The 230,686-nt window shown below is 30.9% G+C and carries 208 protein-coding genes, 1 tRNA gene, 1 other RNA gene, 1 pseudogene and 1 riboswitch; of the genes and pseudogenes, 99 read left to right on the top strand and 112 right to left on the bottom strand.

Annotated features, from left to right (window positions below; genetic code table 11):
- Positions 1-5: 5 nt before the first annotated feature.
- The 5 genes from KO494_RS05275 to KO494_RS05255 all read left to right on the top strand — a co-directional run bounded on the left by KO494_RS05275 (position 6) and on the right by KO494_RS05255 (position 3,553).
- Positions 6-626 carry a hypothetical protein gene (locus KO494_RS05275; RefSeq protein ID WP_215966555.1) on the top strand — a complete coding sequence of 207 codons (621 nt, stop codon included), beginning with the start codon at positions 6-8 and terminating at the stop codon, positions 624-626.
- Between the two features lie 24 nt (positions 627-650).
- Entirely contained in the window at positions 651-1,988 is a 1,338-nt protein-coding gene (locus tag KO494_RS05270) for a 2TM domain-containing protein (protein ID WP_215966554.1), read from the top strand.
- Positions 1,979-2,308 (top strand): 2TM domain-containing protein, encoded by a 330-nt coding sequence (locus KO494_RS05265; RefSeq protein ID WP_252730306.1) that lies wholly within the window; start codon positions 1,979-1,981, stop codon positions 2,306-2,308. The genes KO494_RS05270 and KO494_RS05265 overlap by 10 nt, the downstream gene beginning before the upstream one ends.
- Before the next feature lie 5 nt (positions 2,309-2,313).
- Complete coding sequence (locus KO494_RS05260) at positions 2,314-2,655, top strand: 2TM domain-containing protein (RefSeq protein ID WP_215966553.1); 342 nt, start codon at positions 2,314-2,316, stop codon at positions 2,653-2,655.
- Between the two features lie 142 nt (positions 2,656-2,797).
- A complete protein-coding gene (locus KO494_RS05255) occupies positions 2,798-3,553 on the top strand; it encodes a LytTR family DNA-binding domain-containing protein (protein WP_215966552.1) in 756 nt (251 codons plus the stop codon).
- A gap of 2 nt (positions 3,554-3,555) precedes the next feature.
- Here KO494_RS05255 and KO494_RS05250 read toward each other — a convergent pair whose 3' ends face one another.
- Positions 3,556-4,731: an LETM1-related biofilm-associated protein gene (locus KO494_RS05250; RefSeq protein ID WP_215966551.1), complete on the bottom strand. Its 1,176-nt coding sequence runs from the start codon at positions 4,729-4,731 to the stop codon at positions 3,556-3,558.
- Between the two features lie 211 nt (positions 4,732-4,942).
- Between KO494_RS05250 and KO494_RS05245 the strand changes: the two genes are divergently transcribed.
- Positions 4,943-7,174 carry a TonB-dependent receptor domain-containing protein gene (locus KO494_RS05245; protein WP_215966550.1) on the top strand — a complete coding sequence of 744 codons (2,232 nt, stop codon included), beginning with the start codon at positions 4,943-4,945 and terminating at the stop codon, positions 7,172-7,174.
- A 65-nt stretch (positions 7,175-7,239) separates the two neighbouring features.
- On the opposite strand, the gene KO494_RS05240 is transcribed toward KO494_RS05245, so the two are convergent.
- Positions 7,240-8,127, bottom strand: a complete 888-nt coding sequence (locus KO494_RS05240) for a LysR substrate-binding domain-containing protein (RefSeq protein WP_215966549.1) — start codon at positions 8,125-8,127, stop codon at positions 7,240-7,242.
- Positions 8,128-8,235: 108 nt separating this feature from the next.
- Between KO494_RS05240 and KO494_RS05235 the strand changes: the two genes are divergently transcribed.
- A complete protein-coding gene (locus tag KO494_RS05235; RefSeq protein WP_215966548.1) occupies positions 8,236-8,859 on the top strand; it encodes a LysE family translocator in 624 nt (207 codons plus the stop codon).
- A gap of 356 nt (positions 8,860-9,215) precedes the next feature.
- Here the strand turns inward: KO494_RS05235 and KO494_RS05230 are convergent, their stop codons facing one another.
- The gene (locus tag KO494_RS05230) at positions 9,216-9,845 is read right to left on the bottom strand and encodes a YceI family protein (protein ID WP_215966547.1); all 630 of its coding nucleotides are present in this window, start codon (positions 9,843-9,845) and stop codon (positions 9,216-9,218) included.
- Positions 9,846-9,998: 153 nt separating this feature from the next.
- Here KO494_RS05230 and hemN point away from each other — a divergent pair, with 153 nt between their 5' ends.
- The 4 genes from hemN to KO494_RS05210 all read left to right on the top strand — a co-directional run bounded on the left by hemN (position 9,999) and on the right by KO494_RS05210 (position 14,408).
- On the top strand, positions 9,999-11,363 hold the full coding sequence (gene hemN, locus KO494_RS05225; protein WP_215966546.1) for an oxygen-independent coproporphyrinogen III oxidase: 1,365 nt from the start codon (positions 9,999-10,001) through the stop codon (positions 11,361-11,363).
- 13 nt (positions 11,364-11,376) lie between these two features.
- Positions 11,377-12,210 carry a universal stress protein gene (locus KO494_RS05220; RefSeq protein WP_215966545.1) on the top strand — a complete coding sequence of 278 codons (834 nt, stop codon included), beginning with the start codon at positions 11,377-11,379 and terminating at the stop codon, positions 12,208-12,210.
- A gap of 135 nt (positions 12,211-12,345) precedes the next feature.
- Positions 12,346-12,846 (top strand): cytochrome c, encoded by a 501-nt coding sequence (locus tag KO494_RS05215; protein WP_215966544.1) that lies wholly within the window; start codon positions 12,346-12,348, stop codon positions 12,844-12,846.
- A 62-nt stretch (positions 12,847-12,908) separates the two neighbouring features.
- The gene (locus tag KO494_RS05210; RefSeq protein ID WP_215966543.1) at positions 12,909-14,408 is read left to right on the top strand and encodes a VCBS repeat-containing protein; all 1,500 of its coding nucleotides are present in this window, start codon (positions 12,909-12,911) and stop codon (positions 14,406-14,408) included.
- A gap of 139 nt (positions 14,409-14,547) precedes the next feature.
- On the opposite strand, the gene KO494_RS05205 is transcribed toward KO494_RS05210, so the two are convergent.
- The 13 genes and pseudogenes from KO494_RS05205 to KO494_RS05150 form a co-directional block, all read right to left on the bottom strand.
- The gene (locus KO494_RS05205) at positions 14,548-15,369 is read right to left on the bottom strand and encodes a universal stress protein (protein ID WP_215966542.1); all 822 of its coding nucleotides are present in this window, start codon (positions 15,367-15,369) and stop codon (positions 14,548-14,550) included.
- Positions 15,370-15,483: 114 nt separating this feature from the next.
- Positions 15,484-15,609, bottom strand: a pseudogene (locus KO494_RS16100) (iron-sulfur cluster repair di-iron protein); the annotation flags it as partial.
- A gap of 100 nt (positions 15,610-15,709) precedes the next feature.
- Positions 15,710-16,144, bottom strand: coding sequence for an Rrf2 family transcriptional regulator (locus KO494_RS05200; protein ID WP_215966541.1), 435 nt, complete (start codon positions 16,142-16,144; stop codon positions 15,710-15,712).
- A 185-nt stretch (positions 16,145-16,329) separates the two neighbouring features.
- Complete coding sequence (locus KO494_RS05195) at positions 16,330-16,749, bottom strand: CBS domain-containing protein (RefSeq protein ID WP_215966540.1); 420 nt, start codon at positions 16,747-16,749, stop codon at positions 16,330-16,332.
- Between the two features lie 89 nt (positions 16,750-16,838).
- Positions 16,839-18,266 carry an aspartate aminotransferase family protein gene (locus KO494_RS05190; RefSeq protein ID WP_215966539.1) on the bottom strand — a complete coding sequence of 476 codons (1,428 nt, stop codon included), beginning with the start codon at positions 18,264-18,266 and terminating at the stop codon, positions 16,839-16,841.
- A 59-nt stretch (positions 18,267-18,325) separates the two neighbouring features.
- Positions 18,326-19,027, bottom strand: a complete 702-nt coding sequence (locus KO494_RS05185) for a sulfite exporter TauE/SafE family protein (RefSeq protein ID WP_215966538.1) — start codon at positions 19,025-19,027, stop codon at positions 18,326-18,328.
- A gap of 90 nt (positions 19,028-19,117) precedes the next feature.
- Positions 19,118-19,564, bottom strand: a complete 447-nt coding sequence (locus KO494_RS05180) for a FixH family protein (protein WP_215966537.1) — start codon at positions 19,562-19,564, stop codon at positions 19,118-19,120.
- A gap of 104 nt (positions 19,565-19,668) precedes the next feature.
- The gene (ccoG, locus tag KO494_RS05175; protein ID WP_215966536.1) at positions 19,669-21,093 is read right to left on the bottom strand and encodes a cytochrome c oxidase accessory protein CcoG; all 1,425 of its coding nucleotides are present in this window, start codon (positions 21,091-21,093) and stop codon (positions 19,669-19,671) included.
- A gap of 20 nt (positions 21,094-21,113) precedes the next feature.
- A complete protein-coding gene (locus tag KO494_RS05170) occupies positions 21,114-22,001 on the bottom strand; it encodes a cbb3-type cytochrome c oxidase N-terminal domain-containing protein (protein WP_215966535.1) in 888 nt (295 codons plus the stop codon).
- Positions 21,998-22,189 (bottom strand): CcoQ/FixQ family Cbb3-type cytochrome c oxidase assembly chaperone, encoded by a 192-nt coding sequence (locus tag KO494_RS05165; RefSeq protein WP_215966534.1) that lies wholly within the window; start codon positions 22,187-22,189, stop codon positions 21,998-22,000. The genes KO494_RS05170 and KO494_RS05165 overlap by 4 nt, the downstream gene beginning before the upstream one ends.
- Before the next feature lie 4 nt (positions 22,190-22,193).
- Positions 22,194-24,377 carry a cytochrome-c oxidase, cbb3-type subunit I gene (gene ccoN, locus KO494_RS05160; protein WP_215966533.1) on the bottom strand — a complete coding sequence of 728 codons (2,184 nt, stop codon included), beginning with the start codon at positions 24,375-24,377 and terminating at the stop codon, positions 22,194-22,196.
- Between the two features lie 5 nt (positions 24,378-24,382).
- Positions 24,383-24,571 carry a cbb3-type cytochrome oxidase assembly protein CcoS gene (ccoS, locus tag KO494_RS05155; RefSeq protein WP_215966532.1) on the bottom strand — a complete coding sequence of 63 codons (189 nt, stop codon included), beginning with the start codon at positions 24,569-24,571 and terminating at the stop codon, positions 24,383-24,385.
- A gap of 134 nt (positions 24,572-24,705) precedes the next feature.
- A complete protein-coding gene (locus KO494_RS05150; protein ID WP_215966531.1) occupies positions 24,706-27,078 on the bottom strand; it encodes a heavy metal translocating P-type ATPase metal-binding domain-containing protein in 2,373 nt (790 codons plus the stop codon).
- Between the two features lie 107 nt (positions 27,079-27,185).
- Between KO494_RS05150 and KO494_RS05145 the strand changes: the two genes are divergently transcribed.
- Genes KO494_RS05145 through KO494_RS05135 form a run of 3 tightly spaced genes read left to right on the top strand, consistent with a single transcriptional unit; the run spans position 27,186 to position 30,559 of the window.
- Complete coding sequence (locus KO494_RS05145) at positions 27,186-27,863, top strand: Crp/Fnr family transcriptional regulator (protein ID WP_215966530.1); 678 nt, start codon at positions 27,186-27,188, stop codon at positions 27,861-27,863.
- A gap of 51 nt (positions 27,864-27,914) precedes the next feature.
- The gene (locus KO494_RS05140; RefSeq protein ID WP_215966529.1) at positions 27,915-29,042 is read left to right on the top strand and encodes a VWA domain-containing protein; all 1,128 of its coding nucleotides are present in this window, start codon (positions 27,915-27,917) and stop codon (positions 29,040-29,042) included.
- 50 nt (positions 29,043-29,092) lie between these two features.
- A complete protein-coding gene (locus tag KO494_RS05135; RefSeq protein ID WP_215966528.1) occupies positions 29,093-30,559 on the top strand; it encodes a sigma 54-interacting transcriptional regulator in 1,467 nt (488 codons plus the stop codon).
- Positions 30,560-30,795: 236 nt separating this feature from the next.
- Here the strand turns inward: KO494_RS05135 and KO494_RS05130 are convergent, their stop codons facing one another.
- The 4 genes from KO494_RS05130 to KO494_RS05115 all read right to left on the bottom strand — a co-directional run bounded on the left by KO494_RS05130 (position 30,796) and on the right by KO494_RS05115 (position 36,565).
- Positions 30,796-32,007 carry a bifunctional alpha/beta hydrolase/OsmC family protein gene (locus tag KO494_RS05130; RefSeq protein WP_215966593.1) on the bottom strand — a complete coding sequence of 404 codons (1,212 nt, stop codon included), beginning with the start codon at positions 32,005-32,007 and terminating at the stop codon, positions 30,796-30,798.
- Between the two features lie 58 nt (positions 32,008-32,065).
- Entirely contained in the window at positions 32,066-32,638 is a 573-nt protein-coding gene (locus KO494_RS05125) for a YdeI family protein (protein ID WP_215966527.1), read from the bottom strand.
- 2 nt (positions 32,639-32,640) lie between these two features.
- Positions 32,641-34,281: a M1 family metallopeptidase gene (locus KO494_RS05120; RefSeq protein WP_215966526.1), complete on the bottom strand. Its 1,641-nt coding sequence runs from the start codon at positions 34,279-34,281 to the stop codon at positions 32,641-32,643.
- 85 nt (positions 34,282-34,366) lie between these two features.
- Complete coding sequence (locus KO494_RS05115) at positions 34,367-36,565, bottom strand: bifunctional alpha,alpha-trehalose-phosphate synthase (UDP-forming)/trehalose-phosphatase (protein ID WP_215966525.1); 2,199 nt, start codon at positions 36,563-36,565, stop codon at positions 34,367-34,369.
- Positions 36,566-36,648: 83 nt separating this feature from the next.
- Here KO494_RS05115 and KO494_RS05110 point away from each other — a divergent pair, with 83 nt between their 5' ends.
- Positions 36,649-38,448 carry a glycoside hydrolase family 15 protein gene (locus KO494_RS05110; protein WP_215966524.1) on the top strand — a complete coding sequence of 600 codons (1,800 nt, stop codon included), beginning with the start codon at positions 36,649-36,651 and terminating at the stop codon, positions 38,446-38,448.
- Between the two features lie 154 nt (positions 38,449-38,602).
- On the opposite strand, the gene KO494_RS05105 is transcribed toward KO494_RS05110, so the two are convergent.
- The 11 genes from KO494_RS05105 to KO494_RS05055 form a co-directional block, all read right to left on the bottom strand.
- On the bottom strand, positions 38,603-39,643 hold the full coding sequence (locus KO494_RS05105; protein ID WP_215966523.1) for an adenylate/guanylate cyclase domain-containing response regulator: 1,041 nt from the start codon (positions 39,641-39,643) through the stop codon (positions 38,603-38,605).
- Positions 39,643-40,017, bottom strand: a complete 375-nt coding sequence (locus KO494_RS05100; protein ID WP_215966522.1) for a response regulator — start codon at positions 40,015-40,017, stop codon at positions 39,643-39,645. Before KO494_RS05100 ends, KO494_RS05105 begins: the two co-directional genes overlap by 1 nt.
- Positions 40,014-42,422, bottom strand: a complete 2,409-nt coding sequence (locus KO494_RS05095) for a tetratricopeptide repeat protein (RefSeq protein WP_215966521.1) — start codon at positions 42,420-42,422, stop codon at positions 40,014-40,016. Before KO494_RS05095 ends, KO494_RS05100 begins: the two co-directional genes overlap by 4 nt.
- Position 42,423: 1 nt before the next feature.
- On the bottom strand, positions 42,424-44,538 hold the full coding sequence (locus tag KO494_RS05090) for a tetratricopeptide repeat protein (protein WP_215966520.1): 2,115 nt from the start codon (positions 44,536-44,538) through the stop codon (positions 42,424-42,426).
- Between the two features lie 73 nt (positions 44,539-44,611).
- The gene (locus KO494_RS05085) at positions 44,612-45,667 is read right to left on the bottom strand and encodes a sensor histidine kinase (protein ID WP_215966519.1); all 1,056 of its coding nucleotides are present in this window, start codon (positions 45,665-45,667) and stop codon (positions 44,612-44,614) included.
- Positions 45,668-45,712: 45 nt separating this feature from the next.
- A complete protein-coding gene (locus KO494_RS05080) occupies positions 45,713-46,807 on the bottom strand; it encodes an FIST signal transduction protein (RefSeq protein WP_215966518.1) in 1,095 nt (364 codons plus the stop codon).
- Between the two features lie 347 nt (positions 46,808-47,154).
- Entirely contained in the window at positions 47,155-48,963 is a 1,809-nt protein-coding gene (locus KO494_RS05075; protein ID WP_215966517.1) for an acyl-CoA dehydrogenase family protein, read from the bottom strand.
- A gap of 27 nt (positions 48,964-48,990) precedes the next feature.
- On the bottom strand, positions 48,991-50,181 hold the full coding sequence (locus KO494_RS05070; protein ID WP_215966516.1) for an acetyl-CoA C-acyltransferase: 1,191 nt from the start codon (positions 50,179-50,181) through the stop codon (positions 48,991-48,993).
- Between the two features lie 7 nt (positions 50,182-50,188).
- On the bottom strand, positions 50,189-52,597 hold the full coding sequence (locus tag KO494_RS05065; RefSeq protein ID WP_215966515.1) for a 3-hydroxyacyl-CoA dehydrogenase/enoyl-CoA hydratase family protein: 2,409 nt from the start codon (positions 52,595-52,597) through the stop codon (positions 50,189-50,191).
- A 7-nt stretch (positions 52,598-52,604) separates the two neighbouring features.
- Positions 52,605-53,054 (bottom strand): MarR family winged helix-turn-helix transcriptional regulator, encoded by a 450-nt coding sequence (locus KO494_RS05060; RefSeq protein ID WP_215966514.1) that lies wholly within the window; start codon positions 53,052-53,054, stop codon positions 52,605-52,607.
- A 111-nt stretch (positions 53,055-53,165) separates the two neighbouring features.
- Positions 53,166-54,941 (bottom strand): long-chain fatty acid--CoA ligase, encoded by a 1,776-nt coding sequence (locus tag KO494_RS05055; RefSeq protein WP_215966513.1) that lies wholly within the window; start codon positions 54,939-54,941, stop codon positions 53,166-53,168.
- A gap of 338 nt (positions 54,942-55,279) precedes the next feature.
- On the opposite strand from KO494_RS05055, the gene KO494_RS05050 reads away from it, so the two are divergent.
- Complete coding sequence (locus tag KO494_RS05050; RefSeq protein WP_215966512.1) at positions 55,280-55,843, top strand: hypothetical protein; 564 nt, start codon at positions 55,280-55,282, stop codon at positions 55,841-55,843.
- On the top strand, positions 55,834-56,295 hold the full coding sequence (locus tag KO494_RS05045; RefSeq protein WP_215966511.1) for a hypothetical protein: 462 nt from the start codon (positions 55,834-55,836) through the stop codon (positions 56,293-56,295). The genes KO494_RS05050 and KO494_RS05045 overlap by 10 nt, the downstream gene beginning before the upstream one ends.
- Before the next feature lie 92 nt (positions 56,296-56,387).
- Here the strand turns inward: KO494_RS05045 and purL are convergent, their stop codons facing one another.
- The 3 genes from purL to KO494_RS05030 all read right to left on the bottom strand — a co-directional run bounded on the left by purL (position 56,388) and on the right by KO494_RS05030 (position 63,323).
- Positions 56,388-60,065, bottom strand: a complete 3,678-nt coding sequence (gene purL / locus KO494_RS05040) for a phosphoribosylformylglycinamidine synthase (RefSeq protein ID WP_215966510.1) — start codon at positions 60,063-60,065, stop codon at positions 56,388-56,390.
- A 160-nt stretch (positions 60,066-60,225) separates the two neighbouring features.
- Positions 60,226-62,100, bottom strand: a complete 1,875-nt coding sequence (locus tag KO494_RS05035; protein ID WP_215966509.1) for an endonuclease — start codon at positions 62,098-62,100, stop codon at positions 60,226-60,228.
- 8 nt (positions 62,101-62,108) lie between these two features.
- Positions 62,109-63,323, bottom strand: a complete 1,215-nt coding sequence (locus KO494_RS05030) for an RsmB/NOP family class I SAM-dependent RNA methyltransferase (RefSeq protein ID WP_215966508.1) — start codon at positions 63,321-63,323, stop codon at positions 62,109-62,111.
- A gap of 239 nt (positions 63,324-63,562) precedes the next feature.
- Here KO494_RS05030 and KO494_RS05025 point away from each other — a divergent pair, with 239 nt between their 5' ends.
- Together KO494_RS05025 and KO494_RS05020 are read left to right on the top strand one after the other, a co-directional pair.
- On the top strand, positions 63,563-66,361 hold the full coding sequence (locus tag KO494_RS05025; protein WP_215966507.1) for a CotH kinase family protein: 2,799 nt from the start codon (positions 63,563-63,565) through the stop codon (positions 66,359-66,361).
- Positions 66,362-66,470: 109 nt separating this feature from the next.
- Entirely contained in the window at positions 66,471-67,529 is a 1,059-nt protein-coding gene (locus KO494_RS05020; RefSeq protein ID WP_215966506.1) for an oxidoreductase, read from the top strand.
- A gap of 130 nt (positions 67,530-67,659) precedes the next feature.
- Here the strand turns inward: KO494_RS05020 and KO494_RS05015 are convergent, their stop codons facing one another.
- The 7 genes from KO494_RS05015 to KO494_RS04985 all read right to left on the bottom strand — a co-directional run bounded on the left by KO494_RS05015 (position 67,660) and on the right by KO494_RS04985 (position 74,580).
- Positions 67,660-68,100 (bottom strand): sensor of ECF-type sigma factor, encoded by a 441-nt coding sequence (locus tag KO494_RS05015; RefSeq protein ID WP_215966505.1) that lies wholly within the window; start codon positions 68,098-68,100, stop codon positions 67,660-67,662.
- A 14-nt stretch (positions 68,101-68,114) separates the two neighbouring features.
- Positions 68,115-68,603, bottom strand: coding sequence for a hypothetical protein (locus KO494_RS05010; RefSeq protein WP_215966504.1), 489 nt, complete (start codon positions 68,601-68,603; stop codon positions 68,115-68,117).
- A gap of 33 nt (positions 68,604-68,636) precedes the next feature.
- Positions 68,637-69,179: an RNA polymerase sigma factor gene (locus KO494_RS05005; RefSeq protein WP_215966503.1), complete on the bottom strand. Its 543-nt coding sequence runs from the start codon at positions 69,177-69,179 to the stop codon at positions 68,637-68,639.
- 317 nt (positions 69,180-69,496) lie between these two features.
- Positions 69,497-71,323, bottom strand: a complete 1,827-nt coding sequence (locus KO494_RS05000; protein WP_215966502.1) for an ABC transporter ATP-binding protein — start codon at positions 71,321-71,323, stop codon at positions 69,497-69,499.
- Positions 71,323-73,053: a phospho-sugar mutase gene (locus KO494_RS04995; RefSeq protein ID WP_215966501.1), complete on the bottom strand. Its 1,731-nt coding sequence runs from the start codon at positions 73,051-73,053 to the stop codon at positions 71,323-71,325. The genes KO494_RS05000 and KO494_RS04995 overlap by 1 nt, the downstream gene beginning before the upstream one ends.
- 51 nt (positions 73,054-73,104) lie before the next feature.
- Entirely contained in the window at positions 73,105-74,061 is a 957-nt protein-coding gene (locus tag KO494_RS04990; protein WP_215966500.1) for a glycosyltransferase family 2 protein, read from the bottom strand.
- A 3-nt stretch (positions 74,062-74,064) separates the two neighbouring features.
- A complete protein-coding gene (locus KO494_RS04985) occupies positions 74,065-74,580 on the bottom strand; it encodes a DUF4199 domain-containing protein (RefSeq protein WP_215966499.1) in 516 nt (171 codons plus the stop codon).
- A gap of 260 nt (positions 74,581-74,840) precedes the next feature.
- Here KO494_RS04985 and KO494_RS04980 point away from each other — a divergent pair, with 260 nt between their 5' ends.
- From KO494_RS04980 to KO494_RS04965, 4 genes are all read left to right on the top strand, one after another.
- The gene (locus KO494_RS04980; protein WP_215966498.1) at positions 74,841-75,092 is read left to right on the top strand and encodes a type B 50S ribosomal protein L31; all 252 of its coding nucleotides are present in this window, start codon (positions 74,841-74,843) and stop codon (positions 75,090-75,092) included.
- Positions 75,093-75,241: 149 nt separating this feature from the next.
- On the top strand, positions 75,242-76,420 hold the full coding sequence (locus KO494_RS04975) for a GlmU family protein (protein ID WP_215966497.1): 1,179 nt from the start codon (positions 75,242-75,244) through the stop codon (positions 76,418-76,420).
- 23 nt (positions 76,421-76,443) lie between these two features.
- Positions 76,444-77,361 carry a hypothetical protein gene (locus KO494_RS04970; RefSeq protein ID WP_215966496.1) on the top strand — a complete coding sequence of 306 codons (918 nt, stop codon included), beginning with the start codon at positions 76,444-76,446 and terminating at the stop codon, positions 77,359-77,361.
- A gap of 143 nt (positions 77,362-77,504) precedes the next feature.
- Positions 77,505-78,317 carry a lysoplasmalogenase family protein gene (locus KO494_RS04965; RefSeq protein WP_215966495.1) on the top strand — a complete coding sequence of 271 codons (813 nt, stop codon included), beginning with the start codon at positions 77,505-77,507 and terminating at the stop codon, positions 78,315-78,317.
- A 2-nt stretch (positions 78,318-78,319) separates the two neighbouring features.
- On the opposite strand, the gene KO494_RS04960 is transcribed toward KO494_RS04965, so the two are convergent.
- Positions 78,320-79,900: an ABC transporter substrate-binding protein gene (locus KO494_RS04960; RefSeq protein ID WP_215966494.1), complete on the bottom strand. Its 1,581-nt coding sequence runs from the start codon at positions 79,898-79,900 to the stop codon at positions 78,320-78,322.
- Between the two features lie 203 nt (positions 79,901-80,103).
- On the opposite strand from KO494_RS04960, the gene mtaB reads away from it, so the two are divergent.
- Positions 80,104-81,429, top strand: a complete 1,326-nt coding sequence (mtaB, locus tag KO494_RS04955; RefSeq protein WP_215966493.1) for a tRNA (N(6)-L-threonylcarbamoyladenosine(37)-C(2))-methylthiotransferase MtaB — start codon at positions 80,104-80,106, stop codon at positions 81,427-81,429.
- Positions 81,430-81,465: 36 nt separating this feature from the next.
- Here mtaB and KO494_RS04950 read toward each other — a convergent pair whose 3' ends face one another.
- Positions 81,466-81,762 (bottom strand): GNAT family N-acetyltransferase, encoded by a 297-nt coding sequence (locus KO494_RS04950; RefSeq protein ID WP_215966492.1) that lies wholly within the window; start codon positions 81,760-81,762, stop codon positions 81,466-81,468.
- 117 nt (positions 81,763-81,879) lie between these two features.
- Here KO494_RS04950 and KO494_RS04945 point away from each other — a divergent pair, with 117 nt between their 5' ends.
- Genes KO494_RS04945 through cls form a run of 3 tightly spaced genes read left to right on the top strand, consistent with a single transcriptional unit; the run spans position 81,880 to position 84,982 of the window.
- Positions 81,880-82,542, top strand: coding sequence for an alpha/beta hydrolase (locus KO494_RS04945; RefSeq protein ID WP_215966491.1), 663 nt, complete (start codon positions 81,880-81,882; stop codon positions 82,540-82,542).
- 56 nt (positions 82,543-82,598) lie between these two features.
- On the top strand, positions 82,599-83,528 hold the full coding sequence (locus tag KO494_RS04940) for a lytic transglycosylase domain-containing protein (RefSeq protein WP_215966490.1): 930 nt from the start codon (positions 82,599-82,601) through the stop codon (positions 83,526-83,528).
- Positions 83,528-84,982 carry a cardiolipin synthase gene (cls, locus tag KO494_RS04935; RefSeq protein WP_215966489.1) on the top strand — a complete coding sequence of 485 codons (1,455 nt, stop codon included), beginning with the start codon at positions 83,528-83,530 and terminating at the stop codon, positions 84,980-84,982. The genes KO494_RS04940 and cls overlap by 1 nt, the downstream gene beginning before the upstream one ends.
- A 1-nt stretch (position 84,983) precedes the next feature.
- Here the strand turns inward: cls and KO494_RS04930 are convergent, their stop codons facing one another.
- Entirely contained in the window at positions 84,984-85,562 is a 579-nt protein-coding gene (locus tag KO494_RS04930; RefSeq protein WP_215966488.1) for a DUF2892 domain-containing protein, read from the bottom strand.
- 187 nt (positions 85,563-85,749) lie between these two features.
- Here KO494_RS04930 and rpmH point away from each other — a divergent pair, with 187 nt between their 5' ends.
- Together rpmH and carB are read left to right on the top strand one after the other, a co-directional pair.
- Positions 85,750-85,911: a 50S ribosomal protein L34 gene (rpmH, locus tag KO494_RS04925; protein WP_034059443.1), complete on the top strand. Its 162-nt coding sequence runs from the start codon at positions 85,750-85,752 to the stop codon at positions 85,909-85,911.
- Positions 85,912-86,011: 100 nt separating this feature from the next.
- Positions 86,012-88,864 (top strand): carbamoyl-phosphate synthase large subunit, encoded by a 2,853-nt coding sequence (gene carB / locus KO494_RS04920; protein WP_215966487.1) that lies wholly within the window; start codon positions 86,012-86,014, stop codon positions 88,862-88,864.
- A gap of 57 nt (positions 88,865-88,921) precedes the next feature.
- Here carB and KO494_RS04915 read toward each other — a convergent pair whose 3' ends face one another.
- From KO494_RS04915 to KO494_RS04870, 10 genes are all read right to left on the bottom strand, one after another.
- The gene (locus KO494_RS04915) at positions 88,922-89,512 is read right to left on the bottom strand and encodes a T9SS type A sorting domain-containing protein (protein WP_215966486.1); all 591 of its coding nucleotides are present in this window, start codon (positions 89,510-89,512) and stop codon (positions 88,922-88,924) included.
- 68 nt (positions 89,513-89,580) lie between these two features.
- Positions 89,581-90,288, bottom strand: coding sequence for a DUF3307 domain-containing protein (locus KO494_RS04910; protein WP_215966485.1), 708 nt, complete (start codon positions 90,286-90,288; stop codon positions 89,581-89,583).
- On the bottom strand, positions 90,272-90,898 hold the full coding sequence (locus tag KO494_RS04905) for a transcriptional regulator (RefSeq protein WP_215966484.1): 627 nt from the start codon (positions 90,896-90,898) through the stop codon (positions 90,272-90,274). Before KO494_RS04905 ends, KO494_RS04910 begins: the two co-directional genes overlap by 17 nt.
- 131 nt (positions 90,899-91,029) lie before the next feature.
- Entirely contained in the window at positions 91,030-91,593 is a 564-nt protein-coding gene (locus KO494_RS04900) for an acyl-CoA thioesterase (protein ID WP_215966483.1), read from the bottom strand.
- Position 91,594: 1 nt separating this feature from the next.
- Positions 91,595-91,963, bottom strand: a complete 369-nt coding sequence (locus KO494_RS04895) for a 6-phosphogluconate dehydrogenase (RefSeq protein ID WP_215966482.1) — start codon at positions 91,961-91,963, stop codon at positions 91,595-91,597.
- A gap of 46 nt (positions 91,964-92,009) precedes the next feature.
- A complete protein-coding gene (locus KO494_RS04890; protein ID WP_215966481.1) occupies positions 92,010-92,264 on the bottom strand; it encodes a hypothetical protein in 255 nt (84 codons plus the stop codon).
- On the bottom strand, positions 92,257-93,645 hold the full coding sequence (rmuC, locus tag KO494_RS04885) for a DNA recombination protein RmuC (RefSeq protein WP_215966480.1): 1,389 nt from the start codon (positions 93,643-93,645) through the stop codon (positions 92,257-92,259). Before rmuC ends, KO494_RS04890 begins: the two co-directional genes overlap by 8 nt.
- A gap of 67 nt (positions 93,646-93,712) precedes the next feature.
- The gene (locus KO494_RS04880) at positions 93,713-94,507 is read right to left on the bottom strand and encodes an ABC transporter ATP-binding protein (protein WP_215966479.1); all 795 of its coding nucleotides are present in this window, start codon (positions 94,505-94,507) and stop codon (positions 93,713-93,715) included.
- Entirely contained in the window at positions 94,508-95,536 is a 1,029-nt protein-coding gene (locus KO494_RS04875; RefSeq protein WP_215966478.1) for an iron ABC transporter permease, read from the bottom strand. It abuts the gene before it with no gap.
- Positions 95,537-96,697 carry an ABC transporter substrate-binding protein gene (locus KO494_RS04870; protein ID WP_215966477.1) on the bottom strand — a complete coding sequence of 387 codons (1,161 nt, stop codon included), beginning with the start codon at positions 96,695-96,697 and terminating at the stop codon, positions 95,537-95,539.
- 193 nt (positions 96,698-96,890) lie between these two features.
- Positions 96,891-97,087: riboswitch (cobalamin riboswitch) on the top strand.
- A 26-nt stretch (positions 97,088-97,113) separates the two neighbouring features.
- Here KO494_RS04870 and KO494_RS04865 point away from each other — a divergent pair.
- Together KO494_RS04865 and KO494_RS04860 are read left to right on the top strand one after the other, a co-directional pair.
- Positions 97,114-98,949, top strand: a complete 1,836-nt coding sequence (locus KO494_RS04865; RefSeq protein ID WP_215966476.1) for a TonB-dependent siderophore receptor — start codon at positions 97,114-97,116, stop codon at positions 98,947-98,949.
- Positions 98,950-98,952: 3 nt separating this feature from the next.
- Positions 98,953-100,017 (top strand): YncE family protein, encoded by a 1,065-nt coding sequence (locus tag KO494_RS04860; RefSeq protein WP_215966475.1) that lies wholly within the window; start codon positions 98,953-98,955, stop codon positions 100,015-100,017.
- A 65-nt stretch (positions 100,018-100,082) separates the two neighbouring features.
- On the opposite strand, the gene KO494_RS04855 is transcribed toward KO494_RS04860, so the two are convergent.
- Positions 100,083-101,504 (bottom strand): S41 family peptidase, encoded by a 1,422-nt coding sequence (locus KO494_RS04855; RefSeq protein ID WP_215966474.1) that lies wholly within the window; start codon positions 101,502-101,504, stop codon positions 100,083-100,085.
- Positions 101,505-101,640: 136 nt separating this feature from the next.
- Between KO494_RS04855 and KO494_RS04850 the strand changes: the two genes are divergently transcribed.
- From KO494_RS04850 to KO494_RS04835, 4 genes are read left to right on the top strand one after another with little or no spacing between them, the layout of a single operon-like run.
- Positions 101,641-102,150, top strand: coding sequence for an RNA polymerase sigma factor (locus KO494_RS04850; RefSeq protein ID WP_215966473.1), 510 nt, complete (start codon positions 101,641-101,643; stop codon positions 102,148-102,150).
- Positions 102,137-102,574: a hypothetical protein gene (locus KO494_RS04845; protein WP_215966472.1), complete on the top strand. Its 438-nt coding sequence runs from the start codon at positions 102,137-102,139 to the stop codon at positions 102,572-102,574. Before KO494_RS04850 ends, KO494_RS04845 begins: the two co-directional genes overlap by 14 nt.
- A 38-nt stretch (positions 102,575-102,612) precedes the next feature.
- Positions 102,613-103,173, top strand: a complete 561-nt coding sequence (locus KO494_RS04840; protein ID WP_215966471.1) for a DUF4252 domain-containing protein — start codon at positions 102,613-102,615, stop codon at positions 103,171-103,173.
- Positions 103,174-103,177: 4 nt separating this feature from the next.
- Positions 103,178-103,720, top strand: coding sequence for a DUF4252 domain-containing protein (locus KO494_RS04835; RefSeq protein ID WP_215966470.1), 543 nt, complete (start codon positions 103,178-103,180; stop codon positions 103,718-103,720).
- Positions 103,721-103,840: 120 nt separating this feature from the next.
- Here the strand turns inward: KO494_RS04835 and KO494_RS04830 are convergent, their stop codons facing one another.
- The 3 genes from KO494_RS04830 to KO494_RS04820 all read right to left on the bottom strand — a co-directional run bounded on the left by KO494_RS04830 (position 103,841) and on the right by KO494_RS04820 (position 106,064).
- A complete protein-coding gene (locus KO494_RS04830; RefSeq protein ID WP_215966469.1) occupies positions 103,841-104,068 on the bottom strand; it encodes a hypothetical protein in 228 nt (75 codons plus the stop codon).
- 14 nt (positions 104,069-104,082) lie between these two features.
- A complete protein-coding gene (gene purB / locus KO494_RS04825) occupies positions 104,083-105,426 on the bottom strand; it encodes an adenylosuccinate lyase (protein ID WP_215966468.1) in 1,344 nt (447 codons plus the stop codon).
- A 65-nt stretch (positions 105,427-105,491) separates the two neighbouring features.
- A complete protein-coding gene (locus tag KO494_RS04820; protein ID WP_215966467.1) occupies positions 105,492-106,064 on the bottom strand; it encodes an adenylosuccinate lyase in 573 nt (190 codons plus the stop codon).
- A gap of 44 nt (positions 106,065-106,108) precedes the next feature.
- Between KO494_RS04820 and KO494_RS04815 the strand changes: the two genes are divergently transcribed.
- From KO494_RS04815 to KO494_RS04790, 6 genes are all read left to right on the top strand, one after another.
- Positions 106,109-106,582 (top strand): heme-binding domain-containing protein, encoded by a 474-nt coding sequence (locus KO494_RS04815; RefSeq protein WP_215966466.1) that lies wholly within the window; start codon positions 106,109-106,111, stop codon positions 106,580-106,582.
- 49 nt (positions 106,583-106,631) lie between these two features.
- Entirely contained in the window at positions 106,632-107,867 is a 1,236-nt protein-coding gene (locus tag KO494_RS04810; protein WP_303426990.1) for a glycosyltransferase family 4 protein, read from the top strand.
- 42 nt (positions 107,868-107,909) lie between these two features.
- On the top strand, positions 107,910-109,478 hold the full coding sequence (locus tag KO494_RS04805) for a serine hydrolase (RefSeq protein WP_215966465.1): 1,569 nt from the start codon (positions 107,910-107,912) through the stop codon (positions 109,476-109,478).
- 108 nt (positions 109,479-109,586) lie between these two features.
- Positions 109,587-109,973: a VOC family protein gene (locus KO494_RS04800; RefSeq protein ID WP_215966464.1), complete on the top strand. Its 387-nt coding sequence runs from the start codon at positions 109,587-109,589 to the stop codon at positions 109,971-109,973.
- Positions 109,974-110,401: 428 nt separating this feature from the next.
- Entirely contained in the window at positions 110,402-111,166 is a 765-nt protein-coding gene (locus KO494_RS04795; protein WP_215966463.1) for an SDR family NAD(P)-dependent oxidoreductase, read from the top strand.
- Positions 111,167-111,261: 95 nt separating this feature from the next.
- Positions 111,262-111,696, top strand: coding sequence for an RbsD/FucU family protein (locus KO494_RS04790; protein WP_215966462.1), 435 nt, complete (start codon positions 111,262-111,264; stop codon positions 111,694-111,696).
- Here the strand turns inward: KO494_RS04790 and KO494_RS04785 are convergent.
- Positions 111,693-112,370 carry an NAD-dependent deacylase gene (locus tag KO494_RS04785; protein ID WP_215966461.1) on the bottom strand — a complete coding sequence of 226 codons (678 nt, stop codon included), beginning with the start codon at positions 112,368-112,370 and terminating at the stop codon, positions 111,693-111,695. The genes KO494_RS04790 and KO494_RS04785 overlap by 4 nt on opposite strands.
- A 128-nt stretch (positions 112,371-112,498) precedes the next feature.
- On the opposite strand from KO494_RS04785, the gene KO494_RS04780 reads away from it, so the two are divergent.
- Positions 112,499-113,158 carry an RNA methyltransferase gene (locus tag KO494_RS04780; protein WP_215966460.1) on the top strand — a complete coding sequence of 220 codons (660 nt, stop codon included), beginning with the start codon at positions 112,499-112,501 and terminating at the stop codon, positions 113,156-113,158.
- 65 nt (positions 113,159-113,223) lie between these two features.
- On the opposite strand, the gene KO494_RS04775 is transcribed toward KO494_RS04780, so the two are convergent.
- Together KO494_RS04775 and KO494_RS04770 are read right to left on the bottom strand one after the other, a co-directional pair.
- Positions 113,224-114,006, bottom strand: a complete 783-nt coding sequence (locus tag KO494_RS04775; RefSeq protein ID WP_215966459.1) for a carboxypeptidase-like regulatory domain-containing protein — start codon at positions 114,004-114,006, stop codon at positions 113,224-113,226.
- A gap of 108 nt (positions 114,007-114,114) precedes the next feature.
- The gene (locus KO494_RS04770; protein WP_215966458.1) at positions 114,115-115,953 is read right to left on the bottom strand and encodes a DEAD/DEAH box helicase; all 1,839 of its coding nucleotides are present in this window, start codon (positions 115,951-115,953) and stop codon (positions 114,115-114,117) included.
- Positions 115,954-116,350: 397 nt separating this feature from the next.
- On the opposite strand from KO494_RS04770, the gene KO494_RS04765 reads away from it, so the two are divergent.
- Complete coding sequence (locus KO494_RS04765) at positions 116,351-117,394, top strand: NAD(P)/FAD-dependent oxidoreductase (protein ID WP_215966457.1); 1,044 nt, start codon at positions 116,351-116,353, stop codon at positions 117,392-117,394.
- Here KO494_RS04765 and KO494_RS04760 read toward each other — a convergent pair.
- Positions 117,391-117,969, bottom strand: coding sequence for a non-canonical purine NTP diphosphatase (locus tag KO494_RS04760; protein WP_215966456.1), 579 nt, complete (start codon positions 117,967-117,969; stop codon positions 117,391-117,393). The two genes, KO494_RS04765 and KO494_RS04760, sit on opposite strands and share 4 nt — an antisense overlap.
- A 188-nt stretch (positions 117,970-118,157) precedes the next feature.
- Here KO494_RS04760 and KO494_RS04755 point away from each other — a divergent pair, with 188 nt between their 5' ends.
- Entirely contained in the window at positions 118,158-119,069 is a 912-nt protein-coding gene (locus KO494_RS04755; protein WP_303426989.1) for a DUF4421 family protein, read from the top strand.
- 83 nt (positions 119,070-119,152) lie between these two features.
- Positions 119,153-119,452, top strand: coding sequence for a ribosome hibernation-promoting factor, HPF/YfiA family (hpf, locus tag KO494_RS04750; RefSeq protein WP_215966455.1), 300 nt, complete (start codon positions 119,153-119,155; stop codon positions 119,450-119,452).
- 17 nt (positions 119,453-119,469) lie between these two features.
- Here the strand turns inward: hpf and rlmH are convergent, their stop codons facing one another.
- Both rlmH and KO494_RS04740 read right to left on the bottom strand, forming a co-directional pair.
- On the bottom strand, positions 119,470-119,943 hold the full coding sequence (gene rlmH / locus KO494_RS04745; protein ID WP_215966454.1) for a 23S rRNA (pseudouridine(1915)-N(3))-methyltransferase RlmH: 474 nt from the start codon (positions 119,941-119,943) through the stop codon (positions 119,470-119,472).
- A complete protein-coding gene (locus KO494_RS04740; RefSeq protein WP_215966453.1) occupies positions 119,943-120,779 on the bottom strand; it encodes a hypothetical protein in 837 nt (278 codons plus the stop codon). The genes rlmH and KO494_RS04740 overlap by 1 nt, the downstream gene beginning before the upstream one ends.
- Before the next feature lie 112 nt (positions 120,780-120,891).
- Between KO494_RS04740 and nadC the strand changes: the two genes are divergently transcribed.
- Together nadC and KO494_RS04730 are read left to right on the top strand one after the other, a co-directional pair.
- Entirely contained in the window at positions 120,892-121,752 is an 861-nt protein-coding gene (nadC, locus tag KO494_RS04735; protein WP_215966452.1) for a carboxylating nicotinate-nucleotide diphosphorylase, read from the top strand.
- Positions 121,753-121,809: 57 nt separating this feature from the next.
- Positions 121,810-122,757, top strand: a complete 948-nt coding sequence (locus KO494_RS04730; RefSeq protein WP_215966451.1) for a YihY/virulence factor BrkB family protein — start codon at positions 121,810-121,812, stop codon at positions 122,755-122,757.
- Between the two features lie 233 nt (positions 122,758-122,990).
- Here the strand turns inward: KO494_RS04730 and KO494_RS04725 are convergent, their stop codons facing one another.
- Both KO494_RS04725 and KO494_RS04720 read right to left on the bottom strand, forming a co-directional pair.
- Positions 122,991-123,728: a LytTR family DNA-binding domain-containing protein gene (locus tag KO494_RS04725; RefSeq protein ID WP_215966450.1), complete on the bottom strand. Its 738-nt coding sequence runs from the start codon at positions 123,726-123,728 to the stop codon at positions 122,991-122,993.
- Positions 123,729-125,819, bottom strand: a complete 2,091-nt coding sequence (locus KO494_RS04720) for a tetratricopeptide repeat protein (protein ID WP_215966449.1) — start codon at positions 125,817-125,819, stop codon at positions 123,729-123,731.
- 163 nt (positions 125,820-125,982) lie between these two features.
- On the opposite strand from KO494_RS04720, the gene KO494_RS04715 reads away from it, so the two are divergent.
- The 4 genes from KO494_RS04715 (at position 125,983) to priA (ending at position 130,968) form a co-directional block, all read left to right on the top strand.
- Entirely contained in the window at positions 125,983-127,119 is a 1,137-nt protein-coding gene (locus KO494_RS04715; RefSeq protein WP_215966448.1) for a T9SS type A sorting domain-containing protein, read from the top strand.
- Between the two features lie 30 nt (positions 127,120-127,149).
- Entirely contained in the window at positions 127,150-127,572 is a 423-nt protein-coding gene (locus tag KO494_RS04710; RefSeq protein WP_215966447.1) for a hypothetical protein, read from the top strand.
- A 28-nt stretch (positions 127,573-127,600) separates the two neighbouring features.
- Positions 127,601-128,449, top strand: coding sequence for a tetratricopeptide repeat protein (locus tag KO494_RS04705; RefSeq protein ID WP_215966446.1), 849 nt, complete (start codon positions 127,601-127,603; stop codon positions 128,447-128,449).
- A gap of 65 nt (positions 128,450-128,514) precedes the next feature.
- Complete coding sequence (gene priA / locus KO494_RS04700) at positions 128,515-130,968, top strand: primosomal protein N' (RefSeq protein WP_215966445.1); 2,454 nt, start codon at positions 128,515-128,517, stop codon at positions 130,966-130,968.
- A 53-nt stretch (positions 130,969-131,021) separates the two neighbouring features.
- Here the strand turns inward: priA and KO494_RS04695 are convergent, their stop codons facing one another.
- The gene (locus KO494_RS04695; protein WP_215966444.1) at positions 131,022-131,717 is read right to left on the bottom strand and encodes a LytTR family DNA-binding domain-containing protein; all 696 of its coding nucleotides are present in this window, start codon (positions 131,715-131,717) and stop codon (positions 131,022-131,024) included.
- A gap of 220 nt (positions 131,718-131,937) precedes the next feature.
- Here KO494_RS04695 and rpsF point away from each other — a divergent pair, with 220 nt between their 5' ends.
- The 5 genes from rpsF to KO494_RS04670 all read left to right on the top strand — a co-directional run bounded on the left by rpsF (position 131,938) and on the right by KO494_RS04670 (position 134,639).
- Positions 131,938-132,276: a 30S ribosomal protein S6 gene (rpsF, locus tag KO494_RS04690; protein ID WP_215966443.1), complete on the top strand. Its 339-nt coding sequence runs from the start codon at positions 131,938-131,940 to the stop codon at positions 132,274-132,276.
- 2 nt (positions 132,277-132,278) lie between these two features.
- Complete coding sequence (rpsR, locus tag KO494_RS04685; protein WP_215966442.1) at positions 132,279-132,578, top strand: 30S ribosomal protein S18; 300 nt, start codon at positions 132,279-132,281, stop codon at positions 132,576-132,578.
- 12 nt (positions 132,579-132,590) lie between these two features.
- Positions 132,591-133,034 (top strand): 50S ribosomal protein L9, encoded by a 444-nt coding sequence (gene rplI, locus KO494_RS04680; protein WP_215966441.1) that lies wholly within the window; start codon positions 132,591-132,593, stop codon positions 133,032-133,034.
- Between the two features lie 107 nt (positions 133,035-133,141).
- Complete coding sequence (locus tag KO494_RS04675) at positions 133,142-134,044, top strand: glycerophosphodiester phosphodiesterase family protein (RefSeq protein ID WP_215966440.1); 903 nt, start codon at positions 133,142-133,144, stop codon at positions 134,042-134,044.
- A 127-nt stretch (positions 134,045-134,171) separates the two neighbouring features.
- Positions 134,172-134,639, top strand: coding sequence for a DUF6495 family protein (locus KO494_RS04670; protein ID WP_215966439.1), 468 nt, complete (start codon positions 134,172-134,174; stop codon positions 134,637-134,639).
- Positions 134,640-134,827: 188 nt separating this feature from the next.
- On the opposite strand, the gene KO494_RS04665 is transcribed toward KO494_RS04670, so the two are convergent.
- The 4 genes from KO494_RS04665 to KO494_RS04650 all read right to left on the bottom strand — a co-directional run bounded on the left by KO494_RS04665 (position 134,828) and on the right by KO494_RS04650 (position 137,951).
- Entirely contained in the window at positions 134,828-135,115 is a 288-nt protein-coding gene (locus KO494_RS04665; protein ID WP_215966438.1) for a type II toxin-antitoxin system RelE/ParE family toxin, read from the bottom strand.
- Positions 135,108-135,347, bottom strand: coding sequence for a CopG family transcriptional regulator (locus KO494_RS04660; RefSeq protein WP_215966437.1), 240 nt, complete (start codon positions 135,345-135,347; stop codon positions 135,108-135,110). Before KO494_RS04660 ends, KO494_RS04665 begins: the two co-directional genes overlap by 8 nt.
- A 633-nt stretch (positions 135,348-135,980) precedes the next feature.
- Positions 135,981-136,661, bottom strand: a complete 681-nt coding sequence (locus KO494_RS04655; RefSeq protein ID WP_215966436.1) for a hypothetical protein — start codon at positions 136,659-136,661, stop codon at positions 135,981-135,983.
- 48 nt (positions 136,662-136,709) lie between these two features.
- A complete protein-coding gene (locus tag KO494_RS04650; protein WP_215966435.1) occupies positions 136,710-137,951 on the bottom strand; it encodes an ABC transporter permease in 1,242 nt (413 codons plus the stop codon).
- Positions 137,952-138,183: 232 nt separating this feature from the next.
- Between KO494_RS04650 and hisS the strand changes: the two genes are divergently transcribed.
- Positions 138,184-139,554: a histidine--tRNA ligase gene (gene hisS, locus KO494_RS04645; protein ID WP_215966434.1), complete on the top strand. Its 1,371-nt coding sequence runs from the start codon at positions 138,184-138,186 to the stop codon at positions 139,552-139,554.
- Positions 139,555-139,624: 70 nt separating this feature from the next.
- Here hisS and KO494_RS04640 read toward each other — a convergent pair whose 3' ends face one another.
- From KO494_RS04640 to KO494_RS04630, 3 genes are all read right to left on the bottom strand, one after another.
- Positions 139,625-145,684: a LamG-like jellyroll fold domain-containing protein gene (locus KO494_RS04640; protein WP_215966433.1), complete on the bottom strand. Its 6,060-nt coding sequence runs from the start codon at positions 145,682-145,684 to the stop codon at positions 139,625-139,627.
- A 181-nt stretch (positions 145,685-145,865) separates the two neighbouring features.
- Positions 145,866-148,418 carry a M14 family zinc carboxypeptidase gene (locus KO494_RS04635; RefSeq protein ID WP_215966432.1) on the bottom strand — a complete coding sequence of 851 codons (2,553 nt, stop codon included), beginning with the start codon at positions 148,416-148,418 and terminating at the stop codon, positions 145,866-145,868.
- Positions 148,419-148,729: 311 nt separating this feature from the next.
- Positions 148,730-148,803: transfer RNA gene (locus KO494_RS04630), tRNA-Met, on the bottom strand.
- A 126-nt stretch (positions 148,804-148,929) separates the two neighbouring features.
- On the opposite strand from KO494_RS04630, the gene KO494_RS04625 reads away from it, so the two are divergent.
- Complete coding sequence (locus tag KO494_RS04625) at positions 148,930-149,316, top strand: START-like domain-containing protein (protein WP_215966431.1); 387 nt, start codon at positions 148,930-148,932, stop codon at positions 149,314-149,316.
- Positions 149,317-149,373: 57 nt separating this feature from the next.
- On the top strand, positions 149,374-150,219 hold the full coding sequence (locus tag KO494_RS04620) for an aminotransferase class IV (protein ID WP_215966430.1): 846 nt from the start codon (positions 149,374-149,376) through the stop codon (positions 150,217-150,219).
- Here the strand turns inward: KO494_RS04620 and KO494_RS04615 are convergent.
- The 5 genes from KO494_RS04615 to KO494_RS04595 form a co-directional block, all read right to left on the bottom strand.
- Positions 150,212-150,772 carry a YqgE/AlgH family protein gene (locus tag KO494_RS04615; RefSeq protein WP_215966429.1) on the bottom strand — a complete coding sequence of 187 codons (561 nt, stop codon included), beginning with the start codon at positions 150,770-150,772 and terminating at the stop codon, positions 150,212-150,214. The genes KO494_RS04620 and KO494_RS04615 overlap by 8 nt on opposite strands.
- A 123-nt stretch (positions 150,773-150,895) precedes the next feature.
- Positions 150,896-151,168, bottom strand: coding sequence for an HU family DNA-binding protein (locus KO494_RS04610; protein ID WP_215966428.1), 273 nt, complete (start codon positions 151,166-151,168; stop codon positions 150,896-150,898).
- 187 nt (positions 151,169-151,355) lie between these two features.
- On the bottom strand, positions 151,356-152,303 hold the full coding sequence (fmt, locus tag KO494_RS04605) for a methionyl-tRNA formyltransferase (RefSeq protein ID WP_215966427.1): 948 nt from the start codon (positions 152,301-152,303) through the stop codon (positions 151,356-151,358).
- Positions 152,303-154,204 (bottom strand): ATP-dependent DNA helicase RecQ, encoded by a 1,902-nt coding sequence (locus KO494_RS04600; RefSeq protein WP_215966426.1) that lies wholly within the window; start codon positions 154,202-154,204, stop codon positions 152,303-152,305. Before KO494_RS04600 ends, fmt begins: the two co-directional genes overlap by 1 nt.
- Positions 154,204-154,746, bottom strand: coding sequence for an AAA family ATPase (locus KO494_RS04595; protein ID WP_215966425.1), 543 nt, complete (start codon positions 154,744-154,746; stop codon positions 154,204-154,206). The genes KO494_RS04600 and KO494_RS04595 overlap by 1 nt, the downstream gene beginning before the upstream one ends.
- Positions 154,747-154,837: 91 nt before the next feature.
- Between KO494_RS04595 and KO494_RS04590 the strand changes: the two genes are divergently transcribed.
- From KO494_RS04590 to murA, 3 genes are all read left to right on the top strand, one after another.
- Positions 154,838-155,131 (top strand): DUF493 family protein, encoded by a 294-nt coding sequence (locus KO494_RS04590; RefSeq protein ID WP_215966424.1) that lies wholly within the window; start codon positions 154,838-154,840, stop codon positions 155,129-155,131.
- A 65-nt stretch (positions 155,132-155,196) separates the two neighbouring features.
- Complete coding sequence (locus KO494_RS04585; protein ID WP_215966423.1) at positions 155,197-155,853, top strand: DUF4290 domain-containing protein; 657 nt, start codon at positions 155,197-155,199, stop codon at positions 155,851-155,853.
- A 6-nt stretch (positions 155,854-155,859) separates the two neighbouring features.
- Entirely contained in the window at positions 155,860-157,170 is a 1,311-nt protein-coding gene (murA, locus tag KO494_RS04580; RefSeq protein WP_215966422.1) for a UDP-N-acetylglucosamine 1-carboxyvinyltransferase, read from the top strand.
- A 71-nt stretch (positions 157,171-157,241) separates the two neighbouring features.
- Here murA and KO494_RS04575 read toward each other — a convergent pair whose 3' ends face one another.
- The 11 genes from KO494_RS04575 to KO494_RS04525 all read right to left on the bottom strand — a co-directional run bounded on the left by KO494_RS04575 (position 157,242) and on the right by KO494_RS04525 (position 164,958).
- On the bottom strand, positions 157,242-157,604 hold the full coding sequence (locus KO494_RS04575; RefSeq protein WP_215966421.1) for a nuclear transport factor 2 family protein: 363 nt from the start codon (positions 157,602-157,604) through the stop codon (positions 157,242-157,244).
- Between the two features lie 68 nt (positions 157,605-157,672).
- On the bottom strand, positions 157,673-158,983 hold the full coding sequence (locus KO494_RS04570) for a deoxyribodipyrimidine photo-lyase (RefSeq protein WP_215966420.1): 1,311 nt from the start codon (positions 158,981-158,983) through the stop codon (positions 157,673-157,675).
- Positions 158,980-159,447: an SRPBCC family protein gene (locus KO494_RS04565; protein WP_215966419.1), complete on the bottom strand. Its 468-nt coding sequence runs from the start codon at positions 159,445-159,447 to the stop codon at positions 158,980-158,982. Before KO494_RS04565 ends, KO494_RS04570 begins: the two co-directional genes overlap by 4 nt.
- A complete protein-coding gene (locus KO494_RS04560) occupies positions 159,447-159,902 on the bottom strand; it encodes a TspO/MBR family protein (RefSeq protein ID WP_215966418.1) in 456 nt (151 codons plus the stop codon). The genes KO494_RS04565 and KO494_RS04560 overlap by 1 nt, the downstream gene beginning before the upstream one ends.
- A gap of 1 nt (position 159,903) precedes the next feature.
- Complete coding sequence (locus KO494_RS04555) at positions 159,904-160,074, bottom strand: Lacal_2735 family protein (RefSeq protein WP_215966417.1); 171 nt, start codon at positions 160,072-160,074, stop codon at positions 159,904-159,906.
- Positions 160,075-160,080: 6 nt separating this feature from the next.
- Entirely contained in the window at positions 160,081-160,590 is a 510-nt protein-coding gene (locus tag KO494_RS04550; protein ID WP_215966590.1) for a glutathione peroxidase, read from the bottom strand.
- Positions 160,591-160,620: 30 nt separating this feature from the next.
- A complete protein-coding gene (locus tag KO494_RS04545) occupies positions 160,621-161,304 on the bottom strand; it encodes an SDR family NAD(P)-dependent oxidoreductase (protein WP_215966416.1) in 684 nt (227 codons plus the stop codon).
- A gap of 1 nt (position 161,305) precedes the next feature.
- Positions 161,306-161,530 carry a hypothetical protein gene (locus KO494_RS04540; protein WP_215966415.1) on the bottom strand — a complete coding sequence of 75 codons (225 nt, stop codon included), beginning with the start codon at positions 161,528-161,530 and terminating at the stop codon, positions 161,306-161,308.
- 36 nt (positions 161,531-161,566) lie between these two features.
- Entirely contained in the window at positions 161,567-162,988 is a 1,422-nt protein-coding gene (locus KO494_RS04535; RefSeq protein WP_215966414.1) for an SDR family oxidoreductase, read from the bottom strand.
- Positions 162,989-162,991: 3 nt separating this feature from the next.
- A complete protein-coding gene (locus tag KO494_RS04530) occupies positions 162,992-164,302 on the bottom strand; it encodes an AarF/ABC1/UbiB kinase family protein (protein ID WP_215966413.1) in 1,311 nt (436 codons plus the stop codon).
- On the bottom strand, positions 164,299-164,958 hold the full coding sequence (locus KO494_RS04525; protein WP_215966412.1) for a TetR family transcriptional regulator C-terminal domain-containing protein: 660 nt from the start codon (positions 164,956-164,958) through the stop codon (positions 164,299-164,301). Before KO494_RS04525 ends, KO494_RS04530 begins: the two co-directional genes overlap by 4 nt.
- Positions 164,959-165,242: 284 nt before the next feature.
- Between KO494_RS04525 and KO494_RS04520 the strand changes: the two genes are divergently transcribed.
- A complete protein-coding gene (locus KO494_RS04520) occupies positions 165,243-166,088 on the top strand; it encodes a DUF2911 domain-containing protein (RefSeq protein WP_215966411.1) in 846 nt (281 codons plus the stop codon).
- 68 nt (positions 166,089-166,156) lie between these two features.
- On the opposite strand, the gene fahA is transcribed toward KO494_RS04520, so the two are convergent.
- Positions 166,157-167,449 (bottom strand): fumarylacetoacetase, encoded by a 1,293-nt coding sequence (gene fahA, locus KO494_RS04515; RefSeq protein ID WP_215966410.1) that lies wholly within the window; start codon positions 167,447-167,449, stop codon positions 166,157-166,159.
- Positions 167,450-167,681: 232 nt separating this feature from the next.
- Here fahA and glyA point away from each other — a divergent pair, with 232 nt between their 5' ends.
- Entirely contained in the window at positions 167,682-168,956 is a 1,275-nt protein-coding gene (glyA, locus tag KO494_RS04510) for a serine hydroxymethyltransferase (protein WP_215966409.1), read from the top strand.
- Positions 168,957-169,023: 67 nt separating this feature from the next.
- Here the strand turns inward: glyA and KO494_RS04505 are convergent, their stop codons facing one another.
- From KO494_RS04505 to KO494_RS04485, 5 genes are all read right to left on the bottom strand, one after another.
- Positions 169,024-169,650 (bottom strand): hypothetical protein, encoded by a 627-nt coding sequence (locus tag KO494_RS04505; RefSeq protein WP_215966408.1) that lies wholly within the window; start codon positions 169,648-169,650, stop codon positions 169,024-169,026.
- Positions 169,651-170,089: 439 nt separating this feature from the next.
- The gene (locus tag KO494_RS04500) at positions 170,090-171,643 is read right to left on the bottom strand and encodes a hypothetical protein (protein ID WP_215966407.1); all 1,554 of its coding nucleotides are present in this window, start codon (positions 171,641-171,643) and stop codon (positions 170,090-170,092) included.
- Between the two features lie 83 nt (positions 171,644-171,726).
- Positions 171,727-172,116 (bottom strand): thioesterase family protein, encoded by a 390-nt coding sequence (locus KO494_RS04495; RefSeq protein ID WP_215966406.1) that lies wholly within the window; start codon positions 172,114-172,116, stop codon positions 171,727-171,729.
- A gap of 201 nt (positions 172,117-172,317) precedes the next feature.
- A complete protein-coding gene (locus tag KO494_RS04490; RefSeq protein ID WP_215966405.1) occupies positions 172,318-172,707 on the bottom strand; it encodes a thioesterase family protein in 390 nt (129 codons plus the stop codon).
- 1 nt (position 172,708) lies between these two features.
- Entirely contained in the window at positions 172,709-173,743 is a 1,035-nt protein-coding gene (locus KO494_RS04485; RefSeq protein WP_215966404.1) for a glutaminyl-peptide cyclotransferase, read from the bottom strand.
- A gap of 87 nt (positions 173,744-173,830) precedes the next feature.
- Here KO494_RS04485 and ffs point away from each other — a divergent pair.
- The 3 genes from ffs (at position 173,831) to KO494_RS04470 (ending at position 177,344) form a co-directional block, all read left to right on the top strand.
- Positions 173,831-173,929: signal recognition particle sRNA small type (gene ffs, locus KO494_RS04480), an RNA gene on the top strand.
- 142 nt (positions 173,930-174,071) lie between these two features.
- Positions 174,072-174,875, top strand: a complete 804-nt coding sequence (locus KO494_RS04475) for an SDR family oxidoreductase (RefSeq protein ID WP_215966403.1) — start codon at positions 174,072-174,074, stop codon at positions 174,873-174,875.
- A 36-nt stretch (positions 174,876-174,911) separates the two neighbouring features.
- A complete protein-coding gene (locus tag KO494_RS04470) occupies positions 174,912-177,344 on the top strand; it encodes a T9SS type B sorting domain-containing protein (protein ID WP_215966402.1) in 2,433 nt (810 codons plus the stop codon).
- A gap of 122 nt (positions 177,345-177,466) precedes the next feature.
- Here the strand turns inward: KO494_RS04470 and KO494_RS04465 are convergent, their stop codons facing one another.
- Together KO494_RS04465 and KO494_RS04460 are read right to left on the bottom strand one after the other, a co-directional pair.
- Positions 177,467-178,072, bottom strand: coding sequence for an SGNH/GDSL hydrolase family protein (locus tag KO494_RS04465; protein WP_215966401.1), 606 nt, complete (start codon positions 178,070-178,072; stop codon positions 177,467-177,469).
- Positions 178,073-178,172: 100 nt separating this feature from the next.
- A complete protein-coding gene (locus tag KO494_RS04460) occupies positions 178,173-179,606 on the bottom strand; it encodes a peroxiredoxin family protein (protein WP_215966400.1) in 1,434 nt (477 codons plus the stop codon).
- Between the two features lie 360 nt (positions 179,607-179,966).
- Here KO494_RS04460 and KO494_RS04455 point away from each other — a divergent pair, with 360 nt between their 5' ends.
- Complete coding sequence (locus KO494_RS04455; protein ID WP_215966399.1) at positions 179,967-181,583, top strand: ABC-F family ATP-binding cassette domain-containing protein; 1,617 nt, start codon at positions 179,967-179,969, stop codon at positions 181,581-181,583.
- 92 nt (positions 181,584-181,675) lie between these two features.
- Here the strand turns inward: KO494_RS04455 and KO494_RS04450 are convergent, their stop codons facing one another.
- Positions 181,676-181,912, bottom strand: coding sequence for a DUF2007 domain-containing protein (locus tag KO494_RS04450; protein WP_215966398.1), 237 nt, complete (start codon positions 181,910-181,912; stop codon positions 181,676-181,678).
- A 207-nt stretch (positions 181,913-182,119) separates the two neighbouring features.
- On the opposite strand from KO494_RS04450, the gene KO494_RS04445 reads away from it, so the two are divergent.
- On the top strand, positions 182,120-182,314 hold the full coding sequence (locus KO494_RS04445; RefSeq protein WP_215966397.1) for a cold-shock protein: 195 nt from the start codon (positions 182,120-182,122) through the stop codon (positions 182,312-182,314).
- A 74-nt stretch (positions 182,315-182,388) separates the two neighbouring features.
- Here KO494_RS04445 and pheT read toward each other — a convergent pair whose 3' ends face one another.
- Positions 182,389-184,815 carry a phenylalanine--tRNA ligase subunit beta gene (gene pheT, locus KO494_RS04440; RefSeq protein WP_215966396.1) on the bottom strand — a complete coding sequence of 809 codons (2,427 nt, stop codon included), beginning with the start codon at positions 184,813-184,815 and terminating at the stop codon, positions 182,389-182,391.
- Between the two features lie 297 nt (positions 184,816-185,112).
- Between pheT and KO494_RS04435 the strand changes: the two genes are divergently transcribed.
- The 3 genes from KO494_RS04435 to KO494_RS04425 all read left to right on the top strand — a co-directional run bounded on the left by KO494_RS04435 (position 185,113) and on the right by KO494_RS04425 (position 188,372).
- Positions 185,113-186,324, top strand: a complete 1,212-nt coding sequence (locus KO494_RS04435; protein ID WP_215966395.1) for a TlpA disulfide reductase family protein — start codon at positions 185,113-185,115, stop codon at positions 186,322-186,324.
- Between the two features lie 94 nt (positions 186,325-186,418).
- On the top strand, positions 186,419-187,570 hold the full coding sequence (locus KO494_RS04430) for an MFS transporter (protein ID WP_215966394.1): 1,152 nt from the start codon (positions 186,419-186,421) through the stop codon (positions 187,568-187,570).
- Positions 187,571-187,610: 40 nt separating this feature from the next.
- Positions 187,611-188,372, top strand: coding sequence for an AraC family transcriptional regulator (locus KO494_RS04425; protein WP_215966393.1), 762 nt, complete (start codon positions 187,611-187,613; stop codon positions 188,370-188,372).
- A gap of 96 nt (positions 188,373-188,468) precedes the next feature.
- Here KO494_RS04425 and KO494_RS04420 read toward each other — a convergent pair whose 3' ends face one another.
- Complete coding sequence (locus tag KO494_RS04420) at positions 188,469-188,981, bottom strand: VOC family protein (protein WP_215966392.1); 513 nt, start codon at positions 188,979-188,981, stop codon at positions 188,469-188,471.
- Positions 188,982-189,138: 157 nt separating this feature from the next.
- Between KO494_RS04420 and KO494_RS04415 the strand changes: the two genes are divergently transcribed.
- On the top strand, positions 189,139-189,423 hold the full coding sequence (locus tag KO494_RS04415) for a helix-turn-helix domain-containing protein (RefSeq protein ID WP_215966589.1): 285 nt from the start codon (positions 189,139-189,141) through the stop codon (positions 189,421-189,423).
- Here KO494_RS04415 and recG read toward each other — a convergent pair.
- Positions 189,418-191,520 carry an ATP-dependent DNA helicase RecG gene (recG, locus tag KO494_RS04410; protein ID WP_215966391.1) on the bottom strand — a complete coding sequence of 701 codons (2,103 nt, stop codon included), beginning with the start codon at positions 191,518-191,520 and terminating at the stop codon, positions 189,418-189,420. The genes KO494_RS04415 and recG overlap by 6 nt on opposite strands.
- Positions 191,521-191,672: 152 nt before the next feature.
- Here recG and KO494_RS04405 point away from each other — a divergent pair, with 152 nt between their 5' ends.
- From KO494_RS04405 to KO494_RS04395, 3 genes are all read left to right on the top strand, one after another.
- The gene (locus tag KO494_RS04405) at positions 191,673-193,307 is read left to right on the top strand and encodes a peptide-N-glycosidase F-related protein (RefSeq protein WP_215966390.1); all 1,635 of its coding nucleotides are present in this window, start codon (positions 191,673-191,675) and stop codon (positions 193,305-193,307) included.
- A gap of 83 nt (positions 193,308-193,390) precedes the next feature.
- On the top strand, positions 193,391-195,373 hold the full coding sequence (locus KO494_RS04400; RefSeq protein WP_215966389.1) for a M1 family metallopeptidase: 1,983 nt from the start codon (positions 193,391-193,393) through the stop codon (positions 195,371-195,373).
- 10 nt (positions 195,374-195,383) lie between these two features.
- On the top strand, positions 195,384-196,295 hold the full coding sequence (locus KO494_RS04395) for a patatin family protein (RefSeq protein WP_215966388.1): 912 nt from the start codon (positions 195,384-195,386) through the stop codon (positions 196,293-196,295).
- Positions 196,296-196,300: 5 nt separating this feature from the next.
- Here KO494_RS04395 and KO494_RS04390 read toward each other — a convergent pair whose 3' ends face one another.
- Complete coding sequence (locus KO494_RS04390; RefSeq protein WP_215966387.1) at positions 196,301-196,819, bottom strand: hypothetical protein; 519 nt, start codon at positions 196,817-196,819, stop codon at positions 196,301-196,303.
- 293 nt (positions 196,820-197,112) lie between these two features.
- On the opposite strand from KO494_RS04390, the gene KO494_RS04385 reads away from it, so the two are divergent.
- The 7 genes from KO494_RS04385 to KO494_RS04355 all read left to right on the top strand — a co-directional run bounded on the left by KO494_RS04385 (position 197,113) and on the right by KO494_RS04355 (position 205,430).
- Positions 197,113-198,969 carry a T9SS type A sorting domain-containing protein gene (locus KO494_RS04385; RefSeq protein WP_215966386.1) on the top strand — a complete coding sequence of 619 codons (1,857 nt, stop codon included), beginning with the start codon at positions 197,113-197,115 and terminating at the stop codon, positions 198,967-198,969.
- An 8-nt stretch (positions 198,970-198,977) separates the two neighbouring features.
- Positions 198,978-199,778: a prolipoprotein diacylglyceryl transferase gene (locus tag KO494_RS04380; protein WP_215966385.1), complete on the top strand. Its 801-nt coding sequence runs from the start codon at positions 198,978-198,980 to the stop codon at positions 199,776-199,778.
- Positions 199,779-199,782: 4 nt separating this feature from the next.
- Entirely contained in the window at positions 199,783-200,466 is a 684-nt protein-coding gene (locus KO494_RS04375; protein ID WP_215966384.1) for a putative metal-binding motif-containing protein, read from the top strand.
- 23 nt (positions 200,467-200,489) lie between these two features.
- Complete coding sequence (locus KO494_RS04370; RefSeq protein ID WP_215966383.1) at positions 200,490-200,921, top strand: hypothetical protein; 432 nt, start codon at positions 200,490-200,492, stop codon at positions 200,919-200,921.
- 225 nt (positions 200,922-201,146) lie between these two features.
- Positions 201,147-201,584, top strand: a complete 438-nt coding sequence (locus KO494_RS04365) for a hypothetical protein (protein WP_215966382.1) — start codon at positions 201,147-201,149, stop codon at positions 201,582-201,584.
- 257 nt (positions 201,585-201,841) lie between these two features.
- Complete coding sequence (locus tag KO494_RS04360) at positions 201,842-204,682, top strand: histidine kinase (protein WP_215966381.1); 2,841 nt, start codon at positions 201,842-201,844, stop codon at positions 204,680-204,682.
- A 4-nt stretch (positions 204,683-204,686) separates the two neighbouring features.
- On the top strand, positions 204,687-205,430 hold the full coding sequence (locus tag KO494_RS04355) for a LytTR family DNA-binding domain-containing protein (protein WP_215966380.1): 744 nt from the start codon (positions 204,687-204,689) through the stop codon (positions 205,428-205,430).
- A gap of 75 nt (positions 205,431-205,505) precedes the next feature.
- Here KO494_RS04355 and KO494_RS04350 read toward each other — a convergent pair whose 3' ends face one another.
- A complete protein-coding gene (locus KO494_RS04350; RefSeq protein WP_215966379.1) occupies positions 205,506-206,537 on the bottom strand; it encodes a T9SS type A sorting domain-containing protein in 1,032 nt (343 codons plus the stop codon).
- Between the two features lie 92 nt (positions 206,538-206,629).
- A complete protein-coding gene (locus tag KO494_RS04345) occupies positions 206,630-208,192 on the bottom strand; it encodes an FMN-binding glutamate synthase family protein (RefSeq protein WP_215966378.1) in 1,563 nt (520 codons plus the stop codon).
- A gap of 378 nt (positions 208,193-208,570) precedes the next feature.
- Between KO494_RS04345 and KO494_RS04340 the strand changes: the two genes are divergently transcribed.
- Positions 208,571-210,913 carry an ATP-dependent helicase gene (locus KO494_RS04340; RefSeq protein ID WP_215966377.1) on the top strand — a complete coding sequence of 781 codons (2,343 nt, stop codon included), beginning with the start codon at positions 208,571-208,573 and terminating at the stop codon, positions 210,911-210,913.
- A 49-nt stretch (positions 210,914-210,962) separates the two neighbouring features.
- Here KO494_RS04340 and KO494_RS04335 read toward each other — a convergent pair whose 3' ends face one another.
- The gene (locus KO494_RS04335; RefSeq protein ID WP_303427045.1) at positions 210,963-211,838 is read right to left on the bottom strand and encodes an alpha/beta hydrolase; all 876 of its coding nucleotides are present in this window, start codon (positions 211,836-211,838) and stop codon (positions 210,963-210,965) included.
- 32 nt (positions 211,839-211,870) lie between these two features.
- Here KO494_RS04335 and KO494_RS04330 point away from each other — a divergent pair, with 32 nt between their 5' ends.
- The 4 genes from KO494_RS04330 to KO494_RS04315 all read left to right on the top strand — a co-directional run bounded on the left by KO494_RS04330 (position 211,871) and on the right by KO494_RS04315 (position 214,353).
- Positions 211,871-212,491, top strand: a complete 621-nt coding sequence (locus KO494_RS04330) for an L-threonylcarbamoyladenylate synthase (RefSeq protein ID WP_215966375.1) — start codon at positions 211,871-211,873, stop codon at positions 212,489-212,491.
- Between the two features lie 79 nt (positions 212,492-212,570).
- Complete coding sequence (locus KO494_RS04325) at positions 212,571-213,158, top strand: hypothetical protein (protein WP_215966374.1); 588 nt, start codon at positions 212,571-212,573, stop codon at positions 213,156-213,158.
- Between the two features lie 172 nt (positions 213,159-213,330).
- Positions 213,331-213,798 carry a DinB family protein gene (locus tag KO494_RS04320; protein ID WP_215966373.1) on the top strand — a complete coding sequence of 156 codons (468 nt, stop codon included), beginning with the start codon at positions 213,331-213,333 and terminating at the stop codon, positions 213,796-213,798.
- A 204-nt stretch (positions 213,799-214,002) separates the two neighbouring features.
- Entirely contained in the window at positions 214,003-214,353 is a 351-nt protein-coding gene (locus tag KO494_RS04315) for a VOC family protein (protein ID WP_215966372.1), read from the top strand.
- 226 nt (positions 214,354-214,579) lie between these two features.
- Here the strand turns inward: KO494_RS04315 and KO494_RS04310 are convergent, their stop codons facing one another.
- From KO494_RS04310 to KO494_RS04300, 3 genes are all read right to left on the bottom strand, one after another.
- Positions 214,580-215,467 carry an OmpA family protein gene (locus KO494_RS04310; RefSeq protein WP_215966371.1) on the bottom strand — a complete coding sequence of 296 codons (888 nt, stop codon included), beginning with the start codon at positions 215,465-215,467 and terminating at the stop codon, positions 214,580-214,582.
- A gap of 105 nt (positions 215,468-215,572) precedes the next feature.
- Positions 215,573-216,550 (bottom strand): glycosyltransferase family 2 protein, encoded by a 978-nt coding sequence (locus KO494_RS04305; protein ID WP_215966370.1) that lies wholly within the window; start codon positions 216,548-216,550, stop codon positions 215,573-215,575.
- Between the two features lie 138 nt (positions 216,551-216,688).
- Positions 216,689-217,138 (bottom strand): type I restriction enzyme HsdR N-terminal domain-containing protein, encoded by a 450-nt coding sequence (locus KO494_RS04300; RefSeq protein ID WP_215966369.1) that lies wholly within the window; start codon positions 217,136-217,138, stop codon positions 216,689-216,691.
- Between the two features lie 120 nt (positions 217,139-217,258).
- Between KO494_RS04300 and holA the strand changes: the two genes are divergently transcribed.
- From holA to KO494_RS04285, 3 genes are all read left to right on the top strand, one after another.
- Positions 217,259-218,263 (top strand): DNA polymerase III subunit delta, encoded by a 1,005-nt coding sequence (gene holA, locus KO494_RS04295; RefSeq protein ID WP_215966368.1) that lies wholly within the window; start codon positions 217,259-217,261, stop codon positions 218,261-218,263.
- 5 nt (positions 218,264-218,268) lie between these two features.
- Positions 218,269-218,640: a cupin domain-containing protein gene (locus KO494_RS04290; protein ID WP_252730303.1), complete on the top strand. Its 372-nt coding sequence runs from the start codon at positions 218,269-218,271 to the stop codon at positions 218,638-218,640.
- A 71-nt stretch (positions 218,641-218,711) separates the two neighbouring features.
- Positions 218,712-219,476: a GIN domain-containing protein gene (locus KO494_RS04285; protein WP_215966366.1), complete on the top strand. Its 765-nt coding sequence runs from the start codon at positions 218,712-218,714 to the stop codon at positions 219,474-219,476.
- Position 219,477: 1 nt separating this feature from the next.
- Here KO494_RS04285 and KO494_RS04280 read toward each other — a convergent pair whose 3' ends face one another.
- The gene (locus tag KO494_RS04280) at positions 219,478-220,269 is read right to left on the bottom strand and encodes an SDR family oxidoreductase (RefSeq protein ID WP_215966365.1); all 792 of its coding nucleotides are present in this window, start codon (positions 220,267-220,269) and stop codon (positions 219,478-219,480) included.
- Positions 220,270-220,306: 37 nt separating this feature from the next.
- Positions 220,307-221,203, bottom strand: coding sequence for a sterol desaturase family protein (locus tag KO494_RS04275; RefSeq protein WP_215966364.1), 897 nt, complete (start codon positions 221,201-221,203; stop codon positions 220,307-220,309).
- Positions 221,204-221,290: 87 nt separating this feature from the next.
- Between KO494_RS04275 and KO494_RS04270 the strand changes: the two genes are divergently transcribed.
- The 4 genes from KO494_RS04270 (at position 221,291) to KO494_RS04255 (ending at position 226,696) form a co-directional block, all read left to right on the top strand.
- Positions 221,291-222,325 carry an o-succinylbenzoate synthase gene (locus tag KO494_RS04270; protein WP_215966363.1) on the top strand — a complete coding sequence of 345 codons (1,035 nt, stop codon included), beginning with the start codon at positions 221,291-221,293 and terminating at the stop codon, positions 222,323-222,325.
- Between the two features lie 2 nt (positions 222,326-222,327).
- Positions 222,328-223,293, top strand: a complete 966-nt coding sequence (locus tag KO494_RS04265) for a CPBP family intramembrane glutamic endopeptidase (RefSeq protein ID WP_215966362.1) — start codon at positions 222,328-222,330, stop codon at positions 223,291-223,293.
- A 12-nt stretch (positions 223,294-223,305) separates the two neighbouring features.
- Positions 223,306-224,391, top strand: a complete 1,086-nt coding sequence (locus tag KO494_RS04260; protein ID WP_215966361.1) for an AMP-binding protein — start codon at positions 223,306-223,308, stop codon at positions 224,389-224,391.
- 94 nt (positions 224,392-224,485) lie between these two features.
- Positions 224,486-226,696, top strand: coding sequence for a VWA domain-containing protein (locus KO494_RS04255; protein ID WP_215966360.1), 2,211 nt, complete (start codon positions 224,486-224,488; stop codon positions 226,694-226,696).
- Between the two features lie 65 nt (positions 226,697-226,761).
- On the opposite strand, the gene KO494_RS04250 is transcribed toward KO494_RS04255, so the two are convergent.
- Positions 226,762-228,390, bottom strand: a complete 1,629-nt coding sequence (locus tag KO494_RS04250; RefSeq protein ID WP_215966359.1) for an acyl-CoA carboxylase subunit beta — start codon at positions 228,388-228,390, stop codon at positions 226,762-226,764.
- Positions 228,391-228,536: 146 nt separating this feature from the next.
- Here KO494_RS04250 and KO494_RS04245 point away from each other — a divergent pair, with 146 nt between their 5' ends.
- The 4 genes from KO494_RS04245 to KO494_RS04230 are packed head-to-tail and all read left to right on the top strand — an operon-like array spanning position 228,537 to position 230,648.
- Positions 228,537-228,893, top strand: coding sequence for a DoxX family protein (locus KO494_RS04245; protein WP_215966358.1), 357 nt, complete (start codon positions 228,537-228,539; stop codon positions 228,891-228,893).
- A gap of 1 nt (position 228,894) precedes the next feature.
- Positions 228,895-229,425, top strand: a complete 531-nt coding sequence (locus KO494_RS04240) for an NADPH-dependent FMN reductase (protein WP_215966357.1) — start codon at positions 228,895-228,897, stop codon at positions 229,423-229,425.
- Positions 229,426-229,464: 39 nt separating this feature from the next.
- Positions 229,465-229,902 (top strand): MarR family winged helix-turn-helix transcriptional regulator, encoded by a 438-nt coding sequence (locus KO494_RS04235; RefSeq protein WP_215966356.1) that lies wholly within the window; start codon positions 229,465-229,467, stop codon positions 229,900-229,902.
- A gap of 23 nt (positions 229,903-229,925) precedes the next feature.
- Positions 229,926-230,648 carry a pirin family protein gene (locus KO494_RS04230; protein WP_215966355.1) on the top strand — a complete coding sequence of 241 codons (723 nt, stop codon included), beginning with the start codon at positions 229,926-229,928 and terminating at the stop codon, positions 230,646-230,648.
- Positions 230,649-230,686: the final 38 nt, after the last annotated feature.

Below are 230,686 nucleotides of genomic sequence, written 5' to 3'. Positions count from 1 at the left end.
TAAAAATGAAAAATCTAGCCATTATAGTAGTCTTATTTGTAACCAGTATAATTACAGCACAAACCCAATACGAACAAGGTATGCAAAAAGCTTTTGATCTTTGGGAAACAAATGCCATAGAAGCCTCACAACTTTTTGAGCGTATAGCTCAAGCAGAACCAGATAATTGGCTACCTCCTTATTACGCAGCAGAAACTTTAATTTTAGATGGTTTTAGCAAATTAAACGATAAAAAAGCGCTGGAAGCACAATTAAATCAAGCACAAGATTTTTTAAATGAAGCATCAGCCATTTCTAAAAACAATCCAGAAATTATGGTAATGCAAGCTTTGTTGCATACGGTTTATGTGGCAAGTGATGGCGCAACGTATGGCATGACGCTTTCGGGTAAAATTATAACCTTGTATCAAGAAGCAGAAAAAATAGCACCAAACAACCCAAGGGTAGTTTTAAGTAAAGCAGATTGGAATATTGGTGGCGCGAGATATTTTGGGCAAGATATTAAACCCTTTTGTAAAGACGTAGAAAGAGCATTAGAACTTTTTGCTACCTTTAAACCAGAAACAGCATTTCACCCAAATTGGGGAAGAGAACGCGCACAACAAATTTTAGAAAGCTGTAAATAATAGTTTATAATAGTACCAAACTCTATGAATGAATACATAAAAAATATACTAATCACCTTTGCCATTGGTTGTCTGGTATTTGTAATAGGTAATGCTTTTTATAACGGATTTGCTTTTAAAAGTATCAATGCCTTTTTAGTCAACTTTAGCTTTTATCAGCTATATGCTTTTGTGTTAGGCTATTCTAATATGTATTATTTTAATTATTTAGAAAAAAGAACCTGGGAAACTAAAAATGGTATTAGTGTTAAACGAGTTGTAATAGGCATTTTAGGCTCTATTATAATTACCATTATTGGTTTGTTTATACTAAGAGTACTTACCGCTTTGATGTATGATGGAAGTACTTTTGAAGCTTTTATAGCTAAAGAAAACTGGAAGAATTATTCCTTTGGTATCTGGATCACGTTATCTATTGTTATTACTTTTCATGCCTTTTATTTTTTCGCAAAATTACAGCAACAAAAAGTAAAAGAACAAAAAGTAATAGCAGGCACAGCAAGCGCAAAGTTTGATGCTTTAAAAAACCAATTAGATCCGCATTTTTTATTTAATAGTTTAAATGTGTTAACCAGTTTAATTGAAGAAAATCCAGATAGTGCACAAAAATTTACCACATCGTTGTCTAAAGTATATCGCTATGTGTTAGAGCAAAAAAATAAAGATTTAGTAACTGTAAATGAAGAACTAGCATTTGCTAAAACCTATATGTCACTTTTAAAAATGCGATTTGAAGATAGTATTATTTTTGAAATTCCAGAACAAGCAACAAATCCAGAAAGCAAAGTAGTGCCATTATCCTTGCAGCTTTTATTAGAAAATGCAGTAAAACACAATATAGTAACCTCTAGTAAACCATTATATATTAAAATATATGAAGCAAATGGAAACCTAATTGTAGAAAATAATTTGCAAGTCAAGCAAATAGTTAAAAAGAGTAGTGGTGTTGGTTTAAGCAATATCATGCAACGCTACCAATTATTAACCACAAAAAAAGTAAATATCAATCAAAACGCAAACAGTTTTGCAGTTGCAATACCAATGCTAACAAAACAAATCACAAGTATGGAACGTATCAATACAAATACAAAAGAAGACGCCTATTACAGAGCTAAAAAACGCGTAGAAGAAATTAAAGGATTCTATGGTAACTTAACTTCTTATTGCCTAGTAATACCATTTTTAATATTTATAAACTATTCTACTTCTTGGGGTTTTCAATGGTTTTGGTTTCCTCTTTTTGGTTGGGGAATGGGAGTGGTAATTCACGCTTTTACTGTGTTTGGCTATGGTAAAACATGGGAAGAACGCAAAATAAACGAAATCTTAGAAAAAGAACAACAACAAAATAAATGGCGATAATTATGGACGCAAATCACTTTGATAACGAACGTATAGAGCGAGCAAGAAAACAGGTAAAGCGAATTAAGGGTTTTTATTCTCACTTCATGATTTATATTGTGGTAAACATAATGCTTGTATTTATTAATATTAAAAATTTAGATCCAGGCGAAACGTATTTTCAATGGCGTAACTTTATAACTCTAGGTACTTGGGGAATTGCCATAATAATACATGCCGTTTCTGTTTTTTTTCCAAATTTTATTTTTGGTAGCAAATGGGAAGAACGTAAGATTAAAGAGTTTATGCAAGAAGAAGAAAAACACCAACATTGGAATTAGAAATCATGAATAATAAATACACAAAAGAAACCTACAACCAAAAGGCCTATAGCGAGCAAGAAGCGTATGATAAGGCAAAAAAACGTGTAGGGCAAATAAAAGGCTTTTACTGGCACTTACTTTCTTACATAGTAATAAATATTGTTATTTTATATATGATTAGCCTACATGTAGACAGTGAAAATTTTTGGACATTTAATGTGTTTTCAACCGTGTTTTATTGGGGAATAGGCTTGTTCTTTCATTTCTTAGGCGTTTTTGGTAAAAATGTATTTTTAGGAAAAGATTGGGAGAATAAAAAAATAAACGAGATTTTAGAGAAAGAAGAAAAACAAAACTGGGAATAATTTTTTGGGCGTTACCCTTTTCGCTAAAAAGCTTCAAAGGGTCGCGCTTTACACTTAAATCTTTTTTTGTTATCCTTCCTGCCAAAAGCAGAAATTATAACAAAAAAAGGATAACGTTTCAATCGCTAACGCAAATTCAAGCATGACAACAATAATTATAGAAGACGAAAAACCATCAGCAAGACGTTTACAACGTATGTTAAATACTTTAGGTTTAAAAGCAGAAACCATGCTACATTCGGTAGAAGAATCTATAGCTTGGTTTCAAAATAATTCACATCCAGATCTTATTTTTTTAGATATTCAACTAAGTGATGGTTTGTCTTTTGAAATTTTTGAAGCAATAGATATACAATCTGCTGTTATTTTTACTACAGCTTATGATGAATATGCCTTGCAAGCTTTTAAACTAAACAGTATAGATTATTTATTAAAACCTATTGATGATGAAGATTTAGAAAAGGCGGTAAATAAATACAAATCTCGTGTTCCTCAAAAACAAAATGTCACTTTAGATTTTAACGATATTAAAAAACTACTGGTTAATCCTATTGAAAGAGAATACAAAAAAAGGTTTTCAGTAAAAGTAGGACAGCATTTAAAACTTATTAATATTGATGATATTGAGTGTTTTTATAGCGAAAATAAAGGCACTTACATACATACTTCAGAAGGGAGAAACTATTTGTTAGATACTACTCTTGAACAATTAACAGAAGAATTAGAACCACAGCAATTCTTCAGAATTAACAGAAAATTCTTTGTAAATATTAATGCCATAAAAGATATGGTAAGCTACACCAATTCACGGTTACAAATAAAATTAAATTCGTTTAAAGATCAAGATGTAATTGTAGCGCGTGAACGTGTAAAAGACTTTAAAGCGTGGTTAGAGTAGGTTTAATCTTCTTCAATTCTATTATCATCAAAAGCACTAGGTAGTAGTTTTGGAATAAACTTTATAACTATAGGAAGTAATAAGGCGCCACCAGGAAGCATAAAAATAGCCAGGCTAGGTATAGATTTAAAAATATCTAATAATTGTCCTTGTACTTTTTTTTGTTCTTCATCACTTAAATCTCTAATAGTAGATTGAGAAATAAGTAACATGAGTTCCTTACTTTGGGTAAGCTCTTTAAGTAAACGCTTGCTATTTCTAGAAATAAGCTTAATTACCATATTGCTAGAATTATCGTAAAATGTTTTTACAATATTTTTAGAACCAAGTAAAACTATTTGTTCTTTATAAGTGTTGTAAAACAACGAAATAGAAGCTTTGGCCTCGTTAATAGTTGTTTGCTCTAACTGTAAATCTGCACCTAATTGGTTTAAAAAATCATGTTCTTTATTGTCAATATCGGCATCTGTCCAGGTAGCCATACAAGCTATATCTAATATATATTGCGTTTCAAGCTCACTATTAATAAAAGATATGGCTTCGTTGTATGTAATATTGTGCTTTTTTTGATAACGTAAAGATTGCTCAAACAGCCTAATTAAACTGGTGTCATATTCACTTTTAGCTTCTTTAGCGCTTAATACACCTAAAACAATAGTTTCTATAGAAGCTTCTAAATTTTTTATATAACTGGTGGTAATTGTTTTTGTTTTTAAAAAGTGTTTATAGGCAAGTACATCTATATACAGTAAGGCGTTTGTAATAAAGTAATTAAAGCTTTTTGAGATGAGGTTGTTATCTATTAATACACGTTTATGAATTATTTTTTCTAATAAACCGTTAGATTTCTTTTCTCCTAATAATTCACTAAAATAGGAAGTTTTATACTCTTCAATTTTAGTGTAAAAATCAATAACACTATCGGTAAAATTCTCAGCACCATCTAGTTTTTTATATGAAAAATGAAAGGCTAATAATAGATTTACTTTACAAATTTCTTCGTTTGAAAAATCTTTTTTATCAAATAAATTTTGAACAATAGCAACGTTGTTTCCATAAATAAATCCACTTTCTCTTAACGCTAAATAAAATGCACTAGTAGCGGTTTGCTCCATAGCATCATTGGTTTTTATCGTATTTAGTAGTTTGCTTATCCAGCCACTTGCCGATGGATTCATGGTAATCCTGTTTAGTTGTTGTAAAGATAATTTTTTCTGCGAAACAAAAAATATTTAAATTTTTTTAAAACCGACTTTTCTTTTTTTACGTAGGTACGTGTGAGAGTAAAAACTTAAAAAAGAATTACTAGAAAGTATTTTTAAACTTGGTTCTTTGCAGAAGTAGGAACTAAGAAATATTTAATATTTTCGCAAAAAAAACTACAGATTAATGAGAAACATAATAACCATTCTAGTACTACTTTTTTCTTTTTCAAGTATACTCGCTCAAAATATTAAAGGAAAAATAACCGATACGTTTAAGCAACCATTAGAGAATGTGTATATCTTTAATACAAGCACTAATTCGCATGCGCACTCTTTACCAAATGGAACTTTTATATTATTAAACAACAAGGTTGGTGATACCTTAAATTTAGGTTTGTTAGGTTTTAAAAAGCAAACAATAGTTATTGATAAACAACATATAGAACAAGGTTTAGAAGTGGCATTAGAGAGTAAAACACTAATGCTAGAAGAGCTTGTAATTACAGAACAATTACATCCTGTTAATACCATTACAAAAATAGATCTGGCAACAACACCAGTAAATTCATCACAAGAAATATTAAGAAAAGTTCCAGGATTAATTATTGGTCAGCATGCAGGAGGAGGTAAAGCAGAACAACTTTTTTTAAGAGGTTTTGATATAGATCATGGTACAGATATTTCTATAGTTGTTGACGGAATGCCTGTAAATATGGTATCGCATGCGCATGGTCAAGGATATAGTGATTTGCACTTTGTAATTCCAGAAACGATAAACGAAATAGATTTTGGAAAAGGACCATATTATGCAAAACAAGGCGATTTTAATACCGCAGGTTATGTAAACTTTGCAACTAAAGATTACCTTAAAGAAAGTACTATTAAACTATCTGCAGGACAATTTAACACCTTAAAAACTTTGGCTATGTTTAACTTGTTAGAAGACAAGTTAGATCAAAATGCATACCTGGCAGCAGAGTATATAGCATCAGACGGACCTTTTGAATCGCCACAAAACTTTAACCGGTTAAATCTTTTTGGTAAATATATTATCCATACACCAGATAATAATAAAATTTCATTAACTGCTTCACATTTTACCAGCCGTTGGGATGCTTCTGGGCAAATACCACAAAGAGAAGTAGATAATGGTAATATTTCACGTTTTGGTGCTATTGATGATACAGAAGGTGGTAATACACAACGTACCAACTTTAATGTAGTGTATAATAAATACATATCAGATAATACCACGCTTAAAACAAATGCTTTTTATTCGCATTATGCTTTTGAGTTGTACTCTAATTTCACCTTCTTTTTAGAAGATCCAATAAATGGAGACCAAATAAAACAAAAAGAAGACAGACATATTTTTGGTGTAAATACAGAAATTACCAAAGATTTATTTTTAGGAAACGTACCTGTAGCAGTAACTTCAGGAATAGGTTTAAGACACGATATAGTAAATGATGTAGAATTATCAAAAACCTTAAATAAAACTACTGTAATTGAAAATGTGCAGCTAGGTGACATTAATCAAACCAATTTGGATGCTTTTGTGTCTGCTGAGGTAGAACTAGGAAAATTTACAATTAATCCAGCATTACGTTTAGACTATTTTAAGTTTTTATATAACGATCAATTACAACCTAGTTTAAATACACAATCGGAAACTAAAATGATTGTTAGTCCGAAACTAAATTTTTTCTATAATGCCAAAGATAATTTACAACTATTTGTAAAATCAGGAATCGGTTTTCACTCTAATGATACTAGAGTAGTGGTAGCGCAAAGTGGGGAAGATATTTTACCACGAGCGTATGGTGTAGATGTAGGTAATGTATGGAAACCATTTTCTAAATTAGTAGTGAATTCTGCTTTATGGTATTTGTTTTCAGAACAAGAATTTGTGTATGTAGGTGATGCAGGAATTGTAGAACCTAGTGGAGAAAGCGAACGCTACGGATTAGATTTAGGATTGCGTTATCAGCTTAATGATTGGTTGTATTTTGATACAGACGCTACATTTACACATGCAAGAAGTGTAGAAGAACCTGATGGACAAGATTATATTCCATTAGCACCAGATTTTACCATGGCAGGAGGATTGTCAGTTAAAGACATAAAAGGTTTTTCTGGAGGAGTTAGATATCGTTTTATTGATGACAGACCTGCAAATGAAGATAATTCTATAGTTGCCGAAGGGTATTTTGTTACCGATTTTAATGCAAACTATAAACTATCTAAAAACCTGAATTTAGGTGTGGTAATTGAAAATATTTTTGATGTAGATTGGAATGAAACACAATTTGCAACAGAATCTAGATTACAAAATGAAGCACAATCTGTAGAAGAAATTCACTTTACTCCTGGTACGCCATTTTTTATAAAAGGAAGTATAAGCTACAGTTTTTAATAAGTTTTTTTATTGGTAAGAAAACGCTAAGTTTTGTAATAAACTAGCGTTTTTTTTGTTTAAAATTATGACTTACTGTAGTTTGTTTTAATGCTATTGGCATATTCTAATACGTGTTTTATAGTCTTGTTAGGTTCTTGTTTTCGCCAATTGACATATAGATTTATTTGTTCTTCTAATTCTATAAATTTTACATTTTGCGTATTGGCAAATTTAAAGGAATATGGTAGAATAGAAATCCCTAGTTCTTTAGAAACTAGATTTAAAATCATACCACCAAAATCAGATTCAATAACTGTTTTAGGTTCCATATCATGCTTGTTAAACAAGTTTCTTAAAAGAGTTGCAAAAAAAGTGTTTTGATGCAAACCTGATATAATAAACTTTTCGTTTTTTAATGCTCTTAGGTTTTTTATTGTTTCATTATTTAGCCAATGGTTATTGGGTACTACTAAGCAAATAGGTTCAGAGCTTATCTTTAAAGAGTTTATGTGCGCATTTTTTATTTCATCTCTATTAAAAGCAATATCTGTTTTATAATCTAGCAGTAACTTTTCGTGATTTTCATCTGTAGGCTCCATTAATTCTAATTTTAAATCGGGCATATTTGTGTTTAAAATACTTAAAAATTTAGGCAAATAACTAAAAGCAATAGAACCAGGATAAGATATAGAAACAGTGCCAGAAGTCCCTTGGTCTATTTTTTTTGCTTGTTCTTGTATATGTTCTAAATCCTTGATACTGTTAGTCCATTTTTCTTGTAAAAATTTCCCTGCATCTGTAAGCTTTACATTTCTTTTATCTCTTTCAAAAAGTTGTATTCCTATTTCATCTTCTAGAGATTGAATATGTCTTGTTAAAGAAGATTGTGCAATAAATAGCTTTTCTGCAGTTTTCCAGAAATGAAGCTCATTAGCAAGCGTTAAAAAGTATTTTATCTGTTGTGTCGTCATTATTAATGCGTTTTTTGCATTACTTAAGCTAAAATATGTATTTTATTAAAGGTGTGAAAACTATTTCTTTGTCCTGTTGTTTTAAATATGAAATAAAAAAAGCAGATTATGGGAATTCAAAATTTTATCACGTTTTTAGTAACGGCTTTGTTTTTTGTTATGACTCCAGGAATAGATACCTTATTTGTTTTAAATAAATCGATAAATCAAGGTAAAAAATCTGGTGTTTATGCTACGTTAGGTATTAATACAGGCGTGTTAACCCATACTTTTTTTGCGGCAGTAGGCTTGTCTGTTTTTATTGCTAAGTCAGCATTAGCATTTAGTATAATTCAATTTGTAGGAGCAGCTTATTTAATTTATTTAGGCGTTTTTAAACTTATAAAAAAGAATGATTTTTTAATGGAAGATAGTTTGGTTAAGACACAAAAAAAATCTAAAAATGATTTTTGGTCTGGTTTTTTTACAAATTCATTAAATCCTAAAGTTGCATTATTCTTTTTGGCATTTTTCCCACAGTTTATTCTTCCAAGTCAAATTCAAAACCCAATTCCTTTTATTTTATTAGGTGTTACTTTTGCCATAATAGGAGTTATTTGGTACATGAGCCTAAGTTTATTTGCAAGTATTTTTTCTGAAAAAATTAAGAACAATCCAACAGCAGGCGTTTGGATTAATAAAATAAGCGGAATTGCTTTTATTTTAATAGCAATACAAATGGTGCTTTCTTAAATTGTAGTAATTAGAAATTGTAGAAAATCCTGATTTTGGAAAAAACTACGACGAAATATCAAAGCAACTTCTTGGAGTTAAGGCAAATCGACTTATAATATTTTACAGAACTTTGAATGAAAATTATGTTGAGATAACAATAATATTGCACGAAAGAATGGACTTAAAGAAAAGAAAAACGGCATACAACATCGTATAAAATTAATTACTAGTTTCTAGCTTGCTTACAAAAGTCCTCACAGATTTTCTATCTGTGACTTATTTGCTAACTTTAGTTACTAAAACACAAAAGCCATCTTATTATTGATGGCTTTTGTTATTCTATTAAATTATAAATATAATGTTAATGTAAGAAATTATTTGTCACGTAAATAAGTAGTCACTACAATATCTACATCTTCCCAGGTTTTACTAACGCCATCAGCTCCTTTATGCAAATCAAAACATACTTTGTTTAAACTAGCTAAAGCATCTAAAGCATTCCAGTCTTTAATATCCATTTTACCTTTCATAGTAACACGTCTTTCATCTGTAATGCTAACTTCTAAAGGTAAGTTGTTAGTTGTTCCATTCATAGTAATAGAAGCTACGTATTTGTTGTCTGTATAATTAATAGTTCCACTAATTAACTCGGTGTCTAACATAGCACCAAAGAAAGAGGCTTTTAATTTAGCATCTCTAGTATCATCTTTAGTAAATAAACTACTTACAGGAATAGAAAAATGTAAACCATTTAAAGCTTCTTCAGCAGATGCTCCTTTTTTGTTATCAAAATTTAGCGTTGTAAATTCTCCTCCAACAGCCACTTTGTCTGTTGTTTTGTATGCCGTCCAAGTTACAGATGTTCCTTCCGGTTTAATTATAAAGGTCTTAGCAGGTGTAGCACTTTCTGTAATTGTGGTTTCAATTTCTTTTTTTTCTTCTTTACATGAAGTAAACAGTAGTGAAGTAACTACTAATAGTGTAAAAAAATTAGTTATTTTCATGATTTTGTTTTAAAAGTTTCAGTAAAGTTAAGCAGATAAAAGCGTACTAGCAAGAACAAGTTAAATTCTTAATTGTACTATTTTTCTATTTATGATATATGTCATATTTTTTAAATAATTAGTACTGTAGTTTTGTTGAAGAATTTTTTAGGTATGGCAAATTCACTAGTTAATAAATATAATGTAGCAGGACCTCGTTATACGAGTTATCCTACGGTTCCGTATTGGAATAATGATACGTTTTCATTAAAAAAATGGAAAACATCTTTACTACAAGCATTTCAAGAAAGTAATGAAGCAGAAGGTATTAGCCTCTATATTCATTTGCCATTTTGTGAAAGCTTATGTACTTTTTGTGGCTGTAATAAACGCATAACTAAAAGACATGAAGTAGAGTCACCTTATATAACAGCTGTTTTAAAAGAATGGCACTTATACTGTAATGTATTAGAAAATAAACCAAATATTAAAGAATTGCATTTAGGTGGCGGAACTCCTACTTTTTTTACTCCTGAAAATTTAACACGATTAATTAAAGGAATTGTAAATAAAGCGACTCTTGCAGAAAATTATGAGTTTAGCTTTGAAGGGCATCCAAACAATACAACTACAGCACATTTACAAACACTTTATAATTTAGGATTTAAACGTGTAAGCTTTGGTGTACAAGATTATAATGAAACCGTACAGAAAGCAATACATAGAATACAACCTTTTGAAAACGTAAAGCGTGTAACAGAAACGGCTCGTGAAATTGGTTACACCTCAATAAGTCATGATATTATTTTTGGTTTACCTTTTCAAACCGAAGCACATGTTACAGAAACCATTAACAAAACCAAATTATTAAAACCAGACAGAATTGCTTTTTATAGTTATGCACATGTACCTTGGATTAAAGGAAATGGGCAACGTGGCTATAAAGACAGTGATTTACCAACAGCAGAAAGTAAAAGAAACCAATATGAACTTGGTAAAAAAATGCTACATCAAGCTGGTTATGTAGAAATTGGTATGGATCATTTTGCATTACAAACAGACACATTATATCAAGCAACCACCAATAAGCAACTGCATAGAAACTTTATGGGTTATACAGCTTCTAAAACCAAAGTAATGATTGGACTTGGTGTCTCTTCTATAAGTGATAGCTGGTATGGTTTTGCTCAAAATGTAAAGGGATTAGAAGCATATTATCATTTAATAGAAGAAGAAATAATTCCTGTGTATCGAGGGCACATCTTAAGCACTGAAGATTTAATTATTAGAAAACATATTTTAAATTTGATGTGTCAATTAGAAACATCCTGGGAACAACCAGAAGAGTATTTTAAAGAAATACCTGATGTTTTAATAAAACTAAAAGAAATGGAACAAGATGACTTAGTTGAAATCTTGTCTAATAAAATAATAATAACAGATAAAGGAAAACCCTTTGTAAGAAATATTTGTATGGCTTTTGATTTACTTTTACAACGTAATAAACCAGAAGCTCAACTATTTTCAATGACCATTTAAAAACCAAATAACCATGAAAAAAATTATTGTACCAATAGATTTCTCTGAACATTCAGAATATGCATTAGAAACAGCAGCTGTATTTGCTAAAAAATATGATGCAGAAATATTAGCACTACATATGCTAGAACTTTCTAACGCTATTATATCTAATACAGAAAACGTACAACAAGCAGAGTCTGTTTTTTATATAAAACTAGCAGAAAAAAAGTTTACAGAGTTTTTAAATAAAGACTATTTAAAAGATCTTAAAATAACGCCAATAGTTAAGCATTTTAAAGTTTTTAGTGAAGTTAATGAAGTAGCAAAAGAACATAATGCAGATTTAATTATCATGGGTTCTCAGGGAGCAAGTGGTTTTAAAGAAGCATTAATAGGCTCTAATACAGAAAAAGTAGTAAGACACTCTAATATTCCTGTTTTAGTTATAAAAGAAAACCCAATATTAACCGATTTTGAAAATGTTGTTTTTGCTTCAGATTTTTCTCAAGATGCTATAAAACCATACTTAAATGCTACTAAAATGTTTAATGGTTTAGATGCTAAAATGCATTTAGTGTATGTAAATCTTCCAGATAATCGTTTTAAAAGTTCTGCTGAAATGGAAAAAAGAGTAGCAGACTTTTTAAAAGCTGCAGATGGTAATATAGATAAAATGAAAAACGTTGCTTATATAAGTGATTATAGTATAGAAAAAGGTATTTTAAACTATTCTAATATTATTGGAGCAGATTTAGTTGCTGTTGCAACACATGGTAGAACAGGATTAGCTCACTTTTTTGAAGGTAGTGTTTCTGAAGATATAGCAAATCATTCTACTTTACCAGTGATGACATTTAAAATATAATATTCCTTTACCTTTTGTTAATTAGTTAATTTTAAAGTGAAAAAAGCTGGATACTATCCAGCTTTTTTTGTTTTACACACAGTATGGTTATTTTTTGTTCAAAAATTTGTATATTGTATGTGTAAATTGTTGAAAATGAAGATTATAAGAAAAATAAGTTTGCTGTGTTTGCTTGCTTTTTTTATTGGCTGTGCAGGTAAAGAAGAGAAGGAAAAAGAAGGCTTTACCTATCAAAAGAAAGTAACTACAGAACAAAAGACAACACCAGAGGCTGAAAAAATTCCTGCTTCAAAAAAAATAGATTTAGAAAACAAAGGTGTTGGTCCAATTTCAGCTGTGACATTAGGTGCTGAGGTAGATCAAAAAAAGGCTTTACAGGGAGCAGAAGTGTACAAAAAAATGTGTACTGCTTGCCATAGAATAGATAAAAAATTTATTGGTCCGGCACCAAAAGGAATTTTAGAGCGTCGTACACCAGAATGGGTAATGAATATGATTTTAAACCCAGAACAAATGGTAAAAGAAGATCCATTAGCAAAAGAATTATTAATGGAGTTTAATGGCTCACCAATGGCAAATCAAAACTTATCAAAAGAAGATGCTAGAGCAGTTTTAGAATATTTTAGAACGCTATAGTAGTATAGTAGAGCATGAAACTACTTGTAAGCAGAAATGAGATGTAGTAAAAATAGCCTAATATGAAAAATTTAAAATTAATCTTTGTTGTGAGTTTAGTTGTTATGTTTTTTTCATGTAGTGATAATGATACAACACAATCTCTCGAAGAAACATTATCAGGAAATAATGCATTGCTTCATCTTATTTTAGAATATGAGGACACCGATTATGACACAAGCATCTCCAATGCTACTGTTTCTAACAACACAGAATTTCCTTTTTTAGCCCAGCAGGTAACTGTAAAATATTTTGAAATATCACAAAACGCAACTACTAATATAAGTGTCGAGCAAACTTTTAACATTGCCAATAGCCCTTTTAATATTTTGGTTACCGCAGCAAACGGAACTAGCAGGAATTATTCTTTAATACTAACAAAAGATGAAGGATTAGCAATAAGCCCAAATGAGAACATTGAAAATGGCAGTTCTTATACAATTCAAAGTTCTAATGTGTATGTAGATGCAGCACAGCTAACACAAGATTTTGATAGGTTTCATTTTACTGCCTATGCAGATTTTAATAATGACGGTAATACCGATGTGCTTATCGCTAGCGGTCTATTCCAAACTTTTGAATATTCCCCTATAACATTGTTTCTAGGAGACGGTAATGGGGTTAATGCCAATTATTGTGAATGTGGAGGTTCTTGCTCTAATTATTCCTGTTCTAGTTTTACAGAAATGCCTAATATACTTCCTAGTGGTTATGAAGGATTGCAGCACCCTAGAAAAATATTAACAGGAGATTATAATGGCGATAACCTTATAGATGCCTTTATTATAGCCACCGGATATGATGCCTACCCGTTTCCTGGTGAATCCCCTGTACTACTTTTAAATAATGGAAATGGTTTTAATTATGAAAAGTTAACCAATATTTCTGGTTTCTACCACGGAGGCTCCTCGGCAGATTTTGATAACGATGGGGATATAGACATATTTATTGTAGGAGTACCTAGTACAGAAGAGTCCTTGTTTTTAATTAATGATGGTTTTGGAAACTTTACAACAACAACACAATATATTGATTCTGAGTTTCATCAAGATACACGATATTACACATCAGAGTTTATTGATATTAATTCAGACGGTTACATCGATCTGTTATTAGCGGGTCATGAACACGAAGGAGCAGATACCTTAATTTTGTTGGGAAATAGTTCTGGTAAATACTATAAGGATTTAAGCAGTACTATTCCAGAAGTAAGTGGTTTTAATATTGTTGTAGATATTGATGCCATAGACATAGATAATGATGGTGATCGGGATTTAATTTTAAACCGTGTAGATTCTAATAACTTTTACCAAAACTATTACTTACAAGTTGTAGAAAATGAAGGGAACACTAATTTTTCTGATATTACCAATACTTCTATTAGTAATAACACGGGAGCAAACTGGTATCCTTGGTTGCATGTTCAAGACTTAAATAATGACGGCAATGCAGATGTATACCTTGAATCTGACCATGTGAATAATTTAAAATGGATAGGGGATGGAAATGGTATTTTATACTAAAATTTATTAATCAATCTTATTTACTTATTATAGTTATCTATAGATAGCTTACTATAAAGTTTATATTCCCTTTATTTGAAAAACCAGAAGCGTATTGCTATATAATTATTTGCCTTTTAGTTTTGTTAAAAACATACCCTTATGGGTGCAGTATTAGTATGGGTTTGCTAACTTTAGAAATATTAATCTTAGTGTTTGCTTTAGAAAAAAAATGATCTAAAAAGCCTTCATTTTTAACAAATAAAGACAGAAAATCAATAGTATTTGTTTGCATATAGCTAGATAAAGCAAAATCCATTGGTACATTATTTACTACATGATATTTACAGTCAAGAAGGGCTAAGTTTTCTATATCTTGACTTTCAATATCTGTGTTTTCATTATTCGGATTAACTCTTAAAGCATGCAGATGTAATTTAAAAATTTCTATAAAATCTATTAAGTCTATAAATTGTTTTCCATCTATAGCATCTTTAGGGTCTAATGGTAATAACAATTCTTTAATTGGAGTAAATTCGTGGTTTTCTGGAATAATTAATGTTTTGCAGTTTATCTTTCTAATTACATGTACTGTATTACTGCCTAAAATTACTTCTTTTGTTCCTGAAGCACCATTGGTACCCATTACTAAATAATCTATTTTATTCTTTTTTATTGCTTGTTTAATGGCATCTATAAATACATCAAAATCAATATGAGTTTCAAACTTATGCTTTTTATTAGGAAAGTTTTCTTGCAGTTCTTCTTTTAGATTATTCAGGTTTTCCCTAGGTTCTTTTGTTATAGAATCAAATACACTTTCTTTGGGTGCTTGCATTAAATCATCTGAGGTGAAACTTCCTATTTTATGTACATGCATTAAATGAAATATGCATTTTTCGTTTTTAAATAAATGCAACGCATAATGTATTGCGTTTTTAGCATTATCAGAAAAATCTGTTAGAAGGAGTATGTTTTTCATGGTATTAACAATTTAACTTTAAAGTTATATAAAATACACATATCATTATATGATATAAATCAGTTAGTTATATAAAAAAATAAACCTTATAACATTTATATGTGATGCTCTAGGGTTTATTTTAAAAAACTCTAGATGATGATTGCCATGAACACGACAAAGATTATTTAAATACTGACGAAGTGCAGGTATTTTTTCTTCTACATATCTATGGTGCTTTTTTATAATATATTTTGATACATCTAGAGATCAAAATTTAATCTATATTTTGACCTGTTTTAGAAAGTATAACGGTTTCTAATCCTTCTATACTTCGGTTTCCATTACAGTAGCATTTTTTTTATGTCTTTAAAAATGTCATTCCTGTTTTAATATCTAAGGCAAGTTCTTCAAGGTTAGTGTTTTCTAGCATGGTTTTTAGTTCGTTTCTAATTAACTTAAATTTATCATGTAGAGGACAAGGATGGTTTTCATTACATTTTTCTAGACCTAAACCACAACCACTGTATATTTTTTTACCATCAATAGCTTCTACTATTTGTGAAAGTTTAATAGAGGCAATTTCATCTTTATTAATTTCAAATCCACCATAAGCTCCTTTTACAGAATTTATTATTTGATTTCTTACAAGTGCTTGTAAAATTTTTGCAGTAAATGCTTGTGGCGAATTTATTTCTGCAGATATCTCTTTAGGTGAAACACGTCTGCCTTCGCGCGAATTTTTCGCTATAAAAATAGAGGGTCTTATACCATACTCACAAGCTTTTGAAAACATATTACTTTTTTACTCTTTTACAAAAATAGGGCTTTGTTTTAATTAGGATAAACTTATCTTAATTAAGATGTAAAATTATATAACCATTAAAAACACAGTTGAAAACTATAAAATAATAAAAATTTTTCAACTGTATTTAAAGTGGCAATATAGTTTACTTTTAAGCAATTATAATATGTTTTGATTTAAAATTGCTCAATTAAATAATTTATTAAATCTGTAGTAGTAACAATACCAACTAAAGTATTATTATCTACAACTGGTAAGGCATGAAATTCTTTTTTAGCTAGTATTTCTGCAACTTCTTTTATCGTTGTATCAGAACTAACATGTGTTATATTTTTTGCCATTACCTGCTCAATAGTAAACATGTTATATACCACAGTGTCTACTTCTTTTTCGTCTTCATCTATAGCGTCTGCAAAACTAATTCGTAATAAATCGGTATAACTAAGGATACCAATAATTTTTTCTCCACTTACTACTGGTATATGACGAATATTATTTTTTTTAAATAATTTTTCGGCTACTTCTAAATCGTCTGAGTGATTAAGAGTAATCACATCTTTTGTCATAATAGCTGAAACAGGTGTTCTTTTTTTCATAATTGTTGGTTTTAAATTCTTACTGTAAGGTAGCTTAAAACCTTAAAATTAAATATGATAAATGTCAGCTTACAGTATTAATCTAAAAGTTACACAATTTCTTTAGCAAAAGATTCACAGGTTTTTAAGGTGTCTTTAATATCTAAAATAGTAGTTCTTGGGTTTATTAAACACATTCTTAAAACTACCTGGTTTTGCAAAATGGTGGTTACTAATAATGCTTCTCTGGAGTCTACCATTTTTTTAGATATTTTTTGGTTGATGGCATCTAGTTGTTTTTCAGTGTATTTGGTGCCAATAGGGTTATATCTAAAGTTTATTACCGCAAGTGTAGCAGGAGAAATTACTTCCCAATTAGCACTTTTACGTAAATAAGCTTCTGTTTCTTCTGCTAAATTTATAGAATAGGAAATAGCTTTTTTAAATGCAGAAAGCCCAAAGGTTTTCATGGACATATAAAATTTTAAAGCTCTAAAACGTCGTGTTAATTGAATACCGTGATCATAAAAATTAATTTCAGAGGTATTACCTTCAATATCTCTTAAATACTCTGGTTTTTCACTAAAAGTTTGGCTTAACCATTTATGATTTCTTACTAATAAGCAACCCATTTCATAAGGCTGAAATAACCATTTATGTGGATCTATAGTAAGTGAATCTGCTTTTTCAATTCCTTTTAATAATTGGTTTCCTTTTTTAGATAAGATTGCAGCTCCACCATAAGCACCATCAATATGAAACCAAAGTTTTTCGGTTTTACAAATTTTAGCAATTTCGGTTAAAGGGTCTACAGTTCCTGTATTTGTAGTTCCTGCAGAAGCGATGATACAAAAGGGTTGTAAGCCTTCTAACCTGTCTTTTGCAATGGCATTTTTAAGTTTGTTAATAGCCATTTTAAACTCTATGTCTGTAGGTATAATACGTACTTGTTCTTTTTTAAATCCTAAAACGCGAATAGCTTTAATATTAGAAGAGTGTGCTTGGTCTGATAGGTATATAATGGCTTTAGAAAAATCATCGCCACAACGCTGTCTACGTGCAGTTACCAATGCGGTAAGGTTTGCCATAGAGCCTCCACTAGTGAAAATTCCTCCTCCTTTTTTTGTAGGAAATTTAAATAGCTTTAATAACCAGTTCATGGTTACAATTTCTAGTTCTGCTGCTGCAGGTGATGCTGCCCAACCACCAGAAAAAACATTAAATCCTGTAGCTAACGTGTCTGCCATAACACTAACATAATTACTAGGTCCAGGAACAAAAGAATATGATTTTGGATGCGTTACTATATTACTATTAGGTAGCACTTTTTCTGTAACAAAGTCTAATACTTCTTTATAGTTAGTAGCTTCTTCTGGTGCTTCCATTTTAAAAAGCAAATCCATTTCTTCTCTTGAAGCTAGTGCTACTGGTTTTTTTGTGTTTTCGGTATCAAAATGTGCTACAATGGTATCAATAACTTGATAACCATATTCTCTCATTTCTTCTTTACTTAATTGCAGTTTATGCGAATTGTCCATTTTTAGCTTTTTTAGTTTTAATAGCTATAGGAAGTATTATTTAAAAAAGAAGCAGTAGTTTAGTGACACTCTATGGCACTAGATGCAGTTTCAATAATTGGAGCAGGAGAGAGGTAAGGAATACCTAATCCTAATCCACGAAGTATAAATAATAATCCTATAATGACCACAAAAATAGGAATCGCTTTTTGAATTCGTTGCTTCATTTTAGAATTTAAAAATTTACCTAAGTAAATAGCTGATGTCATTAATGGTATGGTACCTAAACCAAATAAGACCATATATAAACTAGATTGCCATGCATTTTGCATTGCTAATGATGCAAAAACAGCCATATATACTAAGCCACAAGGTAAAAAGCCATTTAAAAAACCAATGGTTAAAAAGGTGTCTGCAGTTTTCTTTTTTAAAGCTTTACCTAAGGAGGACTTTACTTTAGAAATAGTTTTATAGAGTGGTTTTGAAAAATTGTATTTGTTAAAGATTTTTACAGGAATTAAAACTACTACAATCATTAAAATACCAATTATTATAGAGAGTTGTTGCTGTAAGCCAAAAATGTATAGACTTTTTCCTACCAGACCAAAGAATAAGCCAATAAGTGCGTAGGCTAATAATCTGCCAATATGATAACTGGTAATTTGAAAAACTTTTTTTAAGGAGTTACTCCTGTCTACAGGTAACATAAAGGCAATAGGACCACACATACCAACGCAGTGAAAACTTCCTAGTAATCCAAATATGAGTGCAGACCAAAGCATGTAGTAACCGTTTAAATTTTGTTTGGTCTAGTATAGTTAAGACCATGTATTATAAAGACCTCTTAAGTTGGTTAGAGGTAATTGTACCATTTAATAGCTAATTTCCTTTTTGTAGAGATAGTTTTTTCCGTTATATTGCCAATCAACATTAATGTTCCAGCGACCATCTAACAAACGTTTGTCAGGTATGAGCAAATTATGGTTTGATAGAGAAATAGGCATTTCAAAATCAAATTGTTTATTAGATGGTCTATATAGGAACACTTTTCCTGTTATGTTATTAATTGAAAGGTTCTCAGGAAATATAATTACTAAACCTTCTTCTGTTTTTTTATACGTTATGTTTTCTACTAAGGTTTTAGCATTGGTTTCTTTATCTATGTCTTTTTGAAACTGTAGTTCTTGTTTATAATAATCTTCAACTACTAAATCATGGTCATATTTATTATTAGTCATCATAGTAATAATAAAGTACATGATAAAGCTAATAAAAACGATAAATGCAATAACGATTCCTGTTCCCCAATTTATTTTCATCTTTTTTCTTTCCACAAAAGTGGCGCTCTCTTTTTAATTAGTATTCTTCTTGAATGCAAGAAATTTAAATATTACAAGGGTTTTTACTTTACAAATTTGGTTGTTTAGTTATAACTTCTAGGTCCTAAAAAGTTTACACTTGTATTATCAATTAGTTTATCACCACTATACACATCTATCATGAGCTTGTTTTTGTCTCCTTTTAGTTGGCTTTTATCTATTTCAATAAATAAGGTTCCTTCTGCAATACCTTGAGCAGGAACTATAAAGTTATCTGTGGTTGAAACTAGTTTTATTTCTCCTTTATATTTTCTAAGTTTAAAGTTAATGTTTTCAATTTCTTGAGTTGTTTTATTCACTAACTTATAGGTAAAAACGTTACTTATTATGGTTTCGCCTTTGTGTTCATATAATTGTCCTGGTAGTCTTAGTACTCTTGCTTCTACATCATTTCTTAAAAGTAACATACCGCTTAAAACACCAATAAGTATTACAAGTACAGCTATGTACCCTTTCATTCTAGCTGTTAGCTTGAATTTTTCTCCTTTTTCTATTTCGTCTTCACTAGCATAACGAATTAAGCCTTTTGGAAGATTAATGCTTTCCATAATATGATCACACTCATCAATACAAGCAGTACAGTTTACACATTCTAATTGTGTTCCATTTCTTATATCAATTCCTGTAGGGCATACATGTACACATTGTAAGCAATCTATACAGTCACCATGACCAAGTTCTTGTCTGTCTTCATTTTTTCTGAATTTTTTTCTTCCATTTTCACCTTCTCCTCTTACATGATCATAGGCAACAATAATAGATTTATTATCTAAAAGCACACCTTGTAATCTACCGTAAGGACAAGCAATGATACATACTTGTTCTCTAAACCAAGCAAAAACAAAATAGAAAACTGCTGTAAAGATTAATAAAGGAAATAGGGTTCCTAAATGTTTAAAAGGACCATCTGTGATATAGTTTAAAAGTTTATCACTACCTATTAAATAGGCTAAAAACACATTAGCTATTACAAAAGAAATGACTAAAAAGATAAACCATTTTAACAGACGTTTTTTTATTTTTTCGGCATCCCATTTTTGATTGTCTAATTTACGTTGTTTATTTCTGTCTCCATCAATCCAGTATTCAATTCTACGAAAAACCATTTCTAAGAATATGGTTTGCGGACAAATCCAACCGCAAAAAATACGTCCAAACCCAACCGTAAATAGCGCGACAAAAATAACACCAATAATCATAGATATTACAAAGAGGTGAAAGTCTTGTGGCCAAAAAGGAAATCCAAAAATATTAAAACGACGTTCTAATATATTAAACATTAAAAACTGGTTACCATTAATTTTAATGAAGGGAGCAGCAATAAGAAAAGCTAATAAGATATAACTTACTATTTTACGCTTTTCATAAAATTTACCGCTTGGTTTTTTTGGGTATACCCAAGCTCGTTTTCCTTCTTCATTTATGGTTCCAATACTGTCTCTAAATGATTCGTTTTCTGGAGTTTCCAAAATATTTATTCTTTAGGTTCTTATTCTTGAGTTTCTTCCCAAATATCACCTTCTGCTGCTTTTGGCTCTGCAGGAGTTGTACCTTGAAATTGTAATACGTAACTAGCTACTTGGTTAATTTCTGATGGTTTTAAACTTTGTTTCCAGGCAATCATTCCTTTTCCGTCACGACCACCTTCTGTAATGGTTTTAAAAACATTTTTAATTCCACCACCTAAAATCCAATGGTTATCTGTTAGGTTAGGACCAATTCCACCACCACCATCTGCTTTATGACAAGCGACACAGTTGGTTTCAAAAATTTTCTTTCCGTTTGTTAAGTCTGCAGCATCTGTTAATACTTCTACAGTATTAAAATCAACTAAGTCTTTAGCAGTTTTTTTGTATTCTTCTAAATCAATTTTAGCTTGTGCATATTCTTGTTCTAATTCTTGGTATTGGTTTTCGCCATTGAATACATGAAATTTAAGTAAGTAGATAGCAGCAAAAACTATAGAAATATAAAAACTATATACCCACCATGGTGGTAAGTTGTTATCTAGTTCTTTAATACCATCATAATTATGGTCTAAAATGATTTCGTGTTCTTCTTGTATCGGTTTAGCTCCTAATAATTTAATATAGGTTTCTTCTAACCAGATAATAAATTTAGGTTTTTTTGCTTCATTAGAAGCGGTATATCTAGCTTTTGCTTCTTCGTCTAAACTTTGATACAGTATGTTGGCCATGGAGCCTACAATAGCCTCTGTAGATATAAGTATAACTAATACTAATAATAAGAATAGCATAATTATAGGTTGCTCAATAAATGCAGGTTTACTACCAGAGTCTACAAAATACTCTACTAGCCCGAATATGATAAAGAATATAACAGGTACTCTTATCCAAGATGGTATAAAATTTTTCATTTTTCTGTTTGGTTTTGGTTGTCGTTTTCTAATGGAATGTTACTTACTGCTTGTATATACTCTTTTTTTGCTGTAAAAACCCACAAAAAAAGAACTACAAAAAAGCCAAAGAAAATTAATAAGGATATGATTGGATATACTTCAATTCCAGAAATACTGTCCATATAATTTTTTACAAATTTTAACATAATTCTAGTTTTGAGCTGTTTCTATATCTTTTACTTTAATATCTGTACCTAAGCGTTGTAAATAAGCAATAAGTGCAACTATTTCACGATTACGCATTTCAACAAATTCTTGGCCTCCAGCAGCTTTGTCTGCTTCATAGGTTTGCGCAAAATCAGGATCTGCATATAGGTTTTTTTCAATTTTAGTACCTTGTTCTAGCATTGCTTTTTGTGCATTTGCTATTTCTTCTTCGGTATAAGGGACTCCTAATTGAACCATGGCTTTCATTTTTGCTTCTGTCATAGATTTGTCTAATTCATCTTTAACAATCCATTTATAAGATGGCATGATAGAACCAGAAGAAGTACTTTGCGGATCATACATATGGTTTAGGTGCCAGTTATCGGAGTATTTTCCTCCTACACGATGTAAATCTGGTCCTGTACGTTTACTTCCCCATAAGAATGGATGGTCATATACAAATTCTCCCGCTTTTGAATATTCTCCGTAACGTTCTACTTCACTTCTAAAAGGTCTTACCATTTGTGAGTGGCAACTAACACAACCTTCACGAATGTAAATATCACGTCCTTCTAATTCTAGAGGAGTATATGGTTTTACACTAGCAATAGTTGGTATATTAGATTTAACCATAATGGTTGGTACTATTTGTACAATACCACCAATTAAAATAGCAATGGTTGCACCAATAGTTAATTTAATTGGTTTACGCTCTAACCAAGTGTGCCATCCTTCACCAGCAACACGTCTTTTAGATACATGTTGTAATGCAGGAGCTTCGGCTAATTCATCTGTAACTTTACTACCATTTTTAATAGTAACCACTACATTATAAACAAGAATAAACATACCTGCTATATATAATGTACCACCAATTGCACGCATCCAGTACATAGGCATAATTTCGGTAACGGTTTCTAAGAAGTTACCATAAACTAATGTACCATCTGGATTAAATTGTTTCCACATACTAGCTTGTGTAAATCCAGCAACATACATTGGTAAAGTATACATTATGATACCTAATGTACCAACCCAGAAATGTAGATTTGCTAAACCAGTAGAGAATAATTTAGTTTTAAATAATTTAGGAACCAGGTAATAAATCATACCAAAGGTTAAGAACCCATTCCATGCTAAAGCACCAACGTGTACGTGTGCAATAATCCAATCGGTAAAGTGACCAATTGCATTTACATTTTTAAGAGAAAGCATTGGGCCTTCAAAAGTAGCCATACCATAACCAGTAATTGCTACAACCATAAATTTTAAAACAGGATCTGTACGCACTTTATCCCAAGCACCACGAAGTGTTAATAATCCGTTTATCATTCCTCCCCAAGAAGGCATTAATAACATAATAGAAAAAGCAGTACCTAAACTTTGTGCCCATTCTGGTAAAGCAGTGTATAATAAGTGGTGAGGTCCTGCCCAAATGTATATAAAAATTAAAGACCAAAAGTGAACTATAGATAGTCTATAAGAGTATACAGGTCTGTTAGCAGCTTTAGGTACAAAATAGTACATTAAACCTAAAAAAGGTGTTGTTAAAAAGAATGCTACAGCGTTATGACCATACCACCATTGTACTAAAGCATCTTGAACTCCTGCATATACAGAATAACTTTTCATTGCACTTATAGGTAGCTCTAAATTATTAAAGATATGAAGTACAGCAACGGTTACAAATGTTGCGATATAAAACCAAATTGCTACATATAAATGACGTTGTCTTCTTTTAAGCATGGTACCAATAAGGTTAATACCAAAAGCTACCCAAATAACAGCAATAGCAATATCAAAAGGCCATTCTAATTCGGCATATTCTTTTGTTGTTGTATACCCTAAAGGTAATGTAATAGCAGCACCAACAATAATGGCTTGCCAACCCCAAAAGTTGATTTTACTTAATAGGTCACTGTACATTCTTGCTTTAAGTAAACGTTGTGTAGAATAATACACACCTGCAAAAATAGCATTACCAACAAAGGCAAAAATTACAGCATTGGTATGTAATGGTCTTAAACGACCAAAACTTAGCCACGAAATACCTTCAGTATAATTTGGGAAAATGAAAAAATATGCCAGCATTAAGCCAACAGCCATTCCTACAACTCCCCAAAAAATGGTAGCGTAAAGGAAATTTTTAACGATTTTGTTATCGTAATAAAATTGTTGTACTTCCATAATAATTAATTCGTCTTTTTAGTTTTTATAGTTGATTTAGTTTGATCTTTAACAAGTTCGTCTTCAAAAAGCATTCTAACAGATGGTGTATAGTTATCATCAAACTGTCCTCTTTTTAAAGCATAAATAAAAGCTGCAAAAAAAACAATTGCAACTAAAATACTGATAGTTAGTAATATATATATAACGCTCATACCTATTTGAAGTTATGGTTCAAAATTACATGGAAAGCCCTTTTTAAAACATGATTTTTATCATGTTTAAGGAAATAATTTCCATTTTATATACCAATCATATTTTATAATAAAGATTGGTTTAACACTTGTTTTTAATTTATTTTTCGCCCTAAAATATTTGTAGCAATAGTTGTAAATACTACAATACTAATAGAACTTAAAGGCATTAATATTGCTGCTACTACAGGTGCTAACTGACCTGTAACTGCAAAATACAGCCCAATAATGTTGTATATAAAGGATAAAACAAAACTCCATTTAATAATTTTTATAGCACTTTTTGATGCTTTTATATATTTGTAAAGTTGGTTAAATTTTGTAGCATCTAAAATAGCATCACAAGCAGGAGAGAACACGTTTACGTTTTCAGATAATGCAATACCAACATTACTTTGCGCTAATGCTCCAGCATCATTTAAACCATCACCAATCATGAGTACTTTAGCTCCTTCGCTTTGATGGTATTTTATGTATTCTAATTTATCGTTTGGTTTTTGATTAAAAATCAACTTTGTTTTTGTTGGAAGCAATTTTTTTAAATTTTCAAATTCGCCTTCATTATCACCCGAAAGAATTACCAAATCATAGTGCTTTTTTAGCTTGTTAAAAAGTTTAGATAATCCTTTTCTATAGCTATTGTAAAAAGTATATTTTCCTTTATATGTATTATTGGTACTAATATGTACTGCTGTATTTAAGACAGAAGTTTCTGTAGAGCCAACAAAACTAGCAGAACCAATTTTTATGTTTTGTTGCTTATGTGATGCTTCAATACCTTTACCTAGGTGTTCTTCAAAATGGTTTAAGGAAATAATATTATGTTCATCTAAAATATTATACAAACTTCTACTTAATGGGTGGTTAGAACCTCGAAGCGTGTTTTTTAGTAATATTTCTTCAGAGGTAGAAAGTGTTTCTCCTTCATAAGTAACTGTACTTTGCTTGTTAGAAGTTATGGTTCCTGTTTTATCAAAAATAATAGTGTTTATAGCTGCTAGTTGTTCTATAACCGAAGCATTTTTTACATAAAATTTTTGTTTTCCAAAAATACGAAGCAAATTACCAAAAGTAAAAGGACCAGAGAGCGCAATAGCACAAGGACAAGCAATGATTAACACAGCTGTAAATACATTCATGGCTTTTGAGGTATCTACAAATAGCCAAAAAGTTGTAGCTATTACTGCAATACTTAAAACAGCAATGGTAAATTGTTTACTAATTTTATTGGTTAAAGTTTTAAAACCGTCTTCTTTGTTTTTACTAAACACATCATTACTCCATAATTGCGTAAGGTAACTTTGTTCTACAGATTTTATGGCTTCCATTTCTAAAACTCCAGCTGTTTGTTTTCCTCCAGCAAAGAGTTTGTCTCCAGAGTTTTTACTAACGGTTTCAGACTCTCCTGTAACAAAACTATAATCAATTCGTGCTTTTCCGTTAATGAGTATGCCGTCAACGGGAATTAATTCTTCATTTCTTATTAGTAATCGGTCTCCTTTTTTTATTTCGTAAACTTGAATTGGAGTTTCTTCTCCTTCCGAAGAAATTTTAGTTATAGCAATTGGAAAATAGGATTTATAATCGCGTTCAAAAGAAAGGAAGGAATATGTTTTTTGTTGAAAAAACTTTCCGAGTAATAAAAAGAAAACCAAACCTGTAAGGCTATCAAAAAAACCGGAACCTAAATCAAAAATAATTTCAGCAGTACTTCTAACAAATAAAACAGTAATACCTAGCGCAATGGGTACATCAATATTTAAAAGTTTTGCACGTAAACCTTTGTATGCAGAAATAAAATAATCTTGTGCAGAATAAAAAACTACAGGTAGTGAAAAACAAAACATTAACCATCTAAACAAATGCTTGTACTGTTCTAGCCAAAACTCACCAACTTCAAAATATTCTGGAAACGATAGAAACATTACATTACCAAAAGCAAAACCAGCAATACCTAACTTATAGATAAGGCTTCTGTTAATATGTTCTTTTCCTGTTTTAAAATCGTCTAAAGAAATATAAGGTTCATAACCAATACTGCTTAAAAGTAAAACCACCTCTTTAAGTGATGTTTTATCGGTATTGTAAGTAATTCGAACCGTTTTTTTGCCAAAATTAACTTGTGATGCGGTAATGCCAGGGTTTAATTTGTTTCCGTTTTCTAGAATCCAAATACAAGAACTACAGTGAATATGCGGTATGTAAAGTGTGGCTATTTGCGTGGTACCATCATTAAACTCTGTAAGTTTTTCAATGATGTTTTCTTGTGATAAAAAATCGTATTTGCCTTGCATCTCCTTAGGAACTGCTCCTGGAGATGCTTGCAAGTCGTAGTAACAGGTTAAATCGTTTTCCGAAAAAATTTCATAAACCGTTTTACAACCATTACAACAAAACGATTTATCGTCGAATTTTATAATTGTAGAATCACAATCATCACCACAATGAAAACAAGTAGACTTGTCCATAATATTTGCTCTTTTATACCTGTAACAAAAGTCACAAAACAACTGCTTTTAAAATATGATATTTGTCAGGTTTTAATTAAATTTACGAAACACTAGAAATATAACCTATGAGCAAATGTGAACAATGTATTGTAAGAAAATTTAATTCACTTAAATCGTTGACTAAAGATGAATTAGTTAGAATCTCTGGTTGTAAAACGTCTAAGTTTATAAAAAAAGGAGAAGTTATCTTTGATGAAGGAGAAACCTTAAACGGCGTTTATTGTATTAAAGATGGTATATGTAAGCTCTCTAAATTAAGTGCTAATGGTAGAGATCAAATAGTAAAACTAGTTATAAAAGGAGATTTACTAGGGCAAAGGTCTTTAGTGGTAGATGAGTCTGCTAATTTAAGTGCTGTAGCACTTAATGATATGGAAGTTTGTTTTATACCAAAGCAGGAAATCATGAATGATTTACAAAAAAACCCTGAGTTTTCGCTAGATGTTTTACAGCAAATGGCTTATGATTTAAGAGAAAGTGATGATGTAATTGTTAATATGGCTCAAAAATCTGTAAAGCAACGTTTGGCTGAAATTTTAATTTATATTCACGATCATTTTGGTGTAGATGCGGATAATTATTTTAATGTTTTATTATCTAGAGAAGATTATGCTAACGTGGTAGGTACAGCAACAGAGTCTGCCATTAGAATTTTATCTCAATTTAAAAAAGAAGGACTTATCTCTACTTCTGGTAAACATATTAGAATTGAAGATATGGAAGCATTACAACGCGTAGAATAATTTTGTTAAAATAATAAAACTAACTTGAAATAGTTGTATTTTTATACAGCTATGAAAAAAGAAAGTATACACAGAAAAGGCTTTGTATTTAAAACATATGAAGCTCCTTCACAAACCCCTTTTGAAAAACTTTTTGATATATTTAAAGAGCTAATTACGCATACTTCAGGTGATTTTGATGAAGCCATTAGTTGGCTTCGCGATTTAGATAAAGAGTATAAGTTAACAACTCCAGAATATACCATTGACGACTTTATTGAAGACCTTAAAGCAAAAGGTTATATTCGAGAAGAGATTAGACCAAACGGTAAAAAAGGCAATGCCATTACTGCAAAAACAGAACGCGCTATTAGGCAATCTGCACTAGATCAAATTTTTGGTAACATTAAACGCAGTGGTTCTGGTAACCACAAAAGTAAAGGTGTTGGTATAGGTGATGAGCACACTGGTGATTTTAGAAACTACCAATTTGGCGATAGTTTAGATAAAGTTTCTATTACAGAGAGCCTTAGAAATGCACAAATTAATCATGGTATTGGCAATTTTAATTTAACCGAAGACGATTTGGTGGTAGAAGAAACCACCCATAAATCGCAAATGAGTACGGTTTTGATGATAGATATTAGCCACAGTATGATTCTTTATGGTGAAGATAGAATTACACCTGCTAAAAAAGTGGCTATGGCTTTAGCCGAATTGATTACCACACGCTATCCAAAAGACACCTTAGACATTTTAGTTTTTGGTAATGATGCTTGGCCAATTAAAATTAAAGATTTACCATATTTAAACGTTGGTCCTTATCATACAAATACCGTTGCAGGATTACAATTGGCTATGGATTTATTACGACGTAAGCGTAATACTAACAAACAGATTTTTATGATAACCGATGGTAAACCAAGTTGCTTGCGTATGCCAGACGGAACTTATTATAAAGACAGTAATGGCTTAAACCCATACATCACCAACAAATGTTATGCGCAAGCACAGCAAGCGAGAAAATTACACATTCCTATTACCACATTTATGATTGCTCAAGATCCATATCTCATGCAATTTGTAGAAGAATTTACACGTGCCAATCAAGGAAAAGCATTTTACACAGGACTTAAAGGTTTAGGTGAAATGATTTTTGAAGATTATGAAACCAACAGAAAAAAAAGAATTAAAGGATAAAATAAGTGAAAAGTTTGAATCACTTAAATGAAAAAGATTTTAAAAAAACTATGGAAATAAAAAATATAAACACTTTAGGCGAATTAAAAAAAGCTGGATACAGAAGCAAATCGATTAAAGACGAATTAAGAGATAATTTAATTGAAAAAATAAAGAGCAAAACAACCGTTTTTGAAGGTGTACATGGTTATGAAAATACAGTAATTCCAGAATTAGAACGCGCTATTTTATCACGACATAATATAAATTTTTTAGGATTACGCGGACAAGCAAAAACACGTTTAGCACGTTTGATGCTAAATTTATTAGACGAATATATTCCTGTTGTAAAAGGTTCAGAAATTAATGACGATCCGTTACAACCAATTTCTCGTTTTGCAACAGAATTAATTGCAGAAAACGGAGACAACACACCTATTACATGGTTGCATAGAAGCGAACGTTTTGCCGAAAAATTAGCTACTCCAGACGTAACGGTTGCAGATATTATTGGTGATGTAGATCCTATAAAAGCTGCTAATTTAAAGCTAAGTTATGCCGATGATCGTGTAATTCATTACGGAATGATTCCAAGAGCAAACCGTTGTATTTTTGTAATTAACGAGTTACCAGATTTACAAGCTAGAATTCAAGTGGCTTTGTTTAATATTTTGCAAGAAGGAGATATTCAAATTCGTGGGTTTAAATTGCGTTTACCTTTAGATATGCAGTTTATATTTACAGCAAACCCTGAAGATTATACCAATAGAGGGAGTATTGTTACGCCTTTAAAAGATAGAATTGGGTCGCAAATATTAACGCATTATCCTACAGATATTGAAACAGCAAAAACCATTACACAGCAGGAAGCAAAGTCTGATCGTAGACAAACAGAGACTATTCACGTTCCTGAATTGGCTAAAGATTTATTAGAACAAATTGTATTTGAAGCTCGTGATAGCGATTTTATAGACGAAAAAAGTGGCGTAAGTGCACGTTTGAGTATTACTGCTTTTGAGAATTTGTTAAGTACTGCAGAATTAAGAGCTTTAAAATCTGAAGATGTTGATACTACTATTCGTCTGTCTGACTTTTTAGGTATTATACCTGCTATTACTGGTAAAGTAGAATTGGTGTATGAAGGAGAACAAGAAGGAGCTGCACAAGTAGCATATAACTTAATTGGTGAAGCAGTAAAAAGTTTGTTTCCTGAGTTTTTTCCGAAGATAGAAAAACTGAAGAAAGAAGAAGATACTAGTCCTTATGATGCTATTGTGTCATGGTTTTTTAATAATGCAGATGGGTTTGAGTTATTAGATGATTTGCGTGATAAAGAATATAAAGCGCTACTAGATGCGGTTTCTCCGTTAGATGATTTGCTAGCAGCACACCAGCCAAAACTTTCAAAACAAGAAAGTTATTTTGTAAAAGAGTTTGTACTTTGGGCTTTGGTAGAGTATAAGTTATTAAGTAAACTTCGTTTTACTGAAGGAATTCAGTTTAAAGATCCTTATGGAAGTTATATTAGTGGTTTGTAATAGGTAGTATCTGGTTATTCAGAGCAAAGTTAAGACTGATGAATCTTAATGTGAGATTCTTCGCTTCGCTCTGAATGACATGCTATTTTAAGATTCTTCGCTTGGCTTTAAATGACATGCTATTTTAAGATTGTTTGCTTCGCTTTGGATGACACAATGTTTTGAGATTCTTCGCTTCGCTCTGAATGACATGCTATTTGAGATTCTTTACTTGGTTATTAATGGTACTATTTTAGTTATACTAGTTTTGTAATCACTTCTATAGCACTATGTAACGTTTTATGCACAGGACATTTATTTGCAATTTGAAGAATGCGTTGTATTTGTTTCTCGTCTAAATTTCCAGTTAGTTTTATTTCTCTAATAAAAGTATCTACTTTAATTTCTTTGTTTTCGCCATTTTCAATAACTGGTTTTACTACTTTAGTATGCGAAGTATGTACTTCAATATTTTGTAAATCCCAATCTTTACGTTTTACATACATTTGTACTGTTATAGCTGTACAAGCAGATAGTCCTGCAGAAACATACTCGTAAGGCGAAGGTCCAAAATCATTACCACCATAAGCTATAGGTTCATCTGCCATCATAGTATGGTTTCCTACAGTCATTTGTGCGGTATAACCATCTTGTGCGTCTAGGCTTGCTACTGCTTGATGTGTAGTATTTACTGTTTCTATTGTAGGAATAGTAATATAACGTTTTGCCCAAGTAGCAATTACGCTTCCTGCGTAAATAGAATCTTCTTTTTTCATTAATAAATGATCTGCACCATCAAGCGTTACAAAACTTTTTGGGTGTCTTGCTGCTACATATATTTCTTCTGCATTTTCAATACCTACTGTTGTATCTTGTGGTGCATGCATTACCAATAAAGCTTTGCGTAAATTTTGGGCTACATCTGGTAAAGATTTAGTTTCAATATCGTCTAAAAATTGTTTTTTAATCGTGAAAGCTCTTCCTCCAATATTCACATTTGCTTTTCCGGTTGCTTTTATTTCTGAAACACTACTTTTTATTAAGTGCTGTACGTGTTTTGGGGTAGAAGGAGCGCCTATGGTAGCAACTGCCTTAACCGATTTAATTTTAGATGCTGCAAAAATAACAGCAGCTCCACCTAATGAGTGACCAATTAAAAGGGTAGGAGCAGTATAGTTTTCTTTTAAATAATTAGATGCACTAATTAAATCTTCTACATTTCCTGAAAAATTAGTGTTTTCAAAAGCACCTTCACTCTCACCTAAACCTGTAAAATCAAAACGTAATACACCAAAACCGTTTGCTGTTAATTCACGCGTTATGTTTTTTACAGCAGATAAGTTTTTGTTGCAGGTAAAACAATGTGCAAAAATGACAAAGTTATGTGGATGTTGGTTTATAGGAAGTTCTAATCTACCAACCAATTGTTGTCCTTCGGTGTTTTTAAAATTTACTTTTTGAATATGCATTTTGAATCTCATTTTTTATTCAGTCGAAAAAAAGATGAAGCCTTTCAATATTCTAGTATTACCAAGCATCTCTAGATTTAATATTTGCTTGGCAAAGTTTAATAATTTCAGTAACTCTTTTTTCTTTTGTAGCTTCTCGTTTTGCTTGGTTTAACCAATACAAATAACTCTTTCTGTACGAAGGAGCAAAATTGTTGTAATTTTCAAACGCTTTAGGATTTTTGTTAAAAGCTACTTGAAGTATTTCAGGAATAATACCTTTTTCAACAGCATCTAAAGCAGTCCAGCTTCCGTTTTGCTTTCCTATTTCAATAATTTCTATTCCTTTTGGATGCATTAATCCTTTGGCAAGTAAATCTTTAATGTGTCTTTTATTTAAAGCACTCCAAACACTTTTAGGATTTCGCTTACAAAAATATTGCCTGCGTTTTCCGTTGCCTAAACTTTTAACTGTACTATCTATCCAACCATAGCATAAGGCTACTTTTACAGCTTCTTCCCATCGCATACTTTCGTTTTTGTGGTCTACTTTGTAAAAGATGAGGTGAATGCCAGTATCACTATCGTGATTTATATGTAGCCACTCTCTCCATTCGGTATCAGATTTAAAATAGAATTCTTCTAATTGCATTATTAGCGCTTAATGGATTTTACATAAAAATCTTCATCAATTAAAATGGTATTGTTTTTTATAGCTAAGGTTTTCCATTCGCTATTCGGGAAAATCCACTGTTCTTTATTATCTATGGTAACTTGAATTGGCATATCAAAACCATCTACAATGTTAGTCCATCTATATTTTAGCTGGTTGTTTTTAATTTTATATTCTAGAGTAGGAATTCTAATATCTCTTAAATATTGATTAAAAAACGCAGTTAAATCTATTCCTGATTGTTCACTCAAGTAGTTTTCAATTTGTTGTGTAGTAACGGTTTGGTGATAAAACGTTTTGTTTAAACCACGTAGTATTTGTCGCCATTTTTCATCATCTTCAATAAGTTGACGCAAGGTATGTAGCATATTTCCACCTTTATTATACATATCTCCAGAACCTTCATTGTTTACGTTATATTGACCAATAATAGGTTTGTCATTTCTAATACCAGAACGGGTACCAATAACATATTTTGCTGAAGATTCTTTACCATAATAATAGTCTAAAAATAGATTTTCAGAGTAGTTTGTAAAGCTTTCATGTATCCACATATCTGCAATGTCTACATTAGTAATGTTGTTTGCAAACCATTCATGTCCAGCTTCGTGAATGATAATAAAATCGAACTTTAAACCTTCTCCTGTTCCAGAGGTATCTTTACCCAAATAGCCTTTCATATATTGGTTTCCGTAGGTTACAGAACTTTGGTGTTCCATACCTAAATAAGGTACTTCAACCAATTTAAAACTGTCTTCATAAAAAGGATAAGGCCCAAACCAATGCTCAAAAGCTTTCATCATTTTTGGCGCATCTTTAAAATGTACTTTTGCTTTTTCTAAATTATCACGTAGTACATAATAATTCATGTCTAAATCGCCATTTTCTCCTTTGTATACTTCCGAAAAATTTACGTAATCTCCTATGTTTACATTTACTCCGTAATTATTAATAGGGTTTGCAACATGCCAATTGGTAGTAATGGTTTCATCTTTATTGTCAACAATGCTTTGAAGTCTTCCGTTAGAAACATTCATTAAACCTTTAGGTATGGTTACGCTAATATCCATACTATCTACTTCGTCATACATATGGTCTTTGTTTGGCCACCATACACTTGCTCCTAAGCCTTGACAAGATGTAGCTATAAAATGATTTCCGTTGTTATCTTTTTTCCATGAAAAACCTCCATCCCAAGGAGCGCGAATTGCTTCTTTTGGAGTACCTTGATAAAACACTTCTATACTATTTACATCGCCAATATTTTGTGTTTTTTTTAAAGTCACAAAATGTGCATTTCCAACATGTTCTACTTCTAGTTCTGTATTGTCTTGGGTTACTTTAGTGATTTGTAAAGGTGTTTGTAAATCTACTTGTAATACGTTGTTTTCTTTTAAAACTTTATACTTAATGGTGTTTTTTCCGCCAATTGTTTTTTCGTTTGGATTTACTTTTATATCTAAATGGTAATAGGTTAAATCCCACCATTCGCGTTCTGGAGTGATGCTTCCTCTTAAAGTGTCTTGTTTTGTAAAATTGTTTTTTTCTTGTAATAACTGCGCATTGCTATAAGTTAAAGGGAATATTAAAAAAACAACTAGGTAAAATAAAGGTGATTTCATTGCTATAAATTTACTCAAACATACAAAAATATAAGAGAGTGGTTAAAAGTGTTATTGTTAAAAAAATGGTAATAAAAAACGGGTTTTAAACGAGTTCTTTTAATAATTCTCGAACTTTACTAGGGTCTTTAATTTGATATTTAGCTTTTGTTTTTACATAACCAATTTTAATGGTTGTAGCAAAATCTGGCGCTACCTCAAACATGTATTCATCGGTCCAGTCATCACCCATTATTAAAACAAAATCATAGTCTTCTTTCATTAAAAGTTGGCTTGTAGCTCTTCCTTTATTTACATTACTACTTTTTATTTCTATTACTTTATTGCCTTGTAAAACAGATAACTCATTATTAGTAACCATACTTGTTAATACGGTATTTAGTTCCATAGTACGTATTTGTGCCAATTCAGGATCTGCAGTTCTGTAATGCCAAGCCAGTGAATATTCTTTTTCTTCAATAAATGTGCCAGGTGTTCTATCTACAAAAGTTTCCAGAATTGGTTTAATATTAGACATCCATTCGGTTTTTAAAATTTCTAAAGGGGTCCATTTTTTATCTTCTCTAATCCAAACACCATGATCTGTAATTAAATCATAATCTTTATTGTTATACCATTTTTCAAAAGTAGCTTTATCTCTTCCGCTAATAAGACATAGTTTGGTGTTTTGTTGGTTTTCAAAGGCATCTAAAAGTTTAAAAAGTTCTGCATCTGGTTTTGCATCTTGCGGGTTGTCTTTAAAGCCAACTAAAGTGCCATCATAATCTAACAGAATTAATCTGTTTTTTGCCTTTTTAAATTTTTCAATAATAATATTTTCTTCTTTGGTATTTAATTTTTTAGATACTACAATTTCTTGTAATTGGTTGGTAGCTTCTAAAGTTTCCAAGAATTCTTTTGCCCATTTTTCTACATCATAGCGCTTTAAACGTTTTTGTAAAATTTTCATTCTATTATTTTGTTCTTCTAAAGGCATGGTTAATGCTGTATCTAAAGCGGTAGCAAAATCTTCAAAACTATTAGGGTTTATTAAGATAGCTTCGTTCATTTCTTTAGCGGCACCTGCCATTTCACTTAAAATAAGAACGCCATCTAAATTGGTACGTGTAGCTACGTATTCTTTAGCAACTAAATTCATACCATCTCTAACCGGTGTAATTAGTGCCACATCAGAAGAAGTATATAGGTCAATTAAGTTTTCAAAAGGCAAGGACCTATAAAAATACCAAATTGGTGTCCAGCTAACCGTAGAGAATTCGCCATTTATTCGTCCTACTAACTCGTCTGTTTCTCGTTTTAATCTTTGGTATTGTGGAACGTCTGATCGCGAAGGAACCGCTAACATGATTAGTCGTACTTTCTCTTTGTATTGCGGATAGGTATTTAAAAAATACTCGAAGGCTTTTAATCTGTTAGGAATTCCCTTTGTATAATCTAATCGATCTATAGAAAGGATGAATTTTTTATCATCTCCTTCATTTAAATGGGTGTCTAAACGGTTTTGAAGTTCTGATATTTTTGTGTCAGGATTGTTATGTGCAAGAGCAGCTTCATGAAATTTCTTATAATCAATTCCCATAGGAAAAGAATCTACTTTAACAATTCTGTCATGGTAGGTAATTTCATTAAAATTCACATCTAAGCGCAAAATTCTTTTTACAGAGCTTAAAAAATGACGTTCGTAATCATAGGTATGAAAACCAATTAGGTCAGCACCTAGCATTCCTGTAAGTAGTTCTTTACGCCAAGGGAAAGTTCTAAATATTTCATAAGAAGGAAACGGAATATGCAAAAAGAAACCTATAGTAACTTCTGGTTTTACTTCTTTTATAAGTTGTGGTAAAAGCAATAATTGGTAATCGTGTACCCAAACGGTATCTCCATCTTCAATCGTGTCTAAAACAACTTGAGCAAATTTTTCGTTTACACGTTTGTATGCTTCCCATTGTATGTTTTCAAATTCTGTATATTCTAAAAAATAATGAAATAGAGGCCACAGGGTACGGTTACTAAATCCTAAATAATAATCATTAATATCTTCTTCCGTAAGCCCTACAGCTTTACATTTTGCTTTTTCAACTTTAGCGTTTACTTCTTTTTTTAAAGAATCATCTAGCTCTTCATCGGTAATACCAGTCCAGCCAACCCATACACCATTTCCATCAGCATGAACCGATTTCATACCTGTTGCAAGTCCGCCAACACTAGCTGTTACATTAAGGGTATCTTGTTCTATTGAAATTTGAAGAGGTAATCTGTTAGAAACTATTATTGTTTTATTCATACTAATATTTTGGATGGTTTTATAGATTTTCGTTAATTTAAAGAAATTGCAAGTTATACCCATCATTTTAAACAGAAAAATTAATGAATAATTTAGATTACGGAATTATAGGAAATTGTAGAAGTGCTGCTTTAGTGTCCAAAGATGCATCTATTGATTGGTGTTGTTTGCCAAAATTTGATTCTGCATCGGTGTTTGCAAAGTTACTAGATGACAACATTGGCGGGAGTTTTGGCTTTCAGGTTAATGAAGGTTATAGCACAGAACAATTTTATCAAGAAAATACAGCTATTTTAGTTACACGTTTTACTAAAGGCAATGATGTTTTTGAAGTTATTGACTTTATGCCAAGATATCATAAACCAAACGGAAGTTACCATTCGCCTCCAGAATTTATTAGATATATAAAATATATTTCAGGAAAACCAGAGTTACAGGTTGCTTATGATCCTAAGTTAGAATATGCAAAAGGGGTTACCTCTACTTATGTAAAAGACGATTTTATTGTGAGTTTGAATAATGAAGACACCTATGATACCTTATTTATGTATACCGATTTAGATAAAAATGCGGTATTAAATGGGGAAACGATTAGCATAGATTCTGATCATTTTTTCTTGGTAGGTTATAATGAGAAACTATTTGTACCGCACTTAAAATATGCAAGTTTAGAGTATGAACGCACCAAAGTATATTGGTTAAATTGGTTAGAACGCACACCAACATATAAAAAGTTCAATGCACAAATATCGCGTAGCGCAATGACTTTAAAGTTATTGAGTTATGATAAAACTGGTGCAGTTTTAGCCGCAGCAACTACCTCTTTGCCAGAAACTATTGGTGAGGTTAGAAATTGGGATTATCGTTTTTGTTGGATTCGAGATGCCTCAATGGTAATTAAAGTAATGTCACAACTAGGGCATAAAAATATAGCACGACGTTATCTAAGGTTTATTATTGATCTTATGCCAGACAAAGATGAGAAGTTACAAATTATGTATGGCATTAGTGGTGAAAAAAAACTTACCGAAGAATCTTTAGATCACCTTTCTGGCTATAAAGACTCCAGCCCTGTTAGAGTAGGAAATGCTGCGTATATGCAAAAACAGAATGATATTTATGGAATTTTAATGGATGTTATTCATCAATTACTACTCAATTTTAGTAATGATATTGATAATGGAGAAGAGCTATGGACCATGACTAAAGGTATTGTTTGGGTGGTTAGTAAGCATTGGCAAGAACCAGATAAAGGTATTTGGGAGTTTAGAGAAGGAGATCAGCATTTTACATTTTCTAAAGTGCTTTGTTGGACAGCAGTAGATAAGGCCATTAAAGTGTCTAAACTTTTAGGAAAGAAATCAAAATTACCAAAATGGGAAGCCTTAGAAGAAGAGATACGAAAAGATATTATGGATAATGCATGGAATGATAAAGCACAAGCATTTACACAAGCATATAATTCTGAAGATCTAGATGCTTCTGTTTTACTCATGGAATCTTATGGTTTTATTGAAGCCAAACATCCAAAGTTTGTAAGTACGGTTAAAGCTATTGAAAAAAACCTATGTTATGAAGGTTTATTGTATCGCTATAAAAATCAGGATGATTTTGGTTTGCCTTCATCCTCTTTTACTATTTGTACTTTCTGGTTTATTAATAGTTTGTATAAAATAGGCGAAGAACAAAAAGCAACAGAGCAATTTGAAAAATTATTGTCTTATAGCAATCATTTAGGTTTGTTTAGTGAAGATATTGATTTTAAGACCAAACGTTTGTTAGGTAATTTTCCGCAAGCGTATTCGCATTTAGCATTAATTGAAACGGCTATTAATTTATCTAATGTCACAGCAGAAGAGAGAGTAAAAGGTACAATAAGCTAATTTATTTAGTATTTAAAATATAGCTATATAAACACCACTTCAACTTTGAAGTGGTTTTTTTAATAAACAGAAGTATTTAAAAAAAGTATTCATTTTTAGCTTTTATCATTTTGGTAATTTCGATACGTAAATCTACTATGTCAACACCGTTTAATTATTCTATTACTTTATAAATGGTAAGTAAATCGGCCTTATTTTTTAAATTTATACTACCTACTTTTTCGCATTTAAATGATTCCTTTACTTTTTCATAACAGTTTTCTGAAATGATAATTTGATTTTCTTTGGCAACATCTTGTAAACGTGCTGCAGTATTTACAGTGTCTCCAATAACAGTATAGTCTAAACGTTTTAAACTTACAGAGCCAATATTACCAGAAACCATTTCTCCACTTTTAATGCCAATGGAAACCTTTGGAGTATAGCCAACATCTGCACCAATTTCTGTAAGTGCGTTTATTTTATTACAAACGGCTAATGCAGCATCAATGGCTCTGTCTAAATGATAATCTCCTCTAAAAACAGCCATAATTGCATCACCAATAAACTTATCTATATAGCCTTCTTGTTCTATAATTTCTTTAACCATTTCATCAAAATAAGCATTAATCATTTTTACAACATTATCTGCAGATGTGGTTTCACTAATGGCTGTGAAACCGCAAATATCAATAAACATTACTGTGCCTTCAATGGTCTCGTTAGACATTATGGTTGTTTCATATTCTTTATTACCCATAAAGTTGAGAACGTTTTCATCTACATACATTTTTAGTATGTTGTTTTCTTTTATGGCTTTAAGGGTGTCTTTTACGTGTTTTGCATGTTTTAAAGTTTTTTTCATGGTAATGGTTAAATCTTCAAAATTAATGGGTTTGGTAATAAAATCGAAAGCACCACGATTCATTGCAGTTCTTATATTATCCATATCGCCATAGGCAGAAACGATTACCGATTTTATTAACGGACTAGACTGACTAAGTTCTGCTAGCAAGGTTAGACCATCCATTTCAGGCATGTTTATATCACTTAAAACAATATCAACTTCTGGGTTTTTAGTGATCTTATCTAAGGCATCTATACCATTTATTGCAAATAAAAACTCATATTCTTGCGCTCTTATTTCTTTTCTAAATTTCTGTTTTATAAGTACTTCTAAATCTGTTTCGTCATCTACTACTAATATCTTTGCCATTATGTTTGTTGTATTAATTTTTCTTTTAATAATTTAAAATCTACTGGTTTTGTTAAAAAATCATCAGCACCCAATTGCATCGCTGTGTTGTAGTTTTCATCATCGCCATAAGCTGTCACCATCATTACAATAGGAGGTGGAGCAACAAAATCTTTCTTTATTATTTCTAAAAGTTGAAGCCCACTCATTCCTGGCATGTTGATATCTGAAAGTATTAAAACTGCTTCATGATCTAAATTACGGAGTGCTTCTAGTGCTTCTTCGCCAGAAAAAGCAAACACAAATTGGAGTTCTTTTTTTCTAATTTCTTTTCTAAAACGCTGTTGAAAAAGAATTTGAACATCTCTTTCATCATCTACAACTAATATTTTCATGCTTTTTTGGTTTTAATTGGTAATAGTATTGTGAATTCTGTATAAGATCCATTTTCCGTTTTAATTTCTATAGTTCCACCATGAGATTTAACAATGTCATAGCTCATAGATAAGCCTAAACCAGTGCCTTTTCCTGTGGGTTTTGTAGTAAAAAAGGGCTGAAATATTTTATCTAGAATATTGTTTGGAATACCATTTCCGTTGTCTTTAATTATAATTTTCAAACTTTCGTTGGTTCTAAGTGTTTTTACCGAAACAGTTGGTTTGTAGTTTTTTGATGCTGAATGTGTTTTCTTTTCATTTACAGCATAAAATGCATTGGTAAAAAGATTAAGTATTACTCTTCCAATTTCTTGACTTACCACAGTTATTTTACCAAGATTAGGATCAAAATCGGTTTGTAATATAGCATTGAAACTTTTGTCTTTTGCTCGTAACCCATGATATGCTAGTCTTAAGTATTCATCTGTAAGTTTATTAAGGTCTACTTGTTCTTTTTCACCAGAATTGTTTCTACTATGTTGCAACATTCCTTTTACAATATCATCTGCGCGTTTGCCATGATGATTTATTTTTTCAAGATTTAGTTTTATATCGTTAGAAATGGCTTTTACTTCTTCTAAATCACCTTTATCTAATTCTTGATGCATTTCTTCAATTAACTCTGTACTTACTTCAGAAAAATTATTTACAAAGTTTAGTGGATTTTGTATCTCGTGTGCAATACCAGCTGTAAGTTCTCCTAAGGATGCCATTTTTTCAGACTGAATTAACTGCTTTTGTGTAGTCTTTAATTCGTCTATAGAAGTTTGAAGCGCGATATTTAGTTTTCTTTTTTCGGTAAACCTTAAGAAAAACATAAAAGCAAAAACAACAGTCAATACTAAAACACCAACTGTAATATTTCTAACAAGTTTCTGTCTTTTTATTTCTGCTTTTTGAAGGGAGAGTTGTTTGTCTTGACTTGCTTTTTGTAGTGCGCGTTTGTTTTCAAAAATTAGACTTTGGGTAAGGTTCGTTATTTTTTCGGTTTTTTCTGCAGTATGAACAGCGTCTTTTATTAATTCAAATTTTAATTGACTGTTATATGCGTTTTTGTAGTCGTTTATTTTAGCATAAGCTTGTGTTAATTCTTCATATGCTTTATTTAGTGTTTGATAATCGGTGGAGTCTGTAACAGCTATAGCTTTGTTTAATTGAAGAATGCCCTCCTTGGTTTTTCCTTTTTTAAGTAAAACCTTACCTAAACCTAAATAAGAAATTGCCTGATAATTTTTATTCTCTATTTTTTTACCAAGTTCTAATGCCAAATTAAAGTTTTTGAGTGCGTTTTCAAAATCATTTAATTTTATATTTATATAACCAATGTCTCTATAAACGCCGTGCATATAACGAACGTCGTTATTTAATTTTGCATATTTTAATGCTTCTTTACTATTTTGTAGTGCCTCAGGATAATTGCCTAGTTTTTCTAAAGTGTTTGATATATAGGTGTACGAAATGCAGATATCTGTTGCGTCCCCTATTTTTTTACGTATGTCTAATGCTAAAGTATGGTTTATTAAGGCATCGTCTAGTTTGTTTGCAAACAGATCTGTAACTCCCATATCATTATATGTTGTTGCTATGCCTATAGAGTCTTTTTGTTGTACAAATATCTTTAAGGCTTTTTCTTGGTTCTCTATGGCTTCTTCAAACTGACCTACCAACATATAATTAAAACCATTACCAAGCAGTGTTTGTGTAATTAGGGTAGTGTCCTTTAGTTTTTTGCCTAATTGAAGGGCCTTAATATTGCTTTCCATAGCGTCTCCATAGTTAAGCATGTATCTATGAATGAGTCCTTTGTTATACAAAATCATACCCAATTGTGATTCATCATTAATTTCTTCAAGAAGGGCAATACTTTTTTTATAATTATTTAAAGATTTAACTAGATCTCCTTTTGTAGAATATACCTCTGCAATTATTGAAAAAGTATTAGCAACTCCTGCTTTGTTATTAATTTCTTTATATATTTTTAAAGCCGTTTGAAGTGAGTCTAAAGCGGCATTAGACTTTTTAAAAAATGTGGCAGCACCAAAATTATTTAGAGCTTTAGCCTTAAGCGTTTTGCATTTAAAGATAAAGGCCGTGTTATTTTTTATTTCAGGATTACTTAGTAGTTTATTAGCAAGAAGTAACGCTTTTTTTGAAGTCTCTTCGGCGTCTTCATATTTAGATTTTAAAGCATAAGCAGAGGATAGGTTGTTTAGTATTCTTATTTTAACTGTGTCTTGTTTTGCATTTTTTAATTGCTGTTGTAATATTTCAATATTTTGCGTAGTTGTACTATTCAACTCTTGTGCATAACCACAGACAGTTAAAACAAAAACAAAAATAAATAGTATCCTTTTTTTTATCATATCAATCTGTTTTTTTACTATTTGGTATTGGTAATACAATACTAAATGTTGTACCAATGCCTTGTTTTGTTTCCATCTTCAATTCTCCACCATGCCCTTTGGTAACGATATCGTAACTCATGCTCAATCCTAATCCTGTACCTTTTCCTGTTGGTTTTGTAGTGAAAAAAGGTTGGAATATTTTGTCTATAATATTTTTTGGAATACCATCACCATTATCTTTTATAGTAATTATTATAGTATCCTTATTTCTTAGCGTGGCAACAGAAACCGTTGGTTTGTAGTTATCTTGCGATGTGGTTTTTAATTGTTTTTCGTTTACAGCATAAAAGGCATTGGTAAATAAATTGAGAATAACTCTACCAATATCTTGACTAACAACGGTTATTTTGCCAAGATTAGGATCAAAATCAGTATTTAATGTTGCATTAAAACTTTTGTCTTTTGCTCGCAAACCATGATAGGCTAATCTTAAGTATTCATCTGCAAGTTTATTAAGGTCTACTTGTTCTTTTTCACCAGAGTTATTTCTGCTATGTAGTAACATTCCTTTTACAATACCATCTGCACGTTTGCCATGATGATTTATTTTTTCAAGGTTTAGCTTAATATCGTTTGAAATAGCTTTAACTTCTTCTATGTCACCTTTATCTAACTCTTCTTGCATTTCATCAATTAATTCTGAATTTACTTCCGAAAAATTATTGACAAAGTTTAACGGGTTTTGAATTTCATGAGCAATACCAGCTGTTAATTCTCCTAAAGATGCCATTTTTTCTGACTGGATAAGTTGTGCTTGTGTGGCTTTTAAATCTTCTAAAGACTGTTTTAATTTGGTATTAGAATTTTCTAATGCTTCTTGATTTTTAGCTAATTCGCTGTTTAGGCTTGCGAGAGCTTTTCGTTTCTTTCTAATATTTCTCATGGTAAAAAACATACCAAAAAGAATTACACCTAATAATAGCGCAATACCTATGTACAATAGTTGAATTTTTTGCTGGCGATTTATAGTTGCATCTTGTTCTTCAATGGTTTCATCTTTTTTAGCAGATTCGTATTTTATTTGAAGTTCAGATTCTAACTGTTTTATAATTTGTTGTAACTCTTGAAATCTAGCGTCAGAATAAAGGTGATTGTACTCTAATGCTTTTTTATATTCTTCTAATGCTTCATAAGAATCAGAAGCATGCATATAATTTTCTCTGAGGTTTTGAGTGTTTCCACTTTTTTTCATCAAATCAATAGCTTCTAATGTATAAGCTAATGCTTCTTTATGTTTTTCCTGCAGTCTATAAACATGGCCAATATTTCCTAAAGCAGGTATTATCCCTCTTATAATATTATGGTCTTTAGCTATTTTATAGCATTTTTTATATTCAGCAATAGCATCGTCATAACGTTGCATAAATTTGTATATATTTCCTCGTGTATTATAATTTCTGCCTAAATCAGGTGTGTTATTATCTGTTTTGCTTAATATGGTTATTGCTTTATTTATGGTACTTAAGGCTTCATCATATCTCTCTAGAATTAAAAGATTATCTGCTTTATATCTATAGCTTTTAGCTAATTCAATAGGCGTATTAAGTTCCTTTTGTATATCTATGGCTTTTTGACAATATTCAGCTCCTTCCAGGTATTTCTCTTGGTAGTACAAAAGGTCGCATAACCTTGTGTAGCTTTTAGCTATACCATGTTGGTTATTCATTTTTTCGAATAATTCAATGGCTTTAAAATCTTCAGTCATGGCTTTGTCATAGTCTCCTCTTTGTTTGTAAGCGTTTTCTTTTTTTAAATAGGTTTCTGCTTCAAGAATAGATAGTTTGGAGTCTTTAGAAACTTTTTCTGCGTGTTCTAAATAATATATAGTAGAATCTAAAGTGGTATTGCCTTCATGCCATTTGGCAAGATTATGATAGGATTTTATTAGTTTTGTTTTGTCATTAGCTTGTTTTGAAAGTAGTACAGCCTTAAACATATTTTTAGTAAATGCTATAGAGTCGGTTATAGGTAATTGTAGTTGTTTTGAAATGGAAGCAACCAAATCCTTAGTGTGTATTTTGTTTTCTGTTATACTAGTTTGTGAAAAGCTATTAAAACCTAGAAACAATAACATTATCAGGCAACAGTAGTTTTGTAAGCTGCAAGTATAAATTAATTTAATATGGTATTGTTTCTTTATCATTTTATTATGCTAGCTTATTTTTTGTTATTGGTAGTAGAATAGTAAAAGTTGTACCTTCTCCTTCTTTAGTTTCTACTTTTAATTCTCCATCATGTTCTTTAATAATATCGTAACTCATAGATAAGCCCAAACCTGTACCTTTTCCTGTAGGTTTGGTAGTAAAAAATGGCTGAAAAATCTTATCTATAATAGGTTGTGGTATACCATTTCCGTTATCCTTTACCATTATCACAACTTTATCTTTTGTTTTTTTACTTTTTACGGTTACTGTAGGTTTGTATTCTTTTAAATCCGAAATTTTTTTCTTCTCGTCAACTGCATAAAAAGCATTTGTGAAAAGGTTAAGTATTACACGACCAATATCTTGAGGAATAACTTCAATTGTTTTAATAGTGTCATCATAATCGGTTTTTAATTGTGCATTAAACGATTTGTCTTTGGCACGTAAACCATGATAAGCTAACTTCAAATATTCATCAGCTAAGGCATTAATATCTGTTGGTTCTTTTTTGTTATCACTAGCTCTACTATGCTGCAACATTCCTTTTACAATACCATCGGCACGTTTACCATGATGGTTTATTTTTTCAAGATTCTGAATAACGTCGGTCATAATGGCTTTCACTTCATCCATATCTCCATTTTCTAGTTCTTCCAACATTTCATCTAAAAGTTCTTTACTGACTTCAGAAAAATTATTGACAAAGTTTAGCGGGTTTTGAATTTCGTGTGCAATACCAGCAGTGAGTTCCCCTAAACTTGCCATTTTTTCCGATTGAATTAATTGCGATTGCGTGGCTTTTAATTCTTGTAAAGATTTTTGTAATGCCGTATTAGAATCTTCAATAGCTTTTTGTTTGTGTTCTAGTTCTTCAATCGTTTCCTCTAATAAGATAGCTGTTGTACGTTTTACTTTTTCTGTACGTTCTAGTTTAAAATCTGAAATGAGTAAATCTTTATCAGCACTTTTTATAGATTTTAATACAGCTGTTTTTTCCGCTTCTGAAAGATGGTTTGCACTTTCAATAAATTCTTGAATATGTTGTAGGTGTTGATTCATTATTTTTCTTTTAAAGCCACAATACAGCAGGTGTTATTATGAAACTCATGTTTTTCCTGTTTTTGATTTTCCGAATTCCCCATAGGTAAAAAAACCTACCATTGGAGCTTTCCAAACGTCTTGTACCTGACTAATTTCTTCATCCATCAAGATGCCAAAGGATAAATGTCTGCTAATGCATGAAAACATGATTAGTGCATCGGCATTTTGTTGTTGTTCTACTTTTAATGGATTACATTCTTCAACTACAGTTTCAATGGCATCAAAGTCTGGTGGTAATGAAAATTTAATTTTAGATCCTTGTGGTACGTTTCCAGCACAAATAAGAGAACGGTCTTCACGATTAGCTAACATTGCAGTACGCATCACTGGATCTCCTTTGCTTCTTTGTAGTTGTAACGGAAAATTTGCTGCGAGTTCTAATAAGACATCTTTATTATCTGGTGAAATATTTTGAAGTCCTCCATACTTTACGGTTATATCTAATGCAGGAATATTATCTATAGTATAAATATGATTGCCTTTACTTTTGGTTATGGTTTTTTCTGTTCCAACAGCTTTCCATCCGCATGTTGCAATGCCTTTTAGTGTTACTTTTTCTTCATTTAAAGCTATACCTGCTATACCATTGTTACTTATGGTTTTATTGGTAAAAACAAAGGTTTCTGTAAAAGCATAATCATCACCAGCTCCGCCACCAAAAGCGTTTATATGGTTGCCAATGCCATCTTCTAAACCTTTTAAAATTGCTTCACCATCGGTTTCAGGATTACTATTACAAACAAGAAAAGCTGGGTTTTTAAATTTTTCTTTTGCTTTTTTAGCAATTTTCATAGCCACGTTTTTGTGGTCATTATTGGTGTAATCTTCAAAATAAATTTGAAAATAATCTGGGTTTAAATCTAAAAGGAGTATTGCAGCAGAACCTTTTTCGGTTTCCTCATCAATGAATTCACCATTGGTTGAACTCCCAAAAATGACTATGTTTTCATTGTCAAGTATTTTTGAAATAGCCTGTATGTCTTGATTAATAGAACAAAATACTATGGCCAAGGTTGGTTTAAAACCATCAGACATACTATTTGTTAAAGCTGTTTTTATCTCAGAAGAGGAATGCCCTTTTATTGATTTTGATTTCATCTATAGTTGAATAATACATATTAGTTAAGGTTTAAAATGCTATTAATCAATTCAGGGTGAGGTGATTGTTAAATTTAGTGAAAATTTGTAAGTATTTTCAAAAAAATACAATTCACTTTTTATTTTTATATAATATTCTTTATTTATAGAGGTTTTTAAAAAGAGGGGAGAGTAAGTGTATTTGGATTTAATTAATGCAAGGGTGTTACCATGAAAGGTTTTTGTAAAGGGGCTTTATTTAAGTTGAACTTGATAAACTAAACAGCAATCTAATATAATTTTAAAGCAAAAAAAAAAGCCAGTTCAGATTAATGAACTGGCCTTTAACTAATTATACTTAAAACGTACTAGAAGCAGTATTTATTTTCTGCTTTCACTTTTTCGGCAATCTCGATACGTAAATCTACAATGTCTGGATAGTTTGCATATTTTGTAAAACGCTTAAGCCCCATTAACATCATGCGTTGTTCATCACCTTCAGCAAAAGAAATAATACTTTCTTTACCTTTTTCTTCAACAATATCTACTGCATGATATAAATATAATTTAGCCATAGCAATTTGAGCAGATTGCTCTTTTTCACTAGTGCGTTTTACATTCTTTTCTGTTCTTAAAATTGCAGATTCTGCCATGTATATTTCAATTAAAATATCTGCAGCAGCAATTAGTAATTGTTGGTGATCTTCAAGGTTTTGTCCGTATTTTTGAACAGCACCACCAGCAACCATTAAAAATGCTTTTTTCAATTTCTTGATCATTTCTTTTTCTTCTGAAAATAATTCAGAATAATCAGGCGTATCAAAAGAAGGAATACCCATTAGTTCTTCTTGAACTTTTTGTGCAGGACCTAATAAATCTACATGACCTTTCATTGCTTTTTTAACAAGCATACCAACGGTTAGCATTCTATTGATTTCGTTAGTACCTTCGTAAATACGAGCAATTCTTGCATCTCTCCAAGCGGCTTCCATTGGTGTTTCTTCAGAGAATCCCATTCCTCCAAAAATTTGTATACCTTCATCAGCACAGTTTTGTACATCTTCAGACACAGCAACTTTTAAGATAGAACATTCTATAGCATATTCTTCAACCCCTTTAAGCTCCGCTTCTTGATGAGAGTTACCACTTGCTACTCTTAAAGCAATTCTATCTTCAATATTTTTAGCAGCTCTATAAGTAGCAGATTCTCCAGCATATGCGCTAGCAGCCATTTCTGCTAATTTTGTTTTAATAGCACCAAAATCTGCAATAGGTGTTTTAAATTGTTTACGCTCATTAGCATAAGTAACAGCAGTGGTTAAAATTCTACGTTGTGAATCTAAACAGGCAGCAGCTAGTTTAATACGACCAACATTAAGTGCATTCATTGCAATTTTAAAACCTTCACCACGACCAGCTAACATATTTTCAACAGGAACAACAGTGTCATTAAAAAATACTTGACGCGTAGAACTTGCTCTAATACCTAATTTGTGTTCTTCTTCACCTAAAGTAATTCCGTTAGGGTTTTTAGAATCATACTCAACAATAAAACCTGTAATATTTTTATCGTTTTCAATACGAGCAAAAACAATCATCAAACTACAGAAACCTGCATTAGAGATCCACATTTTTTGTCCGTTAATTTTATAAGATTTACCATCAGCAGAAAGTTCTGCAGTAGTTTTACCAGAATTAGCATCTGATCCAGCACCTGGTTCTGTTAAACAGTAGGCTCCAAACCACTCACCAGTAGCTAATTTAGGAACGTATTTCTTTTTTTGTTCTTCTGTACCATAAAGTGTAATTGGCATAGTACCAATACCTGTATGCGCACCAAAAGCAGTACTGAAAGAACCAGTACCAGAAGAAATATAATCACAAGTTAAAACAGTAGAAACAAATCCCATTCCTAAACCATCATAAGCTTCAGGAACTGCAACCCCTAAAAATCCTAATTCACCAGCTTTACGCATCACTTCTTCTGTTAATGCATAATCTTTAGCTTCAAATCTAGGTTTATGTGCAATGATTTCACGTTCGTTGAACTCCATTACAGCGTCTTTCATCATGGTTTGTTCTTCTGAAAAATCTTCAGGAGTAAACACGTCTTCACATTTTGTTTCTTTTACTAAGAATTGACCTCCACGTAGGATATCTTTTTCAGTTGTTTCCATTTTATTATTTTGTATTATGTTCTTTAATTAGTTTAAAAATTCAAATATTCCACAAGCACCTTGGCCTGTACCAACACACATGGTAACTGCTCCATATTTACCTTTCATGTCACGCTTACGCATTTCATCAAAAAGTTGTACCGATAATTTTGCTCCAGTACATCCTAAAGGATGACCAAGAGCAATAGCACCACCATTTACGTTAACAATATCTGGATTAAGGTTTAATTCTCTAATAACAGCTAAGGATTGCGAAGCAAATGCTTCATTTAGCTCAATTAAGCTTAAATCGTCTTGTTTTAATCCTGCTTGTTTTAGTGCTTTTGGTATTGCTTTTACTGGTCCAATTCCCATGATACGAGGCTCAACACCTGCAGCAGCATAGTTTACCATTCTTGCAATTGGTTGTAAACCTAATTCTTTTACCATGTCTTCACTCATAACCATTACAAAAGCAGCACCATCACTCATTTGCGATGAGTTACCAGCTGTAACGCTTCCTCCTGCAGCAAATACTGCTCTTAGTTTAGCTAAAGCTTCTTTGCTAGTTCCAGCACGAGGACCTTCATCTTTAGTTACTGTATATGATTTTGTTGCTTTTTTTCCGTTAGCATCAATGTATGTTTGTTCTACTTCAATAGGTACTATTTGCTCTTGAAAACGATTTTCAGCTTGCGCTCTTAACGCTTTCATATGTGAATTGTATGCAAATTCATCTTGGTCTTCACGAGAAACGTTAAACTGTTTAGCAACAGCTTCTGCGGTATTTCCCATTCCCCAATAATAATCTTCGTGACCTGCTTTTGCAATATTGTAGTTTAATTCTGGTTTAAAACCAGTCATTGGCACGCTACTCATGCTTTCTGCTCCTCCAGCAATAATACAATCTGCCATTCCTGCTTGTATTTTTGCCGTTGCCATACCAATCGTTTCTACTCCAGAAGAGCAAAAGCGGTTAACGGTTACTCCAGGAACATCTACTATATCTAATCCCATTAAAGAAATTAAACGAGCCATATTTAAACCTTGAGAACCTTCTGGCATTGCGTTACCAACAATAACATCGTCAATACGCTTAGGGTCTAGATTAGGCAATTCTTTCATCATGTGTTTGATGGTTTCCGCTGCCAATTCATCTGTTCTTTTAAAACGGAACACACCTTTTGGAGCTTTACCAACTGCGGTTCTGTATGCTTTTACTATATATGCTGTTTTCATTTTTTTCTTAGTTTCTTAAAGGTTTTCCTTTGGTTAACATGTGTTGAATACGCTCTAAAGTTTTACGTTCTGTACATAAACTTAAGAATGCTTCTCGCTCTAAATCCAATAAATACTGCTCGCTAACTAAAGTTGGTTCTGATAAATCTCCACCAGCCATAACATAAGCTAATTTGTTTGCAATTTTCATATCGTGCTCTGATATGTAATTAGAGTCTTGCATAGAATCTGTTCCTACTAAGAACATACCTAATGCTTGCTTACCTAATACTTTTACATCTGTACGTTTTACAGGTTGTGTGTAACCAGAATTAGCCATTAGCATAGCGTGTTGTTTTGCAACTGCTATTTGACGGTCTTTGTTTACAACTACAACATCTTTTCCTTTTTGAAGTAGGTTTAAGTCGAAAGCTTCATAAGCAGAAGTAGATACTTTTGCCATACCAATAGTTAAGAAATGTTCTTGTAATACATTTAATTGTACATCACCTTTATGGAAAAGGTCTTGTGCTCTTAAAGCCATTTCTTTAGAACCACCACCACCAGGAATAACACCAACACCAAACTCTACAAGTCCCATGTACGTTTCTGCTGCTGCAACTACTTTGTCTGCATGTAAGGATAATTCACAACCTCCACCTAAAGCCATTCCGTGAGGAGCAGAAATAGTTGGTATGGAAGAGTAACGCATACGCATCATAGTATCTTGAAAATATTTAATAGCCATGTTAAGCTCATCATACTCTTGTTCTGCAGCCATCATGAAAATCATTCCGATGTTTGCACCAACAGAGAAGTTTGCTGCTTGGTTACCAACTATTAATCCAGCAAAATCTTTTTCTGCTAAATCAATACCTTTATTTAATCCAGCAAGTACATCACCACCAATAGTGTTCATTTTAGATTGGAATTCTACATTAAGTATTCCGTCACCTAAATCTTCAATAACAACACCAGAGTTTTTAAACACTTCGTTTGTTTTTCTTATATTATCTAAGATGATAAATGCATCTTGACCAGGTATTTTTGTTTGTTTTTTTGAAGGAATATCATAAAAATACGTTGCACCTTCTTTTACTGTATAAAAGGAAGTACTACCAGAAGCAAGCATCTCGTTAACCCAAGCAGCAGGTTCTAATCCTTCGGCTTTCATTAATTCGATACCTTTTTCTACACCAATAGCATCCCAAATTTGGAAAGGACCATGTTCCCAACCAAAACCAGCTTTCATCGCATCGTCAATTTTATAAACATCGTCTGAAATTTCTGGAATACGGTTGGATACGTAAGCAAATAATGCTGTGAAGCTTTTTCTATAAAATTCACCAGCTTTATCTTTTCCTTTTACTAATACTTTAAAACGATCTACAACTTTGTCGATGGTTTTAGTCATTTCTAAAGTCGCAAATTTTGCTTTTTTAGATGGTCTATATTCTAGGGTATTTAAGTCTAAAGCTAAAATTTCTTTTTTTCCTTCTGCTGAAACACTCTTTTTATAAAATCCTTGTTTTGTTTTACTACCTAACCATTTGTTTTCCATCATGGTATTGATGAAATCTGGTAATTCAAATAACTCTAAACGTTCGTCTTTAGGGCAGTTTTCTCTAATTCCGTTTGCTACGTGAACTAAAGTATCTAAACCTACAACATCAACAGTTCTAAAAGTTGCCGATTTAGGACGACCAATTACTGGTCCAGATAATTTATCTACTTCTTCAATAGTTAAATCTAAATCTTTAACTGCGTGAAATAAACTTTGTATACTAAAAATACCAACTCTGTTTCCAATAAAAGCAGGAGTATCTTTAGCAACAACCGAAGTTTTGCCTAAGAATTTTTCACCATATTCATTTAAAAACTCTAGTACAGAAGCATCTGTATTTGGTCCAGGAATGATTTCGAATAATTTTAAATAACGTGCAGGGTTGAAAAAGTGCGTACCACAGAAATGTTTTTGGAAATCTTCACTACGTCCTTCGTTCATGAATTTAATAGGAATTCCTGAAGTATTCGAGGTAATTAAAGTTCCTGGAGTTCTGTATTTTTCTAGTTTTTCGAAAACTTGTTGTTTAATATCCAATCTTTCTACTACAACTTCCATAATCCAATCTACATCTGCAACTTTGGCAATATCATCTTCTAAGTTTCCTGTAGTAATACGACTAGCAAAAGCTTGGTTATAAATAGGAGAGGGTTTAGATTTTAAGGATGCGGTTAAAGCATCGTTTACTAATCTGTTTCTTACGACTTTGTCTTCTAAAGTTAAGCCTTTAGCCTTTTCTTTGTCGTTTAGTTCTCTAGGAACAATGTCTAATAATAATACATCTACACCAATATTGGCGAAGTGACAGGCAATTCCTGATCCCATAATTCCGGAACCTATAATTGCTACTTTTTTAATTCTACGTTTGCTCATATTTATTTTAAAGTATGTTCTTTTTATTGTAAATCTTTTTATTTGAAATCATATTATTGATGACTTCTGCTACTTTTTGAAAATTTTCTAATTCTTCTGGTGTTACATTGTTTTTTATAGCTTCATTAAAGGTTAGTACTTTTTCTTTTGAGTAGTTTCTCTTTTTTATACCAAACTCGGTTAAAAAAATGAGTACGCCACGACCATCTTCAGGGTTAGGTTTTCTAATAATTAACCCTCTTTTTTCCATATTTTTTAAAGTACGAGAAAGACTGGTGGCTTCCATTCCCATTTTTGGACCAAGTGAAGTAGATGGAGTACCATTTATTGGATCTATACTAAGCAATGCAAAACCTGTAGCCATAGTGCTATCAAATTTTGAAGCTTCTTCATTATACATTTTGGTAACTGCTAACCAAGTAGTTCTTAGTATATAATCTATTGTTGCATCTTTCATTCAGGAAATTTTGATACCCAAATATACAAAAATATACTATGCACGCATAATAAATATAGAAAAAAATAGGGATAAATTGCAAAACTCCTAATTAAAGGAGCTTTTTGTTAATTATCTATAAATTTTATCGTAAAGATTTTGATGAATTGATTTAATTACGCTTCGTTTCATTTTTAAAGTAGGAGTAAGGTGACCAGACTCAATAGACCATATTTCTGGAGTAAGTTCAAAACGTTTAATTTGTTCCCATTTTCCAAAATGTTGATTACATTCATCTAATTCTTGTTGAATTCTCTCTTTTATTATTTCAGAAGCCACAATTTCATCATTTGTAGTACTAATGTTTTTCTTTTTGAAAGCAATCCATTCTTTAATAAACTCAAAGTTAGGTTGTATAATTGCGGCAGGCATTTTTTCGCCTTCACCAATAACCATAACTTGTTCTATAAATCGGGATTGTTTTAATTCGTTTTCTATAAGAGTAGGAATAACATATTTACCTCCAGAAGTTTTAAACATTTCTTTTTTACGACCTGTAATTTTTAAGAAACCGTCTGCATCTATTTCTCCTTTATCTCCTGAATGAAAAAACTCACCAGACATAACGCTTTTAGTTTTTTCAGGATCTTTGTAGTATCCCATCATAACGTTAGGTCCTTTTATTAGTATTTCACCATCTTCAGCAATTTTAACTTCTACGTTTTTAATTGGTTTTCCAACGGTTCCTAATCTAAAATGGTTATCACGATACATTTCTACTGAAACAACAGGAGACGTTTCTGTAAGTCCGTAACCTTGCATAACCTGCATTCCAGCAGCAGTAAAAACTCGAGATAGTCTAACTTGTAAGGCAGCAGAACCAGATACCATAGTGTGCAATTCGCCTCCAAGTGCTTCTCGCCATTTACTAAAAATAAGTTTGTTAGCAATTTTAAGTTTAAAGGCATACCAAGCACCATTAACTTCATAAGGTTCCCATTGTTCTCCCAATTTAACTGCCCAAAAGAATAAGGCTTTTTTTATAGGAGATAAATCTTCGGCTTTGTCAATAATTTTATCGTAAACTTTTTCTAAGAGTCTAGGAACCACGCTCATTAAATGTGGTTTGATTTCTTTAGCATTTTCACCAATTTTATCAATTCCTTCAGCAAAATAAATAGAAGCTCCAGCGTATTGATAGATATAAATTAGTACACGTTCAAAAACATGACAAATAGGAAGAAAACTTAAAATTCTATTTTCATTACTATTGTCTAAAAAAGGTAAACGGTGTGAGGAGTCTAATGCGTTACTAGTTAAGTTGTTGTGCGATAGCATAACACCTTTGGGTTTTCCTGTGGTACCAGAAGTGTAAATAATAGTAGCGAGGTCTGTTGGTAAAACAGCATCTTTTCTTGCTTGTACTTCATTTTGATTACTAGTGTCTTTACCTAATTCAAATAATTCTGAATAATGTTTACAACCTTCAATGTGATTAAAGGAATATATTTCTTTAACTTTTGTATTAGCCTGTACTTTACGTACTTTTTCTAATACGCCTTCATCAGATACAAAACAGTAAATAGACTCACTGTGGTTTAATACATATTCATAATCTTCTGCAGAAATAGTAGGATAAATAGGAATGTTTTGTGCTCCAGTTTGTAGAATACCAATATCCATGATATTCCATTCTGTTCTGTTTGTTGAAGAAATTAATGCAATTTTATCATCCTTTTTGATCCCCATTTTTAATAAAGCCCTACTAACAGCATTTGCTTTATCTAAATATTCTTGGGTTGAAGTTTTAATCCACTCACCATTTTGCTTTGTTACTAAAGCAGCCTCTAAATTATATTTTTCAAGTTGGTAATAAGGAAAATCAAAAAGTCTAGTAATTTCTGTCATCAGTCATTTTAAATTTGAAGACCTGCAAAGTATGAAATTAAAAAATAGTTTTCAAATTACTAACCTAAAAAGGAATCATAAAAAATACAGTTATAATAAAAATAGCTTAAAGGAATGTTGATTTGTTAGCAATAGCGTGTAATAATTGAATAATTCTTAAATTCATCATTAGTCATTTAAGTGTGAAAAAGCCTGTTTTTGTATTAAAAAAACATAATAATAGAGGTTTTTAAGGTTTTATAGCTAAAAAACAACTAGTATCATTTTATTAAAAGATGTTAATATAGAAAGTAAAAACAGCAATATTATGTATTTTTGGCGCTTATTAAATATTAATTATGATTAAAAAGCATGTTAAACAGCTTTCTTTTATTTTAATAATATTATGCCATTTAGGATTTTTGGCAGCTATATTGTTTGAAAAGCAGAATAACATATTTGTTTCGGCATTTGTAATTTTAGGGTTAATATTACTTATTGTAACTTATAAAAAGACACCATTAAGTGCTAAAGATCATAGTTTAGAACATGTTTTAACTATTGCGTTTGTTTTTTTTGGAGCTATAATTACCTATATATTATGTGTTTCATTTGGTTTGAGTAGTGTGTTAGCTGCAGGTTTAGTAGGTTTAAGTGTTAGTTTTATTCCAGATTTTTTTAAAAAAAATGCCTTTTTACAAGGTATGCCAACTGCTGTTTATTGTGGTGCTTTTGTTGGTATGACCAATGTTAGTGTTGCTCCAGATTATATTTTTATCACCTTAGCAAGTGGTATTACAGGTGTACTTTTGGTTGGTACTAAAGATGCTTTTCATGGTGTAGGAGGTAAGTTAGGTACTTTAGCTTTTGGAGGTGTTACATTAGCTTTTTTTATTACATTTTTAATTTCACAATGGATATAGCGCATTTTATTTTACTGATAGCAGGTGGTGTGTCTGCCGTTTTTACTTATGTTTTACAAGTAAATTATAAACAAGGAGCGGTTAGAGCATCTGCCATGGTAGGAGTTTTTGTTGGAGTATTTGTTTTGTTGTTTCCTAAATTATTGCCTGTATATTTAACAGAAAACTTACCACTAGTTTGTTTTGGAGCATCGTTTGTAGGTATGGTTTCTTATAAAGTGTTATCTAATTATTTTTTAATAGGAATTTCGGGAGTAGTTTTTACCATTATTTTTTTAAATACCAGTAATTATTTTAATGGTTTTGGAGGCGGATTAGGTTCTGCTGCCTGTATTGCTCTTTTGGTCACCTTAAGTATTCCTATTTTAAAGAAAAAAGGAAAATTAAGTAATGGTTTTTTACAACTAAGAAAACAAATGCGATCTAGAATGAAGAAAAAAAAGAACTATTAATACTTTGTTTTAAGAAGTAGCATGCCTTTTTAAATAAATAAAAAAATCGGTTTAAGATATTTTTCTTAAACCGATTTTTGTGTTTTGTTTTTTTATTTGTTTTTAGCTTCTATCCATGATTTTGCATTAGTAAAAGCTTCTAACCAAGGCGAAACTTCATCTTTTCTGTTTTCAGGGTAATTTGCCCAGTTCCATTGGAAGGTTGAACGCTCAATGTGTGGCATAGTTACTAAATGTCTTCCTGTTTTATCGCAAAGCATTGCTGTGTTAAAATCAGAACCATTAGGATTATGCGGATAGCCTTCATATCCATATTTAGCAACAATATTGTATTGATTTTCGTCTAGCGGAAGACTAAATTTGCCTTCTCCATGAGAGATCCAAACACCTAAAGTACTTCCGGCTAAAGAAGAAAGCATCACAGAATTATTCTCTTGAATTTTAACAGAAGTAAATGCACTCTCATGTTTATGAGAATCATTATAGGTCATTTTACCATGTGTTTCATGTTCTGGATTAATTAGTTCTAGTTCCATCCATAGTTGACAACCATTACAAATACCAACAGATAAAGTATCTTCTCTTTTAAAGAAGTTTTTTAATGCTGTATTAGCCTTTTCATTATACATAAAAGCACCAGCCCAACCTTTAGCAGAACCTAAAACATCACTATTAGAAAAACCACCAACGGCACCAATAAACTGAATATCTTCAAGGGTTTCACGACCAGAAATTAAATCGGTCATGTGCACGTCTTTTACATCAAAACCAGCTAAGTACATGGCGTTTGCCATTTCACGTTCAGAGTTTGATCCCTTTTCACGAATAATTGCTGCTTTAGGACGAGGTTGTTTCGTTCCACTTACAATGACATCATCCAGCTTTCCTGTAAAATGTTTAGGAAATGTATATTGTAAAGGTTGATTTTTATAATTGTTAAATCTATCTTGTGCTAAACCATTTGCGGTTTGTTTTTGGTCGAGTAGGAAAGAGGTTTTAAACCAAACGTCTCTTAATCTTGAAACGGTTAATGTAAATACTTCTTGATTATTAATGATACTTAGGGTATCACTTTCTGTAACTTTTCCTATGTTAAAAAATGCAATATTAGCAGCTGATAATACTTTTTCTATAGAAGCATCAGAAGATTGAAAAACAATTCCTGCATTTTCAGAAAACAATAATTTTATAGCATCTTTTTCTCCTAAATCGCTAAGATCTAATTCTGCTCCAAGATTGGTGTCTGCAAAACACATTTCTAATAAAGTGGTAATAAATCCACCAGAAGCAATATCATGACCAGCAACAATTTTATTGTCTTTAATTAATTGCTGTATGGTATTAAATGTGTTTTTAAATTGCGCAGCATTTTTAATAGTAGGCGTTTCTTTTCCTATTTTATTTAATACTTGCGCAAAAGAGCTTCCACCTAATTTATATGCATCTTGTGATAGGTTGATGTAGTAAATATTACCAGCATTTTTCTTAAAAACAGGTTCTACAACTTTAGTAATATCATTACAGTTACCTGCAGCAGAAATAATTACAGTACCAGGAGAAATTACTTCTTCATTAGGGTATTTTTGTTTCATAGAAAGAGAATCTTTTCCAGTAGGAACATTGATACCTAAATCTATGGCGAATTCTGAAACAGCTTGTACTGCTTCATATAAGCGAGCATCTTCACCTTCGTTTTTACAAGGCCACATCCAGTTTGCAGATAATGAAATACTATGCAATCCGTCTTTTAAAGGTGCCCAAACAATATTGGTAAGTGATTCTGCAATGGCATTTCTACTTCCTGCCGTTGGAGAAATTAACCCAGAAATTGGAGCATGACCAACAGAAGTAGCAATACCTTCTTTTCCTTTATAATCTAATGCCATAACACCACAATTATTAAGTGGTAGTTGTAATGGGCCAGCACATTGTTGTTTGGCAACTTTACCACCAACGCAACGGTCTACTTTGTTAGTTAACCAATCTTTACAAGCTACAGCTTCTAGCTGTAATACTTGGTCTAGGTAGTCTAATATTTTATCTGAAGTATAGTTAACATCTTCATAAATTCTGTTAACCGTTTTGTCTGTCATTATTGTTTTTGGTGAACTACCAAACATATCTTCTAGTGCCAAATCCATAGGTTTATCACCTTTGGTTTTAGACTCAAAAGTAAATCTGTCATTACTAGTAACATCACCAACAGTATACATAGGTGAGCGTTCACGTTCTGCAATTTTGTTTAATGTATCTAGATGTTTTTCAGCAATTACTAATCCCATTCTTTCTTGAGACTCATTACCAATAATTTCTTTAGCAGAAAGTGTTGGGTCACCAACAGGAAGTTTATCTAAGTCAATATTTCCTCCAGTATCTTCTACTAATTCTGACAAGCAATTTAAATGTCCGCCAGCACCATGATCATGAATAGAAACAATAAAATTTTCATCACTTTCTACCATACCACGAACTGCATTAGCGGCACGTTTTTGCATTTCAGGGTTAGAACGTTGTACTGCGTTAAGCTCGATACCTGAAGCGAACTCTCCTGTATCTGCACTTGATACTGCAGCTCCACCCATTCCTATTCTATAATTTTCACCACCAAGAATAACAATTTTATCGCCTTCTTTAGGTGTTTCTTTTATAGCTTGTTCTGCTTTGCCATAACCAATACCTCCTGCTTGCATGATTACTTTGTCGAAACCAAGTTTTCTTGCTTCTTCTTCATGTTCAAAGGTTAAAACCGATCCACAGATAAGAGGTTGTCCAAATTTGTTACCAAAGTCTGAAGCACCATTAGAAGCTTTTATTAAAATATCCATTGGTGTTTGGTATAGCCAAGGACGTGCTTCCATTTTTTGTTCCCAAGGTCTAGTTTGTTCTAGTCTTGAATAGGAAGTCATGTAAACAGCTGTTCCTGCTAAAGGCAGAGAACCTTTTCCACCCGCAAGTCTATCTCTAATTTCTCCTCCAGCACCTGTTGCAGCACCATTAAAAGGTTCTACAGTGGTTGGAAAGTTATGGGTTTCTGCTTTTAAAGAGATAACAGAATTAAAATCTTCTGTTTGGTAAAAGTCTGGTTTATCTGCTGTTTTAGGAGCAAATTGTTCTACTCTAGGTCCTTTTACAAAAGCAACATTATCTTTATAAGCCGAAACAATATCATTAGGATTTTGGTTAGAAGTTTCTCTAATCATTTTAAATAGAGATACTTCTTTTTCTTCACCATCAATAATAAAGGTACCGTTAAAGATTTTATGGCGACAGTGTTCTGAGTTTACTTGCGAAAAGCCAAAAACTTCAGAATCTGTAAGTGGTCTTCCTATTTTTTTTGAAACACCTTCTAGGTATTCAATTTCTTCTTCATTTAAAGCTAAACCTTCTTGTTGATTGTAAGCAGCAATATCTTCAATATTTAGAATTGCTTCTGGTTTAACATCTATAGTGAAAGCTTCTTGATCTAAACCTGTGTATTTTTCAGAGATCATAGGATCGAAATCTTTAAAGTCTGCAGGTACAGCTTTAAATTCTTCTATTCTAATAATATCTACAATACCCATATTTTGGGTGATTTCTACTGCATTGGTGCTCCAAGGAGTTATCATAGCTGCTCTTGGACCAACAAAAAAAGCATCTAGTGATGCTTGTTCAATTTTAGGCTGGTTGCCAAATAACCAAGTCAATTTTGAAATGGTTTGGGTTGATAATTCTTTTGTTGCTTGAACAGCAAATATTTTACTGTTTTGGTTTCCGAAGAAATGAATCATTTTATGTTGGTTTGTATAAGGTTTAACAAAAAAGCAAATTTAAGTTTTTTAGTTGTATTTATAGGATAAATTAATTGCTTAATTTTTTAGTTATTCACTATGTTTTAAACAAAAAAAGCGACTACTAAGAGTCGCTTTTATTATTTAAAGTTAAACAAGTTTATTGTTTAACCAATTTTTTGGTAGTAGTACTGATAGTAGAATTTAATTTTACTAAGTATACTCCTTTTGATAAGCCAGAAATATTTAATTTATTTTGGCTAGCAGTAATAGTTTGTGTGATTACTTTTTTACCTAATATGTTATAAACTTCTACTGTAAGATTTTCTTTATATGTAATGGTAACTGTATTTCCGTTAGTAGGATTAGGATACATTTTAATAGTATTTAAAACATAATCATTTACACTTAAGTTTTGTGTATGTGAGCCTAAGTTAGAACATTCGTTTTGAGAAAAACTATCCCATTGAGTAATATTAAAAGTAGTTGACGGCTCAGTAACTTCTGGTTTTCTAACTAAAGTAACATCTTTACCAAAATCTGCATCGTCATTGATATCACCAATAACATCTATTAATACATCGTTTTTAAATAGACCTATAGAATCATTACCATTAAAACTAGTAATATCTGTATTTAGGTCATCATATTCTGTAGCACAAACAGTAGAACCACCATTTGCTATAACGTATACATCTTGATTTGCAATAGAAGCTCCTGAAGGAAAAGAGTATGTGGTTGTCCAGGTTCCGTTACCATTAGTAGCTAGTTTTAATGTATAAATAGATAGGTCTGTAATGGTTGTTCCTGTAAAGTTTGCAATTTCAATAGCTTTATTAAAGCTGCTTCCTTCAATATATTCAGAAAAAAACAAATCACTACCACCACCTACGGTACCCATATTTGTAGTAGTTTCACATGATTGATTACTAAATTCAGAAGGATTTCCTGTGGTGTCTATTGCTTTTAATGTGAAACAATAATTGGTGTCTGGAGTTAATCCTGTAACTGTTGCAGTGGTTGATGCATTGCCAGTATTGTAGCTATACACGTCATCTATATACACATCATAAGATGCTACAGACACATTGTCTGATGCAGCTGTCCAAGATAAATCAATTGTATTGTCTGTTGGGTTTGAAGCAATAAGGTTTGTTGGTACTGTTGGCGCTTCTGTATCTGGATTAGAATTCCATATTGTGTTCACGTATTCTGGATGATCTACAAATGGGTTTCTGTTGTTTTGGTAGTTGTAATAAATATTATTATTTCTATCAATTTCTTTTTGCGACACAGGATCCATATTATGCCAAGTCATTAAAATACTTAAAAAAGTATTATCTAACGCTTGGTCTGCAGTACCATTAAACATGGCATAAGAAGACCATGAACTAACACGGTTTTCATAACGAGTAACAAAGTAAAAATAGATTCTAGCAATGTCTCCTTTAAACTCGTCAATTGGTTCAAAAACGATACCAGAATAACCTGCAGAATAACCACTATTTAAGTTATTACCCAATTTACTACCATTGCTAGTTGGGTTTGTAATACCATTTTGATTTACTAATTGCGTGTCATCTACAAGGCCAATAGGGTAATTACTTCTAAAACCATTTACACGACCATCTGTAGGTAATAACTCGTGAGCATCACTATACATTGGTGTTTGGTCATTAAAAACAGATTTAGGAATAACGTGTTCTTTATTATAACAGTCTCCTTCACTATTATATTCTCCACATTCGTTTACAACAGGAGTAAAGTTATAAGGATCTGCATTTAGAGGGTCTTCTGAATATATATCTAAAATAGTGTTGCTGTCTCCAGCATCATAATAAAGGTCTAAATCATAATTAGCGATAAACCCATCCATTGCAGAATATCCTTGGTCATTATGATTGTTAATTATATTATATAATTGTGTTTTTAAAGTATATCCTGAACCAGTTGCTGAGTCATAGTAACCTGAAGGTATTTGTGCAGAAACTGTTATTGTTAGTAAAAGGAATAATATGGTGTAAATTTGTTTCATTCTTTTTTTTATTTTTTCTTTTCTAATAATGCCATGTAAAATCCGTCAAAACCAGATTCATGTGCTAGTATTTTTTTTTCTTTAACAAAGGTAAAATCTTTTCCTGCTTCAGATGTTAAAAAATGTTTAACTTGATCTTGATTTTCTGAAGGAAGTATAGAACATGTTGCATACACTATTTTTCCGCCAGGTTTAACCATTCTAGAGTAAGTGCTTAAAATTTCAGCTTGTGTTTCTTTAATCTTATCAATAAACTCGGGTTGTAATTTCCATTTTGCATCTGGATTTCTACGTAAAACACCTAATCCAGAACAAGGAGCATCAATTAAAACTCTGTCAGCTTTGTCGTATAATTTTTTAATAGGTTTAGTAGAGTCAATAACACGCATTTCTATATTGTGAGCACCAGCTCTTTTAGCTCTACGTTTTAATTCTCTTAGTTTGTTTTCATAAATATCCATGGCAACAATTTGTCCTTTGTTTTCCATAAGAGCCGCAAGGTGTAGTGTTTTTCCTCCAGCACCTGCGCAAGTATCTACAACTTTCATTCCTGGTTGAACATCTAGAAATTCTGCAACCTTTTGAGAAGAGCCATCTTGTACTTCAAAGAACCCTTTTTTAAAGGCATCTGTAGTAAAGACGTTTGTTCTTTCTTTTAGTCTTAAGGCACTAGGATGATTTTTTACTTCTTCAGTTTCTATATCTAAATCAAAAAGTTCTGATTGTAATTTTTCTTTAGTAGTTTTTAAAGTATTTACACGTAAAACAACATCTGCTTGTAAGTTTAAAGCAGCAATTTCTTTAGACCAAAGGTTTTCGCCTAACTCTTTAGAAACTAGTTCATCCATCCAGTCAGGAACAGATTCCTTAATTTTTCTAATACCAGAGAACTCATCAAAACGACCTTTTATTTTTCTTGTAGGTGTATTTTCAAAATATTTCCAATCGGGTAATTTAATGCCTTTTAATGTTGCCCAAACAGCAATTAAACGCCAAACATCATCACGAGAAAAAGGTTCTTTTACATCTGCAATTTCTGCATATAAGCGCTTCCAACGTACTATATCGTAAGTGGTTTCTGCTACAAAGGCTCTATCTCTGCTTCCCCAACGTTTATCTCGTTTTAATAATTGTTGTACTACTTTATCTGCATATGTACCTTCGTTAAATATTTGTAATAAACCATCAACAGTAGCAAAGCATAAATTTCTGTGTAATCTCATATAATTGTATTCGGTGTTCAATTTCAGAAAATTAAAATTATTCTAGATTGAACTTTTTAGTATTTTAAAACGTGCAAAGGTATGATTTTAGAAATAATTATACTTGTTTCTTATCAATAATAGGTGTTATTCTTTTTCTTTTCCTTTAAGAAATAAAAAAAAAATATTTTTTTTTAAAATGGCGCAAGTTTTTTAAAAAAAAAGTATCTAAAGTAAAAATATATAAAATAGTTACTTTTATGAAACAATTAATTACTCTAATATTATTATTATGTATATCTGTACAATCATTCTCGCAAGATTTGTACGATATAAATACAATACAAACCATAGAAATAGAATTTGCAGAAAGCAATTGGGATGCTTTACTAGATGCTGAAAAAGCGGGAGATAATAATTATACAGAAGCAACATCTGTAACTATTAATGGTACTACTTTTTATAGTGTTGGTGTTAAGTATAAAGGAAATAGTTCTTATGATGCTAACCAAACTAAAAATCCTTTTCATATTGAATTAGATACATATGTAGATCAAGATTACCAAGGTTATAAAGATATTAAATTGGCAAATGTGATGTTTGATCCTTCTTTTGTAAGAGAGACAGTTGCTTACAATATTATAAACCAATACATGGATGCACCACAAGCAAACTATGCTAACGTGTATGTAAATGGTACTTTAATTGGATTGTATACCAATACAGAGGCTATTACTAAAACCTTTGTAGATAAGTACTTTTACTCAAAAGATAATGCTTTTTTTAGTTGTAGTCCTCCTGATGGAGCAGGACCTGAAACTACAACTTTGCCAAACTTAGAGTATTTAGGAACGAACTCTGCTAGTTATGAAGATGCTTATGAAATAAAATCTGATGATGACACAGATCCAACCATTGCAGAAGCACACTGGAATGACTTAATTGAATTAACTAATATACTAGATAGCGATATAGAAAATATAGAAAGTGTTTTAGATGTAGATATGGCCATTTGGATGCTTGCACTTGATAATGTTTTGGTAAACTTAGATAGTTATATTGGGGAATTTAAACAGAATTATTATATCTATAAAGATGATAATGATCAATTTAATTCTATTATTTGGGATTTAAACATGTCTTTTGGTGTTTTTAGCATGACAGGAGAAACTAGTAGTGGTCCAGGAGGCGGACCAGGAGGTCCAGGAGGTCCAGGCGGACAATCAGGAACGTTAACTTCTACCACGCAAAAAGCACAATTAGACCATTTACTGCATGAAGACGATGCTAATTTTCCTTTGCTTTCTAAATTGATGGAAGTACCTAAGTATAAAAGAATGTATTTAGCACATTACAAAACTATCTTAACAGAAAACATAAGCAATTCAAATTACCTAACTCTTGCAAATGATTATCAGGATATTATAGCAACAGCTGTAGCAGCAGATACCAATAAGTTTTATACAGATGCTCAGTTTACAGGTAATATAGATACAGATTATAGTGTTGGTAGTAATACAGCTCCAGGATTAACAAATTTAATGGCAGCAAGAAGTAGTTATTTATTAACGGAAACAGATTTTACAAATACACAACCTACTATTAGTAGTGTTACACCTTCAGATTCTGCACCTTTAATTGGAGATACTATAACAATTACGGGTTCTGTTACAGATACCAATACAGATGCCGTTTATTTAGGGTACAGAACCGATGAAACGATGCCATTTACTAAAGTTTTAATGTATGATGATGGTGCACATAATGATGGTGTTTCTGGAGATGATAATTATGGCGTTGACGTAATCATTGATACCGATTACATGCAGTATTATATCTATGCAGAAAATAATAACATTGGTGCATTTTCTCCTGCAAGAGCAGAATATGAGTTTTATACTATTGAAGCTACATATGAAACTTTAACCGTTGGAGATTTAGTAATTAATGAAATTATGGCGTCTAACGTTACAACAGTTACAGATCAAGATGGAGAATATGATGATTGGTTAGAGTTATATAATAATAGTGATGAAACGTTAAGTTTAGATAATTTATACCTGTCTGATGATCCAGAAGATTTATTAGCTTGGCAGTTTCCTTCAGGGTTAACAATTGAACCAGATAGTTATCTAATTGTTTGGTGTGATAAAGATGAAGATCAAGATGGTTTACATGCCGATATTAAATTTTCATCTGGTGGTGAAAGTGCCATTTTATCCTATGCTGACGGTACAGTAATAGAAGATATTACTTTTGGTTCACAAACAGATGATATGGGGTATGCAAGAGTGCCAAATGGAACAGGTGAATTTGTAATACAAGAGCCAACATATGCCGCAAATAATGAAACTGTTGATACTGATTATACAACATTAAATTCAGGTGATCTTGTGATTAATGAAATAATGGCTTCCAATGAAACAACGGTAACTGATCAAGATGGAGAGTATGATGATTGGTTAGAATTATATAATAATAGTGATGAAACTTTAAGTTTAGATAATTTGTATTTATCCGATGATCCAGAAGATTTATTAGCTTGGCAGTTTCCTACAGGATTAACAATAGCACCAGATAGCTATTTAATAGTTTGGTGTGATAAAGATGAAGATCAAGAAGGTCTACATGCTGATATTAAGTTCTCATCTGGTGGAGAAAGTGCTATTTTATCGTATACAGATGGTACCATAATAGAAAATATAACTTTTGGTGCTCAAGAAGATGATATGGGCTACGCAAGAGTGCCTAACGGAACAGGTGATTTTGTAATACAATTACCAACGTATGCGGCAAATAATGAATCTTTATCTGTAAATGAAATAGATTTTAGTAATCATTTACAATATTATCCAAATCCTACAGATAATGTAGTAACCATTGCAAATACATCTTATACAATAGAAACCATTCAGGTATATAACATGCAAGGTCAGTTGTTATTACAAGACAAAAATATAAATGACTCTAATATTGTAATAGACTTTTCTAGTTTCTCTAATGGTATGTACTTAGTACATGTTAACAACAGTAGTGTTTTAAAAATTATTAGAAATTAGAAATATAGTATAACATCTTAATCCCTAGAGATGTTTGTTTTGATTAATAGCAAGGAAGGCTTTATGATTTATCATAAAGCTTTTCTATTTTTATAGAAATTTAAAATTTATGAAAAATAGTATTTCTCTATTCATTATACTTTGTTTTTTGTTTTCCTGTGGAAAGAAAGAAAAGCACTTTAAAGTTACAGATTTTACAACAGTAAAAATAGAAACCCTATTACAAGACTCTTTATTAAGTGTTCGTGCTTTAGAAGTTGATGCTAATGGTTTTGGTTCTTTTGCTACTTCTAACGGTAAAATAGGAGGCATCTCTAGAAATGCAATAGATGAAGAAGCTAGGTTAACATTTCAACTAAAAGAAGATACTATAATACCTAACTTTAGGGCATTAGCAGTTACCAATAAAGCTGGTTTTGTTTTAAGTATTGCTTCTCCAGCTCTTTTGTATAAAATAGATAAAGATTCTTTAAAAATAGTTTATAAAGAAAACCACGAAAAAGCATTTTATGATGCTATACATTTCTGGAATGATCAAGAAGGAATAGCAATAGGAGACCCTACAGAAGGTTGTATGAGTATTATAATTACTCGTGATGGCGGAAACACTTGGAGTAAACTTTCTTGTGATGTAGTACCAAAAGCCATTGAAGGCGAAGCAGCATTTGCAGCAAGTGATACTAATATTGCTATTGTTGGCGATAAAACTTGGGTAGCAACAGGAGGAAAGGCTAGCAGAATATTATTTTCTTCAGATAAAGGAAAAACATGGAAAGTTATAAAAACTCCCATTACACAAGGTCTAGAAACAACAGGAATGTATTCTGTAGATTTTTATGATGAAAATAACGGATTTGCAATTGGTGGTGATTATACCAAAGCAGCAGATAGTACTGCAAATAAAATACGAACAGTAGATGGAGGAAAAACCTGGCAGCTAGTAGCACAAAACCAAAGTCCTGGGTATAGAAGTTGTGTGCAGTATGTGCCTAATAGTAATGCAAAAGCATTAGTAGCAATAGGTTTTAAAGGAATTGATTATAGTAGTGATTCTGGAAATACCTGGAAACATTTAAGTGATGAAGGATTTTATACTTTAAGATTTATAAATGATAGTATTGCCTATGCAGCAGGAGCAGGAAGAATAAGTAAATTAACTTTTAAATAAGTGCTTTTTTTTTTAGTACAAATGATAATAAAGTGCTTTTTTGCTTAAAGATTTTTTTATTTTATAAAAACAGGAATGTTTGGTATTAAAATTTGAGTATAAATAAAAAGCAGCCCTTAGGCTGCTTTTGTTATTCTTTATTTTGTTGTCTTCTTTTTTTGTATTCTTCAAACATTTTTTTTCTAAAGTTATCTTCTGTTTCCTTTAGTTTAATTATTTTTTTTGCAGTTAATACGGTTTGTAATTCCTGTAGATAACTATTATAAAGCTGAATACGTTTTATATTGTTATTCTTCATTTTTTCTAGTAAATCTTTAGCTTCTGCTTCTGTTAAAGCTTCTATATTAGGGCTTTTTCTTAAAGCATGCGCAGTATTGCGTAAACGGTCTTGTTCTTCTTCAAAAGTATTATAGATAGGCCAGAATTTTTGAGCTTCATTTGTAGATAACTCAAGGTTTTCTGTAATATATGCAACTTTTAAGGTCTTGATTTTGTCTTTATCTAATTTGTCCTGTGAAAAGGTTGTAATGGTTAGAAATAAAGCAAAAAATGTTATAATTGTTTTTTTCATTGTTATTTTTTTATTCAATATAAGTCGTTAAGTTCTAAATTATCATTTATATAATCTTGTATTGCTTCTTCTGAAAAGCTAATGGTTTCAAAGTTTTCATCAGAAAAATCTACATCATTAAATAATATAGCCATTTCTTCTGTGGCAAGGTCTTCATTTAAAATATAGTTTTCAACAGTATCATAGGCTAGGCCATCATAAGAAACGGTATTGTTAAATAGGTTTAAATTAAATAGCAGAAGTATTGCAGCAGCTATACTAGATATATATATAATCGTTTTTTTGTTTATTAAAGGAATTACTTTTACAGGTTCTTTTTTAGAAACCTTGGTTAAAATGTCATTTTCAACTTTTGAAAAATAATCTTTAGGTATAGCAAAACCAGCATCTGTAACTTTATCTTTTAAGTTTACATGGTTTAGTATAGATGTTTCAAGGTTTTCAAAATAATTTTCTGGAACTTTAAAACCGGATTCTTCTATGTTGTTTAAATTTGTTTTCATCTTAATGTTTAGACTCTTTTTTATAATAAAGGTTTAATCTTTAGTAAGATAGTCTTGAATTTTTTTAGTTGCAATGTGGTAAGATGCTTTTAAGGCACCTTCGCTGGTTTGTAATATCTCAGCCATGTCTTTGTATTTAATTTCTTGAAAATATTTCATATTAAATACTAATTGTTGTTTTTCTGGTAATGAGGCAATAGCTTTTTGTAATTTTAATTGTATTTCATCTCCTTCAAAATAGACATCAGATTGTAAATTATTAATTGCTAATTGTTGGGTTTCTTCATTTGTAATATGCAATCTTTTTGCATTTTTGTTTATATGTGTAATAGCTTCATTAGTTGCTATTCTATACATCCAAGAATAAATTTTACTATCTCCTTTAAAATTGTCAATATTTTTAAAAACTTTAATAAAGGTATTTTGTAATACATCATCGGTATCATCATGAGATTTTACTATATGACGTATGTGCCAATATAAACGTTCTTTATATTGTGTAATCAACTCTTTAAAAGCTTGTTCTTTAGAGTTTTTAGATTTTAGTTGTTGTAAAAAAACTGTTTCGTTTAACACAGAGTATATTTAGTTATAATATTAGACTGATGAATTTACAAAAAGTTTAAAAAGGATGTTGTTTTTTTAAGAAAGTAAAAAAAAATTACTTTTTCTTACATATTTTTAAAACACTTAAAGACAGTAAGTTAAACTTTAAAACATCGATGAAATACATTAATAGCACGACGAAATACATTTTTTATTTGGTTGGTATACTTATTTGATATATATTTACACCAACAAAACCTATTTAATGTTAGTCGCCCCAAGTCTAACAGAAACAAAAAAGCTAGAATTTCTTCTAGCTTTTTTATTTTAATCTATTTACGGTTTAATTATTCAAAACTTTGCATTTCTACTAGTTTTTTGTAGACACCATTTTTAGCTATAAGCTCTTGATGTGTGCCTTGTTCTGCAATTTCGCCTTTTTGCATTACCAGAATTTTGTCTGCATTTTGTATAGTAGATAGCCTGTGAGCAATTACAATAGAGGTTCTGTTTTTCATCATATTTTCTAGCGCTACTTGCACCAGACGTTCACTTTCTGTATCTAATGCAGAAGTTGCTTCATCTAAAATCATAATTGGAGGATTCTTTAAAACGGCACGAGCAATGCTTAAGCGTTGTTTTTGTCCGCCAGATAATTTCCCTCCAGCATCACCAATATTGGTTTCTATACCTTTAGGTAGGTCTTTAACAAACTCCCAAGCATTAGCAATTTTTAATGCTTCAATAATATCATTGTCTGTTGCATTAGGGTTTCCTATTAAGATATTATTTTTTACGGTTTCATTAAATAGAATAGAGTCTTGTGTTACTAAGCCTATTAAGTTTCGTAAAGATTTTTTAGTAAGATTTCTAATGTCTTCACCATCAATAGAAATACTACCTTTATTCACATCATAAAAACGTGTAACAAGGTTTGCAATGGTAGATTTACCAGAACCAGATTGCCCAACTAATGCTACTGTTTTTCCTTTAGGAACAGAAACTGTAAAGTTTTTTAGTACTAAATCATCTTCATATTTAAATGAAATATTATTTACAGCTATTTCAGAGTTAAAACTTTCTTTGGTTAAAGCATTTGGTTTGTCTTCAAGAACAGAAGGTGTATCAATAATTTCTAGAACACGATCTGCAGCAGCATTACCAGCTTTTACTTTATAACTAGCTTTACTTATTGCTTTTGCAGGAGTTAATATTTGATATGCTAATGCCATATAGGTAATAAATGCACCACCAGAAAGGCTTTTATCTATTAAAACCATACTACCACCATACCATAATAGTGCAGCAATAGTTGCAATACCTAAAAATTCACTTGCAGGTGAAGCTAAGTTTTGTCGGTTTAGTAAGGTGTTTGAAAAGTTGTAAAAACGGTTTGTAGATTCTTGAAATTTTGTATTGAAGCGCTCTTCGGCATTAAAGCCTTTAATTACTTTTAAACCACCAAGTGTTTCTTCTAAAGTAGACAAGAATATACCTTGTTCTTGTTGTACTCTTCCAGATTTTTTCTTTAAACTTTTACCAATTCTTGAAATAATCATTCCTGCAATAGGGATAAATACAAATACAAAAATGGTTAGTTTCATAGAAATTGTAAACATGGTTACAATAGCAAAAACAATGGTTAATGGTTCTTTAACAATTAATTCTAAAATAGCTAATACAGAGTTTTTTACTTCGTTAACATCACCAGAAATTCTAGCAATGATATCTCCTTTTTTCTTTTCAGAATAATACGAAATGGGTAGGGTTAGTACTTTATTGTATATAGAATTTCTTAAATCTTTTAATACACCATTACGTAAAAAAGTAATAAAAAATAGGGCTAGATAATTAAATATGTTTTTGAGTAAAAACAAACTAATGATTAAAATAATCATGTATAACAAGGTTTGTTGCGCACCTTGGTTTTCGTTTGTTGTAGTTACAAAGTAATTTAAATAATCTTCACCATAAGATTTTAATTCTCTAAAACCTTGATAAACGGGTTTAACATATAATTTTTTTGTTTCTCCAAATAATACATTAATCATAGGCATTAAAGACACCATGGCTAATGTGCTAAACAAAGCGTAAAGCACATTAAAGAAAATGTTGAGGTAACCGTATTTTTTATACGGTAATAAATAAGGAGCAATTTTTTTTAAATAATCCATTAATTAAGCTTCAAATCTTTTAATATGGCATCAATTTTTAAAGCCAATTCGTTTTGCTTTTGAGGAAAAGCCGAAGCGTTTTCAAGCGGAGTATTTACACTAATATAAAATTTAATTTTAGGCTCTGTACCACTTGGTCTTAATGCAATTTTGCTTCCATCTTCTGTGTAATATATTAATACATTAGATTTAGGCACATCAATAGTGGTTTCTTTTCCTGAAACAATATCTTTAGTGATAGATAATTGGTAATCTTCAATTTTAACCACTTTAGAGCTATTTACTTCTTTTAAAGGGTTTTCACGAGCGTCAATCATCATTTGTTTAATTTCTTGAGCACCTTCTATTCCTTTTTTTGTTAAAGAAACTAAGTGTTCTTTATATAAACCGTGTGCTACATACAGGTTAATTAATTCTTTATATAAAGTGCTTCCTTTTGCTTTTGCTTGTGCAGCAATTTCAATAGCTAATAAAGAAGAGGTGTTTGCGTCTTTATCTCTTACAAAGTCACCAACCATAAAACCAAAGCTTTCTTCACCACCACCAATAAATTCTTGGTTAGGGAAGTCTTTAATCATTTTAGCAATCCATTTAAAGCCAGTTAAACCAATTTTACATTCTGTATTATAGGCTTTTGCTAAAGCAGGTATCATTGGTGTAGAAACTATGGTTGTAGCAACAAATTCGTTTTCGTTTAACTTATTGTTTTCTTTCCATTGTTTTAAAAGAAAATTGGTCATTAAAACCATGGTTTGATTTCCGTTAAGGATAATCATTTTTCCATCTAAATCTCTAACAGCAACACCTAGTCTGTCTGCATCAGGATCTGTACCAATTACAATATCAGCATTGGTTTTATCTGCTAGTTCTAAAGCCATTTTTAAAGCCTCAGGCTCTTCTGGGTTTGGTGATTTTACGGTTGGAAAATCTCCGTTAGGCTCGCGTTGTTCTTCTACAATATGTACATTTTTATAGCCTGCTTTTTCTAGAGTTTCAGGAAAAATAGTAATAGATGTACCATGCAAAGAGGTAAATACAATGTTTAAGTCGTTTTTTGCTTTTTCAGAAGTTTCAAAGCTTCCGTTTTTTATGGAAGCATCAATAAAAGCTTGATCTACTTCTTTACCTATGTATGTTATTAAGTCGTTATTTGCATCAAATTTAATTTCGGCATAATCTAGACTGTTAATTTCACTAATTATTTCTGCATCTTGTGGCGGAACTAGTTGTCCTCCATCTTGCCAGTATACTTTGTAACCATTGTATTCTGGAGGATTATGAGATGCTGTTAAAACAATTCCGCAATGGCAGTTTAAATGTTTTAAAGCAAAAGAAAGTTCTGGAGTAGGGCGTAAGTCTTCAAATAAAAATACTTCAATATTATTAGCAGAAAAAACATCTGCTACTACTTTTGCCAGTGTTTTACTATTATGTCTACAATCAAAAGCTATTACTACTTTTAGTTTTTCTCCAGGAAAATTTTGGTGTAAATAGTTGCTTATACCTTGGGTGTTTTTACCAAGAGTGAATTTGTTTATTCTGTTAGTACCAATACCCATAACACCACGCATACCACCTGTACCAAATTCTAAATCTTTGTAAAAAGATTCTTTAAGTTCTTTTGGGTTGTTAGCAATTAAATCTTTTATATAAGTTTGAGTATCTGCATCAAAAGCAGGGGTTAGCCACTTGTTTACTCTGTTTAATAATTCTGGTTCTATGTGTATCATATTGTAAATTAATTATTTGTGTAAAAATATAAAATACTAAAAAGCTATGTATTAATTAGCCGTTAAATTAATTTCTTCTTTAACTAGGTATCTTTTTTTATCTGATTTTGTTCTTAAAATAATTTCGCCTAAAAAACCTGCCACAAAAAATTGTGTACCAATAATCATGGTAACCAAAGAAATATAAAATTGAGGCCTTTGAGTTATAAGTCTTCCTGTTGGGTTTAAATATAATTTGTCTATACCTAAATATAAGGCAAAGCCAAAACCTATAGCAAACATGATAAAGCCTAATGCCCCAAATAGATGCATTGGTGTTTTACCAAATCTGGAAATAAACCAAATGGTTATTAAGTCTAGAAAGCCATGAATAAAACGATTCATACCAAATTTAGTTTCGCCATATTTTCTAGCTTGATGTTGTACTACTTTTTCGCCAATATTTGAAAAACCAGCGTTTTTTGAAAGTACAGGAATATATCGATGCATTTCTCCATTAACATCTATATTTTTTACCACGTCTATGTGGTAAGCTTTTAAGCCGCAATTAAAATCGTTAAGTTTTACACCTGAAGTTTTACGTGCAGCCCAGTTAAATAATTTAGAAGGTAAGTTTTTAGAAAGAACAGCGTCATATCGTTTCTTTTTCCAGCCAGAAACCAAATCAAAACCATCTTTAACTATCATATTATACAGTTCAGGAATTTCGTCTGGATTATCTTGTAAGTCTGCATCCATAGTGATAACAACATTGCCTTGGGCTTTTTCAAAACCAGCATGCAGCGCTTGCGATTTACCAAAGTTTTTTAAAAAACGAATGCCTTTAACATTATTATCTTTTTGAGATAGCTGGCTAATAATTTTCCAAGAATCATCTGTGCTACCATCATCTATAAAAATAATTTCATAAGAAAAATGATTGGACTGCATAACTTTAGCAATCCAATCATATAACTCAGTTAAAGATTCTTGTTCGTTAAGTAGTGGTATGACTACTGATATATTCATGTATTATGCTTCTTTTTTCATTACTAACCCTCCAATAAGAGAATAAATTAATCCAAAAATAGAACTAAAAGCAATAAAAGCAGCATTCGCTATTAAAGGACTAGAAAATTTTTCCATCATATCCATTTGTTTGTCTACAATTTCTTCTGTAAGGTTAGGGTTTTCTAATAACTTGTCTCTTACAGCTTCCATAGCTAAACCTTGAAATTCTGGATCTATAATATAATTAAAGATTAAAGAATACACAGCAAATATAATAGCACTAATTACTGCTATTAACAGACCAATTTTTATAGCTTGTTTTAGACTTAAAAGATTACCATTTTGTTTTTTATATTGACTAATAGCATATATAATAGTTACAGGAAAGATTATATAATACAAGTACATTGGCCACTGTATACCTTCTAGTTGCATGCCAGTAACATACATAATAACTGTAATTAATACTAGAATTAAACCTAATATTAATCCGTAATTTTTAGCAAAATTTGCAATAGGAGTATTTTGTAATTCCATAATTTATTTTTGGTTTTTTAGTTTATAGAACTGTTAGTAAACAAATATAACAAAACGTTACATTTTATTATCATGAAAGTGGTTTCTTAAATTTGTTTGGGCTAATTACTATAAATTTAGTCAATATTTTATACTTTTGAGGCTGTAATTTTTATGATTGAAGAATTTTATTAAATAATTTTTTAAAAAAATATTGTTCATTTGTAAAAAATACTTAAATTTGCACCTCGAAAATAGTTAAGATAATAAAGCATTTAGCGATGAAAAAAGGAATACATCCAGAAAATTATAGATTAGTAGCATTTAAAGATATGTCAAATGAAGATGTGTTTTTAACTAAATCTACAGCAAATACGTCAGAAACAATAGAAGTTGATGGTGTTGAATATCCATTAGTAAAAATGGAGATTTCAAGAACATCTCATCCATTTTACACTGGTAAATCTAAATTAGTAGATACAGCTGGTCGTATTGATAAGTTTAAAACTAAATATGCTAAGTTTAAAAAATAATTTAGCTTATAAATATTTTATTAAAGCCTTTCAAAATATTGAAAGGCTTTTTTGTTTTTAATTTTTAGGCTATTTTTGATATATCAGTAAAAATAGATTTTGTTAAGAGTAAAGTATTTTTAACAGGTAACTTTTAATTTCATTTAATCATGAATTATATTCTTTTTGATGGTCCTTCGCGTAACCAATTGCTTCCATTTACATTTACACGTCCTGTTGCAGATATACGTGTAGGTATTTTAACCATTAGAGAAAAATGGGAAAAACATCTAGGTTCTACTACAACTACAATTACAGAAGATTATTTGTCTGAAAAATATCCGATGGTTGAAATGGAAAATAATGTAATGATAAATGCATCTTATCTTCCAGATTCAGAATTGGTAGAAATGATAAAAGCATTGGAAGAAAATCAAGCTATTTTTAATGAGGATGAAGTGATTGCTTTTTTTACTAAAGAAGCACAAGAAGATATAGATTTAAGTACTTACGAAGCTATTGAGTATAATGAACCTGTTTTAAAAATTGAAAATACTTGGGATATTTTTTCTAAAAATGGAGCAGCTATTCAAGAAGACTTTGATTTTTTAACTAACGGAAGAAAATCTCAGCCAATACCTAATTCTAATAATGTAATTGCAGCAGAAAACATTTTTATTGAAGAAGGAGCAAAGCTTGAATTTGCAACCTTAAATGCAAGTTCTGGACCTATTTATATAGCAGAAGATGCAGAAATTATGGAAGGAAGCATCATTCGTGGTCCTTTTGCATTATGTAATCATGCAACCGTTAAATTAGGAGCAAAAATTTATGGGCCAACCACAATTGGTCCACATAGTAAAGTAGGAGGAGAGGTTAATAATTCAGTGCTTTTTGGGTATTCTAATAAAGGACATGATGGTTTTTTAGGAAATTCTGTTTTAGGAGAATGGTGTAATTTAGGAGCAGATACAAACAATTCTAATCTTAAAAACAACTATGCCGAAGTAAGATTATGGAGTTATAAAACCGAAGGTTTTGCAAGAACAGGTTTGCAGTTTTGTGGACTAATGATGGGAGATCATAGTAAATGTGGTATTAACACCATGTTTAATACTGGTACAGTGGTTGGTGTTAGCGCAAATATTTTTGGAAGTGGTTTTCCTAGAAATTTTGTACCAAGTTTTTCTTGGGGTGGAAATGGAGGTTTTACAACATATTTAACAAAAAAAGCTTTTGAAGTAGCTCAAGTAGTTATGGCTAGACGTGATATTGATTTTACAGATCAAGATGCTGCAATTTTAGATCATGTTTTTGAAAATACTAAAAAATGGCGTAGTAGTTATTAGGTTATTTATAATTGAATTAATTTATGAAAAATACATTTTTGTTTACCTTTTTACTTTTTATAAGCTTTATTTTTAAAGGGGTTTCGCAAAACGAGGCTATTAAAATTGTTAACTTAAAAGTAAATGATGAAAACAATCATTTTGGTGTTTCTTATTTAGAAGGAAATAAAATAGTTTTCACTTCAAATTTGTTAAATAAAAGAGGAAAACAACAGTTTGTTAATAATACACCACAATTAACCTTGTACCAAGGTGAAATTAATGAGGCGCAAGAAATTGTTAATGTTTCTCCTTTACCTTATAATGTAGATTCTTCAGTGTTTAATTTGTCTGCATCTACTTTTTATACTACAGATAAAAAATATATTGTTATTACTACTAATGTATATAATACCGAAAGAAAAGCTAATTTATCACAAAAAGCATCAAAATTAAGAATTGAAATAGGAGAATATGTAGAAGGTATTGGTTGGACAAATTTTAAAGTGCCTTCCTTTTGTGATTCTAGATACTCCTTTGGTCATCCTGCAATTAGTCCAGATGGTAAGTTTATGTTTTTTGCTTCTACCATGCGTGGAACTCTGGGTGGTACAGATATATTTAGAGTTGCTATTAATGAAGATAATACCTTTGGCACACCAGAAAATTTAGGTACAGCAGTAAATACCAGAAAAAAAGAACTTTTTCCATTTATAAGCTCAGATAATACGCTTTACTTCTCTTCTAATAGACCTAAAGGTAAAGGGAAAATGGATATTTATAAATGCAAAATTCATGATGATGGTACATTAGGCCAAGCACAATTACTAGAAGAGCCTATAAATTCAAAGTTTGATGATTATGGGTTTATGTTAAATGACGATTTACTTTCAGGGTATTTTACTTCGAATAGATTACCAGGAAAAGGAGGAGATGATTTATATTATTTTAATAAAAAATAAAAACGTATTTTCAATTTCACCTTTTCAATTATATATAATGAATCTAATCTAAATATTTTTTTATGTCTTGGTAGTAAACTATTCTTTTTTTTAGTAAGTTGCTTTAAATTAAGACCCAAAGCTTATTATTATAGTCAATATCTATGCTTATTTTTAAAAATAAATTATTTTTTTCAATACTATATTTTGCCATCCTATTAATAGATATTGTTGTTAAGCTAAATTTTGATAAAATTCCCTTTAGATTATTTACAAAGCCTTTAGTAGTAGTTTCTCTAATATGTTTTTATTTAATTAATAATAATGAGAAATCTAAAAAAAAGTATTTTTTTATGATTTTTGCTTTGTCTTTTTTTCTTCTAGGTGATATATTTTTAATATTTAGTGAGTTTTCTATATTGTTTTCTTTAGGAATGTTAGGTTTTGTTCTAGGAAAACTATTTTATGCTTTTAGGTTTTCTAATCACAACGACTTTAATTTAACAAGATTGATTCCAATAATCATTTTTTGTTTTATTTATATTTTTATTCTTTTAAATATAATCTATGATAATTTAGATATTTATTTTTTTCCTGTATTAATTTATCTTTTTGTAGCAATGCTTGTATTACAATTTGCTTATTTAAGAAAATCTGGAGTAGATAAAAAAAGCTATTTAATTGTAGGTATAGGAGTTTTGTTTTCTGTTTTTGCTGATACTATTGCTGTATTAGATCATTTTTATAGAAATGGAATCTTTTTTGAAAAAATAACCCTTATGTTATTTTATTCTATATCGCAATTTTTAATTGTAATGGGTATTTTAGAAGAGAAAATAATAACAGATAATCTATTTTCTTTACAAGAAATTCGTTCTGAAAATAAAGAAGAAAAACTAGAATCCTCTACTAAAAATAGAAAAGTAAAATTCAATCATTCAAATATTGAATATGATAATAATAGGCTAGAATTATAAATTTAGTCTTTTTTTACTCTCTTTAAGTCTAGTAAATTGATTGGGTTTATACCTAAACCATGAACTTCTTTTCTGGTAAAACGAACTACTTCATCATAAAACATTACAACTATAGGTGCTTCTTGTAGCACTAAAGAGTCCATTTTGGTATATAACTTTTCTCTGTTAAAAGTGTTTGTTTCTGTGTATGCTTGCTCATACAAAGAATCAAATTGTATATTTTTAAAATGTGTATAATTTGGTCCGTTTGGTGCAAAGTTAGTACCATAAAATAAAGAAAGGTAATTTTCTGCATCAGGATAATCTGCAACCCAACTAGCTCTAAACATATCTGTTTTTCCGTTAGCTTTTGCTTCTTTTAATGCAGAGGCAGGTACTACATCAATTTTAATTAGTAGTCCTGTTTTTTTTAATTCACGTTGTATATATTCACAAAAACTTAAATAGTTGCTCGTTGTGGTAAGTGTTATTTCTGGGTTTTTATTTCCTGTTTCGTTTATAAATTGAGTAACTAATTGCTTTGCCTTTTCTGGTTGGTAATTGTATCCTATACTTGCATGATAACCAGGAAGTCCTTTTGGTATAAATCCTCCATGAGCAGCAATACCAATACCATTTCTTAAGTAGGTCATCATTTTTTTTCTGTTAAAACCATAGTTTACAGCTTGCCTAAGTAGTTTAGATGGTACCTCTTGCGTTTCACTTTCCATATAAAACCCAAGATATTCTGTGTTTAAATAAGGACCACGAATCATATTTACATTCTTAGCATACGTTTCTCTAAGGTTTCCGGTTGCAGTTAAAATTTCATCTTTGTAAGATGCGTCTAAACCAGAAACAAAATCAATATTTCCTTGTGCAAACTGTAAAAACTCACTTTGCTTATCTGGTAAAAAAGTGATAGCTACAGCTTCTAGGTAAGGTAAAGAATTTCCTTTGGTGTCTTTTTCAAAATAGAATTTGTTTTTTCTAAAAACTAGTTTAATGTTTTCTTCCCAACGTTTAAATTTAAAAGGTCCAGTTCCTATAGGGTTTGCTCTAAAGTCAGTACCATAATGTGTAACAATTTCTTTGGGTACTACAGCGCAGTATTTCATGGTTAATAATCCTAAAAAAGCAGGGAAAGCCTGTTTTAGTTGTATCTTAAAAATAGAGTCATTTATAGCTTTATAAGTAGCAACTTTATTTAAAACCCAACTACCTGAAGAGGCTACTTTTTTATCTTTTAGCCTATTAAAGCTATATTCAAAATCACTAGCAATAACTGTTCTGGTAGAATCTTTTCCAAAAAGAGCATGTTTATGAAAAAGCACATCATCTCTTAGTAAAAAAGTATAGGTAAGAGCATCTTTAGAAACAGACCAGCTTTTAGCAATACATGGCTGTACATTTAAGCTATCATCCATTTGTACTAAACCGTTAAAAAGCTGATTTACGGCCCAAATATCTGCGTTATCTTTTGCAAAAGCAGGATCTAAAGAACCAATATTTTTGTGTTCGTTATACCTAAATACATCCACCTTTTTTTTCTTGTTAGAGCTGCAACTACTTAAAAGTATTAAAAGAACAATGAAGTATTTCATTTAATTGAAGTGATATTTTATATTTAATCAATGTTAATCTAAAATTTAATAATTACGAAAAAAAACACATTCTTTTTTTAGAATAGGTTTGTTTGCTTTGTCTTTAAGAATAATTTGATTTACTAAAGTTTTATAAAAAAGAGCGTTTTCACTAGTTAAAACGCTCTTTTTATGTAATTTTGCATCGTTTTATTATTACATTCATGACACAAAAAAAAGTCGCATTTTATACTTTAGGTTGCAAACTTAATTTTTCTGAAACATCTACTATTGCTAGAAACTTTAAAGACGAAGGTTTTGAGCGTGTAGATTTTAAAGAAACAGCAGATATATACGTTATTAACACATGTTCTGTTACAGATAATGCAGATAAACGATTTAAAACTATTGTAAAACAAGCACAAAAGGTAAATCCTGATGCTTTTGTTGCTGCAGTAGGTTGTTATGCACAATTAAAACCTCAAGAATTAGCAGATGTTCATGGTGTAGACTTGGTTCTTGGTGCAACCGAAAAATTTAAGATTACAGATTATATAAACGACTTATCTAAAAACGATTTTGGTCATGTACATTCTTGTGAAATAGAAGAAGCAGATTTTTATGTTGGTAGTTATTCTATTGGAGACAGAACTCGAGCATTTTTAAAAGTACAAGATGGTTGTGATTATAAATGTACCTACTGTACCATACCTTTAGCTAGAGGTATTTCTAGAAGTGATGCGCTTTTAAACGTTTTAAAAAACGCTAAAGAAATTTCTGAAAAAGGAATTAAAGAAATTGTACTTACTGGTGTTAATATTGGTGATTATGGTAAGGGAGAATTTGGTAATAAAAAGCACGAGCATACTTTTTATGAGTTAGTTGAAGCTTTAGATAAGGTAGAAGGTATTGAGCGTTTACGTATATCATCTATCGAGCCTAATTTGTTAAAAAATGAAACTATAGATTTTGTTTCTAAAAGCAGAATATTTGTACCTCATTTTCATATTCCTTTACAAAGCGGAAGCAATGAAATTTTAAAGTTAATGCGAAGAAGATACATGAAAGAATTGTATGTAGATAGGGTTAACAAGATTAAAGAAGTAATGCCACATGCTTGTATTGGTGTAGATGTTATCGTTGGTTTTCCTGGTGAAACCGATGAAATGTTTTTAGAAACCTATAACTTTTTAACCCATTTAGATATTTCTTATTTACACGTTTTTACATACTCTGAAAGAGATAATACTGTTGCTGCTACTATGGAAGGAGTAGTACCTAAAAACGTTAGAGCAAAACGTAGTAAAATGCTTCGTGGTTTATCTGTTAAAAAACGAAGAGCCTATTATGAAAGCCAAATAGGAAGCACCAGAACAGTTCTATTTGAAAGTGAAAATAAAGAAGGATACATTCATGGTTTTACAGAAAATTATGTAAAAGTTAAAACACCATGGAATCCAGAATTAGTAAATACATTGCACCAAGTAACGCTTACTAAAATTGATGATGATGGTATAGTAAGATTTGATTTTGTAAAAACATACGCATAAAAAAAAACGAAGATTTTGCTTCGTTTTTTTTACTAGTTATATTCTTAAACCTACAGGTAACATACTTTTATATTGTTTGTTTTTTCTGAAAAATTTTACAATTTCTGGACATGTAGGTACAATACTTATGTTTCTTTCTTCAATATTTTTTAGCACAAGTTTTATAAATTCATTTTGAAAATCTTCGGTAAAAAGTTCTTCAGGAATTAAAATTTTGGTTAAAAATATTTTTCGTTCTTGAAGAGAATATTCAATTTTTGCTAAATGGTCTTCAATTTTTAGTTCAAATTGACGTAAAAACGCATTGTCAATTAATTCAGCTGCATCAATCATAATTCTGTAGTTTTGTTTCTAAGGAAAATTAAGGAGTAAAAACTTTTTTCATAGTTTTGTTCTGTAAATTTACAAAAATTAATCGGTTATTTAGTGTTAATAACAACTTAAAAACGAATGAATCAGGAGCTTATACATGTGTATTTAATGCCAGGAATGGCTGCTAATCCCTCCATTTTTGAATATATTAAATTGCCAAAAGATAAGTTTAAAATACACTTGTTAGCGTGGATGAATCCTAATAAAAACGAAACTTTAAGTGCTTATGCAAAACGCATGACGCTATATATAGAACATGAAAATGTTGTTTTATTAGGTGTTTCTTTTGGAGGTATTTTAGTGCAAGAAATGAGTAAGCATATTAAGTTACGTAAACTAATAATTGTTTCTTCGGTTAAAACTATGCATGAGCTACCAAAGCGTATGAAAATTGCAAAATACACTAAGGCATATAAAATTTTACCTACAAGTTTAGCAGGTAACTTAGATGCTTTAGCTAAATATTCTTTCGGAAAAAATATAAAAAAAAGAATAGCGTTGTATAAAAAGTATATGTCTGTGTATGATAAGGTATATTTAGATTGGGCAATAGAACAAGTAGTATGTTGGCAACAAGAAAAACCAATACCAGAAGCCATTCATATTCACGGAGAAAAGGATGTTGTTTTTCCGCATAAATATGTTTGTAATTGTATTACTGTAAAAGGAGGAACACATATCATGATTATTAATAAATACAGGTGGTTTAATAAGAATTTACCACAATTAATATTACAGTAAATTCTCACTTAAATTATGCTATTTATTTTTTAACTTTATACAAAAAAATAGGGACTATGAAATGGATAAAAAATACACTTGCACTTTTAGGATTATTAAGTCTATGTGCGCTTTTTGTTTTTGCATTACAAGATGCACCAACAGATGAAAATTTTGAAAAAAAACTAATAAATGACTATAATGTTTACGCACTGCAAGTACCACATGATTTAGAATTTGCAGGAGAGAAAGTGCCTTTGCAAAATCCTGATATTTTAGAGCGTATGGATAGAGAGTTGTTAGTAAATACTTATTGGCAATCTAATGGTTTTTTAATGTTTAAACGTGCACGAAAATACTTTCCTATTATAGAACCAATTCTAGCTAAACATGGTGTACCAGATGACTTTAAATACCTAGCAGTTATAGAAAGTGGTTTAACTAATGCTAAATCTCCAGCAGGAGCTAGTGGTGTTTGGCAAATAATGAAAGGTACAGGAAGAGAATATGGACTTGAAGTTAATGATAATGTAGATGAACGTTATAATGTAGAACTTGCAACAGAGGTTGCTTGTGAATATTTAAAAAAAGCTAAAGAGAAATTAGGTTCTTGGACGCTTGCTGCTTCTGGTTATAATGCAGGAATGGCAGGAATGGCAAGAAGATTAAAAGAGCAGGATGTAAATAGTTATTATGATTTGCTTTTAGGTGAAGAGACTGGTCGTTATGTGTTTAGAATAATAGCTTTAAAAGAAATTTTAAGTAATCCTGATAAATATGGTTTCAATTTTAGAGATAAAGATTTATACCGTTTTGTACCAACTTACAAAGTTGCGGTAGATACTGTAGTAACCGATTTTGCAAGTTTTGCTAAAGGATTTGGTATAAACTATAAAATACTTAAAATTCACAACCCTTGGTTACGTGAACCCAAACTAAATAATGCTTCTAGAAAAGAATATTTTATAGATATTCCGCATCAAGGTTACTATAAAACACAACCTTAATGCTAGATTTTATAACGAATAATATTTGGACTATAATAATTATAGTTAACTATATATTAGCAATTTCTGCAACTTTTATAATTTTATTTAAAAACATTAATCCAGCAAAAACAATGACATACATCATTGTTTTGCTGGTTTTTCCTTTTCTAGGCGTACTGGTTTATTACCTTTTCGGACAAGAGTATAGAAAAAGTAAGTTATTTAACCGTAAAGATATTTTAAATAAAAGCGTTGTAAAACAAATTAATCAAGAGCTAGAATTAACCTATTTTGAAAAAAAGGAAGTAGATAAAGCTTTAGATGAAAAATTAAAACTTGTTAAGTTACTTTACGCCAATGAAGCCTCTCCCTTAACTTTAAAAAATAAAGTAGATATTTTAAAAAATGGAGATGATAAATTTAAAAGCTTAATTCGTGATTTAAAAGAAGCAACCAATCACATTCACTTAGAATATTATATTTTTTTAGATGATGTAATAGGAAATCAAATTATAGAAATTCTCTGTGAAAAGGCTAGTAACGGAGTAGAAGTTCGTATAAGTTTTGATGATGTTGGTAGTAAATTATCAAAATCGGTGAAACAAAAACTTAAAAAAGCAGGAGTAGAGTTATTTCCTTTTATGCCAGTTTTTTTCTCCAAATTTACAGGTAATTTAAATTATAGAAACCATAGAAAAGTAGCTGTAATTGATGGTTTAATAGGATATATTGGTGGAATTAATATTGCAGATAATTATTTAAATAAAAACGATTCCGATATTTTTTGGAGAGATACTCATTTAAAAATTCAAGGTGAAGCAGTAACACAATTGCAAATTCATTTTTTCATGACCTGGAATTTTGTTTCTAATAGTTCTATACAAATTACAAAAAACTATTTTCCAGAGTCTAAAGTAACAACAAAAACACTAGTACAAATTGCTGCAAGTGGTCCAGATACAGATTGGGCTAATATTATGGAAGTTATTTTTACTGCAATAATTACAGCAAATAAATATGTGTACATAACAACACCTTATTTTATTCCTAATGATGAAATTATTAGCGCAATGCAAGTAGTTTCTAAAAGTGGAGTAGAAGTAAAACTGTTAATTCCTAAGGAGTCTGATTCTTGGACAGCTAAGTATGCAACAAACTCTTATTTACAAGCTTTGTTAGATGCAGGAGTACAAGTGTATAGATATAAAAAAGGGTTTGTACACGCTAAAACCATAGTTGTAGATGGTGTTTTTTCTTCTATTGGTACTTCTAATATGGATTATAGAAGTTTTAATATAAATTTTGAAATTAATGCTTTTATCTATGAAGAATCTATAAGTAAAATATTAGTAGCACAATTTCAAGAAGATATAAAAAATAGTGAAGAAGTCTCTTTAAATACTTGGATGGAGAGAACTACCTTCACTAAATTAAAAGAATCTTTTTGCAGATTATTTTCTCCGCTACTATAAATTATCTACTTCTTCTTTTTTGAGAACGCATAGATCCTCCTTGACCATAATGTTGATTTGGCGCTTGTGCACGCTTCATATTATCTTTCATCATTTTAATTTGGTCTTTAAGCATGTCGCGCTTATCTAATTTTTCAGCTTCCTTTAATAAAATTTGCGCCTCTTGCTTTCTTCTTTTAGAAAAAGCAATACCAGCTAAATTTAATTTAGCCATAGCAATATCATGATCCATAGATAAACCAAGAGAAATTGCTTTTTTAAATCGCTTTTCTGCTTCATTCATATCCGTTTGGCTAACCATAATACCTTTTAAATAATTGTAATAACCTTGCTGTTTTGTAACTAAAGCAGCTTCCGGACTTTTAATTTTATCTAACCATTTATTGGCTCCTTCAAAATCTTGTTTACGTAATTTTAAAAAAGCTAATAAAATAAATTCATTTTTAAAGTACAGTAAAATAAAGATTAAGGATAATAAAATATACATGATTCCATTACCAATATTGCCTTCAATAAACTGCCAAACCGCTATTCCTATTATGATTGCGGCTATAATTAACTTAAAATTTTTGTTGTACATTTTTTACTAAAATTTTTGGATTACAAAGAAACTAAATTTTTATGGAAAACACCACTTTATAAATTTCAAAAAAATATTTAAATTTAGGTTTGTTAAATAAAAAAGGCTTTGTATATTTGCGCGCAGATTTGAGGAAACTCATTACTGAATAAAATATATAATAAAGAAGATTTAAAAACATAAGACAATGCCAAAAAGAACATTTCAACCATCAAAAAGAAAGAGAAGAAACAAACACGGTTTTAGAGAAAGAATGGCGTCTGCTAATGGAAGAAAAGTACTTGCACGTAGAAGAGCTAAAGGAAGAAAAAAATTGTCTGTATCAACTGAAACTAGACATAAAAAATAATGATTAACAATTGTTAATATTATAAAGGCGTTACTTAGGTGTAACGCCTTTTTTTATATCAAATAAATATTATTTTTGCAACACACTATAATTTAATACAATGCCAAAAAACACGCAACTAAAATCTATTTTAATCATTGGTTCAGGGCCAATAGTTATTGGGCAAGCCTGTGAGTTTGACTATTCAGGTACACAAGCTTTACGTTCATTAAGAGAAGATGGTATAGAAACCATTTTAATTAATTCTAATCCTGCAACAATCATGACAGATCCTACTATGGCAGATCATGTGTATTTGTTGCCTTTAACTACAAAATCTTTAGTTCAAATTTTAAAAGAACACCCTCAAATTGATGCCGTTTTACCAACTATGGGAGGACAAACTGCTTTAAATTTATGTATTGAAGCAGATGAAAAAGGAATTTGGGAAGATTTTGGAGTAGAGATTATTGGTGTAGATATTGACGCTATTAATATTACAGAAGATAGAGAAAAGTTTAGAGAATTAATGCTTAAAATTGGTGTGCCAATGGCACCTCAAGCTACTGCTACCTCTTATTTAAAAGGAAAAGAAATAGCACAAGAATTTGGTTTTCCTTTAATTATTAGAGCCTCTTTTACTTTGGGAGGTGCTGGTGCTTCTTTTGTATATAAAGAAGAAGATTTTGACGAATTATTAACTCGTGGATTAGAAATTTCTCCAATTCATGAGGTCATGATAGATAAAGCCCTTATTGGCTGGAAAGAGTATGAACTAGAACTTTTACGTGATGCTAATGATAATGTAGTAATTATCTGTTCTATAGAAAATATGGATCCTATTGGTATACATACAGGAGATTCTATTACTGTGGCTCCAGCAATGACTTTAAGTGATAAAACCTACCAGAAAATGCGTGATATGGCTATTCATATGATGCGTAGTATTGGTGATTTTGCTGGTGGCTGTAATGTGCAATTTGCGGTAAGTCCTGATGAAAATGAAGATATTATTGCTATTGAGATTAACCCTCGTGTTTCTCGTTCTTCAGCTTTAGCTAGTAAAGCAACAGGATATCCTATTGCTAAAATAGCCGCTAAATTAGCTATTGGTTATCATCTAGACGAGTTACAAAACCAAATTACTAAATCTACTTCGGCATTATTTGAGCCTACTTTAGATTATGTAATTGTAAAAATACCTCGTTGGAACTTTGATAAATTTGAAGGAAGCGACAGAACCCTTGGTCTACAAATGAAATCTGTAGGAGAGGTTATGGGAATTGGTCGTTCTTTTCAAGAAGCTTTACATAAAGCAACACAATCTTTAGAGATTAAACGTAATGGTTTAGGTGCAGACGGAAAAGGATATAAAGATTACGAGCAAATTGTTAGCAAACTAAAATATGCAAGTTGGGATCGTGTTTTTGTTATTTATGATGCCATACAAATGGGAATTCCTTTAAGTAGAATTCATGAAATAACTAAAATAGATATGTGGTTCTTAAAACAATATGAAGAACTGTATATGTTAGAACAAGAAATTTCAACTTTTAATATAGATACTATTGAAAAAGATTTGTTGCTTGAAGCCAAACAAAAAGGATATGGTGACAGACAAATAGCACATATGCTTAACTGTTTAGAGAGTCAAGTATATAATAAACGTGAAGCATTAGGTGTAAAAAGAATTTATAAGCTGGTAGATACTTGTGCAGCAGAGTTTAAAGCTATGACGCCGTATTATTATTCTACTTTTGAGAATGATGTAGAAACTGCTGATGGTAAACGTTACGCAGATAATGACAGTGTGGTTTCAGACAAAAAGAAAATTATTGTTCTAGGTTCTGGACCAAATAGAATAGGACAGGGAATTGAGTTTGATTATTGTTGTGTTCATGGTGTTTTAGCAGCTTCAGAATGTGGTTATGAAACAATCATGATTAACTGTAACCCAGAAACAGTATCTACAGATTTTGATATAGCAGATAAATTATACTTTGAGCCTGTTTTTTGGGAACATATCTATGATATTATTAAACATGAAAAACCAGAAGGTGTTATTGTACAACTTGGTGGCCAAACCGCTTTAAAATTAGCCGAAAAATTAACCAAGTATGGTATAAAAATATTAGGAACTAGTTTTGAAGCCTTAGATTTAGCAGAAGATAGAGGCTTGTTTTCTAATTTATTAAAAGAAAATAATATTCCGTATCCTAAATTTGATATTGCAACAACGGCTGATGAAGCTGCAGAAATTGCAGATGTTTTAGATTTTCCTATACTGGTAAGACCGTCTTATGTATTAGGAGGACAAGGTATGAAGATTGTTATTAATAAGGCAGACCTAGAAAAACATGTGGTAGACTTATTAAGTAGAATGCCAGGTAATCAACTATTATTAGACCATTATTTAGATGGTGCAATAGAGGCAGAAGCAGATGCTATTTGCGATGGAGAAAATGTGTACATCATTGGTATTATGGAGCATATTGAGCCTTGCGGAATCCACTCTGGAGATAGTAATGCTACATTACCTCCTTTTAATTTAGGAGAATTTGTTATGCAGCAAATAAAAGATCATACCAAAAAAATTGCTTTAGCTTTAAATACGGTAGGTTTAATAAATATTCAATTTGCAATAAAGGATGATATTGTGTATATCATTGAAGCAAACCCAAGAGCTTCACGTACAGTGCCATTTATATCAAAAGCTTATGGTGAACCTTATGTAAATTATGCAACCAAAGTAATGTTAGGAGAAAAGAAGGTTACTGATTTTGATTTTAAACCTAGCCTTAAAGGGTATGCTATTAAACAACCTGTTTTTTCTTTTAATAAATTCCATAATGTAAATAAACAACTTGGTCCTGAAATGAAAAGTACAGGAGAAAGTATTTTATTTATAGATAGTTTAAAAGAAGACGAATTTTATAATTTGTATTCTAGACGTAAAATGTATTTGAGTAAATAAGAATTTATCAAGTACTCTTACTAAATACTAAAAGCATTCGGAGTTTTCCGGATGCTTTTATTGTTTTATAAACTTTTTGGTTTGTGCGTTGTCTCCAGAAATGACTCTAATTATATAAAAACCACTTTGCCAAGAAGAAATGTTTATTGCTGTGTTTCTTGTAGCGTTTAATGATTTAATAAAAATTCGTTTTCCTAAAATATTATAAACTTCTATTTCTGCAGCATTAGAGTTGTTTGGTAGCTGTATAATTATATTTGCGCTTGCAGGATTTGGTAATATAGAAAACGTTTTAAAAGCTTCTTCAGGTGTGCTAGCTGTTAGGTCTACTGTAATAGTTCCAGACATGCTTGCTGCACCATGAATACCACAAAAATAATCATTGGTTCCTATAGCTGTAAATGTATAAGAAAATGTTTCTCCTAACCCTGTTAAAATACCACTGTTAAAAGTTTCTACAGCGCTTCCAACTACGTTTTCAACGGTATGCGGACTTGTATCTGTCCATGTCCATCGTACAGTATCTCCAAGCTCAATAGTTAAATCTGCATTTCCTGTAATATTTCTTTCCCAATTTAAATCATACGTTGTTTGTGCAAATAGACTATTGGAAATAAAAAAAACGAGTATTAGTATATTTTTTTTCATAGCAACATTATTTAGAGGTTCCTACTTAATATACAAAATTTATTTCAGTTAACTTGTTGTTATTCAGCTTATTGTGTTAAAAGCAGGTAGAGTAAGCCAATAATTATAGCTATGCCAAAACTAATTAGTGTACCAATTAGTATGTATTCGGTAAGTTTTCGGTGTTTAGATTCTTTTAAATCTCCAAATCTAAAAACAGATTTTGCTGTAATTAAAAAACCTACAGCTTCCCAATGGTTGGCAACTATAAAAATAAAGACTAAAATACGCTCTAAAATACCAATATATTTTCCTGCATCTTCTAGTGATTCTGTGCCTTTGGTAAGTTTAGAAATATCCCATTTTATAAAAATAGTTTTCATTATTATAGAAACAGGTTGTGTTAAAAAGGCTAAACAGGTAATTAACAATATATTTTGTTCCGTGAAAAGATATTTAAAATCTATTTGCGTATTTGTAAATACATAATAAGTACCAAAAATTACTGCAATATGTAATACCTGATCTAAAAAGAAAAGTAAACGTCTTGTTTTATTTTTTTGAATAATGAGTTTGGTAGCGTCAATTATAAGGTGTGTAACACCAATAACTACAATAATTGGCCAAAGTGAAAAATCCCAAAGTAGGATACAAAGTAAAATAACATGAATGAATACATGTAGATATAGTTTTGTAGATTTTAATTTTTTAGTTTCTTTATCTATAACCCATTTTAGTGGTTGTAAAAAGAAATCACCAATTAGGTGTGCTAGTAAAAGTTTAATAAGTAGTATCATGTAAGCTGCTTATTTTATGTATATACATGTTGTTTAATGCTAGTATTTCATCCAAATTAGCACGTTTTAAACGTTTACTAATAGCATTTTGGTTTGTACCAATTTGTTTTGCTAAATCTTCTTGTAATGCTTTAGGGTTTTCTATGGTTAATTTAACAATTTCTGCCGAGTTAACAGTCCAATTATCCATACTAATTAGCGCTAGTTTAAAATACAGGTTTAACTCTTTGTTAAGTATTGGAGATTTTGTTTTTATTTTAAGGTTTTGTTTTTCCTTTTTTAAGGTTTCAAAAGTTTCACCAGAATATATAAATGCCTCTCCATTAGATTCTGTTACGTCTTTACCTTGGTAGGTTTTTTTGCCAATACCAATGGCTAATCTAACATCTAGTCCTTTTATTATTTTAATGGCTGCTTTTATATAAATAGCAGCTTCAAAACTTTTGGTAGCATCTTTAATTTCTATCTGAAAACTATCACCACGATAGATTTCCCAAAGAGAATTATCTTTTTCTAAATAGGATAATGCCTTTTTTAAATGGTCAAGCCAAACTTCAGGATTTGTTTGAGCGCGAGATTTAATAATGTCTCCTGTTATAATACTAGTCATTTGATTTTAAATTAATGCTTTATTACATGACTATCAAATATATTCCTTTTTTATGGAATAATCAAATTTATTCCTTATTTATGGAATAATTAAATATATTCCTTTATTAAGGAATATTATTACTGGTAGTATTAATTATCAAAACTATCTGGTAAATCAATTTTTACACGATGGTCTTTTAAATTGCCTAAATAGTTTTCTAAAGAAAAGTCTACATGATTAAATTCTTCTTGTCTGGCTCTATGATTTTCGTTACGATTTATTGCTTTTAAAAAACGAACAACTTCCTTTTTATCATTAAGTATTAAACCAGGAACGGTTACAGATTTTCCGTCATCGTCTTTAGCTACCATTGTAAAATAAGAAGAGTTACAATGTTTGGTTTCTCCTGTTCTAATGTTTTCGGCTTCCACACGAATACCAACAACCATAGAGGTTCTACCAACATAATTTACAGAGGCTTTCATGGTTACTAAATCTCCAATTTCAATAGGGTTTAAAAAATCTACCGTATTTACAGAGGCAGTAACACAATAGGTTTCAGAATGTTTAGAGCCACAAGCAAATGCAATTTCATCCATTAAACTTAAAATATATCCACCATGAATTTTACCTCCAAAATTAGAATGTGATGGTTGCATAAGTAGTGAAATGCTTATACGTGAGGAATCTGCTGTTTTAAATTTAAGTTTCATATTAGTATCTGTTATAATTTCTTGCCGTATCTTCTTCTACGTTTATAATAAAATATTGGGTATCTCCTAACCAAAATAAGGTTTTATAACGTTCAAAATAGGTTAGTTTTACAAATTTACCTTGTAAGCGGTTTAAATCTTTAATTACTTTTTCTTCTTTATCTTGTACAGAAAACTTAAAAAATTGCGACTCAGAAACGCCTTGACTTATTTCTCCTTCCCAAGTTTTAAACAAAACCCCTTTGCTACTAAATTTAACCAATTCACCAGCGCGAACACCTTCGCTATAGCTTGCAAAATAGATAAAACAGAAATAAGCAACAAACAGTAATATGATGGTGGTTAATGCTTTTATTAAAAATTTAATCATAATATCTAGGTGTTAATGGTAGGTTGTTTTCGTTTTAATATAGAATTTAATTTTTGTTTTTTTCTTGAATACCATTCTCTGTTTCTACTCTGTAATAAAGCCCAATAAACGAAAATATAATTCCTAATAACAAAGTTAGGATACTAATAAATATATCAAAACCAGGTTTGTTAATAATACTATAATCTGAAATAAATAAACCTATACTAAAACTAATTAAAGCAGCACCAATACATAGAATTCTAAAATAACGAAAACGTAAATACCATTTATAAACTATATCTATTTTTTTCTTATTCATTACCTTCAATAGCGCGTTTAATAATGCTTTCTGGTAGTGCTTTTTTTGCTTTGGCTCCTAATTTTTTAATTTTTTCAACGCTGGTAATTAAATTTCCTCTTCCTTCTACTAATTTATTCATAGCAGCAGAATAGTCTTTTTTTGCATCGTCAATTTTTTTACCAACACCAGTTAAATCAGTAACTAAACCATGAAATTTATCATATAGAGCACCAGCTTGTCGTGCAATTTCAATAGCGTTTTGTTGCTGTTTTTCGTTGTTCCACATGCTATCAACGGTACGTAAAGTGGCTAGAAGAGTAGCAGGTGTAACAATTACAATATTCTTTTCAAAAGCTTTATTGTATAACGAATTATCGGCATTAATTGCCACAGCAAAAGCAGGTTCTATGGGTATAAATAGGAGTACAAAATCTGGAGATTCTATGTCATATAAATCTTCATATTTTTTTTCAGATAGCTGATCTACATGTCTTCTAATAGAATTTATATGTGCTTTTAAAAAAGTTTCGCGTTCTTCCTCTTCTGCATTTACATAACGTTCATAATCGGTTAAAGACACCTTGCTGTCAATAATCATTTTTTTGTTATCTGGTAAATGCAAAACAATATCAGGAAGCACACGCGAACCGTCTTCTCTTGTAAAATGTTGTTGTACAAAATACTCTCTGTCTTTTTCTAATCCAGATTTTTCTAAAACGCGTTCTAGTACCAATTCTCCCCAGTTACCTTGCATTTTGCTATCGCCTTTTAAAGCTCTGGTAAGGTTGGTAGCTTCTTTTGTCATTTGTTGGTTTAGGTCTTTTAAACCTAATAATTGCTCTTTTAAAGCAGAATGCATACTGATGCTTTCCTTTTGTGTATCTTCTACTTTTTTCTCGAAAATTTGAATTTTTTCTTGTAAAGGGTTTAAAATTTGTTTGATATTTTCCTTATTCTGAAGGGTGAATTTTTCTGATTTTGCATCTAGTATTTTATTGGCTAAATTTTCAAAATCTGTACGAAGTTGTTTTTGGCGTTCTTCTAATTCTTCGTCTTTTTTTAAATTTAGTTTTTGCAGGTTTTCAAATTCTGAGTTTCTTCGTGCTAATTCGGTATTTAAAAAATCTTTTTCACGACGAATGTCTTCTCGTTCGCCTTCAATTTTAGAAATAACATCTTTTAATTCTGATAGTTTATGCTCAAAATTTAGATTTTGTTTTTGGTTTTCGGTTTCCGAAAATTGTTTAAAATCGTTAAACTGTTGTTGTAAGTTATTGTTGCGTTCTTGTAAAGTGCTTTTTTCGCTTTTACTTTTTAGTTTGGTGAAAAGCATGCCTAAATATGCACCAATTGCAGCAGCTATAAGAATGGCAAGAATGAGAATGATGTTGTCGTTCATTTAATGAAAAGGTATTTCATCAAAGATAAATTATTTGAGATGCTGAAACAAGTACCACTTGACAAGATTATTTCTTTACTCTAAAACTACCGGTTTTAGTATCAAAAACAATTAAATCTTCTGGAAATAAGGTGTTAAAAACGCCTTGTTCTATGAGGTTACATGGTGTGTTAGATATTACTTCTTCTTTTGTCATTACAATCATGGTATCGCATAATTGAATAGCTAAATCTATTTCATGCGAAGAGAAAAGAATGGTTTTACCTGTTTCTTTTACCAAACTTTGAAGCAGTTTTAAAATATAGGCCTTGTGATACATATCTAAATGTGTGGTTGGTTCATCTAGAATAATTAAGTCTGTATCTTGTGCCAAAGCACGAGTAATCATTACTTTTTGAAGTTGCCCATCACTAAGCTCGAAACATTTTTTATGTTTTAAATTTTCAATATTTGTTTGCTTAATGGCTTTGTTAACGATGGTGATATCTTTTTGCGATAAATTACCTACCCAATTAGTATATGGCTGTCTTCCTAGTGCAATAAGCTCAAAAACCGATAAGTTTTTAGAGGCAATTGTTTCGGTTAAAACCAAACTCATGGTTTTGGCTAAGTCTAAATTTGTGTAATTTTCTAAAGGTTTTTGGTTTAATACAATTGTTCCAGATAATTTAGGTTGTACCTGTGTAACCGTTCGTAATAAGGTTGATTTACCAATACCATTTGCGCCAACTAAACCAATGAGTTCTCCTTTTTTTAAAGCAAGGTTTATGTTTGAGGCGATAGTAGTTTCTTCCTTTTTAGAAGTGTAACCAATAGTTAGATTAACGGTTTTTAAAATGTTATTTTGGGTTTCTTTGTTCATTTAAAAAATCATCTTTCTTTTTCTAACCAATAGCCAAATTACAACAGGAGCTCCAATTAAAGACGTTATAGCGTTAATTGGTAGGGTATAATCACTGGTTGGTAATTGTGCAATGCTATCGCAAATAAGCATGACAATAGCACCAAATAAAAATACAGCTGGTACTAATATTTTATGATTAGAGGTGTTGAAAATCTGTCTGGTTACATGCGGAATTGCTAAACCTATAAATGCAATTGGTCCTGCAAAAGCAGTTATAGTTCCTGCTAATAAACTGGTTGCTAAAATAATTAGTAATCTACTTTTTTTAATGTTTAATCCTAAGCTTTTTGCGTAGTTTTCACCAAGTAATAAGGTGTTTAACCCTTTAATGGAAAAGACACTTAAAAGAATACCAAAACAATAAATAATAAAGAAAATACCAAGTTCTCTCCAAGATAAGTTTCCTAAGCTACCAAATCCCCAAAAAATGTATTGTTGTAACTGTTCGGCAGAACTAAAGTAAGAAAGCACGCTTACTACAGCAGCTGTTATGCTTCCAAACATCAAGCCGATAATTAATATAGCCATTGTGTCTCTAACTCTTGAAGAAACAATTAAAACAGCTAATAATACTAAGAAACTTCCTAGGCTTGCTGCTATAACGATAGTCCATTTAGAAATTAATAAAGCAGATAATATACCACCAAAAACGCCAGCGCCTAAAATTACTAAGGCAACCCCTAAACTTGCTCCAGAAGTAATACCAAGAACAAATGGTCCTGCTAAGGGATTTCTAAAAAGTGTTTGCATTAATAGTCCGGAAATACCCAAACCAGAACCCACTAAAATAGCAGTAAATGCTTTTGGTAATCTGTAATTTTGAATAATGTATTGCCAAGATTGGTTATTAGAAACATTTAACAAGCTATTAAAAATTTCTTTTTGCGGTATAGACACAGATCCTAAGCTAATATTAGCAAAAAAGCAGCATAGTAATATAAGTGTTAATATTACAAAAGGAATTTTGTATGTGTTGGTTTCAGACAATTATTCTAAAGGTTTAAAAAAGTAAGGTGTGTAATTTTGTAATACTCCTGGATGGCAAATTTTAATTACATCTTTTAAAACTAAATCTGGTCTTGCAGTACCTAATTCATAATACAGTACACCTCCAGTTTTTCCTGTTGTATTAGCAAAAGTATACATGTTTTTGTTTTTAAAAGCATCAAATTTTGCATAATGTTGGTTTGCTTTTTCAAGGGCTTCTATGCTATTGTAATACGATGGGCTTAACCATAAATCTGCATGTTCGGCTTTTTCAAAAACAGTTTCAAAGTTTAAAGATAGGCTACCATTTCCTGTGGTTTCGCTCCATAAATAATTTACGTTAGCATCTTTTAGAATTTGTGCTTCTGGGCTTGTACCATTAGGTAAATACCAGATATCTTTATGCATGGCTCCACTTAAAACCGTTGGTTGCTTTTCTACTGTACTTGCAATGGTTTTTGCTTCGAGGTAATCCTTTTCTATTTGATTAAAAACAACTTCTGCTTCTTTACCTTTATTATAAAGTACACCAAAAAACTTAATCCATTCTGCTTTTGCTAAAGGCGATTTTTCTACCCAGTCGCCATTATAGATTACAGGAATATTTGCTTTTTTAATAGTTTCAAACGTTTTATTGTTTCCATCAATACCAAAACCAATAACAACATCTGGTTGTAGTTCTAGTAAAACTTCGGTATTGATACCTTCGTTTTTTCCTAATTCTCTAATTTCTTGGTTGTCTATTCTGGTTCTTGTTTTTTCAGAAGACACATAATCTGTACCAGGAAAACCAATTAAAGTTTCTTCTACATTTAAAAGTTCTAAAGCAGGAATATGCGTGGTAGAGGTTACTACAATATTTTCAATAGGAATAGTAATTATTCCATCAAAAGCATCTTTATTTAAAGTGATTTTTGAGGCTGCATTTTTAGGTACTAATGCATATTTGTATTCTTTTTCGGCTTTAGGCCAAGGGTTTTTAATGGTAAGTATTTTAAAGTTTTCGGTATGTGTAATGCTAAACCCTTCGGCATATTTGTTTTCTGATTTTGCAACATCTTGTTTACTTGTTTCAGGAATTGTTTTCACTTCCTTTTTACAAGAAATAAACAATAGTATACTACAAAATAGGAGCGAAGTAAAAGTTTTGTTTTGTAACATTTGTGGCATTTATACAGATTAAAATCGTGTAAATTTATATAAAATTTTAGTCATGAGAGACGGTTCAAATGTAACAATATATATAGTAGGTGGAATTATAATCCTTCATTTTTTAATAGGTTTTGTTTTTCTTATTTACAAAATGAATAAGAAAAAGTAGCTATAAATTAGCTTGCATTTAAAAAAAGAAACTACTTTTGCACAGAATTTTGGTTCGACTATGCAATGAAGCAAAGTCGATTAAAAGGGAATCTAGTTAAACTCTAGAACTGTTCCCGCAACTGTAAGCTATAAAGCTTCATGTTATACTTCAAGTCACTGGAAATATTTTCTGGGAAGACCAACATGAAGACGCAAGTCAGGAGACCTGCCAAGTTCAGCATTCAACAAATCTTCGGGAGAAAGATTTTAAGATTATGAAAAAAGGTATTCTATTTTTATTAATTGTTTTTTTTAGTTTGAGCGTTATTGCACAAACCAAGCTAGACTCTGTACAACAACTAGAGGAAGTTGTTTTAAAGGCAGATAGATACTTGAAAACTTTTACAAATACCCAAAAAGTTCAAACTTTAAAAGATACCGTATTCTCTAGAAGCGCTCCTTCTTTAACCCAGTTGTTAAACTATAATTCTACCCTTTATTTTAAAGAAAATGGATTAGGAATGGTTTCTTCTCCATCTTTTAGAGGAACCACAGCACAACAAACAGCAGTAGCTTGGAATGGTATAAATATCAATTCGCAATTTAACGGTCAAACCGATTTTAACACCATTAATATTCGCAATTTTGATGGCGTAAGTATACGAAGTGGTGGAGGAAGTGTGTTGTATGGAAGTGGTGCCATTGGTGGTTCTATTCATTTAAATAACAATATATCTTTTAATGAAGGTTTTAACAATTCTGTGTATGCAAACTACGGAAGCTTTAACACTTTAGATGTAGGAGTAAAGTCTGGATTTTCTTCTAAGCAGTTTAGTGTAGATGTAGCAGTTAGTAGATCGAGTTCTGATAATGATTATGATTATGTAGATAGTGATAAAACCAATCTTAATGGTGCGTTTTACAATCAGAGTATATCTGCAAATTTTGGATATAAAATAAACGCAAAGAATATTCTGAAGTTTTACAGTTATCTATATGATGGCGAACGTGAATTTTCATTTATATTTCCTTCTGAAACACCTACAAAATATCAAGATTTAAATTCTAGAAACATGCTAGAATGGAATGGTGTATACGGAAAATTTGTATCTACTTTAAAACTAGCTTACCTTACTGAAAATTATAAATACTTTGCGAATAGTAATTTAGATACCTACTCCTTTGGGAAAGCAAAAACCCTTATTGGTAAATACGATTTAAGCTATCGTGTATTTAAAGATGCCATGCTTCAAGGGGTTGTAGATATTACAAATACTTCTGGAGAAGGTTCTAGTATTGATAATAACAAAAGGACCATTTCTAGTTTTAGTTTGTTATACAAACAACAAGTTAAATCCTTTTTTTACGAAGCTACTATAAGAAAAGAAGTCACCAATAATTATGATAGTCCGTTACTTTATAGTCTAGGATTGCAGTATAAGTTTGGAAACCATTATACGCTAAATATAAACGGTTCTAAGAATTTTAGAATTCCTACTTATAACGATTTGTATTGGGAAGGAAGTGGTAATGTTAATTTAAAACCAGAAACGTCTCAGCAAATAGAAATAGGAAATCAATTAGATTTTAAACACTTGTCTTTTTCTGCAACAGGGTTTTATAATAATATAAAAGATATGATTCGTTGGCTTCCTACAGGAAGTGTTTGGCAACCAGTAAATACAGATCATGTAGAAACTTATGGTGTAGAATCTAAATTAGATTTTAAATATCATATAAAAGAACATCAGTTTTCTTTAGGAAGTAGCTATGCATATACTATTTCAAAAAATAAACAGACCAACCAACAGTTAACTTATGTGCCAAAACATAAGGTTACAGGTTTGTTTAATTATCAATACAAAAGAGCTGCTTTATATTACGAAACCCTTTATGTTGGTGAGGTACTAACATTAGAAGATGATGATCCAAAGTATATTTTAGATGCTTATTTGGTTTCTAATATGGGGCTTTCTTATGCTTTAGGAAAACAGAAACAGTTCACTGTAGGAACACAAATCAAAAACCTTTACAATAAAAACTACCAGAGTGTAGCAAGTCGTTACATGCCTGGAATTAACTATAATTTTTACTTAAACTTTAATTTTTAAATCATGAAAAAACAATTCAAATTTTTAGCCTATGCACTTTTAGTAAGTGTATTAATAACTTCCTGTAGTAATGATGATAATGATGATAACGGTTCTTCAAGCTTAGGAGCTTATGATAATGGTTATTTTGTGTTAAACGAAGGAAATGGTAATCCTGCAACTGCATCTGTTACTTTTGTAGGTGATGAAGGTATTGTTGTAGAAGATGTATTTAGGCTAGTAAATCCAACTGCAGATGAAGTAGGTTCTTACTTACAAGATATCTTTTTTGATGATACTAGAGCTTTTATTATTTCTGGATCTGCAAATCAAGTAACGGTTGTTGATCGTTATACTTTTGAATATATAGCAACTATTGATTCTAATTTTTCTGCACCAAGATATGGTACCGTTGAAAACGGAAAAGCATATGTAACGAACTCTGCAGATTGGAGTACAGGAGCTGATGATTTTCTTACTATAATTGATTTAGAGGATTATTCTACTACTACCTTAGTGGTTGGAGATTATGCAGAAAAAATTACTTCAGACGATGATTATGTGTATATTTCTAATGGATACTATGGAAGCGGAAACGCAGTAACTGTATTAAACACCAATACACAAACAATGACTTCTATTGATTTAGGAACAGGAAATTCTCCAAACTCTATTTTAGAAGAAGATGATGATTTATATGTATTATCTTATGACTATGCATCTAACGGAAAAATATTTAAAATCAATACAGCTACTAATGCTATTGAAAGTACAATAGATCTTCCAGCTTCATTAGTTGGAGCTAAAAATCTAAAAATAGAAAACGAGAGTTTTTACTTTACTGTAGACGCTTCGGTTTATAGTGCTTCTATGAGTAGTACTACTATTTCTGATACTGCTTTATTAACATACAGTTCTACATCTACTTATGGTGTTATGTACGGATTTAACGTAGAAGATGACAAGATTTTTATTTCTGATGGAGGAGATTTTAACTCTAACAGTAATGTTTACGAATACTCGTTAAATGGTACTTTATTAAATACAATTACAGTAGGAGTAGGACCAAATAGTTTTCATTTTAACTAATGAATATTTTATAATTACATAAAAAAAGCCACTCTAAGGAGTGGCTTTTTTAGTTTATAAATATTTTAATCTAAATACATACCATTTTCAAAAGGGTTGTAATCTATTTTGTTTTTAATCTTATTAAAATGATTTGTTTTGGTTTGTGAAAACCTTCCGTTTTGTGAAATATGCTGTAAAGCAGCAGCTAGTAACGGTTCACTAGCATCTCCTAAAACGCCATAATTACTTGGGTCTTCGTTTATTTCTATAGTTGGTGTTAATCCTTCGTTAGGCACACTTACATCTAATTTGTTAACTGTTTTGGCTACTAAAGGTTGCATGGCGTAAGTATGTAAAGAGTTTGCGCCACTTCTTGTGAAATCAGGAGAATCATAAATAGTAATTGATGCCTGCGATTTTCCTGTAGTTTGTAAACCAATTTGTATGACTTCTAATTGCGAATATGCTTTTAAGCTATTAATCACCATTTCACTAGCAGAAGCAGATGTTCCTGTAGTAAGAATATAGACTTTTTGTAAATTAAGACTATTAATACTATTGCCATCAAAAGAATCTGTAAATTGATATTCGGTATTACTGCTTTGTAAGTCGTTGTTATAAATTAGCTTTGCAAAAGTTTCTCCGTTAAATTGTCCAGTAATCATGCTTCCTAAAAGGGTTGCAGTATTTACCGAACCACCAGGATTATAGCGTAAATCTAAAACTAAGTTTTGCACATTATTGTTAAGTAGTGTAGCAAAAGCATTGTTTAATTGGGTATTAAAATCTGCAGTAAAACCGTTGTACATTAAATAGCCAACGTTTTGGTTGTTTACTTGTAATATTTCGGTTTTATGTACAGGGTTTTCTGTAAAAGCAACTTTGCTTAATGTGGCAGTTTCATTGGTGGTATCTATGGTATCATCGCTATCATCGCTTGGCGTATTATTGTCATTATAGGTTGCAAAGTTTAAGGTGTAATTGTTTTGACTTAATAAGGTGTTTATATTATTTTCTGTTAAAGCAACACCATTTACAGCGTTAAATATTTGTCCGCGTTGTAATCCTTGCGATGCAGCAGGACTATTGTTTAAAACAAGTCTTATTATACCAAAAACATTACTAGTGCTACCAGGTTCATAATAAAAATCAAATTCCAAACCATTGCTTGTTCTTACACCATTAAAACTTTCTTCTAAGGCAATATAATCATCCGTAATCCAGCTAAACCTATCTGTGTTTTCTCGGTCATAAATTAAGTTTTCAAATAAGATTTCCGGAGTTTCATAAGCGCTTAAATAACTTGAATAATCACTAGTACTAGAAAACCTATCATCTGCTAAATCGGGTTTGTTTTCTTTGTATAAATAGGCATAATTCATTCCTTTCCAAACAAAATCTTTAATGTCGTAACTACTAATAGGTGTATCATCTAAATCTTCAAAACAAGCGGTGCATAGGCATGCTACAAAGAATAGCAGTGTTATTTTTTTAATTATATTCATAGCAAAATAGGTCTCTTTTTCCCTTTAAAAATACTTATTATATATGCAACAAAAAATTAATTGTAACAAAATATAGAGTTGTTCGTCATAATATAAACAGCCTTTACCAAGTTGTTTTTAACCAGAACCAAAAATAATGACACAAACCGAGTTTTTACATATTGTAATGCCTTTTAAAGATAAGGTCTTTCGTTTAGCAAAACGATTGCTAGTGTCTAGAGAAGAAGCAGAAGATGCTACACAAGAAGTACTCTTAAAATTATGGAAAAATAAAAAGAAGATGCAAGAGTATAAAAACGTAGAAGCATTTTCTATGACCATGACCAAGAATTTTTGTTTAGATAAATTAAAATCGAAACAAGCGCAAAATTTAAAGTTAGTACATAGCAATTATCAAGACAATAATACCTCGTTACAAAAACAATTAGAGTTTAATGATAGTGTAAATTGGGTTGCTAAAATAATAGAAGATTTACCAGAGCAGCAAAAGCTAGTGATACAATTAAGAGATATTGAGCAGTATGATTTTGACGAAATAGCCAAGATGCTTGATATGAATAATACAGCAGTGCGAGTTGCATTGTCTAGAGCAAGAAAAACAATACGAGAAAAATTAACAAAAACACATAATTATGGTGTTAAATAATATAGAACAATTACTAGAAAAATACCACAATGGTGAAACATCGCTAAAAGAAGAGCAGCAGTTAAAAAACTATTTTACACAAGAGACTGTAGCGCCACATTTAGAAATGTATAAACCTATGTTTACCTATTTTTCGCTAAGCCAAGAAGAGCAGTTTACTAAAGACGTTCCATTAAAAACTAACAAAAACAATTTGTATAAATGGATTTCGGTTGCAGCAGTAGCAGTTCTTATGATAGGATTTTATTTTAAAACGCCGCAATCTTCTACCGAAGATTTAGGTACTTATGATGATCCTGAAATGGCATATCTTGAAGTAAAAAAATCTTTAGAAATGATTTCTACGCAGTTCAATAAAGGCGCTTCAAGTATTAATTATTTAGCAGAAGTAGAAAACACAACAAGTCTAATCTTTAAAAAATAAAAAATATGAACACCACAATAAATAATAAAAAAAGCAAAATGAAAAAGAATGTAATTTTAGTTGTAATGGCTTTATTAATGATGCCTTTAACATCCATGGCGCAAGATATATTTTCAAAATATAGCGACAATGCAGATGTAACCTATGTAAACATCAAGCCAAAAATGTTTCAAATGTTAGCAAAAATGGATATTGATACCGATGATCCAGAAGCCAAAGAATACCTTGAAATGGTAAATAGTATTACTAGTTTAAAAACTATTATTACAGAAAAAGGTAACATATCTGCAGATATTACTTCTTGGGTAAGCTCAAAAGCGAGTAGTTTAGAAGAGTTAATGGAGGTAAAAGATGATGGAACCGTAATTAAGTTTTATGTAAAAGAAGGAAAAGACGAAGACCATGTACAAGAGCTTTTAATTTTTGTAAACGGAATTAGTCAACATATGGAAGGCTCTAATGTTTCTATAAATGGTGAGCAACGTAAATTTGAAACCGTAATTGTTTCTTTAACAGGAGATATTGATTTAAAACAAATCTCTAAACTTACCAAGAAAATGAATATACCAGGAGGGGAACATTTAGAAGATAAAAATTAAAACTATGAAACCATCAATCAAAACATTATGTTACAGTTTACTAGCAATTACCTTGCTAGTAAGTTGTAGTAATAAGCAATCTTTACAAACGTATTTTGTAGACAATCAAGAATCTCCTAATTTTACAACAGTAGATATACCAACAAGCATTGTAGATTTTGAAAATGCAGATTTAACTGCAGATGAAAAAGAAGCATACAAGTCGGTAGATAAATTAAACTTTTTAGGCTTTAAATTAGATTCTACTAATCAAGAAACCTACCAAGTAGAAAAAGCTAAAGTAGCCTCTATTTTAGAAGATGAAAAGTATATTGAACTTGGTGATTTTAATATGTTTGGTTCTAAATTAGAACTTAAATATATTGGTGATGACAATCTAGCCGATGAGTTTATCATTTTTGGAAGCTCTAAAGAATATGGTTTTGGTGTTTTACGTGTTTTAGGAGACGATATGAGTCCAGCAAAACTAGTACGACTAGCAGAATCTATGAACAAAGGAAAAGTAGATGAAACACAATTAAAAGGAATTATTAATTTTTTTAAATAAATAATTACCCATTAATTTTTAATAAAAAAGCTTACCGTTTTGGTAAGCTTTTTTTATAGTAATATTTTAATTTTTATGCGTATTTATTTTAGAATCTGAAAACAAGTTCAGGTTTGTAAATTAATTACTTTTTTGCGTTTCTTCTATAGAAACTTTTTTTTCTTCAAGTTTGTTTTCTTCTTCTTCAGAAACTCTTTTGGTTATAATTAAATTAATAATTAAAGTGAAAAAGCCTATAAGCATTGGTGCTGCAATAAAAATATTTTCTAATATGCCTAGTATACCAAAGAAAACAAAAAAAAAAGTAAAAATACCTATAATTAGTAATGATTGTTTGTCTGTAAGCATAGTATTAAATAAGTTTATATTCCAGTATAATTACTAGGCGTAATTACTTTTAGTTCTTCCTTAATTTCGTTAGAAACCTCTAAGGTATCAATAAAATTTGAAATAGACTGTTGCGTAATTTTTTCGTTTGTTCTTGTTAAACCTTTTAAAGCTTCATAAGGGTTTGGGTAAGCCTCTCTTCTTAAAATGGTTTGAATTGCTTCTGCAACAACAGCCCAATTGTTTTCTAAATCTTGAGCAAATTTGTCTTCGTTTAACAATAATTTATTTAAGCCTTTTAAGGTGCTTTTAAAAGCAATTAAAGTATGCCCAAAAGGAACACCAACATTACGTAAAACAGTACTGTCTGTTAAATCACGTTGTAGTCTTGATACAGGTAATTTAGCTGCTAAATGTTCAAAAATAGCATTGGCAATACCAAGGTTTCCTTCAGAGTTTTCAAAATCTATAGGGTTAACTTTGTGAGGCATTGCGCTACTACCAACTTCACCAGCTTTAATTTTTTGCTTAAAATAATCCATAGACACGTAGGTCCAGATATCTCTATCTAAATCTAAAACAATATTATTAATACGTTTTAAAGCATCAAATAAAGCAGCCATATGGTCATAGTGCTCAATTTGTGTAGTAGGGAAGGAGTGGTGTAAGCCTAATTTTTCTTGTACAAAAGCGCTACCAAAAGCTTTCCAGTCTATAGTTGGGTATGCTACTTTATGCGCATTATAGTTTCCTGTTGCTCCACCAAATTTTGCAGCACTTGGCACATCATTTAATAAATTAAATTGTTCTTGTAAGCGTACCACAAATACTTCAATTTCTTTACCTAATCGTGTAGGAGAAGCTGGCTGACCATGTGTTCTTGCTAGCATAGAAATTTGTGACCACTCGTTTACCAATTCTTTTAATCGGTTAAGAAGCGTAAGATATTCAGGAACATATACATCATTCATAGCCTCTTTAATGCTTAACGGAATTGCTGTATTGTTAATATCTTGAGAGGTTAAACCAAAGTGAATAAACTCTTTGTATTCTTGTAATTCTAGCTTGTCAAATTTGTCTTTGATAAAATATTCAACAGCTTTTACATCATGGTTGGTAACTTTTTCAATGTCTTTAATTGCTAAAGCATCTTCTGTAGAAAATTCTTTATAAATAGCTCTTAAATCTTCAAAAACAGTTGTGTTTATAGATTTTAGTTGTGGCAAAGGTATTTCGCAAAGCGCAATAAAGTATTCAATTTCAACTAAAACACGATATTTTATAAGTGCTTCTTCGCTAAAATAGTTACCTAATTCATCCACCTTATTTCTGTATCGTCCATCAATTGGTGAAATGGCATTTAATGTGTTTAAAGACATAGTTTGTGTTGTTTTTTTAGAAGTTTCAAAGATAGGTTTTTGTATTACTAATTACGAATTTAGAATTATGATTTTTTCGATTTTATCTTTTTAATAATATGCTTAGCTCTTGCTTTATAACCAGAACTTTGCATTTGGTAGTCACGCTCTAAAATTAAAACCAGTTCTGGATGAATCCAGTCATAATCTTTACCTAGTAAATACAATGTATTCATAGCATATGCTTTTGGTGCAATTTTTTCGTCATTAATCATATAATCAAAACAGACTTCAATAATTTTTTCACGATGTTTAGGTAGTAATTCTTTTTGTATTCTATTTTCTGCTTTAGTATAATAAGCTTTTATTAAATACTCACAAATTTTAGCTACAGGTCGTACTGCAGAATCTTGGTGTACTTGGTGTATGTTTTGGGTAAAAGTATCTAAATACGGAATCAGTTTTTCTAAATTCTCTTTGCACATAAACTCCAAAACCCAAGCTGCTCGTGGTGAAATTTTATCATTTACCTTAAAAAGTATTTCTAAAATTTTAGGTATCCATTCAGGATTATCTATTAGTAAATTTGCGTAATATAAACGCTTTTCGCGCGAATGATTTACATAATTTAATTCCTGATATAGTTGGTCTGAAGTCAAAAGATTTAGTATTTTTAATGTCTAAATTAATAAAAAATACATAGATGAAAATTATAAAAAAAATACTTTTACTTTTACTCATAGTATTTGTAATAGCTCAATTTTTTGGGCCAGAAAGAAATGAAGGAGAACTAACATCTATTACAGCTTTTGAAACCGAAACCAATCCGCCAGAAGATGTAAAGCTTATTTTGCAAACCAGCTGTTATGACTGCCATAGTGATGTAACTAACTATCCTTGGTATAACAAAATAACTCCAGTAAATTATTGGTTGGCAGATCATGTTAAACATGGAAAAAAACATTTTAATGTTTCTGGCTGGGAAGCTAACTCTGTAAAAAAGAAAGACCATAAGTTTGAAGAACTTATAGAAATGGTAGAAACAAAAGAAATGCCATTAAATTCTTACACATGGGCACATGCTGAAGCAAATCTTACAGACGCTCAAATAGCATCTGTAATTAGTTGGGCAAAAAATGTACGTATAAAATATAGTTTATTACCAAAACCAGAATAATAGCTTGGCAGTAATTGCTCTTTAATAACACAAAAAATATTGCACATTTGTGATAAAAAAACTCTTAATTATTGGTTTTGTATGGCCAGAACCTAAAAGTTCTGCGGCAGGAAGCAGGATGATGCAGCTTATACAACTATTTCAAGAACAAAAATTTAGCATTACTTTTGCTAGCCCTTGTGCTAAAAGTGACAATGCTTTTAACTTAACAACCATTGGAGTTGAGCAAGTTGCTATCGAATTAAATAATACGAGTTTTAATGTTTTTATAGAAAACCTAAATCCAGATGTTGTGCTTTTTGATCGCTTTATGATGGAAGAGCAATTTGGTTGGCGTGTAGCAGAAACTTGTCCAGATGCTTTACGTATTCTAGATACCGAAGATTTACACGCTTTACGAAAAGGAAGACAGCAAGCTTTTAAAGACAAACAGCCTTTTGATGCTTCTTATTTATTTAATGATACAGCAAAACGCGAAATTGCTAGTATATATAGATGTGATGTAAGTTTAATTATTTCTAAAGCAGAGATAGAAATTTTAAAAAATAGTTTTAAAGTAGATGCTGCTTTATTGCATTATTTGCCATTTATGATTGATAGTGTTTCTTTAGAAGCAATCAAGAGATTACCAACTTTTCAAAAACGAGAACATTTTATAACTATTGGTAATTTTATACATGAACCTAATTACAATTCGGTTTTATACTTAAAAGAAACCATTTGGCCATTAATTAGAAAACAATTGCCAAAAGCCGAAATGCATATTTACGGATCGTATTCTAGTCAAAAAGTAAATCAGCTACACAATAAAAAAGAAGGTTTTTTAATAAAAGGTTTTGCAGAAGATGCAAACCTAGTGATGCAGCAAGCAAAAGTCTGTTTAGCAGCAATACGTTTTGGTGCAGGATTAAAAGGAAAACTAGTAGAAGCTATGCAAAACGGAACACCTTGTATAACTACATCTATTGGAGCAGAAGGTATGTATGGTATTCTAGAACCTAATGGGTTTATTGTAGATAATCCGCTAGATTTTGCAAACAAAGCAGTTGCTCTTTATCAAGAAGAAATACTCTGGAAAGAGAAACAAAAAAACGGATTTCAGGTACTTAATACACGTTTTAATAAAAACGAAATTAAGAAAGGGTTTATTGATGTTCTTGAAACAACTGTTGAGCAACTAAAAACGCACAGACAAAATAATTTTACAGGACAAATGCTTATGCATCATACCTTGCAAAGCACTAAATTTATGAGTAAGTGGATTGCAGAAAAAAACAAGAAATAAGTGTATCTTTAAAACAGCTATTAATCTATCAATCAAAATTATATGACATTATTTAAAACCACTATTTTAAGTATATTTTTCACTTTGTTTTTAGTAACTAATAGTATACATGCACAAGTTACTACACAACAAATTGACTCTATTGTTAATTATGCCATGACCAAGTTTCAAGTTGCAGGTGCAGCAGTTGCAGTTGTTAAAGATGGCAAGATAATTCATAACAAAGGCTATGGTGTAAAATCTATAAAAACTAAAGCTCCAGTAAATGAGCATACACAATTTGCAATTGCATCCAACAGTAAAGCATTTACAACTGCAGGATTGGCAATTTTAGTAGAAGAAGGTAAAATAAATTGGGAAGATAAAGTAAAAGATCATATTCCAGAATTTACCATGTATAATGATTATGTAGAAGATAATTTTAGTATTCTAGATTTAGTAACCCATCGAAGCGGCTTGCCTTTAGGAATGGGCGATTTAATGTTTTTTCCTGACGGAACCGATTTTACAATGAACGATTTATTGTCCAGTTTTCAACATTTTAAAGCATCTTCTGCCTTTAGAACCAAATGGGACTATGATAACTTACTATACCTTGTAGCAGGAGAATTAATTGCTAGAAAAAGTGGTATGACTTGGGAAGCATTTACTAAAACACGTATTCTGGAGCCTTTAGGAATGGATAATACCTATGCCTCTTTAGCAGCAATAAAAGATACGACTAACTTATCTGCTTCACACTCTACTGAAAAAGGAGAAATACAAGTAATACCAACCTTTAAAGAAATGATGAATGGAGCAGCAGGTGGTATTTTTTCTAATGTAGACGATTTATGCCAATGGATGCTTTTGCATTTAAACGCAGGTAAATATGGCGAAAACCTAGAAAAAGAACTTTTTACAGCTACCAATCATGACGAAATGTGGAAAATGCATACCGTTATGGGAGTAAATAAAAACCCAAGATATAATTCGCATTTTTCAGGATACGGTTTAGGTTGGTTTTTGTCTGATGTGCTTGGTAATATGAAAGTAGAGCATACAGGTGGTTTACCAGGAATGCTCTCACAAACGGTTTTAATTCCAGATATGGATTTAGGTATTGTTATTTTAACCAATACAAGTGATGATGGAGCAGGATTGTTTTCTTCGGTTTCGCAAACTATTTTAGATGAGTATTTAGAATTAGACGATTTTAAATGGATAGATAAATATGCTGATTACTTAAAATCTAAAGCAAAAAAAGGAGATGCTATTACAGATAAAGTATGGGAAACAGTTAAAAACAATGCAAGTAACCCTATAGATACTCAAAAATATATTGGGGTTTACAAAGATAATTGGTTTGGTACTTGTGAAGTTTTTATGAAAAGAGATCAACTATGGTTGCAATTTCATAGATCTCCAAAACTAAATGGAGCTTTACAATTTTATAAAGACGAAACCTTTGCCATTAAATGGGAATATCAAGATATGAATGCCGATGCTTTTGTAACTTTTACTCTAGACGAAAATCAAAAGGCTCAACAAATTGCAATGAAAGGTATTTCTCCTAATATTGACTTTAGTTTCGATTTTCATGATCTAGATTTAAATCGAGTAGAAGATTAGAATACCCATGAGCAATATATTTTTCGTTATACATTTTGTTTTTCAAGTTTGCCTATAAATAAGTATTAAATACTATTGCTGATATTTTTTCTAAAAAAGTTTAAAAATATGTTTTCATTTTCATTTAATCACATTGCACTTTCTGTAAAAGACGTTGACGAATCTGTAGCGTTTTATCAAAAGGTATTTAAGTTTAAAGAAATTGAAAATACAGCTTCTAATTCTAAAACCAGATGGCTTGCTTTAGGAGAAGGCAAGCAATTACATTTAATTCCTAGACCAAATTTAGAAGTAAAAACCAATAAAGCAGTACATTTTGCTTTAGCTATAGCAGATTTAGCTTTGTTTGTAAGTCATTTAAAAACTTTAAATATAGAATATAGTGATTGGCTTGGCACAGCAAATAAAGACTATGTGCGTAAAGATGGTATTCAACAAGTTTATTTTCAAGATCCTAATGGTTATTGGATTGAAATAAATAATGATCCATCCTAAAAACTTTAGCTACCAGTCCTGCAATATCTGGATCTTGAATTGCAAAATGGAATAAGCCTGTTTTAAAAGGTTGAAAAGTTGGTTTTAATGCTTTGCTTATTTCCAATTGAAACAATTCAATACTTAATTGTTTTAAGTCCTCAGCAAAGCAATGTGTTACCAAGTAGAAAGAAGTAAAAAAAATACAAACCTTTAAATAAAGGAAACTAAAAATAAAAAATCGAACTAATTTTTTTTGATAAATAAATTCAAGTAGTTGATAGCCTAATGTGTTATTTGAATATTAATTTTTAACACATCTACTTCTGTTTTTAATAAAACTGCCTTATTATTATATATTTGTATAAATAAAAGTATGTTGATTATACACAACAAAGTAATGCATGTACTATAACTAGCAACACGATTAACTAAGAAATAAAATAAAAATGAACAAGAAATTAACTGGAAAAAACGTACTTATTACAGCTGGAGCGCAAGGAATTGGTGAAGCGATTACAAAACAATTTATTGATAGCGGAGCTAATGTTGCTATTCACTATTTTTCTAGTGCTGATACAGCCAACCAATTAACGGAATATGCATTAAGTAAAGGACAAAAAGCAATTGCTATAAGTGGAGACTTAACAAAAGAAGAAGACGCTAATGCTATGGTTGAAAAAACAATAGAGACTTTTGGAGGATTAGATATACTAATCAACAATGCAGGATCTCTTGTTGCACGAAAAATGTTAAACGAAATGGAAGCTGAATTCTGGCATAAGGTAATGGATATTAATCTAACCTCTATGATGTTTGTAACACGAGCAGCAGCACCATATTTGGCAAAAAATGACAATAGTAGTATTGTTAATTTGGCCTCTCTGGCAGGACGTAAAGGAGGGCATCCAGGATCCTTAGTATATTCTACCAGTAAAGGAGCAATTTTAACCTTTACAAGAGCGCTTTCTACAGAATTGGGTGCGCAAGGTACTAGAGTAAATGCGGTTGCTCCAGGTCTTATTCTTGGTACTTCATTTCATAACACGCATACTACAAAAGAGTCTGCAGCAGCTACAACAGCTGGTATTCCTATACAAAGAGCAGGTAATGCAGACGATGTTGCTAGAGCAGTTTTATATTTAGCTTCTGAGTATGATGGTTTTATTACTGGTGCAACATTAGATATTAATGGAGGTGTCTACAATATGTAGTTCTAAGTTAATTGTGATACATTAAAACTTAAAAAACACTAGGAGCTAAGTAGCACCTAGTGTTTTATATTTATTTACTTTTTAAAGAGAAATTTATGTTAAAGACTTCAGTAATTCATCCTACTATAATGGAAGCTCTTGCACGTTCAGGTCATTTTGCACAAGTTGTTATTGCAGATGGTAATTTACCTGTTGGTGCCATGAGTGGGCCAAACTCTACAACAGTACACCTTAATTTTCGCCCAGGATTATTAGATGCACTAACTGTTCTTGAAGGTATATTAGAGGTTTGTCCTGTTCAAGGTGCTATTGTTATGGAAAAGCCTGCAGAAGCAAATGCAGAGATTCACGAGGCGTATAAAAAATTACTGGGAGATGTAACTTGGGATGAGATGGAACGATGGTCTTTTTATGACAAAATAAGGGATCCTAATACTACATTAATTATTCAAACAGGCGAACAACGTCGTTTTGCCAATTTAATACTAACTGTTGGTGTTGTAAAAATGGCTGAAGAGAGCGGTTTTTAGTCTTGTAATAGTTTAAGCACCTCATAAACTCCAACGGTTGCAGGTTTAGCAATAACCGTTATTTTTTGGTGGTTTACATATGCAGGTTTTGGGTCTATAAAATAAGTAGTAGTATTTTCTGGTACATAGTGCATAAGGCTTGCTGCAGGATAGACTTGTAAGCTAGTACCAATAATGATTAGTATATCTGCTGTTTCACAAATTTCAACAGCTTTATCAAACATAGGTACGGCTTCACCAAACCATACAATATGCGGTCGTAATTGATCTCCTTTTTTATCAATATCACCAAGAACTAAATCTGTTTTCCAATCCTGTACTGCTGTTTCGTTATTAACACTTCGTACTTTTAATAATTCGCCATGCAAATGCACTACGTTTGTGCTTCCTGCGCGTTCGTGTAAATCGTCTACATTTTGTGTAATAATGGTAACGTTATACTCTTTTTCTAATGATGCTAAATCATAATGCGCTTTATTGGGTTGCACTTCTAGTAGCTGCCTTCTTCGTTGGTTATAAAAATCTAAAACTAATGAAGGGTTATCTATAAATCCTTGTGGTGATGCTACTTGCATAACATCATGACCTTCCCATAAACCATCAGCATCTCTAAAGGTTTTAATACCACTTTCTGCACTTATTCCTGCTCCTGTTAATACTACAATATTTTTCATAAAAATAGATTCTATTTTATTCCCACGAAAGTGGTACTCTGCTCAAAAGATAAAATTACTTTTTTTGTCATTCTTAAGAAAGTGCTTATCCGTTCTTTTTTAATTAAATTTGACGTTTAGTAAAAAATATGACAGACATTAAACTTCTAGAATACCTAGAAACCTATTTAACCGAAAACCGAAGAAACAAGTTTAATACAGTGATTAAGCAGCGTACTAAGCATTTTACGGTTGCTACAGAAGATGTGTACCAATTGCATAATTCAAGTGCTGTAATGCGTAGTTGTGATGTTTTTGGAATACAAGAAGTAAATATAGTAGAAGAGGTGAATAGCAAAAGTATAGATAGAGAAATTGCAATGGGAGCACAGAAATGGGTAGACTTAAACAGGTTTCATTCTATTAAAGACTGTATTGCAGATGTAAAACAAAAAGGATATCAAATAGTAGCGACTACACCACATATAGAAGATTGTGAATTGCAGGATTTTGATTTTACTAAAAAGTCATGTTTTTTCTTTGGTAGAGAAACCCAAGGCTTAAGCCAAGAAGTGCTAGATGCTGCAGATTGTTATTTAAAAATACCAATGGTTGGTTTTACCGAAAGTTTAAACATTTCTGTTTCTGCAGCTATTATTTTACAAGAGGTAACGGCAAAATTAAGACGAAGCGATATCGCTTGGCAACTTAGTGAAGAAGAACAAAATGCTAAGCGATTAGATTGGGTTAAAAAAACCATTAAAAGCTATGACCAAATTATAGCGAGATACTATGAAGAGAATAAGTGATTTTAGATAATAAAAAAAGCGTAACCCTAAAGGATTACGCTTTGTATATTGAATTTTATAAATATTTAAAATTTACCAGATCTACTTCTGTTTAAAACCTTATATTCTTCATAACACTCACTAATAGCGTCTAAAATTTGAAGGTCATTAGCAGAGTTTATAAAATCTTTAGAGTAGTTACATTGGCTTACAATTTCATCTAAATCTACTCGGTTTACTTGTAGTAAAGCCATGAGCATTTCTCTGTCAAATCGTTGGGCAAGTAAACTTCTAATCTCATCGTCTTGCTTCATCTTTTTTAACTTTCGCATCTCATTGGGCTGTCTACCAAACATTCGGTATAAAAAGTCTGCAGGATTAAAAATAGCACCTAAAACTTTAGTTACAGCACTTGGCGAATTGTTTCCAGCTTCATAACCTGTACTTGGTAAGCCAGATATTGCATATCTGTAATTATTGTTTGTTGGTACATTTTTAATATCTACCTCTAAAAAACCCGTAAGTTTAAACTGTGTTACAACTACTTCTTCTAGAGCTAAAGCCAATTCTGTTAAAGCAATATTAGAACTTCCATATTTTAACCAATCGTTTGTTACTCTAACTTTAATAGATTTAAAACCTAAATAAGAAAAGTGTAAGGTGTCATTTGGTTTTGCTGCAAGTTCAAACACACCTTTTTCATTAGTTGTTGTACCTATTACTTGTGTTAAGTTTACAATATTTACGCCTTCTAGAGTGGTATCATCTGCAGCGTTAATTACTACACCTTTTACTTTATTAGGTAGCTCTTGTGCTTGACTAAATGTAAAAGATAGTAGTAAAAAAAATATAGTAAACCAATTCTTCATAATAGTGGTGTGTAGTTTTATAAAGATACAAACATATTTATAAATACCTTATACCTTTTAAACTTTGACTTAAAATTAACAAAATTACCAGCCCTTAGGCCAGATCATTTAGCGTCTTGAACGTCTTGGTCTAGAATGTGTGGTTTTAAATTCCGATTTATCTCTAGATTCTGATCTTCTTGAAGAACCTTCAGAACTACGTCTTTCACTTCTTCTAGAGTCACCACCAGAATCATTTCTTCTTCCAGAACTACGTCTTTCTCCTCTTGGTCTGTCAGATCCTCCACGTCTTCTGTCGTTTCCACCATCGCGACGTCTTCCGCCACGACTTCTTCCACCACCTCCACGGTTTTCGCTAACTTCTACATTAACAAAACGGCCTTCGTGTTTGTAATCTGTAAAAAAGGCAAGTATTTTTTCTTGGTGCTCTTTTTCGGTATTAAAGAAAGAAAAACTGTCTTTAACATCTACTTTAAATACATCGTCTCTACCAAGTTCTAGAATTTCTTTTAAGAAATCTTTTAGCTTCATCCAATCAAAGCCATCTTTTTCACCAACATTAATAAAGTAACGTGTATCATTACTATTGCTACTTCTTCCGCTTTCACGATCATTAGAAGATGCTGTTACGTTAAGATTCTTAGCTTTTTGGTAGTAGTTAAAGAAACGAGTAAACTCTACAGAGAAGAATTTTTTAATAAGTTCTTCTTTGGTAGTTTCTTCAAACAAGCCATTAATATCTTCTAAATACTTATCAATTTCATGATTGATTTCTGTATTGTGAATTTTGTTTGCTAAAGACATTAATTGTACTTCGCAAATTTCCATTCCGTTCGGAATTTCTTTTAATTCAAATTTCTTGTTAATAATACGCTCAATACTTTTTAATCTGCGTATTTCACTTTTAGAAACAATTACCATAGAAACTCCCGTTTTTCCGGCACGACCTGTTCTTCCGCTTCGGTGTGTATAGGTTTCTACTTCATCACTTAATTGGTAGTTAATTACGTGTGTAATATCATCCACATCAATACCACGAGCAGCAACATCTGTAGCTACAAGCATTTGTATTTGACGTGTTCTAAATTGTTTCATCACAATATCACGTTGGTTCTGGCTTAAATCACCATGTAATGCACCAGCGCTATAACCATCTTCAATTAAGTTTTCTGCAACTTTTTGGGTATCTCTTTTAGTTCTACAAAAAATTACCGAAAATATATCAGGATTCGCATCTGCTAAACGTTTTAATGCTTGGTAACGATCACGAGCGTTTACTAAATAGTATTCGTGTGTTACGTTAGAAGTACTTTCATTTTTATGACCAACCGTAATTTCTTTTGGGTCTAGCATGAATTTTTTAGCAATTCTAGCAACTTCTTTTGGCATGGTTGCAGAAAATAACCAAGTGTTTTTATCTTCTGGTGTACCAGAAAGAATATCTGTAATATCTTCTTTAAATCCCATGTTTAACATCTCATCGGCCTCATCTAAAACCGAGTATTGAATTTTAGTAATATCTACTAATTTTCTGTTAATCATATCTTTCATTCTACCAGGAGTAGCAACTATAATTTGTGCGCCACGTTTTACTTCGCGTGCTTGGTCTGTAATGCTTGAACCACCATAAATGGCAACTACATTTAAACCTTTACAGTATTTACCGTAGGCTTTCATTTCGTTAGCAATTTGTAAACAAAGCTCACGAGTAGGAGAAAGAATTAAACCTTGAGTGGTACGACTGTTAACATCGATTTTTTGTAGCATAGGAAAACCAAATGCTGCCGTTTTACCAGTTCCAGTTTGCGCTAAGGCTACTAAATCTGTCTCTTCGTTTAATAAAATTGGGATTGCTTTTTCTTGTACTTCAGATGGTTTTTCAAACCCTAAATCTGTTATACCTTGTAATAATTCGTCGTTAAGACCTAAATCTTGGAATGTGCTCATTCTTGTTTTATGTATTTCAATGTCAATCTATTTTGGTGTTACAAATAGAAGTGCATTGAACATACTTAACCTAAAACCTCTAGTAACACATCCTCTCTCTGAGGAGTCAATTGTAACGCATTTTTCGCGTTTCAAGCTGCAAAGATACGTTTTTATTTGCTATAAATAGGGTAGTTAGGTTTTATTTAATTATTTGGGCGTTTTAACACGCTATTCGTTATATCTTTTTTTGCCATATATGCCAGCAAAAAAAGGATGCCACTACTATCGTTAACGCGCCTAAACCTGTAAACGAATAGCCAACATATAAAAGGTATTATAATCTTATACAGCACATTTTTAGGAGTTCCTTTAAAAGTTTTTACCTTAGCCTCTTTGTAAAATTTAAAAATGGTTGATGTTAGATTATATTATAATTGGTGGCGCACAAGCAGGATTGTCTATGGCGTATCATTTAAAAATATTAGAAAAGGAATTTTTAATACTAGATGGTGAAAAGGAAATAGGAGCGTCATGGTTAAACCGTTGGGATTCTTTAAAACTATTTACACCTACCGAATATAACCACTTACCAGGATTAAAATTTGATGCGCCAAAAGGACACTATCCTACAAAAATAGAAGTAAGTAACTATTTTAAAAAATATGTAGAAACTTTTAAAATACCAGTACAACTCAATATCTTGGTAACTGCTGTACGTAAAACAGAAAACGGTTTTTATGTAAGATATAAAGATGGCGAATTACAAGCTAAAAATGTAATTGTAGCTACAGGACCATTTCATATTCCGTATACACCTCCTTGTAATACTAAAATAGCTAAAAGCGTGCTTCAAATGCATAGTAATTATTATAAAGGTGTGTACCAATTGCAAGAAGGAGATGCTTTGGTAGTAGGAGGAGGAGACTCTGGATACCAAATTTTAAATGAAATTTCTAAAGATGGTTCAAGAACCGTTTATTTTTCTGGAGATACTACTGTAAAATCTTTACCACAACAAATTCTTGGAAAAACCTTGTGGTGGTGGTTTACCTTAGTTGGTTTTTTAAGTTTTAATAAATATAGCTGGATAGGGAAGCGTTTAAGTAATTCATCGCAACCAGTTATAGGTACAGATGTGAAAGAAATTCTTTCTAGAGAAAATGTAATAGCTAAAGGAAGAACCAAAGATGCACTACAAGAAGAAATTATTTTTGAAAACTCAAAAGTTTCCACTATTAAAAATATTATTTGGGCAACTGGTTATCGTCCTAATTTTAATTGGATTGAGGGTTTAGAATTAGATGAAAATGGCTATCCTAAAAATTATAGAGGTGTAAGTAATATAGATGGATTGTATTTTATTGGCTTACCGTGGATGTATACCAGAGGTTCTGCAACTTTAGGAGGTGTTTCTAAAGATGCAAGTTATTTGGCTAATGTGATAAGTAATCTAGATTAATTTAAATCATTTAAAAAAGCAACTAGTTGTTTTACGGCTTTCCCTCTGTGTCCTACTTTGTTTTTTTCAGCGATAGTAATTTCTGCAAAGGTTTTATCAAATCCTTCTGCTTTAAAAATAGGGTCATAACCAAAACCTTCTTTGCCATGTTTTTCTGTTGTTATTTCTCCTTTGCAAATGCCTGTAAACGTTTCTAGCTTTTCGTTAAGATGCAAGGCAATAACGGTTTTAAATTGTGCACTTCTATCTAGCCTGTCTTTAAGGTTGGTTAAAAGCAAATTCATATTATCCTGATCATTGCGTTGTGCTCCTGCATATCTGGCAGAGTACACACCAGGTTCGCCTTGTAATGCTGTAACTTCTAATCCTGTGTCATCTGCAAAGCAATCATAACCATATTTTTCTTTAATATATGCTGCTTTTTGTATGGCATTGCCTTCAATGGTTTTTTGTGTTTCTGGCACATCTTCAAAACAACCAATATCTTTTAAACTTAAAAGCGTAATGTGTTCAGGGATTAGCGATTGTACTTCTTTAAGTTTATTTAAATTATTGGTGGCGAAAACAAGTTGCATAGTTTATGGTAATTAATGTATTTTAGCTTTTGTAAAAATAGAATTTCCCAAATAAAATAGATCTATTCTGGTAAATTTTATTTGATATTAACCAAATTAAGCACCTTTTGTTAGCACAGAATATTTTTAAAAAGTATTTAAAATTTAGATTATTTTTCTTTGTCATTTTTTGTTTTAGTTGCATTTCTGTGCACTCACAATCTTTAGAAAATATAGACTCTTTACTTATAGATAGAAATCTGGAAAATTATTCGATTCGTTTATTTTCTAATTTTAAAGTAAAGAAATTTAGTATTAAAGACGATAATTCTAAGGCTAAATATGTTCCTAATAACAGATATGGATTGGGTTTTGGTGTAGCTAGTAAAAAGTTTATTATTGATCTTGCTTTTAATATAAAAAACCCAAATAAAGAAGAGACAAAAAGGTTTGATTTACAAGCTACAACTATAGTTAAAAAGCAACATTATGTAAATGCATTTATACAAACGTATAAAGGTTTTAATGCCAAAAGTGATTTTGATGTAGCTACTGTTTTTAGAAGTGATATTCGCTCTGTAACTTTTGGTGTTAATTATTTATACACTTTTGATGATGTAGAGTTTTCTTATTCGCAATTAAAAGCCGGTTTTTCTGAAAAGCGAAATAAAAACATGTACATAACTGGAGGTCTCGGTTTTTTTGGTGTGTTTGATTATTTTTCTGCAAAACCTAGTATTTTTAGTGACGATGCAAGTATGTATTTTAATGAAGAAGCAAATGTAAAAAGATATCGTGGTGGCGCTTTAGGGCTTTTAGCAGGATTTGTATCTTATTTTAAGCTTCCAGAAAATATTACTGCTACTTTTAATTTTATGCCAGGAATTGCTTTAATGAATAAAAAAGTAACCTTGCAAGACGATAGCTACAGACCATCTAACCCAATGTTGTATAAAATAGATTTTAATATAGGGTTAGGATATAGTATAGATAGATATTACGTTAGTTTAACCTACGGAAATGGTTATTACACTACAGATTTTGATAATGGCAATGATTATTTCTTCAATTTGTCTAATGCAAAATTGGCTATAGGTTATAAATTAAAAGGAAAGAAATAATTAGTTTTAAGTATGATATAAGTCATATAAAATGATTTGTAAAATTTGTATTTTTGAGTAATAACAATTAAACACTTAAAACTATGACTGTAAATTTTGAATACGTTGATGTAGATATTAGTGAAACGCTAAATGCGCTTGCTACAGAAAAATTAGAAAAGTTATTTAATAGATATGAATTTTTAATTAGTGCTGTTGTTCGTTTTAAAAAGAACGAAAACGATCACACTAAAGGAAAAATTTGTGATATAGAATTAAGTTTACCAGGACCAAGAGTTTTTGCTACTTCTGATGAAAAAAATTATGAAGTTGCAGTACGTCAAACGGTTAATGATTTAGAAAAACAGCTTAAAAAACGAAAAGAAACTTATTCTATTAAATAAATACAACTACAGAGGGTTTACCTATGATGATAAGGTTCATTTTTTAAAATAGTAAACCCTCTGTAAATTTGTTCTATTACAAATAAACGTACCATTTGGTGCGAAAATGTCATTTTAGATAAAGAGAGTTTTCCTTGTGCTTTACTATATACTTCAGGACTAAAACCATAAGGTCCACCAATAACAAAAACCAATTGCTTAATACCAGAATTCATGTGTTTTTGTAAGTAGTTTGAAAAACCAACAGAATCTAATTGCTTTCCGTTTTCATCGAGTAAAATTAATACATCTGTAGTATTTAATTTGCCTAAAATAATTTCGCCTTCTTTTTGTTTTTGTTGCTCCTCACTTAGGTTTTTAACTTTTTTTAAATCTGGAATAATTTCTAATTCAAACTTAATATAAAAGCCAAGACGTTTGGTGTAATCGTCTATTAAGCTTTGTAATTGCTTGTTGTCTGTTTTGCCAATGGCTAGTAGTTTAATATGCATTAAAAGCAGTTTTTTGTAAAGCGCCCATAAAAAGGGTCTTCAAAAAAGTTGTATTTTATATAACAACCTCTAATTATAAATTCTTGTAAATCTTCTCTAATAGGTGACCAATCGTCATTTTTAAGTAGTAATTGAACATTTTTGTTGCTCATATAACCTCCGCTTAAAAAATATTCTCCATCTGGTTTTAAAACTAATAACTTGTAGTTTTTATGAATTTTAAAAAAGGTGTTTTTAAAAATGCCTCTGTCTTTTAATCTCGGTGTATTTTCAAAATAAGTAATACCATCTTGTTTCTTATTATAAACATAATTTACTGATACTAAATCTTGTTTTTCAAAATTTTCTATACATTTTGTCAAGTACTTATCAATTTTCTCATTGAATTTTATAAAATCCCTTCTGTCTAAATCTTTATTTGGGTTTATAACTTTTGAAAAACCATTAGAAATAAAGGTAATATTGTTACTTAGATTTGGTTGATTAAATATACCCATTTGGTTTTTAATTATTGTTTCTTTATTAAACAACGTGTCTGAATAAGAAATAACGATTTTAGAACCTGGTACTACTTTCGTTTTAGAATCTAGCTCTAAAATGCTTCGTATTTGGTCATATTCTTGAGGCGTTATTTTTCCGAAGCTATATTTTGGTAACACTTTGTTTACTAGAATAGAATCTGAGCTATATGCTAAACATTTATAGGCACGATTCTTACAGATAGTATTAAATTGTAGCGAATCAATTTCCTTCATATTTTCATCTATAAAAACTTTTTCTTGACTAATAGTATGAAAACTAATAAGGAGGAATAATGCGGTAATTTTATAAATCATAAGATGTAGTATTTTAAGCGCGATATTTTTCAAAAATAAGAAATTAAAAAATCGTATTTCAAAAAACTAATATCGTAAATCTATTTCTTATTTTAGCACAAAGAATTATTTTATGATAAGCAAAGCACAATTTGATACAGAAATAGCGTTAATAATAGCAAATGCCATTAGAGAAGATGTAGGTGATGGAGACCATAGCTCACTTGCTTGTATTCCTGCAACAGCACAAGGAAAAGCAAAGCTTTTGGTAAAAGATGAAGGTATTATTGCAGGAGTAGAGTTTGCAAAGAAGGTTTTTGCTTATGTAGATAAAGATATGAAAGTAGAAACGCTAATTGAAGATGGTAGCAAAGTAAAATATGGAGATATTGTTTTTTATGTAGAAGGAGCTTCGCAATCTATACTAAAAGCAGAGCGTTTGGTGCTTAATGCTATGCAACGTATGAGTGCTATTGCTACAAAAACAAGACAGTTTGTAGATTTATTAGAAGGCACAGGAACCAAAGTTTTAGATACCAGAAAAACCACTCCAGGAATTCGCGCATTAGAAAAATGGGCTGTTAAAATTGGAGGAGGAGAAAACCACAGATTTGCATTGTATGACATGATTATGCTTAAAGATAATCATATTGATTTTGCTGGCGGATTAACCAAAGCCATCGAAAAAACAAAAAACTACTTAAAAGAAACTAATAGAGATTTAAAAATTATAGTAGAAGCTAGAGATTTAAATGAAATAGAAGAAATCTTGAAAAGCGAAGGTGTTTATAGAATTTTAATTGATAACTTTAATTTTGAAGATACTAAAAAGGCTGTAAAATTAATTGGTAACAAATGCCTGACAGAAAGTTCTGGAGGTATTAATGAAAAGACTATTAGAAAGTACGCAGAGTGTGGCGTAAACTTTATATCTTCTGGTGCTTTAACGCATTCTGTGTATAATATGGATTTAAGTTTAAAAGCAGTTAATTAGTTTTAGTTGCCATCAAAGTTTGCAGTAAGTAATCTATTAACACGCTAGTCTTAATTAATGACAAAAAAAATAGAAGATAAACTAGAAAAAATACCAGTGGTTAGTCTGTTGGTAAAGCTTTTTAAGCAAATAAAACTTCCGGGTTTTGAAGGTTTATCTATTTATGATCTGTTAGAATTATATGTTATTGGTATTGCAAGAGGAGCTTTAGCTACAAGAGCTAGTGCTATTGCTTTTAGTTTTTTTATGGCAATATTTCCGTTTTTACTATTTGTACTTATTGTAATACCTTATATACCAATAGACGGTTTTAGAGCGGAATTTTTATCTTTTTTAAATTCGTTTTTACCACCAAATACATCCGAGTTTTTTGACGAAAATATTTATGGAAACATCAATACAGGTCGTGGAGGATTACTTTCATCTGTGTTTTTACTTTCTATAATATTAATGGCAAATGGTGTAAATGCTTTGTTTTCTGGTTTTGAAAACTCTTACCATGTACAACTATCACGTAATGTTGTAAAACAGTATTTATACGCTTTAGGTGTTGCCTTAATTTTAGCCATTATGGTTATTTTAACCGTTATTATTTTTGGTTATGTAGAGATTTATTTATTGCAACCTCTTTTTGATAAACTAAACAAAGAAGGTTTAACAGCGGTAGACTCTAATGTGTTCTGGATTGTAACAGCAAGATATTTATTCTTTTTAATAATGACGTATTTAGCAACAGCAACCTTATATTATTTTGGTACCAAAGAAGGGAAACAATCTAGTTTCTTTTCTGTAGGAGCATTATTAACTACCTTTTTATTTGTTTTAACTTCCTACCTTTTTGGTATTTATATCAATAATTTTGCACAGTATAATGAGTTGTATGGTTCTATTGGTGCCATTTTAATTTTAATGTTCTACTTATGGCTAAATGCAAATATTTTATTGCTAGGTTATGAGTTAAATGCCTCTTTAAACGGATTGCGAAAAATTAATGGAAAATTATAGACGTAGTAACTAGAGAACAAAATCTAGTGTAGAAGTTTATAAAAGAGAAGGAGAATTTTTTTTGGAAAAATTTTAGATAACATTAATCGTTAAATAATGATGAGCTTTGTATTAGGTGTAAAGCTGAAACTTATAATAAGCCTGTCTTATATACAGATAACCCTAATATTATTCAAGTAAGGGTTGTGTTTTCTTATTTATTTGCAAACCAATAAGTGGTTAAGTGTTGAAAACTAGTTAAAAAGCTTCAAGAAAGCTTCTTTTCTTCTAATAGAAACATCAATGGTTTCTTGATTAGACATGGTTACATAACCACCTTTTCCTTTGGTGTATTTCTTAACATGAGCAATGTTAATTAAATGTGAATTATGAATTCTGAAAAAGTTTGCATCCACCAAAAGTTCTTCAAAATGTTTTAAGGGTTTAGAAACTAATATTTTTTCTGTTTTTGTGTAAATAAAGGTGTAACTAGTATCTGCTTTGCAATGTACAATATCTTCAATTTCTAAGATTTCAAATCCGTTAGATGTAGGTATTTGTATGGTTTTTTTTGGGTCTTCTTTTTTTAAATTATTTAATAAAATTTTTATTTGCTGTGCATTGTTTAAAGAGGTAATTTGTTTTTCTAGTCTGTTAATTGCTGCAATAAAATCATCTTTATCTATGGGTTTTAATAAATAATCCATTGCACTATATTTAAAAGCTTTAATAGCATAGTCATTAAAAGCTGTTGTAAAAATGACATTAAAGTTATAGTTTCCTAAGTCTTCTAAATAATCAAAACCTGTTTTATTATGAATTTCAATATCTAAAAAAACCAAGTCTGGTTGCAGTAATTTTGTTTTTTTTAAAGCATCTTCAATCGTTGTACAAGTAGCTATAATTTTTAGGTTTGCTGCATGCGTTTCTACTAATCTTATAAGACTATCAATACAATGCTGTTCATCATCTACTATTAGGGTTTTAATCATTTAAAATGCTAGTGTTAGTGGTAGTTTTACTTCTACTTTAGTGCCATTTGGTTTGTCTATAATATGTAAATTTCCTTTGGTGTCTTTTATTTTATTAATGATTTCAATTCTACTTTTGGTAATACGCATTCCTAAGGAGTGTTTGTTGGTATTAGGTGTATTTGCTGCAGATGCTGCTCTACCAATACCATTATCTTCTACACTGCAAATAAGCATGTCTTTTTCTTTGGTGTAGTTAATGCATATTTTTCCTCTTTCTGTGCTTTTTCTTAAACCATGAATAATACTATTTTCAACAAAAGGTTGTAAAATCATTGGAGGGATTAAAGTGTTTTCTGCATCAATAGTTTCATCAATATTTATATTGTATGTAAAACTATTGTTTGCACGTTTGTTTTCAATATCTAAATAGGTTTTTAAAATAGAAATATCTTCGGTTAATGTAATTTCTTTTTGTGTAGATTTTTCTAAAGTTTCCCGCATTAATTTTGAAAACTTAGTCAAATAATTAGTAGCATTTTCAATATCATTTTTGGCAATATATGATTGAATAGAATTTAAAGAATTAAAAATAAAATGCGGATTCATTTGTGCTCGTAACGCTTTTAGTTCTGTGTTTGAAACTTTTAAGTTAAATGCTGTTTCTTTAGCAATAGCATTGGCTTCTTGCTTCTTTTTATAAAGCATAAAACCTATGGTTAAGCCAATGGCTAAAGTGCTACCAACAAACATAGAAGTGTTTTTTATAAATTTATAACGCGATACTTCTGCTTCTTTTAGGGTTTGTTGTTTTTCATGAATAGCTGTTAGTGTAGCTTCTTTTTTTTCGTATTCATATTTGGCTTCTAGCTTTGCTATTTCTTCTTTTTTTTCAGAAGACATAAAGCTGTCTTTTAGTTTTTTAGCTTCGGTTTGGTTGGTGTACGCAATTTTATAATTGTTCAGTTTAGCATTTACTTGCCCAAGCTTCTCTAGTGCACTTGCTTGACGTTCTATACTTTGAGTTTTTTTAGAATATTTTAGTGCGTTTTCAAAATTATTTTTGGCTTTTAAATAGTTTTCCTTTTTGTTTTCGCTTTGCAATGCGCTTTTAAAATATGCAGTTCCAATGCTTTGATAAACTATAGCTAAATTATTACTATTGTCTAATTCTTCAAATAACACTTTTGTATCTTTTAAATAGGTTAGTGCTTTGTCATATTCCTTTAAATTAATATAAGCAATTCCTGTATTTGTTAATGCACTTGCAATACCATATTTATTATGTATACTTTGCATTATAGCTAGTGACTCTTTATAATAGTTAATCGCTTTTTCGGGCTGTTTTATATCATCATATACATTGCCAATATTAGTAAGTGCGTTTGCTATACCAATTTTAGAATTTAATTTTTTATTGGTTTCTAGGCTTTTATTAAAATATTTTAAGGCTTCTTTATTTTTTTCTAACCTATAGTATAATAATCCAATATTGGTAAGAATTCCAGCATAACGATCTGTGTTTGTAGTGTTGGTTTGTTCGTGAATTTTGGAGGCTTTTAAGTAGCTATCTATAGCTTCAGGGTAAAGGGATTGATACATTTGGTTAATGCCAATACTATTTAGTACAACAGCCATTAAGAAACTGTCTTTTTCTTTTTTAAAAACGTCTAAAGCTTTAACGTTTTGTGCATTTGCTTTTATATAATCCGATTGTCCAAAATAGATTAATCCTTTATTATAATTAATACGAGCGACTTGATTCCAATCTTTTCGTTCTGTTTGTATAGCAATGGCTCTATTATAGGCCTCTATTGCTAAAGAATCTTTAGATAATGCTACCAAATTAAGGGCTTTGTTTTTATAAGCAATTGCTTCTTTATCTTTTAATTGAAGGGTTTTTGCTAGAGAAATTGCTTGGTTTGAAAATTTTAAGGCCTTTTCAGGATTGGTTTGTTGCAGCAAACTAGAAAGCTGATTTGCTATTTGAAGCTTTTCAGAACTTACTACCTTTATGGTATTAAAATCCATCTCTAGTGCATCTATTTTTTGCTCTTGTGCATAGCAAAAAATAGAGCATACCATAAGCATATAGTAAACACTAGATTTCATAGTTTTTAAGATTAATTAATAGCAAGATAAATTTAGTTCAATTTTTTATAAAGACAATAATATTTGCACAGAAATAAAGCCAAAGTGCACAGTTATAAGTTTTTAGTAGTAATTCTGCTTTAAGAGGTGTTATTTTATATAACTATTAATTAATCACTCTTTTATGAAACTGAAATTACTTTTTACGTTACTTTTTAGTATTAATTTAAGTCTTGCGCAAATAGCAGCTCCTCCTGTTCCTGAAACCTGGGAAAACGATATTTGGTTTACTAACCAATGGCTGCATTTTTCTACAGTAGATTATACGTTTAATCAGGATTGCCTTCCTGTTTTGGCTATTTTACAAGTTTTAGATTTTAGTACCAGTACTTTTGTAGATAGTGCTAGACTAGCAACAAGTTATAATGCAAATAACCAAATACTAGAGACTATAAATGAGTTGTGGAATAGTGATACTCAAATTTGGGAAAATGATAGAAAATCAACACAAGCTTATGCAGGAAACAACTTAATAGAAATTATTAATTATTTATGGATAGATAATACTTGGCAATTAGATAGTAGAATTACAAATACCTACAATACAAATAATTTAATTATAGAAAGTACAATAGAGAATCGAGATGTAAATACTAATACATGGATAAATGCTACAAAACAAGAGTTTACCTATAATGCCGTTCCGCTTTTAATAAACACACTAAGTAGTGAATGGGATTTAACAAACCAGGTTTGGACTACCATTAGCAGAGCCACTTTTGTGTATGCTGCAAATAATTTATTACACACAAAGACTTCTGAAGATTGGGAAAACAATAATTGGGTGAACAAAAATCAAGAAACCTATACTTTTGATGCTAATGATTTTTTAACACAAGTTCTGGTTTCACAGTGGCAAGAAGGAACAGCAACTTACAATGCAGAAAGAAGAGAATTATATACCAATAATAGCCAAGGATATTACACAGAGCTTATTAGAGAAAACTATCTCTTAGGAAGCTGGACAGGTGCATCTAGAGATAGAAGAACCTATCCAGAATGCTATACGCTACATACCAAAAATAATACCTCTGATGCATATTCTATATATCCAATTCCTGCCAAATCTACTTTACATATTACTTTAAATAGAATACATAGTGAGGCTGTTATTTTAGATTTAAATGGAAGAATAGTATATAAACAAACATTATTTAATAAACACAATACAATCGATATTTCGCAATTAAATATTGGTATTTATCTTTTAAAAATCACTAATCAAAATCAAACCATTACTAAAAAAATTATAAAACAATAAGGCTATTAACAACTATAAAAACAATATGTCATGAAAATATTTCAAAAATCAAACTGTAAAATTGTTTTAATAATCTTAGCTGTTTTATTCTTACCAATAGATATCTTTTCACAAGAAAAAAGAATTAGTCCTCCAAAAAGAGAATCTAATATTTCTAGTGTAGATCAATTTGTAGGTAACACTTTTAATTTATATCATAAAGTCTTTGTTTATGACAGTTTAACACAAGCAGGAGTTGAAGTTCCTGTAGAAATTGAAGACGAATTAATGCAACGTGCAGAAAAAGATATCGATAGTCTTTGGCATATTTTTCCTGAAGTTTTTGATGATATGGCAAACGGAAGAGCAAACCTTATGAAAAAAGGAAGAGCCACAGCAAATTTAAATAAGTCTAAAAAAGTGTTACGATACTGTTTAACTATGGTGAAAAACTATTTTGTTGGTACAGAATAAGATAAATAGAAATTAAAAAAAGAAAAAAATGAAACCTGCTATAATTGTATTCCTTGCCTTTTTAAGTGTGCATTACACCTATGGTCAAGCCTATAAAGATGCTTTTAGAGCAGACATTTGTCAATGTTTAGAAAATGAAAGTTTAAAACGAAACCTTACACCAAATGCCTATAAAAATTGTTTTAAAGAAACATTGCCTAAATATGCAAATCAAATAGATGCAGCAATTGTAGAACAAGATTTAAATAAAAGATATTATTTAGGGCAACTAGAAAGAAAAAATTTGGTTGTTGCTTTTCAATACGAATTGATTTATAGTTGCAAAGTGTATTTTGATTATTTAGATAGAAAACGAACTAGTGAAAAATTAATAGCCAGAGAACAAGCAAAAGAAAGCGATTTAGAAACTAGAAATCAAATGGTAGCAATGTCTCCAAATGCTTATGCCTATTTTTATCGTGCACAATTATATTTTAATTTGGGTAATTTAAAAGAAGCAGAAGCAGATATAAAAAAGAGCTTAGAGGTAAATGTTAATGCAAGCAATATAAAGTCTACAAGACATGAATTGTTATTGCTAGCTTGGGTGTATGAAGAGCAAGAACAATTCACCAAAGCTATTGCGATTTATGATAAAATATACATGGGAGATTATGATTTGCAGGTAGCAACTTTAAGGGCACTTGCAGATAAAAAATCTGGTGGTAATATGTCAAGCATTCCAAAATTAGATGGTGAAATAAAGCCTATAATAAACAACAAAAAAGATAGAAGAAAACCAACCATACAGAATACAAATACAACAACTAAAGAACAGAAAACGCAAACCAAGAAAAAAACAGATTCTTCTTCTCTAAAAAAACTATTCAAATTATAAAGGTTATAAAAAAAAGCCTCTTTTTTAAAGCTGTTTTTTTTGTTTAAACCTATTATCTTTGGTCTATGAATTATTTCATAGATGTCATTCTACCAGTTCCACTGGAAAAACTATTTACCTACAGCATTACAGAAGCAGAGGCCTCTTTTCTTCAGGTAGGCATGCGTGTTGCTGTGCCTTTTGGTAAAACAAAAATGTACACAGCGCTTGTACATAGCATACATAACAACAAACCTTTGGTATATGAAGCTAAAGAGATTCATCAAATTTTAGATGAAACACCAATAGTGAATCCCGAGCAATTAAGGTTTTGGCAATGGATTTCTAATTACTACATGTGTACTTTAGGTGATGTAATGCGTGCTGCTTTACCAAGTGCATTTTTGTTAGAAAGTGAAACTATAATTAGTAAGAATAACGATAAAGAAATTGAGGATACAGATTTAAAAGATGATGAATTTCTAGTATACGAAGCACTACAGTATCAATCTTCATTAAAAATTCAAGATCTAATTTCTATTTTAGATAAAAAGAATGTGCTTCCTGTAATTAAAAGGCTTTTAGAAAAAGGAGCCATTCATTTACAAGAAGAAATTTACGAAAAATACAAACCAAAGTATGTTAGGTATGTAAAATTGCATGGTGATTATACTTCAGAAACTTCACTTCAAAATGCTTTAGAAGCGTTGAATAGAGCACCAAAACAGAAACAAGTAATTATGACCTTGTTTATGTTGTCTGCAAAAAGCAAGAAACCTATTAAGGTAACAGAGTTAACCGAAGCCAGCCAGGCATCTTCTGCAATAATAAAAACACTGGTAGATAAAGGTATACTAGAAGAATATCACATTCAAACCGATAGAATTAATTATTCTGGAGAAGAAAACGAAGCTTCCAAGAAATTAAATGAACACCAAATTAAAGCTCTAGAAGAAATTAAAACATCTTTTAAAACGCATCATGTTACTTTGTTACATGGTGTAACTTCTTCAGGTAAAACAGAAATATATGTCAAGCTTATTGAAGAAGCTTTAGCTAAAGGAGAGCAGGTTTTGTATTTGCTTCCAGAAATAGCACTAACAACACAGTTAGTTTCTAGGCTTCAAAATTATTTTGGAGAACAAGTAGCTGTTTTTCATTCAAAATACTCTATTCATGAACGCGTAGAAGTGTATACTAATTTGTTAAACAATTCCGCGAAAGCGCAAATAATTTTAGGAGCACGATCGTCTATATTTTTACCTTTTAAAAACTTAGGTTTAATTTTAGTAGATGAAGAGCATGAGCAGTCTTTTAAACAATTTGATCCTGCACCAAGATACCATGCAAGAGATGCAGCAGTAGTTTTGGCTAATATTTTTAAAGCAAAAACCTTGTTAGGGTCTGCTACACCAAGTTTAGAGAGCGCTTTTAATGCAAAGCAAAAAAAGTATGGTTTTGTAGCATTAAGTACGCGTTATAATAATGTTTTGATGCCAGAAATTGAACTGGTAGATATTAAGGATAAGCATAAGCGAAAAAAAATGAAAGGCCATTTTAGTGATAGATTGCTAGAAGAAATGGACGAAACATTAAAAGCAGGTCAACAAATTATTTTGTTTCAAAATAGAAGAGGTTTTTCACCAATTGTGGAATGTAATACCTGTGGTAATGCACCACAATGCCCCAATTGTGATGTAAGTTTAACCTACCATCAATACAGAAATCAATTGCGTTGTCATTATTGTGGTTACCATTCTGCTATGTTGCTTAAATGCATGGCTTGTGGTAGTCCAGATATAGATAGCAAGGGTTTTGGTACAGAACAGATAGAAGTAGAGGTGAAGGAGTTGTTTCCTGATTATAAAGTAGCTAGAATGGATTTAGATACTACCAGAGGTAAGTATGGTTACGAAAAAATTATAACTTCTTTTGAGCAACAGGAAGTAGATATTTTGGTAGGAACACAAATGCTAACCAAAGGTTTAGATTTTAGAAACGTAAAGTTGGTTGGTATTATGAATGCAGATAATATGCTTAATTTTCCAGATTTTAGAGCTCATGAACGTAGTTTTCAATTAATGCTTCAGGTTTCTGGTAGAGCAGGACGTACCGAAGAGCGAGGTAAAGTTTTAATACAAACCTATAATCCGTTTCATAAAATATTACAGCAGGTTTCTACAAACGATTATGCAGGAATGTATAAAGAGCAAATGGATGAGCGTTATAATTTTAAATATCCTCCAGTTTACAGACAAATAAAAATCACTTTAAAGCATAAAGATTACAATCGTGTAAATATGGCTGCAGATTGGTATGCAAAATCGTTACGTCAAGTTTTTAGTGATTTTGTTTTAGGTCCAGAATTTCCGCCAGTTTCTAGAATACGAAATCAATTTCATAAAAATATTTTAGTTAAAATTCCGCAAAAGCAATCTTTAGCAAAAACAAAAGATGCTATTTTAAAAATAGAGAATAGTTTTAATGCTGTAAAAGATTTTAGGCCTGTACGTGTAATATTAAATGTAGATAATTACTAAGAACAAAAAAAGTCCAACTTTCGTCAGACTTTAGGAGTATATGTGATTTTGTGTTAGTTGTTATTCAATGCTTCAACAAGTTGTGTTTTCTTGTTTCTACTTAAAGGTATTTCATAAGCACCAACTTCTACATTCTTACTATTAAATCTGTCTACTTTATCTAGATTAACAATATAAGACTTGTGAATTCTTAAAAACTTACCTTCTGGTAATTCGTGTTCAAAAGCTTTCATAGTAGAAAGTACAACAAGGCTTGTTTCTTCGGTTACTAGTTTTACATAGTCACCAAGTGCTTCAATCCATTTAATATCTTTTATATAAACTTTACGTTTTTTAAGGTTACTTTTTACAAAAATGTGTTCTCCTTCCGCTTCGTTAAAGTCTAATTTTAATTTATGATATTCTAATGCTTTTTCAACTGCAGTATTAAAACGTTCTTTAGTAATTGGTTTTTGTAAATAATCTGTTGCATCGTAATTAAATGCTTTAAAAGCATATTCCGTTTTACCAGTAACAAAAATAATTTGTGGCTTATTATTTAACACATCTAATAATTCAAATCCGTTTAGAACTGGCATTTCAATATCTAAAAAAATTAAATCTACTTTATGCGTATTTAAACCATTTTTTGTTTCTAAAGCGCTACTATATTCCGCTATTAAATTCAGAGATGAGTGATTTTCAATTAGTTTAACAATTGACAGACGTTGTATTGCTGAATCATCAACTACTACACAGTTTAAAGTCATAACATTTATGTTTATTCGGTTAAGATATCGACAATAGTACGAATAATTCGGTTAAAAACCAAAAAACACCGACTAAATGATAGTTTTAACAAATTATTAACGTTTTTTTAGATATGAAATGAAGTGATATAATTTTATAAGATTGTTTTGTGTTTTGTTGTTTCTTTAAATAAAAAGACTTACTTTTGCAGCCAATTTTTAACAAATAAATTAGATTTTTATGAATCATTATGAAACTGTTTTCATCTTAAATCCCGTTTTATCTGAGACACAGATAAAGGAAACAGTAAAGAAATACGAAGATTTTCTTGTTTCTAGAGGAGCAAAGATGGTAGCCAAAGAAGATTGGGGCTTAAAAAAATTAGCGTACCCAATTCAAAACAAAAAGAGTGGTTTTTATCACTTATTTGAGTACCAAGTAGATGGTGAAGTTATTAACCCTTTAGAAGTAGAGTTTAGACGTGATGAGCGTTTTATGCGTTACTTAACTGTATCTTTAGACAAGCACGCGATTTCGTGGGCAGAAAGAAGAAGAGCTAAACTAAAACAAAAAGCATAATCATGGCAAGCACTATAGAACAACAATCTAAAGGAAAAAAAGACGGAGAAATTAGATATTTAACTCCTCTTAATATTGAAACGAACAAGAATAAAAAGTACTGTCGTTTCAAAAAATCTGGAATCAAGTATGTAGATTATAAAGATGCAGACTGGTTATTAGGTTTTGTAAACGAACAAGGTAAAATTTTACCAAGACGTTTAACAGGAACTTCATTAAAATATCAAAGAAAAGTGTCTGTTGCTGTAAAAAGAGCACGTCACTTAGCATTAATGCCATATGTGGCAGATTTATTAAAATAAAATACGCATAACATGGAACTTATATTAAAACAAGACGTTGAGAACTTAGGATTTAAAGACGATGTTGTAACGGTTAAGAACGGTTATGGTAGAAACTTTTTAATTCCTACAGGTCACGCTGTTATTGCTACTGCTTCTGCAAAGAAAGTATTAGCTGAAAACATTAAGCAAAGAGCTTATAAAGAAAAGAAAATTATTGATGATGCTAATAAAGTTGCAGATGCACTTAAAGCATTAGAAATTAAAATAGCTGCTAAAGTTGGTTCAGGAGACAAATTATTTGGATCTATTAACAATATCAACCTAGCGGAAGCATTAGCAAAAGAAGGTCAAGAAATTGATAAAAAATTCATTACAGTTACTACTGTAAAACGTTTAGGTAAGTATGATGCTACTATTCGTTTACACAGAGAGGTTTCTGTTGAATTATCTTTTGAAGTAATAGCTCAAGCTTAATATTTTAAATCACATTATTAAAAACCGTTTGGAGCTATTCTAAACGGTTTTTTTTATTTTAAAAATCTAACTTTTACTAAATATTCAGTTTAAGTAACAGAGTACATATGCACAAACAATTATATTTTATTTTACTATTCGTTTTAGTGGTGTCTTGTAAGAAAAATGTTTCTGAGGCAAGCACTACCAATGAAGTAGTACAAGAATCTAATAAAAAATCGGTTTTAATTAAAACTTTTAAATACCAGCCTAATGCAGATGCTATTATTAGTGTGCATCGTGGCGGAAAAAGTATTGCCAATTATCCTGAAAATGCCATAGAAACCCTAGCGTATGTTTACAACCGTATTCCTACTGCTATTTTTGAAATTGATGTGGCAAAAACTAAAGATAATCAATTGGTGTTGCTACATGACAACACTCTAGATAGAACAACAACAGGAACAGGAAAACTAACAGACTATACTTACCAAGAATTACAAGCGTTTTATTTAGAAGATGATTTTGAAAACCAAACTAGTTTTAAAATTCCATTATTTTCTTCCGTTTTAAAATGGGCAAAAGCAAATAAGGTTGTCTTAACGGTAGATATTAAGCGTAGTGTTGCTGTTGAAACTGTAATAGATGCAATTAGAGCAGAAAAAGCAGAAGATGTTTGTGTTATTATTACTTATGATTTAAAACAAGCAGAAAAGGCGTATAAGTTAGCACCAGAATTGTTATTGTCTGTTTCAGCAAGAAATGAAAAGGAATTAGACTGGTTATTACATTCTAATATACCAACAGAAAATATGTTGGCCTTTACAGGAACAAGATTGTCAGCAGATACGTTTTATAAAAAAGTACAGTCTTATGGAATAAAAACCATTTTAGGTACTTTAGGAAACTTAGATAAACAAGCCGAAGCAAAAGGAGAGAATCTATATAAAGTATGGCAAAATAAAGGAATAGATGTTTTTGCTACAGATAGACCTTTTGCTGCAGCAAAGGCTTTAGGTGTTACCAAATAAATTTAAAAATGCACAAGAATACTTAATCTTGTAGCAAAAAAATTAATTAAGACTCCTATAGTATAGGAAACTAGTGTTAAAATAAAATTTCCGTTTTCACGGAAATGTAAAATAAAAATATTTTTCAATGAAATATTCAAGACTTACAAAAGAGCAATTAGAAGAATTGCACCAAGAATTTATTAATTTTTTAGCAACACAATCTATAACAGCTAGTGAGTGGGATACTATTAAAACCAACACACCAGAAGTAGCAGAACAAGAATTAGATGTGTTTAGTGATTTGGTTTGGGAAGGTGTTTTAAATCAAGCAAAATATGTAGAGCATATTTCACCACAACAAATGCATTTGTTTCATTTAAAAGAAGAGGTTATGCATGTTATTGCAGTGCAACTTAAAAATGGAATAGATATAACAACTAAAGATGGGTTTAATTGGCTACGAGAAAACTTGATGGATGATAATGTAGAATTTTTACAGGCTAAAAAAGAATATTCTGAAGATAAGAATAAAGACAAGTTTACACTTATTCAACAAGGAGGTGTCATTACAAAAGGCGATTTATTTATCTATTTAGATAAGCTTATTAATTAAGGCTTAATTTAAAAACAGAAAAAGGCATTTAAGAGGTATTTTTAGATGCCTTTTTTTATGCTTGTAATGTTATGGTGTTGTTTATGAGTACTTACGTGGTTTAGCAAGTAATTTTGCAAATACATACAAAGTAGGCGAGAAACAGCAATTACTTATAACTATAGTTTACAACGGTTTTTTAATTCAGATTACAGTTTTTCATTCAAATCTTGTCTTCCTACAATTGCCATTATTTCTACAATATTTTCATTTATTTTAAAATAAATGCTATCCACCCCACAAACACATCGTTTGTAGTCTTTTTTTATATAGTCAACAGATTCAAAAGAAAAAGGTCTTTGAGCAATAATTTCGAAATATTTAAAAAATGATTCAAAGTATTTGTCTGCTTGAGTCATTCCAAATTTTTTCACACCATAATGATGAATTCTTATCAAGTCATTTTTCGCTTCATTACTTAATTTGTATTTAGCCATTAAGCAAAGACTTTGATTGCGCTAAAATTTCATTTTTATTTTCATTTGTATAGCCGCTATTTTCGGCTTTTTCTAATTTAGCACGAATCCAGTTAATTTCAACTTGTTGTTTTCTGGCTTGTCTAATCAAGTCATTTACGAGTTCACTCTTACTTGAATACTCTTTTTTATCTACTTGAGTTTTTAGCCATTCATCGTTTGGCTTAGTGAATGATATACTTTGTCTTGCCATATTTTATTTGTTTGATGTAAATATACACCAAATATGAATCATTTACAAATTACAGCTAGCGTGTTTAAGGACTAAAGTTAGCAAATAAAATCTGAGAGGATTTTTGTAAGCAGGTAAGAATTAGTATGAATTATATGCGCTGTTGGTAGTAGGCTTAAGTGATAAATTATGCAGTTTAGATGTAATCTCTATTGCAATGTGAAAATTTGTTATAGATTAAAATTTTTAAGTTTTGCATTTCAGAGTATTCTCCAACTGATTCCTTCATTTTTTTTAATTGGGAATCCGTTAAATTTTCGTTCCTTCTACGTTCGGTTCCGTATTTAATAATTCCGTTACCAGCAAGCTGCAAAGACGACAATCTGATTAGACCAATTTATTACTTTCTACTAATGATCAATTTTTTAAACTCATTAATGATTCCGCGTGTCTTTTTTTTCGTTTTGATAACCAGAAATAGTACACTATCAGAAGTAATAATGGAAAAGAAAATGCAATAATGAGTATTATTCCGTTATTCATGTCGTTTTTTGAAAGCTTGTAGCCAACGTTTATGTATAACTTAAGTTAGCTTTTATTAAGCCTAAAATAGCAATTAATTTTATACTTGGTTAAGAGCAGTATTTTTTGCTATCAAATTTTCCAAAAAGGCTTTTTATCGGCTTTTGTTTTTCCGTTATTCGCAGGTTTATGGTGCTTTTCAATAATCTCAAATACTCGTCCATAATTATAATCAATGTTGTCAACAGTTTTTTTCCAATCGATATTTAATATTTCAATTCGTGTGTTTACTGCGCCATTCCATTTTGTCTTAAAACCATTATTAGTCAAAACAGAAATTATTTTTTCGGCAACATTTTTTGCTAATTCATCATCACGATTATAACTGTCAAAACTTATAAACAACATTTTTTCTTCTCCAATAGCTCTTTCTAAATCTTGAGTGTGATAATAGCAGTATCCATTTGTGTTAATTCCTATAGCTTTTAACTCATCAATTATTTCGGAACAATCTTCTTCTCCATCGCTTTTTGTATATCCAGCTTTATGTAGAGAAACAATCTTATTTTTGTTTAATTCGTCAAATGATTTGACTAATCTTTCAAAATCGGTAGGTTTTTTCCAATTAAGGCTTTCTTTTTGGTGATTTTTTAACCTGATATCAATTTCTTTTTTTAGCCAATTTTTATCAAAATCAGTTTCATCATAAAACATTCCACTTATACTTTCAAGTAAATCGTCTCTGTTTTCAAAGCCAAAAAGAACATCTTTTTCAAGTTGCTCAATTGCTTCATTTTTGATTTCATCTGTCATTTTAGTGAATGTTCGTTAGTTTCTTTATATTACCTTATAATTATGTATTTACTCATAGCGTAAAGACTCAATAGGGTCAAGTTTAGCAGCTTTAATGGCAGGTAATAAACCAGAAACTACAGCTACTAAAAAGGCTATTGCAAAAGCACTAAACATAGCAAACCAAGGTGTTGTAAAATTAAAATTGGCTAGTGTAGCTACTAATAATCCTATTAAAACACCACAGATAATACCTATAATACCACCTAGTTGACCAATAATTAAAGCTTCCATAAAAAACTGAAAAGCGATGGTTTTCTTTTTTGCTCCTAAGGCTTTACGTACACCAATTTCTCGAGTTCTTTCGGTAACCGAAACAAAAAGAATATTCATTAAAGCAATAGAAGAGCCTAGAATAGTAATAATACTTATTATCCAGGCAGCATATTCTAAATAAATTGTGATAGAACCAATTTTATTAATTAAATCGTCACTACGTTCTAGTCCAAAATTGTTTTCTTCTACAGGATTTAAACCTCTAATGTTTCTAAAAGTAATAATGGCTTGGTCTTGCGCACCTTCTAGCATTTCTTTATTATCTACCATAATACTAATTTCATAATTAATATTGGGTAAAGTAAATATAGAGCGAGCATTTTGTATAGGAATAATAACGCGTAAATCTAAATTATTACCAAAAGTAGCACCTTTAGATTTAAGCGTACCAATTACAGTAAATTTTACACCTCTTACGCTTATGGTTTTGCCTATTGGGTTCTCGTTCTTAAATAAAGCTTTATTTAAATCACTACCAATAACACATAAGTTGCTATTGTTTTTTACATCAAAAAAATTGAGTTCTCTACCTGCTTCTATTTTTAAGCCAGAATTTTGTATAAAATGTTCATTAGCGCCAATAACGGTAACTTCTGGGTCTGTTTTTTTATTTTCATATTTTACTTCGGCACCACGAGTACCTGTAAAAGAAACCGATGTTTTAGTACCAGGAAACTCATAGGTTTCTTCAAACTCTTTTACATTTCTATAACTAATTACTGGGTTTATTTTTTGTACTTCACCACGACCTCTACGTTGTGTTGTAAACTCGTAACGTTGAATGTTAAAGGTGTTAGAACCCATAGAAGAAAAATCACTTGAAATAGTGTTTTCTAAAGCAGAAACTGCGCTTAAAATACCAACCAAAGCTGTTATACCAATGGCAATAATTAAAACGGTTAAAATGGTACGTAGTAATTGACTTTTAATAGAATCAAAGGCAATTCTTATATTTTCTCTTACGAGTCCAAACATGTTTTTTGGTTTGTTGTTTTTTAATAAGACTATTGAAACAGGATAAAGTTACTATAAATATCAAATAATTATGATGCACTTTAAAATTTATGATATTTTTGCACTAATTAAATGTAAAAAATAAAGACAATTAAAGTGACTTTTAGTAACGTTTAATTGTTAAAAGCGATAAATAATAAAAGAGATTCCTGCTAAAGTCTAGCTTTAGCACTGCGGAAAGATAAAAGTTAATATGGCACAAAAACCAAGCATTCCTAAAGGAACAAGAGATTTTAATCCAGAACAAGTAGCAAAGCGTAATTATATTTTTAATGTAGTTAAAAAACATTTTCAGCAATTTGGTTTTCAGCCAATAGAAACACCAAGTTTTGAAAACTTTGATACGTTAATGGGTAAATATGGAGAAGAAGGAGATAGGCTTATTTTTAAGATTTTAAATTCTGGTGATTATCTTTCAAAGGTTGATGATGCACTTTATACTAGTAAAGATGCTGTTAAAATGACCTCTAAAATCTCTGAGAAAGCGCTTCGTTATGATCTTACTGTGCCTTTTGCAAGATATGTTGTACAACACCAAAATGAAATAGAGTTTCCTTTTAAACGTTACCAAATACAACCTGTTTGGCGTGCAGACAGACCACAAAAAGGAAGGTTTAGAGAGTTTTTTCAGTGTGATGCAGATGTGGTTGGTTCTGACTCTTTATTTCAAGAAGTAGAATTGATTCAGCTTTATGATGCTGTTTTTACAGATTTAAAATTAGCAGGTGTTACTATTAAAATTAATAATAGAAAAATACTTTCTGGTATTGCTGAAGTTATAGGTGCTAGTGATAAGCTAATAGATTTTACCGTTGCTCTTGATAAGTTAGATAAGATTGGAGAAGAGAAGGTAAAAGAAGAAATGCTAAGTAAAGGTATTCCGCAAAGTGGTATTGATAAATTACAGCCTTTATTTAGTCTTACTGGAGATTTTGAAAGCCAGATAGAAAGTTTAAAAGGAATTTTAGACACATCTGAAGAAGGTAAAAAAGGAATTGAAGAATTAGAATTTATTAATAACGGAATTACAGCTTTACAGTTAGAAACAGCCAAATTACAGTTAGACGTTACCTTAGCTCGTGGTTTAAATTATTATACAGGAGCTATTTTTGAAGTAGCTGCACCAGAAAACGTGAAAATGGGTTCTATTGGTGGTGGAGGTCGTTATGACGACCTTACAGGTATTTTTGGAATGAAAAACGTTAGTGGTGTTGGTGTAAGTTTTGGTTTAGATAGAATTTATTTAGTTCTTGAAGAACTAGAATTGTTTCCAGATACTGTAACAAAATCTATAGATGTGCTCTTTATTAATTTTGGTGATACCGAAGCTTTATTTTGTTTAAAAGCAATTAAAACATTACGTAAAGAAGGCATTAATGCAGAGTTGTATCCAGATGCTGCAAAAATGAAAAAACAAATGAATCATGCGAATAAACGTAATATTCCATTTGTAGTTTTAGTAGGTGAGCAGGAAATGGAAGCAAATAGTTTTACGCTTAAAAATATGCAGTCTGGTGAGCAGTTAAAACTTAATCTTCAAGATTTAATAAAACATTTAAAATAAAAAGCCCTGAATATTTCTATTCAAGGCTTTAGTAAAGCTTAGTTAATGTTTAGTGGTTTTTTGGGGTAAATTAATTAACTAATACTTTTTTAGATACTTCGCCAATTTCGGTTTTTAATGTAATAATATATGTACCAGAGCTTAAATTCTTAGCTTTAAGTTCAATATAGTTTTGTGATTCTATAGTGTTGAAGGTATATATTGTTTGCCCAAGTATATTGTTGAGTTTTACCTCATCAATTTGTATGGTATTCGGGTTGTTAATTATTATATGATCTGATTCATTAGAAAAGTAAGTGTTTAAGCTATTTGTTTCTAAATCTTCTGTACTTAAAGATTGGTTTGTAAAAGTAATTTCAAAACGATCAAGATATGAACCAGCAGCTAAATTTATTTGGTAATCACTAGTTCTTAAATTGTGGTAGGTATCTAAATCAATATCGTGGACATATACTTGTAACTCTTCAGGAAAGTTAATTAAAGCATCTATAGTAATGGTATTTAATCCTGCATCACTAACATGTATACCAATAGGTAAAATGGTAGCTATGTTAATTTCATTAATTCCTTGAATTAAGCATTGTTCATTACTAATTACCCAATACATATCGTCCATTTGATCGTCTAAGTTTTTAGCGTCAAATCCCCATTCGTAACCAACAGAAGCTCTAGTATCTGCAGTCACTAGTAATTGTCTGTGAATTTCATTAACAGAGTTAAAACCAAGTCTAATTTTTGTTCTATCATCGTCGTCATCTGCATGTGCAGTAGGCGAGGAGTTTGCGCTATCACGAACAAACACAGAGTTTGTGCCTTCTTTTTCAAAAACACGTTGGCTATTATTAAATTTAATAGTACCTGTTGCTTCACCAGTAACAAAGAAACCTTGTGCTACAGGAATATATTTGCCTGGTATTTTGGTAGGTGTTCCGCCAGTACTTACATCAGGATCATTAGTACCTAATGAAGCAGAAGGAGTACCACCAGAAAGATTGTAAGTAGCATAACCACCTTGGTAATCGGATAAATTATGAGAGCCACCTCCCCAATGTTCCCAGAAATAAAGAGTACCAGTAGTATTTCCTGTACCTTCAATATTAGGAGCATTGTCAAGAATAAATGTATCTGCATTAATGGCAGAAGGATAAGGGTTACCAATAAGGTAATCATTACCAGCATTTATAGATAATGTAATATCTCCATTATTAGGTTTTCCTTCAATTATATAGTTTTGTTCTAAACTTACGTTTTCATTTGTGTTTGCAACGCCTTTCATGGTAAAGCCTTCACCTGCAAGTAGTGTTCCTGTATTGCGAATATGTTGCCAAGATGCATAGTCATCACTAGTTCTGTTGCTAAATTTCCAAATCCAATAAGTGGCTATATTAATAGGAGAACCATTGGAACCATTGTAACCAGAAACAAAATTAATGTTTGTAGGAGACAGAGGGTCTGATCCATCTTTAAATATATTGTTATTTAAGGTGTAACTATTGTTGTTAGATGTCGTATTACTAACACCTACAGGAGAAGACCAATAATTATAAGTAAAATAGTCTTGTGTACCTTGTTGATCTTTTTCTAAGGAGCCAGCACTGGTTACAGCTAAATCAGAATCTTCTGTTTGAATTAATTGTGATTCTCCTTGTAAATCTATCTTACCATCAATATTTAAATAATGAGAAACTGTAAGTCCGTTTCCAGAATGCACTGCATTATCTCCATCTACAGTAAGTGTATTGGCATTTACAAATAAACCTAGTACTTTTCTGTTTTCGTTATTTCCGCTAGGTAAGCTGGTATTACTCATTGTAATATTGTGGTTTGTTATTACAATATTCCAATCTACAGTTTTAGTATTATCAACAATAGAAGTGGTTCCTGGTATTGTTTGTATATTTCCGTTTAACCAGGTAGCATTTGTGTTCCAGTCTCCATTGGTATTTGATCTATAAGGAAGCGGAGCCGTTTGATGATCTACAGTATTTAGGTTTCTTAAATATCCTTGATTACCATTACCTGAAGCATCTTCTGTATTAGTGTATGTGTAAATAGACATAGGGTAGTACGCAGCAAGTTGAGACCAAGGAATTGCTATAATATCGTTTTTAGTAACAGTAGTAGGTATTACTTTACCATCTACAAAATTACTATTTTCTTCAATTTCTTGATTCATGATATATTGCAATTGCGTTTGCGTTAAGGCTGTATCCCAAATTCTTACTTCATCAATGTTACCTTTAAAGTAAGCTGTTGGTGTATTTTTACCTGCTGCAGCAATATAAGCGTATTGATTTGTAGCAGAAGGGTTGTTTAATGAGGATGAAGTATCTTCAATACCATCAATATAAAGTGTGGCTATACCTGATTTATAAATAATTGCAACTTGATGCCATTCATCTTCAGGAATTACAACAGAAGACCTTATGGTTTCTGTTAATATTCCATTTTTCCAGGATACTTCAAAACCTCCTAATGCATTAATTTTAAAATCGTATCCTTCGGTATAAAGAAAATCTCTTTTAGATAGAATAGAGGTGTTGTTAGAACCAGATTCTCTGTTAATCCATGCAGAGATTGTAAATTCTGATGCATTAAGATTTAATTTGTTTTCCATGTCAATATAGTCAACAGTACCATCAAAATATATAGAACGTTCTACTATAACTTGTGGAGCGTAACCAAAAGTGATATATTTTGTTCCGTCAAAATCATAGTCGGTTTCTAAATTTGTACCATTTTCGGTCATTAATCTATAACTAGCAGTAGGGTCAAAAACAGGAGTATTTGAAATAAACATATAATAACTACCAGGAGGAGATATGTTTCTTACTGCATCAAGAGGTATAGATATTTTTACCGAAGGAATATCTCCAGCGTTTTCTACTACTTTCCAGATACGTTGCATTCTTGTAAAAGAAACATTGGTGCTAAGTGTACCTATACCTACACTCATATCTACTTCTACAGTTGAAGCTGCTAAATTTAAATCTTCACCATTATTTCCCCAAACTAAAAACTCTTTGTCATTTAGTTCTGTGGCATTATCAGATTGGTTTAATTTGTTAGTGTCATATATATCTGTTAAGCCCATGGTTATGATGCCTTGTGTTCTTCCTAAACCATCCGTAGCGTTATTAACACTTCTTGATTGTTTTTGGTTTAAGTCTGAAGCATCATCACGACCAATACCAGCTATGTCATAATTAAAACCAACATTTTCAGATTGATCCCAAATTAATGTACCATCACTATCTACATAGTCTTGCGTGGTACCATTTACACCTAGTGTAATTCCATATTTAATACCTAAATAAGATTGTATTCTGTTTCTTTCTTGTGTTAAATCGGTATCTACTTTTCTGGAAGAAAAGGTTATAATTTCAGCAATTCTTGCATTTGTTGTAGCTTCCCAACCTTTACTTCTTCCAATCCAATATCTGGAATCTTCTACATTTACAAAGGAAGGAATGTCATTTTGATTATATTCAATATCATTAGCATTATAATATAATTCTTGCTGTGTTATGGCTGTATTGTTTCTAGCGTTAATTATACCAACATTATTGTAAGATGTATTTGGCCCATCATTAACAGCATAACCATCACCAGGTATACTTGTACTATAGGTGTCAATTGCAAAACAAATAGATTCGTCACTAACACGACCTGTAAAGTCTCCAAAACCAATTCCTGTAGCATCTGTTGCGTTTGTTGAAGGATCTGCATCACCACAAAATACATCCATAAATCCAAAAGAGTTGTTGATAGGAGTATCGTCTGGAATAACTACTAGAAAAATATCTTGTGTATACATTCCTGATGAACCTTCTAAAAACTGCGTAGAAGTATTGTCATAGGAATAATCGGAATCTAACGAATAGGTAGCAAAAGTATTATCAAACTCAACAACAGGGTTAAAGTTTATGTTTCTTGTTGTGTTATCATAATAGGTAGGCTCTTGACCAGTAGTGTTTACTGTAGCATCTGCACCACGACCTTGGTCTGCCCAAAGGCTCACGCTTTGACCGCTAGTATAGCTTAAACCGTCTGTACCTTTAAGCCATAATCTTAAATCTGAAGTAACACCTCCAGGTCCTTCTGTTAAAGGAACAACTCCAGTACCTTGCAAAGTGAAATTGTATGGGTTTTCGTTGGAGTCATTATTAATAATAGACAGTATTGCTGTTCGTGTTCCGTTTGCTATTGGGTTAAAATCTACTGTAAAGGTAGTACTACTTGATGCAGCAACCGTTGTTGCAGGAGCAGCGCTAATAGAAAAATCTAAAGGGTTTGCTCCTGAAAAGGTTAAAGAACCAATAGTTAGTGAAGCTGTTCCTGTGTTTTCAATAGTAAATGTGTGCGAAATAGGTGTTCCAGAACCTGTACTTCCATACTCAGTATCATCTGTAATAGTTGGTGTTGTATCTCCATCATTTATAGTTACACTATTACCAGTAATATTTATTTCTGGTTGCGGAGTTCCGCTTGCTATATTAATAGTGTAATCTTCTACTTCTCCATAATTAAAAGATTCACAAGAATCTGTAGGCGTATTACCATACTTCATACTTACACGCATTCTTGTGCTACCAAGAGAAGCTGTAATAGGAATTGTAAAACTTGCAGAAACAGGATCGCTTGTTGTAGGTGCTATTGTAGCAACTTGCTCGCCAAGATCATTAAAATCTGAATCTTGATTATAGTCAATCCAAATGGAATAACCTTCATTATAATTTACTCCAGACCAAGTTGGAGTAATAGTAATAGTTTCTGTGCTATTTTGGTTTAATGTTGTTGATATTGCTGTAAAGTCTGAATATCCTGTACTAGTTGTACCTGCTCCAGAAGAATTATTTATTGTATTTAATTGAACGTTACCTATGTATTCATAATTTGTATTATTACCGTTTGAAGAGCAATAACTTGAAGTAGTGCTAGATGTTAAACCTGCTAAATCTACAATTTGTATTTCATGTGCCATCGTGTTTCCACTTCTGTGAGACCAGTGTGCGGCTTGTGTAGTAGAGTTTAGGTAGTAATTACGCCAACCTCTAGCGTAAGCAGTCCCACTACCGCTAGAGGTAGAAGAACCAATAATAAGTGCTTGGTTTACATCTGTTAAACTAGCAGATGTTATGTTTTTAGTAGATTCTCCAGCATCGCTAGAGGTATCTTGGTATCTGGTTACATTTAAGTTGTTATTGGTTAAAACATGAACAAATTGTCTATTAGTTCCTGCAGAAACATGGTCTCCATGAAAAGTCCAATCTACTCTTTGATTATTGCTTCCAGGATCCATTATTGGCCAGTTATCTGCTATAGCATCATTAGTTCCGCTAGCATTTGTATCTCCAATATGCTGACTAAAAATAATAGCATTATTCCAAGCGCTTACACTGGTTGTGGTTCCTGTTCCGTTAGCATTATTTTTTAAATTTATTGTTCCTGTATCTGCAGAAACATTTCCAGAATCACCATGAAGTACTGTCCAATTACTACCTGTAAATTCAACAAGTGTAATGTAAACGGTAACGCTATTGGCATTAGAGCCTTTTAAAATTCTTAATGTAGTGTTGTTTTCTAAATAAGCAATAGCAGTACCAGAATCTGCGCCTTCACTGGTTGAAGTATTCATAATTCCCGTAATAAAAGGGATGCATTTTTCAGCATTGCTTATACCTGTTAACGTTTGTGTAGTGGTATTAGTAGCTCCATTAAGGTTAACGGCATATCTACCTCTAACTATCATTTCGTTATCTCCTGCGCTAGGACCAATATATTCCCAGATTGAAGTATTGAAGCGCATGTTTGAATTTGACGAAGCTGACTCTCTGTAATAACTTAAAGTATTGGTTGCTGTTAACACTCTTGCACCAGCTAGATCATCTCCATTAAGATTTGAAGAAGACCCATTTACACCAGCATTTGTTTTTCTATTGTTGTTAGCAAGAGCTATAGCGTTGTTAATTGAAGATACTGGTGTGAATGATGTGTTAGTACCACCGCTTCTTGCTATGTCATCTTGTATGTGTTGTACATTGAAATCTTGCGAATAAGTGAAGTTTGATAAAAGCAAGAAACTAATACATATAGCATACCCTATAATTTGGTTAGTATAAGTTTTCATAAATAGGTTAATTTAGTTTGGGACTAATATTAATACGTAAATTTAATATTTAACTCCGTAAAGTGCAAATTTAATCGATTAAATGTATTTTTAGATATAACTTGTTGTATTTTAGAACATTGGTGTGTTAAAAGTCACAATGAAGTATTATGACTTTTATTACACACGTTTTATAGACTCTTTATTTTACAATCTTTTTAACTACTTCTGTGTTAGATTGGTTGTTTTTAATTTTTAAGAAGTAGGTACCATTAGATAGTTTATCTAAGTTTGAAATATTTATAATGTTATTAGTGGCTTGCGTATTTTTTAAGCTAACAACTAATCGGCCTCTAATATCATACATATTTACAGTTACACTGTTATTGTTGAGGTTATTAGGTAATTTAATGCTAATGCTATTGTTAAAAGGGTTTGGGTATATAGTTAAATCTTCTAGTGTATTAACAATAGTACTTAATGTATCACCTAATACAATATTTACAGTATAATCTTCTACTTCACCATAATTAATAGAATCATCACAAGGGTCATTTGGTGTTGCAGAATAAGCCATGATTACTCGCATTCTTGTTGTTCCAGTAGTAAGCCCAGATGGTATTGTAAATTGTCCAGATACAAAGGTGTCGTTTGTAGAAGCATTTTGAAAAATACGTTCGTCTGTAGTAAAATCGCCATCTCTATTATAATCTATCCATACGGCATAGCCTTCGTTATACGTGTTTCCTGTCCATTCTGGAGTTATGGTTATAGTATATTGAGAGTCTATTTCTAAATCTGTGGGAGTTTCTTGAGTAAAATTGGAATAACCAGTACCATCAGCTCCGTCTTCAGAAGTTTTAGACCAAGAACCTATTTGTACTTTTTGAATATATTCATCAGAATCATCACTAGTTCTTGCATCGCAATATGATAATTGCGTTGTAAAAGTAATAGAAGAGGAGTAAGCAGAAGGTGAATTAGTACCACAAATGGAAGCAACTTGTACTTCATATGTTACACCAACGATTAAATCTGTAATTTCATACGTATTTGTTGTAAGTCCAGTAACTGATGTCCAAGTTGATGCTCCAGTTTCTTTATATTGTAAGTTATAACTATCTGCATCATCATTCCAATCTATAGTTGCTGTTGTAGCGCCTACAGTTGATACTGTTATTTCTGTAGGCACAGTATTACTTGGTACTAATAAAACATCTGCTAATGTAACTGTTTGTGCATTTGCAATGGTTTGATTGGTTAAAGTAACTGGTTGGTAACAAGTAGCTTCAATTAAAATGTCGTACGTTCCAGCTTCAATAGGTCTGTAAAAATCACCATGAGAAATATCTGTAACTGTGTTAGAGCCATATACGTCATGACCAACAATTGTAATTGTAGCATCTATTGGGCTATTTGTGTTAGCATCTTTAACAGCACCTCTAAAACCATAAGTACCTTGTGTTAAGAAATCTAATAGCGCATCTCTGTTGTAATACCAATAGTCATCTAATTTACTTTCAGGTAAAATTTTAGTGTCTGATAATTCAATAGTAATTTCTCTACATTGGTGGTAGTAATTCATGTAATCTTGTCTTCCTCCATATACTCTATACCATTCAGCACCATGAGTAACTCCTGGACTTGGGTTAACATCACTATCATCATCATCAGTCATATAGCTAGTTTTATAACTATAAGGAGCTCCAGAGGTACTTCCAGAGTTTGCATCTGTTTGTGCATTAGTAGCATATTCAACAGAAATATTTTCAAACCAATCATTATCAGCATGTGTATATTGACTTACATAAGCATTATCAAAAGGATAGTTAACTAATTCTGTACCACCATGAAAATTTGCAGCAATTACAAAATGATTAGCCTCTGCCATGGCCATAAAAGCTAATGTTTCAGTTTGATATGCATTTCCGTCATCATGTGCACCAGCAACATTATCAGGATAGTTTCTATTTAAATCAATATTATTTCCATTACCTCTTCTTGCGTTTACCACAGAAGTGTTTGTAGAACTACCATTATAAGTTCCGTCAGGATTAGCGCTAGGGTTTATCCAAATTTCTGCATTTTCTACTAAGTTCTTTACTCTAGCATGATCTGCATGAGCAGGATTAGAATACACTGTAAGGATATAGTTTATTAAAGATAGCATCATTGGGTAACCAGCAATTTCATCGCCATGCATAGATGAGGTTAGCATTAATTTTGGTTCTTGCTCATCTGTAGAAACATTATCAGAAATTTTTACGAATAATAATTCTTTATCTCCATTTCCAGTAGTACCAATACTAAATTTTTCAACTAATGTAGGGTAATCATCTTCAAAGTCTTGCATTTGAGCCGCATATTCAACGTAAGTAGGATAGGAATTTACAGGAAAACTTAATGTAGAACGATTTGTAGATCTACTTGCTAAAGGTCTTACATCATATATTATGTTTTCATCTACTTCATTTTCTTCAGTAGGAACTGTATAAGGAATATTTTTAGTTTCAAAAGCTCTAAATTGTTCTTCATTAGCCCAGGCAATAAGTGTGCTTGTTTCTGGATTGTAATTAATGATTGAAAATTCTTTAGCATATAACTCTATGTCTCTTGGGTTATTTACTTGAAACGAAAAAGTTAATTCACCTTGTTTAGAAATGTAATTATCTGCTTTTTGCTTTTCAGTATTTTGAGCGTTAACAGAAGTAAATGTTGCTAGTATTAATACTAACAGTAGGGTAGTTTTTTTCATTAGATTTGGTTTTAATAAATTGATTACATTGTTAATATGCTGCTAATATATATAAAATTCTTACAAATAATCTATGAAATGCAAAAAAAATCGATAAAAAACACTTCGAACCCTTGTTTTAGTGTGAAAAAACAATTTAAGTAAATCTGTTTTTAGTAGATATAGCAACATTTTCGCAAGTGTATTAGCTAAGTGAAGTACTTATTAAATAAAAAAAAGTTTTTTAAAAAGATGTAAAAATTCTGATTGAAGTTTAGTATCAGATATTTAGGTATAAAAAAAGCTCTTAATTTAATAAGAGCTTTTTCTTGTAGCGAGAACGAGATTTGAACTCGTGACCTCTGGGTTATGAATCCAACGCTCTAACCAACTGAGCTACCTCGCCATAATTTGAGTTTGCAAATATATAAACAATTTTGAACCTCACAAACAAACTAAAAAAAAATATTATAAAATAAATTTTAGAACTTATTAATTAAATGTATATATTGAACAAAATATTATTATTTCTATGGAAGACAAAGTTAAATACGAATTAGAGTTCCCTATACAAGCATCACCTCAATTGTTATATCAATATATTTCAACACCTTCTGGTTTATCAGAATGGTATGCAGAAAATGTAAATTCGCGTGGTGAATTATTTAAGTTTATTTGGGATGGAGCAGAAGAACAAGCCAAATTAATAAGTAAAAAGAGTGGCGAACGCATAAAATTTAAATGGATTGATGACGAAGACAGTTCTACGTATTTTGAAATTAGAATTCAAGTAGATGAAATTACTAAAGATGTTTCTATCATGATTACTGATTTTGCGGAAGAAGATGAAGTTGAAGAATCTAAAATGCTTTGGGAAAATCAAATTTCAGATTTAAAGCAAGTATTAGGTTCTGCTTAAAAAGAATACAATTATTAAACTTATATTTGTCCCGAATTTATTTTTCGGGATTTTTTTATGATAAATTTTAATGGAAATATTACTAACGAAACCAATGTGATTTCGTTTAATAATAGAGGTTTTAACTATGGAGATGCTTTATTTGAAACCATAAAATGCTCACATGGTAAATTGTTGTTTTTTGAAGATCATTACTTTAGGTTGATGGCTTCTATGCGTATTATGCGTATGGAAATACCTATGGAGTTTACTATGGAGTTTCTAGAAGCACAAATTGTAAAAACTCTAGAAGCCAATAATTTATCTAATGCATCTGCAAGAGTGAAGTTATTGGTAAATAGAGTAGCAGGTGGTTTGTATTTACCTACTAATAACGAAGTTGATTATTTGATAAATGCTGCTGCTTTAGATACAGATTTTTATCTTATTCATGCATCTAGTTATGAAGTAGACTTGTTTAAAGACTATTATGTAGCGCCAAGTTTGTTGTCTACACTAAAATCTAATAATAAAGCACTACATATTGTAGGTAGTATTTATGCTAGAGAAAATAATTTAAATAATTGTTTGCTCTTAAATACCAATAAAAATGTAGTAGAAGCTTTAAATGGAAATTTATTTCTTGTAAAAGGAAATACAATTAAAACACCACCTTTAGCAGATGGTTGTTTAAAAGGTATTATGCGTAAGCAAATTATTGAAATTATTAATTTAATACCTGAATATACTTTAGAAGAGGTTTCTATTTCTCCTTTTGAATTACAAAAAGCAGATGAGTTGTTTATAACAAATGTTATAACAGGAATACAATCTATATCTAAATACAGAAAAAAAGAATTTAATAAAGCTGTAGCAGAAAATTTAGTAAAAAAACTAAATGTAAAAATTAGATTGTCTAATTAAGACTAGGGTTTTCTGGTGCATTAGACCAAATACTATATTCGCCACCAAACTCTAACATTTTTTCTTTCCAGAAAGCTTGACAATCTTTTTCAATAATTTCTTTTTTGTAGACGTTTTCAGTAACTACCCATGAATTAGATTTTAGTTCATCTTCTAGTTGGTTTTCTTGCCACCCAGAATATCCTAAAAAGAATCTAATATGTTTTTCGTTTAATTTATTGTCTGCAATAAGTTCTGCCACTTTATTAAAGTCTCCTCCCCAATATATACCTAAAGAAATTTCTATACTATTAGGTATTAGGTCTGGTACTTTATGTATAAAATAAAGATTATCCTGCTCTACAGGACCTCCATTATATACTTTAAAATTAGCATTAATTTCTGGAATAAGATCATGAATAGAGTATTCTAGAGGTTTATTTAAAATAAAACCAATAGAACCTTCTTTGTTGTGGTCTGCTAGTAAAACTATAGACCTGTTAAAGGCCATGTCTCCAATAATAGAAGGCTCTGCAATGAGCAGATTTCCTTTTTTTGGTTTGATTGAGATCATAAAGATTGATTTTAGCTAATTAAATCTAATAAAATTTTATTAATAAACCAATATTTATTAAGCATAACATAAAAAAAAACCTTCTTATTTTAAGAAGGTTTTTTATAATATTCTAAAAAAGAATTAGTTTACAGCGTTAGATAAATCTGATCCTGCTTTAAACTTAACAACATTTTTAGCTTTAATTTTTATAGTTTCTCCTGTTTGAGGGTTTCTTCCATCTCTTGCAGCTCTTTTAGAAACTGACCAAGATCCAAATCCTACTAAAGAAACTCTGTTACCTTTTTGTAAAGCACCTTCAATTTCTATTAACGCACATTCTAAAGCTTTTTTTGAAGCTGCTTTAGTAATTCCAGCGTGTTCTGCCATTGCATCGATTAAATCTGTTTTGTTCATAATATTAATTTTAATTATTAATTTGTTGGTTAAACATTATTGTTATATCCTCTACAAAATTATACGGAAATTCATACCATGCAAGTAATAGCAAGGGAAATAGGTGTTTTTGTTAATAACTTTTAAGTTTTGTTAATAAAGATGCTTCTTTTTTTCAAATTTTTAACAAGTCAATAGGCACAAGGCTTTACAGCATTTTTGCGTTTGTATCAAAATTATAACCATTTAAAAGTGCTTTTGCTTCCATTTTTCGTTTTCCAGGAAGCTTAATTTCTTTAATAATTAAGTAACCTTCTTTAACAGAAACCTTTATCTCTTTTTTGGTAGTTATAACTTTTCCTACTTCTATAGTGTGTGTGTCTAGCTCTTTTTCTGCTGCATAAATTTTAATGTCTAGCGTTTCTTCATTATTTTGTAAAACACACCAAGCGGCTGGATATGGACTTAATCCTCGTACTTTATTATAAATATTATTTAAGCTGTCATTAAAATCTATTTTACAATTGTCTTTATTTAACTTATATGCCGTTTTTATTTCGGCATTTTCAGGTTGTGGTGTGGTTTTTACATTTCCTTCTGCTATAAGCGAAACTGTTTTTAAAACTAGTTGGCTTCCTAAGTGCATTAATTTATCGTGTAGGCTTCCTGCGTTTTCGTTTTCTTCAATTAAAATTTCTTCTTGCAAAATCATTTCACCTGTATCTATTTTTTCGTCTATAAAAAATGTAGATACACCTGTTTTTGTTTCGCCATTAATAATTGCCCAATTAATTGGCGCAGCACCTCTATAATTAGGTAATAAAGAAGCGTGTAAATTAAAAGTACCATATTCTGGCATTTGCCAAACTACTTTGGGTAGCATTCTAAATGCAACTACTATATGTAGGTTTGCTTTTAAAGCAGCTAACTCTTCTGTAAATGATGTAGCTTTTAAATTAGTAGGTTGCAGTATCTTTAAATCTTGTGATTTTGCATATTGCTTTACTGCAGACTCGTTAAGTTTTCTACCACGACCAGCAGGTTTGTCTGGCGCTGTAATAACACCAACAATATTATAGTTGTTTTCTACTAATGTTTGTAAAGTGGCAACTGCAAAGTCTGGAGTTCCCATAAATATAATTCTTAAATCTTTCATTATAAATGTGCTAATTTGTAGGTGTTTGTTTTTGTTATTATAATAATATGATGTTCTAATAATAGCTGTATCATATTATTAATTTCTTTTTCAGAAAAAGGTAATTTTTTATTTAATGCTCTTGATGATAAATCTTGGCTTTCAAGCAGATTAATAATAGCGTTTTTAATAGTTTTTGTATCGTGAATAACAGGAGTTTTTTTGGTAATGCATACAGAGCAAATTCCGCAAGGTTCTGCATCTTTCTCGCCAAAATAGTTAAGTAGTTGTATGCTTTTACAAAGGTCGTTATTTTTTACGTAGTGTAATACAGCGGCTACTTGTTCTTGTTTTAACTTATTTTGTTGTTTTAAAATACTAGCTATTATATTTATAGTTTTTTCATCTTCTCTAGGTACTATAAAAGTAATTTCGGCATCTGTTTTTGATGCATTTAGTGATATTATTTCATCTTTTTCTAATTGTGCCAGTACTTTTAATACTATATTTTCATTAACCGACGCTTTGTCTGCTATTAATGTTGTGTTTATTTTTATTTCTTGATCAAAAATACCTCCATAAGTTCTTAGTATAGATTTTACAACTAAGCTTAAGTGGTGGTTGTTTTTTAAATAAGAAAATAAACTGGCGTTACTAATTATAAATTGTACTAGAGTTTGCCTATGAAATTGTTTAGATAAACTAATAACACTTGTTCTGTCTAAAAACTGAACCGCATTATAGCATAAAAGGGTATTAAATTTATAGGTTTTGCAAAACTGGTTAAAGTTAAATTGATGTGTGGTATCAATACCTTCACCATAAGATATTTGAAAATAGCTACATAGCTTTCTATACACCAACTTTACAAAATCTACAGTAGGTAAGGAGTCTAAAAATTGATTTTTAATTAAAGCCTCATCACTATTATTTTTTAAAATAACAGCAAATGCTTTTTTACCATTTCTTCCTGCACGCCCAGCTTCTTGAAAGTAACTCTCCATACTTTCAGGTAAATTAAGGTGAATAACTGTTTTTACGTCTGGTTTATCTATTCCCATACCAAAGGCATTGGTAGCAACCATTACTTGTTTTTTGTTTTGTAACCAGTTGTTTAGGCTATTATCTTTTTCGGTATTACTAAGTCCTCCATGATAAAAAGTAGCGCTTATATTTTGTTGCGCTAGTTGGTTGCTAATTTCTACCGTTGCTTTTCTGTTTCTTACATATATTATAGAAGGTGCATTTTGTTTTTTTAAAATGCTTTCCATTTTATAGTATTTATCATCTTCATGAAAAACCATGTAGGCTAGGTTGGGTCTTGCAAAAGATTGTTTAAATATTTTAGGACTAATAAAATCAAGCTCTTTTACAATGTCGTCTACTACTAGAGGGGTTGCCGAAGCAGTAAGAGCGATACAGTTGGTGCTAGGTTTTAACTGTCTTAGTAACTCTATATTTTTATAAGATGGCCTAAAATCATTTCCCCATTGTGAGATACAGTGCGCTTCATCTACAGCAATAAGGTTAACATTCATTTGTCTTATTCTGTCTTGCACTAATTCTTGCTCTAAACGTTCAGGAGATAGGTATAAAAACTTATAATTACCATAAATACAATTATCTAAAAGGGTATCTAAATCTTTATAATGTATACCACTTGTTAGTGCAATAGCTTTAATGCCTTTGTCTGTTAAAGCTTGTACTTGGTTTTTCATTAAAGCAATTAATGGAGAAACTACAATACAAATACCTTCTTTTGCTAAAGCAGGAATTTGAAAACATAAAGACTTTCCTCCTCCAGTTGGCATTAGCGCCATAACATCTTCTCCTGCTATTACAGCATTAATAATGTCTTCTTGAAAAGGTCTAAAACTAGTAAAGTTCCAATAACGTTCTAATATGTTTATTGCATGTTGCATTACAATGCTTTTACCACATTTAATATAAAGTCGGCTCTGCTTTCTACAGAACCAAAAGGTACATCTAATAAACTATAATTGTATGTTTTATAGGTGTTTAATAAGTGTTTGTGTATTTCAATTGCTTGTTCAAAATTTTCATAACGTTCACTATCGCTACTAAATATTTCTTGCCAAGGAGCTAAAATAAAAACATGATCATAAATATTCTCTTTACAAGCATCTGTAAATTCTTGCGGATAGGTGTCACCTATAAAATCCATGTAAGCCAAAACGTCAGGAATACCTCTGTCTAAAAAAACAAAGTTTTTATTTATGGCATCAGCTTCAATAAACTGTTTTTTTCTTCCTTTAAGTAGCATCTCGCTAAAGAGCAAAGGCTCAGTAAGAAATAGCTGCTCAATACCATCTTCACGAGCTTTTAAGGTAATTTGTCTAGATATTTCTTCAATACAATCATGGCCTCGTTTTGTAAGCTCATTAATTATAGAAGTTTTTCCTGTTCCTGGTCCTCCAGTTATAACAATTTTTTTAGTATTCAATTTTGGCAAGGTTTTGGGTGTAAAAATCGTAATTTAAATTATAAATAAAAAATGTAAAGGAAACTGTATCTTTACAACATACTTTTTAATCATGAGCGAAAAACAAAACCCAGAAGCATTTTATAAAAAACTAGAAGCACAATTGTATGATACTGCATCTTGGCCATCAGAGTACTTATATAAATTTATAGTAAAATCTGATATACATAAAATAGCAGAAATTGAAGCTTTATTTAATAATATGGGAGCTGTAATTAATACTATAGAATCTAAAAACGGTAAGTATACCAGCGTTTCTGTAAATGTATTAATGAGAGATCCTAAAGTAGTAATAGCAAAATATAAAGAAGTTGCAGAAAATGTAGAAGGAGTTATTAGCCTTTAAATATTTTTTGTACTTTGCACAAGCATAATAACTACGTGCAATTAATATAACTCTACACTTAAATTTTGATAGATAATTTAGAATATAACACAGAGCGTGAACATTTAATTATTCCTGAATATGGAAGACATATGCAGAAAATGATTAATCATGCTAAAACACGAGAAACCAAAGAAGAACGTAATAAGTTAGTAAAAGCCATTATATCTGTAATGGGTAACATGCAACCACATTTACGTGACGTTCCAGATTTTCAACATAAACTTTGGGATCAGCTATTTATAATGGCAGATTTTGATTTAGATGTAGACTCGCCATACCCAAAACCTTCGAGAGAAGAAGTATATGCTAGTCCTGAACCATTAAAATATCCTCAAAATTTTCCAAAATATAGATTTTATGGTAATAATATAAAAACCATGATTGATGTAGCACTAACTTGGGAAGAAGGAGAAATGAAAGAAGCTTTAGTTTTTACTATTGCTAACCACATGAAAAAGTGTTTTTTAAATTGGAATAAAGATACTGTTGAAGATGATGTGATTTTTAATCACTTATATGATTTATCTAACGGTAAAATTAATTTAAAAGGAACAAATGAAGATTTATCTGATGCATCTTCATTATTACGAAGCAAGAAGAAATATAACAATACCAACACAAAGAAAACGCATCACAAAAAAGGAGGTAGTAACCAAAACCGAAACAGAAAACGCTACTAGTATTTTATGGGAACATTTAAAATTGAAGGAGGTCACCAATTAAAAGGAAAAATACAACCTCAAGGAGCAAAAAATGAAGCCTTACAAATTTTATGTGCTGTATTATTAACTCCAGAATTAGTAACAATTAACAATATACCAGATATTGTAGATGTTAATAAATTAATAAACCTATTAAAAAAACTTGGTGTAAAAATCAATAAACTAGGTAAAGGTTCTTATAGTTTTCAAGCAGATGAGGTAAATTTAGAATATTTAGAATCTGACCAATTTAAAATTGATGGTCGTGGTTTAAGAGGATCTATTATGATTGTAGGCCCACTTTTAGCACGTTTTGGTAAAGGATACATTCCAAAACCAGGAGGTGATAAAATTGGTCGTCGCCGTTTAGATACTCATTTTGAAGGCTTAATTAAGCTTGGTGCTAAATTTGGCTATAGTAGAGAAGAACAGTTTTATGGTGTAGAAGCTAAAAAACTAAAAGGAACATACATGTTACTTGAAGAAGCTTCAGTAACAGGAACAGCTAATATTTTAATGGCTGCTGTTTTAGCAGAAGGACAAACTACTATTTACAATGCTGCTTGCGAACCGTATTTACAGCAGTTATGTAAAATGTTAAACAGAATGGGAGCCAATATAAGTGGTGTTGGTTCTAACATGCTTATTATTGAAGGTGTTGACGCTCTTGGCGGAACAGAGCATAGAATGCTTCCGGATATGATTGAAATTGGTAGTTGGATTGGTCTTGCTGCTATGACAAAAAGTGAGTTAACCATTACTAATGTATCCTGGAATGATTTAGGATTAATTCCTGAAACCTTTAGAAAACTAGGTATTACTGTTGAAAAACAAGGAGATGATATACATATACCTGCACATACTGATGGTTATGAAATACAAAGCTTTATTGATGGTTCTATTTTAACTATTTCTGATGCGCCTTGGCCAGGATTTACTCCAGATTTATTAAGTATTATTTTAGTGGTAGCAACACAAGCCAGAGGAAGTGTATTAATACATCAAAAAATGTTTGAATCTCGCTTATTCTTTGTAGATAAATTGATAGATATGGGAGCAAAAATAATACTTTGTGATCCGCATCGTGCCACAGTGATTGGTCATGATTATAAATCTACATTAAAAGCAACAACTATGACTTCTCCAGATATTCGTGCTGGTGTATCTTTATTAATTGCAGCACTTTCTGCAAAAGGAACATCTACTATTCAAAATATAGAACAAATAGATAGAGGTTATGAAAATATAGATGAACGTCTTCGTGCCATTGGAGCAAAGATTGAACGTATAGATTAAAACCTAAACTTATTTATATAAAAAAAAGCTTCGATGGTTACATTGAAGCTTTTTTGTTTTATAATATACCGTTACTCTATATTATAAAAATATTGCTCATTAGCAATTTTACCATTCTTTACTTCATAAACTGCTACTTCTTCCATTTTCTGTCTTCCACGATCTTTAAAGGTTACATCAAAATCCATTTTAGAAGTAAAATGATTACCAGCAACTACAGGGTCTGTTATTGCGCTAGAATGTATTTCTTTAACATTATCTAACCATTCTTTACTTTTGTTCCAAACATTTTGTTTTCCTTTTACTATTTCACCAGGCATTCCTGGCATTTCTCTGCTTACTACATTTTCGGCATACAGCTCATTTACGCATTCCAGGTTTTTTCCTTCTCTACACATTTGTGCCCATTTTTTAGCTACATCTCTAGTTTCCATCTTATTATTGTTTAATGTTGTTTACTTAAAGTTAATAAAATTTGATGTAAAAATGCATTAATGTGTTGTTAATGAGTGTTTAAGGCTTCTTTGTAAACACGTAAACAACGCTCTCTTGCTTCTTTATGTTCTACTATGGGTTTAGAGTAGGTAATTTCTTGAAACTCTGGAACCCATTTTTTGATATATTCTAGGTTTTTATCAAATTTTGTTATTTGTGTGGTAGGATTAAATATTCGAAAATAAGGAGCAGCATCCACACCGCAACCAGCAACCCATTGCCAATTGCCTATATTGCTAGCCATTTCATAATCGTGTAATTTTTCAGCAAAATACGCTTCACCTAATCGCCAATCTATTAATAAATGCTTGCATAAAAAACTACCAACAAGCATACGTACTCTATTGTGCATAAAACCTGTTTTATTTAACTGCCTCATGCCTGCATCTACTAACGGATACCCTGTTTTACCTTGACACCAAAGTTTAAACTCTTCTTCGTTATTTCGCCATTTAATATTGTCATATTGCGGTTTAAAACTAGAAGTAAGTGTTTGCGGAAAATGCCAAAGAATCTGTATAAAAAATTCTCTCCATATTAATTCTTGCCAAAATATTTCATTGGTTTCAGCTACCGCTTTTTGTACCATTTCACGAATACTAACCGTTCCAAATCTTAAATGTGGACCTAACCTTGAAGTACTATCTTGTGCGGGAAAATTTCTAGTAGCCTCGTAACTTTTAATTAGTGTTGGTGTTACTTTATATGGTTTTATCTCTTGATTAGAAGGAGTAAAACCAATTGCTTTTAAACTTAAAGAAGGGAGGTTTTTTTCTTTAATTAAATGGTTAAGTAAGCCAATAGAATTATAGGTTTCTATATTTTTTAATTTATAAGTAGCCTTCCATAATTTCATGTAAGGTGTATATACTAAATAGGGCTTGCCATCTTTTTTTACTATTTCATTTTTCTCAAAAATAACATGGTCTTTAAAGGTTTTAAAATTTATGTTTTTAGTTTTTAAAAAGGCTGCTATTTCTGTGTCACGTTGTTTGGCGTATGGTTCGTAATCTCTGTTTGTATACACAGAATCTATATGGTAAGATGCTGTTAATTTTTTGTACACTTCTAGAGGTGTACCAAAATACATAGCAATACTACTGTTGTATTTAGTTTGTAGTTCTTTATTTAAGTTTTGTAGCGTGTTATAAATAAAAGTAACACGAGCATCCGTTTTTGGCAAGTGTTCTAGTATTTCTGTATCAAAAATAAATAAAAGTAATACAGGTTTTCCTGTTTGTAAGGCATGAAATAAACCTGCATTGTCTTGCAATCTTAAATCACGTCTTAACCAAAAAATAGTAATAGATTCTTTCATGATGGGTAGGTTCCAAAAAGGGATTCTAGTTTTTCTTTTCGGTATTCAAAAATTTCATTTAGTTTAGGTTTTACAAGAAATGGTTGCACGAACTGACCAATAAAGCCAAAAGGTACTTTATAGTCTATAATGTCTTCCATTTCAATGCCACCTTCAATTTCTTTAATAAAATGTTTATGGTGCCATAATGCGTATGGACCAAAACGCTGTTCGTCTACAAAGTACTGTTTGTCTACTTTATGTGTAATTTCTGTAACCCATTTGGTTTTAATACCTAAAATAGGAGTAACAATATATTGTATTATCTGTCCTGCATACATAGGTCTATCTGCTCCAGAAAGAATATTAAAACTCATATAATCTGGAGTAATTACTTTAAGGTTTTTAGGGTCTGAAAGAAATTGCCATGCTGTATCTACAGATATAGGTAGTTTTTGCTTTTTATGTAATGTATAAATTTTCATTAGTTATTTATAAGTATATACCCATTTAACGAAGTTGCAATGCATAGCCAAATAATGTATGGTAATAGTAAATATTTAGTTTGTATTACATTAAATTTAAAAAAGAAATAGCAAACTAATATGGTTAGTAGTATAATAACTAAAAAGCCTATTAGTATCAAGTGTTGGTTAAAGAAAACATAGTTCCACATTACATTTAGTATAAATTGTAATGCGAATAGCGTTATAACTTCTTTTGTAGGGAATTTTAAATACAACTGTGCCATATAAATAGAAAAGCATATCATTATAAGTGTCCATGCTACACCAAAAACCCAACCAGGAGGTGTCCAAGGTGCTTGATTTAATTGCATATACCATGCACTTCTTGGTCCATTATTCATTAACCAGCTGCCAAGACCTAGCGCTCCAAAATTTAAAATTAAAAAAGAGATTAATACTTTGTAAAAGGGCATATTAAGCTTTTTTTAGGTTTTCTATTTGTTCTAAAATAGCATTAGCTTCTGTATATTTTTTGTCACTTTCTGCTCTGTTTGTACTAGATAGTTCATGCCATTGTTTCATTAACTTGTTGTATTTTTCCTGAAGCTTTTCGGCTTTAGTTTTCCTTTTAAATAATCCGAACATAATGTGCTATTTTAAATGTTTTGTAATTTTATTACTCAATGGTTTTGTCATAGAATAATAGTAATCTACCAATTGTCCATCTGTATTAATGAGGTATTTTTGAAAATTCCATTTTACGGTAGAATTAGATTTTTCGTTTAAATCTCTAGAGGTTAACCATTTATAGAGAGGGTGTTGGTTGCTACCTTTAACTTCTATTTTTTCAGTCATTAAAAAGGTAACACCATAATTTTTTTGACAAAAATTTTGAATTTCATTTGCTGTACCAGATTCTTGACCACCAAATTGATTACAAGGAACACCAATGACCATTAATTTATCTTGATAGGTGTCATATAGTTTTTGAAGATCTTCATATTGACCTGTAAAACCACATTCTGAAGCTACATTAACTAAAAGTATCATTTTGTCTTTATAATCTGCTAAATCAATAGGCTTACCTTCTAAATTATTTATTTTTATATCATAGATAGATGTAGCAGAAGGGTTTTGCGTTTTATTAAATAAGTTTAACATAATGCAAGTGATTATTAAATATTTCATTGTTTATATTTTAAACGAAACTATTCCGTAATCCATTTCAAAAATTTGCCCCGACATAGAAGCCGCTTTATTAGAAAGTAAAAAACCTGCCATTTCTGCAACCTCTTTTGGTTGCAGGTAATTTTTTAAAGGATGACGTTCTGTAATATTTGCTATCATTTTATCATTTCGCAATAATTTTGAAGCAAGCTCTGTATTGGTAACCGTAGGAGCTATTCCATTTATTCTAATATTAGGAGCTAATTCTGCACCAAGAGATTTTACCAAACCTTCAACAGCAGATTTTGCGGTTGCAATACTTGCATGATAAGGCATACCTAATTTTGATGCTACAGTACTAAATAATACAATAGCCGCTTGGTTGCTCTTTTTTAAAGCAGGTAAATAGTGCTGAATAGTTTTTACAGCTCCAATAACATTTATTTCAAAATCGACTTTAAAATCTTCAATTTTTAACCTACTAATTGGTTTTAGATTTATACTTCCAGGACAATAAATTAAGCCATCTGCATGTTCTATTTCAGGCAAATCATCTGCCAAAACATCACAATCATAATGTGTAAGATTGTGATGTTTTAGGTTAGGTGTAGTCCTGCTTATATTAATAATTTTATTTTCTTCAATAAAATTTTCAATAAAAGCCTTGCCAATACCTTTGCTGCCACCAATTATTATATAGGTTTTCATTTTAAGCAGTTAAAGGTTTTCCTTTTAATCTTTTTTCAACTTTTACTTTAATAGCTGTAAGTCTTTTCATGATATCCATGATTTCTTTATCTTTTTTTACCTTATAAATTTCGTTTAAACTTAAGATAAGCGATTTTGCTTCTCTAGAAATTTTAACTCTATCGCTTGTGCTTAAAGAGCTTAGTTTTTGTTTTTCAAATTTTAATGCTTTGTTTATTAAATCCATAACTTCTTGTTTTTAATTGTTCGTTATTTGTTGTTATTATTCGTTTAGTTTTTTTATCATTCCTTTAAAAATAAAACCGTGAAAAGGTAATACGCTATACCAATATAGTCTGCCTAGTATTCCTCTAGGTCTAAACGTTGCGGTTTGCTTTAAAAGGTTGTCTTCTATTTTAAATTCTAACCAGGCTTCACCAGGTAATTTCATTTCAGCAAAGAGCAGTAGTTTTTGTTTTTCTTTATCTGCATAAATCACACGCCAAAAATCTAGTGCATCACCAGTATTTAAATCTGTTGTACTGGTTCTGCCACGTCTTAAGCCAATACCACCAAAAAGTTTATCTAGATATCCTCTAATTTTCCAAAGAAAATTTCCATAGTACCAGCCTGTTTTTCCACCAATAGACCAAATTTTATCTAAAGTTTTTTTACTGTTTTTTATTTTGAGTTCTTTATAGTCTTTAAAGCAACCGTATTTAGGTACGTTAATATACTTGTGAAAATTATTTTTTAGTCTTCCGCTACTAATGAAAGAATCTTTCCAGCTAGAAACAATACTATTTTGCTCAATTTTTTCAAAAGCCAATGCAACCGCTTCTTTATAGCTTAAAGGTTGTACGTTTAAAATAGTATTTATATCACTTTGTTTTCCTATAATTTCAACTCCCATACTGTCTACAAGGTTAGTGGCTAGTTTGTAGGATGTTGAGGTTACAAAATATAACCAATAAGATGAAAGTTTTGGTGTCATTACAGGAACTGTAAAAATGTATCTTTTAAGTTGTCTTACCTCTGCAAACTGCAAAAGCATTTGCTTATAAGTTAAAACTTCAGGTCCAAAAATATCAAAAGATTTATTATGTGTTTTTTGGTTTCCTAGACTTTTTAATAAAAAAGAAAGTACATCACGTACTGCCAATGGTTGTGTTTTTGTGTTTAGCCATTTAGGAGCAATCATAAAAGGTAGTTTTTCTACTAAATCTCTAATAATTTCAAAAGAAGAACTACCAGAACCTACAATTATACCAGCTTTAAATACGGTTAATGCATATTGGTTAGATTGTAAGGTGTTTTCTACGTTTTTACGCGATTTAAGGTGCTTAGATAGCTTATTATCATTGGTAATACCACTTAAGTAAATGACTTGCTGTACCTGTGTTTTTTCTAGAGATGATTTAAAATTATAGGCGCATTCTTGTTCTAATTTTTCAAAATCGTTTGAGGTATTAGACATAGAATGAATAAGGTAATACGCAGCATCAATTTGTTTAGGAATGTTTTTTAAGGTTTCTGGTTTTAAAAAATCAACCTCAATAATTTCTATTTGTTCTTCTTGTAAGTAGCTTTTATCTGCACGTAATTTGTCTCTAACAGCGCAAATAACATGATGCCCTTCATTTACTAATAAAGGTATCAGGCGTTTGCCAATGTAGCCAGTAGCTCCTGTTACAAGAATATTCATTTTTTAAAGGGTGTAAAAATTATTGATTTTTATATTTTGTGCTTTTAAATCAAACATTAAGTTATAAAGCCCAAAAAAGGTTCTGTTGATATAAATAAAATGTTTAGAACCTCTGTTTCCATTCATTTTTCTTAATTCTGTGTTTTTAGAATAATGTTCACCTAAAGCAGCTATTTCTTTAAAGAAATATTCGTCTGAAAAATCGAAAGTTTCTCCTTGTAAAGGTTTAGCAAAAAGGCTTAGCATTTTGTGAAACATTTCTGTAAAAAATGCAACTTCTTCCTTGTTATCTTCTTCTTTTAAAATTTCAAGTTCGTATAGTTTAGAAAGAAATAGTTCTTGATTATTGATGTTTTCTTTTTTAGCTAGTTCAAAATAAGGAACGTAAAAGGAATCTGGAATATGTTTCATGCAACCAAAATCTAAAGCAATTAGTTTTCCTTCTTCAGAAACTAAAAAATTTCCAGGATGCGGATCTGCGTGTACCTTTTTTAATTTATGAATTTGATACATGTAAAAATCCCAAAGTGCCTGACCTACTTGATTTGCTTTGTCAGTATCTTGGTTTATAGCTGTAAATTCTGACAGGTGTTTACCCTGCATATAATCCATAGTAATAATTCTATCAGAAGATAACTCTTCATAATATTGAGGAAATAATAGATTTGGTATGTGTGCACATGCTTTAGCAACCTCTTTACTTTGCTCAATTTCTAAAATATAATTGGTTTCTTCAATAAGTTTGGTTTCTACTTCTTTAAAATATTTATCCGAATCTTTTCCTTTTATATTAAACATGCTCATTGCTATAGGTTTTACCATAGCTAAATCGGTTGAAATACTTTCTGCCACGCCAGGATACTGAATCTTTACTGCAAGTTTCTTGCCATTTTTTTCTGCAACATGTACTTGCCCAATACTAGCAGCATTTACAGAAGTAGCATTAAAGGTATCAAACAACTGGTTTGGCTCTTTACCAAAGTATTGTTTAAATGTTTTTATAACTAAGGCTGGTGATAGTGGAGGAACAGAAAATTGAGAAAGTGAAAACTTTTCTACATAGGCTTGTGGTAATAAGCTTTTTTCCATGCTTAGCATTTGTGCTACTTTTAAAGCGCTTCCTTTAAGCTGTTTTAAGCTATCATAAATATCTTCTGCATTGTTTTTATTAAGTCTATCTTTGGCTTCTTCTGTAGAATTCACCATTTTATCGCCATAATATTTAATATAGTTTACACCAACTTTAGCACCTGTACTAACTAGTTTAGATGCACGTTGTATTTTTGAAATAGGTATTTTATCTATTGTTTTCATGAGCTCATATTTGCTTTTTCTTTAAACAAAAATTTACCTAAGTCCATAACACTCTTTAAAGGAGTGATATTTAAAATATCAAAACTTGTGTTAACCGATTTTTCAATCAAAACATCTGTTTTTTCAAAGGATGCAGATGTATCTTCCATCCAAAATTTTATGGTTAGTAAAAGTTGCATCCAAGCAGATTCTTTTAACGCTTTATTTTGAATTTGCTGTATTTGTTTTTGTGGTACATCTATAGTTTCTATTTCTAGAGATGCTATATACTCTAAAAAATGATACTTTAATTGAGAAAGCATTTGTAAACCTTTGAAGCTGTTTTTGTTTTCATGTAATACAAATAAAACATAGCTTCTGTTTGCTGTTAAATTTTCAAAAAAAGTATAATAGAAACTTATTAGCTTGTTTCTAGCGTCAAATGATTTGTAATCTTCACTTTTAGCTAATGCGTTTAAAGTATTTTTATAGAAGGCACTAAAAATAGATGCTTCTAAAACCTTAAAAGAAGCAAAATGTTTATAGAACGTTTCTTCTGTAATATCATGTGCTTTTGCAAACTGATATACAGTATTTGGTTTTTTATTGTTTTCTAAGATATAATCCATGTAAAAAGAAATAATATCTGTATCTGTAATTGCTTTTTTTCTTGTCATAATTTTTATAATTATAAGTAAATATACAAAAAATGTCTAACTTAATTAAAATATAATTAGACAAATAATTTATAGTGTTATAAATAATATTTATATGAATTATTAAAAGCACATAAAAACCTTGGTTTATTTATAAAAATACAATTTTTGTATTGAAAAATTATAATGTCTATAATAGTAGTTTTATATGCAAAACTGCCTTTATTTAAGCTTTTATTAACAGTTAAGGTTTAGTTAATGTGTAATTTTATAGCAAAATATTATCAACCATTAATACATTAACTATGAAAAAACTTTTATTAATTGCATTGGTATTTACTTTTTCTTTATCGGTAAATGCACAAATTAAAACCCCGCAACCAAGCCCGTTTAGTAAGGTAGAACAGAAGGTAGGATTAACAGATTTTACATTTGAATATTCACGCCCTGGAGTAAAAGGAAGAAAAGTATTTGGTGACCTTGTACCTTTTGGAAAAGTATGGAGAGCAGGAGCAAACTTAAGAACAAAAATTACATTTAACAACGATATTACTGTAGCAGGAAAAGTACTTAAAGCTGGTGCATATGCTATATTTGTTATACCGCAAGCAGCCTCATGGGATGTTATTTTCTATACGGATTATGCAGGAGGAGGAGCACCAGCAGAATTAGATGAAACTAAAGTAGCTGCACGAGTTACTGCAGAGGTTCATGAAATACCTTTTAATGTAGAAACGTTTACTATAGATATTAATAACCTATCTAATAGTGGAGGAACGTTAGAGTTTATTTGGGAAAAAACCTATGTTGGTGTTCCGTTTACAGTACCAACAGATGCAGCTGTAACAGAAAGCATTGAAAAAGTAATGGCAGGACCAGGAGCAGGAGATTACTATGCTGCTGCTGCATATTATTTAGAAGAAGGAAAGGATCTTAATAAGGCTAAAGTTTGGATTGATAAAGTAGTTGAAATGACAAAAGACGATCCTAAATTTTGGCAATTAAGAAGACAAGCCTTAATCTATGCAAAACTAGGAGATAAAAAAGGAGCTATTAAAGCAGCTCAAGCTTCTTTAGCATTAGCAGAAAAAGCAGGTAATGCAGATTATGTTAAAATGAATACAGAATCTATTGCTGAGTGGTCTAAATAAATAAAAACATTTAAGCCTATAAAAAAAGCGACCAATTGGTCGCTTTTTTTATTTTAAGTGATTTAATATTATTTAACTTTTTTAGGATTAAATATAGGTAGTAATTTATTACTTACTTCACCAAAACCAATTCTAGTTCCGTCTTTATCACAATAACCTCTCATAATAACGGTATCGTTATCATTAATAAATTTGCGTTCGGTGCCATCTTTCATTGTAATAGGCTTTTCACCTCTCCATGTAATTTCTAACATAGAACCATAACTATCAGGTGTAGGGCCAGAAATAGTTCCGCTTCCCATCATATCACCAGAATTTACAGGACATCCATTTATAGTATGGTGTGCTAACTGTTGTGCCATGTTCCAGTATAAGTGCTTAAAGTTAGATTTACTTACAACCGTTTCTTTTGCTTTTTGTGGTTGTATGGCAACTTCTAAATTAATATCAAAACTCTTTTTACCTTTATATTGTAAATAGTCTAATTGTTTTTTTAATGGTTTAGGACTTTCTACTCTGTATGGTTCTAAAGCATCTAAGGTAACAATCCAAGGTGAAATAGAAGAAGCAAAACTTTTTGCTAAAAACGGACCTAATGGCACGTACTCCCATTTTTGAATATCACGTGCAGACCAGTCATTAAATAAAACCAATCCAAAAATATATTCCTCTGCTTCTTCAATAGGAATTGGTTCTCCTAAATCATTAGCATCAGTAGTAATAAAAGCCATTTCTAATTCAAAATCTACCAATTTACTTGGTCCAAACACAGGCTCTGTTGCGCCAGCAGGTAAGGTTTGCCCTTGAGGTCTATGAATAGGAATTCCAGAAGGAATAATAGAAGAGCTTCTACCATGATATCCAACAGGAATGTGTAACCAGTTTGGTAATAATGCATTGTTTGGGTCTCTAAACATGGTACCAACGTTAGTAGCATGCTCTATACTAGAATAAAAATCGGTATAATCACCAATTTGAACTGGTAATTGCATTTCAATTTCATCTAAACGAAACAAAACAATTTCTTTATGCTTTACATTGTTTTTAAGCACATCATTTTCAGCATCAAAAATTTCTGCAATTCTATTACGTACAGCTCTCCAGGTTTGTCTTCCGTCTGCAATAAAATCATTTAAAGTGTCTTGAAGAAAAATATCATCGGTTAACGGAATACCTTCAAAGTAACCTAATTGGTGTAAAGCTCCTAAATCTATTGCTGTATCTCCAATTCTAGTTCCTATGGTAATAATGTCATCTCTTGTAAGAAAAACTCCAAAAGGAATGTTTTGAATAGGGAAATCTGAATTTTTATCTACATGCAACCAGGACGTTCTATCTGGATTATTAGCTGAAATTGGCATATTTTTTTGTAATTAAATGTTTGTTAAATCTACGTAAACCTACATAACTTTTTATTTTAATACTAATTTTTAAAACATAAAAGCCGGTTCAAAGAGATTGTATTAAAAAAAAATAACAATCTCGAAGTAAATATATGTTTTTTGATGTATTTAACTAATGTAATTCTTATTTTTGATAAATTTTTAACTTTAACTAGATTTCCTTTAAGAAGGAAATTTAAAAATAATATTTATGCAACGCGACGAACAAATCTTTGAACTTATTCAAGCCGAAAAAGAAAGACAACTAGAAGGTATTGAACTTATAGCTTCAGAAAACTTTGTAAGCAACCAAGTAATGGAAGCTGCAGGTTCTGTATTAACTAATAAATATGCAGAAGGATATCCTGGTAAAAGGTATTATGGAGGCTGTGAAGTAGTTGATGAAGTAGAGCAATTAGCAATAGATAGAGCAAAAGCTTTATTTGGTGCAGCTTACGTAAACGTACAACCTCACTCTGGTAGCCAAGCAAATACAGCTGTATTTTTTGCTTGTTTAAATCCTGGTGATACTATTTTAGGTTTTGATTTGTCTCATGGAGGACACTTAACCCATGGGTCTTCAGTTAATTTTTCTGGTAAATTATACAACCCTGTATTTTACGGAGTAGATAAAGAAACAGGATTAATAGATTATGATCATGTTGCAGAAGTAGCAGAACGTGAAAAACCAAAGTTAATTATTGCAGGTGCTTCGGCATATTCTCGTGATATGGACTTTAAACGTTTTCGTGAAATAGCAGATGCTGTTGGAGCCATTTTAGTTGCAGATATTTCTCATCCTGCAGGATTAATAGCAAAAGGAATTTTAAATGATCCTTTACCACATTGTCATATTGTAACTACAACTACACATAAAACATTACGTGGACCAAGAGGTGGAATGATTATGATGGGTCAAGATTTTGATAACCCATTTGGTTTAAAATTAAAAAACGGAAGCTTACGTAAAATGTCTTCGCTTTTAAATTCTGCTGTTTTTCCAGGAAATCAAGGAGGACCATTAGAGCATATTATTGCAGCAAAAGCAATTGCATTTGGTGAAGCACTTACCGAAGAGTACATGCATTATATGTTACAAGTAAAGAAAAATGCAGCTGCCATGGCAGAAGCTTTAGTAAAAAGAGATTATAATATTATCTCTGGTGGTACAGATAACCACATGATGCTAATAGATTTACGTAACAAAAACATTACAGGTAAAGATGCAGAACAAGCCTTAGTAAAAGCAGATATTACAGTAAATAAAAACATGGTTCCTTTTGATGATAAAAGCCCATTTGTAACTTCAGGAATACGTATTGGTACACCAGCAATTACCACTAGAGGTTTAAAAGAAGGAGATATGGAAGGTATTGTTGCTTTAATTGATGAAGTAATTACTAACTACCAAGATGAAGAAAAATTAGAAACTATTGCTATTAAAGTAAATGCAATGATGCAAGATTTACCTCTTTTTGTAGCGTAATCTTGTAAAAATAAATTCGCTTTCGCGGAAGAAAAAAAGCCTACTGTTTAGTAGGCTTTTTTGTGTTTTATACTTTCTGAAATAAATCATCAAGTGATTTAAAATCTTTTCTTTTATATCTAATGCCATCTTTATTTCTAATGTATCGTAATAAGTCGTGTTTTGGACCTGATGTCCAGAAAAACCATGTGTTAATTAAATCATCATTTTCTTTGATATAAACAGATCCGGAAAGTTCATTATTAAAAGGACTAATAGAAGTATCATAAATAGCAACATCATTGTTATTATTGTAAACTTCTCTTAATAATGCTTTTTCATTTTGTATAGTTTTAAAAACGGTATCTGCAGTTGTGTTGTCTGTTTTGTATAGTTTTACTTCGTCAATAGTGTCAACAGGATAAATTTTACTGTCATTTTCAGTATAATATATTACAACGTAATTATCTCCAACAGGATTATTTAAACTTAAATACCCTTCAATTAAATCGCCGTTTTTTAATGTCATCTCACCTAGGTAGGGCTTATTAGGTCTATTATTAAAGTTATTACTTAGGTTATTAAATAATAAAATAAGATTCAAAGCTTCTAAAGATTTTGCAGTAGAATTAGATTTGTTTTGCCCAATTGTTGGTGTTGAAAAAGACAAGAATAATAAAACTAAGAGTGCTGATGTAACTGTTTTAAATTTCATAATAATTGCGTTTTAAAGGTTTATATGAAAAAAAAACACCAATAATTATACCAAAAAACCAGTTAAAAGATTGAAAATCTATTTTTTATAATAAGAGTTTATATAAATTTTATAAATAGGTTTCAATAAGGTTTAGATGCTCTATGTTAAAAGAGCTTCGCATTTTAGGTCAAACTCTCCGATTCTGTAAAACGGAACCACCTCTCTTTAGCTAAAGAGAGGAACAAGTTCTAAACATAGTTTTATGAAAATTAGAAGAAGATGGTTTGTAAATTAATTTGGAGTAAATACATTATAAAAATAATGTACATCTTTCTTCATCTATTGCTCGAGATGCTGTAGCAGTAAAATCTAGACATGGTAAAACCAATATTAAATGGGATAGTAGCAATAGATTTTGTTTTACCATTTGAATTATTAGTTTCAACATCTTTATTATCTACTCAAAAGTAATATGTTGGTACGCTCCTAAGTCTGGAGAAGCGGTTCTATTTACTCCTAGAATATCAAAAGGAACCTGGCTAGCAAAGATGGTATTACCTTGGTTGTTTGCTGCAGAATCTTCACCAATTATTAAATCATTCGCGCTAGAATCTCTAAAATCTGGATCTTGATTAAAAATCATGTTTTCGTATTTTAAAGGATCTTCAAAATCATAGTTTGCTCCAGAAAAAGTGTTACTTGTATCGCTAAAACGAGCTAAGCAGTTTGTAAATTTAAAATTAAAAACTACAGAAGAGTCTTCTATTTCATCAATTATAAATTCAGGATTATCGTTTCCGTAGATAATACAATTATTAAAATTAGCTTCGGTTAAGTCTGCTAAAAACGTAGCGTCATCTGTTTCTTGAAAATTATTAATTAGAAGAGCAGGGTATTGACGGAAACTATTATTCCAATAATTAGCAATGGTACAGTGTGTAAGATTGTATTTTCCGCCTAAAGTAGCAGCAAAACTAGTTTGTCCTGTGTTGTTAATAACTAAATTGTTAGCTTCTATAGAAGTGTTTCTTCCTAAAAAACCATAGTTACTAGAGTTGTAGATTTGCGAATTTTTTATAGTTAATTTGTTTGTAGCTTCTGCAGGATTTCCTTCCGATAAAATACCTACAGACGCATTTTTTATAGTTGCATAATTTATAGTGTTGTTTATGCTTCCGTCAAGCAACCAAATGGTTCCCCATTGTCCTGGTACGTCTGCAAAATCAGGTTCTAGTCGATCTCCTTCAAAAATCACTTGGTTTTCTAATGCTTCTTGGTCTGCACTATTGGTTCCATTAACTTGTAGAGAAGCTCCTTCTGCTACTAAAAGCCCTGAATTGGCATGAAAATGTACTCTTGCTCCAGCTTCAATGTTTAACGTTTGGTTGTTAGGTACTGCAGCATAACCATAAATTACATAAGGTTTTTGGTTAGTAAAGGTTAATTCATCTGCTTCTAAATATCTACCTTGAATATCTGTTTCTATTTGCTGTCCACCAATATCTATGGTTAAAGTTTCAACAACTCCTGTGGTATTGTCTTTATCAGGATAAATAAATACAGCGTCTTGAACAAGTGTTACTAATTCTACGGTTTGCAGATTACTGCCTGCATCAAATTCTATTTTATCGGTGTATAGAAATTCATCATTTAAGTTTGGTAAATTGTTAATGTCTATGGTAGTTTCAACAAAAATATACATGCTATCTTTGGCAAGAATTTCTACATTTTCAAAAGATTTTCCAGCAATACCATCTACATTTAATCGGTATTCAGAATCTTCGCCTAGAGCCAATTTTACATTAGATATGCTGATGGCTTCATTACTTTTGTTATATACTTTTAAATTATAAGTGCTAGAACCAATGTTTGTAAATACAGTATCTAAATAAACAGTATCTTTTGAAAAACTAAGGTTTCCGTTGCTAGGAGAGAAGTTAAAGTCTTTTCTGCAAGAGCTCCAAAGTAAAAGAAAGGTGAAACAGGTTAAAAAGTATAGTGTCTTTTTCATAGTTATTTAATGAATTGTAAGGCAAAAAATAGGATTACCTATAAAGGCATAAAAATATAACTTTTAAAAAGATGTTTTAGTATTTATTTTAAAATTTCATCAATTTCTTTAGGCACACGAGTAGGTCTTTTGGTTTGCGTTTGCATAAGGCACCAGGTAGTTTCTGCTTTTAATAATAATTTTTGAGTGCTTTTATTATGCATTTGTATAATGCTTTTTGCAGCGGCACCATACGAATTTATAAATTTGGTGGTTATTTTTACCTGGTCATGTAAGTGAGCAGATGCTTTATAGTCTACTAAATGTCTGCGAACTACCCAAAAATAGGCTTTGTAAATATCTTCGGTTGCTATTTCTTGCCAATGTGCTTTTGCAATATCTTGAATCCATTGTATGTATCTAATATTGTTAACATGGTTTAGTTCATCTAAATCTTCTTGCGTAACAGTTACCGTAAATTCAAAGGTTTTCATAAAGTCCATTTAATAGCGTATTAAATTAATATTGTGATTTAAAAAAGTTGCTATTAATATGTGACTCTCTAAGGAAAGAGTGCTTTTAAAGATAGTAAAGAGATTGCTTCCTAAAAATTAAAATAGATATAAAACCATTTTTTTAGATGTTATACATTATTGTGTAATAATTTGTATTTTAAATAGTTATGGTTTTTGCGTTTAAAAGAACAGACTGTTTATTTCAGGTGTTATTCGTGCAGGTTTTTGTGTTTTTCTACTAATCAAGCACCAAATGGTTTCAGATTTGGCCAATAACTTAGATGTATTTTTATTAAACATTTCTACAATTCTTGTAGAGGTTACACCTTGCGCTTTAGCTACATAGGTTTTTATTGTAACAGTGTCATTTAATAAAGCAGCTTGTTTATAATCTATATGGTGTGTTATTAAAACCCAGAAATAATTCTCTTTTATAGATGGAGTAGCTATTGTATCCCAATTTAATTTAGCAATATCATTAACCCATTGTACATAACGTACATTGTTAACATGATTTAATTCGTCTAAATCATTTTCATCTACAACTATGGTAGTTTCAAAGGATTTCATATTACTCTTTAATAATTTCTACCTCAAATATTTTATCCCAACGTTTTCCTGTAATAAAAAGTGTTTTGGTTTCAGGGTTATATGCAATACCGTTTAAAACATCTAAACCTTGGTGTTGTGTAACCTTTTTTCTTAGTGGTGAAAAATCTATAACACCTTCAATAGCTCCGTTTATAGGATTTATAATTGCGACACCATTTTTTTGATAACGATTGGCATATATTTTATCATTAACCCATTCTAGTTCGTTTAGTCCAACTACTTTTCCGTGGTTATGGTATGCTTGTATATAGCTTTCTTCAATTAGTGTTTCTGGGTTAATGGTCCATATTTTTTCTGTTCCATCACTTTTATATAATGTTTTAGTATCATTACAAATTCCCCATCCTTCTTTACTATTATTGTATTTAAAACTACCTGTTTTTTCAAAAGTATCAACATCATACACAAAACCGGTTCCGCTTTGCCAAGTTAATTGGTATACTTTATTGTTTAAAATGGTTAAACCTTCACCAAAATACTCTTGTGCTAAATCTATATTTTTTAAAACCTCACCAGTTTTGTAGTTTACTTTTCTAAGTTTAGACTCACCATGCTGTCCTGTACTTTCATATAATTCTCCTTTATAAAATTCTAATCCTTGGGTGTATGAGGTAATATCGTGAGGATATTCATTTAAAATTTTATAAGTATATACTTTAGGAGAGGTATTGTTTAAAACGGTAATTTTTTGTGAAATACTTTGTGTTTCTCCATCAAAGGTAATATTAGCTTCAATAGCTTGTTCCCCAAGCTTAGTGTTTTCTAAAACCGATTTTTCAGAAATTGTCTTGCCATTAAGTGTGTAATTAACGGAGGTTATTTCGTGGTTTTTAGGATTTATTATTGTCAGATTTAATGCTTCGCCAAGGGTAAAAGCATTGTTTTTTGCATTAGTAGCAATAGAAAAGTCCTTTTTTTTCTGTGTAGCATTGCTTCCGCAGGATACTATTAAAGTTGCTAAAAATATGATTGTGAGTATTTTGAATATTTTCATTTTACATTTTAAGTTTGATGCAAGATATTTATTAAAATTCAGTTTAAAAAACATTGCGTAAATTTTAAAAGGTTGTATATTTGCACTCGGCAAGTCCTACACAACTAGCTCCTGTTGAATCCTCCAGGTCGGGAACGAAGCAAAGGTAGATGGTTGTAGCAGTGTGATGTAGGTAGCTTGCCTTTTTTTATGTCTTAAAATGAAATCTTTTAAAATAGATTTTGTCCATATATAGAGAGATTTGTTTGTAGTAATACGAGCAAATCTTTTTTAATTTATAGCTCTTTTCCCATTTTCATTATTAATTTTACATTTTAATATTATTTATATGTCTAAAGTTGTTTTAATTACTGGAGGATCTTCAGGAATTGGTAAATCTGTTGGAGAATTTTTAACAGAAAAAGGATATACCGTTTATGGTACAAGTAGAAATCCTAAAAACTACACATCAAATGCTTTTAAAATTATAGCCTTAGATGTTACTAAACCAGAAACTATTGCAGCTGCTGTTTCTAATGTGGTTGCCGCAGAAGGTAGCATTGATGTGCTAATTAATAATGCTGGCGTTGGTATTACAGGACCAATTGAAGAGATACCAGAAGCAGAAATTAAGGCTAATTTTGAAACTAATTTTTTTGGACCTATAAATGTTATTAAAGCAGTTTTGCCACAAATGCGAAAGCAAGAATCTGGTCTAATCATTAATATTACATCTATTGCTGGTTATATGGGGCTTCCTTATAGAGGAATTTACTCGGCAAGCAAAGGTGCTTTAGAGTTGGTTACTGAAGCTTTTAGAATGGAAATAAAAGACTTTAATATACAGATGACTAATATTGCTCCAGGAGATTTTGCTACCAATATTGCTTCGGGTCGCTTTCATGCACCTATACACGAAAATTCACCATATAAAACTCCTTATGGCAATACCCTTAAGTTAATGGATGCGCATGTAGATGAAGGTAAAGACCCTTTGTTAATGGCAAAAGCAGTATATAAGGTAATAAATACAGAAAAGCCTAAAATACATTATAAAGTAGGAGAGTTGCTTCAAAAATTTTCTATTGTTTTAAAACGTATATTACCAGATAAGGTATATGAAAAAATGTTATTAAACCATTATAAATTATAAAAAAATATTCTTTAAAAAGAAAAGAAAACAGACATAATGATTATAGATAAAAATTATTTTATAATGTTATTTATGCTTTTAACTGGTGTAATTCAAGCCCAATTAATTAATATAAATAATTCTGCAGATGTAGCATCAAGTTATGATTTAGAGCAGTTAGTAGAAGATGTTTTAATTGCTAGTGATTGTGCAGAAATAAGTAATTTTTCTCAGCAAGTTTATGGTGCACCAACAGATACACAAACCAAAAGTTATGGTTATTTTGAAACACCTTCTGGAAGTAACTTTCCTTTTGAGAGTGGTGTGGTTTTAACAACAGGAAGAGCGTATTCTGCAGGAAATGTTAGAGTTAGAAATAACCCTTTTCCCGATTTTGATAATGGATTATCGGGTGATGCAGACCTGGAAGATGCGTTGTCGCAAAATAACACTAACGACGCTAGTTTTGTTAAGTTTAATTTTATACCAACATCAAACGATTTTAACTTTAGGTTTTTAATGGCATCTGAAGAATATGATGGTAGTACAGAATGTACTTTTTCTGATAGTTTTGCATTTTTATTAAGAGAGGTAGGTACAACAGCCTATACTAATCTGGCCATTTTACCAGATGGTACACCTGTTAGTGTTACCAATATTAATGATGCAGCAGCCTGTAGAGCAAATGTAGAATATTTTGCAGGCTATAACCTGGGAAGTACTAATTATGGAGGTAGAACAGAGGTTTTAACAGCTAATGCTGTAGTAACTCCTAACCAAGCTTACGAAATAAAAATTGTAGTAGCAGACCAATTAGATTCTGCTTATGATTCTGCTATCTTTTTAGAAGCAGGAAGTTTTAATCTAGGTTTAGACCTTGGAGAAGATGTAACTTTTGCAACTGGTAATCCAGCTTGTGGAAACACAACATTAACTTTAAATACACAAGTATCAAGTACTACTGCTCCGCATAAATGGTTTAGAAACGGAATAGAAATAGTAGGAGAAACCAATAGCACACTAGATGTTACAACAGCTGGTGAATATAGTGTTTCTGTTGCTTATGGTACTACTTGTATTGCTACAGCAGAAATAACTATAGAGTTTACAGGAAGTCCTATTGCTAATCCTGTAGGAGATCAATTTATTTGTGACGATAATAATGATGGTTTTAATACGTACAATTTTCAGTTGTTTAACGACACAGTACTTGGTACTCAATCACCTATTGATTACACAGTAACCTATCATATGTCTCAAGAGGATGCTAATAATAATGCAAATGCGATAACTACAGCGTATACAAACCAAAATGCCTATCAATTAGAAACCATTTATGTTAGAGTAGAAGACAATACGTTTAATTATTGTTTTGCTACAACAAGTTTTGATATTGCAGTATTTAACTCTTTAACAGAGTCTAATCCTTTACCATTATATGCTTGTGACGATGATTCTGATGGGTTTAATGCTTTTGATTTAACATTGGTAGAATCTGATATATTAAATGCTTTACCTGCTGCAAATTATAATTTTAGCTATTACGAAGATCAAGATGAAGCTGTACTAGGTAATGCTACACAAATAGCTACACCAACAAATTATAATAACACTGTTGCAGATGAGCAAATAGTTTATGTTAGAGTGCAACCAATAACTAATGAATGTTTTCAAGTTGTTCCTGTAACACTTATTGTGCATCCTTTGCTAGATGTTAATTTAAATGAGCAGTACCTTATTTGTTTAGCTGCAGATGATAGTGTTTTGGCTCCTGTTGAAACAGATACAGCATTGCAAACAGCACCTATAGATACAGAGTTAAGTGAAACAGAATACCTTTTTCAATGGTATGAAGGCGAACAAGTAATAGCAGCTAATAGTATAGTAGGTGCAACGCAATCTTCTTATAATGCAACAACAATAGGTTTTTATACAGTAGAAGTAACCAATATAATTTCAGGTTGTACTTATGTAGATACCACAGAAGTTGTTTCTTCTTATCCTCCAGAAACTATTTCTGTAGAAGTACTAACAGATGCTTTTTCAGAAAACAGTATGTTAGCCGTTACTGTTACAGGTGTTGGTTTTTACGAGTATAGTTTATATGAAGGCTATTGGCAATATTCACCAATTTTTGAAAATGTTTTAGGAGGAGATTATATTGTAAAAGTTAGAGACGTTTATAATTGTGAAACACTAGAGTATGAAGTGCCAATAATTAACTATCCTAAAGTATTTACTCCTAATAATGATGGCTTTAATGATACCTGGAATATACTTGGTGTTAAAAATCAAGGAGCTGTAAAAGTTACTATTTATGATAGATATGGAAAACTTATAAAACAATTAAACGCTTCAAGTCTTGGTTGGGATGGAACTTATGAAGGCGAAGCTATGCCAACTTCTGATTATTGGTTTGTAGTAGAATATGTAGAGCCATTAAGTAATACTCAAAAAGAATTTTCAGCCCATTTTACGCTTAAACGTTAAAAGTAGCTGTTTTTTAGTTTTACTATTAAACTAAAATTACAATGTTGGTGAATTCTTCAGGAACTTAAACGTAGACAAAAGCAAGAAGTATCTAATGATACATGCTGTTTGCAATAGTTGTATTATTGAAGTAATAAATGTTCTACTATTATTTTTGCCGTAGCATGGCTGCCTTTTTTTGAAGGATGAAATTTATCAGCGCTGTAGTAATCTATATCTTTGTATGTGTCAATATAACCTTTCCAAACTTTACCAACAGGAAGTAAAATAGAATTGTTTATTGAAGCTGCATCTTCGTGATTTTTTATTACATCATCAAATGTGTTATAGTAATTTAATGATGGCCAAACCATAAAGTAGCATAATTTGGCATTATTTATTTCACATAAACTCTTATATTTTTTTCCATATTCAATTAGCATTTTTCTGCCATCACTTTGTGATGAAGGTCCTTGTTGCAGAATAACATAATCAAATTTATTACTAGAAATTAGTTTTTGAACTTGTCCATCGTTCCAATGATCTTCTATTGCATAGTTTGGAAAAGCAATCATTTGTGTATTAATTTCTATTCCTTTTTGCTTAGCATGAGTTTTAACAAGCTGTGGTAAGTTGTTAGTATAAGTTAAACTATTGCCAATAAATAAAATATTAATTGATTCTTGTTGACTATATACACTAGAATAAGTAATTATTAATGTGAAAATCAATAAAAATGATTTCTGCATATTTAAGTGTTTTAATTCGTGTTAACTATATTAGTAAATAGCGTTTTGTAGTAATAAATATAGGTTTAAAATAAATATACAAAGCAACAAAAAAGAAAAACTATTGGTTTAATAAACCTAGTATTTGCTGTTCAAAAGCGATGGAAAATAAGTTGGTATGCGGATCAATAATTTTTCCTTTTTTATCAATTAACATCACCTTTATTATTGGGTTAATAGCTAAAGTCTCTTTAGCCTTTTTAGGATTTGTAAACTTATATTCGTTTTTAGATGTGAAATCATATTGTTTTAAAATTCTACTATTATCTCTTATGTTAGTATCGTCTATATTAACAGAGATAAAGTTTACTTCAGGATATTTTAAAATCAATTCATTTACTTTCGTGTGGCTTTCTTTTAAGTGTGATTTATAATCTTTAGACCAAAAATATAAAACGGAAGGTTTGTTAATTAATTTTTGTAAAGGAATTTCTTGATTTTTATAATTAACTAAAGTTACATTTGGTATTGGTTTTCCTATTTCTAATTGCTTTAAAGAATGTGCTAATTTCTTTATGTGGTTTTTATCTTTTTCATCTGTACTTTTTGAATAGTAAAACGCAAGAAAAGTATCTAATTGCTTGATGTTTTTTGAGTTATTAATATAGTTTATAGAAGAGATACTTAGTAATGGGTTTTTTATATCTTGATCTGTAATTAAGCTGTCAATTAACTTTAGTTTATCTAAATTATAACAGAAAGAATTTCTGTTTAAAATAGTGTCTTTAGATTTTTTTAAATGCTCAGATAAGGCTAAATTTTTAATATGATATCTTAAAAAAGTTTTATAGGTAAAGTATTCTTTAAGTGTTGTGTTATTATAGTCTATATGCTTTCTGTAGTTATAAAAATCATCTGGTAAAGATTGTAGATTTTTAATTTCATTATCACCATAATAAGCAAACGGATAAATTTCTTTACTTAAGTAATAACTGTAGTTAATATTACCAGTAGCAATTTGTTTAAACAAAGCAGAAGTAGCATTCTTTTCAATAAACGTATTTAGGTTTTTTAATTTAAGCTGTTTTATAGAGTCTATTTTATTTTCAAATACTTTAGGTTCTAGCTGGCAATAGTTTAATATTTTATCATTTTCTGCTTCATTTTCCAGAAACATATTAATTAGGTAATTATTTTTTTTAGCACCTTTACCAGTGTATACTAAAGACTCATCAAAATCTATAGTATTTAATCTAATCATAATACTATCATTACTTTCTAATAAAGCTAATTGAAATTCTTCGCCAAACTGAGATTTTAGTTTAAAAGTATATAAGCCATCTTCAACCTGTTCTATTTTATATAAAAACCTATTTTTATTGTCTAGTAGTATGGTGTCAAGTACTTTGTTTTCTTTGTATATAACAACCTGTTTGTCTATTGGGTTTATTATTTCACCTCCTATATAAGCAGTTTCTCCATTATTTGTAGCAACATTTTTTTTGCATGAAAAAAGAGTAAGTGTTAATAATAATATAGGTAGTATAACTCTCATAATTGGGTTTAAAATTGAAATAAAGCTTATATAACAAAAATAGACCTTGCAAATAGAACCTCTTGTTAATTCAGTGTTAAAAGTTGGTTCTGTTTATATGTTTATAATGGTATTTAACATGTTTGTAACGTTTATAATAAATGTAAAATATAATGCTGAAATAATATGGCTTAAAGCAAATCACTAAAAGTTTTTAAGTTATTAGTTTAAAAAAAGACTTATTTATTCCGTTTTATTTTAACATTCATAGAATAGACTAATAATTTAGTTTAGTATGTTTCGTCTTATGCTTTGAATTTTTTACTTTTGCAAACTCATTCGCCAAGGCAAAAGTATTGGTGTAAAAATTAAAAAACATATATGTTATCAGTATCTAATCTTTCCGTTCAATTTGGAAAACGAATTCTTTTTGACGAAGTAAATACAACGTTTCATAACGGAAATTGCTATGGTATAATAGGTGCCAATGGAGCAGGGAAATCTACCTTTTTAAAAATTATTGCAGGAAAACAAGAACCAACTTCTGGTCACGTAAGCTTAGAAGCAGGAAAACGTATGTCTGTTTTAGAGCAAGATCATAATAAACACGATGAAGACACGGTTTTAGATACCGTTTTAAAAGGGAATAAAGAGCTTTATAAAATTAAATCTGAAATAGATGCACTTTATGCAGACTATACCGATGAAAATGCCGAAAAAATTGGTGAGCTTCAGGTTAAATTTGAAGAAATGAATGGTTGGAATGCAGAGAGCGATGCAGCTGCAATGCTTTCTAATTTAGGTATTAAAGAAGATGCGCATTATACCTTAATGAAAGATTTAGATGGTAAACAAAAAGTACGTGTTTTATTAGCACAAGCTTTGTTTGGTAGTCCAGATGTTTTAATTATGGATGAGCCTACCAATGACTTAGATTATGAAACAATTACCTGGTTAGAAAATTTTCTTGCTAATTATGATAATTGTGTAATTGTAGTATCTCACGATAGACACTTTTTAGATTCTGTTTGTACACATATTTCTGATATTGATTTCGGAAAAATAAATCATTTCTCAGGTAATTATACTTTCTGGTATGAGTCTTCACAATTAGCAGCAAGACAACATGCGCAACAAAACAAGAAAGCAGAAGAGAAAAAGAAAGAATTAGAAGAGTTTATTAGAAGGTTTTCTGCCAACGTTGCAAAGTCTAAACAAGCAACGAGTAGAAAGAAAATGATTGATAAACTTAATATTGAAGATATTAAACGTTCCAGCAGAAGATATCCAGCAATTATTTTTGAAAGAGATAGAGAAGCAGGAGATCAAATATTAAATGTGGAAGGTTTAGCTGCTTCTATTGAAGGAGAAATTCTTTTTAAAGACATTGATTTAAATTTAAATAAAGGAGATAAAGTAGTTGTTTTTTCTAGAGACTCTAGAGCAACTACAGCTTTTTACCAAATAATAAATAATAAAGAACAAGCAGATGCAGGTAAATTTGCTTGGGGAGTTACTACCACTCAATCTTATTTACCACTAGATAATAGTGAGTTCTTTAAAAACGATTTAACTTTAGTAGATTGGTTACGTCAATGGGCAACTACAGAAGAAGAAAGAGAAGAGGTATTTATTAGAGGTTTTCTAGGGAAAATGATTTTTAGTGGTGAAGAAGCACTAAAAAAATCAAATGTACTTTCTGGAGGAGAAAAAGTACGTTGTATGTTGTCTAGAATGATGATGGTAAGAGCTAATGTTTTACAACTTGATGAGCCAACTAACCACTTAGATTTAGAGAGTATAACAGCTTTTAATAACTCGCTAAAAAACTTTAAAGGTACAGTCTTGTTTTCTACACATGATCATGAATTTGCGCAAACTGTAGCAAATAGAGTAGTAGAGCTAACGCCAAACGGAGTGATAGATAGATACACTACTTTTGATGAGTATATGCAAGACTCTAAAATTAAAGAGTTACGTGATAAGATGTATCAATAATACAATATAAGTAAATTAGATAAAAAATCCTGAAGCTATATAGCTTCAGGATTTTTTATTGAAAATAACCACAGCAAAGAAGGAATGAAATTTTAAGCCTTCATTTCTGCAGTAATACTATCAATAATTGGTAAAGCTGTATCTAGCTCGTCTTTATTAACATAAAGTTCTTGAGTACCTTGATTAAAAGTACCAAAACCACCCAGTCTACCAGATTCAGATTCATCTTTAATTATAGCACTTATACCAACAGCATCTAACTTGTCAACCATTAATTGTGTAATAATAAAATTTCCTGTAAAAACTTTTATATAATTAGATTCTTCCATAGTGTTTATTTTAGCATTCTCTTAAATATACAAAAAAAAAGGAACATTTTTAAAGTAATTAACGTTTTGATAAAGCTTTTGTGTAGTGCTTTGTTGCTTGAATAATAAGGGAGTAGTTAATTATTATTTTAAAAAACAAATCTAAAAACATAAATAAAAATTTAATTAGCTATATTTGTTTATTAACAAAATCAACATTTTATTACAATGAGTAAAGGAACAGTAAAATTTTTCAATGATTCTAAAGGATTTGGATTTATTGTAGAAGACGACACAAACAAAGAACACTTTGTACACATTTCAGGTTTAATCGATGAGATTAGAGAAGGAGATGTTGTAGAATTTGAGCTTACAGAAGGAAGAAAAGGATTAAACGCTATAAACGTAAAAGTAGTAGACTAATTATTACAATTCTTTAAAAAACAAAAGCCTTTTCAATTATGAAAAGGCTTTTTTGTTATACTAAATCTCTTAGCTTATCTTAGTTCGGCTCCAAGTTGTTTTTCAAAATTAGCTTGTAGCTTGTTCATTATTTTATCTATTTGTTTATCTGTAAGTGTTTTGTTTGCATCTTGTAGTGTAAAACTAACCGCATAACTCTTTTTGCCTTTAGGTAAGTTTTTACCTTGGTAAACATCAAATAAATTTACAGCTTTTAAAAGTTGTTTTTCAGTTTGTTTAGCAATAGTATGTATAGATTCAAAAGAAACAGCATCATCTAAAAGCAAAGCAAAATCTCTACGTACTTCTGGGTATTTAGGTATTTCTGTAAACTTAATTTTATTGTGTTTTGCTACTTCTATAATATTATCCCAATTAAAATCGGCAAAAAGTACTTCTTGGCTAATTCCAAAATGTTTTAAAATATTCTTTTTTACTAAACCAAAACTTACTAGTTTGTTTTTTCCTAAAGCTAAAGTTAATCCTTCGCTAAAAATAGCTTCTTTAGTAGGTGTTTCTTTAAATCGGGTAATACCTAAACGTTCTAATGTACTTTTTATAATTCCTTTAAAATAAAAGAACTCACTAGGTTTATTTAGTCCGTTCCATGCTTCAGCAGTTCTGTTACCAGTTGCTAAAAGGGTAAGATGTTTATGCTCTTCTCTGGTTTGGTTGTAGTTGTGGTATGTTTTTCCGAATTCAAAAAACTTTACATTGCTACGTTTTCTATTAATGTTATAAGAAAGTGCTTCTAAACCAGAAAATAATAAGGATTGTCTCATTACTGATAAATCATTACTTAATGGATTAAGCATTACTATATTGTGTTCTTCTTTTAACTGGGTATCTAATTTAATGTAGTCTGGTGTAGTTAGTGAGTTGGCAAGCATTTCAAAAAATCCTTGAGCTACTAATTGGTTACCTACAATGTTTTGTAATTTATGATCTTCAAATTTTGAAGAGTTTGAAATAGAAGCGTTAAGTTTATTAGTAAACTCTATGTTATTGTAGCCATAAACACGTAAAATTTCTTCAATGATATCTGCTTCACGTTGCACATCATTTCTAAAAGCAGGAACGGTTAAACCTAATCCTGTTTCGGTTACATTGTTTACCTTTATGTCTAAAGAGGTTAAAATGCGTTTAATGGTTTCTTTAGGTATTTCCTGACCAATTAATTTTTTAGCATTTTCAAAACTTAAGCGTACCTCAAAATCTTTAATTTTATTTGGGTATGCATCTATAACATCGCTTGTAATTTCTCCTCCGCAAAGTTCTAAAATTAATAAAGCGGCACGTTTTAAAGCATATTCTGTAAGGTTAGGGTCAATTCCTCTTTCAAATCTAAAAGAAGCATCTGTGTTTAAAGCATGGCGTTTTGCCGTTTTACGTATGCTTACAGGGTTAAAATAAGCACTTTCTAAAAAGATACTTGTAGTGTGTTCTGTAACTCCAGAGGTAAGACCTCCAAAAACACCTGCAATACACATAGGTTTTTCGGCATCACAAATCATTAAATCATCTTCATGAAGTTCTCTTTCAACTTCATCAAGGGTTGTAAATTTTGTTCCTGCAGCAACGGTTTTTACTTCAATTTTGTTTCCTGCAATTTTTGCAGTGTCAAAAGCGTGAAGTGGTTGACCAAGTTCATGAAGTACGTAATTGGTAATGTCTACTACGTTGTTTTTTGGTGTTAAACCAATAGATTTTAATCGGTGTTTTAACCAATCTGGAGATTCTGCAACCTTTAAGCCAGAAATAGTAACACCACAATATCTTGGTGCTAATTCTTTGTTTTGTACATCTACATCTACTTTAAGTGTTCTGTTGTCTACATGAAAAGCACTTACAGAAGGTGTAATAAGTTCTACATTAATATCTTTTTGTAAAAAACCAGCTTTAAGGTCTCTAGCAGTACCAAAGTGGCTCATTGCATCTGCTCTGTTAGGTGTTAGGCCAATTTCAAAAACTTCATCATTTTCAATGTTAAAAAGCTCTGACGCAGCAGTACCAACAACAGTATCTTCGTCTAAAACCATAATGCCATCGTGAGATTTTCCTAAACCAAGTTCATCTTCTGCGCAAATCATTCCAAAGCTTTCTTCTCCACGAATTTTCCCCTTTTTAATGGTCCATGCTTCTCCTTCTTCGGTATACAAAGTGGTACCAATGGTAGCAACAGGAACTTTTTGTCCAGCTGCAACATTTGGTGCGCCACAAACTATTTGTACAGGTGCTTCTGCGCCAATATTAACAGTTGTTACTTTAAGTCTGTCTGCATTTGGGTGTTGTACACAAGTAAGTACCTCACCAATAACAACACCTTTTAATCCTCCTTTAACAGATTCATATGGTGTAATACCTTCTACCTCTAAACCTAAGTCTGTAAGTAATTCTTCGGTTTGTAGTGCTGTCCAATCGGTTTTTATAAACTGTTTTATCCAGTTGTATGATATTTTCATTGCCTTCGTTAAAATTGAATTGCAAAGATAAAATAATGCAGTTAGCATTCAAGCAATGTTTTAAATTTTGTAAATTTTTAAATTGCCTTTAAATACATGTTTTTTTATAACTGTTTTAATCAAGGTTTTTGTTGTAATTGTAAGTGTAAAAACTAGCATTGGCATTTGTTTCTCTTTTGTTGTAAAACAATCATATTACATCGTACAAGAAATGTTTTTTTAACTTGGTTAAAAATGTTGTTGTTTTGTAGTATCTTATATATTTCTTTAATTTTTAATAACTAATTAAAATTCAACATGTATAAATTAATTTTAGTATTACTAATTGCGCTTTGTTTTTCTTGTAACCCTAAAAAAGACATTACTTTAGAAAAGGGAAGTTATAGAGCAGAGTTACAAATAAATGATTCTGTGGTACTACCCTTTACTTTTAAGGTTTTAAATGCAACACATTTAGAAATTTATAATGCAGAAGAAGTTATTAAAGTAGATGAAATCACCTATAAACAAGACTCCGTATTTATTAAAACACCAGTTTTTCAAGGGTATTTAGTAGCAAAACTAAATAGTAAAAATGCACTAGTAGGAAACTTTATTAAAACCGATTTAAATAGAGTAGTTCCTTTTACCGCATTTAAAGAAGAAACAAGATTTACAACTAATAAAAATCCTGAAAGTATAATCTCAGGAAACTGGGAAACTATTTTTAGTCCAGAAAATAAAGAAGATAAGTATATAGCTAAAGGTAGCTTCAAGCAAACAGGAAACAAGGTAACAGGAACTTTTTTAACAACAACAGGTGATTATAGATATCTGGAAGGTGTTGTAGATGGCGACCAAATGAAACTTTCTACTTTTGATGGTGCACATGCTTTTTTGTTTACAGCAAGAGTAACAGACTCTACCATGATAGGTACTTTTTATTCTGGAAACCATTGGAAAGAGCCTTTTATTGCAACACGAAATGACACTTATGAATTACCAGATGCAAATAGCTTAACCTTTTTAAAAGAAGGATATGATAAAATTGCATTTTCATTTCCTGATGGAGCAGGTAATATGGTTTCTTTAGAAGATACACGTTTTAAAGATAAAGTAGTTTTAGTGCAAATTATGGGAACCTGGTGTCCTAATTGTTTAGATGAAACCAAGTACTTTTCAGAATACTACAAAGCGAATAAAGAAAAAGGTCTAGAGATTGTAGCATTGGCTTTTGAATATGTAAGAACTAATGACGATGCTTTTAAAAATATAAATAGACTTAAAAAGCGAATAGGTATAGAGTATCCTATTCTTTTAGCGCAAACAGGCTCTTCTAGTAAAGCCGAAGCACAACAAAAACTACCAATGCTCAATCATGTGTTAAGCTATCCTACTACCATTTTTATAGATAAAACAGGAAAAGTTAGAAAAATACATACAGGTTTTAATGGGCCTGCAACAGGAGAAAAGTTTATTACATTTAAAACGGACTTTAAAACATTTGTTGAAGGTTTGTTAAACGAATAGTTGTGTTAAATATTTTACTGTAAATTTCCATTTAGGTATACTTATTTAGAAATATTACAAAGTTATTTTGCAAGAATAGTGTGAGTTTTGCAGCATGAACAAAATAACAAACTTTACCATTTTCACTATCTTATTGGTTAGTAGTTTAACTATTATGGTAGGAACAGTAATAGCGCCTTCGCTTTCCGGAATTGTAAAACACACTAATTTTAACCTTTCACCAAGTTGGCTAATTACACTACCATCTTTAGGTGTTGTGGTTTTTGCACCATTAATTGGTCGCTTAATAAATACTCTAGGAAACTTTAAAGTACTTTGTTTAGGTTTAGTGCCTTATGGTGTTTTAGGTGTTATGGGTGCATTTATTACTAACGATTATATTTTAATTTTAGACCGATTTTTACTTGGTGGAGCAACCGTTGCTGTGCAAGTAGCTGTAACAGGGTTTATTGCTGCGCTATTTACAGGAGAAAAACGCATGAAAATGATAGCATGGCAAGTCATGTCTATTGAATTTGGAGGTGTTCTTTTTCTTGCAATAGGAGGTATTCTTGGTCAAATGCATTGGCAATATCCTTTTTATATTTATTTAACTGCTTTAGTGTGTTTAGTCTTGGTTGTAAAAACATTACCAAAAGCAACACCTAAAAAGGAAGATAAAAATGTTCTTATAAAAACAAGTGCAGCAAGTAAATTTAAAGTGAAAATTATTTTTTGTGCTTCTTTATTGGCTATGATGTTGTTTTTTATTGGCTTTGTAACCTTGCCTTTGTATTTGCCTGAATCTTTTGGTTTTACCGAGTCTAAAACCGGATTTTTAATGGCTTTTATTTCATTAATCACCATTATTGTTGCAAGTCAAATGCCTAAAATGGTAAAAATATTGGGAGATGGTAAAACAGTAGCTTTAGGTTTTCTGTTTTTTATGTTTGGTTATTTGGTGTTAGCAACAACTTCAAGCATAGTGTTTTTGGTATTAGCAGCTATTTTTATTGGTATTGGCTTTGGTTTTACTATTCCGTTATTAAGTCATATGATGATTGAGGTAAGTAACGAACAAAATCAAGGTAAAAACTTAAGTTTGCTTTCTATGGGAATTTTTGGCGGACAATTTTTATCTACTTTTATACAGTATGTATCTGATAATTATCAAGCGGTTTATGGTGTTAGTGCTGTTTTTGCTGTTGTTATTTCTGTTGTTGTGTATTATATGTTTCAACAATTGTCTAAAACTAAATTTGAATAATTTCTTCTTACATTTGATGAAAACTCATTAAATGTTGTAAATGCATAAATACAATTGGAATACCAAAATTCAGATTATTGAGACGTTTGATAAGAGCACCCAAATGCTTTCTAATAATTCTATGGGTATCTATTTTGAGCGTAATTCAAGTAACACATTAGTTGTTTATTTTAAACCGTTAAACGAAGTTTTTAATGCTAAGGTATTTAATGACAATCAAGGTGTTTTAATAAATTTTGAGCGTGATCTTATTGAAGAGGATGATATAGAATATGCTTTAGATGTATTTTCTTTATTTAATAAATACCCACAATTTCATATTAATAATAAGCAACAAGTACAGCGTATAGAGCAATTTATTTTATTTCTACAAGAAGAGCTATGTAATGAAAAAGCATCTTATATTATGTTTAAATCTTTACTTAAGGTAATGTTGCTTCATTTAATTCGTTATCAAAATGATAGCTTTTTAAAACAAGATTTAAATCAAAAGCGAGTGTTTCAGTTTTTAGAGCTCATGGAAGCTACTTTTTTAAGAGAAACAAATACTAGTTATTACGCATCAGAAATAGGAATTAGTAGTAAGCGGTTAAATCAGATTTTAAAAGAAAAGTTAAATCTTACTGCTAAGCAGATTATTCAACAACGGCAAATTACCGAAGCAAAACGAAGTCTTGTTAAAGGAGAAATAACTACCAAAGAATTAGCTTTTCAATTGGGTTTTGATTCCTTGAGTAGCTTTTCAAGATTCTTTAAAAAAAATGTAGGAGTAAGCCCTTCTGTTTTTAAGTTACAAAACTAGTAAGGGTTTTTTCTAAAATCTAGGTATAAACTAAAAAAAGGATGTATGTTTTTTTAAACGCACATCCTTTTAAGGTGTTATAAACCTTGTGAATTTTTATTTAGCATATGCGCCAGAAGAGTAAGTTAGCTCATAACTGTGCGTGTATATTTCAAAAACAATCCCAAAAGGGTCTTCTACGTAGCACATTTTAAATGGTTTGTCTTCTGGGTAGTATTCTCTAATTGGCATTCTTTGTTTTCCGCCATAGGCTACAATTTTGTCAATTAAATCTTCAATGTTTGGATCTTGAACACAAAAATGAAAAAGACCAGTGTTAAAAGGATTGAATTCTGGCGCTTCTTTAATTCCGTGAGGAAAAGAAAACAACTCGACACCAACACCATCAGAAGTTGCTAAATGCGCAATTTCAAAGGTTTCCCAGTCGTTTCCAAAAACATCAATACACATTTGGCCTATGGCTGTTTCTTTTTCTTTTTTAACAGTAGAAGGTTTCATTATTACATACCAGCCCATTACTTCTGAATAAAATTCAACAGCTTTTTTAATATCTGGAACTGTAATTCCGATATGTGAAAAGGATTTTGGGTAATCTTTATTCTTTGTCATAGTTTTTAATTTAGATAACAAAATTAATCTATATTTGCTTGTTAGGCAATAACTTACTAAAAAGTAGTATAGTTACCTAAAGGAGTAAGTTGCTGATTATTAAGTATATAAAATTTTAGTTTTGAATAAAGAAATTGATTGTCCGTTACATTATACCATGAATTTAATAGGAACAAAATGGAAGCCATTGATTTTGTTTCATCTTTTAGAAGGAGCTTTGCGTTCTGGAGTGCTGCAAAAACACATTCCAGGAATTTCAAATAAAATGTTTACACAGACTGTTCGTGAGTTAGAAAAAGACGGATTAATCACACGAAAAGTATATCCTGTTGTGCCACCTAAGGTGGAGTATAAATTAAGTAAACGAGGAGAGTCTCTAGAAAACGTGCTAAGAAGTCTTGATAAATGGGGATTAGAAGATGTTAACGCTAGTAAATTATGAAATGTAATTCCATATATTTCTAAACTTACTCATTTGTCTGTAAGTGTTTAAAATACTTTCATTTTCTAAAGCACCTAAAGAGGGATCTTTACTAAGTACTTGCTTGGCATGATAACGTGCTAATTGCAAAATATCATTGTCTTTAATAATATCTGCTATCTTAAGGTTTAAAATACCGCTTTGTTGGGTTCCCATAATATCTCCAGGACCACGTAAACGTAAGTCTACTTCAGCAATCTCAAAGCCATCACTGGTTTTTGTCATGGTTTCTAGTCTGGTTTTACTATCGCTAGAAAGCTTGTGTCCTGTCATGAGTATGCAGTAGCTTTGTTCAGATCCACGACCAACACGACCTCTTAATTGGTGTAGTTGTGCTAAGCCAAAGCGTTCTGCGCTTTCAATAATCATAACAGAAGCATTTGGTACATTAACACCAACTTCAATTACTGTAGTTGCAACCATGATTTGCGTTTCGCCTTTAATAAAACGTTGCATTTCATAATCTTTATCAGCAGGTTTCATTTTACCATGTACAATAGAGATTTGATATTCTGGTTTTGGAAAGTCTCTTTCAATACTTGCATAACCATCCATTAAATCTTTATAATCCATTTTTTCGCTTTCTTGAATTAATGGATATACAATATATACCTGTCTTCCTTTGGCAATTTCATCACGAATAAATTTAAAAACTTTTAGTCTATTTGCATCATATCTATGAACCGTTTTTATAGCCTTTCTTCCTGCTGGTAATTCATCAATTATAGAGATGTCTAAATCGCCATAAACAGACATTGCTAAAGTACGAGGAATTGGTGTAGCAGTCATTACTAAAATGTGTGGAGGTGAGGTGTTCTTTTTCCACAATTTACTTCTTTGTGCTACTCCAAATCTATGCTGCTCATCTATAATTGCGAGTCCTAAATTTTTAAATTTCACTTTGTCTTCAAGTAGTGCATGTGTACCAATAAGTATCTGTAATTTACCGTTTTCAAGCTCTTCGTGAATAATTTTTCTTTCTAAAGTATTACTTGATCCTGTTAGTAGTTTTATATTGATATTCAAGCTGTTACATAGTTCTAATAATCCGTTATAATGCTGTACTGACAAAATTGCAGTTGGTGCCATTAAGCAGGCTTGAAAACCGTTGTCAAGTGCTATTAACATTGACATTAGTGCTACTATTGTTTTGCCAGAACCAACATCTCCTTGTAAAAGGCGGTTCATTTGTGCATTACTACCTAAATCATGACGAATTTCTTTTAAAACACGTTTTTGTGCGTTGGTTAATTCAAAGGGTAAATGGTCTTTAAAAAAGGAATTAAAATAGTCACCAACAACAGGAAAAGGAAACCCTTTTATTTTTGATTTATGAATTAAATTTTTTAAGATTAGCTGTAATTGTATGTAAAATAATTCTTCAAATTTGAGTCTAAATTGTGCTTTAGAAAGTAGCTCTGGAGTCTTAGGAAAATGCACATTAAAAATAGCTTCAGGTTTTGAAATTAATTTTAATTCAGCACGTAAATTTTCGGGTAAAGTTTCTATAAATTTCCCTTTACTTTCTAAAAATAATTGTTGCATGATTTTGGTCATCACACGATTTGTAATTCCTTTATTGGATAGCTTTTCGGTAGAAGGATATATCGCTTGCATGGCAGAGCGTAAATTTTGCTCATGCTCTTTTTGTAGCTCTATATCTGGATGCGGCATATTAAACTTACCATTAAACCAATTGGCTTTTCCAAAAATAACATAGCTTGTGTTAAGTTTTAGGCTTTCTCTAATCCATTTTTGGCCTCTAAACCAAACCAGTTCCATGGTTCCTGTTTCGTCTTTAAAAGTTGCTACTAGTCTTTTTCCTCGTTTTTGAGCAATTTCTTCAAACTTAATAATCTTACCAATAACCTGTACATCTGCATTGTTACGCTGTAATTGATTTATCTTGTAATACTGCGTTCTGTCTATATATCGATTAGGAAATAAATTAAGAAGATCCTGATAGGTATGAATACCCAGTTCCTTGCGAAGTAGATCTGCACGATTTGGTCCAACACCTTTAAGATAATCAATAGGAGTTTGAAGATTAATGGCCATTAAATTATTATTATTAAAATCCGTTTTTTATTGAATTATTGAGCTCTTTTTGGTTAATTTGCGCGAATAAATTCAAATTAAATTAAAAAATGAGAAAAAATTATTTGTTTAGGTTTTCCCGAATGTTATGTAGCATTTTGGTTGTTTTTTTAATGATTAAGTGTAATAGCGATGATGATTCTGGTGCATCTAAACCTCAAATAGTTGATACAGGTACAATTAGCGATTTTGGGTCAATTAATGTTTTAAGTTATTCTAGTTCTCAAATTATAGAGGTTAAAGGTACAAATTTGTCAAATAGTATTATAATTGATGTTTCTACAAATTTTGAAGTTTCGCTTAATGATTCAGATTTTGGCGATCAAATAGAGATTGCTGCAAGTGATGCTAGTGCTGGTAATGTTTCTGTGTATGTACGTTTTTCTCCTTTAGAAAATTCGGTAGGTGCTGTTTCGGGAACTTTAACTATGGAAAGTTCGGGTGCCACTACTAAAACCATACCCTTGTCTGGTAGAGGTGTTAGTATAGATCCTGTTATTACTTCTAATATTACCAATCTTTATTTTGAAGATGTTAATATAGAACAATACTCAGAGGTGCAAAGTATTCTTGTTAATGGGGATCATATAGAAAGTGATGTTACGGCTACCACTAGTAGTACAGATTTTGAGGTGTCTTTAGACAATGTAACTTTTTTATCGTCTGTTACTATATTGGCAGATAATGCTAATGAAGATACTACTATATATGTGCGTTTTTCACCGAGTGCTACTGGTGATGTTGCAGAAACATTAACTTTATCTAGTGCAGAATCAGAAGATACTGAAGTGAATTTATATGGTAACGGATTAGCTCTTACTCATAACTATGTAACGTTTGACCAACAAGGTTTAGCAAATGGAGGAGGTTATACTAGGTTTTTATCACAATCATTCGACTTACATACTGATTTAAGTAATATTGAGCAAATTAAAATGTTTGTACAAATTGATTGCCCTACAACTGGATGTGATGATTGGGATAGATTTGCAAATGTTAAAGTTAAAGATCAAGCTACCGATACTTGGTTTGAATTGGGAAGATATGTAACTCCGTATTGGACAGGAACGCAGCAGTTAGAACGAGGTTTAGAATTTGATGTAACTGATTTTAAATCATTATTGACAGGAACAATAGAATTGAGAATATTTATTGAAAACTGGACATCGAAGGCAGATTTGATTACTGTTGAATTTGATTATATAGAAGGAACTCCAGATTATCCTTATTATGCGGTTTCTGAAGTTCTAGGTTACCATGGTAGTTCTATTAATGCAGTGCCATACGGTGTAGAGCACGATGCAGATTTAGACAAACAAATTACTGTTCCGGCTAATGCCGAAAGCACTCATTTAAGAACTGTAATTTCAGGTTGGGGCCATGCAGGACCAAATGATTCTGATGGCAGACCATGTGCAGAATGGTGTTATAGAACACATGATATTAAAATTAATGGTGCAAATACGTTTGTGCACAGTTTAGAACCACTAGGTTGTGCTTCAAACCCTGTTAGTGATCAAAGCCCTGGTAACTGGACGCAAGATAGAGCAGGTTGGTGTCCTGGTATGGCAGTGCCAACAAGAGTAGATTTATTTGATAGTTCTATGGCAGGAAGTACCTTTAATTTTGAATACGATTATGAAGATTGGGAAAACGATATGAGTAATGGAGAAGCATATTATGCAACTTCAACCTATGTTATTGTTAAGAGTAATACCGAAATAACAGCAGCTACTATTGTAGATTAGTTGTATTGTTTAAATTAAAAAAAAGCACATTAATTTAATTAATGTGCTTTTTTATTTTGTATAATTAGTGTTTAAATCTATTTATGAAAATTATATACCTTTTTTTGTTTACTTTTTTATGTGTTGCTGCAAAGGCACAACAAACAGATATTGTAGATTTTAAGAGACTAGATGCTGTAGTGTTTTTTAATCAGATTAGAATAGACTCTACTGTCTATGATTCTTTTGAAATTACTTTTGATATCTTAAAAAAAACAGATTCTATTTATTTAGATGCTGTAAATATGAAGTTTAAAAATGTTTCCTTAAACGGAAAAGAAGTAACTTATAAAAATGATGGCGATAAATTAATTATCTTTAATACATTCAAACCTTCTCAAGATAATAAACTACAGTTTTTGTTTTTTGCTTCGCCTAAAAAAGCCATGTATTTTGTTGGATGGGAAAATGAAGCTAGAAATCAAATTTGGACACAAGGTCAAGGGAAATACACCAGTAATTGGTTGCCAAGTATTGATGATATGAATGATAAAATAGAGTTTGATCTTACTTTTGCAGCTCCAACAGATTATGAAGTAATTTCTAACGGAAAATTAGTTTTAAAAAACAAAACGGAAGCATATACACTCTGGAAATATGATATGCAAAAACCTATGGCTAGCTATCTTGCAGCTGTTGTTGTTGGTAAATATGATGAAAAGATAGAAGTTTCAAAAAGTGGTATTCCTTTAAAAATGTATTACTATCCAGAAGATTCGCTTAAAGTTGCACCAACATATAAGTATACAAAAACTATGTTTGATTTTTTAGAAGAAGAAATAGGTGTTTCTTACTCTTGGCAAAACTATAAGCAAGTTCCTGTGCATGATTTTTTATATGCAGGAATGGAAAATACAAGTTGTACCATTTTTAGTGATGCTTTTATGATAGACGAAACAGCATTTGTAGATAAAAACTACGTAAATGTTAATGCACATGAATTGGCACATCAATGGTTTGGCGACTTGGTTACTGAAACTTCAGGCACGCACCACTGGTTGCAAGAAGGTTTTGCAACTTATTATGCTTTGCTTGCCGAAAAACACGTTTTTGGTGATGATTATTACTATTGGAGACTCTATGAGTATATAGAAGAATTAGCAGCTCAAGATCGTGTAGGAGAAAGTACAGCGCTCATGAATGCAAAGGCAAGTAGTACTACTTTTTATAAAAAAGGAGCAGTAGTTTTGCATATGTTACATGAAAAAGTTGGTGATGTAGCTTTTAAAGAAGCAGTAAAAAACTATTTAAAAAAATATGCATTTAAAAATGTAGAAACTTCTAATTTTATAAAAGAAGTAGAGCAGGCAAGTAATCAAGATTTAAGTGACTTTGTAGCTAAATGGCTTCTGGATAAAACTTTTTATTATGAAGAAGTACTTGCTTCATTACAACAACGATCAGCGTTTATTACAGAGTATTTAATGGTAGATTGTGAGGCAGCGAACGCTAAGTGTGATTATTATTTAACTGCTAGTATTTCAGACCAAGCAAAAAGTAAAATCATTTCGCAAGTACCAGATAAAATTACTCGAGAAGTATTTAAAAATAGTATAAAGGTTAGGCAAGCCATTGCTCAAAATATGTCTACTATTCCTTTTGCCTTAAAACAGGATTATGAATCACTTTTAGAAGATAAATCCTATTTAACAGTAGAAGCAGCGCTGTATAATCTTTGGGTTAACTTTCTGGAAGATAGAAGTTTGTATTTAGATAAAACAAAAGATAGTATAGGTCTTCCTGATAAAAATGTTAGATTGCTTTGGTTAACATTAGCTTTGGCAACTCCAGATTATGCTGTAAACCAAAAAAAGGGGTATTTAAATGAGCTGATAGCATTTACTTCACCAGTATTTAATTTTGAAATAAGAATGCAGGCATTTACATTCTTAGATTCTTTAGGGATAATAAACCAAGAAATTGTAAATCACTATAAAGAAGCAGAACAGCACCATAATTGGCGTTTAAAAAAGTTTGCAAGAGCTTTTTTTGAAAGAAATAAAGAAAACCTAAAAACAACCAACTAATTATATATTTATGCGAGCATTAGTAATATCTGGAGGAGGAAGTAAAGGCGCTTTTGCGGGAGGCGTAGCACAATATTTAATAGAGCACGAAAAACGCGAGTATGATATGTATTTAGGTACTTCTACAGGTAGTTTATTGGTTCCGCATTTGGCATTACATGATATTGGTAAACTGTATGATATGTTTACTAATGTGAGTCAGCATAATATTTTTAGTGTAAATCCTTTTATACAGCATAAAAAAGATGGTAGAGAGTTTGTTTCTATTAATTATATAAACTCGATATGGCAATTTGTAAAAAGGAAAAGAACTTTTGGTGAGAGTAAAAGTTTAAAAAGGCATATTAAACGAAATTTTCTTGAAGAAGAATTTAATACGCTTAAAGCAAGCGGAAAAGATGTTGTGGTTACGGTTTCTAATCTTTCTAAAAATAGAGTAGAGTATAAGTCTATTAAAGATTTTAATTACGAAGAGTTTTGTAATTGGATCTGGATATCTTGTAATTATATCCCGTTTATGTCTTTAGCAAAAGTAGATGGTTTTGAGTATGCAGATGGAGCTTTTGGTTGTGTGGTGCCAATAAGAGAAGCTATTATGCGTGGCGCCACAGAAGTAGATGCTATTATTTTAGAAAGTGAGAATTTAGAATACAATAAAGTACTTGGTAAGAACCCTTTTTCTTTAATGATAAATTTGTTTGGTCATTTGCTAGATCAAGTAGAGAAAAGCGATATTGCAATTGGCAAACTAGCAGCAAAGCATAGAAATGTAAAGCTTAATTTATATTTTACACCAACAAAACTTACTGAAAACTCTTTGATTTTTAGTAAAAAATTAATGACAGCTTGGTGGCTAGAAGGTTTTTTGTATGCAGAAACTAAGCATGGTAAAGATGCTAGTGTTGTAGCTGTAAAATATTAATGCGGTTACATGAGTTTATTTACTTCATTTCTTATGTAGGATAGTCCAGCGTGACTAGGAGCATGTCCTTCCATCATTTCGCCTAAAACTACTTCACGAAGCTTATTAGCAGAATCTGTTTTTTCTAATAAAGCAGCTTTGCGTATAAGTTGAATTGTAGCATTCTTTGACGCGTTAATAACACTCCAGCATTCGTCAGAAACATATATTTGTTGTGCTAAATTATGGTCAAACTCTTGTTCTATAGAAGCTATTAGTAAAGCTTCATAATCTTCTTTTTTAGTTGAAGCGGGTTGTACTCTTAAAAGTAATTTAGAAGGAGTAATACGTTCTAAAAACAAAACCATTCTTTCATATGCTTGTAAACGTAACGGTAAAGCTTCTTTTTGCAATTCTTTGTGCATTAAAAAGGTTCTTCGGTTGTTTTCGTTTTCTATATGTTCTCTAAAAAACAAGTAAGCAATGGCTCCTGTTACTATAGCAGGAATGATATACATTAACAGATTTAAAAGTTGTTGTTCCATAATTTAAAAATAACTAATACAAACATAAGTTGTTTTTTATAATGGCACAAATTATCTGTTGGTTGAATGAAACAGTCTTTTCGTTAAATCAAAACTTCTATTCCTTGAATCTGTATATGTAGGCATTGTATTACAGGTTAATTTGCGCTTGCTATTAATCATTACATATTAATCGTCAGTAAAATAACAGCCTTTTTGCTGGCGATTTTTTTTTAAAGGGTAGCATTTCCTGTCGTTTTTGAATATAGAAATAGAACCCAATAAAAACGAAACTTATTTAAAATTTAAGAGTTATGAAAAAAACACTACTATTACTTACTATGTTTATTGTAGGTGTAACACAAGCACAAACAGTATTAATTCCAAATGGAGGTTTTAATACAGATACTTCTGGTTGGAGTGTTACAGGAACAGATATAACTATTGCTTCATACAGTGGTGAAATGTATTTTAATATTTCAGGAATTTATACTAGAGATTTTATACTTGCTTCTCCTCAATTTTATTTAGAGGCAGGTAAAACCTATCAGTTGTATACAGACTATAGAAATGTAGGTTATGATATGATGGTGGGAGAATTTCAATTGGGAGGATTTACAGATACTTTTTTAAAAGATATTAACGCTAATACTGTTGCAAACATTGGTTTAGGAACCTGCCAAACAGTTGATTATCTATACACTTGTAATTCTCAAAACTTTACTGTCGCTACTAGCGGAATCTATTATATTGAGTTTGAAGGTCAATATGGTCCAGAACAAGAATTTATAGTAGACAATGTTGGTTTTAGAGAAATCATAGCGAATACTTTTAGTGGTACAGTAACTTTAGATGTTAATAATGATGGTTGTGCTACATCTACTGCAACTGTAGAGAATTATCCTATTCAGGTAAATGAAACTAACTCTAATACGAGTTTTAATACGTTTACAGATGCTAATGGAGCGTTTGTGGTGGAAACCCAAAACATAACAGGAAACTTTGTTACTCAAACCAACTATGCTGTTTATGATGCAAGTCCTGTAAGTTATACAAATGTAGTTAGTGTAGGAGTTAATAGTTTCTCTAATCAAGACTTTTGTATTACACCAAATACTGTTGCAAACGATTTAATTGTTAGTGTAATACCTACAACACAAGCAAGACCAGGTTTTGATACATCTTACCAAATAAGATATACAAATTATGGTACTACAACCTTAAGTGGAATAGTAGATTTAACTTATGACAATTCAAGTGTTACCTATTTAAATGCATCTACAATACCAGATGCAACAACTATAAGTTCTTTAAGTTGGAATTATGCTAGTCTAGCTCCTTTTGAAACAAGAACTATAGATGTTAATTTTAATATAGTAACGCCACCAACTGTAAATAATGGAGATACTTTAACTTATACAACTTCTATTACACCAATAGCAGGAGATAGTACACCAACAAACAATAGCTATACTTTTAATCAAATAACTATTGGTTCTTATGACCCTAATGATATAACGATTCTTGAAGGTCCGTTAATTTCTGAAAATCAAGCAGACGATTATTTAGCAGTAATTATTAGATTTCAAAATACAGGAACAGCTTCAGCAATTAATATAACTGTAGAAAATACTTTAGATGCATTTTTAGATTGGACAACCTTTCAGCCAATAGCAGCAAGTCATAATTATAATACAGTGATTAGTAATGGTAATGAAGTTGATTTTGTTTTTAACGGAATTAATCTTGCAGATAGCACATCAGACGAGCCTGGTAGCCATGGTTGGGTTTTTTATAGAATAAAACCTAAAAGTACATTTGTTGTAGGCGATGTTATTTCAAATAAAGCAGATATTTATTTCGATTATAATCTACCAATTATAACAAACACGGCAACGACACAAATTGATGCTACGCTTTCTGTAAATGAAATAGATGCAAACAAAAGTTTGTTTTCTGTTTATCCTAATCCTACAAAAAATAAATTAACTGTTTCTATAGAAGCAGCAGCAGATTATAGTATAGTTTCTGTAAATGGTCAACTAATTAAAAAAGGACAACTGCAAACTGGAGAGAATATATTAAACACTTACAATCTATCTAACGGTTTATACTTTTTACAGGTAATAACGAAGGAAGGTGTTTTTACTAAAAAAATTATAAAGCAATAAAACAATAGATGTACCCCGAACTATTTAAATTCCAGTTATCTAATTTCTTAGAAAGCCTTTTTGGTGTAAAGCAAATTACAGTCTATTCTTATGCTGCATTAATAGCATTGGGTACTTTAATTGCAGCTCTTTATACAAAGTGGCGTGCTAAAAAAGAATTAGGGATTACAAATCTTTCTAATACTTTTTTCTATTCAATTTTTATTGCTGGTTTTATTGGAGGAAAATTGTTTTACTATTTGCAAGATCCGATGCTATATATACAAAACCCAAGTTTAATGTATAATAATTTTTCTGGAGGTTTTGTGTTTTATGGTTCTTTTGTGGTGATTATTCCATATGTAATTTGGTATCTAAAAAAGTATCAAATTTCTGTTTTACCTATGTTAGATATTTTGGCGATTACAACTACTATTGTACACGCTATAGGTAGGTTTGGGTGCTTTTGTGCAGGATGTTGTTTTGGGGCTCCAACAGATCGTAGTATAGGATTGGTTTTTCCAACGACACATGGTGTTTCGGTACATCCAACACAATTGTATGAGGTGGCACTATTACTAGTAATAATGTTATTGTTACTAATATTTAAAAAACGTAAACAATTCAATGGGCAGGTTTTCTTGGTCTATTTAATACTATATGCTTTTGGTAGAGGTGTTTTAGAACTCTTTAGAGGAGACGATAGAGGTTTTGTAGTGGAAAATATAGTATCGCATTCTCAATTTATAGGCTTATGCTTAATTACTATTTCGTCCTATTTTTATTATAAATTTTATAAACAAATTAATATAAACATACTTAATACTTAATATTATGAAAAAGCATATAATACAAACAGTTTTACCAGTAATGCTATTGTTGATAGCAGTATTTTTTATAGGAGCTGGATGTACAGGTACTGATCCTGATGGGCAAAGTTGGTATTTAGATAATGATGGTGATGGCTATGGTACAATAGAAGATATAAATTGGCATGCTCCTCCGCAACCTGCAGGATATGCAGATAATTCAAATGATTGCGATGATACAGATGCAACCATTCACCCAGAAGCTACAGAGGTTCCTGATAATGATATTGATGAAAATTGTAACGGACTTTTCGGGATAACTTTTTATAAAGATGTTGATGGTGATGGCTTTGGAGATTTTAATGAAAGTGCTGTTTATGAGGTGAATTTTGGAGACACTCCTCCAGATGGTATGGTTTACAATAATGCAGATTGTGATGATGCTAATGCTATGATAAACCCTAAAGCAGATGAAATTCTTGGTAATAATATAGATGATAACTGTGATGGAGATACAGATATTCTAGAATATTACAAAGATGAAGATGGAGATGGTTATGGCGCTGGTAGTGTATTACCACCACCAGCAGTAGGTGTTCATAATAATTTAGATTGTAATGATGCTAATCCTGAGGTGTACCCATACGCAATAGAAGTTGAAAACGGTGTTGATGATGATTGTGATGGTATAACAGATGAACTTTTTTAAATAATAAAAATAAATTAATAATTATGAAAACAACGATCCAATCTCTTTGCCTACTAGTTTTATCTCTGGTTTTATTTAACTGTGATAATGATGATGGTAACGCAGACAATCAAGACGATTGTAATTTTGCTGGCTTTACTTTTTTAGACACAGCAAACAATACACAAACATTAATTGGCGAATCAGAATTAATTACAGATTTTTACTACACATCTTCAAATGGTCCTGAAGTTGAAATTTATAAATCTAGTGACCCAGGAGATTTTTGGTTTGTCACAAAAGCGGTTACAGCTAATGCATCAGGACCAGGAACATTAAGTGTAGGAGGAACAATATATGCTGTTAACGTTACGTGCCAGCGTACAGGTAATGCTGTAGGTGAAGAAATGCGTTTTGATATAACAGCTAGTGGGTTAGAAGCAGAGTATTGTGTGATAATTGATTTATACCATTAAAATAAATTATGAAAAAACACAAATACTTTTACTGCTGCTTGCCGTTTTAATTTCTAGTTGTGATAACAATAATGACGCACAATTTGATCTAACAAATCCAACAGACGGTTTTGTTTATACTAATGTCTTTTATGAAACGGCTAATGCTTTTTTAAAATAGACGATGAAGATAATAACACCAATGTAAATACTGCCAAGATATTTTTGGTTTAATACTAGATTAATATGAAACTATTTAAAATTTTAATAATTAGCTTACTTTTTTTTACATCTTGTAATAATGATGATGGTAATGCCACAAACCAAAGTAATTGTGATTATCAAGGATTTTCTTATTTAGATACTAGCAGCAATGATCAAACTATATTACCAGAATCTGAATTAAATACACAGTATTTTCCTAACGCAAGTAACGGGCCTTATGGTGCGCCAGGAATAGAAATAGCATCATTCACAAGTTCTCCTACACTGTTTTTTACCACCAATGTTATAGACTTAAATGAAATTGGAACAGGTTTGATTTCAATAGATGGCGCCGAATTAGAAGCAGTTACAGTTACCTGTCAACGTGCAGGAACGTTAGTAGGAGATGAGGTGAGATTAGATGTTGTGTATGGTAGTATTGAAGTAGAATTTTGTGTAATAATAGATGAGGTTTTATAAATAATACATTTAAAAAAACTAGATTTCTAATTGTTTGTATTGAATTTACATGTTTTTACAAATAAATAAGGAATAGAAATTGTTTTGAAGCATCATTTAATTAGAGTTTTAATTCCATTACTTTTGTAAAACATTTAAAAAATAAATTATTGAAACAAAGAAAATTCCATATTGCGATATTTTTAATCTTGCTATGGAGTTTTTTTTCTATGTTTCTTATTTTTTTTAAAAAAACTGAAAGTACCGCAAAGCGGTATATGCTTATTTTGTTTGTAAGTTTTCCGGTAGCTATTTCATTTGCACAACAATTCACTAATTACTCTACAAAAGATGGTTTGCCAAGTAATCATGTATATACCATTGTACAAGATGCTAAGGGCTTTATTTGGTTTTTAACAGATAAAGGAATGGTAAAGTATGATGGTAAAACTTTTAAAACTATTTCTACTAAAAACGGATTGCCAATTAATGATGTTTGGGATGCTTTTACAACTTCAGATGGTAAGGTGTGGTACCTTTCTAAAACAGCAAAACTTGGTTATGTAGAAAATGATACTGTTATTTCGTTTCCTAATAAAAATAAAGATGAAATAATTAATCCATTATTTACATCACAGGTTGGAGATTCTATATATCCAACAGAGCCTAGAAAAACATTCGCTTTAAAAAATAACCAATGGGTTAGTGAAAGCATTTTTCCTTTTATTAATATAAATAATAGAGATAGAATAAAAATAAGACATAGTACTATTTCAAGTCTTTTTTTTAATGCTAAAGATCTACTAGATATATATGATAAAAAAAACAACAAGGTAGCGTCTATTTTTACTTCAGAAATTTATGGAAAAACGGGTTCTAGAGGTCAGTTAAATGATAGTTTGTTTTTTAGTGCAACCAATAGTAGTTATTTTGTACTTAATTTAAATACTCAAAAATTTAAAAAAACAAATTTATTAGAAACTATAGGAGTTAAAGATGTAAAGTATCTTAGAATGAATATGGTAAATGATACATTACAAGTTTCTGGAAATGGTTTTGTTGCTAAACTAGATGATCATTTTGAAATACTAAACCCTTATTTTTTTCCAAAAAACATACAAGCTCATTTTGGTTTTATAGATAAGCAAAATACCATTTGGTTAGCAACCTTTAATAATGGAGTTTATAAATTACCTGCTGTAAAAAAACAGGTGAAATATGAATTACTGAATGAAAAAATTCAAAGCTTCAATGTTATTGATAGTAATTTAGTAGTTGGAGTTTATGAAAAAGGATTTTATACCTACAATAAAAAAGAAAAATCCTTTCAAGAATTCATTAAACGGGATGATTATATTTTTGAAGCAAGCCAATTACAAGAAATACAGACTAATTTTTATTCTTTTGAAAACACTTTAATTAAAGAAGTAAATAATGTAAAAACAAGTATAGATATTTCTGAATTACGCAAATTAGAAATGGTGACAAATGAAATAGGACGTAAGTTTGTTTACTTTAAAGGTGAAATTTATGGAAATTTTTCATTCGGAATAAATCGGTTAGATTCCAAATCTTTAAGGGTTAAAAAAGAGTTTAGACAAAAAGGATCTAATGATGTTTTAAGTTTTAAAGACCGATTGTTAGTAGCAACAACAAACGGATTAAAAGAAATTAATAACGATTCACTACAAACAGTAGTTTTTAAAAATAAAACGTTTAGCAAATCTATTTTAAGTTTAAAAAAAATAGATAATTCTCATATATTGATTAATACAGATGGTTTTGGTTCATTTGTTTCAGACTTAGAAACCATAAAACCTTTGCCTGCAACAGATTTTTTAATAGTTGAAGAGGCTTTTATAAATAATAAAATATTGTGGCTAGCAACCAATAATGGTGTTTTAAAATTTAAGTATAAAGACAATAATTTTGAGCTATTAAAACACTTTACATTAAATGATGGTTTGCCAACAAACCACATTAATAGTATATATGCAGATGATACAAACCTGATAGTTGGTACAAATAATGGTATTGCAATTTTACCAAAAAACAGCAATGAAAATTCCCAGTTATTAGATGTTTATATTGAAAAAGCTAGGTATAATAATCAGGATATTTCAGACAATAATTCTGTGTTTTTTTATGAAAAGAATAATAATTTAAACTTCACTATATCTAATATAGACTTTTCTTCAAAAGGAGAAGCGTTTACTTATAATTATAAATTAGAACCTATACAAACAGATTTTACAACCACCACAGCCAATAATTTTAGTTTTAATAATCTAGCTCCAGGAGAATACATTTTATATATAGATGCTAATTCTATAAAAAAACAAATATGCTTTACAATTAAGCCATTGTGGTGGCAAACCTTTTGGTTTAAGGCTTTTGTGGTGTTTTTAGGTGTAGTATTGGTAGCATTAATTTCTAGGTATTTTGTAAAACGCTCTCAGTTTAATAAAAACAAAAAAATATTTGAAGATAAACGCTTAAGCGAATTACAGCTTAAAGCACTTAGGTCTCAAATGAATCCGCATTTTGTGTTTAACTCCCTATCTGCAATACAATATTATATAGGTGAAAATAATTTTGAAGCTTCAGAGTTGTATCTGGTAAAATTTTCAAAACTAATTCGTCAGTTCTTTGCGCTTTCTAAAGAAAACGAAATAACCTTAGCAACAGAAGTAAGCTTGCTTAAAAACTATTTAGAAATTGAAAAACTTCGTTTTAAAGAAAAACTTAGTTTTACCATTTATGTAGACCCTAAATTAAATGTGCAAAACACAAAAATACCAACTATGTTATTGCAACCTATAGTTGAAAATGCTGTAAATCATGGTGTTTTTAATAAATTAGAAAACGGGTTAGTAACACTAAATTTTCTTTATATAGATGCGCAAACATTTAAAGTCGAAATTATTGATGATGGTGTAGGTTTTGTAAATACTAAAAAAAGACAAAATAAAGATGTTAAATCTTCAAACGTTTTAAAAGATAGATTACATTTTTTAAATTACTCTGAAAAATGGGAGATTACTTATAGTGTAGAAGAATTACATGCAAATAAATTAGATAAAGGAAATAGATCGGTGTTTTTAATTAAAAAAAAATAAAAGAATGCATAATAATATAAGGGCTATATTGGTAGATGATGAGATTTCAAACTTAAAAAGTTTACAACGCAAGATTGAAACTTTATTTCCTAATATTCACATTTCTGGAGTTTATCAAAAACCAGAAGAAGCTATACAAGCCCTTAATGATCACGAATTAAATATTTTGTTCTTAGATATTGAAATGCCTAGAATTAATGGCTTTGAACTACTTTCTAGACTAAAAGAGGTAAATTTTCAAGTGATTTTTGTAACTGCTTATAATGAATATGCTCTTGAAGCATTTAAAAAAAATGCCGTTGATTATGTATTAAAACCTATAGACAATGAAGATTTAGTGAAAGCCGTAAAAAAAGCTTTAGATATTATTAAATTAAAAAACGAAAGTGAAAACAATTTAAAACTTGTGCGTTTGTTAGAAGAAAGCATCTCTAAAAACAATAAGATTATTGTGCCAACACAAAAAGGAGTTTCTTTTATACCACAAGATGAGGTTTTACACTTAGAAGGCTATGAAGGCTACACCAAAATTCACTTAATAAACAGTACTACAATTACAAGCTCTTATAATTTAGGTAAGTTTGAAAAACTACTAAATACTACATTTTTTAAATGCCATAAATCACATATTATTAATCTGGAAAAAGTTAGACATTTTGAAAACGAAGGCTATATTGTTCTTGATAATAATTATCGTGTACCTATATCTAAAACAAACAAAAAAGCTTTTTTAAGTTTGTTTAGTTAAGCTTAAAACGTTGAAAAAAAATAGCTCTTTAAAAAATTAAAGAGCTATAATATGTATTTACGTTAGTTAAATAGGTTAGTACTTAATAATTTTTTTAGTGATACTACCAATCTTTAAAAAGTAAGAGCCTTTAGCTAAGTTTTTAGTAGAAACTCTTGTTGTAAAATGAGTAAGTTTTCCTTTTAATACCACTTTTCCAATAATAGAATATAGTTCAAAATCTTTGTACAGTAAAACATCATTATCAAAAGAGATATTAAAATAATCTTGACTTGGGTTAGGATGTGTTTGTAGTGTATTGTTAGTAAGGTTGTTGTCGTTAATAGATAAAGAACTAGCAAATATGTGGTCTAGAGTTGCCTGAATAAAGAAATCTAAATCATTATTAGGTGTAAGTCTACCCACAGTTGTAGAAGTATCTATACTTGTAGGGTTAAACAAAGTAGACATAACGCTAAAGGTGCTGTTTTCATAAAAACTCATAGTAATTTCTCCAGCATTAGGATATGTTGCTGGTCCAAATTCATAAACACTAATTCCGTTTTCTCTTGGTGTTACACCATCAATATAGTATATGGTAGGAAAAATCCACGTAAGCGGACTAGGATAATCTGTGTTTACATTGCTGTTTCTATCAATTTGTGCTACACCTAAACCTCCATCATCTACAAAAGTTTGCATGTCATAAGATGCTAACCAAGCATAATCATACATAAATTCTCCAGAGCTAAAGGTTGCTGGAGCACTACCATACATTTCGTAAATAATATCGCTTCCAATCATCCATAATTTTCCACCATTATCTAGATAATTGGTAAGTACTGTGTTACCTGCATTTCCGTTTGACCAAAAATTAAGTTGGTAGCCATCATCACCACTAAACCAAATAACTAAATCATAATTACTTAGTTGTGTTGCAGTAGGAAGTCCACTACTATTGGTGTCATGCAAAGTAACCTCTGTGTATGTAGTAGTTAATATAGAATTGTAGAACGAAGTATTATCTGTTGTGTCAAAATTATTATCTGTTACTAATAAAATTTCATTTTGAGAAAAGGATAGTAATGAAAATAATACTGTTGCGAGTAAAAGTAGTTTTTTTGTCATATTATTGATTTATAGCTGTTTATTCAAAAATAATAAAAAACTATTTAAAATCTAATAATTTTATTAAAACGCAATATTACTTAATAACAATTTTAATTTGCGTTTTTTCCACCTAAGTAAGCACAGTCTTTCAAGCTTTGCATACCCTTAAATGGCACAGGAGTTTTTTCATACCCATAAGTTCTGCTTAATTCTTTAGATAAATTGTGGTCATCTACATTTACTTCAATATCATTCATTGTAAACTTGCAAGGATGCTCATAACCAGCAGCATGTGTAATTTCTATAAATTCTTTTCTAAAGGTTTTAAAATATTGCGCTAATCGTGCAGATTTTAGAGTAGGGTCAATACCATTTTGCAACCATTTACTTTGTGTGGCAACACCACTTGGACATTTGTTTGTATGGCATACTTGTGCTTGAATACAACCAATACTCATCATGGCTTCTCTTGCAACATTTATACAGTCTGCACCCATTGCAAAAGCCATTGCTGCTTTGGCAGGAAAACCTAGTTTACCACTACCAATAAAAACAATACGCTCACTTAAACCTTTTCTTTGAAATAACTTATATAAGTCACCAAAACCGTAAACCCAAGGTAAGCTTACATGATCGGCAAAACTTGGAGGAGCAGCTCCAGTACCACCTTCACCACCATCTACAGTAATAAAATCAGGACCTTTTCCGGTAGCTTTCATAATATCTGCAAGTTCTTCCCATTGTTCTAATTTACCAATAGCAGCTTTTATACCAACAGGTAATCCCGTTTTTTCGGCAATTAACTCTATAAAATCTACCATTTCAGGTACATTACTAAATGCTTTATGATTTGGAGGAGAGAGCACATCTTTGCCAACTTCAACACCTCTAATTTTAGCAATTTCAGGAGTAATTTTTGCTCCAGGCAAAACGCCTCCTTTTCCAGGTTTAGCTCCTTGTGAAAGTTTAACTTCAATGGCACGTATAAAGGGGTTTTCTTCTACTAATTTTAGCATTTTTTCCATAGAAAAACCACCATCTGCAGCACGAACACCAAAATACCCTGTTCCAAAATGAAAAATAACGTCACCACCATTACTGTGGTAAGGAGATAAGCCTCCTTCACCAGTATTATGGTAAGCTCCAGCCATTTTAACACCTTTATTTAAAGATTCTACTGCTTTTGCAGATAACGACCCAAAACTCATTGCAGAAACATTAATTACAGATCCTGGTCTAAACGGTTTTTTACGTTTATTAAATTCTCCCATTACTTTTGCACATGGCAAAAAGCAATGGTTTTCATTATTTGGATGGTTTTTTGGTATTTGAAATGGCATCATAGCGTTATTAATAAAGATGTGCTGGTGTGCATAAATATCTCTATCTGTACCAAAACCTTCGTAGTTGTTTTCTTTTTTTGCCGAAGCATAAATCCAACCACGCTCAATTCTATTAAATGGTAATTCTTCTCTGTTATTAGCAACTAGATATTGTCTTAATTCAGGACCAATTTTTTCAAGTATATATCTAAAATGACCAATAACTGGAAAATTATGACTTATTGTATGAGCTTTTTGAAATAAAACATCGCGAATTGCTACTAATACTAAAACGATGATTATCCACATCCACCAAGATATTGAACTTAAAAAATTGAGAATTGTATCCATGTAAATATATTGTTTATTCAAAAATATAAATTAAAAGGGTATGTGCTTTATAAAAAGTAAAAAAACCATTTTTAAGTTTACAGAAATCGATGAGATTAGACTTGTAATTTTAATTCTACTAAGGATTTACATAAATAAATCTGCTTCTTTTCAAGAAATAGATAAAGGAAGTAATGATTTAAATCTATTACAATTATCAAATAGGTTTTATATTTTAAAAATTTAAAGGATAGTCAAATCGCTATTAAAAAATAATTAAAACGGAACACCCAAAAAGCGCAGCTTTATTTAATTAATAATTGTTTATAATTTTTAATAATTAGGAAGCATAAAAACCTAGGGATTGATTATTTTCACGCTTTATAAAATGGAAGAGATTTGGAGAAGTATTTAAGTCAATTAAACGAAGCACAATTAGCACCAACCATTCAAAAAGATGGTCCTATGATAGTAATTGCAGGAGCAGGTTCTGGTAAAACTAGAGTGCTTACCTATAGAATTGCATATCTTATGAGTCAAGGTGTAGACTCTTTTAACATATTAGCTTTAACCTTTACCAATAAAGCAGCGCGTGAAATGAAAGAGCGTATTGCTGATATTGTTGGTAATGAAGCTAAAAATTTATGGATGGGAACCTTTCACTCTGTATTTGCTAAAATTTTACGCTTTGAAGGACATCATTTAGGCTTTCCTAGTAACTTCACTATTTATGATACACAAGATTCTCAACGTTTAATGGGATCTATTATTAAAGAAATGAACCTAGATAAAGATGTTTATAAAACCAAACAGATTTATAGTAGAATTTCTTCTTATAAAAATAACCTTATAACCGTAAAAGCATACTTTAAAAATCCAGAATTAATGGAAGCCGATCTTATGGCTAGGCGCCCTAAAATAGGAGAAATCTATAAAGAATATGTAGATAGATGCTTTAAAGCAGGAGCAATGGATTTTGATGACTTATTGCTTCGTACCAATGAGTTGTTAACTCGTTTTCCTAATGTTTTAGCGCAGTATCAAGATAAGTTTCGTTATATATTAGTAGATGAGTACCAAGATACAAACCACTCGCAATACCTAATTGTTCGTGCATTAGCAGACCGTTTTCAAAATATATGTGTGGTTGGTGATGATGCTCAAAGTATTTATGCCTTTCGTGGTGCTAATATTAATAATATTTTAAATTTCCAGAAAGATTACCAAGATGTACAAATGTACCGACTAGAACAAAATTACCGTTCTACAAAAAATATTGTTGGTGCAGCAAACTCTGTAATTGAACACAATAAAACCAAATTAGATAAAGTTGTTTGGACAGCAAATGACGAAGGTGAAAAAGTGAAAATACACCGTTCATTAACCGATGGAGATGAAGGGCGTTACGTAGCAGGAACCATTTGGGATGAAAAAATGAACAAGCAGCAACATAATAGTGACTTTGCTGTTTTATATCGTACCAATGCACAATCACGTTCTATTGAAGATGCTCTACGTAAACGTGATATACCATACCAAATTTATGGTGGTTTATCTTTTTACCAACGTAAAGAAATAAAAGATGTTACTGCTTATTTACGTTTAATTCTTAATCCTGCAGATGAAGAAGCTTTAAAACGTATTATTAATTATCCTGCAAGAGGAATTGGGCAAACTACCATTGATAGGCTAATGGTAGCAGCTAATAAATACGGTAAAACAATTTTTGAAATACTACAAAATTTAGATAAAGTATCTATAAATATTAATAACGGAACAAAAAACAAGTTGCGTGATTTTGTAACTCTAATTGAAAGCTACCAAGTAATGAATAAAACCGCTAATGCTTTTGATTTAGCAGAGCATGTTACCAAGTCTAGCGGATTAATTAGAGAATTTAATAAAGACGGAACACCAGAAGGTATTACGCGTTTAGATAACGTACAAGAACTTTTAAATGGTATTAAAGATTTTGTTGAAGGACAAATGGAACTGGCAGATGCTGGTGATTCTTTAGCAGAATTTTTAGAAGATGTAGCACTTGCTACAGATTTAGATGCAGATAAAGGTGATGCAGATCACGTAGCATTAATGACTATTCACTTGGCAAAAGGACTAGAGTTTAACAATGTATTTATTGTTGGTTTAGAAGAAGATTTATTTCCAAGTGCTATGAGTATGAATACACGTAGCGAGTTAGAAGAAGAAAGACGTTTGTTTTACGTAGCGCTTACAAGAGCAGAAAAACAAGCATATTTAACGTATGCTTTATCTCGTTATCGCTGGGGAAAATTAGTAGACTCAGAGCCTAGTCGTTTTATAGAAGAAATAGATGATGCTTTTGTAGAAAACCTAACACCTAAAGACGAAAGACGTATAAACCCTATGCTTTCTGCTGATATTTTTGGAGATGTAGAGCCTAATAAAATTAGATTTAAAAAACCTAAAGAACTTACTTTTAAGAAAAAAGGAGCTACAAAAAAAGAACCTGAACAATTTAAACTTTCTACGCCAAAAAATTTAAAACCTGTTAGTAAAACAAGTACCACTACTAATGAAAACACAAACTTGTTTGATGGTGAGTTAAGAGTTGGTAGTATTGTAAAACACATGCGTTTTGGTAAAGGAGAGGTTTTAAAAATTGAAGGAGCAGGAGCAGATGTAAAAGCAGAAATTAAGTTTGCAACAGGTGGAGTTAAAAAACTATTGCTTCGCTTTGCTAAACTAGAAGTTGTAGGATAGCTACTTTAGTATTATTTTTTTAAAGAAATTATATATTTAAAGCTGTTTATTAATTTAAATGCGCTTCAATAAAAGTATGTAGTTTAATAGTAGTATCTATTAAGTTTAACCCTGTCCACCCATGACCTTCGTTTTCATACAGTGTAAAATCATGTATAACACCAAGGTCTTCTAACTTGTCTTTTAAAACAGTACCTTGAGTTGTTGGTATTAATGGGTCTTGACCTCCATAAAATAAAATAGTAGGAGGAGCAGATGCTGTTACTTGGTGATACGGACTCACTTCTTCTAGAAATGCAGTAGAAGTATCTACACCATAGGTACTTAAAATAGCTTGTAGTATAGGGTCTGTACTATTCATGTATGCAGGGTCTGTAAAGTCTGTAGGACCAACAATGCTACAAACCATTTTTGTTTGTTGGTCTGTGTCAAAGGCATAGCTCCAAAGCATAGATAAGTGTGCGCCAGCACTAGCACCAACAAATCCTAAGTCATCAGAAATTACATATTCACTTTGTCTGTTTTTTAAATAATTTACAACTGTTGTAATATCATTTATTTGCATTGGGTATGCCTGTGTGGTTTGGTTTGCTAATCTGTAATTTATATTAACCACAGCAATATCAGGTAGGTTTTGTAAAATATAGTTTTTAAATTCATTCATATCTTCTTTGTCTCCAGAAGTCCATCCTCCACCATGAATTAATAGTATAACTTTAGTGTCTTCTGTTCGGTTTTCAGGAAGGTATAAATCAAATACTTGATTGCTATCTGTACCATAAGCAATATCTAATTCTTCATAATATGCTAATTGCTCGTTATTTGTATTGCCGTTTTCATCTGTATTATCACATGAAAATGTAAAAAAAAGTAAAGAAAGAATGAATAAAGTTTTATAGATGGTTTTCATGAAAAATAATTTAATTACTTTGTAAACGTTTTTTAAAGATACTTATTATGGCGCAATTTATAAAGATTTATGAGGAAAACCCTAATAGTAAGATGATTAGAAGGGTTGTTGATGTTTTAAAAAAAGGAGGGTTAATTATTTATCCTACAGATACTGTTTATGGTTTAGGTTGCGATATTACTAATACCAAAGCTTTAGAACGAATAGCTAGAATAAAAGGAGTAAAGCTGGAAAAGGCAAATTTTTCATTTATTTGTCAGGATTTAAGTAATTTAAGTGATTACGTGAAGCAAATAGATTCTTCTACTTTTAAAATATTAAAAAGGGCATTACCAGGACCTTATACTTTTATTCTGCCTGGTGCAAAAAGTTTGCCTGTTGTTTTTAAAAAGAAAAAAACGGTAGGTATTCGTGTGCCAAATAACAATATTGCTTTAGAAATTGTAAAAGAGTTGGGTAACCCAATTGTTTCTACTTCTATTCGTGATGAAGATACTATTTTAGAGTATACTACAGATCCTGAACTTATTTTAGAAAAATGGGACAATCTTGTTGATTTAGTAATTGATGGTGGTTATGGAGATAATGAAGCTTCTACGATTATTGATTTTTCTGAAGGAGACCCAATTATTGTTAGAGAAGGAAAAGGAAGTCTTGATATATTGTAAATGCTAACATGCATGAATAGTTATTTTAATTAAGAGTACAATAGTATATAAGAGTTGCCAACAAGTTGAGAAAAACTATATGAATAAAATAATAATAGGGCTGATTTTGATAATTGGTTCAATGAATCTAACATTTGGACAAAGCCTACAAGAAGGACAGAAGCGATGGAGTTCTGAACATAAATTAACAATTGATGATTTTAAAATCAAAATCAGCGATGACAATAATGATGCTGTTTATAGTCAATTTATGATTTCACACGCAATTGGTGGATTTGACTTTATGAAACGAAATCTAAATCAAAAAATAGAAAACATCTTTCTTGGAAATGCCTCTTGGATTGACACAACAAAAGTTGCTGAAATTCAAAAGCAAATTGATTTTCAACAGATGCAGTTTGACCTTGCCGAAATACACGCAAGAAAATTTAGAAAACGAGCACTAGAGAATAAGAAAAAAATTGCAAAAGGATTTGATATAATAAGTCAAATCAACAACGAAATTATGACTGAATTTTCAGAGAGTCGTTTAGAATTGATTAAGGAAACTGAAGGCGGACAAAATGAAAAAAAAATTGAGGAATGGAAAGAAAAAATTGCGAATGAATTAAAGGTATTGTATGAGTTTCGTTACGAAAATAAAAAGAAAATAAAACTGAATAAATAAAAACCAGTTGGCAACAATGTATATAATTTATTGCTAATTCTAGCCTACTCACGAAAATCCTCACAGATTTTCTATTCGGTTTTTATTTGCTAAATTACGTGCTAAACCACGCAACAAACCATATACAAACACTTTGGCTGTAATGTAAAACTACATTCTTGATAAAAATAAAATGAACCAATCTGAACTTATAATTTTAAATTTCAAAGAAATAAGGAGAAGAAGTATAAAACTTTGGAATGGACTACCTGAGAAGTATTATAATTGGAAACCTGACCGAAAAGCAATGAGTGCATCAGAAATGATACGACACGTTTTAGAGGCTGATTATGGATGGAATATTATTATTAATAAAGGAGATTTGACTAATTATAAAACACCTTGGGAAAACCGACCATTTATAAACCTAAAAGATGAACTTGAATTTGCTGAGCCTTTTAGAAAAACTTTTTTAGAAAGTATTGCGCATTTTTCGGATAAGGAATTAAACGAAACCGAAATTGTTCATCCTGGAAATGGAGATAAGAAAATCCTTGCAAAATATTTGTTACGTATTGGATATCACGAATCAGTTCACGCAGGACAATTCCTGTCTTATTTAAGAGCAATGAATATTGATAGACCCAACATTTGGGATTGAAAAAACACTACAATCAACAATGTATAACCGCAATTTATTCACTGTTGTCCATTTTGTTTAAGGTGTTCATCGGTCGCTACGCTCTAGTTGGCAGATTCGACTACGTCTCAATCCACGAGGAATTGCTAAAGTCTGTGCCAAACCAAAAATAAACGCTAATTTAACCTGTAACTAACGGTTATACAAGACCGTTATAAAAATATCATGAAACCAACTAACAAGCACATAAACTACATAGAATTTAAAGCCAAAGATTTAGAAGAAATAAAAGCTTTTTATACAACAGTATTTGGTTGGTCTTTTACAGATTATGGAGCAACATATGTTGCGTTTTCTGATAGTGGAATAGCAGGAGGTTTTGAAAAAACAGATACGGAAATTGTAAATGGTGTTTTAGTGGTTTTATATCATGATAATTTAGAAGTTATAAAACAACAAATTATTGCCGCTAAGGGTAAAATTAGCGTAGATACTTTTTCTTTTCCTGGCGGAAAACGTTTTCAGTTTTTAGATCCTTCTGGTAATGAACTTGCTGTTTGGAGTTATGACGCTTAGTTTGTGCTTTTTCTTACCAAAGTAGAGATTTGTTTAAATACATTACTACATAATGAAAGACAAAACAGGATGTAATTGCGTTAAGGATTGAAAGGTTTGTTTGAGCTCATCTTTGATAGCGAGCCTTGAAAGCCTGACGCTACGTAGCTTTTTAGCGAAGTAGGGTAACGCCATAAAAAAAGCCCAACCTAAAGTTGAGCTTTTAATACAAATATTTTAAAAAAAATTATTCTTTTTCTTGAGTACCTTCAGAAGCTTGAGAATCTTCAGAAAGCGCTTTCATTTCTGTTTCAATCATTTCGTAAAACTGATCGATTTTTGGAAGAATATAAATTTTTGTTCTTCTGTTAATTGCTCTGTTTTCTGCAGTATCATTTGGTACTAATGGTAAGTGGTCACCACGTCCTGCTGCAATTAATTGTTCTGGTTTTACGCCTAAGTTTTGTAATGCTCTTACAATAGATGTACTACGTTTTACACTTAAATCCCAGTTGTCTACTAATACTTCTCTGGTGTAAGGTACGTTGTCTGTATGCCCTTCTACCATAGCTTCAAAGTTAGGTTTGCTATTAATTACTTTTGCAACCTTAGCTAAGATTTCATTTGCTCTTGCAGAAATGTTGTAGCTACCTGTTTTAAACAATAATTTGTCTGATAAAGATATAAAAACAACGCTTTTTTCTACGTTAATTTGAATGTCTTCGTCATCTAAACCAACTTCTTTCTTTAAACTAGTTACTAAGGCTAGTGTAACACTATCTTTTTTAGTTAAAGCATCTTGTAATCTAGAAATTTTAAGATCTTTTTCTTTTAAGCTTTCTAGTGATTTTTCAAGGTTTTCTGCTCCTTTTGTGGTTAAAACAGTCATCCCTTGTGTGGTTTGTATTAAATCTTTGTTTGTTTCTTTTAAATTAGCTAACTGATCTTGTAATGCAGCTACTCGTGCGCTAACAGCAGATTTGTCTTCTAGACATGAGTTTAATTTAACAGTTGCAGTATTTAATAAATCTTGAGTTTCCTTTTGTTTGGCTTCTAAAGCAGTGAATTCTTTTTTTGATACACATGAACTTAAAAGCAGTAGTGCTGATGCACTTAATAATAACATTTTTTTCATAATATAATGAATAGATTAAATAGTTTAATTTAACATATCAAAATTATGCAAAAGAATTGTACTAAAATCAACTGTTAACAAAAATTTTAACATTTTTATAAACAATTAAAATATCTTATTTCCTTGAATATAGTAAGACCAAACTATAGATTTGGTTTGGTAGTATACTTTTTTATTCAGAATTTCTCTTCGTTCTTTTAATAATCTTGGTAATGCAACATAATAACTAAAATGCGCTTTAAATATTGCAAGGATATGTGTAAATTTAAATTGAAATAAAAACATGATGGCAGCAACACCATCTAGTAGCAGTCTTGTAAGTATTAAAAAGAATAATATGCCTGAAGCATTTTTTGTTAAAGTAAATAAACTGTTTCTAAAGTTAAGGTAGGTTTTTTTAGGGTTGGTATTTTGTAAAGTAGCACCACCAACGTGGTATACTATAGATTGGCCAATATATTTTGTTTTGTAGTTTAAATTAAAGGCTTTCCAGCATAAATCTATTTCTTCCATATGAGCAAAAAAGCTTTCATCAAAACCTTTTAAGGTGTTAAACACTTCTTTTTTAATAAAAAAACAGGCTCCAGAAGCCCAAAAAATAGTGGTGTTTTGATATTGATTTTGGTCTTTTTCAATGGTGTCAAATATTCTACCTCTGCAATAAGGATAGCCATATTTATCTATAAAACCGCCTGCAGCTCCAGCATACTCAAAATAATTTTTGTTTTTGTAGTCTAAAATTTTTGGTTGAATTATAGACGTTTCTAGATTGGTATTAAATTCTTGAAGAATAGGAGTGAGCCAATTTTTAGTAACTTCAATATCGCTATTTAAAAGGCAAAAAATATCTTCTTCTACATGCTGTAATGCTTGGTTGTATCCTTTTGCATAACCTCCATTTTCTGTGTTTTCAATGATTTTAATTTCTGGGTAATTTGTTTTTACAAAATCTACAGAATTATCTGTTGAAGCATTATCTGCTACGTATATTGTAGCTTCTTGTGAATAGGTAACAACTGACGGTAAAAACTTTTCTAGAAGTTTTTTTCCGTTCCAATTTAATATGACTACTGCTATTTTCAAAGTTATTTATAAATTTAAAAGAGGTATTACCAATACGTGATTATTTATTTTTACCTAATACCTAATACCTAATACCTAATACCTAATACCTAATACCTAATACCTAATACCTAATACCTAATACCTAATACCTAATACCTAATACCTATTATAATCAGGTATATTTTTTAAAAAATGATAGCGTTCTGCTTCAAAATCCATTTCGCAATAATAATGATTAATTCCGTTAGTAACCATTAAAAAGGTTGCATTAAGAGCCAAATTATATCGTGCAATTTGATCAAAAGTACTTTGGTCAATTTTAATTTTAGCTGCTTTACATTCTACAATTAAATGTATACTTCCGTCAGGATTAAAAACAACAATATCATACCGTTTGCGTAAGTTGTTAATCTTTAGTTCTTTTTCTACGTTTATTAAAGATTTAGGAAAACCTTTTTCTTGCATTAAATATTGAACGCAATGTTGTCTTACCCATTCTTCAGGTTGTAAAACCACAAATTTTTTGCGTATTTCATCATAAATAAGCGTTTTATTTTCGCTATTTTTGAAACGAAACGAAAACTTTGAAAAGTTAAGCTCTTGCATTACAGAATTTGAGTTTTTTCAAAGGTAAACGAACAGATTGAAAATCACAATTTACAAATCTCAAATTCCAAACGTTTTGCTTATGGAATTTAGTTTTAGAAATTTGAAAATGTAATTACTTTGGACGAAGTTAAGCAACTAATAATAGACATAAAAAAAGGAAACCTGAAACCTATTTATTTTTTAATGGGTGAAGAAGCATATTATATTGATGTTGTTTCTGATTATATTGAAGCTAATGTTTTAGCCGAAGAAGAAAAGGGATTTAACCAAATGGTGCTTTATGGTCGTGATGTAACTATAGATGATATTGTTAGTAATGCTAAGCGCTACCCAATGATGGCAGAACGTCAAGTGGTTATTGTTAAAGAGGCTCAAGACTTATCTAGAAGTATAGAAAAATTGGCTGCTTATGCTGCAAATCCGCAACCAACAACCGTTTTAGTATTTAATTATAAGTACAAAAAAATAGATAAACGTAAAGCTTTATATAAGGCAATTAAAAAAGTAGGTGTTGTTTTAGAGAGTAAAAAACTATACGAAAACCAAGTGGCAGACTGGATACGTCGTGTACTTTCTGGAAAGAATTATACTATTTCTCCTAAAGCTTCACAAATGCTTGTTGAGTTTTTAGGAACCGATTTAAGTAAAATCAGCAATGAGTTAAATAAACTTAAAATTGTTTTACCTGAAGGAACCGAAATTTCTCCAGACCATATTGAAGAAAATATAGGTATAAGTAAAGATTACAATAATTTTGAGTTACGTAAAGCTGTAGGTGAGCGCAATATTATGAAAGCGCATAAAATAGCACTTTATTTTGCAGATAACCCAAAAGATAACCCAATGGTGCTTACAGTTTCATTGCTATTTAGCTTCTTTTCACAACTATTGCATTTACATGGTTTAAGTGATAAAAACCCTAGAAATGTTGCTTCTGCTCTAAAAGTAAATCCTTATTTTGTAAATGAATATCTAAATGCAGCAAGAAACTACCCAATGCGAAAAGTAAGTCAAGTTATTGCAACCTTGCGTGAATTTGATGTAAAGAGTAAAGGGGTTGGTAGTAACTCTGCATCACAAGGAGATTTACTTAAGGAGTTGTTAGTGAGAATTATGAATTAATGTACATGAAAAAAATAACATTTGTATTATTATTCATTGGCATAATTAATTTGTCCTGCAAAGAAAAAAATAGCTTACCAGACCCTTTACAAGCAGGTTGGAAAGGAGAAAGTGTTTGCAAAGTGATTCATGAAGACAAAAAGCTACGCATTTTAAAGTGTACATTTGCTCCTGGTGTAGGGCATGAAAAGCACAAACATCAACCACATTTTGGCTATACACTACAAGGAGGGACTTTTAAAATAACAGACACAACTGGCACAAAAACAGTACACGTTAAAACTGGCACTACTTGGAGTAAAGACAAAGTAACGCAGCATGAAGTATTAAATGTAGGCGATAGTACTTCTGTATATTTAATTGTTGAGCATAAGTAATTTGTTAAAAACTGTAACAGATTAAAAAATAGCTGGTCTTTAGTTTGTATTTAACTTTTAAAACAAAACCAATGCTTACTCTTTTAAAATCCAAAAGGAACTTAATACTTGTTTTTACTGCAATATTTTTCTTTCAAAACACAACAATTCAAGCACAATCTAAAACTTTTACTGTAAAATCTTTTGATAAGGTAATTGTTAGTCCGCACCTAGAAGTAGTATTCAAAACAGGAGAAGAAGAAAAAGTGCTTGTAGAAATGCTTACCGAATCTTTAGATGAAATGAATGTAGAAGTAAAAGGCAAAACACTTCAGCTATATTTGGATGATGCAAAAATAGTAACCGAAAAGGATAAAGAAAAAAGCACTAAAAGTAGAACTGTTGCAGCTTATAAAGGTACTGTTGCAAAGGTGATTGTGTATTATAAAAAAGTAAAAACCTTTTCTTTAAGAGGAGAAGAACGTTTTTATTTTGAAGATGCTATCATTTCAGATAAAATAATTTTTAATATTTATGGTGCGTCTCAAGTCCTTATGAAAGACGTAACCTTAAAAGAATTAAAAGTCTCTATTTATGGTGAAAGTCATTTAAAAATAGAAAACGGAAGCATAGAAAACCAGAAGATTATTGGTTATGGCGAATCTGTTGTAGATCTTTTACAAGTCAATAATAAATCGGCTAAAATTACGGCTTATGGTGATGGAAGTTACCAATGTAATGTTTCTAATACACTAAAAATAGTTTCTTATGGCGAGCCTATAATTACGTATAAAGGTAGTGCTACCTTAGAAAAAGGACTTTCTATAGGAGAAGTAGAGATTGTTAAAATTAATTAATCTATCGTACTTTACTTCGTAAAACAAGTTTATGTAATAATCTAGGAGAGATTCGTTTTAAATAAATACCAAATCTTTCCTTTTTACCAATATATGCTTCAAATTTTTCTTTTTTAATGGCTTGAAGCATTTTTTTAGTAAATACCTCTACGTTTAAACCTTTTTCAGTCATTTCATCTTGATGGGTTTGTTTACTTCCATCTGCTGTTAAAGCATTTCTAGCAACATCTGTATTTACAAATCCAGGACAAATCATGGTTACTTTAATATTGTCTTTATCGTGTTCTAATCGTAACGCATCAAAAAAACCATGTAAGGCATGTTTTGCACCACAGTAAGCAGAACGAAAAGGAGAACTAAATTTTCCCATTAAGCTAGAAACCACTACATAATGGCCAGATTTATTAGCTACAAAATGAGGTAAAAGCGCTTTGCTTAGTGCTACAGTACCTAAGTAATCTACTTCCATTAATTTTCTATCTACAGCAATAGTAGTATCTATGATTGGCGAGCGTTGACTAATACCTCCATTATTTATCAGTAAATCTATTTTTCCAAAACAAGAAATGGCAATTTCTGTTATTCCTGCAAGCGAATCTGTTTCTGCTAAATCTAAAGGTAAAACAACCACGTTTTCTGGTGTGTTACACAAGGCTTTTACTGCCATTAATGCTTCTTTTCTTCTAGAAGAAAGTATCAATTTGCAATTTTCTTTAGATAGTGTAATAGCTAGGCTTTTACCAATACCACTAGAAGCTCCAGTAATCCAAACTACTTTGTTTTTAAAATTCATTTTATATATTTTTTAGCACGAAAACCCAGTATTATAGTTACTCACTACCTCTTGAGTTTAGCCATTCTTCACGTAAATCATCACTTAATTTTCCTGTACCATCATGTTTCCATCCAGGAGGCTTTATCAAATATAGTAACCTATTTTTTAAAGATTTTTTTCCAGAAAAGGCATCTTTAAACATGTTAATCCATTCTATAAAAGCAATTTTTACAGGATTGTAGGTGTCTATATTGGTAACCAAACCATATACCACTTTTTCTTCTTTTAGTTCTGGTTGAAAAGTACCGAAAAGTTTATCCCAAATAATTAAAATTCCAGCGTGATTTCTGTCTAGGTAAATAGGGTTGCTTCCGTGATGTACTCTGTGATGCGAAGGTGTATTCATAACCGCTTCAAACCAAGAAGGCATTTTGTTAATTGTTTCGGTATGTATCCAATATTGGTACAATAAACTAATAGACATTTGTAGTATGATCATTCCTGGGTGAAAACCTAAAAGCGGTAACCACAACCAAAAAATAAAGGTATAAAATCCGCCAGACCAAGTTTGGCGCAACGCAGTACTTAAATTATAATGCTGTGAAGAATGATGCACCACATGCGAAGCCCAAAACAGTCTGCATGTATGTGAAATTCTATGAAACCAGTAATACGCAAAATCGTCTGCAAAAAAGATAAGTATAAAACTCCACCATACCACAGGAATGGTAAAAAGTCTAAAGTTTTCATAGACGTAAAAAAAGCTTAATAAAACCAAAGCTTTACTAAAATACCCTAGAACCACATTACCTAAACCCATGGCAATAGAAGAGAAAGTATCTTTACTTTCATAGGTTTTTGCATGTTCTTTAGCAGTAATATAAAGTTCTAGTAGCATAGAAGCTATAAAAAACGGAATAGCATAAAGAATGATGTCTGGAAATTGGTTCATTTTTTTAGTAAATACGTCAATACTAGTTAAAACCTAGTTGTTATGTATGCAAAATACAAAAATTATTGTCTATTTTTGAGGCTAACTATGACAGCAACCTACAAACAATACATTTTAAATTTTAAGCAAGCTAGCGGAACTTCTAGAGGCATATTAAAAACCAAAGAAACTTGGTTTTTAATCTTAGAGCAAGGAGGAAAAAAAGGAATAGGAGAATGCGGTCTTTTTAGAGGCTTAAGTGCAGATGACCTGCCTAATTACCAACAAAAACTACAATGGACTTGTAATAATATTCATTTAGGATTAAATGTTTTATTAGAAGAACTTAAAGCGTTTCCTAGTATTCAATTTGGATTAGAACAAGCTTTTATTTCTTTGCATAGTGAAAACCCTTTTATTCTTTTTCCTTCTCAATTTACCGAAGCAAAGGCAAATATTCCTATTAACGGATTAATTTGGATGGGAACCGAAGCTTTTATGAAACAACAAATAAAAGATAAAATTCAAGCAGGTTTTAGTTGTATTAAAATGAAAATTGGCGCAATAGATTTTACTACAGAAATCAATTTGTTAAAATCTATAAGAAAAGAGTTTACGAGTAAGGATATAGAATTAAGGGTAGATGCTAATGGTGCTTTTAAACCAAATGAAGCTTTAGAGAAATTAAAAGTACTCTCTGATTTAGATTTACATTCTATTGAGCAGCCTATAAAACAAGGTCAAATTCAAGAAATGGCAAGGCTTTGTAAAGTAACACCTCTACCAATTGCCTTAGACGAAGAATTAATTGGTGTTTTTAATGTAACAAAAAAGGAAGAGTTACTACAAACAATACAACCGCAATACATTATTTTAAAACCTAGTTTGGTTGGTGGATTTGCAGGTAGCCAAAATTGGATAGATATAGCTCAAAAACAAAATATTGGTTGGTGGATTACAAGTGCTTTAGAGAGTAATGTAGGTTTAAATGCAATTGCACAATTTACATATACTTTACAAAATAAACTACCACAAGGACTTGGTACAGGAAGTTTATTTACTAATAATTTTGAGAGTCCGTTACAAGTAACAAAAGGTGCTTTACAGTACCATAACAAAACAAATTGGAAAACTAATTTTTAAACATGTATATAGAACAAGCATTTAAATCATTACACGAGTGGTGGAGGTATTTAGTAGGATTCGTCATTATTTTTATTATTTGGCAATTAATAGGTTCTCTCCCTTTAATAGGAGGTATTCTTTATTCTATAGGTTTAGAAGGAATTCAAAACAATGAAATTCCTACAGATATTACAGAAATGGCAGACGTTTTAGGTAACAACCTGTTTTTGTTTTTAATGCTTTTATCTTTTGCAGTCGGTTTATTAGGAGTGTTCTTTAATGCTAAAGTGATACACCAGCAGTCTATTACAAAATTAACTACAGCAAGAGAAAAGATAGATTGGAGTAGGTTTTGGTTTGTTTTTATACTTTGGGGAACCCTATCTTCTACATTTGTACTTATTGATTATTTTATGGAACCTGAAGGCTATGTATGGAATTTTGATTTAATTCCGTTTTTAACACTTGCAGTAATAGCCATTATATTAATACCATTACAAACCAGTATGGAAGAATATCTTTTTAGAGGGTATTTAATGCAAGGTTTAGGTGTTATAACTAAAACAAGATGGTTTCCTTTAGTTTTTACTTCAGTAGTTTTTGGTTTAATGCATTTAGCAAACCCAGAAGTAGAACAGTTAGGCTACGTTATTATGGTGTATTATATTGGTACAGGTTTCTTTTTAGGAATTATAACACTTATGGACGATGGTTTAGAATTAGCATTAGGTTTTCATGCAGCTAACAATTTGTTTACAGCCTTGTTAGTAACTGCAGATTGGACAGCTTTTCAAACAGATTCTCTTTTTAAAGATATTTCAGAACCTACTTCAGCAGGATTTATTGATGTTTTTATGCCTGTTTTTGTTGTTTTTCCTATTATTCTTTATGTTTTAGCTAAAAAATATAAATGGACTAATTGGAATGAAAAACTTTTCGGAAAAGTAATTGAACCTATTAAAGAAGATTATAAAATTATAGAATAAATACATTATACTATGGCTCCTAAATATGATAAAATACACAACCGTTTTAAACTTAATGATAATACTTACTGTTTTGAAGAACTAAAAGAAGTAGGTTATAGTTTAGTAAAAGAAGGATTGCCTTATGAAAAAATTATAGGTGATTTTTTAATTGATTGGTTAGATGGTAAAGATCATATTTTAGCAGAAACTTCAGGTTCTACAGGAAAACCTAAAACCATTAAATTAAAAAAACAAGCAATGGTACATTCAGCTATTGCTACTGGAGATTTTTTTAATTTAAAACCAGGAGATTCCGCATTACATTGTTTGCCTTGTAAATATATTGCTGGTAAAATGATGTTGGTAAGAGCTATGATTTTAGGTCTAGAAATAGATTTAGTAGAGCCAACAAGTCAACCTATTTTTGATTATGAAAGAAAGTATGATTTTTGTGCCATGGTACCTTTACAATTAGAAAAAATAACAACGTATTGCAATAATATTAAAACTATTATTGTTGGTGGCTCTTCTGTTTCTACCAAATTAAAAGATGCTATTCAAGATGTTAAAACCAATGTGTTTGAAACTTATGGCATGACAGAAACCATAACACATATTGCCGTAAAGAAATTAAATAATTGGTCTCTACAAAAAGAAGAAACAAAAACGGCTACAGATGCTTTGTTTAAAATACTACCAAACATCACAATTTCACAAGACGAAAGAAACTGTTTGGTTATAGATGCACCAAAAATTTCTAAAACTAAAATTATAACAAATGATGTGGTTAAAATGCATTCTAAAAACTCTTTTGAATGGTTAGGACGTGTGGATAATGTAATTAATTCTGGTGGTATTAAATTTTTTCCAGAACAGTTAGAGGCAAAGCTACAAACCAAGATTGCAAATCGTTTTTTTATAACTAAAGAAGCCGATGAAAAGTTAGGAGAATGCATCGTTTTAATAGTAGAAAGCAAAACAAATACAGTAGATCCTTCTGTTTTTTCTGAATTAGAAAAATTTGAAATCCCAAAAAAAATCTATTCCGTAGAAAAATTTATAGAAAGTGAAAATGGTAAAATGCTTCGTCAGCAAACACTAAAAAAGTTAAAATAGAAGCTTCACTCGCTCAAAAGCATACTTCACGCATTTGCTGTTTTGTATGCTATAGGTTTGGTATAAGTTTATGTAAACTTTAAAACCAAACCTTATGAAAAAAGTACTACAATTATTTTTTGTGTTGTGTTTAGCAATGCAAATACATGCGCAAGAAAAAACAATAACAGGAATTGTAAGTGATGTAAATGGCTTACCTCTTCCTACAGCAACTGTCTTAGTACAAGGAACTACAAACGGAACTTCTACAGATTTTGAGGGAAAATATACCATTAAAGCAAATATTGGTGATATTTTAGTTTATACCTATGTTGGCTATGTACCTACAGAAAAAACGGTTGGAGCTTCAAATACTATACATGTATCTCTACAACCAAATACTAGCTTAGATGAAGTAGTAGTTACTGCAATAGGGATAAAAAGAGAAGAAAAGACTCTAGGTCATACTTCTCAAAACATTGTAAACTCATTGTCTGGTAAAGTTAGTGGTGTTTCTGTTAATGCATCAAGACACAAACAAAAAGTAAAAAGGCTATCTAATGCCAAACCTTTTCGGGTTGAAAATAAATTTAATAACCCAGGATGTTCTACAAGAATAGTAATTAGAGGGAATACTTCTATTTCAAAAAATCATGAACCTTTGGTAATTATTGATGGTGTGGTTTTAGATAATTCTAAGCCTAAAAGCAACAAAGAAAACAAAACTTCTGGATTAGCAGATTTAAATAAAGAGGATATAAAAACCATTTCGGTTATTAAAGGTTCTGAAGCAACAAGTTTATATGGAGTTCAAGGCGCTAATGGTGTTTTAATTATACAAACTAAAAAAGGAAATTATACTTTACCAAAACCCATTAAACAAGCAATTAAAAAATCTATAAAAAAACAACCTCAAGATATTGCTAAAACCCATGAGAGCTATGAAGAAATTGTAGAAAATAATTTTGAAACTACGGTATCTTCTCCTTTATCTACTTTTTCAATAGATGTAGATAAGGCATCGTATAGCAATGTACGTAGAATGATTAATAAGGCGCAACATATTCCTGCTGATGCTGTTAAAATTGAAGAGATGGTAAACTACTTTGATTATAATTATCCAGAGCCAACAGCACAACATCCTTTTGCTATACACACAGAATTCGTAGTAACTCCTTGGAATAAAGATACCAGGTTAGTAAAAATAGGATTGCAAGGAAAAATGCATAAAAACGAAGAATTACCACCAAGTAATCTAACTTTTTTAATAGATGTTTCTGGTTCTATGCGTGCACAAAACAAATTACCTTTATTAAAATCGGCTTTTAAATTACTAGTAAATCAGTTACGTGAGCAAGATAGAGTATCTATTGTTGTTTATGCTGGAGCAGCAGGAGTGGTACTAGAACCAACTTCAGGAAAAGATAAAGAGAAAATTTTAACTGCGTTAAATAAATTACAATCTGGAGGTGCTACTGCTGGAGGTGAAGGAATTGAATTAGCCTATGCTTTAGCTCAAAAAAACTTTAAGAAAAATGGCAATAATAGAGTGATTTTAGCAACAGATGGAGATTTTAATGTTGGTGCTTCTAGTGATAAAGATATGCAGACTTTAATTGAAGAAAAGCGTAAATCAGGAGTGTTTTTATCTGTTTTGGGATTTGGTTATGGCAACTACAAAGACTCTAAATTAGAAACATTAGCAGATAAAGGAAACGGAAATCATGCATTTATAGATACCATGCAAGAAGCTCAAAAAGTATTTGGAAAAGAGTTTGGAGGTACATTGTATACTATAGCAAAAGATGTAAAAATTCAAGTAGAATTTAATCCTAACAAAGTGCAAGCATATAGATTAATTGGTTATGAAAACAGATTGTTAGCAGATGAAGATTTTATAGATGATTCAAAAGATGCAGGCGAATTAGGTAGCGGACATACTGTTACTGCTTTGTATGAAGTAATTCCTGTAGGAGTTAAAAGTGCTTATTTAAAAGATGTTACAGATTTAAAATATACTAAAAAAGAGGTGTCTACTAATTTTCAAGACGAATTATTAACGGTTAAGTTTAGATACAAAAAACCAGAAGGTGAAAAGAGTATAGAAATGGTGCATATTCAAAAAGATAAGGTTGTTGAAGCATCTCAAGACATGCAGTTTGCTGCTTCTGTAGCTTTATTTGGTATGCAATTAAGATATTCGCAATATCATAATAATTCAAAAATAGAAGATGTTATTTCTTTAGCTGAAAGCGGAAGAGGAAAAGATAAGTTTGGGTATAGAGCAGAATTTATACGATTAGTTACTTCTTACCAAAATATATAATTGCAAAAACAAAAAAGGCATTTGATATACTCAAATGCCTTTTTTTATATTTAAAAGTAATGTTATTACACTTGTAAAACACCAAGATTAAATTTCTTTTCAATAGGAGCGTGGTCTGCAGCTTCAATTCCCATGCTAATCCAAGTTCTGGTGTCTAATGGGTTTATAACAGCGTCTGTCCATATTCTTGCAGCGGCATAATAAGGAGAAACTTGATTGTCATATCTATCCTTTATTTTATTAAACAGTTCTGCTTCTTTTTCTGGAGTGATTTCTTCTCCTTTCTTTAAAAGAGAAGCTTTTTCAATTTGTAATAATACTTTAGCAGCAGAGTTACCGCTCATTACAGCAAGTTCTGCACTAGGCCAGGCAGCAATAAGTCTTGGGTCGTAAGCTTTTCCGCACATGGCGTAATTTCCTGCTCCATAACTGTTTCCTATAACAATAGTAAATTTAGGCACCACAGAGTTGCTTACAGCATTAACCATTTTAGCACCATCTTTAATAATTCCGCCATGCTCACTTTTACTACCAACCATAAAACCAGTAACATCTTGTAAAAATACTAACGGTATTTTCTTTTGGTTGCAATTAGCAATAAATCGAGTAGCTTTGTCTGCACTATCATTATAAATTACACCACCAAACTGCATTTCACCTTTTTTGGTTTTTACTAATTTACGCTGATTGGCAACAATACCAACAGCCCAACCATCAATTCTGGCATATGCTGTAATTATTGTTTTTCCGTAACCCGCTTTATATTCGTCATATGCACTATTATCTACCAAGCGTTTAATAATTTCGTACATATCATATTGATCTGCACGACTCTTTGGTAGTATTCCGAAAATATCTTCTTGGTTTTCTTTAGGTTTTAAAGCTTTTGTTCTATTAAAACCCGCTTTATCATAATCACCAATCTTATCTATTAATCTTTTTATAGTATCTAAAGCGTCTTTATCATCTTTAGCTTTATAGTCGGTAACACCAGAAATTTCACAATGTGTTGTTGCTCCACCTAGGGTTTCGTTGTCAATAGTTTCTCCAATAGCAGCTTTTACCAAATAGCTTCCAGCAAGAAAAATACTTCCTGTTTTATCTACTATTAAAGCTTCATCACTCATAATTGGTAAATAGGCTCCTCCAGCAACACAGCTTCCCATAACAGCAGATATTTGGGTAATACCCATACTACTCATTACGGCATTGTTTCTAAAAATACGACCAAAGTGCTCTTTATCCGGAAAAATTTCATCTTGCATTGGTAAGTATACACCAGCAGAATCCACCAAGTAAATAATTGGTAGTTTGTTTTCTATAGCAATTTCTTGAGCTCGTAAATTCTTTTTTCCTGTTATAGGAAACCAAGCTCCAGCTTTTACAGTAGCATCATTGGCTACAACAATACATTGTTTTCCTTGTATGTATCCTATTTTAACAATAACTCCTCCAGATGGGCATCCTCCATGCTCTGCATACATGTCTTCTCCTGCAAAAGCACCTATTTCTATTGCTTTTGCTTTAGAGTCTAATAGATAGTCTACACGTTCTCTAGCAGTCATTTTGCCTTTTGCATGATGCTTATCTATGCGTTTTTGTCCCCCACCAAGTTTAACTTTTGCTAAACGTTTAGTTAAATCAGATACAAGAAGTTTGTTGTAATCTTCGTTTTTATTGAAGTTAATGTCCATATTAGTTGCTTAATTTGTTACGAATTTACAAAACCAAATCATGTTTAAAAAGTGAATGTTTTGTTAAATAATATTACACGGAAATAGTTTCCTAGGTAAATAAATTATTTTATTATACATTTGTACTATATAAACAAGTATAAATTATGAAAAAGAATAAAATTATTTTCTATGTAGCAACAGGTTTACTAACATTAATTATGTTTTTTTCTGTTAGCATGTATTTTTTTAAACATGATGATGTAGCTCAAATGTTTACCAATTTTGGGTATCCAAGCTATATTATTTATCCTTATGCAGTAGCAAAACTTTTAGGATTATTTGCCATTTGGAACCCAAAGTTTACGGTTATTAAAGAGTGGGCTTATGCAGGATTTTTCTTTGCCTTTATATTAGCATTTTTTGCACATTATATGATAGGTGATGGTGGACAAATGACAGCGTTAATAGCTTTAATTTTATTAATAGTATCCTATATTTTTAACAAAAAAACACAAAACTAATATGAAAAATATTATAGCATTTGCAGGTAGCAATAGTAAACAATCTATCAATAAACAGTTAGCGGTTTATGCAGCTATGCAAGTAAAAGAAACAAAAGTAGATGTTTTAGATTTAAACGATTTTACATTACCAATGTATGGTATAGATCATGAAATAGAGCATGGTATTCCTGAAAACGCAAAAGTGTTTTTAGAGAAAATTAAATCTTCAGATGGTGTGGTGCTTTCTTTAGGAGAACACAATGGAGCTTATGCAACGGTTTTTAAAAATATTTTTGATTGGATGTCTAGAATAGATGGTAAATTATGGAGTGAAAAACCAATGTTACTAATGGCTACTTCACCAGGAGCTAGAGGAGGAGCAACTGTTTTAGAAATCGCTAAAGGGCGTTTTCCGTATATGGGAGGAAATATTGTTGCTAGTTTTTCTTTGCCTTCATTTAATGAAAATTTTTCTGAAGGTAAGATTACTAATGAAGAATTAAATACGCAATTATTACACAAAGTAGAGGAATTTCAAAATAAGTTATAAAAGGCATAGCTTCTGTATTCAATAAAAATAAGATAAAACATGGGAGATTTTTCAAAAGATATTAATTCCACATTTCCAAATTATAAGGTAAAAGCAATGCTTAATATTATATATACAGCAAACTGGATTAATAGTTATCAAAATGCTTTTTTTAAACCTTTTAAAATATCATCTCAACAATATAATATATTACGAATATTAAAGGGAGCAGGCCAAGCATTAAAGGTACAAACCATTAAAGAACGAATGGTAGAAAGGTCTCCTAATGCAACGCGTTTAATGGATAAACTTTGTGCTAAAGAGTTAATAGAACGTATTCCTTGCCCTAGTGACAGACGAGTTGTGCATATAAAAATCACTACTAAAGGATTACATTTATTAGAAGATATAGCTAAAGCAGAACGAAAAGATTTACTTAAAAACCTTACCGAAGCAGAAGCTTCTCAATTAAGCGACTTATTAGATAAAATGAGATAAAAACAATTAAAATTAAGATTAAAATGAAAACAATAATACATAAAGCAGCGAGTAGAGGTTTTGCAAATCATGGATGGTTACAAGCAAACCATTCCTTTAGTTTTGCTAATTTTTATGATAAAGATAAAATGCATTTTGGTGCTTTACGTGTTTTAAATGATGATATTATTGCTCCTAAAATGGGTTTTGGTACACATCCTCATGATAATATGGAGATCATTACCATTCCGCTTAAAGGAGTGCTTAAACACAGAGATAATATTGTGCATGAAGCATGGCAACAAGTAGTGCCAGGAGAAGTACAAGTTATGTCTGCAGGAACAGGAGTACAACATTCTGAAATTAATGGCTCGGTTGATGCGTATTTAAGTTTGTTTCAAATATGGATTATACCAAACAAACAGAATGTTTCACCAAGATATGATCAAAAACTTTTTAATCTAAATGATAGAAATAATAAGCTACAAATTTTAGTGTCTTCTATAGATGAAGCAATAGAAGGAACCCTAAAAATTCATCAAGACACCTTAATTTCAAGAATACGTTTAACAAAAGGTAATAACTTCACGTATACTTTAAAAAGTAAAAATCATGGTGTTTATATAATGAATATTCATGGAGAACTTGAAGTAAATAGTGAAATTGTACAAGCTAGAGATGCTATTGGTGTCTCAGAAACAGATAGTTTTGAAATAAAAGCTATAGAAGATTCAGAAATACTTTTTATAGAAGTTCCAATGTTATAAATTTTGCATCCTTTTAGGATGCTTTTTTTATACAAAAA

The sequence above is a fragment of the Lacinutrix sp. C3R15 genome, from assembly GCF_018860825.1.
In the GTDB taxonomy this organism is placed as follows: Bacteria; Bacteroidota; Bacteroidia; order Flavobacteriales; family Flavobacteriaceae; genus Oceanihabitans.
This window is presented reverse-complemented; position numbering and strand designations above follow the sequence as displayed.

Bases quoted from the DNA above. Each gene is read 5' to 3' on its own strand.
- KO494_RS04535 (WP_215966414.1), bottom strand. From the start codon at position 162,988: ATGAATATTCTTGTAACAGGAGCTACTGGCTACATTGGCAAACGCCTG.
- KO494_RS04560 (WP_215966418.1), bottom strand. From the start codon at position 159,902: ATGCCCTTTTACAAAGTATTAATCTCTTTTTTAATTTTAAATTTTGGA.
- KO494_RS04285 (WP_215966366.1), top strand. From the start codon at position 218,712: ATGCTTACTCTTTTAAAATCCAAAAGGAACTTAATACTTGTTTTTACT.
- KO494_RS05115 (WP_215966525.1), bottom strand. From the start codon at position 36,565: ATGAATAAAACAATAATAGTTTCTAACAGATTACCTCTTCAAATTTCA.
- KO494_RS04265 (WP_215966362.1), top strand. From the start codon at position 222,328: ATGTATATAGAACAAGCATTTAAATCATTACACGAGTGGTGGAGGTAT.
- KO494_RS04945 (WP_215966491.1), top strand. From the start codon at position 81,880: ATGAATCAGGAGCTTATACATGTGTATTTAATGCCAGGAATGGCTGCT.
- KO494_RS04640 (WP_215966433.1), bottom strand. From the start codon at position 145,684: ATGAAAACTTATACTAACCAAATTATAGGGTATGCTATATGTATTAGT.
- KO494_RS05235 (WP_215966548.1), top strand. From the start codon at position 8,236: ATGGGAATTCAAAATTTTATCACGTTTTTAGTAACGGCTTTGTTTTTT.
- KO494_RS04960 (WP_215966494.1), bottom strand. From the start codon at position 79,900: ATGAAATACTTCATTGTTCTTTTAATACTTTTAAGTAGTTGCAGCTCT.
- recG (WP_215966391.1), bottom strand. From the start codon at position 191,520: ATGGCCATTAATCTTCAAACTCCTATTGATTATCTTAAAGGTGTTGGA.
- KO494_RS04770 (WP_215966458.1), bottom strand. From the start codon at position 115,953: ATGAGCACATTCCAAGATTTAGGTCTTAACGACGAATTATTACAAGGT.
- rpsF (WP_215966443.1), top strand. From the start codon at position 131,938: ATGAATCATTATGAAACTGTTTTCATCTTAAATCCCGTTTTATCTGAG.
- KO494_RS04650 (WP_215966435.1), bottom strand. From the start codon at position 137,951: ATGTTTGGACTCGTAAGAGAAAATATAAGAATTGCCTTTGATTCTATT.
- KO494_RS04785 (WP_215966461.1), bottom strand. From the start codon at position 112,370: ATGAAAAATATTGTAGTATTAACAGGAGCAGGAATAAGTGCAGAAAGT.
- KO494_RS04850 (WP_215966473.1), top strand. From the start codon at position 101,641: ATGACACAAACCGAGTTTTTACATATTGTAATGCCTTTTAAAGATAAG.
- KO494_RS04705 (WP_215966446.1), top strand. From the start codon at position 127,601: ATGAAACCTGCTATAATTGTATTCCTTGCCTTTTTAAGTGTGCATTAC.
- KO494_RS04425 (WP_215966393.1), top strand. From the start codon at position 187,611: ATGCATAAATACAATTGGAATACCAAAATTCAGATTATTGAGACGTTT.
- hemN (WP_215966546.1), top strand. From the start codon at position 9,999: ATGGCAAATTCACTAGTTAATAAATATAATGTAGCAGGACCTCGTTAT.
- KO494_RS05045 (WP_215966511.1), top strand. From the start codon at position 55,834: ATGGATATAGCGCATTTTATTTTACTGATAGCAGGTGGTGTGTCTGCC.
- KO494_RS04600 (WP_215966426.1), bottom strand. From the start codon at position 154,204: ATGCAACATGCAATAAACATATTAGAACGTTATTGGAACTTTACTAGT.
- KO494_RS04430 (WP_215966394.1), top strand. From the start codon at position 186,419: ATGAACAAAATAACAAACTTTACCATTTTCACTATCTTATTGGTTAGT.
- KO494_RS04790 (WP_215966462.1), top strand. From the start codon at position 111,262: ATGTTAAAGACTTCAGTAATTCATCCTACTATAATGGAAGCTCTTGCA.
- KO494_RS04450 (WP_215966398.1), bottom strand. From the start codon at position 181,912: ATGGAAGAATCTAATTATATAAAAGTTTTTACAGGAAATTTTATTATT.
- KO494_RS05030 (WP_215966508.1), bottom strand. From the start codon at position 63,323: ATGAGATTACACAGAAATTTATGCTTTGCTACTGTTGATGGTTTATTA.
- KO494_RS04245 (WP_215966358.1), top strand. From the start codon at position 228,537: ATGAAAAAGAATAAAATTATTTTCTATGTAGCAACAGGTTTACTAACA.
- KO494_RS04740 (WP_215966453.1), bottom strand. From the start codon at position 120,779: ATGATTTATAAAATTACCGCATTATTCCTCCTTATTAGTTTTCATACT.
- carB (WP_215966487.1), top strand. From the start codon at position 86,012: ATGCCAAAAAACACGCAACTAAAATCTATTTTAATCATTGGTTCAGGG.
- hisS (WP_215966434.1), top strand. From the start codon at position 138,184: ATGGCACAAAAACCAAGCATTCCTAAAGGAACAAGAGATTTTAATCCA.
- KO494_RS04490 (WP_215966405.1), bottom strand. From the start codon at position 172,707: ATGAAATCCTTTGAAACTACCATAGTTGTAGATGAAAATGATTTAGAC.
- KO494_RS04620 (WP_215966430.1), top strand. From the start codon at position 149,374: ATGATAAATTTTAATGGAAATATTACTAACGAAACCAATGTGATTTCG.
- KO494_RS04475 (WP_215966403.1), top strand. From the start codon at position 174,072: ATGTCTAAAGTTGTTTTAATTACTGGAGGATCTTCAGGAATTGGTAAA.
- KO494_RS04240 (WP_215966357.1), top strand. From the start codon at position 228,895: ATGAAAAATATTATAGCATTTGCAGGTAGCAATAGTAAACAATCTATC.
- KO494_RS04255 (WP_215966360.1), top strand. From the start codon at position 224,486: ATGAAAAAAGTACTACAATTATTTTTTGTGTTGTGTTTAGCAATGCAA.
- KO494_RS04290 (WP_252730303.1), top strand. From the start codon at position 218,269: ATGAAAAAAATAACATTTGTATTATTATTCATTGGCATAATTAATTTG.
- KO494_RS04665 (WP_215966438.1), bottom strand. From the start codon at position 135,115: ATGGCTAAATACAAATTAAGTAATGAAGCGAAAAATGACTTGATAAGA.
- KO494_RS04460 (WP_215966400.1), bottom strand. From the start codon at position 179,606: ATGAGAGTTATACTACCTATATTATTATTAACACTTACTCTTTTTTCA.
- KO494_RS05110 (WP_215966524.1), top strand. From the start codon at position 36,649: ATGAATAATTTAGATTACGGAATTATAGGAAATTGTAGAAGTGCTGCT.
- murA (WP_215966422.1), top strand. From the start codon at position 155,860: ATGGGAACATTTAAAATTGAAGGAGGTCACCAATTAAAAGGAAAAATA.
- KO494_RS04775 (WP_215966459.1), bottom strand. From the start codon at position 114,006: ATGAAGAATTGGTTTACTATATTTTTTTTACTACTATCTTTTACATTT.
- KO494_RS05255 (WP_215966552.1), top strand. From the start codon at position 2,798: ATGACAACAATAATTATAGAAGACGAAAAACCATCAGCAAGACGTTTA.
- KO494_RS04965 (WP_215966495.1), top strand. From the start codon at position 77,505: ATGCTTATTTTTAAAAATAAATTATTTTTTTCAATACTATATTTTGCC.
- KO494_RS05140 (WP_215966529.1), top strand. From the start codon at position 27,915: ATGAAAAAAGAAAGTATACACAGAAAAGGCTTTGTATTTAAAACATAT.
- KO494_RS04715 (WP_215966448.1), top strand. From the start codon at position 125,983: ATGAAACTGAAATTACTTTTTACGTTACTTTTTAGTATTAATTTAAGT.
- KO494_RS04525 (WP_215966412.1), bottom strand. From the start codon at position 164,958: ATGACAAGAAAAAAAGCAATTACAGATACAGATATTATTTCTTTTTAC.
- KO494_RS04815 (WP_215966466.1), top strand. From the start codon at position 106,109: ATGAAAATTATAAAAAAAATACTTTTACTTTTACTCATAGTATTTGTA.
- KO494_RS04655 (WP_215966436.1), bottom strand. From the start codon at position 136,661: ATGACAGATGAAATCAAAAATGAAGCAATTGAGCAACTTGAAAAAGAT.
- KO494_RS04575 (WP_215966421.1), bottom strand. From the start codon at position 157,604: ATGGAAACTAGAGATGTAGCTAAAAAATGGGCACAAATGTGTAGAGAA.
- glyA (WP_215966409.1), top strand. From the start codon at position 167,682: ATGCAACGCGACGAACAAATCTTTGAACTTATTCAAGCCGAAAAAGAA.
- KO494_RS04550 (WP_215966590.1), bottom strand. From the start codon at position 160,590: ATGTTAAACTTATTTAATAAAACGCAAAACCCTTCTGCTACATCTATC.
- KO494_RS05050 (WP_215966512.1), top strand. From the start codon at position 55,280: ATGATTAAAAAGCATGTTAAACAGCTTTCTTTTATTTTAATAATATTA.
- KO494_RS04445 (WP_215966397.1), top strand. From the start codon at position 182,120: ATGAGTAAAGGAACAGTAAAATTTTTCAATGATTCTAAAGGATTTGGA.
- KO494_RS04455 (WP_215966399.1), top strand. From the start codon at position 179,967: ATGTTATCAGTATCTAATCTTTCCGTTCAATTTGGAAAACGAATTCTT.
- KO494_RS04610 (WP_215966428.1), bottom strand. From the start codon at position 151,168: ATGAACAAAACAGATTTAATCGATGCAATGGCAGAACACGCTGGAATT.
- KO494_RS04710 (WP_215966447.1), top strand. From the start codon at position 127,150: ATGAAAATATTTCAAAAATCAAACTGTAAAATTGTTTTAATAATCTTA.
- KO494_RS04300 (WP_215966369.1), bottom strand. From the start codon at position 217,138: ATGCAAGAGCTTAACTTTTCAAAGTTTTCGTTTCGTTTCAAAAATAGC.
- fahA (WP_215966410.1), bottom strand. From the start codon at position 167,449: ATGCCAATTTCAGCTAATAATCCAGATAGAACGTCCTGGTTGCATGTA.
- rlmH (WP_215966454.1), bottom strand. From the start codon at position 119,943: ATGCATATTAAACTACTAGCCATTGGCAAAACAGACAACAAGCAATTA.
- KO494_RS05025 (WP_215966507.1), top strand. From the start codon at position 63,563: ATGAAACAATTAATTACTCTAATATTATTATTATGTATATCTGTACAA.
- KO494_RS05070 (WP_215966516.1), bottom strand. From the start codon at position 50,181: ATGAAAACAGCATATATAGTAAAAGCATACAGAACCGCAGTTGGTAAA.
- KO494_RS04985 (WP_215966499.1), bottom strand. From the start codon at position 74,580: ATGGAATTACAAAATACTCCTATTGCAAATTTTGCTAAAAATTACGGA.
- KO494_RS04795 (WP_215966463.1), top strand. From the start codon at position 110,402: ATGAACAAGAAATTAACTGGAAAAAACGTACTTATTACAGCTGGAGCG.
- KO494_RS04365 (WP_215966382.1), top strand. From the start codon at position 201,147: ATGAAACTATTTAAAATTTTAATAATTAGCTTACTTTTTTTTACATCT.
- KO494_RS04590 (WP_215966424.1), top strand. From the start codon at position 154,838: ATGAGCGAAAAACAAAACCCAGAAGCATTTTATAAAAAACTAGAAGCA.
- KO494_RS05195 (WP_215966540.1), bottom strand. From the start codon at position 16,749: ATGAAAAAAAGAACACCTGTTTCAGCTATTATGACAAAAGATGTGATT.
- KO494_RS04845 (WP_215966472.1), top strand. From the start codon at position 102,137: ATGGTGTTAAATAATATAGAACAATTACTAGAAAAATACCACAATGGT.
- purL (WP_215966510.1), bottom strand. From the start codon at position 60,065: ATGATTCATTTCTTCGGAAACCAAAACAGTAAAATATTTGCTGTTCAA.
- KO494_RS04975 (WP_215966497.1), top strand. From the start codon at position 75,242: ATGAATTATATTCTTTTTGATGGTCCTTCGCGTAACCAATTGCTTCCA.
- KO494_RS05265 (WP_252730306.1), top strand. From the start codon at position 1,979: ATGGCGATAATTATGGACGCAAATCACTTTGATAACGAACGTATAGAG.
- KO494_RS05120 (WP_215966526.1), bottom strand. From the start codon at position 34,281: ATGAAATCACCTTTATTTTACCTAGTTGTTTTTTTAATATTCCCTTTA.
- KO494_RS04465 (WP_215966401.1), bottom strand. From the start codon at position 178,072: ATGCAGAAATCATTTTTATTGATTTTCACATTAATAATTACTTATTCT.
- KO494_RS04670 (WP_215966439.1), top strand. From the start codon at position 134,172: ATGAAATATTCAAGACTTACAAAAGAGCAATTAGAAGAATTGCACCAA.
- KO494_RS05020 (WP_215966506.1), top strand. From the start codon at position 66,471: ATGAAAAATAGTATTTCTCTATTCATTATACTTTGTTTTTTGTTTTCC.
- KO494_RS04800 (WP_215966464.1), top strand. From the start codon at position 109,587: ATGTTTTCATTTTCATTTAATCACATTGCACTTTCTGTAAAAGACGTT.
- KO494_RS05055 (WP_215966513.1), bottom strand. From the start codon at position 54,941: ATGACAGAAATTACTAGACTTTTTGATTTTCCTTATTACCAACTTGAA.
- rpmH (WP_034059443.1), top strand. From the start codon at position 85,750: ATGCCAAAAAGAACATTTCAACCATCAAAAAGAAAGAGAAGAAACAAA.
- KO494_RS05135 (WP_215966528.1), top strand. From the start codon at position 29,093: ATGGAAATAAAAAATATAAACACTTTAGGCGAATTAAAAAAAGCTGGA.
- KO494_RS04375 (WP_215966384.1), top strand. From the start codon at position 199,783: ATGAAAAAGCATATAATACAAACAGTTTTACCAGTAATGCTATTGTTG.
- KO494_RS04435 (WP_215966395.1), top strand. From the start codon at position 185,113: ATGTATAAATTAATTTTAGTATTACTAATTGCGCTTTGTTTTTCTTGT.
- KO494_RS05200 (WP_215966541.1), bottom strand. From the start codon at position 16,144: ATGTTTTCAAAAGCTTGTGAGTATGGTATAAGACCCTCTATTTTTATA.
- KO494_RS05180 (WP_215966537.1), bottom strand. From the start codon at position 19,564: ATGAAAATAAATTGGGGAACAGGAATCGTTATTGCATTTATCGTTTTT.
- KO494_RS05035 (WP_215966509.1), bottom strand. From the start codon at position 62,100: ATGAAACAAATTTACACCATATTATTCCTTTTACTAACAATAACAGTT.
- KO494_RS04725 (WP_215966450.1), bottom strand. From the start codon at position 123,728: ATGATTAAAACCCTAATAGTAGATGATGAACAGCATTGTATTGATAGT.
- hpf (WP_215966455.1), top strand. From the start codon at position 119,153: ATGACTGTAAATTTTGAATACGTTGATGTAGATATTAGTGAAACGCTA.
- cls (WP_215966489.1), top strand. From the start codon at position 83,528: ATGCTAGATTTTATAACGAATAATATTTGGACTATAATAATTATAGTT.
- KO494_RS04395 (WP_215966388.1), top strand. From the start codon at position 195,384: ATGCGAGCATTAGTAATATCTGGAGGAGGAAGTAAAGGCGCTTTTGCG.
- KO494_RS05220 (WP_215966545.1), top strand. From the start codon at position 11,377: ATGAAAAAAATTATTGTACCAATAGATTTCTCTGAACATTCAGAATAT.
- KO494_RS04835 (WP_215966470.1), top strand. From the start codon at position 103,178: ATGAAACCATCAATCAAAACATTATGTTACAGTTTACTAGCAATTACC.
- KO494_RS04505 (WP_215966408.1), bottom strand. From the start codon at position 169,650: ATGAAATTTAAAACAGTTACATCAGCACTCTTAGTTTTATTATTCTTG.
- KO494_RS04230 (WP_215966355.1), top strand. From the start codon at position 229,926: ATGAAAACAATAATACATAAAGCAGCGAGTAGAGGTTTTGCAAATCAT.
- KO494_RS04765 (WP_215966457.1), top strand. From the start codon at position 116,351: ATGTTAGATTATATTATAATTGGTGGCGCACAAGCAGGATTGTCTATG.
- KO494_RS04260 (WP_215966361.1), top strand. From the start codon at position 223,306: ATGGCTCCTAAATATGATAAAATACACAACCGTTTTAAACTTAATGAT.
- KO494_RS04990 (WP_215966500.1), bottom strand. From the start codon at position 74,061: ATGAATATATCAGTAGTCATACCACTACTTAACGAACAAGAATCTTTA.
- KO494_RS04880 (WP_215966479.1), bottom strand. From the start codon at position 94,507: ATGAACAAAGAAACCCAAAATAACATTTTAAAAACCGTTAATCTAACT.
- KO494_RS05270 (WP_215966554.1), top strand. From the start codon at position 651: ATGAATGAATACATAAAAAATATACTAATCACCTTTGCCATTGGTTGT.
- KO494_RS05170 (WP_215966535.1), bottom strand. From the start codon at position 22,001: ATGAAAAATTTTATACCATCTTGGATAAGAGTACCTGTTATATTCTTT.
- KO494_RS05105 (WP_215966523.1), bottom strand. From the start codon at position 39,643: ATGGCAAAGATATTAGTAGTAGATGACGAAACAGATTTAGAAGTACTT.
- KO494_RS04540 (WP_215966415.1), bottom strand. From the start codon at position 161,530: ATGGATTTAATAAACAAAGCATTAAAATTTGAAAAACAAAAACTAAGC.
- nadC (WP_215966452.1), top strand. From the start codon at position 120,892: ATGATAAGCAAAGCACAATTTGATACAGAAATAGCGTTAATAATAGCA.
- KO494_RS04940 (WP_215966490.1), top strand. From the start codon at position 82,599: ATGAAATGGATAAAAAATACACTTGCACTTTTAGGATTATTAAGTCTA.
- KO494_RS04865 (WP_215966476.1), top strand. From the start codon at position 97,114: ATGAAAAAAGGTATTCTATTTTTATTAATTGTTTTTTTTAGTTTGAGC.
- fmt (WP_215966427.1), bottom strand. From the start codon at position 152,303: ATGAAAGATTTAAGAATTATATTTATGGGAACTCCAGACTTTGCAGTT.
- KO494_RS04280 (WP_215966365.1), bottom strand. From the start codon at position 220,269: ATGAATTTTAAAAACAAAGTAGTTTGGATTACTGGAGCTTCTAGTGGT.
- KO494_RS04250 (WP_215966359.1), bottom strand. From the start codon at position 228,390: ATGGACATTAACTTCAATAAAAACGAAGATTACAACAAACTTCTTGTA.
- KO494_RS05165 (WP_215966534.1), bottom strand. From the start codon at position 22,189: ATGTTAAAATTTGTAAAAAATTATATGGACAGTATTTCTGGAATTGAA.
- KO494_RS04415 (WP_215966589.1), top strand. From the start codon at position 189,139: ATGAATTTAATAGGAACAAAATGGAAGCCATTGATTTTGTTTCATCTT.
- KO494_RS05080 (WP_215966518.1), bottom strand. From the start codon at position 46,807: ATGAAATCAAAATCAATAAAAGGGCATTCCTCTTCTGAGATAAAAACA.
- KO494_RS04675 (WP_215966440.1), top strand. From the start codon at position 133,142: ATGCACAAACAATTATATTTTATTTTACTATTCGTTTTAGTGGTGTCT.
- KO494_RS05015 (WP_215966505.1), bottom strand. From the start codon at position 68,100: ATGAAAAAAACAATTATAACATTTTTTGCTTTATTTCTAACCATTACA.
- KO494_RS05085 (WP_215966519.1), bottom strand. From the start codon at position 45,667: ATGAATCAACACCTACAACATATTCAAGAATTTATTGAAAGTGCAAAC.
- KO494_RS04390 (WP_215966387.1), bottom strand. From the start codon at position 196,819: ATGGAACAACAACTTTTAAATCTGTTAATGTATATCATTCCTGCTATA.
- KO494_RS04520 (WP_215966411.1), top strand. From the start codon at position 165,243: ATGAAAAAACTTTTATTAATTGCATTGGTATTTACTTTTTCTTTATCG.
- KO494_RS04695 (WP_215966444.1), bottom strand. From the start codon at position 131,717: ATGACTTTAAACTGTGTAGTAGTTGATGATTCAGCAATACAACGTCTG.
- ccoN (WP_215966533.1), bottom strand. From the start codon at position 24,377: ATGGAAGTACAACAATTTTATTACGATAACAAAATCGTTAAAAATTTC.
- pheT (WP_215966396.1), bottom strand. From the start codon at position 184,815: ATGAAAATATCATACAACTGGATAAAACAGTTTATAAAAACCGATTGG.
- ccoS (WP_215966532.1), bottom strand. From the start codon at position 24,571: ATGAGCGTTATATATATATTACTAACTATCAGTATTTTAGTTGCAATT.
- KO494_RS05130 (WP_215966593.1), bottom strand. From the start codon at position 32,007: ATGCATATTCAAAAAGTAAATTTTAAAAACACCGAAGGACAACAATTG.
- mtaB (WP_215966493.1), top strand. From the start codon at position 80,104: ATGACACAAAAAAAAGTCGCATTTTATACTTTAGGTTGCAAACTTAAT.
- KO494_RS04910 (WP_215966485.1), bottom strand. From the start codon at position 90,288: ATGATACTACTTATTAAACTTTTACTAGCACACCTAATTGGTGATTTC.
- KO494_RS04485 (WP_215966404.1), bottom strand. From the start codon at position 173,743: ATGAAAATATTCAAAATACTCACAATCATATTTTTAGCAACTTTAATA.
- KO494_RS04890 (WP_215966481.1), bottom strand. From the start codon at position 92,264: ATGAATAAGAAAAAAATAGATATAGTTTATAAATGGTATTTACGTTTT.
- KO494_RS04530 (WP_215966413.1), bottom strand. From the start codon at position 164,302: ATGAAAACAATAGATAAAATACCTATTTCAAAAATACAACGTGCATCT.
- KO494_RS05060 (WP_215966514.1), bottom strand. From the start codon at position 53,054: ATGAAAGATGCAACAATAGATTATATACTAAGAACTACTTGGTTAGCA.
- KO494_RS05250 (WP_215966551.1), bottom strand. From the start codon at position 4,731: ATGAATCCATCGGCAAGTGGCTGGATAAGCAAACTACTAAATACGATA.
- KO494_RS04625 (WP_215966431.1), top strand. From the start codon at position 148,930: ATGGAAGACAAAGTTAAATACGAATTAGAGTTCCCTATACAAGCATCA.
- KO494_RS04615 (WP_215966429.1), bottom strand. From the start codon at position 150,772: ATGATCTCAATCAAACCAAAAAAAGGAAATCTGCTCATTGCAGAGCCT.
- KO494_RS05010 (WP_215966504.1), bottom strand. From the start codon at position 68,603: ATGAAAACAAATTTAAACAACATAGAAGAATCCGGTTTTAAAGTTCCA.
- KO494_RS04900 (WP_215966483.1), bottom strand. From the start codon at position 91,593: ATGAAACTTAAATTTAAAACAGCAGATTCCTCACGTATAAGCATTTCA.
- KO494_RS04565 (WP_215966419.1), bottom strand. From the start codon at position 159,447: ATGAAAATTTATACATTACATAAAAAGCAAAAACTACCTATATCTGTA.
- KO494_RS04635 (WP_215966432.1), bottom strand. From the start codon at position 148,418: ATGAAAAAAACTACCCTACTGTTAGTATTAATACTAGCAACATTTACT.
- KO494_RS04760 (WP_215966456.1), bottom strand. From the start codon at position 117,969: ATGCAACTTGTTTTCGCCACCAATAATTTAAATAAACTTAAAGAAGTA.
- KO494_RS04555 (WP_215966417.1), bottom strand. From the start codon at position 160,074: ATGTTCGGATTATTTAAAAGGAAAACTAAAGCCGAAAAGCTTCAGGAA.
- KO494_RS04325 (WP_215966374.1), top strand. From the start codon at position 212,571: ATGAATAAAATAATAATAGGGCTGATTTTGATAATTGGTTCAATGAAT.
- KO494_RS04495 (WP_215966406.1), bottom strand. From the start codon at position 172,116: ATGAAAACCTTTGAATTTACGGTAACTGTTACGCAAGAAGATTTAGAT.
- KO494_RS04345 (WP_215966378.1), bottom strand. From the start codon at position 208,192: ATGGATACAATTCTCAATTTTTTAAGTTCAATATCTTGGTGGATGTGG.
- KO494_RS04720 (WP_215966449.1), bottom strand. From the start codon at position 125,819: ATGAAATCTAGTGTTTACTATATGCTTATGGTATGCTCTATTTTTTGC.
- KO494_RS05090 (WP_215966520.1), bottom strand. From the start codon at position 44,538: ATGTTATTGTTTCTAGGTTTTAATAGCTTTTCACAAACTAGTATAACA.
- KO494_RS05260 (WP_215966553.1), top strand. From the start codon at position 2,314: ATGAATAATAAATACACAAAAGAAACCTACAACCAAAAGGCCTATAGC.
- KO494_RS05210 (WP_215966543.1), top strand. From the start codon at position 12,909: ATGAAAAATTTAAAATTAATCTTTGTTGTGAGTTTAGTTGTTATGTTT.
- priA (WP_215966445.1), top strand. From the start codon at position 128,515: ATGAATTATTTCATAGATGTCATTCTACCAGTTCCACTGGAAAAACTA.
- KO494_RS04380 (WP_215966385.1), top strand. From the start codon at position 198,978: ATGTACCCCGAACTATTTAAATTCCAGTTATCTAATTTCTTAGAAAGC.
- KO494_RS04970 (WP_215966496.1), top strand. From the start codon at position 76,444: ATGAAAAATACATTTTTGTTTACCTTTTTACTTTTTATAAGCTTTATT.
- KO494_RS04730 (WP_215966451.1), top strand. From the start codon at position 121,810: ATGACAAAAAAAATAGAAGATAAACTAGAAAAAATACCAGTGGTTAGT.
- KO494_RS04915 (WP_215966486.1), bottom strand. From the start codon at position 89,512: ATGAAAAAAAATATACTAATACTCGTTTTTTTTATTTCCAATAGTCTA.
- rmuC (WP_215966480.1), bottom strand. From the start codon at position 93,645: ATGAACGACAACATCATTCTCATTCTTGCCATTCTTATAGCTGCTGCA.
- KO494_RS04330 (WP_215966375.1), top strand. From the start codon at position 211,871: ATGGCGCAATTTATAAAGATTTATGAGGAAAACCCTAATAGTAAGATG.
- KO494_RS05190 (WP_215966539.1), bottom strand. From the start codon at position 18,266: ATGGACAATTCGCATAAACTGCAATTAAGTAAAGAAGAAATGAGAGAA.
- KO494_RS05275 (WP_215966555.1), top strand. From the start codon at position 6: ATGAAAAATCTAGCCATTATAGTAGTCTTATTTGTAACCAGTATAATT.
- KO494_RS04905 (WP_215966484.1), bottom strand. From the start codon at position 90,898: ATGACTAGTATTATAACAGGAGACATTATTAAATCTCGCGCTCAAACA.
- KO494_RS04895 (WP_215966482.1), bottom strand. From the start codon at position 91,963: ATGATTAAATTTTTAATAAAAGCATTAACCACCATCATATTACTGTTT.
- KO494_RS05215 (WP_215966544.1), top strand. From the start codon at position 12,346: ATGAAGATTATAAGAAAAATAAGTTTGCTGTGTTTGCTTGCTTTTTTT.
- KO494_RS04350 (WP_215966379.1), bottom strand. From the start codon at position 206,537: ATGACAAAAAAACTACTTTTACTCGCAACAGTATTATTTTCATTACTA.
- KO494_RS04980 (WP_215966498.1), top strand. From the start codon at position 74,841: ATGAAAAAAGGAATACATCCAGAAAATTATAGATTAGTAGCATTTAAA.
- KO494_RS04855 (WP_215966474.1), bottom strand. From the start codon at position 101,504: ATGAATATAATTAAAAAAATAACACTGCTATTCTTTGTAGCATGCCTA.
- KO494_RS04355 (WP_215966380.1), top strand. From the start codon at position 204,687: ATGCATAATAATATAAGGGCTATATTGGTAGATGATGAGATTTCAAAC.
- KO494_RS04840 (WP_215966471.1), top strand. From the start codon at position 102,613: ATGAAAAAGAATGTAATTTTAGTTGTAATGGCTTTATTAATGATGCCT.
- KO494_RS05145 (WP_215966530.1), top strand. From the start codon at position 27,186: ATGAGCAAATGTGAACAATGTATTGTAAGAAAATTTAATTCACTTAAA.
- rplI (WP_215966441.1), top strand. From the start codon at position 132,591: ATGGAACTTATATTAAAACAAGACGTTGAGAACTTAGGATTTAAAGAC.
- KO494_RS05065 (WP_215966515.1), bottom strand. From the start codon at position 52,597: ATGAGCAAACGTAGAATTAAAAAAGTAGCAATTATAGGTTCCGGAATT.
- KO494_RS05150 (WP_215966531.1), bottom strand. From the start codon at position 27,078: ATGGACAAGTCTACTTGTTTTCATTGTGGTGATGATTGTGATTCTACA.
- KO494_RS05185 (WP_215966538.1), bottom strand. From the start codon at position 19,027: ATGCTTTGGTCTGCACTCATATTTGGATTACTAGGAAGTTTTCACTGC.
- KO494_RS05205 (WP_215966542.1), bottom strand. From the start codon at position 15,369: ATGAAAAACATACTCCTTCTAACAGATTTTTCTGATAATGCTAAAAAC.
- KO494_RS05095 (WP_215966521.1), bottom strand. From the start codon at position 42,422: ATGATAAAAAAAAGGATACTATTTATTTTTGTTTTTGTTTTAACTGTC.
- KO494_RS04805 (WP_215966465.1), top strand. From the start codon at position 107,910: ATGACATTATTTAAAACCACTATTTTAAGTATATTTTTCACTTTGTTT.
- KO494_RS04860 (WP_215966475.1), top strand. From the start codon at position 98,953: ATGAAAAAACAATTCAAATTTTTAGCCTATGCACTTTTAGTAAGTGTA.
- KO494_RS04870 (WP_215966477.1), bottom strand. From the start codon at position 96,697: ATGTTACAAAACAAAACTTTTACTTCGCTCCTATTTTGTAGTATACTA.
- KO494_RS04470 (WP_215966402.1), top strand. From the start codon at position 174,912: ATGATTATAGATAAAAATTATTTTATAATGTTATTTATGCTTTTAACT.
- KO494_RS05240 (WP_215966549.1), bottom strand. From the start codon at position 8,127: ATGACGACACAACAGATAAAATACTTTTTAACGCTTGCTAATGAGCTT.
- KO494_RS04275 (WP_215966364.1), bottom strand. From the start codon at position 221,203: ATGAACCAATTTCCAGACATCATTCTTTATGCTATTCCGTTTTTTATA.
- KO494_RS04830 (WP_215966469.1), bottom strand. From the start codon at position 104,068: ATGCTTACAGACAAACAATCATTACTAATTATAGGTATTTTTACTTTT.
- KO494_RS04405 (WP_215966390.1), top strand. From the start codon at position 191,673: ATGATTAAGTGTAATAGCGATGATGATTCTGGTGCATCTAAACCTCAA.
- KO494_RS04780 (WP_215966460.1), top strand. From the start codon at position 112,499: ATGACAGACATTAAACTTCTAGAATACCTAGAAACCTATTTAACCGAA.
- KO494_RS05075 (WP_215966517.1), bottom strand. From the start codon at position 48,963: ATGGAAACAACTGAAAAAGATATCCTACGTGGAGGTCAATTCTTAGTA.
- KO494_RS04570 (WP_215966420.1), bottom strand. From the start codon at position 158,983: ATGAAAGAATCTATTACTATTTTTTGGTTAAGACGTGATTTAAGATTG.
- KO494_RS05245 (WP_215966550.1), top strand. From the start codon at position 4,943: ATGAGAAACATAATAACCATTCTAGTACTACTTTTTTCTTTTTCAAGT.
- KO494_RS04370 (WP_215966383.1), top strand. From the start codon at position 200,490: ATGAAAACAACGATCCAATCTCTTTGCCTACTAGTTTTATCTCTGGTT.
- KO494_RS05125 (WP_215966527.1), bottom strand. From the start codon at position 32,638: ATGCAATTAGAAGAATTCTATTTTAAATCTGATACCGAATGGAGAGAG.
- KO494_RS05000 (WP_215966502.1), bottom strand. From the start codon at position 71,323: ATGGATTATTTAAAAAAAATTGCTCCTTATTTATTACCGTATAAAAAA.
- KO494_RS04950 (WP_215966492.1), bottom strand. From the start codon at position 81,762: ATGATTGATGCAGCTGAATTAATTGACAATGCGTTTTTACGTCAATTT.
- KO494_RS04360 (WP_215966381.1), top strand. From the start codon at position 201,842: ATGCTTATTTTGTTTGTAAGTTTTCCGGTAGCTATTTCATTTGCACAA.
- KO494_RS04315 (WP_215966372.1), top strand. From the start codon at position 214,003: ATGAAACCAACTAACAAGCACATAAACTACATAGAATTTAAAGCCAAA.
- KO494_RS04235 (WP_215966356.1), top strand. From the start codon at position 229,465: ATGGGAGATTTTTCAAAAGATATTAATTCCACATTTCCAAATTATAAG.
- KO494_RS04400 (WP_215966389.1), top strand. From the start codon at position 193,391: ATGAAAATTATATACCTTTTTTTGTTTACTTTTTTATGTGTTGCTGCA.
- KO494_RS04930 (WP_215966488.1), bottom strand. From the start codon at position 85,562: ATGTACAACAAAAATTTTAAGTTAATTATAGCCGCAATCATAATAGGA.
- rpsR (WP_215966442.1), top strand. From the start codon at position 132,279: ATGGCAAGCACTATAGAACAACAATCTAAAGGAAAAAAAGACGGAGAA.
- KO494_RS05230 (WP_215966547.1), bottom strand. From the start codon at position 9,845: ATGAAAATAACTAATTTTTTTACACTATTAGTAGTTACTTCACTACTG.
- purB (WP_215966468.1), bottom strand. From the start codon at position 105,426: ATGTCTTTAAACACATTAAATGCCATTTCACCAATTGATGGACGATAC.
- KO494_RS04385 (WP_215966386.1), top strand. From the start codon at position 197,113: ATGAAAAAAACACTACTATTACTTACTATGTTTATTGTAGGTGTAACA.
- KO494_RS04500 (WP_215966407.1), bottom strand. From the start codon at position 171,643: ATGAAAAAGACACTATACTTTTTAACCTGTTTCACCTTTCTTTTACTT.
- KO494_RS04995 (WP_215966501.1), bottom strand. From the start codon at position 73,053: ATGATACACATAGAACCAGAATTATTAAACAGAGTAAACAAGTGGCTA.
- KO494_RS04420 (WP_215966392.1), bottom strand. From the start codon at position 188,981: ATGACAAAGAATAAAGATTACCCAAAATCCTTTTCACATATCGGAATT.
- KO494_RS04660 (WP_215966437.1), bottom strand. From the start codon at position 135,347: ATGGCAAGACAAAGTATATCATTCACTAAGCCAAACGATGAATGGCTA.
- KO494_RS05100 (WP_215966522.1), bottom strand. From the start codon at position 40,017: ATGAAAATATTAGTTGTAGATGATGAAAGAGATGTTCAAATTCTTTTT.
- KO494_RS04545 (WP_215966416.1), bottom strand. From the start codon at position 161,304: ATGAAAACCTATATAATAATTGGTGGCAGCAAAGGTATTGGCAAGGCT.
- KO494_RS04270 (WP_215966363.1), top strand. From the start codon at position 221,291: ATGACAGCAACCTACAAACAATACATTTTAAATTTTAAGCAAGCTAGC.
- KO494_RS04320 (WP_215966373.1), top strand. From the start codon at position 213,331: ATGAACCAATCTGAACTTATAATTTTAAATTTCAAAGAAATAAGGAGA.
- KO494_RS04310 (WP_215966371.1), bottom strand. From the start codon at position 215,467: ATGAAAAAAATGTTATTATTAAGTGCATCAGCACTACTGCTTTTAAGT.